Source organism: Pseudomonas sp. B10 (assembly GCF_900156235.1).
GTDB lineage: Bacteria > Pseudomonadota > Gammaproteobacteria > Pseudomonadales > Pseudomonadaceae > Aquipseudomonas > Aquipseudomonas siliginis.
Genome location: NZ_LT707063.1, coordinates 3,518,320 through 3,749,005, shown reverse-complemented (window position 1 = coordinate 3,749,005; position 230,686 = coordinate 3,518,320). Strand labels below are relative to the sequence as shown.

Genomic DNA, 230,686 nt, shown 5'->3' with positions numbered 1-230,686 from the left:
GGCGACGCAGCACGTCGATTTCCAGGTCGGCGATGCTGTACGACTCGGCTTCGCGCATCGGCCCGCGTCGCAGCAGCGTGCGTACGCGCGCGAGCAACTCGGCGAAGGCGAAGGGTTTGAGCAGGTAGTCATCGGCGCCCAGCTCAAGACCACGGACGCGGTCTTCGATAGCGTCCTTGGCGGTGAGAAACAGCACCGGTGTGGCGCCGCGCTGGCGGATCAGTTGCAACAATTGCCAGCCGTTGAGACCGGGCAGCATCACGTCGAGGATAATCAGGTCGTATTCCTGCTGCTCGATAAAATAGCGGCCGTCGAGGCCATTGAGCGCCACATCCACGGCGAAACCCGACTCGCCCAGGCCCTTGGCGAGGAAGTTGGCGGTTTTGGCTTCATCTTCTACGACCAGCAAACGCATGGCACACCTCGATTGATCAGGCACACAGGCTAGGCGTGTTCGGCGCCGTTGCCCATTACAAACTTGTAATCCGCCTGACGGGGTTCTGACGAAGTGCGCCGGTTAAGGTGCAGGCCTTCCCATTCGGAGCCTGCACATGACCGTCAAATACCTTGTCGCCAGCCTGATCCTCGGCCTCAGCGGCGCAGCAAGTGCCACGCCAGAACTGCCGCGCCACGCCGATCTCGACCTGAAAACCGCACGCTGGCTGGCGGACAAGGCGATGAGCAGTTGCACCGGCACGGTGTCGGTGCTCGACCGTGGCGGTAACTTGCTGGTGACGTTGCGTGGTGACGGCGTCGGGCCGCACAACACCGCCGCCAGCCAACGCAAGGCCTACACCGCGCTGTCGACCAAGACGCCGACGCGGCTGTTCGCCGAGCGCGCCCGCAGCAACCCGGAAACCGCCAATCTCAACACCCTCGATGAATTGCTCTTGCTCGGCGGCGGCATTCCGCTGTTCGCCGGCAGCGAACTGGTCGGCGCCATGGGCGTGGCCGGTTCCGGCGGCGGTGAACAAGACGAAAACTGCGCCCGCGCCGCCGCTGACAAAGCCGGCCTGACCATCACCCGTTCCCACTAAGGAGATCCACCATGACCACCCTGCGCATGACCCTCGCCACGCTCGGCCTGAGCGCTGTTTCCAGCCTGGCACTGGCCGCCGGCAATCCGCTGAGCGTGCACGTGCTCAACCTGGAAAACGGCCTGCCGTCACCGGGCATCAACGTCACTCTGGAAAAACACGTCGGCGAAAACTGGCAGCCACTGGCCCAAGGCACCACCAACGAACAAGGGCGGATTGCCGAACTGTTCCCGGCCAAACAGCCTTTTGAAGCAGGCGAATACCGCGTGGTGTTCAAGACCGGCGAGTACTACCAGAAGATCAAGCACGAGACGTTCTTCCCGGAAATTCCGGTGATCTTCCAGGTCAAGCAGACAGATCAGCACTACCACATCCCGCTGCTGCTGAGCCCGTACGGTTTCTCGACCTATCGCGGGTCGTAATCCAAACGCAGATCCTTTGTAGGAGTGAGCCTTTGTGGTGAGGGGATTTATCCCCGCTGGAGTGCGCAGCAGTCCCCTTTTCAGGGCCGCTTCGCGCCCCAGCGGGGATAAATCCCCTCGCCACAGGTGCCAGTTCCGACATTGGATCGGCGTGAGTTTTTAGATCGTGGCCAGGGCACGCAGTCTTGCTGCATCGAGGATTTCGATTTCGCCGTAAGCCAACCCGATAATCCCCTGCCCCTGCAGATCCTTGAGGATCTGATTGGTGGTCTGCCGCGACAGCGACAGCATCGCCGCCAACTGCTCCTGCGGCAGTTGCAGCACCCGACGCGGTGCGTCGAGTTCGCCATAGCCTTCGGCGATCATCAGCAAGCGATGGGCAAGACGCGCCGGGGCTGGCAGCAGGCTCAGCTGTTCGAGATTGATGAAGGCCAGGCGCAATTTGTGGCTCATCAACAGCGCCAGATGCCGCCAATACCGCGGCTGATCGTCGAGCAATTTGAGCAACGCCGCTTGCGGAACATTCAACAAGGTACACGGCCCGACCGCATAGGCGTCATGGGTGCGTGGCTGACCATCGAACAGGCAGATTTCGCCGAACCAGTGCGGCGCCTCCACCAGACTCAACAACGCCTCCTTGCCCTGCTCGCTCACCGCGCCGATGCGCACGGCGCCATCGAGCACTGCATACAGACCGCACGGCGCATCGCCACGCTGGAACAGTCGTTGTCCCGCCGTCAGCCGCCGCTCCCGAGCCAGCGCCAGCAGGCTATCCTGAAAAGATGCAGGCAAATGACTGAACCACTGGCCGCTGAGCAACCGTGCACGAATTTGCATAACCACTCCTGGAGTGTCGCCTGCCCGACAGAGCGAACGCGGATCCCGAGGGATGATGCATTCAACCCCACTGGAGGAACAACAATGAAAAGCCTCGTCGACCACCTCAGTCAATACGCCGCCTACCACCGCGACCCGCGCAACATCGCCAGCCACTTTATCGGCATTCCGCTGATCGTGGTGGCGGTGGCTGTGCTGCTGTCACGGCCGCAATGGGCGCTGAGCGGGCTGTGGATATCTCCGGCGGTTTTGTTAGCGCTGGCCTCGGCGTGGTTTTACCTGCGCCTGGAATTGAAGCTCGGCGCATTGATGACCGTACTGATGGGCCTGTCGGTCTGGGCCGGGCATGCACTGGCGCAGCAGAGCACCATGGTCTGGCTGAGCAGCGGCCTGGCGATGTTCGTGATCGGCTGGGTGATCCAGTTTGTCGGGCATCACTATGAAGGGCGCAAACCGGCGTTTGTCGATGACATCAGTGGGCTGATTGTCGGGCCGTTGTTCGTTGTGGCCGAGCTGGCGTTTTTGCTCGGGCTGCGGCAGGAATTGAAACAAGAGATCGAGTTGCGGGCGGGTTTGGTGCGGGTCAATCCGAATCGCGCTGCTGTCTAGATCGTATTCGCGAGCAGGCTCGCTCCCACATTTGGAATGAGTTTCCCCTGTGGGAGCGAGCCTGCTCGCGAAGCTTTTGCCTTTAAATATTGGCGACTTTCTGCCAGACCTTCGGCTTGAAGAACAAGGTCTCACCCTTGGCCAGACCGATCAGGCTGTCGTGATCCTTGACCACTTCCGCTTCGATCAGATCGGTCTGCCCCTCCACTTTCAAGGTCACCCGGGTAGTCGCGCCCAGCGGGCGGATATCGCGCACTTCAGCGGCGTGGTGATCTTCCAGCTCATGCCTGGACAACGACACTTCGTGCGGGCGGAACAGCACGTGGTTGTCGTCGCTCAGCAGCAAGCGGTTCGAGTCGCCGAGGAAGTGATAAACGAAATCGCTGGCCGGGTTTTCGTAGACGTCGCCCGGTGAGCCGATCTGCTCGATCACACCCTTGTTCATCACCACGATGCGGTCGGCGACTTCCATCGCTTCTTCCTGGTCGTGGGTCACGAACACCGAAGTCAGGTTGATATCCTCGTGCAGCCGCGCCAACCAGCGGCGCAGTTCCTTGCGCACCTTGGCGTCGAGGGCGCCGAAAGGCTCGTCGAGCAGCAGCACTTTCGGCTCCACCGCCAGGGCACGGGCCAAGGCGATACGCTGACGCTGGCCACCGGACAACTGCTCCGGGTAGCGATCCGACAACCAGTCCAGCTGAACCATGTTCAGCAGTTCGTGAACCTTGGTGGCGATCTGGCTTTCGCTCGGGCGCTGGTTTTTCGGTTTCATGCGCAGGCCGAACGCGACGTTGTCGAACACCGTCATGTGGCGGAACAAGGCGTAATGCTGGAACACGAAACCGACGTTACGATCACGCACATCGTGGCCGGAAACGTCCTCGCCGTGAAAAACGATGTTGCCCTGATCCGGAGTTTCCAGACCGGCAATAATCCGCAGCAGCGTGGTTTTGCCACAGCCCGACGGGCCAAGCAGCGCGACCAGCTCACCGCTGTGGATATCCAGGCTGATGTTGTCCAGCGCCTTGAACGCGTTGAAATTCTTGCTGACGTTACGCACTTCGATCGACATGAATTATTCCTCCGCGGCGCTGGCGCGCAGGCGGTTGATACGGTTTTCGCTCCACTGCTTGAGCAGCAGGATGAAGAGCGCCAGGATCAGCAACAGGCTCGCCACGGCAAACGCGGCCACGTGGTTGTATTCGTTGTAGAGGATCTCGACGTGCAGCGGCAAGGTGTTGGTCACCCCGCGAATGTGCCCGGAAACCACCGACACCGCACCGAATTCACCCATGGCCCGCGCCGTACACAGCACCACGCCGTAAATCAGGCCCCACTTGATGTTGGGCACGGTGACGTGCCAGAACATCTGCCAGCCGTTGGCACCGAGCAGACGCGCGGCTTCTTCCTCTTGGGTGCCTTGTTCCTGCATCAGCGGAATCAGCTCACGGGCCACGAACGGCACGGTGACGAAAATCGTCGCCAGCACAATGCCCGGCAGGGCGAAGACGATCTGGATGTCGTGATCCTGCAACCACGGCCCGAACAGGCCCTGCGCACCGAACATCAGCACGTAGACCAGACCGGCGATCACCGGCGACACCGAGAACGGCAGGTCGATCAGCGTCACAAGCATGCTCTTGCCACGGAACGAGTATTTGCTCACGCACCATGCCGCACTGACGCCGAATACCAGGTTCAGCGGCACCGAGATCAGCACCGCGAACACGGTGAGTTTCAGTGCCGACAGTGCATCCGGTTCAAAGATCGCGGTGAAAAATGCACCGAGGCCATTCTTCAAACCCTGCGACACCACAATGAACAACGGCAGCAGCAGAAACAGGAAAAAGATCAGCCAGCCAAGACCGATCAGGATTCTGCGCGAAGTGGCACTGCCACGGCGCGCAGCGTTGGCCGAAGAGGCGGCCGCAATGGACGATTGGGACATGTTCGCGCCTCCTTATGGGGTTTCAATGCGCCGCTGCAGCAAGTTGATCAGCAGCAACAGGATGAAGGAAACCACCAGCATCAATACGCCAATGGCGGTAGCGCCGGTGTAATCGTACTGGTCGAGTTTGACCATGATCAGCAGCGGCAGGATCTCGGTTTTCATCGGCATGTTGCCGGCGATGAAAATCACCGAACCGTACTCGCCGACGCCACGCGCGAACGCCAGCGCAAAACCGGTCAGCCAGGCGGGCAGCAAGGCCGGAACCAGAATGTGGCGAAATACCTGCCATGGCTTCGCACCCAGGCATGCCGCCGCTTCTTCGACTTCACGGGGAATATCGGCCAGTACCGGTTGCACCGTGCGCACCACGAACGGCAGCGTGACGAAGGTCAGCGCCAGGGTGATGCCCAACGGGGTGTAGGCGATCTTGAAACCGAGGTCAGCGGCAAATTGCCCGACCAGTCCGGCCGGCGCGTACAGCGCGGTCAGCGCAATACCGGCCACGGCTGTCGGCAGGGCGAACGGCAGATCGATCATCGCGTCGATCACTTTACGGCCGGGGAAGGTGTAGCGCACCAGCACCCAGGCCAGCAATGTACCGATGATGCCGTTGATGATCGCCGCACACAGCGCGGTGCCGAAGCTCAGCTTCAACGCCGCCAGCACCCGCGGTGCGGAGATGATCGTCCAGAACTGATCCCAGGTCAGCTGGGCGGCGTGGACGAACATCGCCGCCAGCGGGATAAGCACAATCAGGCTGAGGTACACCAAGGTGTAACCCAGCGTCAGCCCGAAGCCGGGTATGACGGGGGAGATACGACGCGACATAAAAGTCCCTGGTTGAAAACGCATCAATGTGGGAGCGAGCCCTGTGGTGAGGGGATTTATCCCCTCACCACAAAAGCTCAGTCCCACATGTCATGTGCCCAGACATCGGGCCGGTTGAAGGCGAGATTACTGCGCCTGATAAATCTGGTCGAACACGCCGCCGTCGTTGAAGAATTTCGGCTGCGCGGATTTCCAGCCGCCGAAGTCCTTGTCGATGGTCACCAGTTCCAGTTTCGGGAACTGCTGGGCGTACTTGGCCGCTACGTCCTTGTCACGTGGACGATAGAAGTTTTTCGCGGCGATTTCCTGGCCGGCCGGGCTGTACAGGTGCTTGAGATAGGCCTCGGCGATCTGCGCGTTGCCCTTCTTCTCGGCATTCTTGTCGACCACGGCCACTGGCGGTTCGGCGAGGATCGACAGCGACGGCACGACGATATCGAACTTGTCTGCGCCGCCATCTTCTTTCAGCGCCAGGAACGCTTCGTTTTCCCAGGCCAGCAACACGTCGCCCTGACCGTTATTGACGAAGGTGATGGTCGAACCACGGGCGCCGGTGTCGAGGATCGGCACGTGCTTGAACAGGGTTTGCACGTATTCCTTGGCCTTGGCTTCATCACCGCCGTTGGCTTTCAGGCCATAGGCCCACGCGGCGAGGAAGTTCCAGCGCGCGCCGCCCGAGGTTTTCGGGTTTGGCGTGATCACCGAGACATCGTTCTTGACCAGATCGCCCCAGTCCTTGATGCCTTTCGGGTTGCCCTTGCGCACCAGAAACACGATGGTCGAGGTGTACGGCGTGCTCGCTTCCGGCAGACGCTTCTGCCAGTCGGCGGGCAGGCTCTTGCCGAGCTTGGCGATTTCATCGATGTCACCGGCCAGGGCCAGGGTCACGACGTCAGCACGCAGGCCATCGATCACCGCACGACCCTGCTTGCCCGAACCGCCATGGGACTGCTGGATTTTCACCGTGTCGCCGGCATGATCCTGCTGCCAGAATTTGATGAATTCGGCGTTGTATTCCTGATACAGCTCCCGCGTCGGGTCATACGACACGTTGAGCAGCTCGTAATCCTTGGCAACGGCGGAACCGGCAAACACGGCGCTGGCCAGCGCGGCCAAAGCATAACGGCGAATCGACGACATGGTGAACGCTCCTGGAATTCCTGGTGGTGGCTTTTTCTTGTGTATTGCTGGAATCGGTCCCGTTTCAAAGATCGCCGCCTTCGCCAGCTCCTACGCACAGCCCCCTGTAGGAGCCGCCGAAGGTTGCGATCTTTTGATTTCAGCCCGGTTGTTTACCGGGTTGCTGCAAACGAAATTTCTCTTTGCGTTCGATCTGTACGACTTGCGCGTTGTGCACAGTGATCTCCACCGCGCCGAACCGCAGATCGCGCAGGGCGCTCTGGATTTCCCGCAAGATGGTGCTTTCGTCCTGACCGTCAACGCTGCGAAGGGATGCGCTCATGGTGCTGCTCCTTTGAAGGGGATTTGCCTGGCAGTGGGCGGCACTGCGTTCGGCGTGCGAGCAATATAAGAGAGGCATGGATATTCTTAAAAAGACTATTTAAGAATTTTTATATAACCAGAAAGCAATATGAGAGAGGACAAGGGGTTTGCGCTGATTTGAACTCGTCAAGAGAACTTGTGGCGAGGGGATTTATCCCCGTTGGGTCGCGAAGCGGCCCCAAAAAATGGGACTGCTACGCAGTCCAACGGGGATAAATCCCCTCACCACAAGGTCGGTGATAGCCAGATAGGCCTATTCAGCCAATCAATGGCGTTTTAGCCCAATCAAGCCGATCCGCAGACACCGGCCGCCCAAACCAGTAGCCCTGCCCCAGATCGCATTCCTGCGCCAACAGGAATGTCGCCTGCTCAGCCTGCTCGATCCCCTCGGCATGCACCTGCATACCCATGCTCCGCGCCAGCGCGATGATCACCCGGACAATCGCCACGTCATCCTCATCCCACGGCAACCCGGTGACGAAGCCCTGATCGATCTTGAGTTTCTGCACCGGCAGGCGCTTGAGCCGCAGCAACGACGAATAGCCGGTGCCGAAATCATCGATGGCCAGACGCACACCCAGCTCGCGCAAGCGATGCATTTGTTCCAGCGCCACTTCCGGGTCGTCCATCACCGCGCTTTCGGTTACTTCCAGTTCCAGATACGCCGGATCCAGCCCCGTGTCGTGCAGCACCTGCGCCACCTGCTGATAAAGCTCACGCCGGGCAAACAGCCGCGAGGAGACATTCACCGCGACGAACGCCAGCACCACACCGCTCTGCTGCCATTGGCACATCTGCTGGCAGGCCTGCTGCATCACCCAGGCATCGATCTCGGCGATCAGCCCGGTGCGCTCGGCAATCGGAATGAATTCCGCCGGCGACACCAGCCCGCGCTGCGGATGCTGCCAGCGCACCAGTGCCTCGACGCCGATCAGACGGCTGCTGTGCAGGTCATGCACCGGTTGGTAGTAGACGCGCAACTCCTCCTGCTCCAGTGCACGGCGCAGCTCGAAGGCGATTTCGACCCGTTGCTGGGCATGGGCGGTCAGTTCTTCGGTGTACAGCGCGTAGCCATTGCGCCCGCTGCTTTTGGCCTTGAACAACGCGCTGTCGGCATTGCGTAACAACTGCTCGGCGCTGAGGGCATCGCTGGGAAACAGGCTGATACCGATGCTTGCGTTGATGAACAGTTGATTGCCATCTACCAGCACCGGCTCCTTCAAGGCGTCCAGAGTGCGTTGCGCCAGCGCGGCGGCCTGGGCCGGCTGTGGACAACTTTCCGCGAGCACCGCGAACTCGTCACCGCCGAGCCTTGCGAGGGTGATGCCGGGGCCGAACAATGCCTGCAACCGCGTCGCCACCGCTTTGAGCAATCGGTCGCCGACGTTATGGCCGAGGCTGTCGTTGATCATCTTGAAATGATCCAGATCGAGCATCAGCAGCGCGCAGCCACGCTTATGTGTCTGCGCGGAAGACAACGCCTGCTCGGCGCGGTCGCTGAACAGCAGGCGATTGGGCAGATCGGTCAACGGATCGTGATGCGCCAAGTGTTTGAGCTCGGACTCGGAATCCTTGATCGCACTGATGTCGGAGAACACCGCCACGTAATGGCTGAGCCGGCCGAAATCATCGTGAATCACCCGGATGGTTTGCCACTGTGGATAAATCTCGCCGGTCTTGCGCCGGTTCCAGATCTCGCCGCTCCATTCACCTTCAGCCTCGAGGGTAGCGAACATCGCCTGATAGAAGCCCGGCGGATGATGGCCGGACTTGAACAGACTGGGCTGCTGGCCGATGACCTCGTCGCGCCGATAACCGGTGATCTCGATAAAGGCCCGATTGACGTGGACGATCAGGCCCCGGTGGTCGGTAACCAGCACGCCTTCGCGAGTGCAGTCGAACACGGCGGCCGCCTGACGCAGCCGCTCACGGTCGCTGTGGCGCTCGCGCAGGCGGGCACCGATGCCGAGAAACCGACACAGCCGCGCCCGCGCAAGAAAAATCAGCCCGGCGCTGACCGCTGCCAGCAAATAACCGTTGATCAGTTGCCAGCGGGCCAGCGCACTGGAGTCATCGAAGAATCTGCTTAATAAATGATCAGAAACTTGCAGCCACAGGGCGGCCAGTACGAGGTAGAGCAGCGCTGCACGCAAGGCATCGCGGTAAGTCGCAGACATTCGGTCGTCCATGTCCCTACAAAAAGTTTGGAATTATAGGTCAAGAAACATTCAGCGACTTCTTATCTGAAAGGGCGACTGGTTTTATCTGTGTGCTTAGTGATAATGCAACGGCTGTTTTTATCTTTATCGAGGGCCCTATAGCCTATGTGGTACGAAGGTTTTCTTGGCTTGTCGGCCTGGTCACTGGTCGCGGTCACCCTGCTGATGACCCATGTGACGATTGTTGCCGTCACGGTCTATCTGCACCGTTACTCGGCCCACCGCTCGCTCGAGCTGAATGCGGGTCTCAAGCACTTTTTCCGTTTCTGGCTGTGGCTGACCACGGCGCAGAACACCCGCGAGTGGACCGCCATCCACCGTAAACACCACGCCAAATGCGAAACCGAAGATGACCCGCACAGCCCGGTCATCAAGGGCCTGTCCACGGTGCTGCGCACCGGCGCCGAGCTGTATCGCAGCGAAGCGCAGAACCCGGAAACCCTGCGCATCTACGGCAAGAACTGCCCGGAAGACTGGATCGAACGCAACGTCTACAGCCGTTATCCGCTGCTGGGCGTGGCGATCATGGGCGTGATCGACCTGCTGCTGTTCGGCACCATCGGCATCACCATCTGGGCCATCCAGATGATGTGGATTCCAGTGTGGGCCGCTGGCGTGATCAACGGCCTGGGCCATGCCGTCGGCTACCGCAATTTCGAATGCCGTGACGCGGCGACCAATCTGGTGCCGTGGGGCATCCTGATCGGCGGTGAAGAGCTGCACAACAACCATCACACCTACCCCAACTCGGCCAAGCTGTCGGTGAAGAAGTGGGAATTCGACCTCGGCTGGGCGTGGATCAAGGTCTTCTGCTTCCTGCGTCTGGCCAAGGTGCAGCGGGTCGCACCGATTGCCCACCGCGTCGAAGGCAAGGGCAGCCTGGACATGGACACCGCCATGGCGATCCTCAACAACCGCTTCCAGATCATGGCCCAGTACCGCAAATTGGTGATCGGCCCGCTGGTCAAGCAAGAGCTGGCCAAGGTCGATCATTCGGTGCGCCACCAGTTCCACCGGGCCAAACGCCTGCTGTCGCGGGAAACCAGCCTGCTGGAAGACCGTCATCACCTGCGCATCCAGACCATGCTCGAACACAGCCATGCTTTGAAAGTGATCTACGAGAAGCGCCTGGCTTTGCAGCAGATCTGGGTCAAGACCAGTTCCAATGGCCACGACATGCTGGCCGCCATCAAGGAATGGATTCACGAGGCCGAGGCCAGTGGCATCCAGTCGTTGCGGGATTTTGCTGATCAGCTGAAAACCTACTCGCTGCGTCCTGCGACTGCCTGACCTGCAACGAGGCTGCGATCTCAAAGATCGCAGCCTCGTTGCGCTCTTCGGTTCCTGCACCTAGCCGCCCGGCGGGACTCGCTAATGGCCGGGAACTTCGCCGAAAATCACCTATCTCAATGACACTTCGCCATCCCGGCGGGCTGTCCTGTGGCCGTTGTCGACATTGCGGCGCGCCCTTTGAGATTTGTGCCGATGGTCAACAACAACCAGAAAGACACATCCTTCACCCAATGGCCCGAGGCCGCGCAAACGCTGATGGCGCTGATGCACGCGCAAGGCGAAGTTGCGCGCCTGAGCGAGCGCGAACAATTGATCAGTTCGCTGCTGGTCAGCGTCAACGCCGTACTCTGGGCTTTCAACTGGGAAACCCGCCAGGTGTTGTACGTCAGTCCGGCCTATGAACGGATCTTCGGCCGTTCCGCCGCGCTTGTGCTGGCTGACTACAACCAGTGGCGTGACAGCATTTACCCCGATGATCTGGAGTACGCCGAACAAAGCCTTGCCGAAGTCCTGCACCGAGGTGCGGTGGAAGATCGCGAGTACCGCATCATTGCCGCCGATGGCCAGGTGCGCTGGCTCAGCGACAAATGTTTTATCAATCGCCAGGACGAGCCTGGACAGCCGGTAATCATCGTCGGCATCGCCGAAGACATCACTGACAAGAAAAACATGGAAACCGAGCTGCAACGCTTGGCCACCACCGACGTGCTGACGCAAAGCAGCAACCGCCGCCATTTCTTCGAATGTGCCCACCGCGAGTTCGCCGAGGCTCGGCGCCAAGGCACACCGCTGGCCTTCCTGCTGCTGGACATCGATGATTTCAAAGTGATCAACGACAGCTACGGCCACCCCGAAGGCGACAATGTGCTGCAACGAATCGCCGAATGCGGGCGCGGCTCATTGCGCCGTGGCGACCTGTTCGGGCGGATTGGCGGCGAGGAGTTCGCGGCGGTGTTCCCCGGCTGTGCGCCGGAGATGGCGGTGCAAGTGGCGGAGCGCCTGCAGCAGGAGATCCAGCGACTGCGCTTCAACCACGACGGCCAAGCATTCAGCATCACCGTAAGCCAGGGGCTGACCAACCTCACCGACGAAGACAAGAGCCTCGACAGCCTGTTCGCCCGCGCGGATGCGGCGATGTACGAGGCGAAACGGCAGGGCAAGAACCGGATCATTGCGGCCTGACCCGTATTTTGTGGCTGCGGCAATTCCTGTGGGAGCGGGCTTGCCCGCGATGAGGCCTGCACCTTCAACAAAAATGTTGCCTGCGCTGGCGCCTTCGCGAGCAGGCTCGCTCCCACACTGGAATGTGGTGATCTGTCATTTGCGCATCCGCGTCAACTCCGGCAGCCCGATCTTGAGCAACCGCGCCGTCCGGCTCTTCGCCAGTTCCTCAACGCCTTCATGCTCGGTCAGCCGCGCCATTTGCGCTGCCATATGCATCACCAGCGCCTCGCGACTGTAAACGCCACCACCGAGCTGGTAGGCCGAGGCAATCAACTCGCGCAACTCCAGCGGCAGGCGCCAGCGGGTGCGCAGTGCCGAGCCATAAGAGGCGCCAAACTTCGCTAGCGCTTCACCGACCTCCTGCAACTCGTCCAGCTCGCCGCCGGCTTGTTGCCACTCCTGCAAGCAGCGCAGCAGCGCCAGATCGCCGAGCCGATGCAGCATCCCGGCGCAATAGCAGCGCTCCTGATCCAGATCGAGCAGGCGCGCCAGCGTGCGGGCGTATTCCGCCGTGTGCAGTGACAGCCCCCAATAGCGCTCGGCGTAATCCGCCAGGCATGGATCGCTGAGCCGCGCGCTGCGTTTGAGCGCCAGCCCGAGAATCAGGTTCATGCTCTGCCCGGTGCCGAGTCGGTGCAGCGCCTGGGCCAGGGTTTGCACCGGCGCGCCGTAGTGTTGCGCGGCACTGTTGGCGGCTGCGATCAGCACGGCGGTAATCTGCGGATCGGTGCGGACCTCTTCCTCCAGCAACTTGAGGTCCAGCCCCTCGGGATTGAGGCTGCGCTTGACCGCCACTTGCACGTCGGTCATCAACGGCGCGCCATCGGCCTGCTCGCGACGCCGCTCAAGGAACACCGAGAGCGTCATGCCCGGCGCCAGTGCCGGCACTTCGCAAACTACCGCTTCGCCAGCGTTGAGCAGCAACCCCTGCAAGCGCTCGGTCAGGTCTTCCATATTCAACGGTTTGGTCAGGTACGCCGTCGGCGCCAGCGGAATCGCTTCGCGCACGCTGGCGCTGTCGTTGCGGCTGCTAGTCAGAATGAACGGCAGCGGCGGATTGCGTTTGCGCTGGCGGACGCTGCGCAGCACATGTAATCCATCGATGCCGGGCAGTTCCCAATCGACGATGGCCAGGTCATAGGGCACCTCGCTGAGCAACGACATTGCCTGCTGGCCATCGGCACACAAATCCAGGCGCGCATCGCAGCGCACATTGAGCAGCACTTGTTTGAGCAGGTCACGGGACCAGGGATCGGCCTCGGCAATCAACACCCGGGGTACGGCGGGTAAATCAACGGCAGTCATGCGCGCTCTCCTTGCAATGCCTGAACCTTAGTCAATGCTGGCGATTCGATACAGCGCAAACCCGTCCGATGTGTTTCAAGGGACGAAAAAAACCCGCCGAAGCGGGTTTTTGTCGAGCAAGTCACACCAACGGATCAGAGCTCAGAGAAGCACTCTTCGATGATCGCCAGACCTTTGTCCAGTTGCTCATCGGGCGACGTCAGCGGAACCAGCACGCGCAGCACGTTACCGTAAGTGCCGCAGGACAGCAGGATCAGGCCCTTGTCACGCGCCTTGGCCACCACGGCAGCCACGGCAGTCGGGTTCGGCTTGTGGCTGTCGCCGTTTTCGAACAGCTCGACCGCGATCATTGCGCCCAGCGCACGCACTTCACCGATCACCGGGTACTTGGCCTGAATGGCCTTAAGGCCCGTGACCAGTCGCTCGCCGACAGCCTTGCAGCGGTCCAGCAGTTGCTCTTCTTCGAACACTTCCATCACTGCCAGCGCAGCTGCGCAAGCGATCGGGCTACCGGCGTAGGTGCCGCCCAGACCGCCCGGAGCGATGGCGTCCATGTACTCGGCCTTGCCGCACACGCCGGCCAGCGGGAAGCCGCCAGCGATGGACTTGGCGAAAGTGGTCAGATCGGCGGCAACGCCCATCTGTTCCATGGCGAAGAAGGTGCCAGTACGGCCAGCGCCGGTCTGCACTTCGTCAGCGATCAGCAGAATGCCGTGCTGGTCGCACAGCCCACGCAGACGCTTCATGAATTCCTTCGGCGCGACGTAGAAACCACCTTCGCCCTGCACAGGCTCGATGATGATCGCAGCGATGTCTTTCGGCTCGGCGTCGTTCTTGAAGATGCGTTCGATGGAAGCGATCGAATCGTCGATGCTCACGCCGTGTAGTTCGTTCGGGTACAGCGCGCGGAAGATGCCGCCTGGCATCAGGCCCATGCCGGCCGAGTACGGCACAACTTTACCGGTCAGGCCCAAAGTCATCATGGTACGACCGTGGTAAGCGCCGGTGAAAGCGATCACGCCGGCACGGCCAGTAGCGGCACGGGCGATCTTCACGGCGTTTTCCACTGCTTCGGAGCCCGTGGTGACCAGCAGGGTTTTCTTGGCGAAATCACCTGGCACCTTGGCGTTGATTTTTTCGCACAGCTCAACGTACGGTTCGTAGGCCAGTACCTGGAAGCAGGTGTGGGTCAGCTTGTTCAGCTGTTCAGTCACGGCGGCGATGATTTTCGGGTGCACGTGGCCGGTGTTCAGTACAGCGATACCGCCGGCGAAGTCGATGAACTCACGACCTTCAACGTCGGTCACGGTGGCGTTCTTTGCCGACTCGGCGAAGATCGGGTGAATCTGGCCAACACCACGAGGTACGGCATTGGTGCGGCGGGCCATCAGTTCAGCGTTAGTCTTGCTCATTACAGTCCTCATTCGCCGCTCATCGGGCGGCGTGGTTCAAGGATGAAGCGGGAGGAATCGGCGGTGGCAGCATGCGATGATCGACTGCCACGGCGTTCCTGGCCGCAGAGAAATTTCCTGTTTGAAACGACGCAAAGGGACAGCGCTCTCGTGCCCTTTGCGTTTGCAGCAATCCCTTTCTCGGCTTAGATGCCCAGGCAGAGGTATTTGATTTCCAGGTAATCTTCGATGCCGTACTTGGAGCCTTCACGGCCCAGGCCCGAGGCCTTGATGCCGCCGAACGGCGCGACTTCGTTGGAAATCAGCCCGGTGTTGACGCCGACCATGCCGTATTCCAGCGCTTCGGCGACACGGAACACACGGCCCAGGTCACGTGCGTAGAAGTACGAGGCCAGACCGAATTCGGTGTCGTTGGACATGGCGATTACTTCGGCTTCGTCTTTGAAGCGGAACAGCGGAGCCAGCGGACCGAAGGTTTCTTCCTTGGCCACGGCCGCGTTTTTCGGCACGTTGGTCAGGATCGTCGGCTCGAAGAAGTTGCCTTCCATCGCCTTGCCGCCCGCCAGTACGGTGGCGCCTTTGCTCACGGCATCAGCGATGTGTTCCTGAACCTTGGCCACGGCTTTTTCGTCGATCAGCGGGCCGGTGGTGGTGCCGTCTTCCAGACCGTTGCCGATCTTCAGTTTGGCCACAGCCACTTTCAGCTTCTCGGCGAACGCATCGTAGACCGCGTCCTGAATGTACAGACGGTTGGCGCAGACGCAGGTCTGGCCGTTGTTGCGGTACTTGGAAATGATCGCGCCTTCGACGGCCTTATCCAGATCGGCGTCGTCGAACACGATGAACGGCGCGTTGCCGCCCAGTTCCAGCGAGACTTTCTTGATGTCCTTGGCGCATTCGGCCATCAACTGGCGACCGATTTCGGTCGAGCCGGTGAAGGACAGTTTGCGCACGATCGGGTTGCTGGTCAGCTCGCTGCCGATGTCGCCGGCGCTGCCGGACACCACGCTGAACACGCCCGCAGGAATGCCCGCACGCTGGGCCAGTTCGGCCAGGGCGAAAGCTGAAAAGGGAGTTTGCGAAGCCGGCTTGAGCACCATGGTGCAACCAGCGGCCAGCGCCGGGCCGGCCTTGCGAGTGATCATTGCCGCCGGGAAGTTCCACGGGGTGATCGCGGCGGTGACGCCGATCGGCTGCTTGATCACGATCAGGCGCTTGTCCGGCTGATGACCCGGAATCACATCACCGTAGATGCGCTTGGCTTCTTCGGCGAACCACTCGATGAACGATGCGGCGTAAACGATTTCGCCCTTGGCTTCGGCCAGCGGCTTGCCTTGCTCAAGGGTCATCAGGCGCGCGAGGTCGTCCTGGTTCTCGATCATCAGTTCGAACCAGCGACGCAGCTTGCCGGCACGCTCTTTGGCGGTCAGCGCACGCCAGGCCGGCAGCGCTTTGTCAGCAGCTTCAATGGCACGGCGGGTTTCAGCGGCGCCCATCTTCGGCACGGTGCCGAGGATTTCGCCGGTGGCCGGGTTGTTGACCTTGATCGTCTGACCGTTGTCGGCATCGACCCAAGCGCCATCAATGAAGGCTTGCTGGCGGAACAACTGGGTGTCTTTTAGCTGCATGTCGGCTTTCCTTAACAGCACCGCGGCCTGCGCGGAGCAAATTATGATTGTAGAAAGGCGCCTCGCAAGGCTGCCGTCAGGGAAATCAGTGAACGGATTGTGGCGCATCTGCAGTGCACGACCGGGCGCACCTGCGCTGCAACATCCCGCCAAAGAGCGTTTGAAATCTCAAACGGATCGTAGGTTCAAAGGGGGTAAAGGACAATAGGTCGTTCGAAAAAAAGAACAAAAATGCCGCTTTTCAGATCAACGCACACAATACCCATGCCGCAGGAAAAACCTTAGATCAACCCCGGCAAAGCGCCAAGCGAGGGTTTTGCAGGACGTTACCGCTTTAAGGAATGCAGCGATTTTGCGCCGACACGCACACTGACAAAACCCGCCAAACCCGGCATGGACGCCCCGAGCCGACCTAGGTATGATGTCGCCCGCTGCACCAGTAGCTCAGCTGGATAGAGTACTGCCCTCCGAAGGCAGGGGTCGTGGGTTCGAATCCCGCCTGGTGCACCATGAATCAAACGAGAAAGCCCCGGACTGTGATGGTCCGGGGCTTTTTTGTGGGCGATGACAAGGTCGCCGGAACGCCGTCACTCCGTCGTCCAGTCAAACTCATCATATTCATCGTCGTCATCCCCCTCCTCCTCAGCCTCGTCAAATACCTCGTCTTCTTCAACGAGGTCTTCTTCCGGCTGATTCAGCAGAAATTCCTTACGTGTCTCGGTTACTGCCCGCCGCATTTGTTCGCCCTTTTCCGGGCAGTTGAGTAGCTGGGCGATGCGGTCGATTTTTGCTGCCACGGTGTCCTCCAGCGCATTGGCAATGGCTCGATAGTGCGCGTTTTCGCGGGGCAATGCCAAATGGCTGGGGATTCAGGGCAATCAGCCGCCCGAGAGCGGCCGAACCTCAGCGGTGATAACGCCGCACCGCGCTGCTGTTACGCAGCACATGGCCTTTGATTTTTTCCATCAGCTCGGCGCGGGTCAGGCCGGCAGGCAGGGCGTCCGGGGCGAGGTCGAGGGCGTAGATTTGGATGATGTAGTGGTGCGCGCTGTCGCCCACTGGCGGGCACGGCCCCATGTAGTGGGTGTTGCCTTTGCTGTTGGTGCCGCCGACGCCTTCGAGGGCGGATTTGGCACCGACGCCGGCCGCGATCTGGTGGGTGGTGGGTTTGATGCCGTAGTGAATCCAGTGATCGACGCCCAAGCCTTTCTGGCCGTCCGGGTCGTGCATGACGATGGCGTAACTCTGGGTACCGGCCGGACCGGCGTTCCAGCTCAGCGCCGGCGACTGGTTCTTGCCGCCGCAGCCGGGTGCGTCACTTGCCGCTGCCGAGGTGAACAGACGGTTATCCGACACGCCGGGGATGCTCAGGGTGAAGCGTTCCTGGGCCTGTGCCGGGAACTGCACGCAGAGGGTCACGGCGATGGCCGCCAGCCATGGGTTGAGAGAGGTCAATCGGGTCATTCCGGGAGCACCTTGTGCAGTGAGGCCGTCGTCGGCCCGCAGACTATAGCTGTACCGTTCGTGCCTTGGCAGTAGCAAATGGCTGAACCTCGCGCAGCGCCGCCAACTCACAAGAGAAATGCCTGCGAGGAAGCCGAAAATGTCCCTGCACCGTGTCGCCCGTTTCGCCGATGTCCCGCAAGACCGTGGCCTGCAAGTCGAAATCGGCGACTGCAAGATCGTCCTGCTGCGTGCCAACGGCGAGATGCGGGCGTTTCAGGGCCTGTGTCCACACGCCGGAGCGCCGTTGGCCGAGGGGGCCTTGTGTCACGGCAGGTTGATCTGCCCCTGGCACAAAGCCGCGTACCGTGCCGAGGACGGCGGCCTGTGCGAGCCGCCATCGCTGGACAGTCTCAAGCGCTATCCGCTGGAGTTGCGCGGCGATGAAGTGTGGGTCGATGACCAGTCGTTGCCCGATCCGCACACCCCGCCCGCTGACGACCCAAGAACGTTCGTGGTGGTCGGCGCCGGGGCGGCGGGTACGGCTTGCGCGGCGGCCCTGCGGGAGAAGGGTTTTGGCGGGCGCATCGTGCTGGTCGATGGCGAACCGGGTGCCGGATACGACCGCACGGTGTTGAGCAAATTTGTCCTCGCGGGGGAGATGTCGTCGAAAGAAGTCCCGCCGCTGCGCGATGAGGCGTTCTATCAAGCGCAACGCATTGAACGTGTGCAAGGCGAAGTGACTTCACTCGACGCCCCAGGCAAAACGCTGCATCTGAATAACGGCGGCATCCTGCGCTACGACGCCGCTGTACTCGCCACCGGTGGCGCGCCCAATCCATTGCAGTTGCCTGGTGCCGAGTTGGCCAACGTCTTCGTCCTGCGTTCGAAAACTCAGGCTGAACAGATCATCAACGCCGCTCAACCGGGCCAGCGCGCGGTGATCATCGGCGACAGTTTCATCGCCCTCGAATGCGCGTCGGCCCTGCGCGAGTACGGCCTCGACGTTACCGTGCTGGCACGCCATGCAATCCCGTTTGCCAAGCAATTCGGCGAGGCCGTGGGCAAGGCGATTCGCGCCCTGCACGAAGAGCACGGGGTGAAGTTCATCAGCGAACACGAGGCTACGGAGATCTTTGGCGAGGACAAGGTCGAGGGCGTGCTGCTCGACAACGGTCTGCGCCTGGCGGCGGATCTGATTCTCGCCGGCGTCGGCGTTCACCCGGCCTCCGAGCCTTTCGACTCATTGCCCAGGGAAGAAGACCAATCGTTGCGTGTCGACGGCGGCATGCGCGTGAGCGATGGTTTATGGGCGATCGGCGATATCGCCACGTTTCCGCTGAGCGGCCAGCCAACTCGCATCGAGCATTGGCGCCTGGCCCAGCAACACGCGCGCATCGCTGCGGCCAACATGCTGGGTGGCGAGGAGCATTATCTGGATGTGCCGTTTTTCTGGACGTACCACTTCGGCAAGAACTACGACTATCTCGGTCACGCGCAGGAATGGGACGAGGTCGAGTTCAACGGCGAGCCGGAAAAGCCGCCGTTCATTGGCCTGTTTGCAAAAGACGGCATCGTCGTTGCGGCGGTGGCCTGCGACAAGCAACGCGCAATGGCGCTGCTGGCTGAGCGAATGAAGCAACCTTTGCGGATGAAAGAGGCCTGGACGCTGATTCAGGCCTGACACCGATGCTGTACGAGGTCAGGTCAGGCGTTTCACCGGCTCACGATTATTGTCTTCTTCGGCATGCAGAAAGATCACCCGTGGATGCTCCAAAGGTGCCAGCGGCGCCGGTAGTGCTTGCTGCTGAAGCGGCCAGAAGTGCGTTTCGACATGGCTGATGTCGCCGTCCTGATCGTTGTGAATGGTCATCACCCCCGGCGTGCGCAGTTTCTGGAAACGCTCGTCGCACAGCTTGAAACTCTTGCTCAGACCTTCATCGCCAATCACCGGTGACGGCAAACGGCGCTGGGCGAAGCTGCGGCTTTTGCGTTGCTGATAACGCGCCCAGCCGATCAGGATCACCGCGTTGACCAGCGCCACCCACATGTAAACCTGCAAAGTGCCCAAGGCGTCGAATGCCGAATGATCGATGCGCGGGCCGCCGGTGGTTTCGATCAATGGCCATAACCCGCGTACCAGCAGGAACAGCAGGCCAACCCAGGCCAGGACGGTGAGGATCACGTCGATCACCACCAGAAAGGGCCGTTGGCGAGTGCGGATAATTTTCATTTGATGACTTCCTCCTGGTCGTCGCCCAGCGGTTTGATACACCGATCAGGACTGACCCAGCGCGCGCGTTTTTTGTGTTGGCTGAACAACACCTTTGGGAAACTGACCAGGGTGGTCAGCAGACTGACGAGCCAGAACACCAGCGGATACCAGACCACCCAGAACATGGTCTTGCCCAGACCCGGTTCATAGCGCCGATCGATGATAATGCTGACAGCGAACTGCACCAGGCAGACGAACGCCAGCAACAGGCCGGTGAAGGCCGGCGGCATCAGGTGATCGACAGCGATCGCGTCGGGCATGACCATGAACTTGCCCATGCCCCAGAAAATCACCGACAGCAGGAAAGTGAAGGCCCAACCGGTGGACAGGCAGTATTCAAACAGCAGCGGCCACAGGTAGCGATGGCGGTACTGCCAGATGCCGCGAATGTTCTTGAACAGCACTTCGGCGCCGCCCTGAGCCCAGCGCAGACGCTGCTTCCACAGGCCGCCGAGGGTTTCCGGCATGAGAATCCAGCACAGCGCACGCGGTTCGTAGAAGATGCTCCAGTGATCCAGTTGCAGCTTCCAGCTGATGTCGATGTCTTCGGTGATCATGTCCGGGCTCCAGTAGCCGACCCGGTTCAGCGCAGTCCGACGGAACGCGACGATCACGCCGGAGACGGTGAAGATGCGCCCGAACACCCGTTGCGTACGTTTGATCAGCCCGATGATCGAGGAGAACTCGCCGACCTGCACCCGCCCGATCAAGGTCGAACGCGTGCGGATCCGCGGGTTGCCGGTCACTGCGCCAAGACGTGCGTTATCCAGCATCGGCGCGACCAGATAAGCCGCAGTGTTCGGCGCCAGCAAGGCGTCGCCATCGATGCACACCAGATACTCGCTGCGCGCAGCGATCGCGCCCATGCGCAGGGCCACAGCCTTGCCCTGGTTTTCCGCCAGATGCAGAACCCGCAGTCGCGGATCTTCCTTGGCCAGCGCATCAAGCACAGCAGCAGTGTTGTCCTTGGAGCCGTCGTTGATCGCGATGACTTCGATGTTCGGGTAGTGCTGGGCCAGCGCCGCGTGAATGGTATCGGCAGCGTTATCGCCTTCGTTGTAGCAAGGAATCAGGATCGAAATCAGCGGCTCGCCTTCCAGCGGTGGCGGCAGCGTGTCGTCCTGCCATGGCCAGTGGCGCTCCCAGTGCAGCCAGAAATACAGGCCGCCGGCGATCCACAACCCGGACATGAACAGCGGGTAGAAGAACACGAACGACATCAGGAACTGGCCGGTCACCAGGAAGATCAGCCCCAGCGGAACGCCAAGGACAATCGCCAGAACAAGCAGGGCTAACAGTCTATCCAGCATGTTATGGATTCCATTTGTTGGAGAGTGCAGGCCTTACGGTTTTCAGGTCTGGCAGGTTGTCGAGGAAGTTGTCCGGGTAGTAACCGAAACTGGTCGCGCCCTGGCGCTTGAGCCGGCCCATCCAGTCCGCCAGATGCACGGCGTCGATATCGGCCTGATCCTTCTGGTTCCAGTCACGCGCCTGCAATTCGAACACGGTGCGGTTGAGCGCGCCGGGACGTTTCTTCACCGTGGCGACCAGTTCTTCCAGCCACGGGCCGGACTCGGCCAGCGTCTGTTTTTCCATCAACGGCATGGCCATCGGCGCCGTCCAGTCGTAGGTGGCGAGGAAGTCATCGAGGTTCTGTGCGAACCACGCTTCGCTCTCTGGATTGAGCATCGGTTCGGCGAAGATGTTGCGCGCGGTCAGCACTTGCGGGCCGCGAATCGCACGGACCTTGGCGGTCAGTTCGTTGGTGAAGTCGATCAGGTAGCGGCTCTTGAAACGCGTCCAGCGTTGCATCGCCGCTGGATCGTCGCGCAGCGCGGCAATCGAACCCGGCAGACCTTGAGCGGCATAGGCCTTCAAGGCATCCGGGCTGGCGTCTTCGAAATCCGAGAGCACCGCATCGTCGTGGTAGAGAATGCCGTCGACCGAGGTCAGCCGCGCCACGTCTTCATAGATTTCACCGATGATCTTGCGCACTTCGGGATTGAACGGTGACAGGCGTTTGTACTGCTTCGGGTCGACCGAGGTGATGGCGGTTTTCGGGTCCCAGCGGGTTACACGCGGCAGCTTCGAATCCAGTTCGAAACTCAGCACCGGCATCCATGCAAAAACTTTCACATGGGCACGGGTGCGCAGTTGCCAGGCGACGCGGTCGAACAGGTCGGCGCGCATCGGCAAGTGACGGTTGGGGAAGTACAGCGAATGCACCAGACCATCGCCCTTGGGATCGGCGAAGGCTTGCAGGAACACCGTGCTGGCGCCCAGGTCAGCCATGCGCTGCACCAGTTTGCCTAGGTTGATGTCCTGCTGCGCCGGGTCCGGGTCGTAGACGTTGTCGAGATCGACATGCACCACGCGCATCGGCGCTTCGGCCTGCACCGAGACGATGCTGTTGGCGAAATGCTCGCCGTCAGGATCGGACGCGACGAGAAAGCGCGGCCCGCTCATCAGGTTATCGAGGGTGTCGAGGCCATCGTCCAGCGTCAGGGCCATTTCATAGCCCTCCTCACCGACCACCGTCAGCGAGGTACCGTCGGCGGTGCCGTACGGCCAGACCCAGACCCGTGGTTTGTAACCGGTGGCCTTGCGGATTTTCTCGGAAATGTTCTTCACGTCGGTACGAATGCGTGCCTGGAAATCGGCTTCGGATTCATAGCGCTTGGTCACCGGGTCATAACGCCGGGTCGCGGCGGCCGGTTGCAGGTTGCCCTGCGGGTTGCCAAGGATGCCTTTGTGGTTGGCATCGGTGTGAGCGGCGATCTCTACCAACCCGGACTTGGAAATTTCGCGGATCTGCTGCCAGGTCAGGAAGTTCTCACGGTTACGCGGCGTGCCGGCGAAATCCACCGGTTGATTGAGCGGCGTGTCGATCCAGGTGCCGACCGGCGCCAGCAAGGCGTGCCAGTTGTAGGCGCGCAGAACTGGCAGCACCCGGGTATAGAAGCTGGCGTAACCGTCGTCGAAACTGAGCAACACCGCTCTCGCCGGCAGCTCGGGGCCGCCCTTGCGTGCGGCCATGATCTGGTCGACGGTCACCGGTTTGTAGCCGTTCTCGCGCAGCCAGGCGAGTTGCTCGATCATGCGCTCGGTGCGCACCGCCACCACGGCCTGATCGGGATCACGGTCTTCGACATCGTGGTAGGCGATGCCAAGCACATGGTTTTTTGGCCACGGTTGTTCACTGGCCGCGACCGGGCGCTCGGAGGGCGGCGCGAAGGCCGGGGCTTGCTGGGCGCAGGCGCTGATCAGCAGCGCTCCCAGCAGAAGGATGAAACGCGAGATAAAAGGCATCTTCAAACTCTTCTAGAAGCGGAAAGTGAGGTCGACGAGCAGACGCAGATCAGTTTCCCGATCACCGTCGTAAGGCCGGTTGATCACACTGAACATGCCGCCCACATCGAACACGTCGTTCCAGGCGTACCGTTGGCCATAACCGAGCAATGCCATGCCGCCAGTGCCATGGTCGCGCTGGCTGTAGGTGCCCGCGCCGGCCTGGAATTGCTGGCTCCAGGAAGTCTCGTAGCGGTGGTAGAGCACGTGGTTGACGTTGACCAGCGGCATCACGCTGAAGTCCGACTTGGGGTTGAAGTACGGCACGTCGTCGGATTTCGAGTTGTGGCTGGTGCCGACTTCCAGGCCGGCGTCGACCTGAATGTTCGGCGCGGTGTAGATGCCCTCGCGCCCGGTCACCAAGGCTTCGACGCGGTTGTTGCCATCGCTGAAGTGCGACGGGCTGACCGACACGCGCCACTCGCGGCTTTCGTTGGCGCGCCAGCGCAGGAACGCACTGCCGCCGTTGGCCTTGATATCGCTGTTGAGCGCGCGCAGCGGGGTTTCCGCCGAGAGGTATTCGAGGCTGCCGCCGTATTGCCAGTGATCATTGATGTCGCGGGCAATCGCCAGGCGCGCGCCCTGTTTGTCACCGAAGCCGTAATCGTGATTCGACACCTCGGCTTCGAGGGTCATGTCACGGGTACGCCGTTCCAGGCCGACACGCTGGAAGCGGTGGTGGCCGGTGCCTTCGGCGAAATCACCAGTGGCATAACCGGCGCCGGCAAACACCCGCCAGTCTTCGTTGATCGGCGGGCTGTACAGCGTGCTTTGAATACCGAAATCGCGGCTGCCGCTGACCGCACCGGCATCGCCACTGCCGCCACCGTTGGCCTTGCCGCCGTAGGCTTCGACGCGCAGTTCGGCCATGTCATGCACTTCCCGTTCGCGAGCCAGGCGCTGCACCTGGCGGTTGTCCGGATAGCGCGCGACCACGTCGTCGACCAGCGCATCGTTCTGCCGCCACTCCTGCAACTCCATCGCGGTGCGCGCCTGGGCGACCTCAAGGCCGGCATCGCGCGGGGCCATGCTCTCGGTTTCCTTGAGCTGATTTTCCGCGCGGCGCGGCCACTGGCGGGCGAGGTAAAGATCGGCCTGGGCCAGACGCAAGCCAAGGTTGCCCGGCGCCTGATCGACCAGAGTCTGCAAACGCTCTTCACCGTGAGGCAGGTCGGAACCATAGGTGCCGGCCTGGGCGGCGAGTTGTTGGGCGTCCATCCATTCATCGTTGGGGTTGCCGATGGGCAGACCTTTGAGCTCGACGCGCGGACGCTGGGCTTTCGCTGCGTCTTCGGCGACCTTGCGTGCTTCATCGGCGCGGTCACTTTCCAGCAGCGAGTAGTACAGCGCAGTGCTGTCCTCGAGACGATCACCGACATCGGCGTCCGGCGCCGAAAGCACCTGGCGATACAGATCGGTGGCAATCTCGGGCTCACGCTGATCGAGATAAGACGCTGCCACCCAGCGCAGGGCATAGGTCGGAATTTCCACGCCCTCGGCTTGCAGCTTTTGATATTCGCTGATGACGTCGGCGGTGCGCGCCCGCGCCTTGAGCGCGCCCATGCGGTCGATGCGCCAGCGCGTCACGTCGTCGTGAGCAGTGGCGTCAGGCGTCCAGGACGCGAGCAATTTGTCGTAATCGGCCAGCGCGCGGTCGGCGATGACGTAGCGTTCCTTTTCGCTGCGGGTGGCCAGTTCAGCGAGGCGCACGCGTTCTGCGGCGAGATCGCCTTCGAGACGGCGCAAGGTCACCGGATCAATCAGGCCGGGACGTTGACTGGCCAACCGCAGCGCCGGTTCTGGCAGGCGGGCCTTTTGCAGGGCCACCACGTACTCGCGGGCCACCTCCGGCTTGTTGCCGGCGCGGATGAAGGCCTGATCGTATTCGAAGAGTGCGTCGTACTGTTTGCCGGCTCGACCGAGTGCGTAGCCCAAGGCGAGGCGGCGGGAAGGATCATCGGGTTTGGCGGCAACCAGCGCCTGCGCGCGGGTGACGGCCTGATCGGGCTTGCCGGAATCGGCCTGAGTCAGCGCGAGACCCAGTTGCAGGTCGGCGTTGTCCGGCTCCAGCGCCAGCGCCTTGTTGTAGACCTGGGTGGCCTGATCCCAACGCTTGAGGTTGCGATAGGCACGCGCGACGGCGGTCAGTGCCTGCACCGGCAGGACGCGGTCGCGACCTTGGGTTTCATAGACCTTGACCACTTCGGCATCGAGCCCGGCCCAACTGGCGATTTGCAGGTGATCGCTGACCTGGCCGTCGCTGGCCTGGCCCGGCGGCACCTGACGCAAAACCGTCAGCGCAGGCGTGTAATGCCCGGCGCGGGCATCGCGCACCATCTCGTCGTAGGGTGTGTCGGCCAACGCCAGCACTGGCCAGAGCAACTGGCTGCACAGGGCGAATCGGAACAAAGGGCGCAAACCACGATGTAATACAGGGCCATCAATACGCGGCATTTGTCAGCATCCTTACATGGCCAGCCGGGTCGCAATGCCCTCCTTGCCCATTCGTAACGGTGGCCGACAATGACAGCCTTCGGCCAAGCTTGGTGAGGCAGTCTGCACGCAAGCGTAGTCGAGTTTTCACAACGCAATAATTGTTCAGAATCGGCCCATCTGTACAAAACCCGTACAGCAAAACGCCCGGCGCCTGTTTACACAGGGGCCGGGCGTCTGGAGGGCGCGCGGTGGGCTTATTGCTCTTGGGTGACGCCGGCAAACTTGCTCATGAGGAAGCCGATGAACTGCTCGACGGTCATCTTCTGGCCGTTGAATTCGACCTGATTGGCCGCGTAATGCAGTTTGGTCACCACGTTGGTGCCGTCGGCGACAGCCAGTTGCGAGCCGACCGCCATGCCGGCGAACATGTCCGCCGCTTCCTTGGACTGATCGACGATGGCTTTGGCGTCAGTCTGGCCATCGAGTTGCGCCTGCACGCTGAGCAGATCGACGAGCATCGGCTTGGACACCTGAATGTTCAGGTCGAGCAGCGCGATCAGTTGCTTGCCGAGTTGATCCGGCGGCAGGTCCATCGATTGCGGCTTGGTCAGGTCGATCACCAGATTGGCGCGGCTTTCACCGTTGGCGGTGTTGAACGACAGATTCTCCAGCGCCAGTTGCGGACCGGCCGCCAGCAACTTCTGCAGATCGGCTTTGACCTGGGCGTTTTCCGCTTCGGTCAGATTCAGCTCCGGTGCCGGCAACCCCTGCGCAGCGGCCTCGGCGGCAGCTTTTTCGTACGGCTGCAATTTGGTCTGGTAGATCTGCATCAGCGACATGGTCGACGGAATGTCGAGGTTCTTCAGGCTCATGGCCATGGCCGCCGAACCGACTTTCTTGTCGTTGAGCGTCACTTCGCCGATTTTGTAGTCGGCACGCCCCGAGGCGTTGCTGCCGCTTTCTTCGGTGCGGTTCTTCATTTCGAAGTTCTTCACGCCCAGCACCATCGGCTTGGCGCCGAAGGTGGTTTTGCTGCTGGTGACTTCCAGGGTGTTTTCCCCGGTGTAGTAGCCGTAGCTGCTCTTGGCGAGGTTGCTGGCCAGGGTCAGACCGTTGAGCTCGACCTGCACCGGCGCCTGGTCTTCCGACACGGTGACCAGTTTCAGGTTGTCCATGTAGCCGTCGGCCTTGACTTTCTGCGCTTGGGCGCTGGCGGCGATGTCCATGCTCAGACCGGAAAACTTCAGACTCGACTGCTCATCCAGCGCAGTTTCGAACGGCACCAGATTCAGAGTGCTGGTGGTCGATTCGTCGTAGCCGATGTTGGTCACGCCCTTGAGCGGCGCGGCGCCGTTGGTGGCGGCGAACCATTTTTCCGTGGACGGGCTCTTTTCCAGCTCGTAGTTGCTGGTGGCCATGACCGGCAGCCACTTCAGCGAAACCAGACGCGAGAACGGCAGCGGGCCATGTTCGATGTGGTCGACGAACAGCAGCTCGACCGGCGCATCGCCGAACATCTCGCCCTCGCCCTTGAGGCGATAGTGCGCGGTGCTGGTGAAGGTGTGGCGTTCCAGCGATACCAGTTCCAGCGACGCGGTGCCGTTGGAGCCGGCCATGGCGGTCTGCAACTCTTTGTTGGCGTTGCTGACGGCGTTGTTCAGTACGCCTTCGATCTTGTTCCCGGTGTACCAGGCCCCGCCTGCGCTGATCGCGCCGATGGCAACAACAATTCCGAGAAGCACGCCTGCTGATTTATTCATGAATGACCTGATCGGTTTCCGTGGCTGTGGATGAAGTCGTCTTCCTTGAACCCGGGATCGGGTCGCGGCTCGACTGTGCGCAATTAAGCGGTGGAGATTAGCACCGGGCGCGGAAGACGGCCCAATGTTTAAAGGTTAAAGAGTGTCTATGGGGGGAATGGACCGCTGACAGGGTTGAAGAGTTTCCGTGTCAGGAAAGACGCTATCGCTGGCAAGCCAGCTCCCACAGGTTTTGGGTTATGCATCAAATTTGCATTTAACCAACAACCTTGTGGGAGCTGGCTTGCCAGCGATTGGGATATTGGATTCATTCGAGAATCAGGAATACTGGACTTCAATTTCATCCAACTGATGATCAAAGCTCTTCAGCCGCGCGGTCCAGGTATACACCAGCACTTCAAAGTCGCGATCGATCACCGCCCCGCCGGTGGTATCCGCTCGCACATCGCAGAAATCCAGCTGATAGCGTTCACGAGCCATGGCCGTGGCGACGTCGGACAGCTCGCGGGCGTTGTTCAGCCAGTGCCAGCCGTCATCGGCGATCTGCTTGTCGAGTTCCAGGCATTGCTTCTTCAGCGCTTCGAGGCTTTTTTCCAGAGGCGTGCCGGTGAGCTCGCCCATGACTTCGGCGAAGGTTCGCCCGGGCTGCCAGTAACTGCCCCAGAAGTAGCGGTCGAACACGGTTTCGACCCGGCGCAGGGCGACTTTGGTGTCCCAGATCAGCACGAGCATCTTGCCTCGTTCGAGCTGGCGCTTCTTGACCCGTTGCAGCTGAATCGAGGTCCACGCCACGACCACGATCGCCATCACCGCGATCAGTGCAACGGCGCTGTCGAGGAAGATCATCGCCGTATCGATCTGGTGGGCCAGCATGATCCCGTAGAAATACGTGGCCGAGAGCAGCACCAGTGCGACCAGAGCGCACCAGAAGCCGAGAGCGTAAGGGTTTTTCATTATTGTTTCCCCTGGGCCAGCACGAGCAATGTGCATTGCAGGAACGCTTGGCATGGGGCGCCCCTCCAACACTTCAAAGCATAGCAACGGCCTCAGGGTTTGCTGGCGCTCGAGGTGTTCGTTCGTCCGCTTTCCCAGCCACCGCCCAGGGCGAGGAACAAATCGATCTGGCTCATCGCGACCTGGGTGTTGGCGGCGGCCAGTTGCGCGGTGACATCGGTGTAGGTGCGGGTTGCTTGCAGGTCGGCAAGGAACGACTCACGGCCGGCCTGGAAGAAGCGGTGCGTCTGCTCGGCGGCGAGCTTGGCCGACTGCTCGGCTTCGGCCAGCGCATCGCGGCGTTGCAGCAGCGCGCTGTACTGGGCCAGACCGGTCTGCGTTTCGCGGATCGCGTTGAGCACCACGCCGTCGAAATGCGCCAGCGCGCCTTGAGTGTTGGCCTCGGCTTCACGAATGCGCGCACGGGCGCCGTTGGTCGGTACTTTCCAGCTCAGCGACGGGCCAAAGCCCCAGCGGTTGGTCGACGGGTCGCCAAGGTCATCAATGATGCCGACGGTGCCGATGGTCGCGCCGATGCTGATGTCCGGGTACAGCTCGCCGGTGGCGATGCCGATGCCGGCGGTTGCCGCTGCAAGACGCCGCTCGGCCTGACGAATATCCGGGCGGCGCTTGAGCAGCGCAGCGCCGTCACCGACCGGCACCAGTTGCGCGATCTTCGGCAACTCGGCGCAACTGGCGGTACCTGCCGGCAACTGTTCGACCGGTTTGGCCAGCAGCATCGACAGACGGAACAGCCCGGCCTGACGCGCTGCTTCATAGCGCGGCAAGTCGGCGCGCAGGGATTTGAATTGGGTCTGCGAACGGGTGACCTGAGTCTCGTCACCACGCCCGGCGTCACGCAGACGCTGGATCAGCGTGGTGCTCTGCGATTGCAGATCGAGAGAGTGCTCGGCGATTTCCCGCTCTTCGTTGGCTGCGCAGACCTGGGTGTAAGCACGAACCACGTCTGCCACCAAGGTGATACGCGCAGTGTCGGCTGCGGCCTGAGTCGCATCGGCATTGGCTTTGGCCGCTTCGATGCCGCGCTGCAAGGTGCCCCACAGGTCGAACTGGTACGAAGCGCTGATGCCGATATCGGCAATGTTGGCCACCGGGACTTTCTCCGGCAGCAGGAACGCCTGACCGGATTCCTGCAAACGTTGCGCGCCCATTTTCACCCCGCCGCTCCAGCCGCCAGCGGCCTCGGCTTCATCCACCTGAGCGCGCGCCCGCGACAGGTTCGCCGCCGCTACACGCAAATCGGTATTGGAAGCCATGGCCTGCTGCACCAGTTGATCGAGGCGCGGGTCTTTATACAGCCGCCACCAGTCCGCCGGCACCGGCGCCGAGATTACCGGTTTGCCGGCGACTGCCAGCTCGCCCTGAATATCCTTGCGCTGCACCGCCGCGTCGGTGGGCAGCTGATAATCCGGGCCGACCATCTGACAGGCCGAGAGCATCACGCCCAACCCGGCGATCAACCAGGCCCTGCTCATGGCTGCGGCTCCTCATGCTGATCGTCGATGATCGACACAGTGGCGGTACGCCCGGCGATCATGCGGAAGTCGGCCGGCACCTCATCAAAAGCGATGCGCACCGGAATCCGCTGCGCCAGACGTACCCAGCTGAACGCCGGGTTGACGTTGGGCAGCAGGTTGCTGCCGCTGGTGCGGTCGCGGTCTTCGATGCCGGCGACGATGCTCTCGACATGCCCGCGCAACCTGGCGCGGTCACCGATCACGCGAATATCCACCGATTGCCCGACATGGATGCCGTCGAGTTTGGTTTCTTCAAAATAGCCGTCGATGTGAAAGGAGTTGCTGTCGACCACCGACAACACCGGGCGCCCGGCGGTGACGAATTCCTGCGGACGCGGCGCGCGGTCGTTGACGTAACCGTCGACCGGGCTGCGGATCACCGAGCGATCGAGGTTGAGCTGCGCACTGTCGACCGCCACCAACGCCTCGGCCAATGCCGACTGTGCACGGGCGACGCGCGACTGGCTTTCTTCCAGCTGTTCGGCCGGCACCAGATTGCCGAGGCCACGGTTACGCTTGGCTTCACGCTGGGCCTGGGCGAGGGTTTCCTGGCGATCGGCAACGGCGGCCTTGGCCTGGCGCAGGGCCAGTTTGAAGCGATCCTGGTCGATGCTGAACAGTACCTGGCCACGCTTGATCAACTGGTTGTCCTTTACCTCGACCTGCTGGATCAGCCCGGAAACGTCAGGGGCGATCTGGATGATGTCGGCGCGAATGTGGCCGTCGCGCGTCCACGGCGCGAACATGTAATACATCACCATGCGCCAGACGAGGACAACGGCAAAAGTCACGATCAGCAGGGTCAGGACCACGCGACCGATGGTCAGAAACGGTTTCTTCATGTCATCAGGTATCGACTGAGTGAGTCCACGCCGTACAGCAGCACGGCGTAGAGCGCCACGTTGAACAATGCCCGGTGCCAGACCAGACGGTAAAAGTGCAGGCGTTGCAGCACGCCATGGACCAACAAAAACAGCACGTAAGTGATGCCCATCAGCACCAGCAGGGTCGGCAGGAAGATGCCGCTGATATCCAGATCACCGATCATAGGGGCGCTCCATCGGGCAGCGGTTCTTCGGGCTCGGCGCTGGAGACGAACTCGACGCCGGGCAGCAAGGCCAGACGCAGACCGCTCAAGGCGTGCAACAGGTGTCGACGGGTTTCATCGTCGCCCTGGCCGTTCAGCGCACGGCGGGTACGATCGAGTGTCATCAGCAGACCGCTCGGTGCCGGCAGGCGTTCGTCGGCTTTGAGGCAGGCGCGAAAATACTCGCCGACCTCGCCCACCACTTGTCGCAGCAGGGCGTTTGGCACGCCGGTGACGCGCGGGGTGTAGGCAAGCAGATCGAGCATGTTCAGACCGACACGCACTTCGCGCATGGCGATGCCGGTGTCCTGACCGGTCAGGGCCAGACGCGGCAGGTGCTGCATCAGCCGATCGAGCAGCTGTACGCCCAAATGCCGATGCTCGGCGAGGCTGGCCGGCTCGGTCATGCTGACAATGTCTTTCCAACTGAACCGGGTCAGACGCTTGGCCGCCAGCTCGGCGCCGAACGGTCGCGCCACCAGCGTCCAGATAAAGGCGAACAACAGCCCCAGCGGCCCGGCGAGGTTGGAGTTGGCAAAGGCGAAAAAGTCCGCGTCGTATGCACCCTGAATACTGATGAACGACGAGGTATTGACCAGCGTCAGCAGCATGCCGAGGTAGAATCGCGGCTGCACGGTCAGCGTGCCGACGCAAATGAACGGCACGGCAAACGCCAGCACCAGCACCGGGAAATCATGCAGGTTGGGCAGAATCAGAAACAGATAAAGGCTGGCGAACAGCACCGACATTCCGGTCCAGAAAAAGAACCGGTAAATCTGCGGCGCCGGGTCGTCCATCGAGGCAAAGAAGCTGCACGCCACCGCTGCCAGGATCACCGCGCTGCCGCCGTCCGGCCAGCCGAGCAGGATCCACAGCACCGAAGCAACGATGATCGCCAGAATGGTCGAGGTCACCGAGTAGAGCATCAGCCCGCGATCGATGAACGGCGTCAACCGGCCCAGGCGCCAATGCCGGTACACCGCGCGCCAGCTGTCCTGGCGCTCGCGCAGAATCGCATCCTGCAGGCTGCGGCAGTCCTGCCACAGATCGATGAATTCACCGAGGCGGTAAATCGCATTGGAGAACAGCAACTGTTTGCGCTCATCCAGCGCTTCGGCGCTTGGTTGCAACGCGTCGAGTTGATCTCTGAGTGCTTGCCAGCGCTCGAGATTGGCGTCCGCGTGGCCCAGCCATTCCCGGGTCGCGGTCAGTAACGGCTGGAATTTTTCCACCAGTTCCGGGGTGCGCCGTTCGAGGGCGTACAGCGAATCCTCAAGGGCATCGATCACCGGCAACAGATGAATCATGCGCCCGCGCAATTCCTTGGTGTTGCGCACGGTTTGTGGCCGCGCGCCTTCGTGGGGCAACTGGCCGATCATCAACTCGAGGCTGTTGAAATTGGCGACCATGGCCATGCGCAGCGCGGTGACTTCTTCCGGCTGCACATCGCGGCTGAGAAACTTCAGGCTGTAGCTCGTCGCATCGGCGAACCACTTGCTCACGGCATCGTTGAACACCGGCGCCAGCCGACGCGGCCAGAACATCGCACCGACCACCGCAGCGACGGCGATGCCAAGGAAAATCTCTTCGGTACGCGCCTCGGCCACGTCCCACACCGCCAGCGGATTATCGACCACCGGCAGCGCAATCAGCGGCAAGGTGTAGCCGGCCAGCATCAGCGCATAGCTGTTGGCGGTGCGCAGATGCAGAGACATGAACAGCAGAATGCCGGTCCACAAAGCAATGACCACCACCAGCACATAGGGGCTCTGCACGAACATCGGCACGAACAGCACCGCCGCCGCCGCGCCCAGGAAAGTGCCCGCCGCGCGGTACAGCGCTTTGGAGCTGGTCGGGCCGAGAAACGGGCTGGAGACGATATACACCGTGGCCATCGCCCAATAAGGACGCGGCATTTGCATGAGCAAGGCGATGTACAGCGCAATCATCGACGCTGCAAAAGTACGCACCCCGTAAAACCAGTCACGGGCCGGCGGCATGCCAGTGAAAAAACCGTTCAAGAATTGACCACCACAGGCGAACTCGCCGCCTCAAAAGCCCTCAGTACCCGAAGCGTAGCTTCCAGATCGCTGCGCTCGATGCCTTCCAGCACCTCATGACGCAAGCGCACCAGCTCGGCCTCCACCGCTTGCACCAGCTCGCGGCCGGTATCGGTCAGGCTCAGGCACTTGGCGCGGCGATCCTGGGCATCTTCGGTGCGACAGACGTAACCGGCGTGGCACAGCTGATCGAGCAAACGCACCAGTGAAGGACTCTCCATCCCCGCAGCCTGGGCGACTTGCACCTGACGCACGCCCTCACCCAAACGCCCGATCATCAACAAGGGCACGGCGCAGGCTTCGGAAATTCCGTAGTTGACCAGCGTGGTCTGGCAGATCTTCCGCCAATGCCGGGCGGCCACCACCATGGCGCTGCTGATGTTCATCTGGAGACTGTCGAGGGAATCGGACACGGGATAACGGACACTGTTAGTTTGCTAACTATCAATATCGCATTGGAGGGGAATTTCAGTCAAGTTTTGAAACAAATCTCTCCGTTAGTCGCCCTATCTGACTCAAAGCTATTTCCTTCGATACTGACAAGGTATATACGTTGTCATCACCAAATTCAGGAGCCCAACATGTCAAAACAAGCCGTTTTCACAATGAAACTGGAGCCGGAACTGCGGGAGGAGTTCATGGCGGAAGCCGAAGCGGCACACCGGCCGGCGTCGCAAATCATGCGAGACATGATGCGTCAGTATGTTCAAACCCAGCGAGAGGCCCGCGAATATGAAGCGTTCCTGCAACGCAAGGTTGAAATCGCTCGGGAATCCGTACGTGCCGGAGACGGATTGAACAACGAAGACGTAGAAGCAGCGTTCGCGGCAAAGCGCAGGCAGGCAGAAGATCACCTATGAAAATCATATGGACGCCAGCCGCCGCACAGGATCGTGCAGACATTTGGGACTACTTGCAGGCCGCCAACCCAAGAGCGGCCATCGAAATGGATCTGCGCTTCAGCGAAGCGGTTCATCACCTTTCCGACAATCCGTTGATTGGCCGTGCCGGCATCATTGCCGGTACGCGTGAGCTGATTCCGCATCCCAGTTACCGTCTTGTCTATCAAACGGAGAGAGATGCCGTCTGGATCATGGCGCTGGTGCATACGGCACGGACTTGGCCTCAGCCGAAGTAATCAGCCCGCCCCTTGCGCAACATCACATTCAACTGATCCACCACCTCCGCCCAGTCCGCATCATCTAGAATCTCCTCGCGCAGAAACTGCGCCTGACTTTCCGTCCAGAAAAACGCGTCAGCCAGATGCAATTCCGGTTTGAGCGGTGAATGGCTGGCGATGAATTGGTCGATGCCGGTCGGGTCGTCGGCGAGGCCGAGTTGTTTGAACAGGGCCGGTAGGCTGTGCTGCGGATTTTCCATGATGCAACTCCTCTGCAATTCAGGTCCGGCGTTGCGCCGTTTGCTGCAATGGAGTTGATCATAGCTGGCGCTGCGGGTTCAGGGTCTGGCGACGTCAGGTGAGCCTGCGTCCAGTTGCGCTGCCGGATAGACCGATTGCCATCCGCCGCCCAACGCCTTGTACAAACCGACCATCGCCAGGGAAACGCCGGTCGAGCTTTCCACCCATTGCTCCTGCGTGGCGAGCAAGGCGCTCTGCACGGTGAGGACGTTGACGAAATCGACCACGCCTTCGACGTATTGCTGTTGCGCGGTGCGCAGGGCGATCTGGTTCTGGCGCACGGCTTCGGCGAGGCTGTCGCGACGGCGCTGGCTGGCGTTGTAGGCGGTCAGTTGATCATCGATTTCATGCCAGGCGCGCAGCACAGTCTGCTGGTAGGCGATGGCCGCTTCCTGCTGTTGGGCTTCGCGCAGTTGCAACATACCGCGCAGGCGTCCGCCGTCGAACAACGGCAAGCTGAATTGCGGGCCGATGGCAAAGGCGCGCGAGCCCCATGAACCGAAATCGCTCAGCTGCATGGCCTGGGAACCGAGGTTGCCGGACAGGGTGATGCGCGGATAGAAATCGCCCTTGGCCACGCCGATGTTGGCGGTGGCGGCGTGCAGACGCGCTTCGGCCTGGCGGATATCGGGGCGGCGTTCGGCCAATTGCGACGGCAGGCCGATGGCGACTTGCAGTGGCGACTGCGGCACTGCCGCGTCTGTGGATAACGCTTGAGCGAGGGCCTGCGGCGGTTCGCCCATCAGCAGACTGATCGCGTTGATCAGTTGCGCCTGACGCTGCTCGAGCGCCGGCAGCCGTGCTTCGATGGCGGCGACTTGCGCGGCAGCTTCGGCGACGTCCAGGTCGGTCGCCACGCCATCGGCCAGCCGCAGCTGCGAGAGTTTCAGGCTGTGGCAAGCGACGTCGAGGTTCTGCTCGGTGACGGCGCGTGTGTTCTGCACGCCGCGCAGCTGAATGTAGTTTTGCGCGGTGTCGGCGAGCACGGTCAGCAGGACACCGCGACGATCATTTTCCGCCACTTCGAGATTGGCATCAGCAGCTTCGGTTTCCCGGCGCACGCGGCCCCAGAAGTCCAGCTCCCATGAGGCCGAGAAACCGGCATCCCACAGGTTGAAAGCCTCGTCGCCGTTATTTCCCGATGGATCGTTCAAGCCTTTGCCACTGTTGCGTTTACGTGCGTAGCTGCCGCTGGCGGTGCTGTTCGGATAACGCTCGGCGGTGATCACCTGGCGCGCGGCGCGGCTTTGTTGCAGGCGGCTGCTGGCCAGTTGCAGGTCGAGGTTGTTGTTCAGCGCGCGCTGGGTGAGTGCGGAAAGTTGCGGGTCGTGGAAGGTTTCCCACCAGCGTTCGTTCAGGGGCTCGCTGACGGCCTGGCTCGGGGCGGATTGGCTCGGTTTGGCCCAGTCGGCAGGCTGCCTGGTTTCGGGTTTCTGAAAGTCCGGGCCGACGGTGCAGGCGGTGAGACTCATCGTGAGCAAGGCACTGAAGGTTAGCTGCTGCCACTGGCGTTTTCGCGAGCAGGCTCGCTCCCACATTCTGCAATGCGTTGCCCCTGTGGGAGCGAGCCTGCTCGCGAAGGCGGCAGCCGATTCAACACCGATCATCGCTGCGTCACCTCGCGCCCGGACGCCTTTGAGCTGGCGGTATCAATACTCGCCTCCACCGACATTCCCACCCGCAACCGCTCAGCCAGTGGTTGGCCCGGTTCCAGCACGATCTTCACCGGAATCCGCTGCACAACCTTGGTGAAGTTGCCCGTCGCGTTGTCCGGTTTCACCGCCGCAAAGGTCACGCCAGTTGCCGGCGCAATGCTCTCGACGCGGCCGGTCAGGGCTTCGCCACCGAGACTATCCACTCGGACTTGCACATCCTGCCCGGGCTGCACGTCGGTCAACTGGGTTTCCTGAAAATTGGCCACCACATAGGCCTGCTGCAACGGCACCACCGCCAACAGCTTGCTGCCCGGCGTGACGTAGGCGCCGACGCGCACCGCACGCTCGCCGATCATGCCGTCCTGCGGCGCGGTGATGCGCGTATAGGACAAGTTGAAACTGGCGATTTCCAGCGCCGCCTGCGCGTGTTTCAGATTGCCTTCGGCGGCGTTGCGCTGGGCGGTGAGAATTTCGACCTGCTTGCGTTCGGCCGCCAGCTTCGCGGTCGCGGTGTCGAGGCGCGCCGAGGCCTGATCGATGCGCGTGCGCGCCTGCTGCGCGTTCTGCACGGTGCCGGCGCCGACACCGGCGAGATGGTTGTAGCGGTTCAGTTCCTGCTGCGCAAAAGCCATTTCCGCTTTGGCCGAGACCACGGTGGCCTGCGCCTGAGCAATCAGCGAAGCCTGCCGCTCGAGAGTCGCGTTGGCGTTCTGCAACTGCGCTCGCGCGACCAGGGTTTGCGCGTCAGCCGCTTCCGCCGCTGCGCGCAAATCACGGTCATCGATCAGCGCCAGCAGTTGCCCGGCCTTGACCTGCTGGTTGTCTTCGACCAGCACCTGCTTGATGAACCCGGCCACGCGCGGCACCACCAGCGTGTAGTCGGCGGAGACGAAGGCGTCGTTGGTGGTTTGCTCGGTGCGTTGGCCGAACAGACCGGGCATCGCCAGGTACACCAGCACGCCCACCGCCAGCGCGGCAGCCACGGCCACCGCGAGTTTTTGCTTGGATTGAGTCATAAAAAACCTTCAGTTTCAGTACAGCGATCAGGTCGGCGCGCGCGGCGGATAGATCCGCGTCGGCAGCCAGAAAATCAGCAGAATCAGCGTTACGGCGACGCCGGCCATGCACACGTACAGATCGGCCGAAGTCAGCACCACCGCCTGCTCGTGCACGCGGTGAGCGAGGCCCGGATCGCTGTGATCGGCCAGCGGCGAATTGCCCAGGCTGTCGACCAACATGGTCGAATGGAAATGCAGGCGCGCGGTGGTCAGCGCTTCGATCACGCCGGTGGCGACCACTGCGGCGAGACCTTTGACGGTGTTGAACCACGCCGACGCGAACGGCCCTTCCATCGGCGTGATACTGCCGGTCGACAACATCAGCAGCGGCAACACCGCCATCGGCTGGCCGAAAATCTGCAGCCATTGCAGGACGTAGAAATCATCGCGAATCCATACCGAAGTCAGGTGCGAACCGCCGAGGCAGGACAGCGCGAGCATGCTCAGACCAATGCCGAGCACCCAGCGGCAATCGACCCAGCGCAAGTTGCATAGCGCCGCCACCAATGGCAGCGCGATCAACTGCGGCAGCGCGGCAATGAGCATGATCGGCGCGGTTTGCGCCGGACGATAACCTTGCACTTGGGCCAGATAACTCGACGGTATCAGCACCACCGCCAGCAGCACGATCAGCACCCCGGCGAGGGTGATCAACGCAAACAGCAGGTTGCGGATGCCGAGCATCTGCAATTTGAAAAACGGAATCGGCTGCGACCATTCATTGATCATAAAAGCCACCAGCAGCAGCGAACCGGCACCGAGTAATCCACAGATCAGATTCGACTCGAACCAGTCCAGTCGATTGCCCTGCAACAAACCGATCACCAGCATGCAGATCGCCGGAAAGCCCAGCAGCAGGCCTTTCCAGTTGAACGTCTTGAGACGTTCCAGCCGCAGCGGATCCTGGGGCAATCCGTAAGCCACTGCGGCCATGGCGATCAGGCACGGCACGATGATCTGCCAGAACGTCCACTGCCAGCCGACGTATTCAGTCCACAGACCGGCCAGCGGCGTGCCGAGTCCCGGGCCGAAAGTCGCGGTCAGTGCGTAGCCGGCCAGTCCGTACAGTTTGATGTTCGCTGGGAGAAAGCGCAGTGCAACGGTCATCAGCATCGGCGGCAATGCACCACCGGCGAGGCCCTGGAGGATGCGCATCAACAACAGGCTTTCGTAATTAGGCGCGAACGGGCACAGCACGCCGAGCACGGTAAAAAGACCGATGGCGCACAGCGTGAAGCGGCGCAGCGAGAAGGTCACCGCATACCACGGCGCGAAGGCCATGGCTGCGACCGACGTGGCGGTGTAGCTGGCGACCAGCCAGGTGCCTTCGTCGTAACCGATGTGCAGCGCGCCGCGAATATCGGCGAGTGCGACTTTGGTGACCATCTCGTTGAGGCCCGAGACCAGCACGGCCAACAGCACGCCGACCAGACCAATGATGATCCGCGCCCCGAACACCGGAGGCGCAGCCGCCGTCGCCGGGCTGGTCGCGGCGAGAGGCGCCGAGACCGTCAGGGATGTCATGAATGAAAAGCTCCGGGGGTGAAAATACCGGAGCATTTTAGTGGGGCTTGATGCTGACGAAAATTGACTTATTGGCAGGTTATAAGTGCATCAGACACAACGGTGAATGCCTATGTGGGAGCGAGCCTGCTCGCGAAAGCGGTGGACCAGTCGCCATTGAGGTGACTGATTCGACGCCTTCGCGAGCAGGCTCGCTCCCACAGGATTCGATGGTGTCTGATGATTTATGGCTGTGCCGCCAGCCATGTTTCATCGCAGCAGGTCTTGAGGGTTTCACGCAGCCAGCGGTGGGCCGGGTCCTTGTCGAAGCGCGGGTGCCAGGCCTGGGTCAGCATGAGCATGGGCAGCGGAATCGGCAGGTCGAATGAACGCAGTTTCAGGCCCAGCCGCCGCACGCTGAGCAGGGCTTCTTTGGGCACCGGCAAAATCAGGTCGGAGTCGGGCAAGGCAAACATCGCCGCGTGGAAACTCGGCGCGATCACCGCCACCCGGCGCTCCAGCCCCAACGCATTCAACGCCGTGTCGATCGGGCCGCGAGCGATGCCACGGCGCGACATGCTGATGTGGGAAAAACCGGCGTAGCGCTCGGCCGTGATTTCGCCATCGAGCAACGGATGATTCTCGCGCACCAGGCCGACGAAATGCGTGGAGAACAGGTTCTGCACTTTCACTTCCGGCGTAAGCGGACGGGTGTTGCTGACGCTCAGATCGATGCGCCCTTCGCGCAGTGCCTCATCGTCGCCGTCGCCTTCCGGGACGAAGCGTAATTCGCAATGCGGGGCGAGCTGGTCGAGGGTGTCGAACAGCTTGCCGCCGTAAACGCCGACGAAGAAATCATTGGCGCGGATGCTGAAACGTCGACGCAAGGTGCCCAGCTCGACGCTATCGGCGGAGCGAAACAGCAGCGCCGCCTGCTCGACCACGTCGCGCACCTGTTCGCGCAGTTCGAGGGCTTTGGGGGTCGGCACCAGACCACGCCCGGCGCGCACCAGAATCGGATCGCCGATGGCTTCGCGGATCCGCGTCAGTGTGCGGCTCATGGCCGCCGGGCTGAGGTTCATCCGCCGCGCCGCACCGACCACACTGCCCTCGTCGAGCAAGGCATCGAGGGCGACCAGAAGGTTCATGTCCGGGAGTTGCATGCTGAGCACTCTTGGCTGATCTGGATTGATCCGGGCGCAATGCTAACAAACATCCCTCAAGAGTGACGATGCCAGCGCTGGCATCTTCGCGAGCAGGCTCGTTCCCACCCTGGAATGCGCTCTCATGTGGGAGCGAGCCTGCTCGCGAAGAGGCCGGCCCAGGCAACGAAGATCTCAGCGCTGCATACCCCAGCGCTTCACCGTCACCCGCTCAAGGGTGGCAAACACCAGATTCTCCACCAGCAGACCAATCAGGATCACCACCGCCAACCCGGCAAACACCTTGTCGGTGTACAGCTCATTGCGATTCTGGAAGATGTACCAGCCCAGCCCGCCCTTGCCACTGGTCGCGCCAAACACCAGTTCGGCAGCGATCAAGGTGCGCCAGGCGAACGCCCAGCCAATCTTCAAGCCGGCAAGAATCGAAGGCAGAGCCGCCGGAATCAGAATGAACAAGACCAGGCGCAACCCCTTGAGACCATAATTGCGCCCGGCCATACGCAGCGTTTCGGAGACGCCGAGAAATCCGGCATAGGTGTTCAGCGCCAGCGCCCACAGCACCGAGTGCACCAGCACGAAAATCAGGCTGTTCTGCCCCAAGCCAAACCAGAGCAGCGCCAGCGGCAACAGGGCGATCGCCGGCAACGGGTTGAACATCGAAGTCATCGTACTGAGCAGATCACGTCCCAACTGGGTCGAGACCGCCAATGTCGTCAGAGCGAACGCGAGGACGATGCCGATCAGGTAGCCCTTGATCAGCACCACCAAGGAGATCCACACCTTGGCCAGCAACTCGCCACTGAGCAGCCCGTTGAACAAGGCATGTGCGGTTTGCAGAAAACTCGGCAGCATCAGGTCGTTGTTCTGAATCCGCGCGACCACTTCCCAGATGATCGCCAGCACGATCAGGATCAGGCTTTTACGCAGCCAGCCCTGTTGCCACAGGCGTGTGCCGAGCGGCAATTCGCGCTCGACCGGCACTGCGGTCAGCGGCTCGAGCACGGTTTCGAATTCTTCACGCACGGATGATGAATGGCTCATCGGGTAGTCCTCCTGGCCGCTCAATAGGCGATGCGAATGTCGTTGAAGTCGTGATCACGTTGGGTCTCCGGCGCCTGGCCCTCATCGAACAGCAGACGATGAATGCGCCGCGCCGATTCCTGAAACGCCACGCCGCCGAGGCTGTGCAGGTCGTATTGATGGCTGTGCACTTCGGCGCGCACCCGGCCGGGATGCGGCGACAACAAGAGGATGCGATTGCCCACCACCAGGGCTTCTTCTATCGAATGAGTGACGAACAACAAGGTGAAACGAACCTCTTCCCAGAGCAGCAGCAATTCCTCCTGCATCTTGCGGCGGGTCAGCGCATCGAGTGCAGCGAAGGGTTCGTCCATCAAAAGAATTTTCGGCTGCATGGCCAACGCCCGGGCGATCGCCACCCGCGCTTTCATGCCGCCGGACAAGGTGTGCGGATAGGCGTCGGCGAACGCAGCGAGGCCGACTTTTTCCAGATAGTGCAGTGCGCGTTCTTCGGCGTCTTTCTTGTTCAAGGTGCGCGAGGCGAGCAGCGGGAACATCACGTTCTGCTTGACGGTTTTCCACGGCGGCAACTGGTCGAATTCCTGAAACACCACAATGCGGTCCGGCCCCGGCGCATCGACGCGCAGGCCTTGCAGGCGGATCTCGCCTTCGCAGGGCTGAATGAACCCGGCGACCGCTTTGAGCAGGGTCGATTTACCGCACCCGGACGGGCCGAGCAGGACGAAACGATCAGCCGGGTCGACGGCGAAACTGACTTGATGGGTGGCGCGCACTACGCGCTGCGGCGTGCGGTACTCGAGGCTGACCTGATCGACGGCCAGCAACGCTTCGCCGTGGGCGATCGGGTTGCTGGCCGCGTGGCCTGGCAAAGGGGCGTTCATGATCGATCTCCGGCAAATCAGAAAGGCGCGTCGCCCTGAATGGTCGTGCGATACAGCTTGCGGCGCAGATGCGCGGGGCAGCCGGCGGCGAGGTGGATCAGCGAGCGGTTGTCCCAGAACACCAGGTCATGCGGTTCCCACTGATGGCGGTAGATGTTTTGCGGCAGCACGCTGTGGGCGAAGAGTTCGCCGAGCAACTGACGACTTTCGTCTTCCGGCAGACCGACAATTCGCGTGGTGAAGCCTTCGCTGACGAACAAGGCCTTGCGGCCGTTTTCCGGATGGGTGCGCACCACCGGATGCACCACTTCGGCGACCTGAGCCAACTGTTCAGGGGTCAGGGTCGGGCGCCAGTTGCCTTCGAACTTGGTTTCGCTGTAGCGCGCGGTATAGGAATGCGCAGCGGAACGCCCTTCGACCGCAGTGCGCAACGCAGCGGGCAAGTCGTCCCAGGCTTTGTGCATGTCGGCGAACAGCGTGTCGCCGCCCTCGGCGGGCAGCTCTTGGGCGTGCAGCATTGAGCCGAGACTTGGCAGCTCTTTATAGGAAAGATCGGAATGCCAGAACTTGCCGGCGTCACCGAGACCGATGTTCTGGCCGTTCTCGATGATGTTGGAAACGATGAGGATTTCCGGGTGGTTGGCCAAGAGGAATTGTTTGAGCACGTGGATCTGCAACACGCCGAAGCGGCGGCTGAAATCGATTTGCTGTTGCGGGGTAATCTGCTGATCGCGGAAGACCACGACATGGTGATCCAGATGTGCGCGGTGAATGCGCGCGAAGTCCTGATCATTGACCGGCCGGCTGAGGTCAAGGCCAACGATCTCGGCGCCGACGGCACCGCTGAAGGGGCGAATTTCGAAGATTTGCGGCGCGGCAGTTGCGGCGCTTTCGGTGGCAGTAGCGGCGGACATCAATCATCTCCCACGCACGGCGCGCTCATGGCCGCGCTCGTCGATCAGACACTCACGCTGGATTGCGTGTCGGTTCAGGTCGTGCGGCGCGCCGATTGGTCGGCAGGTACGCAGGTGGGTGACTTTATAGCTATAAGAACTGGAGATTAAATACCGTTATTGAATAAAGATATGGCGATTGGTGAGGGGGTGGAGTGACGGTTTGTGTCACTTACCGACAGTTATGTAGGGTCTGAGCGAACGCCATCGCGGGCAAGCCCGCTCCCACAGGGTCCTCACATGGACTCCAGATATTTGTTCAACACACATAACTGTGGGAGCTGGCTTGCCAGCGATGAGGCCAGCAAGGCCACCGAAGATCTAGCGCTCGTGCAACGCCTCAGCCCGCGCGCGGATGATCGGCTTGAGCAAATAGCTCAACACCGATTTCTTGCCAGTGATGATATCCACCGAAGCGACCATCCCGGGAATGATCAGCAGTGGCTTTTCATCCGTGCCCAAGTGGCTGCGCTCGGTACGCACCTTGATCACGTAGTAGGTGGTTTTCTTGTCTTCGTCGGTGATGGTATCCGCACCGATCTGCTCCAGCTGTGCCTTCAGGCCGCCGTAAATGGTGTAGTCATAGGCGGTGAATTTGACGATCGCTTCCTGACCCGGATGCAGGAACGCGATGTCCTGCGGGCGGATCTTGGCTTCGACCAGCAGGGTGTCGTCCAGCGGCACGATTTCGACCATGTCGCTGCCCGGCTGGATCACACCGCCGATAGTGTTGACCAGCAACTTGTTGACGATGCCCCGCACTGGTGAAGTAACCAGCGTGCGGCTGACGCGGTCTTCCAGCGCCTTGCCGGTGGCCTGGGCCTTGTTCAGATCGGTGCGCGCTTCGTTGAGCTGGGTCAGCGCTTCGCTGCGGAATTTGCCGCGGGTTTCGTCGATCTTGCGCTGCACTTCCTTGATCGCCGATTCGGCGCGCGGGATGGCCAGCGTGGTCGCATCGAGCTGGCCACGGGTTTCCACTTCGGCACGCTTGAGGCGCAACACTTCTACTGGCGAGACCGCGCCCTGCGCCACCAGCGGCTCGGACATGTTGATTTCCTGACGCTGCAAGCCGAGTTGCTGACGGTACTGCGCCTGCTTGGAGCTGAACTCACGCAGCTCCTGCTGACGCTGGATCAACTGCTCCTGCAAGCCGCCGATTTCATCGTGTAACTGCTGACGGCGGCTGATGTACAGCGACTCTTCGCTTTTCGCCTGGCCCGGCACGGCTTTGAGTACGTCCTCGGGGAAGTTCAGCGGACGATCATCGACTTCCGCGCTCAGACGCTCGACCCGCAGCAGCATCGACAGGCGATCAGCCTCGGTTTCGCCGACGTTGGAGGCAAAACGCGTGTCGTCGAGACGAATCAGCGGCGCCCCTGCCTCGACGATCTGGCCTTCCTTGACGAACAGCTCGGAGACGATACCGCCCTCTAGGTTCTGGATTTTCTGGATCTTGGAAGACGGAATCGCCTTGCCGTCGCCCTTGGTCACTTCGTCGATTACGGCGAAGTTGGCCCAGAGCATGAGGAACACGAAGAAGCCGATGATCGCCCAGATGGTCAGGCGCACGACGCGCGGGGCGTCTTCGATCAGCGCCTTGTTGACCTCTGGCAGCGGCTGACCCTGCAGCGAGGCAGAGCCCTTGAAGTAGCGACGGATCGACTCCTTGACACCGGACTTAAGCAACACTGATCTGCCCCTTCTTCAACGCTTCCATCACGGCGGCTTTCGGGCCGTCGGCGAGAATCTGCCCGCGATCGATCACCAGCAGGCGATCGACCAGCGACAACAGCGATGCCCGGTGCGTGACCAGCACCACGGTCTTGTTTTCAATCACTGCTGCGAGGCGTTGCTTGAGGCGTTCTTCACCGGTGTTGTCCATCGCACTGGTTGGCTCATCCATCAGCAGAATCGGCGGATTGAGCAACAGCGCCCGGGCCAGGGCGACGTTCTGCCGCTGACCGCCGGAGAGGTTTTGCCCACGCTCGCCGACTTGCAGCTCGTAGCCTTGCGGGTGCAGACGGGCGAATTCGTGGACGCCGGCCAGTTCGGCGGCTTGCAGCACCAGCTCGTCTTCGACGTAACGCGCGCCGGACACCAGATTGTCACGCAGGGTGCCGGACAGCAGCTGGATGTCCTGCGGTACGTAGCCGATGTTGTAGCGCAGTTCGCTGACGTCGATCTGGCGGATGTCCACGCCGTCGACCAGCAAGGCACCGTCGTCCGGTTGGTACAGGCCCACCAGCAGTTTCGCCAGCGAACTCTTGCCCGAACCGCTGCGACCGATGATGCCGATCTTCTCGCCGGGACGGATGACCAGGTTGATGTTCTTCAGCGCCGGGTTCTGCTGGTCCGGGTAGGTGAAGCTGAGCTGACGGCATTCGATCGCACCCTGCAGAACCTTGCGGCTCAGCGGGCGCTCTTCGAAATTGCGCTCCTGTGGCAGCTCCATCATCTGGTCGACCGAGGTCATGGTCACCCGCGCCTGTTGATAGCGCGTGAGCAGGCCGGACAGCGACGCCAGCGGGCTCAGCGCACGACCACTGAGCATGTAGCAGGCAATCAGCCCGCCCATGCTCAGGTTGCCGGCGATGATCTGGTACACGCCGAAGACGATCATGATCACCCCGGCCAGTTGCTGGATCAGCAAGGTGATGTTCATCGCCAGACCGGAGAGCATTTTCACTCGCAGCTCTAGGCGGCTGAGGGTGCCGATGGTCTGCTCCCACTGATACTGGCGCTCGCTTTCGGCGTTGTTGACCTTGACCGCGTCCAGCCCTGCGAGGGTTTCGATCAGGCTCGACTGGCGCTCGGCGCCCAGCGCCATGGTGCGCTCCATGGTCGCGATCAGCGGCTTCTGCAAGGCGTAGCCGATGAGCAGGGCAATCGGGAACGCCAGCACCGGAATCCACACCAGATGCCCGCCGAGAATGGCGATGACGATGAAAATCAGGATGGTGAACGGCAGGTCGATCAGACTGGTCAGGGTCAGCGACGCGAGAAAGTCGCGCAGGCTCTGAAACTCATGGATGTTCTGGGCAAAACTGCCGACCCGCGCCGGGCGGTATTTCATTGCCATGCCGACAATGCGCTCGAACAGCGTGGCGGAGATGATCAGGTCGGTTTTCTTCCCGGCCAGATCCAGGCACAGGCTGCGCAGGCTCTTGAGGATCAAGTCGAAGATGTAAGCGCCGGTGATGCCCAGCGCCAGCACCCAAAGGGTCGCTTCGGCCTGATTCGGTACTACGCGGTCGTAGACGTTCATCACGAACAGCGGTGCGGCCATGGCGATGATGTTGATCAGGAAACTGGCGGCGATCGCATCGGCATACAGCCAGCGCGAACGCTTGAGGGTGTCGCGAAACCAGGAGCGTGCACGCGGGATCAGCGTGCCGTGGTTGACGTCGAATTTGTGCTGCGGCTGGGCGAAGAAGACTTTGCCGGTGTAATCATCGCTCAGCAGTTCGCGGCTGACCACCGATTCGCCGCCATCGCTTTCGCTGAGCAGCACTCGTGCTTCGTTGTCGCCCTGCCAGCCCAGCAGGACGGCACTGCGGCCATCCTTGAGCAGCAACAAAGCGGGCATGGCGATCGCCGGAATTTCTTCGAGTTTGCGCTGCAACACCCGCCCCTGCAGCCCGGCGCGGGCCGCTGCGCGCGGCAGCAACTCGACACTCAAACGTTGTTTGGGCAGCGGCAGGCCGGTGGTCAGCATCGCCGCGCTGGCAGGCTTCTGGTGCAGCATGCACAGGGCGAGCAGACCATCCAGCAACGGATCGTCATGCAACGCGCGTGGATCATGGCTGAGTTGAACTCGACTGACTTCTGATTCCACGCTCGACACTCTTTAACAGTTGGAAGGGATAACTCAGTTCATCCCAGGCAGCTGGACCTTGGGCTTCACGTCGTTCTGCACAACGGATGCCAACGGCGCGACCACTCCCTGGCTTTTGAGCAATTGGCCCATGGTCGCCTTGATTCGATACTGAGTAAATAACTGAATGTTCTTGATTTCCGCCAGACGCCGCGAGGCGGTGAACAATTCGTTTTCGCTGTCGAGCAAGTCCAGCAGGGTGCGTTCGCCAAGGCTGAATTGACGCTGGTAGGCGGTACGCACCGAGGTGCTGCGATCGACGTACTGCTGAGCGATCGGCACCTGAGCGTTGGCGTTGTTCAGGGCGTTCCAGGCGAGGCCGAGCTCTTCGTTCAACTGACGCAGGGCGTTGTTACGGATGTCCAGCGCCTGGTTGGCCAGGTACGACTTGGATTCCAGATCGGCCTTATTGCTCCCACCGGAATACAGGTTGAAGCGCATGCGCAGCATGGCCTGCCATTCGTTGTTATGGCCGTTCTGGCCGTCGATATCGTTATCGGCGGTACGGCCCAGTTCGGCGTCGAAGCGCGGGTAAAAGGTCGATTTGGCGGTGGCGAACTGCTTCTCGGCAGCGGCAATATCCGACTCGGCGGAACGCAGGATCGGGCTGTTTTCCAGCATCTGCGCACGGGCTTCATTGAGGTTGGCGGGCATCATCGCCATGAACGGCGCCGGGCGCTCAAGCTGGTCGGGCATCTGGCCGACGGCGCTGAGGAAGTTGGTTTCCGCGTCGGCGAGGTTGGTCTGTTCGGTGATCAGATTGTTGCGGGCCTGGGCCATACGGGCTTCGGCCTGATCAAGGTCGGCACCGCTGCCGACGCCGCGCTGGGTGCGCAACTGGATCTGGTCGTAGATGCGCTGGTGGCTCTTTAGGTTCTCCTCGGCCAGACGGACGAATTCGCGACGGGTCAGCACGTCCAGATACACCTGGGCGACGGTCAGTGCAGTACGCTCGGAAGTGCCCAGTAGCGAGTAAGCACGGGAGCTGACGTTGGCTTGTTGACGCGCAACTTCGTTGGACGTCGCGAAACCGTCAAAAACCATTTGCGAGAGACGTAAACTTGACTCGCTGCGGTTCAACGTCTCCCAGTGATTGCTTCCACCATTCGCTCGAGTGGTCACACTGTCGGTGCCTTCACGGCCATAACCGCCGAGCAGATCGACCTTGGGCAGGTATCCCCCTTTCGCAGCCTTTAACTGATAATCCGCCGCCAATCGACTGTTGACCCCCGCCTGAATCTCCGGATGGACATCCAGCGCCTGTTGCATGGCTTCTGGTAAGGATTGTGCTTGTACAAATGAGGCGGCGAGAGCGAAGGGAGCGGCAAGGAGCAAAAGCGAACGCATGGTTGGAATTTTCCCGGAACTTCTTGTCTTGAATCACAGCAGAAACGTGGCGCTGCGTCGGATGATGGCAACCCGAAAGACCGTATGTCGGAAAGTTCAAAACAGGAACTGGATGACAGGCTGAAGGACAGGTCGCCGCGGAAATATCAATGTGACATTAGTGGGGCGATTGTTTAGGATGGCTCCCAGAAGGTCAATAGTTTGGCATAAAGTTAATCGCGATAATTTATAGCCAGATTATTGACGGAAATACAGCGTCAATAAGTTATCCATTTATAGAAAGTACGTCCAGACTGAAGTGGCGCCGACGCCCGTCAGGTCCATGGAAGTCAACTGAATGTGACACCCCGGAGAGTCTTCAATGAGCAGTGTTGTTGCCGTCGTCAAAAGCATTGTCGGTCAGGTTTTCGTGGTGTCCCCAGAGGGCGTGCGTCGCGTACTCGTTGAAGGCGATCGCCTGTATGTCGGCGACCAGATCGATACCGGTCTGGCCGGCGCGGTGTCGCTGGAACTGGCCGATGGCCGCATGCTCGATCTGGGTCGCGACACCCAGTGGAGTGCCAGCTCGCCTGACTCCAGCACTGACCTGGCCGAAGCCACCGCGCAGGCTGCGCCTTCTGTAGAAGAACTGCAGCAAGCCATCGCCGCCGGTGTCGACCCGACCACCGCACTCGAATCCACCGCGGCCGGCCCGACCGCCGCAGGTACCGGTGGTGCTGCCGGTGGCGGTCACAGCTTCGTCATGCTCGACGCCACCGCTGGCCGCGTAGATCCGACCATTGGCTTCCCGACGGCGGGCATCAATTCTGCCGGCCAAGTCGCGCAGGACACCACCGGCGGCCTGACCACCGACACCACCACTAACGCGCTGCGTGACTCGACCCTGAGCCTCAGCGCCACGCCGACCATCACCGAAGCCGGCGGCGTGCTGGTGTACACCGCGACCCTGACCCAGGCGCCGCTGACCGACCTGACCATCACCCTGTCCAACGGCGCAGTGATCGTTATCCCGGCCGGCGCCACCACCGGCACCGTCAACGTGCCGCTGGCGCCGAACGACACGGTCTACAACGACCCGACCCAGATGGACGTGACCGTCACTGGCACCAGCGGCGGCAACGGCATCACCGTGACCCCGCCGACTGTCCCGGCGACCACGCAAGTGACCGACACCGTCGATACCACTACCGTCACGTTGACGGCTGGTTCGAGCGTGACCGAAGGCGGTCAGATTACCTACACCGCGACGCTGACTAACCCGGCGCAGACACCGGTTACCGTCACCCTGTCGAACGGCTCGACCATTACCATTGGTGCTGGCCAGACTACCGGCACCGTCAACGTGCCGACCCCAGCCAATGACGTTTACAACAATGGCAGCACCGTCAGCGCCACGATCACCGGGGCTACCGGCGGCAACTTTGAAAACCTGGTACCGAACGCAACGCCAGCCGTTACCACGATCACTGATTCGGTTGATGCCACCGGCCTGACTCTCACCGCGACCAACAACATTGTTGAAGGCGGTCAGATCACCTATACCGCGACACTGACCAACCCGGCGCAAACCCCGGTAACCGTCACTCTGTCCAACGGTTCGACCATTACCATCGCGGCCGGCGAAACCGTCGGTATCGTCAACGTGCCAACAGCGGCCAATGACGTCTACAACAATGGCGGCACCGTCAGCACCACGATCACTGGCGCTACCGGTGGCAATTTCGAAAATCTGGTGCCAAACACCACACCTGCCGTTACCACGATCACTGATTCGGTTGATGACACCGGCCTGACTCTCACCGCGACCAACAACATCGTTGAAGGCGGTCAGATCACCTACACCGCGACCCTGACCAATCCGGCACAAACCCCGGTAACTGTCACTCTGTCCAACGGTTCGACCATCACCATTGCTGCCGGCGAAACCGTTGGCACCGTCAACGTGCCAACAGCGGCCAATGACGTCTACAACAATGGCAGCACCGTCAGCACCACCATCACCGGCGCTACCGGCGGCAACTTCGAAAATCTGGTGCCAAGCAACACGCCAGCGGTGACCACGATTACCGACTCGGTGGATGACACTGGCCTGAGCCTCAGCGCCACCGGTTCTGTGGCCGAGGGTGGCCAGATCACCTACACCGCGACGCTGACAAACGCAGCCGGCTCGCCAGTGACCGTGACCTTGTCGAACGGCGCTGTGATCACCATCAAGGCTGGCGAAACTACCGGCACCGCAACCGTTGCTGCACCGTCCGATGACGTCTATAAAGATGCTGGTTCCGTGCAGGCCACGATTACCAGCGCTACCGGTGGCAACTTCGAGAACCTCGTTCCGAGCACTGCTCCAGCCGTGACGACAGTCACCGACACCATCGACACCTCGACCGTCAAGCTGACCGCAGACACCTCGGTTGCCGAAGGCGGCACCGTGACTTACACCGCCAGCGTCGGCGCGCCAGTCACCGGCTCGCCTGTGGTCGTGACGTTGGCCAACGGCCAGAACATCACCATCGGCGTCGGCCAGACCACCGGCTCCGTCACTTACACCGCACCGAACGATGCCTTGACCGGCAACGCTCCGCTGACCAACTCGATCACTGGCGTAAGCGGTGGCAACTACGAAGATCTGGTGGCGGACAAAACTCCAGTTTCGACCACCGTCACCGACGTGGCCGACACCACCAATCTGTCGCTGAGCGCGACCGCTTCCGTGGCTGAAGGCGGCCAGATCACTTACACCGCAACCTTGACCAATGCTGCTGGTTCGCCAGTGACCGTGACCTTGTCGAACGGCGCCGTCATCACCATCAAGGCAGGCGAAACCAGCGGTAATGTGAGCTTCCCGGCTCCGTCCGACGACGTTTACAAAGACTCCGGCTCCGTGCAGGCCACCATCACCAGTGCCACCGGCGGCAATTTCGAGAACCTCGTTCCGAGCACCACGCCAGCGGTCACTCAAGTCACCGACACCATCGATACCTCGACGGTCAAATTGACCGCCGACACTTCGGTCGCGGAAGGCGGCACCGTCACCTACACCGCCACTGTCGGCGCGCCCGTCACTGGCTCGCCTGTTGTTGTAAGCCTGGCCAACGGCCAGAACATCACCATCGCCGTCGGCCAGACCACCGGCAGCGTTACCGCCCCGGTATCGAATGACGTGCAGATCGGTCACGCACCACTGACCAACTCGATCACCAACGTCAGTGGCGGCAACTACGAGAACCTGGTCGCCGACAAGACTCCGGTCAGCACCACTGTGACCGACACCGTCGACACCACCAGCGTCGCGCTGACTGCCACCGGCAATGTCAACGAAGGCGGGCAGATCACCTACACCGCGACGCTGAGCAATCCGGCCGGCGCGCCGGTAACCGTCAATCTGAGCAACGGTTCGGTCATCACCATTGAAGCTGGCAAGACCACCGGCACCGTGACCGTTCCGGCACCTGCCGATGACGTCTACAAAGACGCCGGCAAAGTCGAAGTCACCATCAAGGACGCCACCGGCGGCAACTTCGAAAACCTGGTGCCGAGCACTACGCCTGCGGTGACCAACGTCGCCGACACGGTCAACACCACGCACCTGACCCTCAGCGCAGAAAGCTATGTGCTCGAAGGCTCTTCGATCACTTACACCGCAACGTTGACCAACGCCGCGCAGACGCCGGTAACCGTCAACCTGAGCAACGGCCAGACCATCACCATCGAAGCCGGCAAGACCAGCGGTTCGGTGACGATTGCCGCACCGAGCGATGACGTCTACAAGGACGTCAGCAAGCTCACCGTAACCATGACCGACGCCAGCGGTGGCAACTTCGAGAAACTCGACGTCAGCAAGACTCCGGTCAGCACCACGGTCAACGACACCGTCGACACAACCGCACTGACCCTGACCGCCAGCGATACCGTCAGTGAAGGTGGCCAGATCACCTACACCGCGACCCTGAGCAACCCTGCCGGCACTGCGATGACCGTAACCCTGGCCAACGGCGCGGTGATCAACATCGCTGCCGGTGCTACCAGCGGTTCGGTGAATTTCCCGGCGCCCGCCAATACGCCGTACATCGATGGCAGCAACGTGCGGACGGCGATCGCCAGCCACAGCGGCGGCAATTTCGAGCGCGTCGAGGCCGATCGTTCGGCTGTGGTGACTAAAGTCACCGACGCCGTAGACACCACCAACATCAGCCTGAGCGCCACCGGCAGCGTTGCCGAGGGCGGCTCGATCGTCTACACCGCGACCCTGAGCAATCCGGCCGGCACCGCCATGAGCGTGACCCTGAGCAACGGCGCGGTGATCAACATCGCCAAGGGTGCGAGCACTGGCACTGCGACCGTCGCTGCGCCTGGCGATGATGTGTACAAGGACGCCGGCAAGGTCGATGCGAGCATCACCAAGACCAGCGGTGGTAACTTTGAAAATCTGGTGATCGACAAGACTCCTGCGGTAACTGATGTCACCGACACCATCGACAACAGCACGGTTTTGCTGACCGCCAGCGCCAGCGCAGTAGAAGGCGGCGTGGTTGTATACACCGCGTCCGTGACCGCACCGGTCACCGGTTCGCCAGTGCTGGTGACTCTGTCCAACGGCCAGACCATCACCATTCCGGTCGGCGCCAGCAGCGCCAGCGTCAACTTCACCGCGCCGAACGATGCACAGGCCGGCGGCAACACTCTGAGCGTGAAAATCGACGGCGCCAGTGGTGGCAATTACGAAAATCTCGTCGCCGACCAAACCCCGGCGGTGACCTCGGTAACCGACGTCGCCGACACCACCAACCTGTCGCTGTCCGCGACCGGCTCCGTGGCCGAGGGCGGTTCGATTGTCTACACCGTGACCCTGAGCAACCCGGCCGGTACCCCGGTGACCGTGAATCTGAGCAACGGCGCGGTGATCACCATCGAGGCTGGCAAAACCAGCGGCACCGTCACCGTTCCGGCACCTACCGATGACGTCTACAAAGACGCCGGCAAAGTTGAAGTCACGATCAAGGACGCCACTGGCGGCAACTTTGAAAATCTGGTGCCAAGCACCACGCCAGCGGTCACTGATGTCACCGACACCGTCGACACCTCGACGGTCAAACTGACCGCCACCGAAACCGCGGCCGAAGGTGGCACCGTCACCTACACCGCCACCGTCGGCGCGCCGGTCACCGGTTCGCCTGTGGTCGTCACCCTGGCCAATGGTCAGAACATCACTATCGAAGTCGGCAAGACCAGCGGCAGCGTGAGCACCACCGCGCCGAACGACGTCCTCGCCGGCCACGCGCCGCTGACCAACTCGATCACCAACGTCAGCGGCGGCAACTTCGAAAACCTCGTTGCCGACCAGACCCCGGTCAGCACCACCGTGACCGACACCGTCGACACCACCAACCTGTCGCTCAGTGCGACCGGCGCGGTGAACGAAGGCGGCCAGATTACCTACACCGCAACCCTGAGCAACCCCGCCGGCACACCGGTCACCGTGACCCTGTCGAACGGTGCGACCATCCTCATCGAGGCCGGCAAGACCACCGGCACCGTGACTGTCGATGCTCCGAAAGACGACGTCTACAAAGACGCCGGCAGCGTTGAAGCGACCATCCAGAGCGCAACCGGCGGCAACTTCGAAAACCTCGTCACCAGCACAGCGCCAGCGGTGACCACGGTCAACGACACCATCGACACTTCCACCGTGTCGCTGAGCGCCACCGCGAACGTTGCTGAAGGCGAAACCGTGGTCTACACCGCGACCGTGGGCGCGCCAGTGACCGGCTCTCCGGTCATCGTCAGCCTGTCCAACGGCCAGACCATCACCATTGCGGTCGGCGAAACCACCGGCAGCGTCAACTACGTCGCGCCGAACAGCCCGCTGGCGGGCGGCAGCTCGTTGAGCGTGACCATTGATGGCGCCACGGGTGGCAATTACGAAAAACTGGTGGTCGACGGCAAGTCCGCTGACACCGTGGTTTCCGACACCACCGACACCACCAACCTGAACCTGACCGCCAGCGATTCCGTCGCCGAAGGCGGCCAGATCACCTACACCGCAACCCTGACCAACCCGGCCGGCACACCGGTCACCGTGACCCTGTCGAACGGCGCCACGATCACCATCGACGCAGGCAAAACTACCGGCACCGTGACCGTCGACGCACCGAAAGACGACGTCTATAAAGATGCCGGCAAAGTCGAAGTGACCATCGAGGGTGCTACGGGGGGTAACTTCGAGAACCTGGTGCCAAGCGCGGTTCCAGCGGTGACCAATGTCACCGATACCATCGACACTTCGACCGTCAAACTGACTGCCGATACTTCGGTCGCTGAAGGCGGCACCGTGACTTACACCGCCACCGTCGGCGCGCCAGTCACCGGCTCGCCTGTGGTCGTGACTCTGGCCAACGGTCAGACCATCACCATCGGCGTCGGCCAGACTACTGGCACTGCAACTGCTGTTGCTGCGAACGATGCGCTGACCGGCAATGCGCCGATCACCAACTCGATCACTGGCGTAACTGGCGGCAATTTCGAAGATCTGGTTGCAGACAAAACTCCAGTTTCAACTTCTGTCACCGACGTTACCGACACGACAAATCTGTCGCTCAGCGCCAGCAATTCCGTGGCAGAAGGTGGTCAGATTACGTACACCGCGACCCTGACCAACGCCGCTGGCTCGCCTGTGACGGTCACCTTGTCGAACGGCGCTGTCATCACTATCAAAGCAGGCGAAACCACCGGCACCGCAACCGTTCCGGCACCGTCCGATGACGTTTACAAAGACGCCGGTTCCGTACAGGCGACGATCACCAGCGCCACCGGCGGTAACTTCGAGAACCTCGTTCCGAGCACTACGCCAGCGGTCACTCAGGTCACTGACACCATCGATACTTCGACCGTCAAACTGACGGCCGACACTTCGGTGGCTGAAGGCGGCACCGTGACTTACACCGCCACCGTTGGTGCACCAGTTACTGGCTCGCCTGTGGTCGTGACCCTGGCCAACGGCCAGACCATCACCATCGGCGTCGGCCAGACCACTGGCACCGCAACCGCTGTTGCTGCGAACGATGCGCTGACTGGCAACGCTCCGATCACCAACTCGATCACTGGCGTAACCGGCGGCAATTTCGAAGATCTGGTGGCGGATAAAACACCGGTTTCGACCACTGTCACCGACGTTTCCGACACTACCAATCTGTCGCTGAGTGCGACCGGTTCGGTAGCCGAAGGTGGCCAGATCACTTACACCGCGACATTGACCAACGCCGCTGGCTCGCCAGTGACCGTGACCTTGTCGAACGGCGTTGTGATCACCATCAAGGCTGGCGAAACCACCGGCACCGCAACAGTTCCTGCACCGTCTGATGACGTCTACAAAGATGCCGGCTCTGTGCAGGCGACGATCACCAGTGCTACCGGAGGCAACTTCGAGAACCTGGTGCCAAGCGCGGTTCCAGCGGTGACCAATGTCACCGATACCATCGACACTTCGACCGTCAAACTGACTGCCGATACTTCGGTCGCTGAAGGCGGCACCGTGACTTACACCGCCACCGTCGGCGCGCCAGTCACCGGCTCGCCTGTGGTCGTGACTCTGGCCAACGGTCAGACCATCACCATCGGCGTCGGCCAGACTACTGGCACTGCAACTGCTGTTGCTGCGAACGATGCGCTGACCGGCAATGCGCCGATCACCAACTCGATCACTGGCGTAACTGGCGGCAATTTCGAAGATCTGGTTGCAGACAAAACTCCAGTTTCAACTTCTGTCACCGACGTTACCGACACGACAAATCTGTCGCTCAGCGCCAGCAATTCCGTGGCAGAAGGTGGTCAGATTACGTACACCGCGACCCTGACCAACGCCGCTGGCTCGCCTGTGACGGTCACCTTGTCGAACGGCGCTGTCATCACTATCAAAGCAGGCGAAACCACCGGCACCGCAACCGTTCCGGCACCGTCCGATGACGTTTACAAAGACGCCGGTTCCGTACAGGCGACGATCACCAGCGCCACCGGCGGTAACTTCGAGAACCTCGTTCCGAGCACTACGCCAGCGGTCACTCAGGTCACTGACACCATCGATACTTCGACCGTCAAACTGACGGCCGACACTTCGGTGGCTGAAGGCGGCACCGTGACTTACACCGCCACCGTTGGTGCACCAGTTACTGGCTCGCCTGTGGTCGTGACCCTGGCCAACGGCCAGACCATCACCATCGGCGTCGGCCAGACCACTGGCACCGCAACCGCTGTTGCTGCGAACGATGCGCTGACTGGCAACGCTCCGATCACCAACTCGATCACTGGCGTAACCGGCGGCAATTTCGAAGATCTGGTGGCGGATAAAACACCGGTTTCGACCACTGTCACCGACGTTTCCGACACTACCAATCTGTCGCTGAGTGCGACCGGTTCGGTAGCCGAAGGTGGCCAGATCACTTACACCGCGACATTGACCAACGCCGCTGGCTCGCCAGTGACCGTGACCTTGTCGAACGGCGTTGTGATCACCATCAAGGCTGGCGAAACCACCGGCACCGCAACAGTTCCTGCACCGTCTGATGACGTCTACAAAGATGCCGGCTCTGTGCAGGCGACGATCACCAGTGCTACCGGTGGCAATTTCGAGAACCTGGTACCGAGCACTACTCCAGCCGTGACGACAGTCACTGACACCATCGACACTTCGACCGTCAAACTGACCGCCGACACTTCGGTGGCTGAAGGCGGCACCGTGACCTACACCGCCACCGTCGGCGCTCCGGTTACCGGCTCACCAGTTGTGGTAACTCTGGCCAACGGTCAGACCATCACCATCGGCGTCGGCCAGACTACTGGCACCGCAACCGCTGTTGCTGCGAACGATGCGCTGACCGGCAATGCTCCGATCACCAACTCGATCACTGGCGTAACCGGCGGCAACTTCGAAGATCTGGTTGCAGACAAAACTCCAGTTTCGACTTCTGTTACCGACGTTACCGACACCACGAGTCTCTCGCTCAGCGCCAGCAATTCGGTGGCTGAAGGTGGCCAGATCACTTACACCGCGACACTGACCAACGCCGCTGGCTCGCCAGTAACCGTGACCCTGTCGAATGGCGCCGTGATCACCATCAAGGCTGGCGAAACCACTGGCACCGCGACCGTTCCGGCACCGTCCGATGACGTCTACAAAGACGCCGGTTCCGTGCAGGCGACAATCACCAGTGCCACCGGTGGCAACTTCGAGAACCTCGTTCCGAGCACTACGCCAGCGGTCACTCAGGTCACTGACACCATCGATACTTCGACCGTCAAACTGACCGCCGATACGTCGGTGGCTGAAGGCGGCACCGTGACTTACACCGCCACCGTTGGTGCGCCAGTTACTGGCTCGCCTGTGGTCGTGACTCTGGCCAACGGTCAGACCATCACCATCGGCGTCGGCCAGACTACTGGCACTGCAACTGCTGTTGCTGCGAACGATGCGTTGGCTGGTAATGCTCCGATCACCAACTCGATCACTGGCGTGACCGGCGGCAACTTCGAAGATCTGGTGGCGGACAAAACACCGGTTTCGACCACTGTTACGGATGTTAACGACACCACCAATCTGTCGCTCAGCGCCAGCAATTCGGTGGCTGAAGGTGGCCAGATCACCTACACCGCGACATTGACCAATGCCGCTGGCTCACCAGTGACCGTGACCTTGTCGAACGGTGCGGTGATCACCATCAAGGCTGGCGAAACCACCGGCACCGCAACCGTTCCGGCCCCGTCCGATGACGTCTACAAAGACGCCGGTTCCGTCCAGGCGACGATCACCAGTGCCACCGGCGGCAATTTCGAGAACCTCGTTCCGAGCACTGCTCCAGCGGTCACTCAGGTCACTGACACCATCGACACCTCGACCGTCAAATTGACCGCCGACACTTCGGTGGCTGAAGGCGGCACCGTGACCTACACCGCCACCGTCGGCGCTCCGGTCACCGGCTCGCCTGTGGTCGTGACTCTGGCCAACGGCCAGACCATCACCATCGGCGTCGGTCAGACTACTGGCACCGCAACCGCTGTTGCTGCGAACGATGCGCTGACCGGCCACGCTCCGATCACCAACGCCATCACCAACGTCAGCGGCGGTAACTTCGAAAACCTCGTCGCCGACAAGACTCCGGTCAGCACCACCGTGACCGACACTGTCGACACCACCAACCTGTCCCTGTCGGCGACCGGTTCGGTGGCTGAAGGTGGCCAGATCACTTACACCGCGACCCTGACCAACGCCGCTGGCTCGCCAGTAACCGTGACCCTGTCTAACGGCGCCGTGATCACCATCAAGGCTGGCGAAACCACCGGGACTGCAACCGTTGCGGCACCTTCCGATGACGTCTACAAAGACTCCGGTTCCGTGCAGGCCACGATCAAAACCGCGACCGGTGGCAACTTCGAAAACCTGGTACCGAGCACCACGCCAGCAGTGACCAGCGTCACCGACACCATCGACACCACCACCGTAAAACTGAGCGCAACCGCCACAGCGGCAGAAGGCGGCAACGTCGTCTACACCGCGACCGTCGGCGCTCCGGTCACCGGTTCGCCAGTGGTGGTCACTTTGGCCAACGGCCAGAACATCACTATCGCGGTCGGACAGACCACCGGTACCGTAACTGCCGTCGCACCGAACGATGCGCTGGCCGGCAACGCTCCGCTGACCAACTCGATCACCAACGTCAGCGGCGGCAATTTCGAGAATCTCGTCGCCGACAAGACTCCGGTCAGCACCACCGTGACCGACACCGTCGACACCACCAACCTGTCCCTGTCGGCGACCGGTTCGGTGGCTGAAGGTGGCCAGATCACTTACACCGCGACCCTGACCAACGCCGCTGGCTCGCCAGTGACCGTGACCCTGTCGAACGGTGCCGTGATCACCATCAAAGCGGGCGAAACCACCGGCACCGTGAACGTTCCAGCGCCAGCTGACGACGTCTACAAAGACGCCGGCACCGTGCAGGCGACCATCAGCAGCGCCACCGGAGGCAGCTTCGAAAAACTGGTACCGAACACCACGCCAGCGGTGACCAGCGTCACCGACACCGTCGACACCACCACCGTCAGCATCACTGGCAGCAGCTCGGTGACCGAAGGCCAGACCGCCAGCTACACCGTCAGCCTCAATCACCCGGCGCAGACCGAAGTGACCCTGAAAATCGTCTACAGCGGCACCGCTGCCGACGGTTCGGACTTCACCGGTGTGTACACCGTGAAGATCCCGGCGGGCGCCAGCAGCGCGCAGTTCAACGTCGCCACCCTCGATGACAAGATCACCGAAGGCACCGAGAACTTCGTGGTCAAGATCGATTCGGCTACCGGCGGCAACTTCGAGAACCTCGCGGTCAGCAGCACCAATGGCAGCGTCAGCACCTCGATCATCGACAACGATGCACCACCGGTGCTGGATCTGGATGCCAACAACTCCAGCGGAGCGACCGGTGCCGATTACAAGGTGACGTTCACCGAGAACACCCCGGGCGCCGGCGTGTCGATCGCTGACACCGACATCAGCATCACCGACCCGGACAGCACGATGCTGACCGGCGCCACTGTGGTACTGACCAACCGTCAGGACGGCGATGCGCTGAATCTGGGCAACAGCGTCAACGGCATCACCATCAATGCCAACAGCACCAACGGCACGGTGACCCTGACCCTCTCGGGTAACGCGACCCTGGCCGACTACATGCAGGCCATCAAGAACATCAGCTTCACCAACAGCAGCGAAAACCCGAGCACCGTGCCGCGCATCATCACCGTGACGGTGACCGATGGCGGCAACTACTCGAACACCGCGACGACCACGGTCAACGTGGTGGCGGTCAACGATGCACCGGTTGCTGCGCCGAGCAATGTCACCGGCACCGAAGACACGCCGCTGGTACTCGGCTGGTCGACCTTCGGCGTCAGCGATGTCGACAGCCCGGCAAGCAGCCTCGGTATCAAGATCACGCAGCTGCCGGGCGAGGGCAAACTGCAGTATCTGGACGGCTCGACCTGGAAGGATGTTGCCAACAACCAGACCTTCAGCAAGGCCGACATCGACGCCGGCAAGCTGCGTTTCCTGCCGGATGCCAACGAGTCGGGCACCAACGGTTACGGCGGCACAGGTCTGGGCAACAAGCAGGCGGACTACGCGCAGATCAAGTTCCAGCCTACCGATGGCCAGGCGCTCGGCAGCACCGGCACAGTGAAGATCGACATCACGCCAGTGGCGGATGCGCCGACCGTAGCCGTGGCTGACAACAGCGTTAAATCCACTGGCCTGATCAAGGAAGTCTGGACCGGTCTGTCGGGCCTGGGCACTGACGGCAGCGGGGCGAATTCGACCACCCTGAAAAACGTCATCGATGCGGCCGGCAAACCGAACTCCAGCGGCAACGTCACCAACGTGCAGTCTGACGGCAGTGTCGCCGCCGGTACGGCGTCGAAGACCTCTGGCCTGATCTACCTGGAAGCCGGCAAGACCTACAGTTTCAGCGGCGTGGCCGATGACAGCCTGCTGATCACCATCGGCGGCAAGAACGTGGCGTCGGGTACCTGGGGCGCGGGCGGTGCGATCAACGGTTCGTTCACCCCGACCACCAGCGGTTACTACACGCTCGACATCTACCACCACAACCAGAGCGGCCCGGGCAGCTACGACGTCAACCTGTCGGTCAACGGCAGCACGCCGATTGACCTCAGCAACGCCGGCGTGCCGATCTACACCGGCGTGCAGGACCTGATCAACTCGGGCGTGACCGTCTCCGATCTGCACGGCACCAACGGCGAAGGTTATTACGACGGCTACAAGCTCAACACCGGCGCTGAAGGCACCATAGTGAAACTGTCGGCGATCAGCACCGCGCTGACCGACACCGACGGCTCGGAAACCCTGAGTGTGAAGATCAGCGGCGCACCGGTCGGTTCGGTGCTCAGCGACGGCGCGGGGCATACTTTCACCGTTACCGCGAGCAATGGCGAAGCCAACGTCACCGGCTGGAACCTCGGCTCTCTGACCGTGACTCCGCCGACCTACTACAACGGCCAGTTCAACCTGACCGTGACCTCGACGTCCACCGAACAGGTCGGCGGCTCGGCAAGCAGCACCGCGACCATTCCGGTCACGGTAGTGCCTGCGGTGTACAACGCGGTCACCGCCACCTCGGGTGATGACAACGTCACCGGCACCGACGCCAACGACATCATCGTCGCTGACATCGGCGGCCTGACCGTGGTGCCGGGCACCAACTACAACATTGCGTTCATGGTCGACAGCTCGGGCAGCATGAGCACTTCGTCGCTGAACGCAGCGAAAGACTCGCTGACCTCGGTGTTCAACAGCCTCAAGCAAAGCCTGGGCGGCAGCAACTCGGGCACGGTGAACATCTTCCTGGTGGACTTCGATACCCAGGTCAACAAGTCGGTGTCGGTGAATCTCAACGACCCGAACGCGCTGACGATGCTCAAAGCCGTACTCAACTCGATGGGCTCTGGTGGCGGTACCAACTACGAGGACGTGTTCAAGACCACGGCCAACTGGTTCCAGAGCGCCGACGCAGTGGCCAACACCGGGGCGAAGAACCTCACGTACTTCATCACCGACGGCCAGCCGACTTACTACCAGACCGGCGAGCAGACCAACCCGACGCTGTATGGCAACGTGAAACTCGACACCGTGGTGAACACCAGCAACTACAAGCAGGGCGACACGTTCAGCACCTACATCGACAACTCGCACTACCTGACCATCAACAGTGCCGGCAGCGTCGTGCTGCAAACCTACAACTCGTGGTGGGGCTGGAGCAGCGAGACCCTGGGCACGATTCATGCGCAGGGCGACGGTACTTATGAATTGTCGAACCTCGCGGGTACCGGCAACAGCACCAACTCGTCGACGACCAGCAATTCGACCAGCGGCTTTGCTTTGTTGAGCGGGTTGTCGAGCGTCGAAGCCATTGGTCTGAACAACGACGTCAGCCTCAACGACCTCAAGCCGTACGATTCGGACAAAACGCCGCAAACCAACATCGATCCGAAGGATCTGGCCAACTCGATCATCGGCCATACCGAAGCGACGATGCCGGGTAACGACACCGTCAACGGTGGCGAAGGCAACGACATCCTGTTCGGCGATCTGGTCAGCTTCAACGGCATTGCCGGCGAGGGTTACCAGGCGATGCAGGCGTTCGTCGCCAAAGAGACCGGCGTTGATGTCAGCAAAGTCACCACCAGCAATGTGCACCAGTACATCACCGAGCACTATCAGGCGTTCGATGTGTCCGGCGCGCACGATGGCAACGACACGCTGCTCGGTGGCGCGGGCAATGACATCCTGTTCGGTTCGGGCGGCAACGACCTGCTCGACGGCGGCAAAGGCAATGACATCCTGCTCGGCGGCACCGGCAACGACACGCTGATCGGCGGTCAGGGCAACGACATCCTCATCGGCGGTTCCGGTGGCGACACCTTCGTCTGGAAATCGGGCGACACCGGTAACGACGTGATCAAGGATTTCAAAGCCAGCGAAGGCGACCGCATCGACCTACGCGACCTGTTGCAGGGCGAGACCGGCAGCACGATCGACAACTTCCTGAAGATCACCACAGTGGATGGCACGTCGTCGCTGCAAGTCAGCTCGGCCGGCAAATTCAACTCGGGCGATGCCGCCGCGGCCACGCCGGACGTGACGATCAAACTGGAAGGCAACAACTGGGCGAGCGCCAACCTGCACAACCTGATTGCCGGCAGCGACCCGACCATCAAGGTCGATCACAACAACAGCTGAGGCTGAAACAACGACGGCCGCCTCCTGTGAGGCGGCCGTCGCGTTTGCGGGCAATGCAGCGGTGACGATTTGATCGGCGCCCCGCATACTGGCGCGCAGTTGGCTATGCTGCTGACAGCATGACGCTGTTCATTTGTGAGGGATGCTCAATGTTTTACGTGCAACGCGATGCGCAAGGCCAGTTGATTCGCGTGGAAGCTGCGGCATACGCCGAGGCCACGGAAACGCTGCCCGCCGATAACCATGAGATTCAGGCGTGGTACGCCAACGAAGCCGTGGAAAACAGCCTCAAACAGCTCAAGCAGAGCGACTTTGAAATGATTCGGGTACTCGACGACCTGATTCAGGTGCTGACCCAGAAAGGCGTGATCCGCGTCACTGACCTGCCGGCGGCGGCCCAGGCCAAACTGATGGACCGCACCCAGGCACGTGAAGCGCTGGGCGGGTTGAGCCAGTTGATCGATGAGGATGAGGGCGGGTTGATCTGATCCTGGATCTTCACCGACTGGACTGGCCCTTTCGCGAGCAGGCTCGCTCCCACAATGATCGTTCCCACGCTCCGCGTGGGAATGCATCAAGGGACGCTCCGCGTTCCGACCGCAACTCAGTTATCACGGCCCGTCACCGTTGTGACGCAGAGCGTCACGGGCTGCATTCCCACGCAGAGCGTGGGAACGATCAGTTCAGGCCCCAAGGCTTCGGCTCACCGAGCAACTGCCCCTGCACGCCATACAAGCCCATCTCGCGAATCACTGACAGCTCCCCTTCAGTCTCGACCCGTTCGGCAATCAGCGGCAGATCGATGCTGTGCGCCGCGCGCTGGATCGCTTCGATGAACAGACGCTTGTCGCTCTCCTGATCGATCGCGCGAATGTAGCTGCCATCGATCTTCAAATACGCCAGACCCAAGCGCGCCAGGTTGCCGATCATGCTGAAGCGCCCGCCGAAGCGCTGCAGGCTCAGCGAGAAACCAAGCTCGCGCAGGCGTCGGGTCAACTGCTCCAGCACCGCTTGTTCAGGCAGTTGCTCCTCGCCGATCTCCAGAGTCAGGCGTGCGCCGAGATTGGAATGCGCGCGCAGAATCTCGAAGACTTTGTTCAGCGCCTGCGGGTCGGCCAGCGTTGCCGAGGACAGGTTCAGCGCCAGCGAATCCTCGTGCCCCTTCATCTGCTCGAGCACGCGTTCGAGCATCAGCCGATCGAGCCGCGCGGTCCAGCCGAAGCGCTCCAGCCACGGCAGAAAGCGCCCGGCGGGAATGGTCTGACCCTGCTCGTCGAGCAAGCGCGACAGCACCTTGTAATGCAGCACCAGTTGCGTGTCCTGCGCAGCGACCACGGGCTGGAAGTACAGCTCGAAACGCTGCTGACTCAAGGCCTGATCCAGCAGTCGATGCCAAGCGTGATGGTCGTCACCGACCTCCGCCACCAGACTCTGATCGATGCACGCCCAATTCTGCTCGCCCTGCCCTTCGGCCTGTGCGAGCGCCTGATCGCCCAGTGTCAGCACCGCTTGCGGGGAGTCGCCGTGAGCGAAGGGCGCCAGCCCGATCGAAGCCACCGCCGGCACATCGGTCGCGCCGGTGGCATGCAGGCTGCTCAAGGCATTGTCGAGATTCTGCGCCAGTTGCAGCGCTTCCTCACGCACCAGTCCCGGCGCCAGCACGGCGAATTCACCGCCGCGAATACGCGTGACCAAGTCCTGGGTTTGTGGATATCTGGCGCACTCGCGGGTCAGTTGCTCGCCGACGGCCTTGAGCAACTGGTCGGTACGCTGGCCGCCGAGACGCTGGTTGAGCCCGGCCAGGTCCTTGACCCGCAACAGCAGCAGATAACCGGAACTGGCCTGCTCGGGATTGCTCACGCGGTTGTTCAATTGCATCTCGAAATAGCGGCGGTTGGCCAGGCCGGTGAGGTTGTCCTGATAGGACTCGGTACGCAGTTTTTCACTGCGCTCGGCCTGCTCCTGAAACAGCGTCTTGAGCTTCTCGACCATCTGATTCATCGCCTGCACTACGCGACGCAATTCAGGCGTGCGCGGCAGATCCGGCAGGCTGAGAAACTCGCGGCGGGCAATTGCATGGGACTGCTGGACCATGTAATCGAGCGGCTTCAACTGCCGACGCAGCAACAGCGCGCCGAGCACCGCACTCAATGCGCCGCAGATCAGCAACCAGCCAAGGCTGCCCAGTGCGCTCTGCCATAGCTTGGCCACGGCGAACATCGGATGGCTGACCACCTCGACCCGCGCCGCCTGCTCCCAGCCACGGCTGACCAGCGCATCGCCACCGGCCGGCTCGAGGCCGATCAGTTTGACGAACCAGTCCGGCACATTGCTCACCGCCGGGGTACCGCTGCGCTCGACAATGGTCTGCTCGGTCTTCACGTCGACCACGCGGATGCTCGCGTAATAACCGCTGTCGAAAATCGAACTGACCAGCAGCTCGACCATCGCCGGGTCGTCGATATTCGGCGTCAGCGACAACGCCAGCGCCGTCGCCGCGTCCTGTGCGTGGGAGCGCAACTGGTTGACGTACTGGGTCCGCGAGCTCTCCAGGCTGACCATGAAGCTGCCGGTGAAGGCCACGACCAGGAACAGACAGATAGCGATCAACAGCTGTTTGAACAAAGACATCTGAGCGCGTGCTCCTAGTTAGTCGTCTCGACCGGAAAACCTTCGGCCTGCATTTTTTTCAGCACATCCTGCCAGCGCGACAGGCGTTTGGTGTCGCCCACCTTTTTATTGCCCTTGGCGCCTGGCAGATACAGGCCTTCGGCATTGAAAGAGTAGACCGGCAGCAAATCGGTCCGCTGCGACGCCGGCTGGATCGGATCGATCAGGCTGTCAAGCACCAGCGGCATGGCATCGGGGGTCGCATAGTACGTCAACACCATGTGCGCGCGGTTCTGCCGCAGCGCCTTGACGTAGGTGATGCGCAGCTTGTCACTGGAAACGCCGAGATGGCGCAGGCTGAAATACTTGGCGATGGCATAGTCTTCACAGTCGCCGGCGCCCTTCCACAGCGCTTCGATCGGGGTTTCCCAATAATCCACTTCGCGCCACAGATCGATGTCTTCGACGTAACGCACCTGCTTGTTGAAGAACAGGTTCACCACCTTGAGCTTGTCCATCTCACTGACCTGCTTTTGCGTCGCCAGCAGATTCTGCCAGGCGTCGATGCGCTGCTGCCCCGCGCCCAGTGGCCCATAAAGAGCCGTGGCCTTGCGGCTGATCGCGGAAAAATCCCAATCGGCGTGCAGGCCGCCCAGCATGACGCCGGCCAGCAGCAATGCGCAGCCAAGCCAGCGCAAGGTCCGAGGGATCGCGAAACGTACCGCCACTGCAGGTTTCCAGAAGGACAGAAAGGAAGCGTTTGATGGTGAAGCTTAGCCCGGCAAAAAACAATGGCACCGTGAGATCATCGAAGACACGCTAGACTTGAGATTGCCGCGCAACGTTTTACAAGGTTTGACAACCTGTAGAGCAATCACTAGTGTCATTTGGATCCAAATATTGCGACCTACAGGGTGTGTTGTCGTGACTCAGAAGCCCAAACCGCTGCACAGCATCAAAGTCGAAGGACCGATTCCTGCGCATCTGGCCCGGTCGGTGATTGAAGAAACCCTACGCTCGGCCATTCTCGATGGCCGCCTGCCCTGTGGCACTGCGCTGCGCCAGCAGGATCTGGCCGATCTGTTCGGGGTAAGCCGCATGCCGGTGCGCGAAGCCTTGCGTCAGCTCGAAGCGCAAGAGCTGCTCAGCGTCACCACGCACAAAGGCGCCGTAGTCGCACCGCTGATCCAGGGCGATGCCGCTGAAACCTACGAGTTGCGCATTTTGCTCGAATCCGAGGCATTGCGGCAGTCCATTCCGCTGCTGACTGAGGCCGAGCATCAACTCGCCGCCGGCTACATTGAAGAACTGGAAACGCAGCGCGACTACAACGAAATCGGCCGCCTCAACCGTCTGTTTCACATGGCCCTGTACAGCAAGGCGCCCAATCAGCGACTGCTGCGTCTGGTGGAAGACGGTCTGAACGAAGAAGAACGTTTTCTGCGTTTCAATCTGGAAGCCATGGGCCTGGGCAAGCTGTCCCAGGATGACCATCGCGCCATGCTCCAGGCCGTGATCGAGCGCGACATCCCGCGCTCGCTCGAAATGCTGGAGCAGCACCTCAACCGTGGCGTCGAGGTCATCACCCGCTACCTCGCGACTCCCGCCGCACAGAAGCGCCACACCGCGCGCTGATATCTCGTACGTCGAATAATCCCCTTACAAATCTTCGCGACCGCTCTGCTGCCAGCGCTGGCAGCGGATCGGCGCGCGCGCGGCTGCCCGCCTCGCCCTGGCGGACACGTTGTCCTCAGTGCCGATGACCAATCGGTAATAGCCCTGACGGCAATTTACCCGCACTCTTCCAGCGCCACCCCTACAGAACGGGGACGCGCCGCCCTGACGGCACAGTCCCCGCAACAGGAACCTACGGAAGGAGCCTTGTCACGGGAAACAGGAAGTCATGGCGCCGGTCCCGGCCAACTTTCGCCTCCTTTGAATTCATAAACTTTCCTTGTTTAAAAAGTTGCTTCGAGTGAGGCATTCACTCTTGTTATCGATTTTGGCCGTTATTAGCCGAAAGGAGTAACTACGCCCCAATAAAACTTGCTCTGAAAGTTTTATCGGCCACTCTCATATTCAAAAAACAGCCAATTTAAAATAATTGAAAATAAACTTGTTAAATGTATTTGCCCTGTATTAGTTTTTCTCTCGCCAGGTTTGAACGTCGCCGTTCAGCGCGGCATACCTCACGCAGCAGATGCAGCAACCGTGGCGCCGCAACTGCGTTACAGCGCAATCAAGCTATTGCCCGGACAAGTTCCTATCCAACTTGCTCGACCATTTACAGCAATTGCAAAGAACCGTGCATTTCATATCAATGATAAAGGACATCATGATGCCTACTAAGCAGCAACTCGCCTTGAAGAAAGCCGAACTGAGTATTCATCCGATTTTTTCCGAGATTACTTCGTTATCGGTATTACGCCGTTTCATGGAAACCCATGTATTTGCCGTATGGGACTTCATGTCGCTGACCAAGCGCCTGCAACAGGAACTGACCTGCACGCGTTTACCCTGGTTGCCGCCGCGCGATCCCCACGCCGCTCGGTTGATCAACGAGATCGTGCTGGGCGAGGAATCGGACGATCGCCTCGATGCCGGCCACTACAGCCACTTCGAGTTGTACCTGGATGCGATGCGCGAAATCGGCGCGAGCACCACGGCGGTAGAGCGTTTCGTCGCATTGCAGCAGGAAGGTGTGAGTTATGACGTCGCGTTGCAGAGCGTCGACGTCGACCCGGCGGCGGCGCAGTTTGTCCGCGATACCTTGCGCATTGCCCTGGAGGCGCCGGGACACAGTGTCGCTGCCGCGTTCCTGCATGGTCGCGAGAGCGTCATTCCGACGATGTTCCAGCGCATCCTCGATGACTGGGGCATCGGCATCGAACAGGCACCGACCTTTCGCTACTACCTGCAACGGCATATCGAGGTCGACTCCGAAGACCATGGCCCCGCCGCCGAACAGCTGCTGGAGCGTCTGGTCGATGGCGATCCGCAGCGCGCAGCCGAGGTTTACGCCAGCGCCATCGCCGCCGTGGACAGCCGCATCGCCTTGTGGGACGGGCTGCGCCTGAGCATGGGCGTGGAAGTTGCCGAGGTGGCCCAATGAACGCTGCCGACTATCAATCCTTCGCCGAGGCCTGGGAAAGCCGCGCGACCATCCGCACCCGCCCGCGGCGGCTGCTGGAAGACGATCAGCGCCTGATCTACCCGCTCAGCCGCCAGCCGCTGGTGCTCAGCGAAACCTTCCTGCGTGAATGCCCGCAACAACGTGATTTTGCCCTGGTGCAGACGTTGTACAAATTCATCAACGACGTAGTGATTTTCGAGACTGAAATCGTCGACAAGACCGCCCGCAGCATTGCCAAGAATCGCTTTGCCGTGGCGTTCCCGTTCGCCTGTCGCTACGACGCGATGACCGTGGTGGTCGATGAGGATTACCACGCGCTGGTGGCCATGGACTTCATGCAGCAAACGGTCGCGCTGACCGGTATCGAGCCGATTCAATTGCCCGATGAAATCGAGCTGAGCCGGGCGATTCCCGCCGCTGTTGCGCTGGCGCCGGACCACCTGCGCAGCGCGGTGGAATTGATCTGCGTGGCGATCGCCGAAAACACCGTGACCGGCGATGTCGCCGCGTTCGCCCGCGACGATTCGGTCAAGCCGTCGATCAAGGGCCTGATGGCTGACCACTTGCTCGACGAGGGTCGCCACTCGAGTTTCTGGGCGCGGATGGTGCGCATCTATTGGCACACCGCCAGCGACGCGGACCGCGAAACCATCGCGCAGATTCTCCCGGTGTTCATCGGCCATTACCTGACCAACGACATCCAGAAGTCCTTCGATTTGCGCCTGATCGATGCGCTGACGGTCAGCGAAACCACTCGACATTCACTGCGCGACGAAATCGCCGGACTGGCCTTCCCGATCAATCGCCACCACCCGTTGGTGGGCAACATCATCAGGTTTTTCCACAACAGCTCGCTGCTCGCCACACCGTGCGTGCAGCACGCCCTGCGCGACTATCTGGCTTGAGGAGGCCGACATGAAACGTCTCGACATTTTGCTCACCGGCGCCAGCCAGGCCATGACCGATCTGGCTCGGGAGCTCGAGCAGCATGGCCATGCTGTGACCCGCAGCGGCGTGGCTCAAACGGCGGTGGATCTGATCATCGACGATGGCTTTATCGCTGCCGGCGACTTCTGCGCGATCCCGCATCTGCACCTGCGCCTGGGTATCGCCGCGCAAGACCATGGCGGCCTGCCGACCCTCGACTTGCTGTGCTTCCTCGGCTCGTCGCTGATCCGCCGCGTACCGATCGGCGATGAGCCGTCCGGCAACGGTCAGTCTCTCAGCCAACGAGCGCTCGCCCATGTGGTCGATGAAGTGGCGTTGCTGGTCAGCCGCTTTTCCCGCGATGCCGATTATTTGAGGCATGCCCCGGCCCTCAAAGCGCCGGATTTCGAACGGCTGGAAGATCTACTGTTTCTCGACAAACTGGCGTACGTCCACTGTCTCAATGACACGGCAAACCCGGCGCTGCTGGAGCAGGCGCAAATCCCGCTGATCGAGCGTCTGCAGCAAAGCCTGATCGAGCATGCCGAACGACCGGCGCTGCATGTCGGCGGGAAGACCATCAGCTACGAGCAGCTGCACGCCCACAGCCGCGCGATTCAACAGCGCCTGCTGCCGTTGCTCGAGCAACATCCGCAGCCGTGGGTGGTCGCTGTCTGCCAAGGCAAAAGCCCGGCACTGTTCGCCTCGATTCTGGCGATTCTCGGCAGCGGCGCGGTGTACTTGCCACTGGAGCCGAGCCATCCATTGCCGCGTCAGCAATACATCCTGGAAAACGCCGGCGCGGTGCTGTTGCTTCACGATGGACAACAGGCGCTCAGCGAGTCGATAGCGGGGCTGGATGTCAGTGGCATCGAAGCGCCGAACGCCGATCTCGCCCGGCCGCTGATGCAGCACCGCCCGGAACTTGATGCGCCGTGCATGGCGCTCTACACCTCGGGCACCACTGGGCATCCGAAAGGCGTGCTGCTCAGCCAGGCCAATCTCGCCCACTTCACCGCGTGGTACGCCGACTACGTGCAGCTGCACGCCGAGAGTCGGGTGTTGCAGTTCTCTTCGCTTAGCTTCGATTCTTCGCTGATCGACATCTTCCCCAGCCTGCTCGCAGGGGCGGAACTGATCGTGCCCGACGACACCCAGCGCCGCGATCCTTTGCAGCTGGTTGCGCTGATTCGTCGGCGGCAACTGACCCACGCCTTCCTGCCGCCGGCGCTGTTGAGCATCCTGCCGCTGGAACAACTGGAGGGCGTGCAGGTGATGACCGGCGGTGATGTCTGCGAGCCGTACGTCATCGAGCAACTGACCCGCCAAGGCACCCTGCACAACCTGTATGGCCCGACCGAAGCCACCGTGCTGATCACCGCGCGCCAGCTCAAACCGGGCGACAGCAACCGCACGCTGGGAGGGCCGATCGCCAACAGTCGGGTGCTGATTCTCGACGACGATCTGCAACCGGTGCCTGATCAAACCGTCGGTGAGCTGTTCATCGTCGGCCCTGGTGTCTGCCTCGGTTACCTGAACAATCCGCAGCAGACCGCCGAGCGTTATCTGAGCCTGTCACTGCCCGGCGGCGAAACCCTGCGCGCCTACCGCAGCGGCGACATGGCCAAGTGGGGCGAGCACGGTATCGAGCTGTGCGGGCGGCGCGACAATCAGGTGAAAATCCGTGGCTTTCGCGTAGAGCCGGAAGAGATCGAGCGCTGCCTGCGCGAGAGCCGCTTGTATCGGCAGATCGCCGTGGTCATCGACAGTCAGCGGCGCATTCTGGCGTTTATCGCCCAGCCACAGACCGAGACTGCCCGCGACGCATTGAAGGCTCACGCCCGGCAGTTTCTGCCGGACTACATGCAACCGGGAGCGTGGACCGAACTGGCGCAGATGCCGTTCGCCAGTAACGGCAAAGTCGATCGCAAGGCGCTGTTGGCATTGCCGGTGACGGTGCAGGACAGCGCTGCGAAATGCCTGCCGGTCAACGCTGACGAAGCGCTGCTTCTTGAGGTCTGGGCCGAACTGCTGGAACTGCCGACCAGCGACATTTCCACTGACGAAAGCTTCTTCAATCTCGGCGGTCATTCGATTCTGCTGTCGCGGATGTTGCTGCGCTTGCGTGAGGAATTCGGCCGAAGCATTTCGATCAATCGCTTCATCGAACTGCCCACTATCAGCAAACTGGCGACGCTGGTGCGCGGCATCGATGACAGCGCCGTGCTCAGCGCTCAGGCCATGGCCGACGCCGAGCGCGCGCTGGATATCGAACCGCTGCCGATCAGCCGCATGGGCGATGTGCACAAGGTCATCGTCACCGGTGCGAACAGTTTTGTCGGCGTGCACATCGTCGAAGCGCTGCTCGGTTGGGGCGCCAGCGAAGTGGCCTGTCTGGTGCGTGATAGCGCCGGTCAAACGGCGACGCAACGCTTCGCTGAGGCACTGCGCGAAAACCGTCTGGAGCACCTCGACCTGAGCCGTGTGCGGGTTTACGCAGCTGATATCAGTCGCCCGCAACTGGGCCTGGGCGATGAGGATTATCAGCGCCTGGATCGCGAGTTCGGCGCACTGGTGCACAACGCCGCGAACGTCAACCACGTGCTCGATTACGAGTCCCTGGCGGCGGATAACGTCGAGCCGATATTTGCCCTGCTGAAGCTGTGCGAAGGGCAGCGCAAAAAGGTCTTCAACTTTGTCTCGACGCTATCGGCATCCAGCACCGTGGATGACGCCGGTCGAGTTCTGGAACTGCCCGCCGCCGCGACGCCGCCAATCTATATTCGCAACGGCTACAACCTGTCGAAATGGGTCGGCGAACGCATCCTCGAACGGGCGCGCGAGCGTGGTGTACGGGTCAATCTTTATCGCCCTGGCAACATCAGTTTCAACAGCCTCAGCGGCGTTTGCCAGCCGCATAAAAACCGTTTGATGCTGATGCTCAAAGGCTCGATCCAGCTCGGTCAGGTGCCGGCGTTTGCGCTGAATTTCGACCTGATGCCGGTGGACTTTCTCGCCCGCTTCATCGCCTTTCATGCCAGCCGTTATTCAGCGGATCGCGCGGTGTTCAATCTGCACAATCCCGAGCCGCTGAGCTGGGATGCCTACGTCGCTTCGTTCCGCGAAACCGGCAGCGAGTTTGCGCTGGTCAGCGTCGCCGATTGGCAACAGCAACTGAGTCGGGTCGACGCCGACAACGCGCTGTTCGGCGTGCTCGGTTTCTACCTCAACGGCTTCGAAGAAGACATCGGCGACATCTCCCTGATCGGCCACGCCAACGCCGAGGCCGGCGTGCGGCAGATGGGCGCGCACTACCCACAGAAATCCCCGGCGTTGCTGCGTCGCGGCTGCGACTACCTGAAAGAAATCAACTTCATCTGACTCATCCACAAGGAGCAACACCATGATCAATCTGCAACCCGACACCCTGATCAAAAACCCGCAAGGCTGCCACGTTGTGTCGTCGGTGGAAGTGCCGGCGGACGCGGCACAGGTATGGGCGGTCGTTGGCGATTTCGCAGGCTTCGAACGATTCATTCCAGCGCTGGCGCACACCGAAATGACCGGCGAAGGCGTGTCTTCGCTGCGCAAGAAAATCTTCAAGGACGGCAACGTCGTGGTCGAACAACTCAACTCGCGCGATGAACAGGCGCGGCGCATGACCTGGACGACGATTTACAACACGTTGGGGGTGGCGAACCTGTGGGCGGCGATGCAAGTGGAATCGCTGAGCGCAGGGAAGTCGCGGGCGACCTGGACGATCATTGCCGAACCCGCTTCCGGTGGGGAAGAGGCGTTGCCGGGGTTCAAGGATTTTGTGCAGGGGTTTGCCGATGATGCGATGGGCAATGTGCTGAAGCTGTTTGTCTAAGGCTTCGGCTTTGCGGTGATTGTCAGACCGCTTTCGCGAGCAGGCTCGCTCCCACATTTTGATTGCATTCCTGCTGTAGGAATGCGGTCAATTTGTGGGAGCGAGCCTGCTCGCGAAGAACGATAACGCGGTCTGCGATCTATGAATCAGATCTTGAAACTGTCGACCAATTGCTTCAGGCGATTGGCCTGCTGCGACAACGCATCACAATCCTTCAACGTTTCATTGAGGTTGGCCACGCTCTGCTGGTTCAACAGGTTGATCTGGTTGACGTCGACGTTGAGGGTTTCCACCACCGCAGTCTGCTCTTCAGTCGCAGCGGCCACCGACTGGTTCATACCATCGATTTCGCCGATGCGCTGGGTCACGCTGACCAGGCGCAGACCGGCCTGATTCGCCACTTCCACGCTTTGCTCGCTGGACGCCTGACTGGCGTTCATCGTGCTCACCGCTTCGCGCGAGCCGACCTGCAGCGAGGTGATCATCTTGTGGATCTCTTCCGCCGATTCCTGAGTGCGATGCGCAAGGTTGCGCACCTCATCGGCAACCACGGCAAAACCGCGCCCGGCTTCACCGGCACGCGCGGCCTCGATGGCAGCGTTGAGCGCCAGCAGGTTGGTCTGCTGCGAGATGCCTTTGATCACATCGAGAATGTGGCCAATGTTATCGGTGCTGGCGTTCAGGGTTTCGATCTGCGTGCACGACAGGCTGATCTTCTGCGACAGCTCGGTCATCGCCTGAATGGTTTGCTCGACCACCTGACGACCGTCGTCAGCTTGCTCGCTGGCGCCGCTGGCGTGCTGCGAAGCATCCGCCGCGTTGCGCGCGATCTCCTGAGTGGCGGCGCCCAGCTGATTGATCGCCGCCGCGACGCTGTTGGTGCGCGCACTTTGCTCGTCGGAACCGACGATCGAAGCGTTGGACGAAGCCATCACCCGTTGCGACAGGTCATGTACGTGACGGGTCGCCGACGACACTTCGGAAATCGATGCGTGAATCCGTTCAACGAACTGGTTGAACGCGCTGCCCAGTTCACCGAACTCGTCTTTGCTCTCGACCAGCAGACGCCGGGTCAGATCGCCCTCGCCCTGGGCAATGTCTTTCATCGCGCGGCCCATAGTGGTCAGTGGACGCATCAACACGTTGATCAACAGGCTCAACAGCAACGCAATCGCCGCGACCGCGACAAACATGGCGATCAACGCCGAGGTGCGGAATTGGCTGAGTGCGGCGTAGGCCTTGTCGCGATCGATCGACAGACCGATGTACCACTGCGCATTCGGCAGATCGCTGACCGGGGTGAACGAGAGAATGCGTTCCTGGCCGTTGAGCACGACGTTCTGGTTGCCCTTCTCGATGCGCACGCTGGTGTTCGGGTAGATGTCCTTGAGGTTTTTCATTACCTGATCTTTGTCCGGGCTGACGATCACCTGACCGTCGGCACTGACCAGAAACGCATGGCCGAGGCCACCGAAGTCCACCGAGTTGATGATCTTCACCAGAGTTTCCAGGCTCAGGTCACCACCGACCACACCGAGCAATTCACCGTCCTTTTTCACCGGCATGGCGATGGTCACCACCAGGCCACCGACGGCCGCCATGTACGGCGGGGTCAGCATGGTTTTATCGGCGGCCACGGCCTGCTTGTACCAAGGCCGCTGACGCGGATCGTAACCGTCCGGCATCTTCGCATCGGGGCGCTGGGTGAAGACACCGTTGGCCTGCCCGACATAAGTGAACTGAAAGTTCGACGTGAAGGCCGGTTGATCGACAAGACCGGGGAGGTCGGCATTCCTGCCTTGATGGGCAACGTTCTGCGCGAGGTTTTCCAGCACCAGAATGCGCCCGCTCATCCAGTTCTGCACGCTGCTGGCGGTCAGGTCACCGGCCTGTTGCACGGAGGACTGCAGGTTCTGGCGAATGGTGTTTCGCTGCAAGTAATCGTTGTAGAGCGTGAACAGCGCGAACGCCAGGACGACGACGCCCGAAGCGGCCAGGAGGATTTTATGGCTGAACTTGAGATTCATTTCATGGGACTTCTTATGCCAAAAGTGGGGATGCGTTCCGGTTGCAACATTCCATGTACAGCGCAGGCAGCGTTCTTCTGGCCGCTCTACTTTGGTGCACGCATTTCTCACCAGTCTGTCGGCCAACGGCGGAGAAATCTTAGGGGCGCGTGAGAAATGGGCGGGGTTTGTGCAGGATTCCCGCCGAACGGCGTGCCAGAGCGGCTGCGAGGGAATTTTTCGCATCGACATGGGCGCGACAGTTGCAAAATCTGTAACCCTTGATGACAATGCGATTAATTATCATTTGTGACGTTCGGGCTGGCGTGGTCATGTCTTCACCTGAGTTGGTCGTACAGGCGCTTTACGGTAGTCATCACGGCTGGCTCAACGCTTGGCTGCGCGCGCGGCTGGGCAACGCAGCGGATGCAGCGGATCTGGCTCAGGACACCTTCCTGCGCCTGCTGCAACGCACCGAACGCCTCGAACTGAAAGCGCCCCGAGCTTTCTTGCGAACCATCGCGCGCGGCCTGGTGATCGATCATTGGCGCCGCGAGGAAATCGAGCGGGCCTATCTGGAGACCATTGCTCACATGCCTGAAGGCGAAGTACCTGACGCCGAATCGCGCGCGTTGGTGCTGGAGCTGCTGGAAAGCATTGCGCGCATGCTCGAAGGACTGAAGCCGAAAGTGCGTCAGGCGTTTCTCCTGGCGCAGTGCGAAGGTTTGACTCACAAACAGATCGCCGAGCAGTTGGGCGTGTCGGTACGTTCTGTGGAACGCTACGTCGCCGATGCGCTGTATCACTGCTATGTGTTGCGGTATGAAAGCTGATGCCTGTGGATAACCTCTCACTCGGTCGCCGCGTCGAACCGCGCCAACAGGTGGTCAAGCAAGCGATTCACTGGCTACTGCGGCTGCGCAACACCCACGGCAATTCGCGGCTGACTCGCCAATGCGAGCAGTGGCGCGCCGAGCATCACGAACATGAAATCGCCTGGCAGCGGGTGCAGTCGCTGCAAGCCGAATTGAGCTCCAGTTTGCGCGCCGTGCCGGGTGCGCAGGTCGCTTTCAACACCTTGGAAAACAGTGCGCAGGGGCTGGGCCGACGCCAGGCTTTGAAGTTGTTGTCGGGCGCGCTGTTGATGGGCTCCGCCGCGTGGCTGGCCAGGGACAGCGCCGCTTGGCAGCAATGGAGCGCCGACTACGCGACGGCGACCGGCGAACGGCGCGGTTTCCAGTTACCCGACGGCACGCGGATCGAACTCAACACCGCCAGCGCCGTAGACCTGGATTACACCGCGCAGCAGCGCCTGATCAAACTGACCCGTGGCGAGATCATCGTTACCTGCGGCGGCTCTGACGAGGGCGCGGCGACCGATCGACCGCTGCGCATACAGAATCGCCACGGCAGTTATGCGCCGGTCGATGCGCGTTTCATTTTGCGTCAGGAAGAACAGTGCACGCGGCTCAGCGTTACTCGTGGCCGGGTGTTGGTTCGCGCTGGCGGTCTTTCCCTCGAAGCACTCGCCGGGCAGAGTTTTCTGGTCGATCAAAGCGGTTTGCGCGCAGCGCCGACGCCGGATATGGATGCGGGCGCCTGGCTCGACGGTTTGATTGTCACGCGCAATATGCGGCTGGGTGACTTCCTCGCTGAAGTCGGCCGTTATCGCCCGGGTTATCTCAATTGTTCGGCGGAGATCGCAGACCTGCGCCTTTCTGGGGTGTTCCGTCTGGAGGACACCGACAGGCTGCTGGCGGTCCTGCCGCAGACGCTGCCGGTGCAATTGCGTTATCGCACCCGCTGGTGGGTGACCCTGGAACGTGCGGCGTGATTATTTTTGGCGGGTTTTCGCAGGCAGTCCGGCTTAGTCAGTAAGCACTTCAAATCAGCCCTCGCGACTGCCTACGGAAATCCACAATGACTGTCCGCGCCACTTGTAAGAACCCTCTGAATTTCACTGCAGAATCGACACTACTGCGCCATGCGGTTCGGGCGGCACTGCTGACCACCGCGCTGGGCGTCAGCGTATTACCGAGCCTGAGTCTGGCCGCCAACACCGGCACCGAGATCAGCCATCGCTACAACATTGCTGCCGGGCCATTGGGCGAGGCGTTGAATCAGTTTGCCCGGCAGGCCGGCATCACCTTGGCGATGACGCCGCAACAGACTCAAGGTCAGCAATCTCCCGGCGTGCAGGGCGAATATTCGACCGACCAGGCCTTGAGCCATTTGCTCGGCGGCTCAGGACTGGAAGCCGTCAGCCAGGACGGCAGCATTTACATCCTGCGCCCGCTGGCTGAAAGCGAAGCGCTGGCCTTGCCGACCACCGACATCAAAGGCTTCGCCCTCGGTAACGCGCTGGGCAGCATGGCCGGCTACAACGCCACGCACAGCCAGATCGCCACCAAGACCAGTACCGCCCTGCTGGAGACCTCGCAAAGCGTATCGGTGGTCACGCGCGAGCAAATGGATGACCAAGGCTCGCAGACCGTCTCGCAAGCGATGCGCTACGCCCCGGGTGTGCTGACCAACCCGTACGGCGCCACGCACCGTTACGACTACGTGGCGATGCGCGGTTTCAACGACGGCTCGGTGGACAACATCTACCTCGACGGCCTCAAGTCGATGGGCGACAGCGGCACTTACAGCACCATGCAGGTCGATCCGTATTTCCTTGAGCGTGTGGACATTCTCAAAGGCCCGTCGTCCGTGCTGTACGGCCGTAGCTCGCCCGGCGGTCTGGTCGCGCTGACCAGCAAAAAACCGTTGTATGAGGCCTACCATCAGGTGCAGGCGACAGTGGGGACGCAAGGCCAGCGTGGGGTTGGTTTTGACTTCAGCGGTCCGGTCGATGACGACAAGCGCATTGCCTATCGTCTGACCGGATTGAGCGATCAGTCCGACACGCAATTCGATCACAACAAGGAAAAACGCTTCGCCCTCGCGCCGACGTTGAGCATCGATTTCAGCGAAGACACCTCGCTGACCCTGCAGGCCTATCTGCAACACGATCCCGATGGCGGCTACCACGGCGGCGTTCCGGCGGACGGCACGATCCATCAGCGCAATGGCGAGCGCATCTCGCCGCGCTTCTTCGAGGGCGAGCCGGGTATCGATGGTTACTCCCGTGACCAGCAGTCGTTTGGCTACCAGTTCGAACATCGCTTCAACGACGTCTTCACGGCACGGCAGAACTTCCGCTATCTCGATTCCAAAGTGAACATGGATCAGGTCTACGCCTATGGCTGGACCACCCCGACCAGCAATGAACTGAACCGCTATTACACCGGCGGTGATGAGCGCCTGCATGCGTTTATCGTCGACAACATGCTGCAGGCCGAATTCTTTACCGGCGCGACCAAGCACACGGTGCTGATGGGCGCGGATTATCAGCGACGTAAAACGGTGGTCGACTGGACCAGTGGTGGACTGGCGCCGATCAATGCGTTCAATCCGGTGTACGGCAACTCGGCGATCGAGATGTACGGCGAGACCAGCTATCTGCGTCGCCTCGAACAGACCGGTGTGTACCTGCAAGACCTGATCGAGATGGACAAGTGGCGCTTCTCGCTGGGCCTGCGTCAGGACTGGGTGGAGACATCCGATGAAAACCGCATCGCCGAAGCGGGGCGTCCGGTGGGTACAGAGATCAATGATCGGCGCACGAAACTCACTGGGCGTGCCGGCGCTTTATACCTGTTTGATAATGGTCTGGCGCCATACATCAGCTACTCCGAGTCGTTTAACCCGAACTCCTATGCCGACAGCGCCGGTAATCCACTCGCCCCTACCGATGGCACACAGTGGGAAGTCGGTTTGAAGTATCAGCCGCCGGGCACCGATAACCTGTTTACCGCCTCGCTGTTCCGCATCGACCAGGAAAACCTCGCGACCAAACTGCCGCAGGAGAACTTCTACCGCGCAGTCGGCGCCGTACGCTCGCAAGGTCTGGAGCTGGAAGCGCACATGCAACTGACCGATAACTTGAAAGTACTCGGTAGTTACACCTTCACTGATATCGAATATTCCAAATCGATGATCAGCACCTTGAGCACGCCGACCGATGTCATCGAGAACAAGGGCAACTCACCGACTCAGGCGCCGCGACACATGGCCTCGCTGTGGGCTGACTACAAGTTCGACAGTGCCGCACTTGATGGTCTTCGCTTGGGCGGTGGGGTGCGCTATGTCGGCTACAGCTGGGCCGATGCGGAGAACACGATGAAGGTGCCGTCTTACACGCTGTTCGATGCCTCGATTGGTTATGACTTGGGTAAGGTCGGCTTGAAAGGTGTGGATATCCGACTCAATGCAAACAACCTGACCAATGAATCCTATGTCGCGTCCTGCGCCAGTCTGAACTTCTGCTACATGGGCGAAGAACGCAACGTAGCGGCGACCGTCAGCTATCAGTTCTAAAGCCGTGTCCTGTGCATAAAAAAGCCAGCCCCTGATATCAGGGGCTGGCTTTGTCGTTTCTTCGGGGGTGTTCTGTATGCGTGCGTTTCTGGTTTTATTGCATCGATATATCGGCCTGGCCATTGCGGTGTTTCTATTGCTGGCGGGCCTTACAGGCAGTGTGCTGGCGTTCAATCATGAACTGGATGAATGGCTGAATCCGCAATTCTATAAAGCGACGTCAGTGGGTGAACGCCTGCCGCCCGGCGCGTTGGTAGAAGCGGTGCAGATTGCACATCCGAAACTGCAAGTCTGGTACATGGAGTATCCCCATGAGACGGGGCAGACGGCGCTGCTGGCAGCAGTTCCGCGCAACGATCCTGGGACGGGCCAGCCATACGACGAACGTAATCAAGTGTTCTATCTGGATCCGGTCAGTGCGGAACAGAAAGGCGCCCGTTACTGGGGTGAGTGCTGTTTCAAGCGGGAGAACTTAATCCCGTTCATTCTGGAATTTCATTACAACCTGACATTACCGGGTAACTGGGGATTGCTGTTGATGGGTGGGGTGGCCATCGCGTGGGTGATCGACTGCTTTGTTGCATTGTGGCTGACCTTGCCGCGTGGCAAGCCATTCTGGAAGAAGTGGGCTACTGCGTGGAAGGTCAAAGGCGGGCATGCCTACCGCTTGAACTTCGACCTGCATCGCGCCGGAGGATTGTGGCTGTGGCTACTGCTGTTACCGATCGCCGTCAGCAGCGTGGCGATGAACTTGCCGAGCCAAGTGTTCAAGCCTGCGGTTTCTTTGTTTTCGCCCATCGAGCCGAGCGTTTATGAAGCCAGAGGACGAATGCCCGCCAATCAACTGGGGACGACACAGTTGAGTTATCAACAGGCGTACGAAAGGGCATTGCAGGAAGGGGAACGATTAGGGCTGACGGCGGCGATCGGCGAGTTGTATTACAGCTTTGAGTACAACTTCTACGGCGCAGGATTTGGACAGCACGATACGGACGCTCACGGTAAATCCTGGTTGTTCTTTCACGGTACCGATGGCCGATTATTGGGACAGGAGATCGCGGGACAGGGCACGCTTGGAGAGCAGTTCTATCGACTTCAGTTGCCCATACATGGAGGACGGATCATCGGGGTGACAGGGCAGGTAATGATCGCGGTACTGGGTGTGTTGATTGCGGGGTTTTCAGGGACGGGCGTTTATATCTGGTGGCGCAAGTGGCAGGCAAGACGCAACAGCAAGACTCGCAGAACGGCATGATCTTTCGTAGACGCTTAAATGACAAAACCCCTGTCTGCGTTAGCAGACAGGGGTTTCGGAATTCAATCTTGACGATGACCTACTCTCACATGGGGAAACCCCACACTACCATCGGCGATACATCGTTTCACTTCTGAGTTCGGGATGGGATCAGGTGGTTCCAATGTTCTATGGTCGTCAAGAAATTCTTTATCTGGCCCGTCAACACGGTAACAAGCCAGCAAAAACAGGAACTTCTACTAAAACAAAACCCCAACTGCTTTCGCAATTGGGGTTTCGGAATTTAATCTTGACGATGACCTACTCTCACATGGGGAAACCCCACACTACCATCGGCGATGCATCGTTTCACTGCTGAGTTCGGGATGGGATCAGGTGGTTCCAACGCTCTATGGTCGTCAAGAAATTCGGGTACTGACTCGTGACCAGACGGCCTCGCTTCAGCAAATTGGGTATGTGACAGCTAGGTGTTTGTGAACTTCGAACTTTCGGTTCGTTTCGTCTTCACACACCGCAATCTGGCCTTTCGACGCAAATTGCTTGGGTGTTATATGGTCAAGCCTCACGGGCAATTAGTATTGGTTAGCTCAACGCCTCACAGCGCTTACACACCCAACCTATCAACGTCGTAGTCTTCGACGGCCCTTCAGGGAACTCAAGGTTCCAGTGAGATCTCATCTTGAGGCAAGTTTCCCGCTTAGATGCTTTCAGCGGTTATCTTTCCCGAACATAGCTACCCGGCAATGCCACTGGCGTGACAACCGGAACACCAGAGGTTCGTCCACTCCGGTCCTCTCGTACTAGGAGCAGCCCCTCTCAAATCTCAAACGTCCACGGCAGATAGGGACCGAACTGTCTCACGACGTTCTAAACCCAGCTCGCGTACCACTTTAAATGGCGAACAGCCATACCCTTGGGACCGGCTTCAGCCCCAGGATGTGATGAGCCGACATCGAGGTGCCAAACACCGCCGTCGATATGAACTCTTGGGCGGTATCAGCCTGTTATCCCCGGAGTACCTTTTATCCGTTGAGCGATGGCCCTTCCATACAGAACCACCGGATCACTAAGACCTACTTTCGTACCTGCTCGACGTGTCTGTCTCGCAGTCAAGCGCGCTTTTGCCTTTATACTCTACGACCGATTTCCGACCGGTCTGAGCGCACCTTCGTACTCCTCCGTTACTCTTTAGGAGGAGACCGCCCCAGTCAAACTACCCACCATACACTGTCCTCGATCCGGATAACGGACCTGAGTTAGAACCTCAAAGTTGCCAGGGTGGTATTTCAAGGATGGCTCCACGCGAACTGGCGTCCACGCTTCAAAGCCTCCCACCTATCCTACACAAGCAAATTCAAAGTCCAGTGCAAAGCTATAGTAAAGGTTCACGGGGTCTTTCCGTCTAGCCGCGGATACACTGCATCTTCACAGCGATTTCAATTTCACTGAGTCTCGGGTGGAGACAGCGCCGCCATCGTTACGCCATTCGTGCAGGTCGGAACTTACCCGACAAGGAATTTCGCTACCTTAGGACCGTTATAGTTACGGCCGCCGTTTACCGGGGCTTCGATCAAGAGCTTCGCGTTAGCTAACCCCATCAATTAACCTTCCGGCACCGGGCAGGCGTCACACCCTATACGTCCACTTTCGTGTTTGCAGAGTGCTGTGTTTTTAATAAACAGTCGCAGCGGCCTGGTATCTTCGACCGGCATGAGCTTACGGAGCAAGTCCTTCACCCTCACCGGCGCACCTTCTCCCGAAGTTACGGTGCCATTTTGCCTAGTTCCTTCACCCGAGTTCTCTCAAGCGCCTTGGTATTCTCTACCCAACCACCTGTGTCGGTTTGGGGTACGGTTCCTGGTTACCTGAAGCTTAGAAGCTTTTCTTGGAAGCATGGCATCAACCACTTCGTGTTCTAAAAGAACACTCGTCATCAGCTCTCGGCCTTAAGATCCCGGATTTACCTAAGATCTCAGCCTACCACCTTAAACTTGGACAACCAACGCCAAGCTGGCCTAGCCTTCTCCGTCCCTCCATCGCAATAACCAGAAGTACAGGAATATTAACCTGTTTTCCATCGACTACGCTTTTCAGCCTCGCCTTAGGGACCGACTAACCCTGCGTCGATTAACGTTGCGCAGGAAACCTTGGTCTTTCGGCGTGGGTGTTTTTCACACCCATTGTCGTTACTCATGTCAGCATTCGCACTTCTGATACCTCCAGCAAGCTTCTCAACTCACCTTCACAGGCTTACAGAACGCTCCTCTACCGCATCATCCGAAGATGATACCCGTAGCTTCGGTGTATGGTTTGAGCCCCGTTACATCTTCCGCGCAGGCCGACTCGACTAGTGAGCTATTACGCTTTCTTTAAAGGGTGGCTGCTTCTAAGCCAACCTCCTAGCTGTCTAAGCCTTCCCACATCGTTTCCCACTTAACCATAACTTTGGGACCTTAGCTGACGGTCTGGGTTGTTTCCCTTTTCACGACGGACGTTAGCACCCGCCGTGTGTCTCCCATGCTCGGCACTTGTAGGTATTCGGAGTTTGCATCGGTTTGGTAAGTCGGGATGACCCCCTAGCCGAAACAGTGCTCTACCCCCTACAGTGATACATGAGGCGCTACCTAAATAGCTTTCGAGGAGAACCAGCTATCTCCGAGCTTGATTAGCCTTTCACTCCGATCCACAGGTCATCCGCTAACTTTTCAACGGTAGTCGGTTCGGTCCTCCAGTCAGTGTTACCTAACCTTCAACCTGCCCATGGATAGATCGCCCGGTTTCGGGTCTATTCCCAGCGACTAGACGCCCTATTAAGACTCGCTTTCGCTACGCCTCCCCTATTCGGTTAAGCTCGCCACTGAAAATAAGTCGCTGACCCATTATACAAAAGGTACGCAGTCACAGAACAAAGTCTGCTCCCACTGCTTGTACGCATACGGTTTCAGGATCTATTTCACTCCCCTCTCCGGGGTTCTTTTCGCCTTTCCCTCACGGTACTAGTTCACTATCGGTCAGTCAGTAGTATTTAGCCTTGGAGGATGGTCCCCCCATATTCAGACAAAGTTTCTCGTGCTCCGTCCTACTCGATTTCATGACTAAGAGATTTTCGCGTACAGGGCTATCACCCACTATGGCCGCACTTTCCAGAGCGTTCCGCTAATCTCAAAGCCACTTAAGGGCTAGTCCCCGTTCGCTCGCCACTACTAAGGGAATCTCGGTTGATTTCTTTTCCTCAGGGTACTTAGATGTTTCAGTTCCCCTGGTTCGCCTCTTGCACCTATGTATTCAGTACAAGATAACCATCTTATGATGGCTGGGTTCCCCCATTCAGACATCTCCGGATCAAAGTCTGTTTGCCGACTCCCCGAAGCTTTTCGCAGGCTACCACGTCTTTCATCGCCTCTGACTGCCAAGGCATCCACCGTATGCGCTTCTTCACTTGACCATATAACCCCAAGCAATCTGGTTATACTGTGAAGACGACATTCGCCGAAAATTCGAATTTCTCAACTAAGAGAACTCACAAATTTTACCTTAGCCTGATCCGTTACCAGTGAAAGTAACGTTCAGTCTATCTTACTATCACATACCCAAATTTTTAAAGAACGATCTAATCAAAAGACTAGAAATCAATATTCAGTGCGAATATTCATTTCTAAACTCTCAAACTTCGAAGCAGTTTATGGTGGAGCCAAGCGGGATCGAACCGCTGACCTCCTGCGTGCAAGGCAGGCGCTCTCCCAGCTGAGCTATGGCCCCATAACAAAATTGGTGGGTCTGGGCAGATTCGAACTGCCGACCTCACCCTTATCAGGGGTGCGCTCTAACCAACTGAGCTACAGACCCAATTTCGAGCTTGTAACTGTTAGCTCAGAGCTATCAGCTTGGAGCTTAAAGCTGCTTCTATCGTCTTCTTCAATGAATCAAGCAATTCGTGTGGGAGCTCATGCAGCAGCTGATATCGTCGATTAAGGAGGTGATCCAGCCGCAGGTTCCCCTACGGCTACCTTGTTACGACTTCACCCCAGTCATGAATCACACCGTGGTAACCGTCCCCCCGAAGGTTAGACTAGCTACTTCTGGTGCAACCCACTCCCATGGTGTGACGGGCGGTGTGTACAAGGCCCGGGAACGTATTCACCGCGACATTCTGATTCGCGATTACTAGCGATTCCGACTTCACGCAGTCGAGTTGCAGACTGCGATCCGGACTACGATCGGTTTTATGGGATTAGCTCCACCTCGCGGCTTGGCAACCCTTTGTACCGACCATTGTAGCACGTGTGTAGCCCAGGCCGTAAGGGCCATGATGACTTGACGTCATCCCCACCTTCCTCCGGTTTGTCACCGGCAGTCTCCTTAGAGTGCCCACCATTACGTGCTGGTAACTAAGGACAAGGGTTGCGCTCGTTACGGGACTTAACCCAACATCTCACGACACGAGCTGACGACAGCCATGCAGCACCTGTCTCAATGCTCCCGAAGGCACCAATCCATCTCTGGAAAGTTCATTGGATGTCAAGGCCTGGTAAGGTTCTTCGCGTTGCTTCGAATTAAACCACATGCTCCACCGCTTGTGCGGGCCCCCGTCAATTCATTTGAGTTTTAACCTTGCGGCCGTACTCCCCAGGCGGTCAACTTAATGCGTTAGCTGCGCCACTAAGAGCTCAAGGCTCCCAACGGCTAGTTGACATCGTTTACGGCGTGGACTACCAGGGTATCTAATCCTGTTTGCTCCCCACGCTTTCGCACCTCAGTGTCAGTATCAGTCCAGGTGGTCGCCTTCGCCACTGGTGTTCCTTCCTATATCTACGCATTTCACCGCTACACAGGAAATTCCACCACCCTCTACCATACTCTAGCTTGCCAGTTTTGGATGCAGTTCCCAGGTTGAGCCCGGGGATTTCACATCCAACTTAACAAACCACCTACGCGCGCTTTACGCCCAGTAATTCCGATTAACGCTTGCACCCTCTGTATTACCGCGGCTGCTGGCACAGAGTTAGCCGGTGCTTATTCTGTCGGTAACGTCAAAACAGCAAAGTATTAATTTACTGCCCTTCCTCCCAACTTAAAGTGCTTTACAATCCGAAGACCTTCTTCACACACGCGGCATGGCTGGATCAGGCTTTCGCCCATTGTCCAATATTCCCCACTGCTGCCTCCCGTAGGAGTCTGGACCGTGTCTCAGTTCCAGTGTGACTGATCATCCTCTCAGACCAGTTACGGATCGTCGCCTTGGTGAGCCATTACCTCACCAACTAGCTAATCCGACCTAGGCTCATCTGATAGCGCAAGGCCCGAAGGTCCCCTGCTTTCTCCCGTAGGACGTATGCGGTATTAGCGTTCCTTTCGAAACGTTGTCCCCCACTACCAGGCAGATTCCTAGGCATTACTCACCCGTCCGCCGCTGAATCCAGGAGCAAGCTCCTCTCATCCGCTCGACTTGCATGTGTTAGGCCTGCCGCCAGCGTTCAATCTGAGCCATGATCAAACTCTTCAGTTCAAACATCTTTGGGTTTTTAAGAAACCCTAAACTTGGCTCAGCAATCGTTGGTTACATCTTTGATTTCTCGCGGAGTAACTTGTGATGCTGATAATCTTGTTGACTATCAGTCTGACTGCACAAGCACCCACACGAATTGCTTGATTCAGTTGTTAAAGAGCGGTTGGTTAAGATCTTTCGTCTCAACCGAGGCGCGCATTCTACAGCAGCCTCATTTGCTGTCAAGTGATTATTTTCAGAAGTTTTCGAAGAATTCTTCAACAACTTCAACCACTTGCGCTTCCGATCTCTCGATAGCGGGAGGCGAATTCTACAGCGTTAATCGCTGCTGTCAACACCTCTTTTTCTCCGCTTTCGACCGAGAAGATCGAACCGTTAAAAGAGCTGCACATCACTGCTCTTTCAACTCTTTCCATGCCTCGATGATCTGAAGCAAGCCACTGTTGAAAACTGCGTAACTCTTTGAATCTCAAGGAGTTTTCCGTTTCGACTGCGCCGGAAGTGGGGCGAATTATAGACCTCTGGAATCTGCCGTCAACCGTTAATTTCGCTTTTCTTTCAATAACTTGCGTATTGGTTAAAAAACATCCAATCAGATGAGAAAAGAGCTTCTTCTATATAGAAGAAGACTTAAAGGACGCCTTCCTTCTTCAACATAGCCACCGCGCCTGCCCCCAGACCCAGCACCCGCTGCAGAACCTCTAATGTGTGCTCACCTAATAAAGGAGGCGCATGACGATATTCAACGGGCGTCTCCGACAACCGAATCGGGCTGGCCACCTGAGGCACCATCCCCGCCAATGCATGCGGCAGCTCTATCGCCAGACCGCGCGCCTTCACCTGAGGATCTTCAAATACCTGCGACAGATCATTGATCGGCCCACAAGGCACGCCCGCCTGCTCCAATTGAGCAACCCACTCGGCCGTGGTCTTGAAGACCGTAGCTTGGCGGATCAACGGGATCAACACCGCGCGGTTCGCCACCCGCAGCTTGTTGGTCGCGAAGCGCGGGTCATCCGCCCACTGCGGTTGCCCCGCGACTTCGGCGAACTTGCGGAACTGCCCGTCATTACCCACGGTGAGAATGAAGTCGCCATCCGCCGTAGGAAAGTCCTGATAAGGCACGATATTCGGATGCGCATTGCCCAGGCGCTTCGGCGCATTGCCGGTGGTCAGGTAGTTCATCGCCTGATTGGCCAGGCACGCGACCTGCACATCCAGCAACGCCATATCGATGTGCTGGCCGCCACCGTCGTGATCGCGATGAGCCAATGCCGCGAGGATCGCCACTGTCGAATACAGCCCGGTAAGAATATCCGTCAGCGCCACGCCCACTTTCACCGGCCCAGCACCTTCATCTCCTTCAGGTCGACCAGTCAGACTCATCAAGCCGCCGAGGCCCTGGATCATGAAGTCATACCCCGCACGCTTGGCGTAAGGGCCGGTCTGGCCGAAGCCGGTGATGGAGCAATAGATCAGATTCGGGTTGAGCGCCTTCAGCGACTCATAGTCCAGACCATAGGCCGCCAGACCACCTACTTTGAAATTCTCAATCAGAATGTCCGACTTCGCCGCCAGGTCGCGCACCAGCTTCTGCCCTTCAGAACGGGTGAAGTCGATGGTCACCGATTGCTTGTTGCGGTTTGCCGAGAGGTAATAAGCCGCTTCCGATGTGTTCTCGCCGTAAGCATCTTTAAGAAAGGGCGGGCCCCAGGCGCGGGTGTCATCACCATTGCCCGGGCGCTCGACCTTGATCACCTCGGCGCCCAGGTCGGCGAGGATCTGTCCGGCCCAAGGCCCGGCCAGTACTCGCGATAAATCCAGTACCCGTAGATGCGACAGCGCGCCCATGGTCCGCCCTCCTATTAATAGAACGCCTGCAGACCGGTTTGCGCACGCCCGAGGATCAGCGCGTGAACGTCGTGGGTACCTTCATAGGTATTCACCACTTCCAGGTTGACCAGATGACGGGCCACGCCGAACTCATCGGAGATACCATTGCCACCGAGCATGTCGCGCGCCATCCGCGCAATATCCAGCGACTTGCCGCAGGAGTTGCGCTTCATGATCGAAGTGATTTCAACGGCGGCGGTACCCTCGTCCTTCATCCGGCCCAGTCGCAAGCAGCCTTGCAGCGCCAGAGTGATCTCGGTCTGCATGTCGGCGAGTTTCTTCTGCACCAGTTGAGTCGCGGCCAACGGTCGACCGAATTGCTGACGATCCAGAGTGTATTGACGCGCGGTGTGCCAGCAGAACTCGGCCGCGCCCAGTGCGCCCCAGGAAATGCCGTAGCGTGCGGAGTTGAGGCAGGTGAACGGACCTTTCAGACCTCGGACGTCCGGGAAGATGTTTTCTTCCGGCACGAACACGTTGTCCATGACGATCTCGCCGGTGATGGAAGCGCGCAGGCCGACCTTGCCGTGAATCGCCGGAGCGCTCAGACCTTTCCAGCCTTTCTCCAGAACGAATCCACGGATATCGCCAGCATCGTCCTTGGCCCACACCACGAAGACGTCAGCGATCGGGCTGTTGGTGATCCACATCTTCGCGCCGGTCAGGCTGTAGCCGCCATCGACCTTGCGCGCCCGGCTAATCATCGCGCCCGGATCGGAACCGTGGTTCGGCTCGGTCAGACCAAAGCAACCGATCCATTCGCCGGAAGCCAGTTTCGGCAGGTACTTCTGCTTCTGTGCTTCGGTACCGAATTCGTTGATCGGCACCATCACCAGTGAGGATTGCACGCTCATCATCGAGCGATAGCCAGAGTCGACGCGCTCGACCTCACGGGCAATCAGGCCATAACTGACGTAATTCAGACCACTGCCACCGTATTGCTCGGGAATGGTCGCGCCGAGCAGGCCGACTTCGCCCATCTCGCGGAAGATTGCCGGGTCGGTCTTCTCATGACGGAAAGCTTCGAGCACACGCGGCGCCAGACTCTGTTGAGCGAACTGGGCGGCGGTGTCGCGGATCATCCGCTCTTCTTCGGTGAGCTGTTGATCCAGCAGCAGGGGATCGATCCAGTTGAAGCTAGCTTTACCGCCCATGAGTGTGCCCTCGCAATCGGGTGAATTAACGTGGCATTGATCCTAGGCGCGGTTCGCCGTCGGAGCAAACGAGGATTTCGCATTCTGTTGTGCTAATTTCTCACTCCGTACCGTCGCGAATAGCCTTATATGCGGCGCATTAGTGAGGTTGACGTACATGCGCAGGAAGATCCCCAGCACCGCCGCCCTGATCAGTTTCGAAGCTGCCGCCCGCCATGAGAGCTTTACCCGTGCTGCTGAAGAACTGTCGCTCACACAGGGTGCCATTTGCCGACAGATCGCCAGCCTGGAAGACTTCCTCAGCGTGGAACTGTTCCGACGCTCGCGACGTGGAGTGAAACTGACCGAGGCGGGTCTTTCCTACAGTCGTCGGGTGGCGACTCAGCTCGATGCGGTGGAGCGCGACACCCTCTCGGTAATGGGCCAGCAAGGCGCCAACGTCATCGAGCTCGCAGTCGTCCCGACCTTCGGCACGCAATGGCTGCTGCCACGGCTCAAGGATTTCCAGCTCAAGCACCCGGAAGTGACCGTCAACCTGACCAACCGCACTCGGCCATTCCTGTTTGCCGACACCGAATTCGATGCCGCGATTTACTTCGGCGACGCCGACTGGTCGGGTACCGAGTCCCACAGGTTGATGGGCGAAAATCCGATGCCGGTGTGCAGCCCCGCCCTACTCGGCGATCACACGCAGCTGACAGCGCAAGCCATCGCCGAGCTACCGCTGCTTCAGCAGACCACCCGACCTTACGCCTGGCGCCAATGGTTCAACTCGCAACAGCTGAATATTCCGCGCGACATGACAGGTCCGCGCTACGAGCTATTCTCCATGCTTGCCCAGGCAGCCATGCACGACATGGGCGTCGCGCTGATTCCGCCGTTTCTGATTCAGCGCGAGCTGGCAGAGAAACGTCTGGTGGTTGCCAACTCTCAAGCGCTTTCCAGCATCAAGGCCTATTACCTGATGATTCCGGAGCGAAAGGTCGAATCGGCATCGCTGAAGGCATTTCGTGACTGGCTGGTAAATCAAGCGCAGAGCTACAGCCTAGAAGAATAAAGGCTTTGCGCAATACCTAACCCCGTAGTCAGAAAAACTAGAGCCCTACAGATATAACTATTTGTCGCTTCTGAGCAGACTGTATCCGAAAGTCGTACAGACGTCCCACAAGCTGCCAAACACGTGGCTTTCAGCCTCTAATGGCGACTCATTACTGCCTATTCACGCCACGGATGCGAATTTTTTTCAAATTCAGCCAGAATCCTTGCAGGGCACGGCCTGCAAGGGGTTCAACTGGCCATCTGCGACATTCGGTCACGGCATGACTTGTAGTTAATTTTCCGTCACCCGTCATAATCCCTTGAAGGGCATAAAGTTCGCCTGCAAAATGCCGCGCCCCGCCCTGATTCGGCGGGATCGTGCTGATCGGCCGCCCCAGTCGCACCATCCGTAGTGCATGGGTTTACTCAATAAGATCACGCAGGAGATTTGACGTGCACATTGGTGTTCCTCTCGAAACCCAGACCGGTGAAACACGGGTTGCTGCAACCCCGGAAACCATCAAGAAGCTGATCAGCCAAGGCCATAAGGTCACTGTGCAAAGCGGCGCTGGCGTCAAAGCCAGTGTCGTCGACAGTGCCTATGAAGCGGCCGGCGCAAGCATTGGCAGCGCCAATGACGCGTTTGGCGCCGAGCTGATTCTCAAAGTGGTCGCGCCAAGCGATGCCGAACTGCCGCTGATCAAGCGCGGCACGGTGCTCGTGGGCATGCTCAACCCATTCAACAACGAGACCATCACGAAGATGGCCGAGTGCGGCATTACCGCGTTCGCCCTCGAGGCGGCACCGCGCACCTCGCGGGCGCAGAGTCTTGATGTGTTGTCGTCGCAGGCGAATATCGCCGGCTACAAAGCGGTGTTGCTCGCGGCTCACTATTACCCACGCTTCATGCCGATGCTGATGACTGCTGCGGGCACCGTGAAAGCGGCGCGGGTGCTGATTCTTGGCGCAGGCGTGGCCGGTTTGCAGGCGATTGCCACGGCGAAACGCCTGGGTGCGGTGATCGAAGCGTCCGACGTGCGCCCAGCGGTGAAGGAACAGATCGAATCCCTCGGCGCGAAGTTCGTCGACGTGCCTTACGAGACCAATGAAGAGCGCGAATGCGCCGTCGGTGTCGGCGGTTACGCGCGGCCGATGCCGGCGAGCTGGATGCAGCGTCAGGCCCAGGCCGTGCACGAGCGCGCCAAGCAGGCCGATATCGTCATCACCACTGCGCTGATTCCGGGCCGCAAGGCGCCGACGCTGCTCAGCGCCGAGACCGTGGCGCAGATGAAGCCGGGCTCGGTGGTCATCGACCTCGCGGCCGCTCAGGGTGGCAACTGTCCGCTGACCGTGGCCGATCAAGTCGTTGTGGAAAACGGTGTGACCATCGTTGGCCCGACCAACCTCGCCGGTGAAGTCGCTGCCGATGCTTCGGCGCTGTACGCACGCAACCTGCTGGACTTCCTCAAGCTGGTGTTCACCAAGGAAGGCCAGTTCGACGTCAACCTCGAAGACGACATCGTCGCCGCGTGCCTGATGTGCCGCGACGGCCAAGTCATCCGTAAAAACGCCTAAGCAGGGATTCAGACGATGGAAGAGCTTATCTCCCCCGGTATCTACAACCTGATCATCTTCGTGCTGGCGATTTATGTCGGTTACCACGTGGTCTGGAACGTTACACCTGCGCTGCACACGCCGTTGATGGCAGTCACAAACGCCATTTCCGCGATCGTGATCGTCGGCGCCATGCTCGCCGCTGCGCTGACCGTCACGCCGCTGGGCAAAACCATGGGCACGCTGGCCGTGGCACTGGCTGCGGTCAACGTGTTTGGTGGCTTCCTGGTCACTCGCCGCATGCTTGAGATGTTCAAAAAGAAAGCCCCGAAAGCAAAAGAAGAGGCGCCGAAGTAATGAGCATGAATCTCGTGACGACGCTCTACCTGATCGCGTCGATCTGCTTTATCCAGGCCCTCAAAGGCCTGTCGCACCCGACCACTTCGCGGCGCGGCAACCTGTTCGGCATGCTTGGCATGGCGCTGGCTATCATCACCACCGTCGGTCTCATCTATAAGTTGGGCGCTGAGCTGGCCACTGCAGGTATCGGTTACGTGATCGTCGGCCTGTTGGTCGGCGGCACCGCCGGTTCGATCATGGCCAAGCGCGTTGAAATGACCAAGATGCCGGAACTGGTAGCGTTCATGCACAGCATGATCGGCCTCGCGGCGGTGTTCATTGCTATTGCGGCGGTGGTCGAGCCGCAATCGCTGGGTATCGTTAAACAACTGGGCGATGCGATTCCGGCGGGCAACCGTCTGGAGCTGTTCCTCGGTGCCGCCATCGGTGCGATCACCTTCTCGGGTTCGGTGATCGCCTTCGGCAAGCTCTCGGGCAAATACAAGTTCCGCCTGTTCCAGGGCGCACCGGTACAGTTCAGTGGCCAGCACAAGCTCAATGCGATTCTGGGTCTGGCAACGCTGGTTCTCGGTCTGACTTTCATGTTCACCGGCAACTTTACGGCGTTCGCGCTGATGCTGGCGCTGGCGTTCGTGATGGGCGTGCTGATCATCATCCCGATCGGCGGCGCCGACATGCCGGTGGTGGTGTCGATGCTCAACAGCTATTCCGGCTGGGCGGCGGCGGGGATCGGCTTCTCGCTGAACAACTCGATGCTGATCATTGCCGGCTCGCTGGTGGGTTCGAGCGGTGCGATCCTCTCGTACATCATGTGCAAGGCGATGAACCGCTCCTTCTTCAATGTACTGCTCGGCGGTTTCGGCAATACGGCAGATGCAGGTCCTACCGGTGCGCAAGAAGCCCGTCCGGTGAAATCCGGCTCGGCTGATGACGCAACCTTCCTGCTGACCAACGCCGATACCGTGATCATCGTCCCGGGCTACGGTCTGGCAGTGGCCCGTGCACAACACGCACTGAAGGAACTGACCGAGAAGCTGACCCATCGCGGAGTGACCGTGAAGTACGCGATCCACCCGGTGGCCGGTCGGATGCCTGGGCATATGAACGTCCTGCTCGCCGAGGCCGAAGTGCCTTACGATCAGGTGTTCGAGATGGAAGACATCAACTCCGAGTTCGGTCAGGCCGACGTTGTGCTGGTGCTCGGTGCGAACGACGTGGTCAACCCGGCCGCGAAGAACGATCCGAAGTCGCCGATTGCCGGTATGCCGATTCTCGAAGCGTTCAAGGCCAAGACCATCATCGTCAACAAGCGCTCGATGGCCAGCGGCTACGCCGGCCTGGACAACGAACTGTTCTATCTGGACAAGACCATGATGGTTTTCGGCGACGCGAAGAAAGTCATCGAAGACATGGTCAAAGCGGTCGAGTAATTCACCGCTGCAATAGCGAACGCCCCGACTTGTCGGGGCGTTTTTGTTTGCGCAAGACGCTGGACAATTTGCCGCGTTGTTGCAGATCCGGTAACGGTGTTTTACTGAAAACCCGCGAAATAGAGGCCTCGTTTGCGACCTTGGTAGCGGGACAGGCGCCGGCCAAATTCACTAGACTGCGCATCCTGCTACTCGTTGCCCGAGATAATAATCCATGTACCGTGACCGTATTCGCCTGCCTTCGTTGTTGGACAAAGTGATGAGCGCTGCCGACGCTGCCGCTCTGATTGAGGACGGCATGACCGTCGGCATGAGCGGTTTCACCCGCGCCGGCGAAGCCAAGGCCGTTCCCCACGCACTGGCCGAGCGCGCCAAGGTCACGCCGCTGAAGATCAGCCTGATGACTGGCGCCAGCCTGGGCAACGACCTCGACAAGCAACTGACCGAGGCCGGCGTGCTGTCGCGGCGCATGCCGTTTCAGGTCGACAGCACGTTGCGCAAGGCAATCAACGCCGGTGAAGTGATGTTCATTGACCAGCATCTCTCGGAAACGGTCGAGCAGTTGCGCAACCAGCAATTGAAGCTGCCGGACATCGCCGTCATCGAGGCAGTCGCCATCACCGAACAAGGCCATATCGTGCCGACCACTTCGGTGGGCAACTCGGCCAGCTTCGCGATCTTCGCCAAACAAGTGATCGTCGAGATCAACCTGGCGCACAACGCCAATCTCGAAGGCCTGCACGACATCTATATCCCGACGTACCGCCCGACGCGGACGCCAATCCCGCTGGTGAAAGTCGACGATCGCATCGGCAGCACGGCGATCCCGATTCCACCGGAAAAGATCGTTGCGATTGTCATCACTCAGCAGTCGGACTCGCCATCCACAGTGTCGGTACCGGACGTTGATACCAATGCCATCGCTGAACACCTGATCACCTTCTTCAAGCAGGAAGTTGCCGCCGGCCGCATGACCAACAAGCTCGGCCCGCTGCAAGCCGGGATTGGCAACATCGCCAACGCGGTGATGTGCGGCTTGATCGACTCGCCGTTCGAAGACCTCACCATGTACTCGGAAGTGCTCCAGGATTCGACTTTCGACCTGATCGATGCCGGCAAGCTGAGCTTCGCCTCGGGCAGCTCGATCACCCTGTCCGAGCGGCGCAACAGTGACGTGTTCGGCAACCTGGAGAAGTACAAGGACAAACTGATTCTGCGGCCGCAGGAGATCTCCAATCACCCGGAAGTGGTGCGGCGTCTGGGCATCATCGGCATCAATACCGCGCTGGAGTTCGACATCTACGGCAACGTCAACTCCACCCATGTCTGCGGAACGCGGATGATGAACGGCATCGGCGGCTCCGGCGACTTCGCGCGCAATGCGCATCTGGCGGTATTCGTGACCAAATCGATCGCCAAGGGTGGCGCCATTTCCAGCGTGGTGCCGATGGTCAGCCACGTCGACCATACCGAGCATGACGTCGACATTCTGGTGACCGAGGTCGGGCTGGCCGATTTACGCGGCCTCGCGCCAAGGGAGCGTGCGCGAGTGATCATCGACAACTGTGTGCACCCGGACTTCCGCCAGGCACTGAATGATTACTTCAGCGCTGCCTGTGCAATCGGCGGTCACACCCCGCACATTCTGCGCGACGCCCTGAGCTGGCATATGAACCTGGAAGAAACCGGGCGCATGCTGGCGGTGTGATTCACACAGATAACCACCGAGGCAAACACAGTTTTGCATCGGTGGATGCCCGCGAGAAGCAGGATCGCAAAAAACTGTACTGCTGTACCGGTCTTTTCCTACAGCAAAGCCCTACTCAATCCCCTGATACGAGCTCAAATGCACCATTTAAGTGCAGACAGGTACAGTTTGCCCAATTTCGACCCGTACACCATCCATAAACAGTTAACTGCTCACTCACAATACAAATGAACTGTATCTACAGAGACTAGGCAAACGAGAGGATCATGGGCACCAGTCAAACCACTACCTGATCCCGCCACAAGCGGAAGGATGTCAACCATGGAACGTACACTCAGTTCCGAACTGTTCTTCGAAGACAAAGCTGTAAACACCCAGGCTTCCCTGCCTCTGCGCGTTATTGCCAACCTGATGTTGTGGCAGCGCCGCATCTCCAGCCGCCATCAACTGGCCCGTCTGGATTCGCGTCTGCTGGCCGACGCCGGTATCAGCGAAGCACAACGCTACGAAGAGCTGAGCAAGCCGTTCTGGCGCTAAGCAGCGTCGCTGGCTCTGGTCGTCAGACCCACCGCCAGCAACCCGAATTGCACAAGCAAAACCCGTCGTGGGCAACCACGACGGGTTTTGTCGTTTCAGGGCCTTGAATGCTCTAAAACGCATAACTGAACGAGCACAGGTACAATTTACGAAAGCCTCAAATAACACCAGTACAGTTATGCAGAACCTTTGGAGTATCAATAGCCACCACTGGGCGAACCGGATTTGGCAGCCTAATATCCATGCAGAACGTGGCGAACGTTGCGCAACAGGCGTCTGACTCCTCAGATACCGAGCCACCTCTCACTACGGTTTATCCAAAGGAGTTCCATCATGACCCGTCTTCGCCTGCTCAGTGCCGCCGCCCTGCTGGCCGTGGCTGCCAACGCCAGTGCTACCAGTTTCATCGTGACCACCGACTCGATCGTCGGCGCGCTGAAAGCCACTTCCGACGCCACTTCCGATGTGACCTCCTCGTTCCGTGACGACAAGATCGTCCTCGCCGCCCGCGACGATGCCGCCAGCTTCGTGGCCAGCGAAGGCGATATCCGTGGGGTGAAGCTGGAAAGCGCGCTCGATCACATCCGCCATCAGGCGCCACAACTCAATGCCACCGATGCCCAATTGGCTCAGGCCATTCTGACCCTCTGATCGATTGTCGCAATGCGGGACACGCCAGCCGTGTCCCGATGTTTCAACGCTGGCTCTGGCCCGGGCATTTGCGCTAGCCTTCAGGCTCGTTAACAGTTGTCGAGTCCCATGCGCTTTCTTCCAACTCTGCTCATCTCTTCTGCCTTGTTCAGCGCCTGCTGGGCGATGTCTGCCAATGCCTTCGATGCTTTCAATGCGTCGACCCAAGGCACGGTTGTCAGCGGTTACGCGACCAGCATGGTGTCTTCTGCGCCGTTCGACCGTAAACTGCTGCGCGCCGCCCATGATGATGCGGCCGCCTTTGTTGCCAGTGACGGTGAATGGCGAGGCGCACGGCTGGAATCCGCGCTGCATTACCTGCGCAAAACCCGGCCGAAACTTCATGCCAGCGACCTTGAACTGGCAGAGGCAATTCTCGTCCAATAGTTATCCTTGTCCTTCCGGAGTCGTTCCATGCGTAGCCCGCTGATTGCTGCCGCCCTTGGCCTGTTTGTGTTGGCCGATATGGCCCAGGCGCACACCCTGGTAGCCACCAGTAACATCATCGTTCGTGCCTCCCAGCGCAGCATCGATTTCACTTCCGATACCACCACGTCGATTCGCGATTCGAAAATCATCCGCGAAGCCCACGACGACGCCGCCAGTTTCGTCGCCAGCAACGGCGACATCCGTGGCGCGCACCTCGAAGCCGCTCTCAACACATTGCGTACACGGGTGCCGGAAGCGCGCGACGCCAGTGATCAGGTACTCGCCGAAGCCATCCTCGCACTGTGAGGTCCGTTGGCGCCTGGCTGCTGGCCGGGGCGTTGTTGCTGCTTGGCAACAGCGCCCATGCCGGCCTGCAATTGCGGCTCAAGACCGACGGTCTGAGCCCGGCTCAACAACAGGCCAGTCAGGCGCTGATTGATGAGGCCATGGCGAAACTGCCGCCGAGCTTCATCGAGCGGCTAGACCGGCGTATCGATGTCGGCTGGACCGATGACATGCCGGCCAACGCTTACGGGCAGGCGACGCTGATTTCCGAGCTCGATCTGAACCGCAAGCTGCTCGCTAGCCTCACCGATGGCAGCGCGGCGAAAGAGAAAACCAATCGTCCCCACGGCACTGTTCGCCAGGAACTGCTGGCCACGGTGCTGCACGAAATTACCCACATTTATGATCGCGCGCGTTTATGGCCGAGCGCCGAGCGCACGTTGATCCAGCGCTGCACCCGACGCTTCAACAGCGCCGGGCTGATCGGCATTCCCGATGAGTGTCGCGGGCAGAACGGTCGGCGCTTCACCATCAGCGACGACCCGCGCCTGCTTGACCTGGCCGGGTGGCAGCAATACGTCGGCCGCCGCGGCGAGCGTGAACAACATAACCGGCAGATCGCGCGTAGTCCGGATCTCTACGAGATTTCCAGCCCCAAGGAGTTCGTTGCGGTCAACATGGAGTACTTCCTCCTCGACCCGAGCTACGCCTGCCGCCGCCCGGCGCTGTATCGCTACTACAAGGAACATTTCGGCTGGGCGCCGCCAGCGCAGGACACCTGCAGCAAGAGCTTCGCCTTTCTCAATGCGGGCAATGACTTCGCCAAGCAGCCTCTGGGGCAAGTCGATCCGGAACGGGTCTACGCGGTCGATTACCTGCTGGCCGAGGCCAATCAGAACTGGGTCAGCCGCTGGGGTCACAGCATGCTGCGCCTGGTGATCTGCGCCCCCGGTCGCCCGCGTGGCCCGGATTGCCGCCTCGACCTCGACCAGCACCTGGTGCTGTCCTATCGCGCCTTCGTTGGCGATGTACAGCTGTCGAGCTGGGACGGACTGGTCGGCAAATACCCGTCGCGGCTGTTCGTGTTGCCGCTGGCGCAAGTGATCGACGAATACACCAAGACCGAGCTGCGCAGCCTCGCTTCGGTGCCGCTGAAGCTGTCTCGCGAGGAAATCGAAGGCGTCGTCGAACATGCCGCCGAGATGCACTGGAGTTACGACGGCAACTACTTCTTCCTGTCCAACAACTGCGCGGTAGAAGGTTTGAAACTGTTGCGCAGCGGCAGCAATAACAGCCAACTGGTCGGCCTCGACAGCATCATGCCCAACGGCCTGCTCGAAGTGCTCAAGGGCCGTGGTCTGGCCGACACCAGTGTGCTCGACGATCCGAAAGAAGCGCTGCGTCTGGGTTACCGCTTCGACTCGTTCCGCGATCGCTATCAAGCGATGTTCGATGTATTGAAGAAGCAGCTGCCGATCAAGCAGACCACTGTCGAAGACTGGCTGTCACTCAGCGCTGAACAACGCCGTGAATGGTTCGATCGCGCCGACCTGCGCACCAGCGCGGCGCTCTTGCTGCTGGAGCAAGCCAGTTTTCGCCGGCAGTTGTTGCTGGCCCAGGACGAGGTCAAGCAACGCTACCTCGGCGCCCGCGAGCTGGAAAATGGCGGCATGGACAAAGCCAACGCGACATTGCAGGAGATTCTCGCCAACAGTGGCTTCCTCAGCCGCCCGGCGGAACTGCTCGACTCTAAAGGCTACGGACTGCCCCAGCCGAGCGAGTTTGGCCGACTGGAAGCGGAAAGCAGTCAGCGGCAGAAGAAGCTGCTGGCACTGTCCGGCGACCTTGATACCGAAGTGCGCAAGCTGCTCGAACCCAAGCGGGCGGCCGAGATTGCCGCCAGCGAGGCCAACGTGAAACAGATTGGCGAGCATCTGCGCAAACTGCACAAGGCTTCGGGCGGACTGCAATTACCCTGAGCACAAAAAAGGCTTCAGAACGCCTGTTCTGAAGCCTTTTTGTTTTCCCCTGCGGCTTTAGACGCGAGCCTTGCGCACGCCTTGGGACAGCGCCGAACACAGACTCAACACGCCATCGATGGCCTGCTCAGGCGTATCGGCACTGGCGATGTGATCGATCAACGCCGAGCCCACCACCACACCGTCAGCCAGACGCGCGATGGCCGCAGCCTGCTCCGGTGTACGGATACCGAAGCCAATGCTGATCGGCAGGTCGGTATGCCGACGCAGACGTGCAACCGCCTCTTCCACGTGTTCCAGAGTCGCTGCACCGGCGCCGGTGACACCCGCGACCGACACGTAGTAGACAAAACCGGAACTGCCGTTGAGCACACGCGGCAGACGCGCGTCGTCGGTGGTCGGCGTGGTCAGGCGGATGAAGTCAAGGCCAGCAGCCTGCGCCGGGTCGCACAGCTCTTCATTGTGCTCTGGTGGCATGTCGACCACGATCAGGCCATCGACGCCGGCATCCTTGGCTTCTGCGATAAAACGCTCGACGCCGAATTTGTGGATCGGGTTGAAGTAACCCATCAACACCAGCGGCGTGTCGCTGTTGCTTTCACGGAATTCGCGAACCATTTGCAGGGTTTTCGCCAGATTCTGTTTGGCGCCCAGTGCACGGATGTTGGCCAACTGGATCGCCGGACCATCGGCCATCGGATCGGTGAACGGCATGCCCAGTTCGATCACGTCGGCACCTGCGGCAGGCAGGCCTTTGAGGATTGCCAGCGAAGTGTCGTAGTCAGGATCACCAGCGGTGACAAAGGTCACCAGCGCGGCGCGGTTCTGTTGCTTGAGGTCGGCAAAGCGGGTTTGCAGGCGGCTCATCAGTGTTTCTCCTGCTGCGACTGTTGCATATGGTGCATTACGGTTTGCATGTCTTTGTCGCCACGGCCCGAGAGGTTGACCACCATCAGGTGATCCTTCGGCAACTTCGGTGCACGTTTGAACACTTCGGCCAGGGCGTGGGCGCTTTCCAGGGCCGGAATGATCCCTTCCAGGCGGCAGCATTTGTGGAACGCTTCAAGGGCTTCGTCGTCGGTCACCGAGGTGTACTGGACGCGGCCGATGTCATGCAACCAGGCGTGTTCAGGGCCGATGCCCGGATAGTCGAGGCCAGCGGAAATCGAGTGAGCGTCGATGATCTGCCCATCGTCGTCCTGCAGCAGGAAGGTGCGGTTGCCGTGCAGCACGCCCGGCACACCGCCGTTCAGGCTGGCCGCGTGCTTGCCGGTTTCGATGCCGTAACCGGCGGCTTCGACGCCGATGATCTCCACGCTCTTGTCATCAAGGAACGGGTGGAACAGGCCCATAGCGTTGGACCCGCCACCGATGCACGCCACCAGACTGTCCGGCAGACGACCTTCCTGAGCCTGCAACTGATCGCGGGTTTCCTTACCGATGACGGCCTGGAAGTCGCGAACCATTGCTGGATAAGGGTGCGGGCCGGCCACGGTGCCGATCAGGTAGAAGGTGTTGTCGACGTTGGTCACCCAGTCACGCAGGGCTTCGTTCATCGCATCTTTCAGGGTGCCGGTGCCGGCCACCACCGGGATCACTTCGGCGCCGAGCAGCTTCATGCGGAAGACGTTAGCCTGCTGACGTTCGATGTCGGTGGTGCCCATGTAGATCACGCAGTCCAGACCGAAACGCGCAGCAACGGTGGCCGTGGCCACGCCGTGCATGCCGGCGCCGGTTTCGGCGATGATGCGCTTCTTGCCCATGCGCCGCGCCAGCAGGATCTGGCCGATGCAGTTGTTGATCTTGTGCGCGCCGGTGTGATTCAGCTCTTCACGCTTGAGGTAGATCTTGGCGCCGCCGCAGAACTCGGTCAGGCGTTCGGCGAAATACAACGGGCTTGGACGTCCGACGTAGTCTCGCTGGAAGTAGGCCAATTCTTCTTTGAATGCCGGATCTTCCTTGGCCGCTTCGTATTCGCGAGCCAGGTCGAGGATCAACGGCATCAGGGTTTCCGCTACATAACGGCCACCGAACGCACCGAACAGGCCGTTGGCGTCAGGGCCGTTACGCAGATCAGAGGTGTTCGAAGTCTGGGTCATGGGTCGCTCCAGGTGAATTCGGTCAGAAGACAATGACGACCACTCTACCCCTGACTTTCCAGGCTGAAAACCGATAAGATCGCCACAACCTGTCAGGAAAACTCACAGATACCATGAGCCACGACCTTCCCCCGCTAAATGCCTTGCGCGCCTTCGAGGCCACAGCTCGTCTGAACAGTGTCAGTCAGGCTGCCGAACAGCTGCACGTTACCCACGGCGCGGTCAGCCGCCAGCTCAAGGTGCTTGAAGAACATCTCGGCGTGAGCCTGTTCGTCAAGGACGGACGCGGCTTGAAACTCACAGATGCCGGAGCGCGTCTGCGCGATGCCAGCGCGGAGGCGTTCGATCGCTTGCGCAGTGTTTGCGCCGAACTTACGCAAAGCACAGCGGATGCGCCGTTCGTGCTGGGTTGTTCGGGGAGCCTGCTGGCGCGCTGGTTTATTCCGCGCCTGGGGCGGCTGAATGCCGATTTGCCGGATCTGCGTCTGCACCTGTCGGCCGGTGAAGGGGATCTCGATCCACGGCGCCCGGGCCTTGATGCGCTATTGCTGTTCGCCGAGCCACCGTGGCCGGCCGATATGCAGGTCTACGAGCTGGCGGCAGAGCGCATCGGCCCGGTGATGAGCCCGTTATTCAGCGGTTATCAGAACTTGCACGATGCTCCTGCCGCAGAATTGCTCGACCAGCCCTTGCTGCACACCACCTCCCGCCCACAAGCCTGGCCCAGTTGGGCGCAGCAAAACCACCTCGATCCCAAAGCGTTGAAGCTCGGGCAAGGTTTTGAGCATTTGTATTATTTGCTGGAGGCGGCTGTTGCAGGTCTCGGCGTGGCAATCGCACCGGAGCCGTTAGTAACTGAAGACCTGAAGGCGGGTCGCCTGGTTGCGCCGTGGGGCTTCTGCGAAACCCCGGCGCAACTGGCGTTGTGGCTACCCAAGCGCGCCGCAGATGGGCGCGCCCGGCAACTGGCGCAGTGGCTCAAAAACGAGCTGCGCCAGCCTGATCACTCACCGCGCTTGAACAAAAAGTAGGCAGCGAGCAGACCGATTGCGCCGACAGCCACACCGGCTGTGGTCCACGGATGTTCCTGCGCGTAGTCACGAGTGGCAATGCCGGTCTCGCGGGTTTTCACTTTGACTTCTTCGTACGCGTCGCTGAGCAGATGACGGGAATGTTTCAGTGCACTTTCGGCATTGCTTTTCAGCGCCTTGAGGGTCTTGCGCGACTCGTCCGAAGCATCGTCTTTCAAGCTTTCCAACGATTTGAGCAGACTCTCGATCTCGGCTTCCATGCTTTGCAACGAGGCTTTACGTAAAGAGGTGTTGGCCATGGTGGCTCTCCTGCATTGGTGATGAGTGGCGTGTGTTGGTTGGGACTTCACCACTTCGAGAAAGTGCAGAAATTCTGAACTTCGGCAGCGCAGAGGCGCCGAAATCAACAGTGCAATTGCCTGCTAGGCTCAATTTCACACGCCATTCCAACCCAAGGAGATCGCCATGAGTGACCATCACACATACAAGAAAGTCGAGCTGGTCGGCTCGTCCACTACCAGCATCGAAGACGCCATCAACAACGCACTGGCCGAAGCCAACAAAACCCTGCGCAATCTGGAATGGTTTGAAGTGACCGAAACCCGTGGCCACATCGAAAACGGCCAAGTGGCGCACTTTCAGGTAACGCTGAAAGTCGGCTTCAAGATTGCCGCCAGCTGAGTTTGAGCTAGTCTTCTGAACTTGCGCGCTGGCCGAGTGCCATAGGTAATGGCAAAGCGCTACAAGGTGAGCGCATCGGGTGGATGACCCGGTGCCCGCCTCTTTCAATCCGACCAGGGAGTGCGACCGATGAAGAAGTTCATATTGGCAGTAGGTTTGTTGAGCCTTGCGGGTGGTGCGTTTGCAGCCGGCAAGCCATGTGAAGAGCTGAAAAGCGAAATCACAGCGAAGCTCGACGCCAAAGGCGTATCCGGTTATTCGCTGGAAGTTGTCGACAAGGGTGCGGCGGCTGATGGCGACGTCGTCGGCAGTTGCGAAGGCGGCAGCAAGGACATCGTCTACAAGCGCGGTTGATTGCGCCTGAAATACAAAAGCCGACGTGGATGCGTCGGCTTTTTTGTGGGCTCCATGTACCCGATGTGGGAGCGAGCTTGCTCGCGAAACCGGTGGGTCAGTCAACATATCGAGTGCCTGACACTCCGTCTTCGCGAGCAAGGTATGTGTGGTGAATCTTAGCCCTTCATCACCTGCGCCAGCAGCTCGTACGAGCGCACGCGATCAGCATGCTCATACAAATCGCTGGTGAAAATCAGCTCATCCGCCTGAGTCTGCTCGATCAACACTTCCAGTTTGGCGCGGATCTTCTGCGGGCCGCCGACCATGGCGAGGCCGAGGAAATCGCCCACCGCTTCACGTTCATGGGGCAGCCACAGGCCGTCCATGGTTTTCACCGGCGGACGCTGCACCAAGCTCTGGCCACGCATCAACGCAAGAATGCGCTGGTACACCGACGTCGCCAGGTAATCGGCTTGCTCATCGGTATCCGCTGCCACCAGCGGCACGCCGAGCATCACGTACGGCTTGTCGAGCACCGCCGAGGGTTTGAAGTGATTGCGGTAGATGCGGATCGCCTCGTGCATGAAGCGCGGCGCGAAATGCGAGGCGAAGGCGTAAGGCAAGCCGCGCTCACCCGCCAATTGCGCACTGAACAGACTTGAGCCGAGCAGCCAGATCGGCACGTTGGTACCGGTGCCAGGCATGGCGATCACCCGTTGCTCCGGGGTGCGCGGGCCGAGGTAGCGCATCAGTTCGGCGACGTCTTCAGGGAAGTCGTCAGCGCTGCCCGAGCGCTCGCGGCGCAAGGCGCGGGCGGTCATCTGGTCAGAGCCGGGCGCGCGGCCCAAGCCCAAGTCGATCCGTCCCGGGTACAGGCTCTCGAGGGTGCCGAACTGCTCGGCAATCACCAAAGGCGCATGGTTGGGCAGCATCACCCCGCCGGAACCGACGCGGATGGTCGACGTGCCTCCGGCCAGATAACCGAGCAAGACCGATGTAGCCGAACTGGCGATGCCGTCCATGTTGTGATGTTCGGCGACCCAGAAGCGTGTGTAGCCGAATTTTTCGGCATGTTGTGCCAGATCCAGCGAGTTGCGCAGCGATTGCGCTGCGCTGCCGTTTTCGCGCACTGGCACCAGGTCGAGGGTGGAAAATTTAACGTCGGACAGTTTTTTCATGAACCTGCATCTCCGGGTGGGGAGGCAGGTTTTTCTTTCGAGCGAAAACCTGCCAAATCCATAAGCGTGTTTTATGGAATGAGGGCATATACCCGAGATTCAATAGCAGCGACGAAATTTCCTACTAAAAAAGTCAACGATTCAGCCGGGCTGAACTTTGTTCCGCCGTCTATCCTCAGAAGCCTTGCTAGTAAAAACCGCGACGGCGCGGCGTTCCGCGCCATATTTGAGGAGGCAGACATGGCTATCGTGAAAAAGGCATCGGCGCATTGGGAAGGCGATCTGAAAACCGGTCTCGGCTCGATCTCCACCGAAACCGGCGTACTGCGCGAAGCGCCGTACGGGTTCAAGGCGCGCTTTGAGGGCGGCAAGGGCACCAACCCGGAAGAACTGATCGGCGCGGCCCACGCCGGCTGCTTCTCCATGGCGTTTTCGATGATTCTCGGTGATGCCGGCCTGAAGGCAGACAGCATCGACACCAACGCTGAAGTCACCCTCGATCAGGTCGACGGCGGCTTCGCAATCACTGCGGTAAAGCTGATTCTCAAGGCGAAGATTCCAGGCGCAACTCAGCAGCAGTTTGAAGAACTGAGCAACAAGGCCAAGGAAGGTTGCCCGGTTTCCAAGGTGCTGAACGCGAAGATCACTCTCGAGGCTTCGCTGGTCAGCTGATTGGGCGTTTGCCGGGCTGACGCCTTCGCGAGCAGGCTCGCTCCCACAGGGGATTTGTGCACGACGCAGATTCAGTGTGGGAAAGAGCCTGCTCGCGAAGGCAGTCTCGAAACCTGCTCAGCGGCCGGCAATTAATACAAGGTGTGAGCAAAGTCAGAACCCGCTCCGCAGAATTGTGGTCGAATAATCGACAGCAGCTTCAGCGCACACCCGTGCGCGCTGCCTCAAGGAGCTTCATCGATGAAACGTATTGGCTTGGCGATCCTTTGCAGTGCACTGGCCACTTCCGCTTTCGCAGCCCCCAAGGACTGCGAAGAGCTCAGAAAGGAAATCGAGATCAAGATTCAGGCGAAAGCGGTGCCAACTTACACCCTTGAAATCATCACGGCGGAAGAGGCGAAGCAGCATGACTCAGCCATGATCGTCGGCATTTGCGAAAACGGTACCAAGCGAATCATTTACCAGAAAAACGGCAACTGACGCGCTAGATGATGCAGTTGAACTCGCGGTCTTCAGCAACGATTTCGCGTTTGGCATTGTACAAACGCGCGCTCGGCGTGAATGCCAGCGAGCGCCCTTCCAGCAGATAACGCTGGCCGGCTTCGAAGTGGTCATAGCGGATCGTCAGATAACACAAACGCTCCACCGGGCCGGTGAGCAGACTGCCACCGCCGCCAAACACTTCGAAGTCGAAACGCACCCGCAGCTCGTGGCTGCCGGGCGTCACCTGAAAGAAGCGCCCGTCGTTCAATCGCTGATTATCGAGACGCTCGGCCATTAGCAACTTGCCGCCGGGGCTTGGCGTGGAGAAGTCGACCCAAGCCATTTGCGGGTCAACCGGGGGCAATGGCGTCTGGCAACCGGCGACTAGGCCGACAACGAGCAACAGCAGCAACGTACGCATGATGGATATCCACAGATCTGAATAGCCAGCATAGCGCCGATCAACTGCTCTGACAGCCCGCCGGTATGCCCTGACCGACAACCTTGCGCTGTTCGTCATACAGCTTGGCCCAAGGCCGGAAGCCGATGCTGCCCGCCTGCAGTTGATAGCGCTGGCCGGCGTTGAAATCCTTGAATTTCACGCTCATCTGGCAATCGCGCCACAGCGGTTCGGCATTCGGGCCGATGTTGGTGGCCTCGACCGGGAATTGATAGCGCACCTTCAGCTCATGGCTGCCGGGCTGCACTTCGAAATAGCGTTTGTCGATGGCCTGGGTGGCATCGACTTGTACGGCTTGCAGCGCCGTGTCGTGTTGGCGAGCGTCAAGATCGATCCAGGCTTGCGAGGGGTCGGGGTCGGGTATTCCGAATCCGGCACAACCGGCCAGCGTCAGCAGGCCTCCTGTCAGCATCAACATGCGCATAGCGGTGCTCCTTGAGGCGGGATAGTCTTGGGGCAGACTTTCCGGGGAATTTCTTATTTTGATCAGGCCGTTTTCCAGCCTTGGGTTACTTGATCGCGTTTTTCCGATTTTGTTTCCGGGTGTGTTGTTTTTGTTGCTCAACGGTTGCGCCAGCGTCAGCTATTACGGCCAGTTGGCCAGCGGACAATTGCAGTTGCTGCGCGCGCGGGAGCCGGTGGAGAAGGTCATTGCCGACCCCAGCCGCGATGCCAAATTGCGCGCGCATCTGGCTCAATCACAAAAGGCCCGTACCTTTGCCAGCGAGCATCTGCATTTGCCGGATAACCAGAGCTATCGGCTGTACGCCGACCTCGGCCGGCCGTTCGTGGTGTGGAACGTGTTCGCCACCGCAGAGTTTTCCCTCACGCCGCAAAATCACTGCTTCCCGATTGCCGGCTGCGTGGCCTATCGCGGCTACTACAGCCAGATCGCCGCCCGTGGCGAGGCGGCGATTCAACGCTTGCAGGACAAGGACGTGTCGATCGGCGGGGTCGAGGCGTACTCGACGCTCGGCTGGTTCAATGACCCGATCCTCAATTCGATGATGGGCTGGGGCGACGAACGACTGGCCACGCTGATCTTTCATGAACTGGCGCACCAGAAGTTCTACGTGAAGGACGACACCGAGTTCAACGAGTCATTCGCCACCTTCGTCGAGCAGGAAGGCACGCGGCAGTGGCGCGCATTTCGCGGGCTGCCGGCGGAGTCGGATGCCAGGCTCAAGCAGCGTGACCAGTTCATCGGTCTGGTACTCGACACGCGCTCACGACTGGAGACGCTGTATGCGCAGCCGCTGTCGGCCGAGCAGATGCGAGAGCGCAAAGCAGCTGAATTCGAGCGCTTGCGCCGGGAGTATCGGGTAATGCGCGACAGTCAGTGGGCCGGGGACAAGCGCTATGACGCCTGGGTCAATGCGCCGCTGAACAATGCGCGGTTGTTGCCGTTCGGGCTGTATGACCAGTGGGTGCCGGCGTTTGCGGCGCTGTTCAGGCAGGTGGGTGAGGATTGGCTGAGGTTTTATGCCGAGGTTGAGCGGTTGGGGCGATTGCCGGTTGATGAGCGCAAGGCGGCTTTGAGGGCCTTGGCAGTTCCTGAGCCCTCCAGCGGCTGAACGGGCCTCATCGCTGGCGAGCCAGCTCCCACAGGGACAGCGGTGAGCCTGAAGAATCGCTAAACTGTGGGAGCTGGCTTGCCAGCGATAGCCATCTGCTCAGCGCTGCAAAAACGCCTGATGCAACTCGTCCAAGGTTTCAAAGTGATAAGCCGGCGCCTCGGCATTCAACTCTTCAAAACTGCCAAACCCATAGCCCACCGCCGCTGCATCGAGACCATTGCTGCGCGCGCCGATCAGGTCGTGCTTGCGATCGCCGATCATCAGGGTCTGTGCCGGGTCCAGGCGTTCTTCCTCAAGCAGATGCGCAATCAGCTCAACCTTGTTGGTCCGCGTGCCGTCCAGCTCGCTGCCGTAGATCACCTTGAAGTGGCGGGCGAAGTCGAAGTGCCGGGCGATCTCGCGGGCGAACACCCACGGCTTGGACGTTGCGATGTACAACTGCCGCCCCTGCCCGCTCAAGGTTTCCAGCAACGGCGTGACCCCGTCGAACACCCGATTCTCATAGAGGCCGGTGACCTTGAAGCGCTCGCGATAGAAATTCACCGCTTCCCAGGCCCTGGCCTCGTCGAAGTCGTAGAACTGCATGAACGCTTGCAGCAGCGGCGGGCCGATGAAGTGTTCCAGTTTGCTCAGATCCGGTTCGTCGATGCCGAGATTGGCCAAGGCAAATTGAATTGAGCGGGTGATGCCCTCACGCGGGTCGGTCAGGGTGCCATCGAGGTCGAACAGTACGGTCTGGTAATGCATGAGAATTCCTGAGCTGGTGTAGGGCAATTCAGAACTGGTCGTAGCCTTCGGCCAGATGCAGGTCCTTGAGCTTGACGTAGTTCGCCGCGCTGTACGTAAAGAAGGCGTTTTCCTTATCGGTCAGCGGGCGCACTTGCTTGACCGGGCTGCCGACATACAGGAAGCCGCTCTGCAGGCGCTTGCCCGGCGGCACCAGGCTGCCGGCGCCGATGATCACATCGTCTTCCACCACGGCACCGTCCATGACGATGCTGCCCATGCCGATCAATACGCGGCTGCCCACGGTGCAGCCGTGCAGCATGACCTTGTGGGCGATGGTCACGTCGTCGCCGATCAGCAATGGAAAGCCGTCCGGGTTGAACGGGCCGGCGTGGGTGATGTGCAGCACGCAGCCGTCCTGCACGCTGGTGCGCGCACCGATGCGGATGCGGTGCATGTCGCCACGGATCACCGTCAGCGGCCAGACCGAGCTGTCTGCGCCAATTTCGACGTCGCCGATCACCACCGCCGAACCATCGACGAATGCGCCGTTGCTCAGGCGGGGGGTGTGATTCTGGTATTTGCGAAGGGACACGATTAGTTCTCTCTCTGTCGCCGATAGCTGCGGTGAGTGTCGATTGTAATTAAGATGGGCGCATGTTTCTTCCAGCCAAGGTGCCAACCGTGAGCGTGAACAACCCTCTTTTGCAGTCCTACGACCTGCCGCCGTTCTCCACGATCCGTGCCGAACACGTCCTGCCCGCCATCGAATCCATCCTCGCGGACAACCGCGCCGCCATCGCCGAGATCCTCAAGACCCAGGGCAAGAACCCTACCTGGGCCGGTCTGGTGCTGGCGATGGACGAACTCAACGATCGTCTCGGTGCGGCATGGAGCCCGGTCAGCCATCTTAATGCCGTGTGCAACAGCGCCGAATTGCGTGAAGCCTACGAGTCGTGCCTGCCGGCCTTGAGCGCCTACTCCACCGAAATGGGCCAGAACCGCGAACTGTTCCAGGCGTATGAAGCGTTGGCCAACAGTCCGGAAGCTGCCAGTTTCGACGTCGCGCAAAAGACCATTCTGGAACACGCCCTGCGCGATTTCCGTCTGTCGGGTATCGATCTGCCGGAAGCCGAGCAGAAACGTTACGCCGAAGTGCAGAGCAAACTGTCCGAGCTCGGCAGCCGCTTCTCCAATCAATTGCTCGACGCCACTCAGGCGTGGACCAAACACATTACCGATGAAGCCGCCCTCGCCGGCCTCACCGATTCGGCCAAGGCGCAGATGGCTGCCGCTGCTCAGGCCAAAGGCCTGGACGGCTGGCTGATCACCCTGGAATTCCCCAGCTATTACGCGGTGATGACCTACGCGCAAGACCGTGCGCTGCGCGAAGAAGTCTACGCCGCGTACTGCACCCGCGCCTCGGATCAAGGCCCGAATGCCGGGCAGAACGACAACGGCCCGGTGATGGAAGAGATCCTCGACCTGCGTCAGGAACTGGCCAGATTGCTGGGCTTCGCCAGTTTCGCCGAACTGAGTCTGGCGACGAAAATGGCCGAATCCAGCGATCAGGTGCTGAGCTTCCTGCGCGATCTGGCCCAGCGCAGCAAGCCGTTCGCCGCGCAGGATCTGCAACAGCTGCGCGCTTACGCTGCCGAACAGGGCTGCGCCGATCTGCAAAGCTGGGACAGTGGTTTCTACGGCGAAAAACTCCGCGAGCAGCGTTACAGCGTCGCTCAGGAAACCCTGCGAGCCTACTTCCCGATCGATAAAGTCCTCAGCGGCCTGTTCGCCATCGTCCAGCGTCTGTACAGCATCGAGATCGCCGAGCAGAAAGGCTTCGACACCTGGCACCCGGACGTCCGCCTGTTCGAGATCAAGGAAAACGGTCAGCACGTCGGCCGCTTCTTCTTCGACCTGTATGCCCGCGCCAACAAGCGTGGCGGCGCATGGATGGACGGCGCCCGCGACCGTCGTCGCACCATTGACGGCGTTCTGCAAAGCCCGGTGGCCAATCTGGTGTGCAACTTCACCCCGGCCGACAGCGGCAAACCGGCGCTGCTGACCCACGATGAAGTGACCACGCTGTTCCACGAGTTCGGCCACGGCCTGCATCACCTGCTGACCCGCGTCGAACACGCTGGCGTATCCGGCATCAATGGCGTGGCCTGGGACGCGGTCGAGCTGCCGAGCCAGTTCATGGAAAACTGGTGCTGGGAGCCGGAAGGCCTGGCGCTGATTTCCGGCCACTACGAGACCGGCGAGCCACTGCCGCAGGATCTGCTGGAAAAAATGCTCGCGGCGAAGAACTTCCAGTCCGGGCTGATGATGGTGCGTCAGCTGGAGTTTTCGCTGTTCGACTTCGAACTGCATGCCACCCATGGCGATGGCCGCAGCGTGGCGCAAGTGCTCGAGGGCGTGCGTGACGAGGTGTCGGTGATGCGTCCACCGGCTTACAACCGCTTCCCCAACAGCTTTGCGCACATTTTTGCCGGTGGTTACGCAGCCGGTTACTACAGCTACAAGTGGGCCGAAGTGCTGTCCGCCGATGCCTTCTCGAAGTTCGAGGAAGACGGCGTGCTCAACGCCGACACCGGTCGGGCGTTCCGCGAAGCGATTCTGGCGCGCGGCGGCTCGCAGGCACCGATGGTGCTGTTCGTCGACTTCCGTGGCCGTGAGCCGTCGATCGATGCGCTGCTGCGCCACAGCGGCCTGAGTGAGGACGCGGCAGCATGAGCGACGGCCCTGTGATCACCAAGAAGCGCTTTATCGCCGGGGCGGTCTGCCCGGCGTGCAGCGAGCCGGACAAACTGATGATGTGGAACGAAGACGGCGTGCCGCACCGCGAATGCGTGGCTTGCGGTTACTCCGATACCCTCAACGAGCAGGGCCTGTCGGTGCCCAAAGAACTGGGCACGCGGGTCAATACCAGCGCGCTGAAGCCTGCCGCCGACAAAAAGGTTCAGGCCGTGCAGTTCTTCCCCAACCCGAAGTTGAAGAAAAAGCCCGACGAGCAACAATGACAACGACCGCTGCCTGCCGATCATCGTCGGCAGGTGGCGGTATCTATCCACCACCTTGCCCCTGCGCTTCCTGATTAGGCTGGCCGATCCAGCCCTCTCTCACGGAAGACGCCATGCCTGATACCAATCCACTTTTACAACATTGGCAGTTGCCGCCCTGGTCGGCGATACGCGCCGAACATCTGCTGCCAGCAGTCGAGCGCATCGTTGCCGACAACCTGCTGGTTATTGAAAACGTCATCGCCACTCAGGTCGATCATCCCAACTGGGATGACGTGGTAATTGCCATCGATGAAGCCGACGCGCGTCTGGCGGAAACCCTGGCGATCATCGAGTTCCTCTCGATCAGTCATGCCGATGAGCCCCAGTGGTTGATGCAGGAAGCCCTGAGTACGCACGCCGCGCAGCGTTACAAGACTGCGAAGGCCGGCAATCGACAATTGCTCCAGGTTTATCAACGATTGGCACAGAGCTCCATAGCCGCCAGCTTCAGCGATGCACGCAAAGCCTCGCTGGCGAAAATCCTGCGCCGGTTTCACTTGGCCGGCAGTGAATTGTCGAGTGCGCAGCGCAAGGATCTGGCGCGATTGAACGGCGAAATCGATCTGCTGGAAAAGCGCTTCATGAGTAACCTCAAATCGGTCAACGCTGCATGGAGCAAAGACATCGACGATGCCGCGCTATTGGCGGGACTGCCGGCCGAAACGCGGGCGCATCTGGCCACCAATGCCGACAAGGCCGGCCTGCCCGGGTGGCGGCTGACCCTGGATCAGAACACTTACCAACAGGTCATGAGGCGGGCACAACACCGCGCACTGCGCGAGGAGTATTTCAAAGCCTGGTGCACCCGCGCTTCGGATCAGGGGCCACACGCCGGTCGCTTCGATAACGGGCCGGTTTTGCAGACGCTGCTGGCCGCACGTCATGCCAAAGCCCGGCTCTTGGGTTTTGACAACTTTGCCCATATGCGCCTGCACAACCGGATGGCTACCGGTACCGATCAGGTTGGCCGTTTTCTGCGCCAGCAGATCGCCCTCAACGCCCTGTCACTGGCGGGCGAAACCGATGATTTGCAACCCGTGGCCCGCGAGCAGGGGATTGAACAGATAGAAGCCTGGGACCACGATTTCCTCGCCGAGCAGCTACGCCTTAAGCAGTCCGGCGGCGCGGAGCAGGACCTGCGCGAGTTCTTCGCGCTGCAAGCCACACTGCACAGCCTCTGCCGTTTCAGCGAGCATATGTTCGATATCAGCATCAGCGAAAATACCGTCCACGAGCGTTTCGCAGAAAATGTGCGCCTGTTCGAAATCAGCGAGCGTCAGCAACCGGTTGGCTACATCTACATCGACCCGTTCCACCGCGACGCGGGCAACGACTATGCCTGGACCGGTGTACTGCGCAATCGACGGATCACCGCCGAAGGCCGACCATTACTGCCGATTGCCTCGCTTCAATGCAATTACCCGGCAGCGGAAAACGGGCAAACGCACCTGCTGGATCCGCAGGATCTGCGCGTTCTGCTGCACGAATTCGGCCATTGCCTGCATCACGTGCTGACACGTTCGCCGCACTACAATCTTTCCGGCATTTCGCAACTGAGCCGCGACGCTGCCGAGTTTGTCGGGCAACTGTTCGAGAAATGGGCTTTATCCGGGCAATTCCTGCGCTGGCTGGGTACGCACCACCAGAGCGGTGAGCGCCTCTCCGAAGCGCAGGCCAATACCGCGTTTTCCGCCTCAGGCATCCAGCGCAGCCGGGAGACGGCAATGCTGTTGCTGAACGCGCTGGTCGACTTCGAACTGCACCGCTGTCACGGTGACGGTCGCACTGTTCAGCAAGTAGTCGAGGATGTGCAAAGTGAGTTCGCGCACCTGTCCATCCCGGCCTACTGCCGCTTCGCCAACAGCTGCGATTATCTGGTCACCGGTTATGAGGCTTCGCTGTACGCCTACAAATGGTCGGGTGTGCTGGCGAGCGAGGCGTTCAAACGCTTCGAACGTGAAGGTCTGTTCAACGAACAGACGGGCAGGGACATGCGCGAACACCTGCTCTCGGGGGACAGGCAGGCACTGCCCGCCGCACTGCAAGCCTTTCTCGGAAAACCCATCGACAACGCGCTATTTCCTGCGCCAGCCGATTGAGCTGATCAACGCTGAACGTGCGCCGAGTCGAACCAGCTCTTCATCGAACACATGGCGAATGCACTGGTGCTGCATTCGCCATTGATCAAGGCTTGGTGCAACCGATCGACATCGGCCTGCATCACGTAGCGCACGCTGTCGTGGAAATGCTGACTGTCACCAAAACCGCCCTCGGTCATTTCCTTGAGCGCCTGCTCTTTGCTCCAGCCCTGCACCACCACGCGGTACATCGCTGCCATCAGGCCGGTGCGGTCAGAACCGTGCTTGCAGTGCATGAGCACCGGGCCGTCGGCTTCGGCGGACTGAATCGCGCGCAGAGCCTTGAGCACATCGCTGTCGTCGACGTGATTGGTGCGATACGGCAGTTGCACCTGCTTGATGCCCGGCGCGGAGAGCCAGTCGCTATCAGCGTCAGGCAGGAAGTTGATCACCGTCACGACATGCAGATCGTTCAACAGCGGCACCGCACTGCGGCTGGGTAAGGCGCTGCGATACAGCGTCGGTGACATGCGGAACAGGTTGAACTGCGCCTCAACCGGCTGTGCCCACTCGGCCGGGCGGGATGGCGTGGCGTCGGCCGCCCGGGCGGCAATGCCATGCAACAGTGCAACAAGCGAAAAACATAACGCGGGGAAAAAGCGCACTCGAGACATGCTGGGCTGACCGTTTCGGCAATCTTCATGGGAGGAATTGCAGCTTCGCTTTTGAGCGGTCAACGCGCCGTGAGCCGGTCGTCAAAGAAACGTGAATCGGCGCCGCGCCGGGCTTTTTTCCGGGAAAACGGTTTTTCTTGATGCTTAGCCTGCTACCATTTGTCACATGATGTTGCAGAGGGAACGGCTTTTACCCGACCGGACCCTGATCGTCGCGACGCACAATTCCTCGAGCTGCTCGCAGAAGCGGCTGACTTCTATGCCTGATGAGGTGCCCCCCATGTCTGATCAAGATCGAGACAACCCGCGGCGTGAGTTCTTGCGCAAATCCCTGACCCTGATTCCGGTGGTCACGCTTGCCGGTACCGGCCTGGGCAGCAGCGTGCTGCAAGCCGCACCTGAAAGCGCACCGGCGCCGGCCGCAGCAAAACCGGCCGCTGCTGGCGCCGGTGATTATCAGCCGAGCTTTTTCACCGCTGAAGAATGGGCGTTCATCAATGCCGCCGTCGCCCAGTTGATCCCCAACGACGCGCAAGGCCCGGGCGCGCTTGAAGCCGGCGTGCCGGAATACATCGACCGGCAGATGAACACCCCGTACGCCGCCGGTGCCCTCTGGTACATGCAAGGCCCGTTCAATGCCGACGCTGCGCCGGAGATGGGCTGGCAGAGCAAACTGGTGCCCAAAGACATCTATCGCCTCGGCATCGCCGCCACGGATCAGTGGGTAAAAGGTCTCAGCGGTAAAACATTTGCCGAGCAAGACAGCGCTACCCGAGACGATTTGCTCAAGCAACTTGAAGCTGGCAAGCCGCAGTTCGATGCGGTGCCGGCGAAGATTTTCTTCAATCTGCTGCTGCAAAACACCAAGGAAGGTTTCTTCTGCGACCCGATCCACGGTGGCAATAAAGGCATGGTCGGCTGGACGATGATCGGTTTCCCCGGCGCCCGCGCCGATTTCATGGATTGGGTGGAACGCAACGAGCAATACCCCTTCCCGGCAGTGTCGATTCGCGGCGAGAGGGCGTAAGCATGGCAACGGTAATGAAGAAGGTTGATGCAGTCATCGTCGGTTTCGGCTGGACCGGCGCGATCATGGCCAAAGAGCTGACCGAAGCGGGTCTCAACGTGCTGGCGCTGGAGCGCGGGCCGATGCAGGACACTTACCCCGACGGCAACTATCCACAGGTGATCGACGAACTCACCTACAGCGTGCGGAAAAAGCTCTTTCAGGACATCTCCAAAGAGACGGTGACCATTCGCCACAGCGTCAACGACATCGCCCTGCCCAACCGCCAGTTGGGCGCGTTTTTGCCGGGTAATGGCGTCGGCGGCGCCGGTCTGCACTGGTCGGGCGTGCACTTTCGCGTCGACCCGATCGAGTTGCGTATACGCAGCCACTACGAAGAACGCTACGGCAAAAGCTTCATCCCCAAGGACATGACCATTCAGGATTTCGGCGTCAGCTATGAAGAGCTGGAACCGTTTTTCGACTTCGCGGAAAAAGTCTTCGGCACCTCCGGCCAGGCCTGGACGGTGAAGGGCCAACTGGTCGGTCAGGGCAAGGGCGGTAACCCTTATGCGGCGGATCGCTCCAATCCGTTTCCGCTTGAAGCGCAGAAGAACACCGTATCCGCACAGCTGTTCGGCAAAGCGGCCACAGAAGTCGGTTACAAACCCTACAACCTGCCTTCGGCAAATACCTCTGGGCCGTACACCAATCCCTACGGCGCACAGATGGGGCCGTGCAATTTCTGCGGTTTCTGCAGCGGCTACGTCTGCTACATGTATTCCAAAGCCTCGCCGAACGTGAACATTCTGCCGGCGCTCAAGCCCCTGCCGAATTTCGAGCTGCGGCCCAACTCCCATGTGCTGCGGGTCAACCTCGACAGCAGCAAGTCCAAAGCCACCGGCGTCACCTACATCGACGGCCAGGGCCGCGAGATCGAACAGCCGGCGGACCTGGTGATCCTCGGCGCATTCCAGTTGCACAACGTGCGTCTGATGCTGCTCTCCGGGATCGGCAAACCCTACGATCCGATCAGCGGCGAAGGCGTGGTCGGGCGTAACTTTGCCTACCAGAACATGGCCACTATCAAGGCCTTCTTCGACAAGGACACCCACACCAACAACTTCATCGGCGCTGGCGGCAACGGCGTGGCGGTGGACGACTTCAACGCCGATAACTTCGATCACGGCCCGCACGGCTTCGTCGGCGGTTCGCCGATGTGGGTCAACCAGGCTGGCAGCCGCCCGATTGCCGGTACTTCCAACCCGCCGGGCACACCGGCCTGGGGCAGCGCGTGGAAACGCGCCACCGCCGATTACTACACCCACCAGGTGTCAATGGACGCCCACGGCGCGCATCAGTCCTACCGTGGCAACTACCTCGATCTCGACCCGGTGTACCGCGATGCCTACGGCCTGCCGCTGCTGCGCATGACCTTCGACTGGCAGGAAAACGACATCAAGATGAACCGCTTCATGGTCGAGAAAATGGGCAAGATCGCCCAAGCCATGGGCCCGAAAGCCATTGCGGTGATCGGCAAGCAGGTCGACGACCACTTCAACACCGCCTCGTACCAGACCACCCACCTCAACGGTGGCGCGATCATGGGCACTGATCCGAAGACCAGCGCGCTGAACCGCTATTTGCAGAGCTGGGACGTGCACAACGTTTTCGTCCCGGGCGCCTCGGCGTTCCCGCAGGGCCTGGGCTACAACCCGACCGGGCTGGTGGCGGCGCTGACCTACTGGTCGGCAAAAGCGATCCGCGAGCAGTACCTGAAAAACCCCGGCCCGCTGGTGCAGGCTTAAGGAGCGATGACCATGAAAACTTTCGTTATCGCCACCCTCGCCCTGCTCGGCAGCGCCGCTATCCATGCGGCTGAAGTTGATCAAGCCTTGATCAAAAAAGGCGAATACCTCGCCCGCGCCGGCGACTGCGTGGCCTGCCACACGGCCAAGGGCGGCAAGCCGTTCGCCGGCGGTCTGCCGATGGAGACGCCGATCGGCACGATCTACTCGACCAACATCACCCCGGATAAAACCGGCCTGGGCGATTACAGCTTCGAGGACTTCGACCAGGCCGTGCGCCACGGTGTGGCCAAAAACGGCAGCACGTTGTACCCGGCGATGCCTTATCCGTCCTACGCGCGGGTCAACCAGGTCGACATGCAAGCGCTGTACGCCTACTTCATGCACGGCGTCGAACCGGTGGCGCAGGAGAACAAGGCCAGCGACATTCCCTGGCCGTTGAGCATGCGCTGGCCGCTGATGGGCTGGCGCTGGCTGTTCGCACCGAAGGTCGAGGATTACCAGGCCACGTCGGCCGACCCGGTGATCGATCGTGGCGCGTACCTGGTCGAAGGCCTCGGCCACTGCGGCGCCTGTCACACCCCGCGTGCGCTGACCATGCAGGAAAAATCCCTGAGCGCGGCGGACGGCAGCGAATTCCTCGCTGGCAGCGCGCCGCTGGAAGGCTGGATCGCCAAGAGCCTGCGCGGCGATCACAAGGATGGCCTCGGCAGCTGGAGCGAAGAACAACTGGTGCAGTTCCTCAAGACCGGGCGCAGTGATCGCAGCGCAGTGTTCGGCGGCATGAGCGATGTGGTCACCCACAGCATGCAGTACATGAGCGACGCCGACCTCACCGCGATTGCCCGCTATCTCAAATCACTGCCGGCCAATGACCCGGCGGATCAGCCGCATCAGTACGACGAGAAAGTAGCCAAAGCGCTGTGGAACGGTGACGACAGCCAACGCGGCGCGTCGGTGTACATCGACAACTGCGCGGCCTGCCACCGTACCGATGGTCATGGCTACACCCGGGTGTTCCCGGCGCTGGCGGGCAATCCGGTGCTGCAAACCGACGATCCGACCTCGCTGATTCACATCGTGCTCAAGGGCGGGACTTTGCCGGCGACACACACCGCGCCATCGACCTTCACCATGCCCGGTTTCGCCTGGCGCCTGTCGGATCAGGAAGTCGCGGATGTGGTGAGTTTCATTCGTGGCAGCTGGGGCAACAAGGGTGCACCGGTGAAAGCTGCCGATGTTGCCGAGTTGCGTACGGAGGATATGAAGCAGACCTCCGGTGACGATCTGGGCCAAGTGACGCAACACAACTGACCACTCGCCCGACGGCACTAGCCAGATGAGGATCGCCCCGATACTGTGCGCATATACAGTATCGGGGCGTTTTCATGTCTACTCCATTGCCACCTCGCGGTCGCGGCACCGCAACCAACCCGCACAACCGCTTTGCGCCGAGTCGTTCGGTGGCCGAGGACGATGGCTGGTATCAGGAAGTGCCAGAGACGCAAAACACCGAAGTGATCATCGAGAAGGCCAAATCGATCATCAGCCGCAACACCTCGCCGGATCTGCCCTTCGACCGTTCGATAAATCCCTATCGCGGCTGCGAACACGGCTGCATCTATTGCTACGCACGGCCCAGCCACGCCTACTGGGACATGTCACCGGGCCTGGATTTCGAAACCCGGCTGATTGCCAAGACCAATGCCGCCCAGGTCCTCGAAGAACAGCTGAGCAAACCCGGCTACCAATGCGCGCCGATCAATCTCGGCTCCAATACCGACCCGTATCAGCCCATCGAGCGCGAATACAAAATCACCCGTCAAACCCTGGAAGTGCTGCTGCGTTACCGGCATCCGGTGACCATTGTCACCAAAGGTTCGCTGATTCTGCGCGATCTCGATTTGCTGACCGAGTTGGCGCAGCAACGGCTGGTAACGGTGATGATCAGCTTGACCACGCTGGATGATGAACTCAAACGCATCCTCGAACCCCGCGCCGCTGCGCCCAAGGCACGCCTGCGTGCGATCCGGGTCATGCGTGAAGCAGGGATTCCGGTCGGCGTGCTGTGTTCGCCAATGATTCCGATGATCAATGACAGTGAAATCGAAAGCCTGCTCACCGAGGCCCACGCTGCCGGTGCGCAAAGCGCTGCCTACATGATGCTTCGCCTGCCGCTGGAAGTCGCGCCGCTGTTCGAGGAGTGGTTGCAGGCGCACTATCCGCAACGTGCCGCCCATGTGCTGAGCCTGATCCGCCAGAGTCGCGGCGGCGAACTCTACGACAGCCGTTTCGGTGCGCGGATGCGCGGCGAAGGACCGTTTGCCGACCTGCTCGCACAAAGATTTGCCAAGGCCATCAAAAAGCTTGGCCTGAACAAACGCGAGGGCTATAACCTCGACTGCTCGGCCTTCTGTCCGCCGGGTCGCCAGATGTCGTTGATTTAGCGACAATTGGCTTTGGGTTGACGGGTTGGAATCCTTCCGCCGAAACACTCCAGTCACGTTTTTTGTGACCTGGAACACACGTTCTAGAGCGTTTGATTCAGTTTCAGTTAAGTTTCGGCGGCTACCTTGTTCATCGAGTGACTGACGGGTCGGGATGACCCGGATGGTTTAAACAGCCACTGGCTTCATACCGGAATACCGGGGAAGACTCCCTGAATCCGCACAAGAGGATGAATCATGAGTGACAAGGATAAACAGTCGTTGGCTGCCTCGGCGCAAAGCCCTGAAGCACAATCCGCCGATGCAGCACTGCGACAGATCGTTGATGGCTTTTTACGCTTTCACCATGACGTTTTTCCGCAGCAGGAAGAACTGTTCAAGAAGCTCGCCACCGCTCAGGCGCCCAAGGCGATGTTCATCACCTGCGCCGACTCGCGCATCGTTCCCGAGCTGATCACCCAGAGCTCACCGGGCGATCTGTTCGTTACCCGTAACGTCGGCAACGTAGTGCCGCCCTACGGTCAGATGAACGGCGGCGTCTCCACCGCGATCGAATACGCGGTACTGGCGCTGGGCGTGCAACACATCATCATTTGCGGCCACTCCGATTGCGGCGCCATGCGCGCTGTACTCAACCCCGACAGCCTGGAAAAAATGCCGACGGTCAAAGCCTGGCTGCGCCACGCTGAAGTCGCGAAAACCATGGTGCACGACAACTGCAACTGCACCGACGAAAAAGACAGCATGCCGATCCTCACCGAGGAAAACGTCATCGCCCAACTGCAGCACTTGCGTACCCATCCTTCGGTAGCCTCGCGCATGGCGAACGGTCATCTGTTCATCCATGGCTGGGTCTACAACATCGAAACCAGCGAAATCAAAGCTTACGACGCGGACCAGGGTCGTTTCCTGCCTCTCGACGGCAGCCATCCGATTCCTGTGGCGACGCCCAAAGCGCGCTTCTAAATCTTCCCAACAATCTGTGTGGTATGACGCCGGCCGCTGATTCAGCGGTCCGGCCTCGCCACGCCTGAAGAAAACTTCGGGAGAATCGCCATGCGTGCGGCTCAATTGAAAGCTGTGTTGCCACGGGAGCTGCTCGCCTCCGTGGTTGTGTTTCTGGTCGCCCTGCCGCTGTGCATGGGCATCGCGATTGCCTCAGGGCTGCCGCCGGCCAAGGGTCTGATCACCGGCATCATCGGCGGTCTGGTGGTCGGTTGGCTGGCGGGGTCGCCGTTGCAGGTCAGCGGTCCGGCGGCGGGTCTGGCAGTGCTGGTTTTCGAGCTGGTGCGCCAGCATGGCGTCGAGATGCTCGGACCGATCCTGCTGCTCGCCGGTTTTCTGCAACTGGTCGCCGGGCGACTGAAGCTTGGCTGCTGGTTTCGGGTCACGGCGCCAGCGGTGGTCTACGGCATGCTCGCGGGCATTGGCGTGTTGATTGTGCTCTCGCAAATCCATGTGATGCTCGATGCCAAGCCGCAGCCTTCCGGGCTGGACAACCTCACGGCGTTCCCAGCGGCCGTGGCGCAGGCCTTGCCATCGTTCGGCTGGCAGGCGGGTCTGCTCGGTCTGTCGACGATTGCGGTGATGTGGCTGTGGGAAAAATTCCGCCCGCATTCGCTGCGCTTCATTCCCGGCGCATTGCTCGGTGTGGGTCTGGCGACGGTGGCGAGCCTGATGCTGGCGTTGCAGGTCAAGCGCGTCGAGGTACCGGCGAACCTGGCCGAGGCGATCGATTGGCTCAAGCCGGCCGACCTGATGAGTCTGGCCGACCCGACACTGCTGATTGCCGCGTTCGCCGTGGCATTTATCGCCAGTGCCGAAACCCTGTTGTCCGCCGCGGCGGTGGACCGCATGCACAGCGGCGTGCGTTCGGACTTCGACCGTGAACTGTCGGCGCAAGGTGTCGGCAACATGCTCTGCGGTCTGGTCGGCGCGCTGCCGATGACCGGAGTGATCGTGCGCAGTTCGGCCAACGTCCAGGCCGGTGCGACCACGCGCTACTCGACGATTTTCCATGGCCTGTGGCTGCTGGCATTCGTGCTGTTACTGTCGAGCGTGCTGCAAAGCATTCCGGTGGCGAGCCTGGCGGGCGTGCTGGTGTATACCGGTTTCAAACTGGTCGACCTGAAAGCCTTCCGTGGTCTGGGTCGGTACGGGCGGATGCCGATGTTCACCTATGCCGCTACAGCGTTGGCGATCATCTTCACTGACCTGCTCACCGGTGTGCTGATCGGCTTCGGTCTGACCATGTTGAAGCTGGCATTCAAGGCTTCGCGCCTGAAGATCAGCCTGATCGATTTGCCGCAGGACGGCGAGATGGAATTGCGTCTGGTCGGCGCGGCGACGTTCCTCAAAGTGCCGGCGCTGACTCAAGTGCTGGGCAGCATTCCCCACGGCACCACGGTGCATGTGCCGCTGAACAACCTGAGCTACATCGACCATTCGTGTCTCGAGTTGCTTGAGGAATGGGGCCGGGCGAATGCGGCGAAGGGTTCGAAGCTGTTGATCGAATCGCGTGGGTTGAAGCGACGGCTGGAAGGCCGGGTGCGGACCAATACCGGGATTGGTGCGGCGGGTTAGAAGTCGACCTCATAACGCAAACCCTGTGGGAGCGAGCCTGCTCGCGAAAGCGGTGTATCAGCCAACAGAGATGTTGAATGATCGACCGCATTCGCGAGCAGGCTCGCTCCCACACTGGATTTATGACACAAGAAAATCAGGCAGCGGGCTGGTCGAGTTCCAGACCCACACCCAACCGGCGGCTCATGCACGGCCAGCGTTTCCACGCCGCGCCAGTGTCCGGGCTGCTGAGTTTTTCGCGGTAGGCTTCTACCGATTCCAGGGCAAAACTTTCTTCGTTGAGCATCTCGTCAATCGCGTGATGCACCGCTTCGTCCAGTTGGTTGGCGAATTCCTCACCGATCAATTGGTGAGCAATCAGGTTGGCGACCGTCATGTCCAAGGGGATCAGTGGCTGGCCGAAATGCTTGATGTACAGGTCGTTGACCTCTTCGACAAAACGGTGTGCCAGATAGGCCTCGTCGAGCAGGCTGTCCAAGCCGACATGCCCGGCCATGATCGCCGGCGGCTGGAGGAAATAGTGCTCGGCGATTTTCAGCACCGGTTTGATCTGCGATTCGATTCCCGCTTCCCTGGCGACTTCATTGGCTGCATCCAGCAGGTCCGGTACTTCATCGATGTAGGCGGCGACAAAACGCGTCAGCACGCCCTGGGCGTCGGCTTCCGGCAACTGGATCGCCGGGTGCAGGTGAGGCAGCTTGCTTTCCAGCTGACGGGTCAGCAGGCCGGTATCTTTTTCGTGCTGTTGGGCTTTTTGGATCTGCTCGCGCAATGCGGCGGTGTTCATGAAAACTCCAGGAAACAAGGCAATGAAATAGGGAAGACATAACTTAGCTGGCTTACGAAAAACGCTAAGACGCATTTGTCATAATTATTTCATCCTTGATGCAGCTGCGTTATATCCATTCGCCACCACTCGTCTGCATCCTTCTCCATTCGGGCACTTGAACGCAAGCAGCGGGTGTTTCAGCTCATTTACGTGCCCGGGTTGCAATTCCCGGGCGCTGTCTATACTCGCCAATGAATGGAGTTAGCTGATGACGCCCGACTGCACCCGCAGCAAGGCCCGGCGATTCAAGTTCGTAGTCTGATGCAGCCGCTCCCTTGCCGCAGGCGATACGCCGGCGGGATAACAAGAACGATAAGGGGAACCCGCAATGATGCGACATCCACATGTCTGGATGGGCCTCCTGTTGTGGTCGATTTTCAGCCCGGCCAACGCGGCATGGACTGTGAATATGGCGCCTGGAGCGACTGAAATCAGTCACGCAGTATTCGACCTGCACATGACCATTTTCTGGATCTGTGTGGTGATCGGGATCATCGTCTTCGGCGCCATGTTCTGGTCGATGATGGTGCACCGCCGCTCTACGGGCCAGGTCGCGGCCAAATTCCACGAAAGCACCGGCGTCGAGATCATGTGGACCATCGTGCCGCTGCTGATCCTGGTGGCCATGGCCGTCCCCGCCACCGCGACGCTGATCAAGATGTACGACACCAGCGAGCCGGACATCGATATCCAGATCACCGGTTATCAGTGGAAGTGGCACTACAAATACCTGGGCCAGGACGTCGAGTTCTTCAGCAACCTCGCCACCCCCGCCGAACAGATTCACAACAAAGAAGCCAAGGGCGAGCACTACCTGCTCGAAGTCGACAAGCCGCTGGTGCTGCCGATCGGCGCCAAGGTGCGCTTTCTGGTGACCTCCGCCGACGTCATTCACTCCTGGTGGGTGCCGGCGTTTGCGGTCAAGCGCGATGCGATTCCCGGGTTCGTCAATGAGGCCTGGACGCGCATCGACAAACCCGGCCTCTACCGTGGCCAGTGCGCCGAATTGTGCGGCAAGGATCACGGCTTCATGCCGATCGTGGTCGAGGTCAAGGAGCAGGCCGACTACGAAAAATGGCTCGCCGAGCGTAAGGCCGAGGCCGCGCAGCTCAAAGAACTGACCAGCAAGGAATGGACCCTCGACGAGCTCAAGGAGCGCGGCGACAAGGTTTACCACACCACTTGCGTGGCCTGTCACCAGGCCGAAGGCCAGGGCCTGCCGCCGATGTTCCCGGCACTCAAGGGCTCGAAAATCGCCACCGGGCCGATCAAGGATCACCTGGGCATTGTCTTCCACGGCAAACCCGGCACCGCCATGGCGGCGTTCGGCAAGCAGCTGTCGGAAGTCGATATCGCAGCGGTCGTGACTTACGAACGTAACGCCTGGGGCAACAACAAGGGCGACATGGTCACGCCAAAAGAAGTGCTGGAGCTGAAACAGGCGGAAAGCAAATGAGCCGGTCAATTGCGTATTCAGTGAACCGGTCGGGGCAGCGCGCCCTGGCCTGCCCCGTCCACTTTCGTGAAGGAGACCGGCCATGAGCGCTGTCATCGATGACCACGGTCACGCCGACCACGCCCACGGCCCCGCCAAAGGCCTGATGCGCTGGGTGCTGACCACCAACCACAAGGACATCGGCACGCTGTACCTGTGGTTTGCCTTCTGCATGTTCCTGCTCGGCGGCTCGTTCGCCATGGTCATTCGCGCCGAGCTGTTCCAGCCCGGCCTGCAGATCGTCCAGCCGGAATTCTTCAACCAGATGACCACCATGCACGGTCTGGTCATGGTGTTCGGTGCGGTGATGCCGGCATTCGTCGGTCTCGCCAACTGGATGATTCCGTTGATGGTCGGCGCGCCGGACATGGCCCTGCCACGGATGAACAACTTCAGCTTCTGGCTGTTGCCGGCGGCGTTTCTGCTGCTGGTCTCGACACTGTTCACCCCGGGCGGCGGACCGAATTTCGGCTGGACCTTTTATGCGCCGCTGTCGACGACCTACGCACCGGAAAGCGTGACGTTCTTTATCTTCGCCATCCACTTGATGGGCATCAGTTCGATCATGGGCGCGATCAACGTAGTCGCGACCATCCTCAACCTGCGCGCGCCCGGCATGACCCTGATGAAAATGCCGCTGTTCGTCTGGACCTGGCTGATCACCGCGTTTCTGCTGATCGCAGTGATGCCGGTGCTCGCCGGCTGCGTGACGATGATGCTCATGGATATTCACTTCGGCACCAGTTTCTTCAGTGCTGCCGGCGGCGGTGACCCGGTGCTGTTCCAGCATGTGTTCTGGTTCTTCGGCCACCCCGAGGTGTACATCATGATCCTGCCGGCGTTCGGCGCGGTCAGCCAGATCATCCCGACCTTCGCGCGCAAACCTCTGTTCGGCTACACCTCGATGGTCTACGCCACGGCGAGCATCGCGTTCCTGTCGTTCATTGTCTGGGCGCACCACATGTTCGTGGTCGGCATCCCGCTGGTGGGCGAGTTGTTCTTCATGTACGCGACCATGCTGATCGCCGTGCCGACGGGTGTGAAAGTGTTCAACTGGGCGAGCACCATGTGGCAGGGCTCGATGACCTTCGAGACGCCGATGCTGTTTGCCGTGGCGTTCGTCATTCTGTTCTCGATCGGTGGTTTTTCCGGGCTGATGCTGGCGATCGCCCCGGCGGACTTCCAGTACCAGGACACCTACTTCGTTGTCGCGCACTTCCACTATGTGCTGGTGCCCGGGGCGATCTTCGGCATCTTCGCCTCGGCCTATTACTGGCTGCCGAAGTGGACCGGGCACATGTACGACGAAACCCTCGGCAAGCTGCATTTCTGGCTGTCGTTCGTCGGCATGAACCTCACCTTCTTCCCGATGCACTTCGTCGGCCTTGCGGGGATGCCGCGACGGATTCCGGATTACAACCTGCAGTTCGCCGACTTCAACATGGTCTCGTCGATCGGTGCGTTCATGTTCGGCGCCACGCAGATCTTCTTCCTGTTCATCGTCATCAAGACCATCCGTGGCGGCGAACCGGCCCCGGCGAAACCATGGGACGGCGCCGAAGGGCTGGAGTGGAGCGTGCCGTCGCCGGCGCCGTATCACACCTTCACCACGCCGCCGGAAGTGAAATGAACACCTCCTGTTTTTTGCAATGTGTGCAGAGGCACAGATCCCCAGTGGACGCTCACAGATCTTCTGTGGATGTACACAGATCCCTTGTGGGGAGGGGATTTATCCCCGTTGGGCTGCGCAGCAGCCCCAAAATCTGCAATCGGGGTGTATCAGGCACACCGCATGCGCCGGGTTTACGACTGCTGCGCAGCCGGTCGGGGATAAATCCCCTCATCACAAAGCATCACCGGCCACCGGGGAACACGAGGGAGGCTGAAAATCATGGCTGACTCGATCTCGCTGAAGAAACTCGTCACCCGCCTGCTGCTGGTGGTAGTGGCGATGTTTGTCTTCGGCTTCGCCCTGGTGCCGATCTACGACGTGATGTGCAAAGCCTTCGGCATCAACGGCAAGACCGGCGGCCAGTATGCGGGCGAGCAAGTGGTCGACACCTCGCGCCAGGTGCGCGTGCAGTTTCTCTCGACCAACACCGCCGACATGCCGTGGGACTTTTACCCGAAACACGACGAGATGACCGCCAATCCCGGTGCGGTCAACGAGATGGTTTTCATCGCGCGCAATCCCACCGACAAACCGATGAGTGCGCAAGCGGTGCCGAGCATCGCGCCGAGCAACGCGGCGGCGTTTTTCCACAAGACCGAATGCTTTTGCTTTACCCAGCAGGTGCTGCAACCCGGTGAACAGATCGAAATGCCGGTGCGTTTCATCGTTGACCGCGACATGCCCAAGGAAGTGAAGCACCTGACGCTGTCCTACACGCTGTTCGATATCACCGCCCGACATCCGCCGGTGGCTGTTAACACTGGCGGTTGAGCGTGGCCGATAAGGAGAACAATAAATGGCTACTCATGAGCATTATTACGTCCCGGCCCAGAGCAAATGGCCGATCATCGCCACGCTCGGGATGTTCGTCACCGTGTACGGCCTCGCCACCTGGTTCAACGATCTCAAGGCCGCACGCCCGGATTCCCACGGCCCGCTGATCTTTTTCGTCGGCGGCCTGCTGCTGGCGTACATGCTGTTCGGCTGGTTCGGCGCGGTGATCAAGGAAAGTCGTGCGGGGTTGTACAGTCCGCAACTGGATCGCTCGTTCCGCTGGGGCATGAGCTGGTTCATCTTTTCCGAAGTGATGTTCTTCGTCGCCTTCTTCGGCGCGCTGTTCTATATCCGCGTCGTGTCCGCACCCGGGCTGGCCGGCGAAGGCAGCAAGGGCCTGTCGGAAATGCTCTGGCCGAACTTCGAATATGTCTGGCCGTTGCTGAACAACCCCGACCCGAAACTGTTCCCACCGCCCAAGGATGTCATCAGCCCTTGGGGCCTGCCGCTGATTAACACGATCCTGCTGGTCAGCTCCAGCGTGACCATCACCATCGCCCACCATGCGCTGAAGAAAGGCCATCGCGGCGCACTGAAACTGTGGCTGGCGATTACCGTACTGCTGGGCATCGCGTTCCTCGGTTTCCAGGCCGAGGAATACATCCACGCCTACCAAGAGCTGGGGCTGACCCTCGGTTCGGGCATCTACGGCGCGACGTTCTTCATGCTTACCGGGTTCCACGGCGCCCACGTGACCATCGGCACGATCATCCTGTTCGTGATGCTGATGCGGATCATGAAGGGCCACTTCGACAACGAGCACCAGTTCGGTTTCGAAGCGGCGAGCTGGTATTGGCACTTCGTCGACGTGGTGTGGATCGGTTTGTTCTTCTTCGTCTATGTGCTTTGACGGCAGCTGCAAGCTTCAAGCGGCAAGCTTCAAGTAAAAGCGGTAAGGCTTCTAACTTGCAGCTTGTAGCTCAACGCTTGCAGCTACCACGGTACGTGGGACACCAGTTGGCCGCTGTAGAAACCCCAGGCCATCAGGCCGACGGTGACCACGGCCAGTGCCACCCGAACACTCAAGGCGATGACCAGGCGATTGGAGCTGCTGTCGTCCTTGACCAGGAAAAACAGGCCGCTGAACAGGCTGACGACCGTGGCAATCAGCATCAGGACGATCGCTGCTTTGAACATGGCAAGACTCCGGGGGACAGGCGATGCACTTGAGTATAGCGATCGCGATGACTGACTTTATGGCGCGCCCATGAAGCGCTTTCGCCCGGGCGTGATTCCCACTGTCGTGGTGGCGCTGTTGCTGCCGCTGATGGTTGCGCTGGGCTTCTGGCAACTGGGCCGGGGCGCGGAGAAAACCGCGCTGCTGGCCAGTTATGCCGAACGTCGCGTGGCCGAACCGCTGGCCAGCAGTGAACTGCTCGCCAGCGCCGACCCGGCTTACCGCCGCGTGCGCCTGCAAGGCCAGTTCGACCCCGCCCATACACTGTTGCTCGACAACCGCCAGCGTGGCGGCAAGGTCGGCGTAGAATTGCTGCAACCGTTTCAGGATCAACGCAGCGGTCTCTGGCTGCTGGTCAATCGCGGCTGGCTGCCTTGGCCCGACCGGCGTGTGCCGCCGCAATTCACGACACCCGCCGAGGCGCTGACGCTCGACGCCTGGGTCTATGTCGCTCCCGGCGCAACGTTCCAGTTGCACGCCGATCCGGTCAGCGATGTCTGGCCGCAAACCATTACCGCCGTCGAGCCGGGCAAATTGTGGCAAACCCTGGAGCGCGACGGCTTCGCCTACGAATTACGCGCCGAACCCGGCCCGGCCAGTTACCAGACCGATTGGCCGGTAGTCGCGATGGGCCCGGAAAAACACCTCGGCTACGCCGTGCAATGGTTCGCCATGGCCACGGCCCTGCTTGGGCTCTACCTCTATTTGGGCTGGCACAACGCAAAGGAGAAACGCCATGGGAAGCGCCATGAATCCACCCAGCATGTCTGAGGCCAAACCTGCCCCCAGCCGCCGGCGCGGGCGCATTCAGTTGTTGCTGATCGTGCTTGGCGTGGTCGGGCCGATGCTGCTCGCCACCGGCATGTACAAATTGCAGTTCTGGGTGCCGGAAGGACGCAGCTATCACGGCGAGCTGATCGGCAACGGCCAGACCCGCGCCGACCTCGGCGTGCAGGCCGACGAGCAGCGCTGGCAGATTCTGGTCACGGCGCCGAAGGATTGCGCCGTCGATTGCCAGCAACTGGTTTATCTGGCGCGGCAGATCCAGATCAGCCTCGGCCGCGAAGCCGGGCGGGCCAGCCACGCCCTCGCCGCCGCGCAACCACTGAGCACCGATTACGCCGCCAAACTCGACCGTGAATATCCGCAGCTGCAGCGCTATCCGCTGGATGCCGGCGTGTTCAACAAGACCACCGGCGACAAAGCCGTGCCGCAGCTGTGGATCGTCGACCCGCACGGCAATCTGGTGCTGCGTTACGAGCCGAATGTGAAGGGCAAGGATCTGCTTAACGACCTGCGGCATCTGCTGAAACTGTCGAACATCGGATGAGGGCATCGTCATGGCCAAACCTGGATTTCGCCTCGCGCTGTTTGCCACCCTGCTGGCATTGATTGTGGTGTTGCTCGGCGCCTACACCCGCCTGACCCACGCCGGCCTCGGCTGCCCGGACTGGCCAGGCTGCTACGGCTTTATCAGCGTGCCGAAAAGCGAGGCGCAACTGGCCCATGCCGAACTGCACTTCCCTGACGCGCCAGTGGAGGCGCACAAGGGCTGGAACGAGATGATTCACCGCTACTTCGCCGGCACCCTCGGTTTGCTGATTTCAGTGCTGGCCGGGCGCGCCTGGGTCAACCGGCGCCATCCGGGCCAGCCGGTGAAACTGCCGCTGTTTCTGCTGGCGGTGGTCATCGCCCAAGCGGCGTTCGGTATGTGGACGGTGACGCTCAAGCTCTGGCCGCAAGTGGTCACCGGGCATTTGCTCGGCGGCTTTGCCACGTTGAGTCTGCTGTTCCTGCTGACGCTGAGGTTGTCCGGCGTGCTGCCGGCGCTAACGGTACCGAAGCGCCTGCAATACTGGGCGACGGCGGGCCTGCTGCTGGTGATCGGCCAGATCGCCTTGGGCGGCTGGGTCAGTTCCAACTACGCAGCGGTGGCCTGCATCGACTTCCCCACCTGCCACGGCCAATGGCTGCCGCCGGCGGACTTCGCCAATGGTTTTCACCTGACCCAGCACATCGGCCCGAATTATCTCGGCGGACAACTGGATAGCGATGCGCGCACGGCGATTCATCTGACCCACCGCATCGGCGCTCTGCTGGTGACGGTCGTGCTGCTCGGTCTGGCGTGGCAGTTGAAAGTGGTGGGCATGACGCGTCTGGCCGGGCTGGTGCTGATCGCCCTTGCAGCGCAGATCACCCTCGGCATCAGCAATGTGCTGTTTCATCTGCCGCTGCCGGTGGCCGTCGCCCATAACGCTGGCGGTGCGGCGCTGTTGCTGACGCTGGTACTGGTCAATTACCACGCCCGCACCAGCCTGCTGCGGGTGAGCCAACCGGTGCTGGCGCGCTGGCGCTTGAGTGCGCACAAACCTGCCGTCGCGCCCATCGCATTGAAAGGAGAAACGCCATGGCGAGTCTGATCGGCGAGCGTGCGGCGCAAGCGCTGTGGCGCGATTATCTGGAGCTGACCAAACCGAAAGTCGTGGTGCTGATGCTGATCACCTCGCTGGTCGGCATGTTCCTCGCTACCCGCGCCGGCGTGCCGTGGACAGTGCTGGTGTTCGGCAATCTGGGCATTGCCTTGTGCGCCGGCGGGGCGGCGGCGGTCAATCATGTGGTCGATCGGCGTATCGATGCGGTAATGGCGCGCACGCATAAAAGGCCGCTGGCCGAAGGCCGGGTTTCACCTGCGGCGGCGCTGACCTTCGCCTTGGTGCTGGCATTGCTCGGCCAGGCGCTGCTGCTGACGTTCACCAATCAGCTGACCGCGTGGCTGACTCTCGCTTCACTGCTCGGTTACGCGGTGGTCTACACCGGTTTCCTCAAACGCGCTACGCCGCAGAACATCGTCATCGGCGGCCTCGCTGGCGCCGCGCCACCGCTGCTGGGCTGGACCGCCGCCACCGGCCATGTCAGTGCCGAACCGCTGTTGCTGGTGCTGATCATCTTCGCCTGGACCCCGCCGCATTTCTGGGCGCTGGCGATTCATCGCAAGGAGGAATACGCCAAGGCCGACATTCCGATGCTGCCGGTGACCCATGGCGAGCACTACACCAAAGTGCACATTCTCCTCTACACCTTTGCATTGCTGGCGGTGAGTCTGCTGCCGTACGTGATTCACATGAGCGGCGTGCTGTATCTGGTCTGCGCGCTGGCGTTGGGCGCGAGGTTTCTGCAATGGGCCGTGGTGCTGTACCGTGGCACTCGGCCGCACGCGGCGATCAACACCTTCAAGTACTCTATTTATTACTTGTTCCTGTTGTTCATCGCCCTGCTCGTAGACCACTACTTACTGTTGAACCTATGACCCGAACCCAGAAAACCGTCTTCATCCTCGTTGCCGTGATCGCGCTGATCCTCGGGCTTACCGTGAACAAAGTGCTGAACGGCAAAGGCCAGGGCGATCCGACTGCGCTGATCGACGCCGGCATTATCCTGCTGCCGCAGAGCCGCAACCTGCCGGACGTGACCATGACCGATCAGGACGGCAAACCAGTTGCCATCGACGAGTTGAAAGGCAAGTGGAGTCTGTTGTTCTTCGGCTACACCTTCTGCCCGGACATCTGCCCGACCACCCTGGCGCAACTGCGGCAGATCAAGAGTGAATTGCCGAAAGAGGCTGTGGACAAGTTGCAGATCGTACTGGTCAGCGTCGACCCCAACCGCGACACGCCGAAGCAGTTGAAGCAGTACCTGGGCTACTTCGATCCACAGTTCATCGGCCTGACGCCTTCATCTATCGAAGAGCTGCAGAAGGTGGCGAACGCGGTGAGCATTCCGTTCATTCCCGCCGATACCAGCAAGCCGAACTACACCGTGGACCACAGCGGCAATCTGGCCGTGATCGGCCCGGACGGCACGCAGCGCGGGTTTATTCGCGCGCCGTTGAACAATGCCAAGCTGGTTGCGCAGTTGCCGGCGATGCTTGAGCGAAAATAGGATCAACACCATTCCAATGTGGGAGCGAGCCTGCTCGCGAAGAGGCCAGCACATTCAACATCTGTTTTGACTGACACACCGCATTCGCGAGCAGGCTCGCTCCCACACAGATCATATTCCAGGCAAAAAAAGGGGCGCATCAGATGCGCCCCTTTTTCATTGCAGCAACCTTAATCAGAACGCCGGCAACACCGCGCCTTTGTACTTCTCGGTAATGAACTGCTTCACTTGCGGGCTGTGCAGCGCAGCCGCCAGTTTCTTCATCGCGTCGCTGTCCTTGTTGTCCGGGCGGGACACGAGGATGTTCACGTACGGCGAGTCGTTGCCTTCGATCACCAGCGCATCCTTGGACGGATCAAGCTTGGCTTCCAGCGCATAGTTGGTGTTGATCAGCGCCAGATCGACCTGAGTCAGCACGCGCGGGATGGTCGCGGCTTCCAGTTCACGGAATTTCAGGTCTTTCGGGTTTTGCTCGATGTCTTTGAGGGTCGACAGAATGTTGGTCGGGTCCTTCAAAGTGATCACGCCAGTCTTGGCCAGCAGCAACAGCGCACGGCCGCCGTTGGTGGCGTCGTTCGGGATCACCACGTTGGCACCGCCGGGCAGGTCCTTCAGATCTTTGAGCTTGCTCGAATAAGCACCCAGCGGCTCCAGATGCACGCCGGTCACGGCGACGAGGCTGGTGCCCTTGGCCTTGTTGAACTCATCGAGGTACGGCTGGTGCTGGAAGAAGTTGGCGTCCAGACGCTTTTCCGCGACCTGTACGTTCGGCTGAATGTAGTCGGTGAAGACCTTGACCTTCAGATCCACGCCTTCCTTGGCCAGGGCCGGTTTGACGAACTCAAGGATTTCCGCGTGCGGCACCGGAGTGGCGGCAACGGTCAGGGTCTCGGCGTGGGCCGAAAACGCCGCAACAGCGGCGAAAGCAGCGATCAGTTTTTTCATTCAGCTAACTCCTTGTGAGGGCGCCCGCCAGCGAATGGCCCGCGCCTCTTGATTAAAAAACCGCTTATTTGCGCGAGAAATGCACGACCAGGCGGTCGCCAACCATTTGCAGCACTTGCACCAGAATCAACAGCAGCACCACGGTGACGATCATCACGTCGGTCTGGAAACGCTGGTAGCCGAAACGGATCGCCAGGTCGCCCAGACCACCGGCGCCAACCACACCGGCCATCGCCGTGTAGGACACCAGTGTAATCGCTGTCACCGTAATCGCTGCGAAGATGCCCGGACGGGCTTCCGGCAGCAGGGCGTTCATGATGATCTGCCGCGTGGTCGCGCCCATCGACTGGGTCGCTTCGATGATGCCGCGATCGACTTCGCGCAGCGCGGTTTCCACCAGACGCGCGAAGAACGGCGTGGCGCCCACCACCAGCGGCGGGATCGCCCCGGCCACACCCAGCGAGGTGCCGGTGATCAGCACGGTGAACGGGATCATCACGATCAGCAGAATGATGAACGGCAGCGAACGCAAGATGTTCACCATAACCGACAGGACTGCATAGAGACCCCGGTTCTCCAGCAACTGACGCGGGCTGCAGAGAAACAGCAGCACGCCCAGCGGCAGGCCGAGCAGCACGGTGAACAGCAGCGAACCGCCGAGCATCAGCATGGTGTCGTTGGTGGCGAGGCCGATTTCAAGCCAGTCGATGTTCTGAAAGAACAGTTTGATGGCTTCTATCGCGGCGTCGTATTGCTTGATTGCAGCGTCAAACATTTCCATTAGCGCAACACCTCCATGTGAACGTCAGCGGCGGTGAAGCGGGCAAACGCCGCTTCCATGTCGCCACCGGTGACAGCGAGGGTCAGTTGCCCGTACGGAATGTCTTTGATGCGGTCGATGCGACCGGCGAGGATGCTGTAGTCGACGCCGGTTTCCCGGGCGACGGTGCCGAGCAACGGCGCGTAGGTCGCTTCGCCCTGGAAGGTCAGACGCACGATACGCCCCGGCACGTGGGCGAAATCGTCACGCTGTTCGCTCTCGTCGATCTGCTCACTTTCCTGGACGAAACGCTTGGTGGTCGGGTGCTGCGGATGCAGGAACACATCGGCCACCGGACCCTGCTCGACGATCACGCCGGCGTCCATCACCGCGACCTGATCGCAGACGCGCCGGATCACGTCCATTTCGTGGGTGATCAGGACGATGGTCAGTTTCAGTTCGCGATTGATTTCCGCCAGCAGTTGCAGAACCGATGCGGTGGTCTGCGGGTCGAGGGCACTGGTGGCCTCGTCGCACAGCAGAATCTTCGGCTTGGTCGCCAGCGCACGGGCAATGCCGACGCGTTGCTTCTGACCGCCGGACAGTTGCGCCGGGTACTTTTTCGCGTGGTCGGACAGACCGACCCGCGCCAGCAGCTCCGCCACGCGTTGATTGATTTCACTGCTCGAAAGCTCACCGGCCAATGTCAGCGGCAGGGCCACGTTATCGGCGACAGTCTTGGAGGCGAGCAGGTTGAAGTGTTGGAAGATCATCCCGACCTGCTGGCGGAAACGGCGCAGGCCGTTGGCATCCAGTGCGGTGACTTCTTCGCCGTCGACGATGATCTTGCCGCCACTGGAATCTTCCAGGCGATTGATCAGACGCAGCAGGGTACTTTTGCCCGCACCGGAATGGCCAATCAGGCCGAACACCTGACCGTTCTCGATGGCGAGACTGGTCGGGTGCAGCGCGGGAATATCCTTACCGGCGACGCGGTAAGTCTTGTGGACGTTTTGAAACTCGATCACGTAGCGAACCTTGTGGGGCGCGTTGGAAAAGGATCAGCGGTTAGCCGGGCGCGCATTTTAGCCTGTCCGTATAGAGGTTCTTAGCATTTATTTCGCAATTAACCTTCGATTTGGCAATAACAAGATCAAAGGTCATAAAAAAGGAACGCTCCGAGCGCCTCATCAGTCACTAGTTAAGCGACTTGAAACCCCTGGGTGCCGTGCCCGGGAATCACTCAAGGGTCTGCGGAAGGCATCCGGGGCCAAACGAGGAGTTTACGTCTGATGAGCATCAAAAAGCCTGCACCTGATAAAAGCGAAATGGCCGGGACCGATACCCCGGATCGCGCCAACACCAACGCCAAGCTCGACAGCCTGGAAGAATACCGTTCCGACGCCACCGGTCAGGCACTGCGCACCAATCAGGGCGTGAAGATCGCCGACAACCAGAACACCCTCAAAGCCGGGCCGCGCGGGCCGTCGCTGCTGGAAGACTTCATCATGCGTGAAAAGATCACGCATTTTGACCATGAGCGTATTCCAGAGCGCATCGTCCATGCGCGCGGTACCGGCGCCCACGGTTTCTTTCAGACCTACGAGAACCATGCAGCACTGACCAAGGCCGGTTTCCTACAGGATCCGGGCAAGAAGACGCCAGTGTTCGTGCGCTTTTCCACGGTTCAGGGGCCACGAGGTTCCGGCGATACAGTGCGTGACGTGCGCGGCTTTGCGGTGAAATTCTTTACCGACGAGGGTAACTTCGACCTGGTCGGCAACAACATGCCGGTGTTCTTCATTCAGGACGCGATCAAGTTCCCGGACTTCGTCCACGCGGTGAAACCCGAGCCGCACAACGAAATTCCCACCGGCGGCTCGGCTCACGACACGTTCTGGGACTTCGTCTCGCTGGTGCCGGAATCGGCGCACATGGTCATCTGGGCGATGTCCGACCGGGCGATCCCGAAAAGCCTGCGCAGCATGCAGGGCTTTGGCGTACACACCTTCCGCCTGATCAACGCCGAGGGCAAATCACGCTTCGTCAAATTCCACTGGCGCCCTACCGCCGGCACTTGCTCGCTGGTGTGGGACGAGGCGCAGAAGCTCGCCGGTAAAGACACCGACTACCACCGTCGCGACCTGTGGGAAGCGATCGAGATGGGCGACTACCCGGAGTGGGAACTGGGCGTGCAGATCGTCGAAGAAGAGAACGAACACGACTTCGACTTCGACATCCTCGACCCGACCAAGATCATCCCCGAAGAAATCGTCCCGATTACGCCGCTGGGCAAAATGACCCTGAACCGCAACCCGGACAACTTCTTCGCCGAAACCGAGCAGGTCGCCTTCTGCCCTGGCCACATCGTGCCAGGCATCGACTTCTCCAATGACCCGCTGCTGCAAGGTCGGCTGTTTTCCTACACCGACACGCAGATCAGCCGACTCGGCGGGCCGAACTTCCATGAGCTGCCGATCAACCGTCCGGTGGCGCCGTTCCACAACGGCCAGCGCGATGCACAGCACCGCACCACCATCGACAAGGGCCGCGCTTCTTACGAGCCAAACTCGATCGACGGCGGCTGGCCGAAAGAAACCCCGCCGGCGGCACAGGACGGTGGTTTCGAGAGCTACCCGGAGCGCATCGACGCAGCGAAGATCCGTCAGCGCAGCGAATCGTTCAGCGATCACTTCTCCCAGGCCCGCTTGTTCTTCAACAGCATGAGCGACCACGAGAAAGAGCACATCATCGCTGCCTACAGCTTCGAGCTGGGCAAGGTCGAACGTGAGTTCATCCGTGCCCGTGAAGTGAACGAGATCCTTGCCAATATCGACCTGACCCTGGCCAAACGCGTGGCAGAAAACCTCGGTTTGCCGGCGCCAGCCAAAGGCACGGTAGAAGTGCGCAAGACTTCGCTGGAGCAATCGCCAGCGCTGAGCCAGGCCAACCTGCTGCCGGGCAACATCAAGACGCGCAAGGTGGCAATCCTTGCTGCCAACGGTGTTGACGCTGCGGCCATCGATGCGATGAAGAAAGCGCTGGAAGCCGAAGGTGCCCACGCGAAACTGCTCGGCCCGACCTCGGCGCCAGTGAAGACAGCTGACGGCAAGGCATTGCCGGTGGATGCGTCAATGGAAGGCATGCCATCAATCGCCTTCGACGCGGTTTTCGTACCGGGTGGCGCGGCGTCGATTACCGCGTTGAGCGGCGACGGCGTGGCGCTGCATTATCTGCTGGAGGCCTACAAACACCTGAAGGCGATCGCGCTGCACGGCGAGGCCAAGCAGTTGCAGGACTTGCTGAAGCTCGACGCGGATGCGGGGCTTTTGCAGGGCGCGGATGTCGGGGCGTTGACCAAGCCGTTCTTCGCCGCGATTGGCGAGCATCGGGTCTGGGCGCGGGAGCCTAAGGCCAAGGCTATTCCGGCTTAAGATCTTTATTGGCTGAGAGGACGCTTTCGCGAGCAGGCTCGCTCCCACAGGTACGCTGTTGCACCTGTGGGAGCGAGCCTGCTCCGGGCGGCGTTCCGACGAAGCTATTTATGGCTTGCGCGGGCTTAAAACCATCTGCGCCGGGACCGTGCGCAAGATCTGCTTCTCGATCTGCAAATCAAAATCAGGATCGAGCTTCTTGACTCGCTTGCTCAGCAACGTCGCCAGCCACGGATAATCCGCGGTGCGCGGCGCCTGGATGCTGACGGCACATTCGTAATTCACCACATCGGCGGCGATCGCATCGAGTTGTCGTTGCAGCTTGTGAATATCGCCGATGTTCAAAGCAACAGTGGTGCTCTCGGCGGTCGGGTCGATGACCTTGGCTTTCGGCCTGGCTTCGGCAGCCAGCAGTGCGGCCTCAGCCTTTTCCAGTTCGGCCTTGCGCGCTTCGGTGATCGCGCCATTCACGCCGCCGGTCAACGCCGGCGCCTTGGGCATCAGGGCACGGGCGCGGCTGAGCGCGGTGGCGGCAGCGTTGACATCGCCTTTCTGCAGAACGATCTGGCTGCGGCGCAGGTACGCTTCGGCCAGCTGCCGCTGGTACTGCTCAAGGGATTGATCGTTGGGGGTAGCGGCCTGCAAGGCGGCCAACTGGTCTTCGGCGGTGGCCAGTTCGCTGCTGGCCAGGCTTTGCTCCAGCTGCGCGATGGCCGTAGCCCGCGCATCGGGGACTTGAGCCACCGGCGGCGTGCTTTGGCAGGCGCCCAGCAGCACTGAAAATGCGACAAGGAGCAGATAACGGGAGGCGAACGGCTTCATTCCTGCGACTCTCTAATTGCGCAAAAAGCGGCCAAGTCTACACCCCACGACGGGGCAGAACAAAACTCAACAGAAACAGCGCGGCTGCCGTCACCACGATCGACGGCCCCGCCGGGGTGTCCTTGAACCACGACAACGCCAGCCCGCCGCACACCGCGAGCATGCCCAGCAGGCTCGCCCCCAGCGCCATCTGCTCCGGCGAACGGGCGTGACGCTGTGCCGCAGCCGCAGGGATGATCAGCAGCGAAGTGATCAGCAGCACCCCGACGATTTTCATCGCCACGGCGATCACCACCGCGATCAACAGCATCAGCGCCAAGCGCAAACCCGCAACCGGCAAGCCTTCGACCCGCGCCAGTTCTTCGTGCACGGTGACCGCCAGCAGCGGTCGCCACAGCGTCACCAGCAACACCAGCACCGCCGCGGTGCCACCGAGAATCCACGCCAGGTCGCTCGGACTTATTGCCAGCAAGTCGCCGAACAGATAGGCCATCAGGTCGATCCGCACTTCATGCATGAAGCTTAGTACCACCAGGCCGAGAGAGAGGGTGCTCGGTGCAAGAATTCCCAATAGTGTGTCGGATGCCAGTGGCTGACGCTGTTGCAGCGTCACCAAGAGCACCGCCAGCAGCAGGCAACCGACCGTCACCGCCACCGTCGGGCTGACGTCCAGCAAAAAGCCCAGTGCCACGCCGAGCAATGCGGCGTGGGACAGGGTATCGCCGAAATAGGCCATGCGCCGCCACACCACAAATGAGCCGAGCGGTCCGGCCACCAGCGCCAGGGCCAGACCTGCAAGCAGGGCATACAAAAGAAAATCAGCCATGCTTGCAGCCGTCTCCATGAACATGAGGTTGCCCGCCGAGCGGGCCTTTGACCACCGAACCGTGCAGGTCGTGGGCGTGGTCGTGATGGTGGTGATAGATCGCCAGACTCGGCGCGTTCTTGCCGAACAGCTCGACGAATGCCGGATCGCCGCTGACCTGCTCGGGGTGCCCGGAGCAGCAGACGTGGCGGTTGAGGCAAACCACCTGATCGGTGGTGCTCATAACCAGATGCAAATCATGCGACACCATCAGCACGCCGCAACCGTGGCGGTCGCGCAGCCGGGTGATCAGGCTGTACAGCTCGGCCTGCCCGGCCACGTCGACGCCCTGCACCGGCTCGTCGAGCACCAGCAGCTCAGGCTCGCGCAGCAGTGCCCGAGCCAGCAGCACGCGCTGCATTTCGCCGCCGGAAACGCTCTGCACCGGGCTGTCGATCACGTGTTCGGCGCCGACTTCCTTCAACGCGGCCAAGGCACGCGAACGATCGACGCCAGGCACCAGGCGCAGGAAGCGCAGCACTGACAGCGGCAGGGTCGGGTCGACATGCAGCTTCTGCGGCATGTAGCCGACGCGCAGCTTCGGTTTGCGCCAGACGCTGCCGCTGTTTGGCTTCAACAGCCCGAGCACGGCACGTACCAGCGTGGTCTTGCCGGCGCCATTGGGGCCGATCAGGGTGACGATCTGCCCCGGTTCGACGCTCAGCTCGATGTTGTCCAGCACGGTCTGCCCGGCAAACGTGACGGCGACCTGCTCCAGACGGATCAGCGCGTTGCTCATCAGGCCCCCTGGCAACCGGCGCACAGACCAACCACTTCGACCGTCTGCGCTTCGACGATGAAACCCACGTCTTTGGCGCTGCTGATGATCGCGTCGCTGATCACTTTTTGCTCAAGTTCGATGGCGGCGTGGCACTCGCGGCAGATCAGGAACTGGCCCTGATGCGCGTGTTCAGGATGCACGCAGCCAACGAAGGCGTTGAGCGACGAGATGCGATGGACCAGGCCGTTTTCCAGCAGGAAATCCAGGGCGCGGTACACCGTAGGCGGCGCGGCGCGGCGGCCGTCCTGCTCGCTGAGCACCGCAAGGATGTCGTAGGCACCCAGCGGCTTGTGGCTCTGCCAGACCAGTTCCAGCACGCGGCGGCGCAGGGCAGTCAGACGCAAACCTTTCTGCGCGCACAAGGTATCGGCCTCGGACAGAGCGCTGTGCACGCAATGGGAGTGGTCGTGGGGACGGCTGGCAATCGGTGTAATAGGCATGAGCGGCGACGAGATTTGCTGGAGACGTTATTATGTTACCCGTTCTCGCTTCCTTGAGTGGTCATCGTGTCCCGACTTTTTTCTGTTTTTGTGGCTTTTGTTGCCAGTTTTCTGCTGATCGGTGCGGCCCAGGCCGAGGTCAAAGTGCTCACCAGTATCAAACCGTTGCAGCTGATTGCCGCTGCCGTGCAGGACGGCGTGGCGATTCCCGAGGTGCTGCTGCCGCCGGGTGCCTCCCCACACAATTACGCCCTGCGCCCATCCGACGTACGGAAGGTGCAGTCGGTCGATCTGCTCTACTGGATCGGCCCGGACATGGAAGGTTTCCTGCCGCGCGTACTCGGCGGTCGCAGCCTGCCGAGCGTCGCCGTGCAGGATCTGCCGGGGCTCAAGCTGCGGCATTTTGGCGCGGACAACCATTCCCATGCCGAAGAAGCCGACGAGCATGATCACGATCATCGCCCCGGCTCGCTGGATGCACATTTGTGGCTGTCACCGGTCAATGCGCGGGTAATCGCCGACAAAATGGCCGCCGACCTCAGCGCCGCCGACCCGGCCAATGCCCAGCGCTATCAGAGCAATGCCAAAGCCTTCGATGAACGTCTGGATGCGCTGGATCAGCGCTTGAAGAAGCGTCTGGCCAATGTCGAAGGCAAGCCGTACTTCGTCTTCCACGAAGCCTTCGATTATTTCGAAGACGCTTACGGCCTGAAGCACGCCGGGGTGTTCGCGGTGGCCGCCGAAGTACAGCCCGGCGCCCAGCATGTCGCGGCGATGCGCAAGCGTTTGCAGGAAGTAGGCAAGACCTGTGTGTTCAGCGAACCGCCGTTGCGTCCGCGTCTTGCGGAAACCCTGGTGGCCGGTTTGCCGGTGAAGCTGGCGGAACTGGATGCGTTGGGTGGTTATACGCCGGCGACGGCTCAGGGCTATGAGCAGGTGCTGGAAAAGTTGGGCAATGATTTGGCGGGATGCCTGGAATCGCTGTAACAACACAAAACCTGTGGGAGCGGGCCTGCTCGCGAAAGCGGTGAGTCAGTCAGCAAAAATGCTGAACGGGCCGCCGCCTTCGCGAGCAGGCTCGCTCCCACAGATTCGTGTTTGCTTGGCGAATCTACTCAGAGGGCGAAAGGCAACGGTGTGCTGACCTTCTGCCGCTGCGCCAGGCGCTGCTCGAACTCCTGCGGATCGTGAATCAACACGTCCTGCCCGGCGAACTGTTCGGCGGCGATCAAGCGTGACAGCCAGAACCGCACACAAGCCACACGCAGCATCGTTGGCCACAATTCGGCTTCCGCCGCCGTGAACGGCCGCAGCGCCGCATAGGCACCGAGAAACGCACGCGCACGCGGGCCCTCGATCACGCCCTCCTCGTCCGAACACCAGTCATTCAAGGCAATTGCCACGTCGTACAGCATCGGCCCCGAGCAGGCGTTGTAGAAGTCGATCAGCCCGGTCAGGTGGGTGCCTTCGAACATGGCGTTGTCGCGGAACAGATCGGCGTGAATATTGGCGCGAGGTAGCGCAAGAATCTTCTCTTTACGCTCGGTGATCTCATCCAACGCCTTTTGCAGCAAGGCACGCGGCTCATCGCTCAGGTGCGAGAGGAATTCAGTGCCCTCCTCCAGCATCCAGTCCAGACCGCGATCAGTTTTGCGCTTGATCATGCGCTCGCCTTGAGTCGCCAGGTGCAGATGCGCCTGCAATTCGCCGACCTGCGCGCAATGCTGGGCGTTGGCGACCTTGATGTGCTTGCCCGACAGACGCGGTTGCAGCAGCGCCGGTTTGCCTTTGAGTTCACGCAGGGCCAAGCCGTCGGTGGTGCGCAGGGCGTAAGGCACGGGCAGTTCGGCTTCGTGCAGCACGTCGAGCAGGTCGATGAAGAACGGCATCTCCTGCACCGGTCCGCGTTCGACCAGGGTCAGGACAAACTCGCCCTGCTCCAGGCTGATGAAGAAATTGGTGTTTTCGCTGCCGGCGGCGATCCCCTGGAAATCAAGCAGGCGGCCGAGCCCGTAAGGGGCGAGAAAGGTTTCCAGCTCGGGCCGAGCCAGGGGAGTGAACACAGACATGTCTTGACTGCCAGTACGGGCGCCGCAGCGGCGGCGCCGGGTGAATTAAAAATCTACTTCCATTCGAATATCTTCCATGACGGGATCAGCATATCCGGCTGATCCGAACGGATGAAATTGGCATCCGTCCCGTCGGCGCGCACCAGAAAGTACGGCGGCGCGCCCTTCGGCGTGACCTTGATCGCATACAGGAAACCGTTCTGACGGTACTCCTGAATAGTCTTGTCGCCCTCCGTGCGGATGGTGACCTCGGGGTCGCCGCCCGGCGCATCATCCGCCGCAATCGCGGCCAGTGGTGAGACAGCGATCAACCCGACCAGCAGCAAGCGATTTAACGTACGCATGATAACCTTGTCCCTTTGTCGTCAACGGTCCCGCTATTCTAGCGCCGGACCCGCCGAAAAGGTTGATCCTGCTCATGAGCCAAGCCCCCCTCGTCCTGGTGGACGGTTCGTCTTACCTGTACCGCGCCTTTCATGCACTGCCACCACTGACCACGTCCAAAGGCCTGCCGACCGGTGCGGTCAAAGGCGTGCTGAACATGCTCAAGAGTCTGCGCAAGCAGTACCCGGACAGCCCCTTCGCCGTAGTGTTCGACGCCAAGGGCGGGACATTTCGCGATGAGATGTACGCCGAATACAAGGCCAACCGGCCGAGCATGCCCGATGACATGCGCGTGCAGATCGAGCCGCTGCACCAGAGCGTGATCGCCCTCGGCTTCCCGCTGCTGTGCGTCGACGGCGTCGAGGCCGACGACGTGATCGGCACCCTGGCGCGCAGCAGCGCGGCGGCGGACCGCCCGGTGATCATTTCCACCGGTGACAAGGACATGGCGCAACTGGTCGACGGCCACATTACCTTGGTCAACACCATGTCCGGTAGCTCGATGGATGTGGAGGGCGTTAAGGAGAAATTTGGCGTCGCACCGGAGCAGATCATCGATTATCTGGCGCTGATGGGCGATTCGTCCGACAACATCCCGGGCGTGCCGGGCATCGGCCCGAAGACGGCGTCCGGCCTGCTGGTCGGCGTCAACGGCGGTCTGACCGAGCTGTACGCTAACCTCGATATCGTGCCGACCCTGCCGATCCGTGGCGCAAAAACCTTGCCGGCCAAGCTCGAAGAACACCGGGAGATGGCTTTCCTGTCCTATCAACTGGCGACCATCAAGGTTGACGTGCCACTGGATATCGGCCTCGATGATCTGCAGATGGGCCAGGAGGATCCGGCCAAACTCTACGAGCTGTACACCCTGCTGGAATTCAAGAGCTGGCTCAATGATCTGGATCGCGATGCCAAACGCCTGGAACTGAGTGCCGCGGCCGAACCTGCGCCCGCCCATGATCTGTTCAGCGCCCCGCAAGCCGAGGCACCTGCTGCCCCTGCCGAGGCCGCATACGAAACCATCCTCGATCAGGCCCGCTTCGACGTCTGGCTGGAAAAACTTCGCAACGCCAAACTGATCGCCTTCGACACCGAGACCACCGGCATCGACGCGCAGCGAGCGCAACTGGTCGGTCTGTCGTTTGCGGTGCAGGCCAACGAAGCTGCGTACATCCCGCTGACCCATTCCTACATCGGCGTGCCGGAGCAGCTGGATCGCGACACCGTGCTGCGCGCACTCAAGCCGATTCTGGAAGACCCGAGCAAACTCAAGGTTGGCCAGCACGCCAAGTTCGACATGAACATTCTGGCCAACTGCGCCATTGGCGGCGATCAGAGTGAAGGCATCAGCGTGCGCGGCATCGCCTTCGACACCATGCTCGAGTCCTACGTACTCAATTCCACCGCGACCCGCCATGACATGGACAGCCTCGCGCAAAAGTATCTCGACCACACCACGGTGAGCTTCCAGGACATCGCCGGCAAAGGTGCCAAGCAACTGACCTTCGACCAGATCGCCCTGGAACAGGCCGGGCCGTACGCCGCTGAAGACGCCGACATCACCCTGCGCCTGCATCAGGCCCTGTTCGACAAGCTCAGCGCGATTCCGAGCCTGGCCAGCGTGCTGACCGACATTGAGATCCCGCTGGTGCCAGTGCTGGCGCGTATCGAACGCCAGGGTGCGTTCGTCGATGCCGAGTTGCTGGGCATTCAGAGCATTGAGCTGGGCAACAAAATGGTCGCGCTGGAGCGTGAAGCCTTCGAAATCGCCGGGGAAGAATTCAACCTCGGCTCGCCGAAGCAGCTGGGCGTGATTCTTTATGAAAAGCTCGGCCTGCCGGTGCTGAAGAAAACCGCCAAAGGCCAGCCGTCCACCGCTGAAGAAGTGTTGGCGAAACTCGCCGAAGACGATCACCGCTTGCCGAAGGTGCTGATGGAGCACCGCTCGATGAGCAAGTTGAAAAGCACCTACACCGATCGCCTGCCGGAGCAGATCAACCCGCGCACCGGGCGCATCCACACCTCGTATCATCAGGCCGTGGCTTCGACCGGGCGCCTGTCTTCCAGTGACCCGAACCTGCAGAACATCCCGGTACGCACTGCCGAAGGCCGGCGCATTCGTCAGGCATTCGTCGCGCCGAAGGGCTACAAACTACTGGCGGCGGACTACTCGCAGATCGAATTGCGGATCATGGCGCACCTGTCCCGCGATGAAGGCCTGATGAACGCCTTCCGCAACAATCTCGACGTGCACACTGCAACCGCTGCCGAAGTATTCAAGGTCGAGCTTGATCAAGTGACCTCCGACCAGCGTCGCAGCGCCAAGGCGATCAACTTCGGCCTAATCTACGGCATGGGCGCGCAGAAGCTCGGCAAGGACATCGGCGTCGACACCAAGACCGCCAAGGCTTACATCGACACCTACTTCGCCCGTTATCCAGGCGTGCGCGAATACATGGAGCGCACCCGCGCGCAAGCGGCGGATCAGGGTTACGTCGAAACTTTCTTCGGTCGTCGCCTGTACTTGCCGGAGATCAACTCGAACAAGCCGCAGGAACGCGCTGCTGCTGAACGTACGGCGATCAACGCGCCGATGCAGGGCACGGCAGCGGACATCATCAAGAAAGCCATGGTGGCTGTGGATCATTGGCTGGCGACGTCGGGTCTGGACGCGCGGGTCATCCTGCAAGTGCACGACGAACTGGTGCTGGAGGTTCGCGAGGATCTGGTCGAGCAGGTCAACGCCGAAATTCGTACGCACATGAGCGAAGCGGCGAAACTGGATGTGCCGCTGCTGGTGGAAGTTGGCGTGGGCAACAACTGGGATGAGGCGCACTGAGTCATTGTTGCGCAACCGTCGCCGCGACCTACCGTCGCGGCAACTGCCGGGAATCCGGCTTAGATCGAAAGACGCTTGAGGCTATTCCAAAGCTTTTTGAAAAAAATCTGAACTAATCTGTCGATCGAACACTCAGAGGTACTGAATGGCTGGTGAAGCCCTTCGATGCTCCTATGTTGTGTTAAGTGTTGGCAGATATCTGAACCCCGCCCTAGCGGTTCGGAACTTAAACCCCGGAATTTCTCCCTCCCCAATGAAATCCGGGGCTTTTTTTGCCAAAAAATCGGCTGTAGCGCGGCCATGCTGCGTTAAAAGCATCGCTAAAAATGCTCATTTAGGTCCCCTAAACTCCGCTTTTTAGCGCTACTTTTGCCTTGCCTGGCCACACTACAACCAATTTTTCCCCATTCTGAATTTACTCGGCAGCGGTCTCGGTGTTTTTGTCTGCCAGTTCCATCCAGTCGGCCAGCACAGTGTAGGCCTCTTCCAGGCCCATGCGTTTTGGTGCGGAGAACAACTGGATGGTGATCGAGTCGCCCCAGCCTTTGCGGATTTCCGACTGTACTTTCAGCAGGGTGTTCTTGGCTGCCCCGTAGGTGAGCTTGTCGGCTTTGGTCAGCAGGATGTGCATCGGCATGCCGGCGGCGACGGCCCAGTCGAGCATCAGCAGGTCGAAGTCGGTCATCGGATGGCGGATGTCCATCATCAGAATCAGACCTTTCAGACTCTCCCGACCACCGAGGTAAGCCTCAAGGTGGCGCTGCCAGTGTTGCTTGAGCGGGATCGGTACTTTTGCATAACCGTAGCCCGGCAGGTCGACCAGACGGCGATCATCGTCTAGCTTGAAGAAGTTCAACAGCTGTGTGCGACCCGGAGTTTTCGAGGTGCGCGCCAGGCTGGCGTGAGTCAGGGTGTTCAGCGCGCTTGATTTGCCGGCATTGGAACGACCGGCAAACGCCACTTCGAAGCCTTCATCGTCAGGGCATTGATCGACTTTGGCGGCACTGAGCATGAACGTGGACTGTTGGCACAGGCCGAGGATGGGATTCTTGAGTTGCATGGGATTTCCGATGTGGGCGGCGCCGGGATTGGGCGCGGAACGCGGTGTCGCTTCCGTTTCAGTGACGCCAGTATATAATGCCGCAGATTTTGTGTGTGCTTTGTCCCGGCGAAGGATGAAGTTCACGAGAGCGACAGACTTTGATTGCGCATTAGAACGCAGAACGCTCTTAACCCTGAAAAGGTCGTTTTATGACGAAATGGCTGCTGGCTGCCGGAGTCTTGATGCCGCTTTACAGCGCACAGGCTACACAGGATCCGGAAGCTGTGTACAACCGTGTTTGTGGTGCCTGTCATTCCGGCCAACTACCCATGGCGCCCGCAAGAGGCGATCAGGAAGCTTGGACGCCGAGGTTGGCGAAAGGTATGGGGACGCTGGTGCAACACGTGACCCAGGGTTTCAAGGCGATGCCGCCGCGTGGTTTGTGCATGGACTGCAGTGCCGAGGATTACCAGGCCATCATCCTTTGGATGAGCGAGAGTAAGCCCGGTCCATAACTTAACCCTTAGCCGTAGTTGGATTAGCTGATGAACAAATTGATCGTGAGTCTGCTGTTGACCGTGGGAATTTCAGGTGTCGCCCATGCTGCCGGCGATGCCGCAGCAGGCCAGGCCAAAGCTGCCGTGTGCGGAGCCTGCCATGGCCCGGACGGCAACAGCATGGCGCCAAACTTTCCGAAACTGGCCGGTCAAGGTGAACGCTACCTCGACAAGCAATTGCACGACATCAAGTCGGGCAAGCGCGTGGTGCTGGAAATGACCGGGCTGCTGACCAACCTGAATGATCAGGATCTGGCCGACATCGCTGCGTATTTCGCCAGCCAGAAAGGCAGCGTCGGCGCCGCCGATCCGAAGATCGTCGCTCGCGGTGAAGCGCTGTTCCGTGGCGGCAACCTGGAAAAAGGCCTGCCAGCCTGCACCGGCTGCCACTCGCCGAACGGCTCCGGCAATGCTGCAGCAGGCTTCCCGCATCTGGGTGGCCAGCATGCGCAATACATTGCCAAGCAACTGACCGATTTCCGCAAGGAAGAAGGCGGTCGCGCCAACGACGGCGACGCAATGACCATGCGCACCATCGCGCGCAAGCTGAGCGACGAAGACATCGCTGCGGTTTCCAGCTACATCCAGGGCCTGCACTGAGGCCCTGATTCGAGGGCTGAACGAGGCGCGCAGCGCCGGCCACGTTAACGCTCGATTAATCCTTCGCAGCAAGTATAAAAAGGGTGGCTTTGGCCGCCCTTTTTTGTGGCCGCTGCCGTTACACTACAGCACTCATGCCCGCCAGGATCTGTGTCGCAACAGGTCGAGCGAGGCGACCCAAATTGTTCAGGAGTAAAGCATGCGTAATCTGATCATCAGCGCCGCCCTCGTCGCTGCCAGCCTGTTCGGCGTCACCGCCCAGGCCGCTGAAGCCCCTGCCGCCCCTTACGTCGAACTGGCCAACCCGGTGCCGGTGGCAAAGCCTGGCAAAATCGAAGTGGTCGAGCTGTTCTGGTATGGCTGCCCGCATTGCTACGCTTTTGAGCCAGTGATCAATCCATGGGTTGAAAAACTGCCGTCCGATGTCAACTTCGTGCGCATTCCCGCCATGTTCGGCGGCCCATGGGACGCTCACGGCCAGATGTTCCTGACTCTGGAAGCCATGGGTGTCGAGCACCAGGTGCACAACGCCGTGTTCAATGCGATCCAGAAAGAACACAAGAAGCTCACCGACAAGAACGACATGGCTGACTTCCTCGCCACTCAAGGCGTGGACAAGGACAAGTTCCTCGCCACTTTCGACTCGTTCGCTATCAAAGGCCAGATCGTCAAGGCCCGTGAGCTGGCGAAGAAGTACGAAATCACTGGCGTGCCAACCATGATCGTCAATGGTAAATACCGCTTCGACATCGGCTCTGCCGGTGGTGCCGAGCAAGCATTGAAGCTGGCTGACGATCTGGTCGCCAAAGAGCGAGCGGCTAACAAGGCTGCTGCCAACTAAGCCCGGCATTCGCCATGCGCCGCTGGAAGTCCGAACGCATCGTTGGCCTGCATGATCCGCAGGTCAACGAGCATCACCTGGCGTCTACGGGCCTGCCCGCAGACCAGCGTCTGCGCTTGCTCAGCTTCAACATTCAGGTTGGCATCAGCACTGAGCGCTATCGGCATTACCTGACCCGCAGCTGGCAGCATCTGCTGCCGCACACCGGGCGTTCCGGCAATCTGCAGAAGATCGGTGACCTGCTCGGCGACTTCGATCTGGTCGCGCTGCAGGAAGCCGATGGCGGCAGCCTGCGTTCGGGCTACGTCAATCAGGTCGAACATCTGGCCCACCTCGGCGCCTTTCCCTACTGGTATCAACAACTCAATCGCAACCTCGGTCGACTGGCCCAGCACAGCAATGGCGTGCTCAGTCGCCTGAAGCCGTGGGCGATCGAGGATCACCCGCTGCCCGGCCCGAAAGGTCGCGGCGCGATCCTGCTGCGTTTCGGCGAAGGTCCGGAAGCGTTGGTGGTAGTAATGATGCACCTGGCCCTCGGCGCGCGGACGCGCAGCCTGCAACTGGCCTACATTCGTGATTTGATCAGCGGGTACAAGCATCAGGTGCTGATGGGCGACATGAATACCCATGCCAGCGACCTGCTCGAACACTCGCCGTTACGCGATCTCGGCCTGCTGGCCCCGCAGGTGGAAGCGACCTTCCCCAGCTGGCGCCCACAGCGTTGCCTTGATCATATTCTGCTCAGCCCGACCCTGACCCTGGAAAAGGTCGAGGTGCTGGCCCAGCCCATTTCCGATCACCTGCCGGTCGCGGTGGAAATTCGTCTGCCGGGTTCGCTCACGGCCGACGCATTGCCCGCGTTGAGCCCTGCCCCTCGCGGAACCTGTGAATGAGCGACGACGCCCAGCGCTGGAAAGAGAAGTACCTCAAGAGCATCGAACAGCAGGACAAGCTCGAACGCCGCTGGGCCGCGCGGCTCGACCTGCTGCGGCGCGGTCTGGTGCGCAGCACGCTGGCGGCCGAGGGCACCGACAAGGTCGTCGATCAGTGCATGAAGGAAATGCGCGAAGTCGTGCGTACCGATGACATGGACGCCGGCCTCGCCGCCCTGCTGCCGCGTCTGGAAAAAGCCGTGCTCGACTCCGAGCAGCGCCGTGAAACGCGCATTGATCAGGTCAGCACCGCGCTCACCGCGCTGGTCACCCAGTTGCAGGCCCTGCCACTGCCGCGCGAAGTCGCGCAACCGCTGAAGAAATTTGCCAAACAACTGGACAGCCGCGTCGGTCAGGCACGGGAAATGCCGCTGCTGCTGAGCGAACTCAGTGGTTTGCAGGGCAAGGCCTTGAGTCAGTTGGAGACTCCTGCCGAGCCAGGCCGGCCGGGGCTGTTGCAGCGTTTGTTTGGCAGCCGTGACGGTGAGGAAGCCGCTGCACCGGCGGCCGACATACCAGCAACACCAGTGCCGCAGCCGGTCGAAGCCCGGCAACCTGAACCGGAGCCTGCGCAATCGGCACCGGTGGCCAACGCGGAGCCAGCAATCGCAGCGCCCGAGACCGTCATCGAGGCGCCCGCCCAGACGCCGCCTGATGAGCCGCAAGTCGTTGCGTTCGCTGCGCCTGTGGTCGTCGTTGAAGCCGAGCCAGTGCAGGTTGAACCAGCCCCTGACACCGAGATGACCGTCGCTGCGCCAGCAACCGAGGCGTTCAACCCCGATGAACTGATCCACCCCGGCGATCCGTCGCCGCTGATTCTCGATAGCCTGCCCTTGCCCGAGCCGATCGCTCAGGCCTTGGCCGCCATCGACCCGGAGCAGTCGGAGCACGACATCCTCTTCGCTCTGCCGGATTCCCCGGAGCCGTCCTACAGCTCCGTGGCCAGACATATCGAAGACACGCTGATCGGCCTGCTCGACGACCTGACCCTGCCCGAGCGCCACCGGCCGCAAGCCGAAGCCATGCGCGAACGGCTCAAACACGGGCTGAACTGGTACGAACTGTTGCCGATCCTCGACGATCTCGCGACTTTGATGCTGGCGATTACCGATAGCGGTCAGCACGAATTCGAAGCCTATCTGCAACAGCTCAACGAACGCCTTGAAGCGTTCCAGAGCAACCTGCAAGCGGCCAGCGAAGGGCATGCCGACAACAGCTCGGCGGCGCGGGCCATGGACACGCAGATTCGCGAGCAGGTCGACGGCTTGCAGAGCAGCGTCCAGCAAGCGGCGGACCTCGATGACCTCAAGCATGTGCTGGAGAATCACCTGGAAGGCCTGCTGGGAACGATGGACCAGCACCAGAAGCAGCGCGACGCCCGCGAACAGGAAGTCGCCGCCAGGTTGAAGAGCCTGTCGGAGCGAGTGGCGCATATGGAACAGGAAGCCATGGGCTTCCGTGAACACCTTGAAGAGCAGCGGCAGAAAGCCCTGATCGATCCGTTGACCGGCCTGCCCAACCGTGCAGCGTGGAGCGAACGCCTTGAGCATGAAATCCAGCAATGGCAGCAGCACGGCAACACCCTCAGCCTGGCCATGCTCGACCTCGATCACTTCAAGCGGATCAACGACAGCTATGGCCATCTGGCCGGCGACAAAGTGCTGAAGATCATCGCCACGGTATTGCGCAAACGCCTGCGCGGCTCGGATTTCATCGCCCGTTTCGGCGGTGAAGAGTTCGTGCTGTTGCTGCCCGCGACGCCACCAGCGGTGGGCGCGAAACTGCTGGAAACCCTGCGCGCGGCGATCGAAGCCTGCCCGTTTCATTTCAAGGGCGAGCGAGTGACTATCACCATTTCCATGGGACTCGCGTCATTCCGGGTGGGAGAACACAGCGATCTGGTGCTGAAAAGAGCCGATCAGGCGCTGTACCGAGCAAAGAACGCCGGGCGCAACCGAGTCGAGCTCGGCTAAGGCAATTGTTCCATTTTGTTTAAATCCGCCCGCTGGCGGACTCTAAGCAAATCCGTACGTTACACTGTTGCATTATCGTTTTCAGCGTATCGTCCTCTGCCATGAAATTCCTTGCCCTTGTTGCCTCGCTGTTCGTTCTCGCTGGTTGCGCCAGCGGCCCGCGTTACGACACCAGCCACCCTTCGGCCAATTACGACAGCCGCATCCAGTTTGTCGTGGTGCATTACACCTCCGCGTCGCTGGAGCGCTCGCTGCAATTGCTGACCCATGGCGACGTCAGTAGCCATTACCTGATTGGCGATGACAAGAGCGCCACCGTGTACAAGCTGATGGACGAAAACCAGCGCGCTTGGCACGCGGGCGAAAGTCAGTGGCAGGGCCGTACCTGGCTGAACTCCAGTTCCATCGGCATCGAAATCGTCAATCCCGGCTACAAGGACACCTCGACAGGGCGCCTGTGGTATCCGTACAGCGAAGCGCAGATCGAATCGTTGATCACCCTGCTCAAGGACATCAGCAAACGCAACGGCATCAGCCCGCGGCACATCATCGGTCACAGCGACATCGCGCCGTTGCGCAAGCTTGATCCGGGGCCACTGTTCCCCTGGAAACGTCTCGCCGCCGAAGGCCTTGGCCTGTGGCCGAACGAGCAAGCGGTGGCGCGTCAGCAGGGTATTTTTAACAGCAACCCGTTGCCGGAGGTCGGCTGGTTCCAGGCGCAACTCGCGCGTCTGGGTTACGACACGCCGCAGACCGGCGAGCTGGACGTCGCCACGCGGCATGTCCTCGCCGCGTTCCAGATGCATTACCGCCCTGCCCGCTTCGACGGCACCCCGGACGCACAAACCGCAGCACTTCTTTTGGTCCTCAATCAGACAAAATAATGACGCCCGCCCGACGGTCAGGGCGAAATCGCAATCAGCAGCTATAACTCATGGTAATTCTTCGGAAAATCCCTGATGGCTGCGACCCGAGAGACGCTGCGTAGCTGGTTTTATCGCCCTGTTTTTTTGGCGATGATCGCGGCTGTCCTCAGCGCCAGCCTGCTGATTGCCGGCGGTATGTTCGCGGCGATGCGCCAGATGGAAATGCGCGAGAGCCAGGAAATGAACGCCCAGGGCGAGCGCTTCCTCGCGCGCCTCGAACAATTGTTCGGCCAGTTGCGCGAAAGTCTCGACGACCTTGAAGCCCAGCCCTTGCGCGGCTGCGACGAAGAAATGATCGCGACCTTGCAGCAAGTCACCTTCAACTACCGCTTCGTCTACGAAGCCGCGTACATGGACGCCTCGCGGTTCTGCTCCAACCGTCCACGCCAGGAAGGACTGTCGTTGGTGCGCGCGCCGGACATTCAGGGCCCGACCTACAGCTATTGGCTGAATACCACCACCGAACCCGATGAAAACCGCGCGGCGCTGATGCTCGGTCGCGGCAACTTTCGTGTCGCTACCTCGCGCGGGCATTTGACCGACATGGTCGATCTGTCGTCCGGCAGCAGCCTGCTGGTGGTACTCGATCACGGCACTCGCGCGATTCCGGTGCTCGGCACCGCACAGACCTGGCCACCGACCGAACCCTGGCCACCGAAGAGCCCTGATGCGCTGCAAGTCACGCAAACGCGGCTGATCTATCGCATGCCCACCGACAACCCGGAATATCAATTGGTGCTGATTACGCCGCGCACGGGCATGCACGTCCCGGCGGTGTGGTGGTGGCTGTTGCCGGTGTGCCTGATCGCCGGCGCCGTTGTCGGCTTTCTGACCTTGTTGCTGGTGCGTCAGCGCCAGTCGCTGGATGCCGAGCTGCACGGGGCGATCCGCCGGGGTGAGTTGCAGGTGCTGTATCAGCCGATCTTCGATCTCGACAGCCGCAACTGCGTCGGTGCCGAAGCGCTGCTGCGCTGGCGGCGCCCGGACGGCACGCTGACCAGCCCCGACCTGTTCATTCCCATGGCGGAGAACACCGGGCAGATCCGGCAGATGACCGACTTCGTCTTGCAGCGTCTGCTCGAACAGCTGGGCCAGTTACTGCGCGCCAATCCGCAGCTGTATATCTCGGTGAACCTCGCAGCCTGCGATGTCATGGTGCCGCGCATCGGCCAGGTCATGGCGCGGCTGCTCGCGCTGCACCGTGTCGCCGCGCGGCAGATAGCCTTCGAAGTCACTGAGCGGGGCCTGATTGATGTGGTGGTGGCGCGGGAAAACCTGCAAGCCTTGCGCGACGTCGGCCATCAGGTGCTGATCGATGATTTCGGCACCGGCTATTGCAGCCTCGCCTATCTGCAGACCTTGCCGGTGGACTGCCTGAAGATCGATAAGGCGTTCATCGATGCGCTCGGCCATGACGCAGCGAGCAGCGGCGTCGCTCCGCACATCATTCACATGGCGCAGGCGCTGGATCTGAAAGTGATTGCCGAAGGCATCGAGCTGGAATCCCAAGCCGCACTGCTCAGCAGTGAGGGAGTCAAGTTCGGTCAGGGCTGGCTGTTCGCTCACGCACTGAGCGCCGTGCAGTTCATTGAACTGATCACCCGTGGACGACGCCTGGCCGGACGGCGTATGGACGATGAAGCCTAAACCGCCAGCGCCATGTAGAACTGGGTGCCCTGCCCCGGCCGCGAATAAACGCCCATGCGCCCGCCGTGCAACTGGACGATTTCCTTGCACAGCGCCAGGCCAAGCCCGGCACCGCCCTTCTTGCGCCCGACCTGCACGAACGGCTCGAAAATCCGCCCCTGCTGGCCGTAGGCAATGCCTTCGCCATTGTCTTCGACACTGATGATGACCCGCTCGCCATGGCGGCGCGCCTGCAGCCGGATCTGCCCGTCGCGGGCGGTATGGCGCAACGCGTTGTCGATCAGATTGTCGAGGACGCGATCGAGTTGCGCCTGATCAGCCTGCAACCTCGGCAGCGGGCCTTGAATCTCGACGTTCAGCGCCACACCTTTGGCCGCAGCCACGTCGGCAAAGCGCAGTTGCGCCTGCTCCAGCAGGTCCTCAATGGAACATGGCGCCAGGGTGAGTTTCTGTAGGCCGTTCTGGTAGCGCGAGAAATTCAGCAGGTCGTTGATCAACTGCATCAGCCGCTGCATTTCTTCGTTGACCGTATCCAGCAGGTCAGCTTCGCGCGATTCAGCCGGGAATTTCGCCCGCTCGCGAAACAGCCCGAAGGCCATGTGCATGCCTGTGACCGGCGTGCGCAGTTCATGGGAAGCGCGCAAGACAAACTCACTGCGCACGCGCTCGAACGCGCGTTGCTCGGTGACGTCGTGCAGCACCATCACCGCACCGAGAATATGCCCCTGGGTGTGGCTGACCGGGGTCAGGCTGTAAGTCAGCAGGCGCGATTCGCCATCGACTTCGATGCTCAGATCTTCCGGCGCGCGCTCCAGCGTGCCGCCGCGCAGGACCAATTGCAGTTGCGCATCCAGCTCCGGACGGCCAAGTGCAGTACCCAGGCCTTGGCCGAGTCGGTCGTCTTCCCAGCCCAACTGGCGCTGAGCCACCGGGTTGAGGTGTTCGAGCTGACCCTGGCGGTCAATCATCAACAAACCGTCGTCGATACTGTCGAGCACCGCTTGCAAGCGCTGCTGACCGGCCAACAGTTCGTCGACATTCATCGCCTGGTGTTCGCGCAACGCCTCGGCCATCAGGCCGAAGCGTCGCGACAGCAGGTTGACTTCCATGGCCGTGGAAATCGGCAGAGTCACGTCATAGTTGCCCTGGCCGATGTTGTCGGCAGCCTTGGCCAGCGCTTCGATCGGTGCGCCGAAACGTCGGGCGATGCCCTGGGCGGTGACGAAACCGATGATCAGCACCGCCAGCCCGACCAGGCCAAGCAGCCCGGCAATCAGCAACGCGCGTTCGCGGGCAGCGTGCTGGACGGCATTGATGGTTTCCAGTGCGTGTTTGTGCTCAGCAATCAAACCGTTACGGAGGATATTGAAGCGCTCGCGGAAATCCGCGCTGGTGCTCGCGTTCTTCGCCGCTTCGGCGGTCACGTCGAATGAGGCGAGGAAGTTCAGGTAGTCGGCCTTGGCCTGGCGGAAACCGTAAGGCTGGTCATCGCCCTCCGGCTGCTGGGCGATGCCTTGGTCGAGCAACTCGAAGTAGTGCTGTTTGGACGCTTCGAACGCAACGGGATCGGGTTTTTCGGCGAGCATGATGATCAATTGGTCACCGAGGGTCTGGCGCAACTTGAGGCCAAGATCCAGGGTGACGAAGTTGCTGCGCACCAGCGCTTCCTGTGACCCGGCCATCTGCATCACGCTGACCAGCCCGAGCAAGAGCCCGAGCAAGGCCACGGTGATCAACGCAGAAATGCTCAGGAACAGGCGCGTGCGCAGCTTGATCGCCAGTTTCATCGCGCAGTGCTCACAGGTTGTACTGCTTGCGTTTGCGATACAGGGTCGAGGCGTCGATGCCGAGGGTTTTCGCCGCTTGGTCCAGGGTGCCGGCAGTGGCCAGCACCGCGCCGATGTGCGCTTTCTCCAGCTCGTCCAGGCTCAGCGCCGCGCCGACCCGTGGCGCGTTGTTGGCCGGTTGTTCGGCCATGCCCAGGTGGCTGATTTCCACGCGTTCCTGCGGGCAGATGATGCTGGCCCGCTCGACCACGTTGCGCAGTTCGCGAATATTGCCCGGCCAGCGATAACCGAGCAGCGCTTCGCGCGCCTCATCGCTGAAGCCGCGCGCTGGGCGTGCGTACTCTTTGACGAAACGTGCAAGGAACCGATCGGCGAGGGTCAGGATGTCTTCGGCGCGCTCGCGCAGAGGCGGCAGATGCAGGGTGATGACGTTGAGGCGATAGAGCAGGTCTTCGCGGAAACGGCCGTCACGGACCATGTCTTCGAGGTTGAGGTTGGTGGCGGCGAGGATGCGCACATCGGCGCGGCGAGTGACCGGATCGCCGACCCGCTCGTATTCCTTGTCCTGAATGAAGCGCAGCAACTTGGGTTGCAACGTCAGAGGAAAGTCGCCGATCTCGTCGAGAAACAGCGTGCCGCCGTCGGCTTGGTTGACTCGACCCAACGTGCTCTCGCTGGCACCGGTAAACGCGCCACGGCTGTGACCGAACAGCTCGCTTTCCATCAACTCGGCAGTCAGCGACGGGCAGTTGATGGTGACGCAGGACTTCTTCTCGCGCTTGCTCCAGCCGTGGATCGCACGGGCCAGTTCACCTTTACCCGTACCGGACTCGCCAAGGATAAGAATGTTGGCGTCGGTGCTTGCCACCTGCCGTGCGGTTTCCAGCACGACTTTCATCGCCGGGCTGTGGGAATCAAGACCGTCTTTCGGTTTGCGGATCTCGCCTTCCAGCGCTTCAAGGCGCGCGGAGAGCTGGCGCACTTCCAGCTGCTTGGCGGTGGCCAGGCGCAGTTGATCAGGGCTGCACGGCTTGACCAGATAATCGGCGGCGCCAGCCTGGATGGCATCAACAGCGGTGTCGACCGCCGAATGCGCGGTGACGATCACTACGCGCATCCACGGCGCCTGAATGCGCATCTGCGCGAGGACGTCGAGACCGTTGTCCTCGCCCAGGCGCAAATCAAGGAAGCACAGATCGAAGACCTGACGTTGCAGCAAAGCATCGGCCTGAGCTGCGCTATTGGCGGTGGCTACCGTATAGCCTTCGTCTTCGAGGCAATAACGAAACGTACGCAGGATGGCGGATTCATCGTCCACCAGCAGAATGCGGCCTTGTTGCTCAGTGGCAGATTCCATTTTTCCTACGCTCCATAGTGATTAGTCTTGGGTTAGTCCCGGAAAAATCGGGCAAGTTGCATGGTTGATTCTGAACGATACCAGCCATAGGAGGGTAGCTCTCTACTGCCATAACGGCCAATTCATTGATTTCGTTGAGTTTTAAAACATTCTGCGTTTTGCAGGGCAGATCCTGCGTCCTCTTCTGACATCTGCGTACCGGTAGCAATTCCATATCATCGAAATTTCCCACGAAATAATCGTGCATTGCGCACGACCGCAGAAGAGCCATCGTGCAGGATGCGTCTTAGGAAATTTCTCAAACACTCCTAACATCTTGTTTTTATTAGTTTTTTTACAGATGAAAAAACTGGCATGCAGGCTGCAATACCTCACTCAGCCCGGGCAGAACAGCACTGCCCTAACAGAACAAGCGTGAGGAACACAGGATGACTCGCCCAATCGCCGCCCAAGTACGTATTTCGCCACTGCAGATCCAGCAAGGTCTGTTCGGTGTACTGGCATTGCTGATCACCCTGATCGTCTGCCAGCAGTACATGAGCTGGGAAAACAGCCGTAAACCCGAGCCACTGATTTCGATGCAGCACAGCACTCAAACGCACTTCAGTGCCGTGAGCAGCAGCCAGGCTGAGAACGCTTCGATGCACATGATCGATGTCGACCAGGCGCAACCGCTGGATCAATTGCCACGGGAAGAGCGCTGGGTTTTTTAAGTCGTTGAATACATTCGGGCGCTAAGCGCCAGAAACCGGAAACACCCCTAAATAGAGAAGTAAGGAGAATCACCATGTTGAGCTGGGCAATTACATTCTTGATCATTGCCATCATCGCCGCCGTTCTGGGCTTCGGTGGTATCGCGGGCACCGCCACGGGTATCGCCAAGATTCTCTTTGTCGTGTTCCTGGTGATGTTCATCGCTTCCTTCTTCTTTGGCCGTCGCGGCCGAGGTTAACGATGATCGGTCTCAAGACATTGGCCGCCGCCCTGCTTCTGGGCGGCAGTGCCATGGCCATGGCGGCCAATGACGGCCAGACCCGGGTCAACGAACTGCTCGCCTCCGACGCGCAGTACCGTGAAACCTGGGAAGGCGTGATCAAAAAGGAAGAGCGCGTACCGGAATGGGTGATCAACCTGTCCGGCACCTCCGAACAACAGATGCATGCCGTTACGGAAGATGGCGATCAGTATCTGGTCGGCCCGCTCTGCGAGAGTCAGGACAAGTGTCTGAATCACCGTTTGATCGTGGCCTTCAGCTTCGACAAGGATGACGCCTACGCCATGCTGGTCGATGTGCCGGAAGGTCTGCCGCAGGACAAGTCGCCGACGCGACACGCGACTTATCGCTTCTTCGGCAAACCTGATCAGGGCATGCAGGATCTGCTGATGGAAACCCTGAAGAAAGATCCGAAGTGGTACTGACGCAGGACGCGCAAAGGTTTCGAACACGAAAGCAGCGCCCCGCTGCTTTCCATTGCACCGCCCGATGAGGGTCGGTGCATGACCAGGGGGCCGGGACGTTCTGACTGATACAGGGTCGGAGTGACCTACGGGTACAGGGAGTACCTGCGCAAGGGCCGGGTCAGGGTAAAAGCTGCGCCGCAGGTTCGTCGACCCGGTGGTCTGACGAATCTGCGCTGGGCTTTGAATCCGCTAAAACATTGATCCAGCACGCCAAATTCCTTTTTTCAATCGTCGACACTGCGAGGAAAACATTTCGCGGTGTTTCCTGGCGACCGTATATCGACAAAGATCGCGCTCCTTCAGCGTGACTTCTAGTCTTGCGATTCAGACTTTTTCCGGAAATTTCAGCTGATTTTGCCTGTGCAAAATTTAACCAGGCCACGCTGTAATGGCCGGTTCACGGCACTTATGCCGGCACAAATGTCACAATCGAACCGCTTGGGACGCCAGTTTCAAATGAAAAAGCTCATGCCGATTAGGCATAGGGTAGGCGTTTACGGCATTAGACGGCGCCACCTTGCATCGGAATAGTTGCGCCTTTTTTCGCCTGCCGAAGAGCCGTAAACACGCGCTTCGGGGCACCTTATACGGAGGCAGATGCACAGACTTTTCCGCTGATGAGCGTTCCAGTTCCTGCATGTGCCTGAGTCAAACGCAAGTAAGGGTAAAGATAATGAAGAAGGCAAAAATCAGCCTCGCCTGGCAGATCCTCATCGGTCTGATTCTGGGGATTGCAATTGGTGCGTTGCTCAACCACTTCAGTGCTGAAAAGGCCTGGTGGATCAGCAACGTCCTGCAACCGGCAGGCGATATCTTTATCCGTCTGATCAAGATGATCGTGATCCCGATCGTCATTTCCTCGCTGATCGTCGGCATCGCTGGCGTCGGCGACGCCAAGAAACTCGGGCGTATCGGCCTGAAGACGATCATCTATTTCGAGATCGTCACCACCATCGCCATCGTTGTCGGCCTGATGCTGGCCAACGTGTTCCATCCGGGCACCGGTATCGACATGAGCACCCTGGGCACGGTGGATATCTCCAAGTACCAGGCGACCGCCGCCGAAGTGCAGCATGAACATGCGTTCATCGAGACCATCCTCAACCTGATCCCGTCGAACATCTTCGCGGCCATGGCTCGCGGTGAAATGCTGCCGATCATCTTCTTCTCCGTACTGTTCGGTCTCGGCCTGTCGAGCCTGCAGTCGGACCTGCGCGAGCCGCTGGTAAAGATGTTCCAGGGCGTTTCGGAAAGCATGTTCAAAGTCACCCACATGATCATGAACTACGCCCCGATCGGCGTGTTCGCACTGATCGCGGTGACCGTGGCCAACTTCGGCTTCGCCTCGCTGCTGCCGCTGGCGAAACTGGTGATTCTGGTTTACGTCGCCATCGCCTTCTTCGCCTTCGTCGTGCTGGGCCTGATCGCCAAGCTATTCGGCTTCTCGGTGCTCAAGCTGATGCGCATCTTCAAGGATGAGCTGGTGCTGGCCTACTCCACCGCGTCCTCGGAAACCGTGCTGCCACGGGTGATCGAGAAGATGGAAGCCTACGGCGCGCCGAAAGCCATCTGCAGCTTTGTGGTACCGACCGGTTACTCGTTCAACCTCGACGGCTCGACCCTGTACCAGTCGATTGCGGCGATCTTCATTGCCCAGCTGTATGGCATTGACCTGTCGATCAGCCAGCAACTGCTGCTGGTATTGACGCTGATGGTCACCTCCAAAGGCATCGCCGGCGTACCGGGCGTGTCCTTTGTAGTGCTGCTGGCGACTCTGGGCAGCGTCGGCATCCCGCTTGAAGGCCTGGCGTTCATCGCTGGTGTCGATCGCATCATGGACATGGCGCGTACTGCACTGAACGTCATCGGTAATGCCTTGGCAGTGCTGGTTATCGCGCGCTGGGAAGGCATGTACGACGACGCCAAGGGCGAGCGCTACTGGAACTCCCTGCCGCACTGGCGCAGCAAGGAAAAACTGCCGGCCGGCGAAATTTCCAAGAACTGATGCAAAACCTGTGGGAGCGAGCCCCACCAACAAACCCCGGAGCAATCCGGGGTTTGTCGTTTCTGGTGACCCCGCTATCATTCGCCGCATTCTTCGGGGGATTTGACTGATGCTTAATGGCCTGTGGCTTGGCTTCTTCATCGTGGCAGCCGTGTCGGCGCTGGCGCAGTGGCTGATCGGCGGCAACGCCGGGATCTTTGCGGCGATGGTGGAAAGCATTTTCGCCATGGCCAAGCTGTCGGTCGAAGTCATGGTACTGCTGTTCGGCACCCTCACCCTGTGGCTGGGCTTTCTGCGCATCGCCGAAAAGGCCGGGATCGTCGAGTGGCTGGCCAAGGTCCTCGGCCCGCTGTTTCTGCGGCTGATGCCGGAAGTCCCGGCCGGCCACCCTGCCCTTGGCCTGATCACGCTGAACTTTGCCGCCAACGGCCTGGGCCTGGACAACGCCGCCACGCCGATCGGCCTGAAAGCCATGAAAGCGTTGCAGGAGCTCAATCCCAGTGCCACCATCGCCAGCAACGCGCAGATTCTGTTTCTGGTGCTCAACGCCTCGTCGCTGACCCTGCTGCCCGTGACCATCTTCATGTACCGCGCCCAGCAAGGCGCGCCGGATCCGACGCTGGTGTTCCTGCCGATTCTGCTGGCGACCAGTTGCTCGACCATTGTCGGTTTCCTCTCCGTAGCCTTCATGCAACGCCTGCGCATCTGGGACCCGGTGGTGCTCGCCTATCTGCTGCCCGGCGCGCTGATTCTCGGCGGCTTCATGGCCCTGCTTGGCACACTATCTGCAACGGCGCTGGCGGGATTGTCGTCGATCCTCGGCAATCTAACGCTGTTCGGCTTGATCATGCTGTTTCTGCTGATCGGCGCGTTGCGCAAGGTCAAGGTTTACGAGGCGTTCGTCGAAGGCGCGAAAGAAGGCTTTGATGTGGCAAAGAACCTCTTGCCGTATCTGGTGGCGATGCTCTGTGCGGTTGGCGTGTTGCGCGCCTCTGGTGCGCTGGATTTCGGCCTGGACGGTATTCGGCATCTGGTCGAGTGGGCCGGTTGGGACACGCGCTTCGTCGATGCGCTGCCGACGGCGATGGTCAAACCGTTCTCCGGCAGCGCCGCACGGGCGATGCTCATCGAGACCATGCAGACTTCCGGCGTCGACAGCTTCCCGGCGCTGGTCGCGGCGACGGTGCAGGGCAGTACCGAAACCACGTTCTATGTGCTGGCGGTGTACTTCGGCGCGGTGGGCATTCAGCGCGCGCGGCACGCTGTGGGGTGTGCGTTGCTGGCCGAGTTTGCCGGAGTGATTGGCGCTATCGGGGTCTGCTACTGGTTCTTCGGTTGATAAAGAACCCTGTGGGAGCTGGCTTGCCAGCGATGAGGGAAGCACATCCGAAATATCTGGTAGCTGACACACCGCCATCGCGGGCAAGCCCGCTCCCACAGGGATTGTGTTGGGCTTAAGGCCTTTGGGGGGCGAGTTTCTGCCCTTGCTCTACGGCCCAGGCCACAACCTTGGCCGTAAGGCGATCACTGGCCTGGCCAAACCCGGCAACCACCGCTGGCACCTGCACATCATTCAACGGCTGGCGTTCTTCAAAACGGCGGCTGGCGAGGATGCGCTGGTCGTAACCACGCACCAGCAACGCATCAACCCGCACCACAACGCCGGCCTGGGTGCCCTGATATTCCGTCTGAAACGCCTGCAAGCTACCGCCCAGTTCCAGATCCGCCTGAAAGTTGCTGTCGTCGGTGCTCAGCAGCGTCACTCGACCATCACGCTGGAATCCATCGAGCAGGCGATTGCGCAGCAGTACCGGCGCCGGATCGCTCCAGCGCGAGCCCTTGTAGCTGCTGATCACATCGCCCTGCGGAATCACGGCAATGCTCGGCCGGTTCAGTGCTTCGCTGGCCTGCAATTTATTCAAGCGCAGCGACCACGTCTGAACCGTCGCCGGGCTGACCGAGGCGGGCGCCGGTGCAGCGGGCAGGCGGTAGACGTCCGAGGGTTCCGACTTGGGCAAGATCGAGCACGCGCCAATCAGGGTCAGGCCAGCGCCGAGCAGGGCGATTCGAGTCAGCTTCATGGGGTGAATTCCTTGTTCTTGTCGCTGCCCAGCAGGTAGCCGCTGGGGTTGGCCTCAAGGCGTTGGGAAATGGCGCGCAGCGAGGTCAGCGTCTCGCGCAGTTCGCGAATCGCCGGGGCCAGGCCGTTGAGGCCCTGCATGCCGTTATCCAGTGAATTCTGGTTTTTACTGAGCAAGCCGTTGATGGTCACGCTGCTTTGCTCCAGCGACTTCATCGCCTGTTCGGCACTGCCCAAGGCCTGCTTGCCCTGATCGTTAAGCAGGCCGTTGGCGTTGCGCATCAACAGTGAGGTCTGCTCGAGCATGCTGCCGGCCTGTTTGCCGACCGTTGCCAGTTGCTGCATGGCTTGCTTGATGTCGCCGCGCTGGTCGTTGATGGTGCCGGTGGTCTGTTCCAGATGGGCAAGGGTCTTGCTCACACGCTCGACGTTTTCCGCGGAGAACATGTGGTTGGCGTTTTGCAGCAGGGCGCTGATGCCGGTCATCAAATCGCTGCTGTCGTTGAGCAGACGCGAGATAGGCGAGGGCGAGGCGACCAGAGTTGGCAACTTGCCGTCATGCCCGCGCAATTTCGGGCTCTCGGGTGTGCCGCCGCTGAGCTGGATGATCGAGGTGCCGGTGATGCCGGTCAGCGCCAGTTTGGCCTGGGTGTCTTCCTTGACCGGCGTGTCGCCCGCCAGACGAATCCGCGCCAGCACCCGGCGCGGGTCCTGCGGGTCAAGGCGCAGGCTGACCACGTCACCGACCTTGATCCCGCTGTACTGCACCGAGCTGCCCTTGGACAGACCGCTGACCGCCTCGTTGAACACCACTTCGTAATCCTTGAACTCGGTGTCGACGCTGGATTTGGCCAGAAACAGGCCGAAGAGCAGGGCGCCGGCCACGACGATCACCGTGAACAGGCCGATCAACACATGATGGGCTCGGGTTTCCATATCAGACCTCGTTGAGCAGTTTGGCGGCGTCCAGCGCCGAGCGGCCGCGCGGGCCGTGGAAGTATTCGTGAATCCACGCGTCGGCGGTTTCCGAGACGACGTCGATAGGGCCGGCAACCAGCACCTTCTTCTGCGCCAGCACCGCCACGCGATCGGTGATGGTGTACAGCGTGTCGAGGTCGTGGGTCACCAGAAACACGCTCAGCCCCAAGGCATCGCGCAGGGTCAGGATCAATTGATCGAACTGCGCCGCGCCAATCGGATCGAGGCCGGCGGTGGGTTCGTCGAGAAACAGAATGTCCGGATCCAGCGCCAGGGCCCGTGCCAGCGCTGCGCGCTTGATCATGCCGCCGGACAGCGATGCCGGGTATTTGTCCGCCGCCGACAACGGCAGCCCGGCCAGCGCCAGTTTCACCGCCGCCAGATGCTCGGCGTCGTGGCGGCTGAGGCCGGCGTGTTCGATCAGGGGCAGGGCGACGTTCTCGGTCACGGTCAGCGACGAGAACAGCGCGCCTTTCTGGAACAGCACACCGAAGCGGCGTTCGATCAGCGAGCGTTCATGCTCGGCCAGGTTCGGCAGGTTCTGGCCGAAGACTTTGACCATGCCTTCGCTGGGCCGATTCAGCCCGACAATGCTGCGCAGCAGCACCGATTTGCCGGTACCGGAGCCGCCAACCACGGCGAGGATTTCGCCTTTGTACACGTCCAGATCAAGGTTCTCGTGCACGCTCTGCGGGCCGAAGCGATTGCACAGGCCACGGACTTCGATCACCGCCTCCGAGGGCGCGCGGGGTAGACGACTCACCAGCCCATCTCCATGAAAAACAGCGCAGCCACCGCATCAAGCACGATCACCACAAAAATCGACTGCACCACGCTGGAGGTGGTGTGCGCGCCGACCGATTCGGCGCTGCCACTGACCTTGAAACCTTCCAGGCAACCAATTGCCGCGATCAGGAAGGCGAAGATCGGCGCCTTCACCAGCCCGACCAGAAAATGCTGAATGCCGATGTCCGATTGCAGCAGCGAGAGGAACATCGCCGGCGAGATGTCCAGCGACACTGCGCAGACTACGCCGCCGCCGACAATCCCCGAGAGCATCGCCAGAAACGTCAGCATCGGCAGCGCCACCAGCAGCGCCAGCACGCGCGGCACCACCAGCAACTCGATCGGGTCGAGGCCGAGGGTGCGGATCGCGTCGATTTCTTCGTTGGCTTTCATCGAGCCGATCTGTGCGGTGAACGCACTGGCGGTGCGCCCGGCCATCAGGATCGCCGTGAGCAGCACGCCGAATTCGCGCAGGAACGAGAAGCCGACCAGGTCCACGGTAAAAATCGTCGCGCCGAAACTGGCCAGTACCGTGGCGCCAAGAAACGCCACCACCGCACCGACCAGAAACGTCAGCAGGGCCACGATCGGTGCGGCGTCGAGACCGGTCTGCTCGATGTGCGCGATCATGGGTGTGATGCGCCAGCGCTTGGGTCGCAACAGACCACGGGCGATGACTTCGAGAATCAGGCCGACGAAGCCAAGCAGCTGCAGCGTGTCGGTCCAGACCTTGTCCACCGCGCGGCCAATGCGCGTCAGCAGTTGCACGCTGACGCTGACTTCCGGCTCCTTGATCGGCACGCAGAAATCACTCAGCGAGCAGTACACGGTTTGCAGCAAGGCGCGGTCGGCAGTTGAAAGGGTGCAATCGGGGTGTTCGGCGGTTTTGCCCAAGCGTTCGGAACCGAGCAGCTCGACCAGCAACGAGGCGCCGGCGGTGTCGAGGGCTCCGAGGCCGTTCAGATCGATGGAAGTGTTGGCGTCGTACTGGCCGCGGAGCTTTTCGCTCAGATGCTTGAGCGCGGTGTAGTGGGCGAGCGTCCAGTCGCCGCTTACGCGCAGGCGGGCAGGGCTGAGCGCGGTGTCCAGGTGGGCACTGCCGGGGGTTGGGCTGCTGGTCATAAGCTCCGTGCTTGTACGGCCGTTACGAGATCCTACGTAATAGCACGAACCGGATTACTTTTCTTTGGCCGGTGTGCTGTCGGTAATTGCGAAACGCAGCACGCCGATCAACTGGCCATCCTCGGTCAGCACCCGCACCTGCCACTTGCCCGCCGGGTTGCCGGGGAAGTTCTGTTTGTGCGTCCACGCCCGGTAGCCTTCCTTGCGCCCGCCATGGATGTCGAGGGCGATGCGGTCGACCTCTTTGCCGTTGAAGGACCAGACGTGATAAATCCGCTCGTCGAGACCGCGCGGCGCGTTAATCGCAGTGTAGGCGTAGAGCCCGCCGCTGCGGATCTGCTCGGCGCTGACGGTTTCGAGGCTGGCGCCGGGGGTGCGATCCTGCAGCTGCGTGCTGATCGCCACGTCGGTCATCCACAGCGTTGCCGGTGGCACCCACGAACGCAGCGCCCAACCGACGCCGCCGATGCCGAAGGTAATGAACAGAATCGCCAGGGCATTGCGCACCGTGCGGATCGGGAAGATCGACGCCAGGCTCGGGAACGACAGCAGCACGGCAATCCCCAGCGCCCATTTGAAACTCTGCGCGGTGGTCAGGTGCATGATCACCGGCAACGCAGTGAGCAGGGCGGCGAACAGGGTCAGGGTGTGCAGCGCGAGAAACGCCCAGCGCCGTGGCGCCAGCCATTTGTAGTACAGCGGATCGACGATGGAGATCAGTGCAGCAACGCTGAGCAGCCCCGTGAAGACAAATTGGCCGCTGTTCCATGTGGTGGTGATGAAGAAGAATGGCAGAACGAAAAACAGGCTTTCCTGATGGATCATCTGCGTCGCGTAGCGCAGCAGCGGCTGGGGAATCTCGCGCTTGAAGATCCGTGTGAACAGCCCGGTCAGGGTGTTTTCCAGCATCAGCCAGATCCAGCTGAGCAGCATGATCACCGTGATCCAGCTGGCCAGCCCCTGTTGGCGATCGACGAGGATGAAACTGCCGACCCCGGAAATGAAACCACCCGCCGCGATCAACCCGGGGTAGCGCTTCATCAGCTCGAGAAGGCGCTGGATAAGGAGGGTCAGTTTTGGCATTTTGGCGGTTCACGACGATATGGGGAAAATCCCGGAAAGGTTAACGCCGCATGACCCCTGTGGCGAGGGGATTTATCCCCGATCGGCGGCGCAGCCGTCGTAGATCCTGCGAGCGAATTTTGTCTGGATATACCGTGCTGCCCTTATTGGGGCTGCTGCGCAGCCCATCGGGGATAAATCCCCTCGCCACAAGTGCTCACTCACCACAGGATCAATGGCTTCCAGCAATTTTGTGGCGACGATACACACGCCAGCCGATCAACATCAGCAGCACCAGACCGACCCCACCTGCAGCCAGCCACAACACCTGATCATCACTGATCAAAGGCTTCTCGATCCGGATATACCCCGGCTGCAGCAACAGCTCGCGCATCGCCTTGTTCGCCGCTTCCAGCGTCACCCCTTGCAGCTCCCGCGCGGGATTGGCAAAGCGGCCATCCTGATAGTCGGCCAGCGCGCTCCAGTAATAGTCCGCCAGTGCGCTGTTGCCCTGCACGGCCCAGGCCTGGTGAGCGATGGCGGCTTGTTTGATGCGGGCGAAGGTGCTCGGGTCGAGGCCGTTTTTCAGCAGGTCGGCTTTGAGGTCATCGAGTACCTGGATGGCTTCGTCGACGTCATCGCGATCCAGGTCAGCGTTGAGGCTCATGAAGCCGACACCGCCGAAAACTTCGCGCTCGGCCCACGGCCCGTACGACAAGCCATGGTTGAGACGAATCTGCCGGTACAACGCCCAGTCGAGGTAATCCTTGAGAATGTCGAACGTCTGGTCGTACTGATCGTCGAGCACCGGTTCCGGCACCAGCCAGTGCAGCTTGGCGCTGTCGCCGATAAAGCCACGGGTGAGGGTGCGTTCATGGGCGGCGCTGGTGCGGATGTCCGGCAGCGCGCGGTGCTCGCTCGGCTCGACCGGCTCCAGCTCACCCCAGGTACGCTCCAGATAGGCCGGCAGCAGTTTGTCGAGTTCGCCGACGACGATCAGGGTCATGTTGTTCGGCGCATACCAGGCCTTGCGCACCTTCTCCAGTTGCTCTTGGGTCAGATGGCCGACTTCGGCGCGCTGCGGGCATTTCAGTCCCAGCTCGACAGCCAGTTGATTGCTCGCGGTATGACCGAGGTCCTGACGGTCGAGGAAACGTTGCAGCCTGGTGTAATGCCCGCCGTCCTCACGCTCGACCACTCGTTTCGCCGCGTTGATTGCGTTGTCGTCGATGCGTGTCTGGGTCAGCAGCGCGAGCAGCAGGTCGAGCACCTTGCGCTGGTTTTTCGCCGGGGCCTCGATGACGAACGTGGTGTCGGCGTTGCTGGTGAACGCGTTCCAGTCCCCGCCCAGCGCCTGCATACGCTCTTCCAGACCGCCTTCACCGGTAGCGTCGATGCCGCTGAACAGCAAGTGTTCGAGCAAATGCGGCAGCTCTTTTTCGTCGCAGTCGAAGTCATCGAGGCCGACGCCGACCACCAGCCGGATCGCCACATGCCCGCGTTCGGTGCCGGGTTTGAGCATCAGCTGCAAACCATTGGGCAACGCATAGCCTTCGACCTGAAACCGATCCAGGGCAAAGGCGGGCAGGGAACCGAGCAACAGACAGGCGAACAACAGGCAACGCATAACAGGCTTCCATACGGCTGATTTGGAGATCCGTGTCGTCAGTCAGGGCCCCATCGCTGGCAAGCCAGCTCCCACAAGGATCTGCGGCGCTCACAAAACCCTGTGGGAGCTGGCTTGCCAGCGATGACGGTCTCAAGGCTGAACCACTGTAACTGACTGGCCCCAGCCCCAGACGTTCAAGGCGAATGCGTAATGTCGGCCATGTCATCCACCGCCAGCGCGCCGGTGTCCGCCGTTTCCAGCACCACATAGGCGCTGCTGCAGAACAAAGAATTGAGCCGTTTCATGTCGGCGATCAACTCCAGATGCAGCGAGCTGGTCTCCAGGCTCTGAACGATCTTGCGTTGCAAACGGCTGACATGCGCATGGGCCAGACGCCGTTCCTGCGCACGAAAGCGGCGTTTCTCCCGCAACAACTGCCGCGCGCTTTCGCGGTCGCCACTGAGAAACACCGACAGGCCCAGGCGCAGGTTGGCGATCAGTTGCTGTTGCAGCCCGGCAAGATCTTCCAGGCCTTCTTCGGAAAACGAACGCCGTTGCGAGGTCTTCTGCTGCTGAATCTTGCGCAGCATGCGCTCGATCAGGTCGGCGGCGAGTTTCAGGTTGATTGCCAGTTCGATGATCTCGGCCCAGCGCCGACTGTCGTGCTCGCCGAGATCCTCGCGGGGCATCTGCGCCAGATATAGCTTGATCGCGCTGTACAGCGCTTCGATGTCGTCGGTCAGTCGGCGCATCTCCTGCGTGACGGCGGTCTGCTTGCCGCGCAACACATCGAGGGAGGCGTCGAGCATGTTGTCGAGCAGATCGCCCATGCGCAGGGTTTCCCGCGCGGCATTGGCCAGCGCCAGGCTCGGCGTGACCAGTGCGGTCGGGTCGAGATGACGCGGTTTGGCGGTGCCGTTGACCTCCGGCCGCTCCGGCAGCAGCCACGCACAAAGCCGCGCCATCGGCCCGACGCTGGGCAGCAGGATCAGGCAGCGCGCGGTGTTGTAGAGCAGGTGGAAGCCGATGACCATTTCCTGCGGGCTGAAATCAAGGCTATCGATCCAGTGCACCAGCGGATCGAGCACCGGGATGATCAGCAGCAAACCGATCAATTTGTACAACAGACTCCCCAGCGCAACCTGGCGGCCGGCAGCGTTCTGCATGCTGGTGCTCATGAAGGCAAGGATGCCGCTGCCGATGTTGGCGCCGATCACCAGACCGATTGCCACCGGCAGGCTGATCACCGCAGCCCCGGCCAGCGTGGCGGTGAGCAGCACGGCGGCGAGGCTGGAGTAGGAAATCATCGCAAACAGTGCGCCGACCAGGGCATCGAGGAGGATGTCGCCGGTCAGCGAGGCGAAAATCACTTTCACCCCTTGCGCGTGAGTGATCGGCGCAGCGGCCTCGACGATCAATTGCAGGGCGAGAATGATCAGCCCCAGCCCGATCGACACCCGGCCCATCTGCCCGAGCCGCGTCTGTTTGCGCGACAGAAAGAAAATCACCCCGAGGAAAATCAGCAGCGGCGACAGCCACGACAGATCGAGGGTCAGCACCCGCGCCATCAACGCGGTACCGACATCGGCGCCCAGCATGGTCGCCAGCGCCGGGGTCAGCGCCATCAAACCCTGACCGACAAACGAAGTGACCAGCATCGCCGTAGCGTTGCTGCTCTGCACCATGGCGGTGACGAGAATGCCGGCGATGAACGCCAGCCATTTCTTCGACATGTTCTGGCCGATGACATGTCGCAGATTGGTGCCATAAACCCGCAGGATGCCGGTTCGGACTATGTGCGTGCCCCAGATCAACAGGGCGACGGCGGACAACAGATTGAGCAGGGTGAGCATGCAGACCCCCTGTAGTAGCAGCGCCCCAGAGGGGCAAGTGAACGGCACCGCGCGGTTTCTACGTTCTTGATACTTAAGCTGTAGTTGGCGAACGGTCTCAGCGCCAGCATTGCACAGCTAAAGCGTGGATTGAAACAAAAGTGTCATGAAAACAGGTTCACTCACATCGCTGAAACCGACATAGATACCTGTAGGAGTGAGCCTGCTCGCGATAGGGTCGTCAGCTTCAACATCATCGTTGTCTGAGAGACCGCTATCGCGAGCAGGCTCACTCCTACAGGATTGTGGTTTTGCAGGATCAATCGCTGAAGTGGTCCCTGCTCAGGCCAACGTCGATTAAATACCTGGCCGTCTTCACATTCCGCTCATCACATCGCGCATAGCACTTGATGTGCATCAGCAGGCTGTATTTGTGTGGAACCAGAAGAATGACCCCATCCGCCTGATCAAAAAGCTTCGCTTGTAGCTGTCGCCTTTCATCATCACTCTGCACTTTGATCCAATCATTTCCCTCAACGGGTTCAGGAGTCCAGTTGGCGTTCCTGAACATCGTTTGCAGCTCGGCCAAGAGCGCAATTGTCTTATCAAAGGGAAGCGATTCAACCATTGGCGACGTCGTTATGCCGTCTACTTTTCCCTTGGTATAGCCCACCGCGCCGTAAATTGTTTTGGGCAAGGTAAAGCCATGCTCGGCATCATCAAAAGTAATCACGACCGGGCTGCTTATCCAAGTCGAGTCGACCTTGGGAGGGTCACTTGGATATATGGCTGTTTTTCGTTCAACAGGGAAACTGGAGTCTTTGACGACTTCGGCGTATGGCTTCCCAATATGAGCATAGATCCTGTCGACACCGGACATGGAGTAGGCGACAACAACCGCCAGAACGAGCGTTATCCCAGTCCCGGCAAATGCCAGTCGACGCGAAATAATCGTCACTTTATTCCGCCTCCGTTAGCAATATCCGTAATTGACTGTTTCAGTTGAGCACGAGTCGCTGGGTTCTTGAGCAAAGCATCAAATTGGCCAGCAGCTCGTAACACGAACTCCATTCGCTGATCCCTGTCCGCGAGATTAGCGATAGGATTCTTGGAAAATGAAACTTGTCTGTTATCGGGAGCCTTGCACTGACTAGCAAGCGTTAGTTGAATTTCCTCTGCTGCACCAGAGAACATGCCAGTCACCACGGATACGTAGTTGCCCGCATGAGTACCGCGCATCAGTGTTGCAAATTGCGTGTCCTCATACATTGCGGGCTGCAAGATATTCAACTGTTCATGTCGTGCCATCTGTTGAACGCTTTCGGCAATTTCACCGGCATCAATCGCTTCAAAGGTTCGGTAAATCTCACCCGCATCAATCCCAAACTGCACCTTATTCGCTATCGGCCACATTACATCCTTCTCAATGCCACGCCGGCTTCTCAAACACTTCTCCATTTCCTTGTACCCCCGCACCATAAAAAACCGGTGCAACGGATAAACGTCGAGAAACAGCGACGTATTACCCAGCGCCAACATCTCATACACATAGTCCAGTTGCTGCTGAACCACTGAACGTGGGTTGTCGCCGAAGGTGATGTCCTCCGTCGGCATCGGATTGGCTGCCCGAGCTTTGGCCAGCTCCTGCGCTGCCTCGGGATTGGTCTTGCTGAACTTGAACCCAAAGCCTTCGAACAGAGTTTCCGATGGTGCGGTTCGCAGCTTTTCCTGTGCCGCTTTCTGTGCAGCGATGGCGGTTTGCAGTTTGGTGGCGTGGATCAGCCCACACCCCACCTGCTTCGAAGCAAACGCCGCCAACCCTGCCCACTGAAAGCGGTTATCCGCCAGCCACAATTGCGCGTACGCGGCGTTGATTTTGCGGTTGCGGGCCTGGGGGTCGGCGATGAGGACGCCGCCGGGGGCGACCCAGTCTTCGGCTTCTTTCTGGAAGCGGCGCCACAGGCAGTTGCAGGTCAGCAGCGGGACTTCGACGCGGGTTTTCGGGTTGGGGCCGGCGGTGCTGGTTTCCCGTTTGCAAGTGGGCAGCTCACAGGTGCTGTCCCAGAGTTTTTTCATGTCCAGGTCGTCTGGAGCGATGCATTGTCCGGTCATTGTTTCTTCCTTGAAGCTCAGGCTGTCCAGCGAACGATGGCGAGATCGGGCTGCAGGGTCGCAACGCTCTGGGTCATGCCCTGCGCATTGGTCAGGCCATTGACGATGCGGCCTTCGGCGGTTTCGATTTCGTAGCCTTGTTCGGCGATGGGTTCGCCGTTGCCGGCGCTGACCGCTTTGAATTCGACCAAGGGCTGGCCGATGATTGGTAACGGTGGAACGAACGGAGCAGGGGTGTGCGAGCTGCCGATGATCACATTACCGGAACCGCCGACCACGACCCCGCCGTGGCTGGCCGTGCTGTCGAGGGTCATGGCGTTTTTGCCGTTGATGAACACCGTGGCGGAGAAGGCGCCATTCAGCGCTTGGCCGCAGGTGCAGGTGTCGCCGAGGCGAGCGGCGGCGAGGCCGTTGAAGAAGACATCGCCCGAACCACTGGCAATCGGGTTGGTGCCGTGACCGGGAATCGGGCAAGTGGTCGGGTCCGTGACGCGCGCGGCGGGTTTTCCAGACATGAACGTTCCTTGTTTGGCGTTGAGGCGAGCGGGGACGCTAACGAGCGAAGGTCGATGAGTCAACCTTTTCGGCCCGTTTCGAATGGATGCGATATGCCTCTGTGGGAGCGAGCCTGCTCGCGAAAGCGGTGCGTCAGGCAGCCTCTTTTTTCGACCGATGTGACGCCTTCGCGAGCAGGCTCGCTCCCACAGGTTGTGTGTCTGATCCAAGAGAGGATAAACACGGATTTCGCAGCGTGTTTACGTACACGCCGCGCTTTGGGGCTGGTCTCTATCGTTTGCTGGCCACTGCTCATCAGTGGTCGGAATTAGTAGCCCGGGTTGCTCGTTATTGTGCGCAAGCATCGTTGCGTCAGGTTATGCCTGATCCTGATGGTGGTTGTGCGCAGGGCACCTTCGGGTGCGCCGGAAAGCTAGCTCCCCGGTCTAATAACCTGCGTACAGCCGCCTCCCTTCTTTTAGTAGAGAACGGCAGTGGCTTCATTCTATGGAGCAGCTGAACATGAAAAAGATAACGCCAGATCCACCGGTCACCGATCTTCCTCACCCCGACCTCGAAGCGCAAAGACTCAAACAAGCCGCCGACCGCGCTCTCGACAACCTCGTTCCCCTGCATAAACACAAAAACCTGTGGGAGCCTGGGTTGCCAGCGATGGCGTCAGGTCAGCAAACGTTAAAGTCGCTGACCGTACGCTATCGCTGGCAAGCCAGCTCCCACAGGTTTTGTGTTGCCGCTGGACTACCGGGTTACTGGCCCGGCACATCCTTGCGCAGTTTCACCGGATCCTGCTGCTGTCTCTTCTTGGCCATCGCGCCGCGCAGTTTGATGTTGATAGCCTCAACCGCCAGCGAGAACGCCATGGCGAAGTAGACGTAGCCTTTTGGCACGTGCACGTCGAACGATTCGGCAATCAGCACGGTACCGACCACCAGCAGGAAGGACAGGGCGAGCATTTTCAGCGACGGGTGCTTGTCGATGAATTCGCTGATCTTGCCCGCCGCCAGCATCATCACCAGCACCGCCACGACGATCGCCGCGACCATGACCGGGACGTGGGAAACCATGCCGACCGCAGTGATCACCGAGTCCAGCGAGAAGACGATATCGATGATCGCGATCTGGATGATGGTGTAGAGGAAGTTGCCGCCCTTGCCCGATGGCGCGTCGTCGCTTTCGTCTTCGCCTTCCAGCGCGTGGTACATCTCCTGCGAGCTTTTCCACAGCAGGAACAGGCCACCGAAGAACAGGATCAGGTCGCGACCGGAAATGCCCTGGCCGAACACTTCGAACAGGTCGGCAGTGAGGCGCATGACCCAGGTAATCGACAGCAGCAACAGGATCCGCGTGATCATGGCCAGGCCAAGACCGAAGATCCGCGTGCGCTGCTGCATGTGTTTCGGCATGCGGCTGACCAGGATCGAAATCATGATGATGTTATCGATACCGAGGACGATTTCCAGGGCGGTCAGGGTAAAGAAGGCAACCCAGATTTCGGGGTTGGTCAGCCAATCCATGTGTATTCCTTTGAGCAATTGTTGAACCGAAAAAGGTCCGGGCTTCAAACCGCGAAGCCGGGCCCCGTAACGGTGAGTCTTGGGCTTATAGAGTGCTGAACAGCGGGAAAGTCCCCAACAGCAGTGCAGCAATCAGAATGCAGATGCACACCAGGATCGCCCATTTCAGGGTGAAACGCTGGTGATCACCGAAATCGATGCCGGCCAGCGCCACCAACAGATAGGTCGACGGCACCAACGGGCTCAGCAAGTGGACGGGCTGGCCGACGATCGAGGCACGGGCCATTTCCACCGCAGTGATCCCATAGTGGCTGGCCGCTTCGGTCAGCACCGGCAATACACCGTAATAGAACGCATCGTTGGACATGAAGAAGGTGAACGGCATGCTCACCAGTGCCGTGATCACCGCCAGGTACGGGCCGAGGAAATCCGGAATCACCGCCAACAGGCTCTTCGACATCGCATCGACCATGCCGGTGCCCGACAGGATACCGGTGAAGATACCAGCCGCAAAGATCAGCCCGACCACTGCCAGCACGCTGCCGGAATGCGCGGCGACGCGATCCTTCTGCATTTGCAGGCATGGGTAGTTGACGATCATGGCGATACTGAACGCCACCATGAACAGCACCGGCAGCGGCAACAGGCCGCCGATCAGCGTGCACATCAGGCCGAAAGTCAGTGCGGCGTTGAACCAGATCAGCTTCGGACGGCGTGCGTCGGGGAATTGCGAGACGCTGATTTCGCTGTGATCGATCTCGTCGCCGACCAAGTGCAGTTCACCGAGGCGGGCGCGTTCACGCTTGCCGTAGAAGTAGGCAATCACCAGGATCGCCAAGACACCGGCGGCCATGGCCGGGATCATCGGTACGAAAATGTCCGACGGGTCGACATGCAGGGCACTCGCCGCGCGGGCGGTCGGGCCGCCCCATGGGGTCATGTTCATTACGCCACCGGCGAGGATGATCAGACCGGCCATGATTCGCGGGCTCATGCCGATGCGGCTGTACAGCGGCAGCATCGCAGCCACGCAGATCATGTAAGTGGTCGCGCCGTCACCATCGAGGGAAACGACGAGCGCCAGAACGGCGGTACCGACCGAAACTTTCAGCGGGTCGCCCTTGACCAGTTTGAGGATCTTGCGCACGGCCGGGTCGAACAGGCCGGAGTCGATCATCAGGGCGAAATACAGAATGGCGAACATCAACATCACGCCGGTCGGCGCCAGTTTGGTGATGCCTTCAAGCATCATCGGGCCGATCTTCGGCGCGAAACCACCGAACAGGGCGAACAGGATCGGGATGATGATCAGGGCGATCAGCGCGGACAGGCGCTTGGTCATGATCAAGAACATGAACGTGATGACCATGGCGAAGCCAAGGAAAGTCAGCATGGGAATACTCCAGGCGTAGCGCGGCTAGTTGAATGAGCGGATCGGGCGGGATCAGCGCAGAACGGGAGGCGCGAGGCGTACGGGCGGAGTGACCAGCAGGAAGCGGGAGAAACGGCGGGTTGCAGAAGACATCAGAATCACCATTGTTGTTGTTAATTGGGCCGGGCCTGTGGAAAAAACACAGGGCTTGGGCCAACCGGTCTGTTGCCGGGAGTGGGGCGATCCTAATCGGGGAAGCTTTCAGCTACCTTTCGCGACCGAAAGCGATGAATGAATGGTCAACCGGCGGTCGGATGCAGCGACAGCCAATGAATACGGGGTTGGTAGCGATGCGGATAAACGGACAGTCAGCGCTGGCTGGCAGTCTGGACATATCCGTTATCAGTTCAGCGTCAGCATCTGGTTAAAAAATCGACAGATCCAGGGGCCGCACCGCGCCCATCCAGATCGCGTGTTCGGTGTGGTCGAGCAAGTCATCGCCCGTGTCCGGATGCAGGAACACCACCAGGCCTTTGCGGTTAAGCGCCAGCCACGGCAGCACCTCGCCGATCAGCTCGGGACCGAAAGCCAGTTGGCAGCTCCAGTCGGGGTGCGGCCCCACCGGGCGTTCGTGCACGCGGCCCATTTTCAGCGCAAACAACTGCGCGGCCTGTTCGCACAAGGCCCGCGCCTGGTCGATGCTTTGTGCGTCGAAATAGACATGGGCGTGATAGCCCTTGATCCCTTGCATCGTGTCGCCTCTCAATCGGTTCGAACCCTTGGCTGTTTCCACCGTCACAGGTCATATAGGACAACTATAAGGAAAACAGCCATGAAAAATGCCGAGACCCAAGTGGTCAAAGTGGTGCTTTATGGTGCCATGGCCAGCCTGGGCGGTGCATTGATGGCTGAATTGCTGCGTCGCCAACACGAAGTCATCGCCATTCTCGACGATCTCACCGCACTCGCGCCGCGTCCGGGGTTGCGCACCAAGACCGGCGATCTGTTCGATGCCGAGCGGGTCAATCAGAGCGTCGCCGGCAGTTCGGCGGTGATCTGCCTGCTGGACGCGCCGGGGTTGCCGTTCAGCAGCGATCATGTCGAACGGTCGGTAACGCTGGGGCCGGTCGAACAGGTACTGGCAGTCGACGCGCTGGTCGAAGGTTTGCAACTGGCCAGCGTGCCGCGCCTGTTTCTGGTCGGCAACTTCGGTGTGCTCGACGAGCCTGACAATGACGAGCGTCTGCAACGTCACGCTGCCGAAGAAATCCTTGAGGCGGTACAAAGCAGCTCACTGCGCTGGACCCTGGTCAATGCGCCGCATGGCGTGGCCGGATTGACCATCGAGCACTTCAGTCAGGTCGGCGGCAATCTCGAACCGGGATTGGCCGAACCGCTGGAACGCTTGAACCGTGTCGCGGTGGGGATTGCCGATGAACTGCGGTTGAACCTGCATGTGGGGCAGCATGTGAATTTTGTGGCGGCTTCTGATTCGTAAAAGATCGGACGATCTTTTGCTCTTCACACCGCAATCGAGGGCAGGACCAGACCGTTAAGCGATTCGGCACTGCTGGCCTGTTCCGCCATTAACCAATCAACAAATTCCTGAATCAACGCACCCCGACGTTTGCGCTGTGGCAACACCACGTAATACCCCAGCCGCGACAGCGTGGTTTCCGCCAGCGGCCGGCACAGTAAACCCTGCACCAGCAAATTATCCACAAGGTGCCGCCATCCGATCGCCACGCCTTGTCCGCCAATCGCCGCTTGAATCAGCAAGGTGTAATTGTCGAAGCGCAATTGCCCCGGCGCTGGCGGCGTAGTCAGGCCCAACTGACGAAACAAGCCACTCCAGTCGAACCAGTTGCTGCTGTTTTCCCCACGCAGATGCAACAGCGGAAATTCCAGCAGGGCCTGCGCGGGCAACGGCAATGAACGCTCCTTGAGCAGCAGCGGGCTGCACACCGGGAACACTTCTTCGCTGAACAGCCAATGGCTCTCGCCCTGCTTGAATCGACCATCGCCAAACAGGATCGCCACGTCGATGTCGGTGCGCAGCATGTTGTGGTTGCGCTCGCTGGTGACCAGGCTGACATCGATGTGCGGATTGGCCTCATGGAAGCGGTGCAGGCGCGGCATCAGCCAATAGGCGGCGAAAGCGAAATCCGTGGCCACTTGCAGCACTTCATGTTGCTGCTGAGTGCTGATTGCGCTCAATCCTGCGTCGATATTCTGCAAACCGAGGGTAACTTGCTCGAACAGCAGGGCGCCAACCTCTGTCAACTCGATACCCCGGTAAATCCGGTCGAACAGGCGCGTACCGAGCTGCTCTTCCAGACGTTTCATTTGCTGGCTGATCGCCGGCTGCGTGGTGCCAAGCTCCACCGCAGCAGCGGTAAAACTGCGATGGCGGGCCGCCGCTTCAAAAGCGCGCAGCAGATCGAGAGACAGATCACCGAGGGCGTCATACATAAGCTGTGCTTATCCTAGTTATTGTCCGGCGCGGGCTTTACCGGAACAGGCATGGAATCCATGCTCGATCGCAGCACTCTCGCATAAATATTCAACATGGAATGCCGCGATCACATGAAGCGCAAGAACATTCTTTTCATCATGGCCGATCAAATGGCCGCGCCAATGTTGCCGTTCTACGGCCCATCGCCCATCAAACTGCCGAATCTGTCCCGCCTCGCCGCCCAAGGCGTGGTGTTCGATGCTGCTTACTGCAACAGCCCGCTGTGCGCGCCGTCGCGTTTCACCCTGGTCAGTGGCCAGTTGCCGAGCAAGATCGGCGCCTACGACAACGCGGCCGATTTCCCCGCCGACATTCCAACTTACGCGCATTACCTGCGGCGTCTCGGCTACCGCACCGCGCTGTCGGGCAAGATGCATTTCTGCGGGCCGGACCAGTTGCACGGTTATGAAGAACGCCTGACCAGCGACATTTACCCGGCCGATTACGGTTGGGCGGTGAACTGGGACGAGCCGGACGTGCGGCCGAGCTGGTATCACAATATGTCTTCGGTGCTGCAAGCCGGGCCGTGCGTGCGCACCAATCAGCTGGATTTCGACGAAGAGGTGGTGTTCAAGGCGCAGCAATACCTGTTCGATCACATCCGCGAGGACGGCGACCAGCCGTTCTGCCTGACTGTGTCGATGACCCACCCGCACGACCCGTACACGATTCCCAAGGCTTTCTGGGATCTGTATGACGATGCTGATATTCCGTTGCCTACAGCCTTGAACCAGGACGAACTCGATCCGCACTCGCAACGTCTGCTCAAGGTTTACGACCTGTGGGACAAGCCGCTGCCTGTGGATAAGATCCGCGATGCCCGTCGCGCCTACTTCGGTGCTTGCAGCTATATCGACGCCAATGTCGGCAAACTGCTGCAAACCCTTGAAGAAACCGGGCTGATCGACGACACCGTCATCGTCTTCTCCGGTGACCATGGCGACATGCTCGGCGAGAAGGGCCTCTGGTACAAAATGCACTGGTTCGAGATGGCCGCGCGGGTGCCGCTGCTGATCAGCGCACCGGGACAATTCGAGGCCGGGCGGGTCAGCGCCGCCGTATCCACCGCCGACTTGCTGCCGACGTTCGTGGATCTGGCCGGTGGCACGCTTGAGCCGGGCCTGCCACTGGACGGCCGTTCCTTGCTGCCGCACCTGCAAGGGCAGGGCGGGCATGACGAGGTGTTCGGCGAATACATGGCCGAAGGCACTATCAGCCCGCTGATGATGATTCGCCGGGGCGCCTACAAATTTATCTACAGCGAAAGCGACCCGTGCCTACTCTTCGATGTGGATAACGATCCGCGCGAAGAGGAGGAACTGAGCCAATCGCCGCAACATGGTCAGCTGTTCGAAGACTTTCTCGCTGAAGCGCGGGCCAAGTGGGACATTCCGGCGATCCATCGGGACGTACTGGCCAGCCAGCGCCGACGCCGTTTCGTCGCCGATGCGTTAACCATCGGCAAGCTGAAGAGCTGGGATCACCAGCCGCTGGTCGATGCCAGTCAGCAGTACATGCGCAACCACATCGACCTTGATGATCTGGAGCGCAAGGCCCGTTATCCACAACCCTGCCAAAACCAATAACGTTAAGGGGAAGTCCATGCGCAAGTTATCCACAGCTGTCACCGTTGGCCTGATCGCATTGAGCAGCACCTCGGCCTTCGCCGAGCAAAGTTGCGAAACCGTGAAAATGGCCGATCCGGGCTGGAGCGACATCGCCGCGACCAATGCCATCACCGGATTTCTGCTCGACGGCATGGGCTACAAGGCCAAAGTCGACACCCTCGCGGTGCCGATCACCTTTGGCGGCTTGAAGGATGGCCAGGTGGACGTATTCCTCGGCAACTGGATGCCGGCGCAGCAGGGCTTCTATGACAAGTTCGTCGCCACCGGTGATGTGACGCAATTGGCGAAAAACCTCGAAGGCACCGAATTCACTCTCGCCGTCCCCGACTATGTCTGGGAGGCGGGTGTGCATGATTTTGCCGACCTGAACAAATTCGCCGACAAGTTCGACAAGAAGATCTACGGCATCGGATCAGGCGCGCCGGCGAACATTTCGTTGCAGGAGATCATCAAGAAGAATGACTTCAACATGGGGCAGTGGAAGCTGATCGAGTCCAGCGAACAGGCGATGCTCGCCGAAGTGTCGCGGGCGGTGAAGAAACAGAAATTCGTCACCTTCCTCGGCTGGACCCCGCACCCGATGAACGTGCAGCTGAAAATGCGTTACCTCAAGGGCGGCGAAAAATACTTCGGCGACACCGGCAACGTCTTCACCCTGACCCGCAAGGGCTACGCCGAGGCCTGCCCGAATGTGGGCAAGTTGCTGACCAATCTGGCGTTCACCCAGGACATGGAGAACAGCATCATGGCTGAGGTAGTGAACAAGAAGATCAGCAATGCCGAAGCGGCGAAGGCGTGGATCAAAGCGAATCCGGCGGTGCTGGACAAGTGGCTGGATGGCGTGAAGACCGTGGATGGCAAGGATGCGTTGGTGGCGGTGAAGGCCAAACTGTAAGGCTATCTGACTGTCGACCACTTACCTGTGGCGAGGGGATGTAGCTCCGATCGGCCGCGAAGCAGTCGCAAGATCCATGAACTCGATATACCTGACTCACCGAGAACTCTGGGTTTGGGGCCGCTTCGCGGCCCATCGGGGATAAATCCCCTCGCCACAATGATTGCTGTGTCCTGATAGGCTTGCCTGAAAAACCCAACCGCGAGGACCCATGGCCTTACCCAGCCGCCATTCACTGTTTCCTTTCCTGAGCTGGTTGCCACGGCAAACCCGCGCCAGCGTCGGGCGGGACCTGATCGTCGGCCTCAGCGGTGCGATTCTCGCCTTACCCCAGTCGATTGCCTACGCGCTGATTGCCGGGCTGCCACCGGAATACGGCCTGTATGCGGCGATTATCCCGGTGTTGATCGCCTGCCTGTGGGGGTCGTCATGGCATCTGATCTGCGGCCCGACGGCGGCGATTTCGATTGTCCTGTACGCCAGCGTCAGCCCGCTCGCGGTGCCGGCGTCCGAGGACTACATCACTCTGATCCTGCTGCTGACGTTCCTTGCGGGGATTTTCCAATGGTTGCTCGGCTTGCTGCGTTTTGGCGCACTGGTGAATTTCGTTTCGCACTCGGTGGTGCTCGGCTTCACCCTCGGCGCCGCCGTGGTGATCGCCATCGGGCAATTGCCCAATCTGCTCGGGCTGGAATTGCCGGCCAACACCACCGCGCTCGCCAGCCTGATGGACCTGCTGCGACATCTGGGGGCTGTGGATAAGCCTTCGCTGATGCTCGGCGTCGCCACGGTAATCGTCGGCGTGGCCCTGAAAAAACTTTTGCCGCGCTGGCCGACGCTGTTGCTCACGCTGGTGCTGGCCAGCCTGCTGGTGTGGGTCTGGCCGGCGATGTTTGGTCATGTGCATCTGGTCAGCGCTTTCGTCGGACGCCTGCCGCCGTTCAGTACTTTGCCGCTGGATCTTGAAGTGATCTTGCGCTTGCTGCCGAGCGCGGTGGCGGTAGGCATGCTCGGGCTGGTCACCAGCCTGTCGATTGCCCGCTCGATTTCGGCGCGCTCGCAACAGTTGCTCGACGCCAATCAGGAAGTCCGCGCACAGGGTTTGTCGAACATCGTCGGTGCGTTCTTTTCCGGGTCGCTGTCCGCCGGATCGTTTACCCGCTCGGGATTGAGTTACGAGGCGGGTGCCTGCTCGCCGCTGGCCGGGGTGTTTTCGGCGCTCTGGGTGGCGCTGTTCGCGGTGTTCGGCGCGGGGCTGATCGCGCACATTCCGATCCCGGCCATGGCCGGCAGCATCCTGTTGATCGCCTGGGGTCTGGTCGATCACCGGGGCATTCGCGCTTTGCTGCGGGTCAGCCGCGCCGAGTTCGTGGTGATGGCCCTGACCTGTCTTGCGACCTTGCTGCTGGAATTGCAGACGGCGATCTACGCCGGGGTGCTGGCGTCGTTGTTTTTCTACCTCAAGCGCACCTCGCAACCACGAGTGCAGCATTGGCGCGACGGTGACGACGATGTGTTGCGCGTGGGTGGTTCGATCTTTTTCGGCGCCAGCCATTACCTGCAAGTGCGCCTGCAACGCCTGCATGGCGCGCGGGTGGTGATCGAGGCGCAGCAGATCAACTTCATCGATTATTCAGGGGTAGAGATGCTGCATCAGGAAGCGCGACGCCTGCTGGGCCAGGGTCGCAGCCTGACCTTGCGCCGGGCGCGGCCGCCAGTGGTGGAGGAGTTGAGGAAGCTGGAGGGGGCGGAGAAGTGCCCGATCAGGTTTGAGGATTGAGCTGATATCGGTGGTAATGCGATTCGCGAGCAGGCTCGCTCCCACATTGATCGTATTTCAATGTGGGAGCAAAGCTTAAAGGGCCAGCTCGCGGCGCAGCTCGGCGAGTACCGGCGCGGTATCCGGGCGCACGCCGCGCCACAGCAGGAACGCCTCGGCCGCCTGTTCGGCGAGCATGCCCAGACCATCCATCGCCAGCGCCGCGCCGTGCTCAGTGGCCCAGCGGCAGAACGCGGTCGGTTCCCTGCCGTACATCATGTCGTAGCACAGGGTCTGGCCCGGCTCGATCAGACTTGGCGCAATCGGCGGCACGTCACCGGTCAGGCTGGCGGAGGTGGCGTTGATGATCACGTCCACCGGCTCGCGCAGCCAGTCGAAACCACTGGCCGACACCGGCCCGAGGTCGCAGAACAACTCGGCCAGCAGTTCAGCCTTGTCCACCGTGCGATTGGCGATGATCACCGAGGCCGGTTTCTCTGCCAGCAACGGCTCCAGCGCACCGCGCACCGCGCCGCCGGCGCCGAGCAAAAGGATGCGCTTGCCGGTCAGGCTGAAACCGGCATTGACCGTCAGATCACGCACCAGTCCCGCGCCATCGGTGTTGTCGCCGAGCAGTGAACCATCTTCCAGTTTGCTCAAGGTGTTCACCGCACCGGCCCGCTGCGCGCGGGCGGTCAGGCTGTTGGCCAGACGGTAAGCGTCTTCCTTGAACGGCACCGTCACATTGGCGCCGCGCCCTTCGCGAAAGAACGCCGTGGCGCAGCCGGCAAAATCATCCAGCGGCGCGAGCAGCGTGCTGTAATCGAGGCGCTGGCCGGTCTGTTCGGCAAACAACTGGTGAATCATCGGCGACTTGCTGTGGCCGATCGGGTTACCAAAAACAACGTAACGATCCATCACCCGTCCTCAGGCCTCGGCCAGCCAGTCGCGATCCTGCAGGAAGTAATCGGTCAGGCGCGCTTCTGCGCTGCCCGGCTCGGCCTTCCAGTCATAGCCCCAGCGCACTTGCGGTGGCAGCGACATCAGAATCGATTCAGTGCGGCCACCCGATTGCAGACCGAACAGCGTGCCACGGTCGTAAACCAGGTTGAATTCGACGTAGCGGCCTCGGCGGAATTCCTGGAATTCGCGCTGCTGAGCAGTGAAGGCGTCGTTCTTGCGCCGTTGCACGATCGGCAGGTAGGCCTCGATGTAGGCATCGCCGATGGCGCGCATGAAGGCGAAGCTGGTGTCGAAATCCCACTCGTTCAGATCGTCGAAGAACAGACCGCCAATGCCCCGTGGCTCATGACGATGCTTGATATGGAAATAGGTGTCGCACCAGGCCTTGTAACGCGGATAGACGTCCGCACCGAACGGCGCACAGGCTTGCTCGGCGACGCGGTGCCAATGAATGCAATCTTCCTCAACGCCGTAATACGGGGTCAGGTCGAAACCGCCGCCGAACCACCAGACCGGTTCTTCGCCTTCTTTTTCAGCGATGAAAAAACGCACGTTGGCGTGGGAGGTCGGCACATGGGGGTTGTGCGGGTGGATCACCAGCGACACGCCGAGCGCCTCGAAACCACGCCCGGCCAGTTCCGGTCGATGGGCACTGGCCGAGGGCGGCAGGCCGCTGCCGAACACGTGGGAAAAGTTGACCCCGCCCTTTTCGATCAGCGTGCCGTTTTCCAGCACGCGGGTGCGCCCACCACCGCCCGCCGGCCGGGTCCAGGCGTCTTCGACGAAGCATTTGCCGCCGTCTTCGGTTTCCAGTGCAGCGCAGATGCGGTCTTGCAGATCGAGCAGATAGGCCTTTACGGCGTCGGTGCGGGTCGTCATGGCTTCACCTTGAATCGGGCGGCGCCCCGGCAGGCGGGCGGCGCAAATGGGCGCGTAGCATACCATCGCAGACCGGCGCGCCGCAGTTGACGAAGATCAACCAGGGGAGTTGGATAGAGGGCTTAGCAACGACCCAAGGAGAGCAGGCAGATGGCAAAGCGTATCCAGTTCCGCGCCCACGGCGGTCCCGAAGTGCTCGAATATGTTGACTACGAACCCGCTGCACCCGGGCCGAATCAGGTGCGCGTGGCCAATCAGGCGATCGGCCTGAACTTCATCGATACCTACTACCGCAGCGGCCTCTATGCACCACCTGCCTTGCCGTCCGGCCTGGGTTCGGAAGGCGCCGGCACGGTCGAAGCGGTGGGCAGCGACGTCACCCGGTTCAAGGTCGGCGATCGCGTGGCATACGGCAGCGGCCCGCTCGGCGCCTACAGCCAGTTGCATGTGCTGCCGCAGGACAATCTGGTTCACCTGCCCGATGAAATCAGTTTCGAAACTGCCGCCGGGGTCATGCTCAAGGGTCTGACCGTGCAATACCTGCTGCGCCAGACCTACAAACTGCAGGGCGGCGAAACCATTCTGTTCCACGCCGCAGCCGGTGGCGTCGGCTCGCTGGCCTGCCAATGGGCCAAAGCGCTGGGCGTGAAGCTGATCGGCACCGTCAGCTCGAAGGAAAAAGCAGAACTGGCCAAGGCCAACGGCGCCTGGGCGACCATCGACTACAGCCATGAGAACGTTGCCGAGCGCGTGCTGGCGCTGACTGACGGCAAGAAAGTCCCGGTGGTGTATGACGGCGTCGGCAAGGACACTTGGCTCACATCCCTGGACAGCGTCGCACCTCGGGGCCTGGTCGTGAGTTTCGGCAATGCTTCGGGCGCGGTCGACGGCGTCAATCTGGGCATTCTTGCCGCGAAGGGCTCGTTGTACGTCACCCGGCCTACGCTGGCGACCTACGCCAACAACGCCGAGAACCTGCAGCGCATGGCCGACGAGCTGTTCGAGATGATCATTAGTGGCAAACTGAAGGTCGACATCAGCCAGCGCCATGCACTGGCGGATGCGGCGAAAGCACAAACTGAACTGTCGGCACGGCGCACGACCGGTTCCACGATTCTGCTGCCATAACGCTTCAAGTTGATACTCGGTGAACTCTTCCATGAGTTCGCCGAGTATCTTTCAGCTATATCAAGTACATCTTCCGGTAAAGTTTCTTCGCCGCTGGCCTACGACCGGCAAACTTCCTGCGCAACTTCTTCGATTCATATACGAGCCATTTCTCAGCCCATTCTTCAATCACTGGCGGATCAATACTGACGGTGATAGACATCACGATACTCCGGCTGATGTGCGTTGATGTTCACAGGCTGATCCAGGGCCATCAGGATTTGCCGCCATTCGGCGGACAACAGCCAATAATCGCCCCGGGCGCGCTGCTCGATATGCATGGCGTGCGAGGCGATCGGTGTCAGGCCGAAACGCTGAAACAGTTGTCGCTGTGGCGATCTGCACAAGGCCGTCACCCCCTGATATCCGCGATCGATCGCCCATTCCGCAGCGGTGGCGAGCAGGCCATTGATCGACACCGGCCGGTGCTGCTGGGAATGGGTAATCAAGCGACTGAATTCGACATGCCGTGCCAATGCCACAGTGGGAGACACATGATGCTGCGCCAGTGAAGCCCATTCGAAGGGCGCCGGAGTTGCCCGCAGCACCGCAATAAGCTGATCACGCTGATACAACAGAAAGTGCGTGCTGCGTGAGGTGATCGCCAGTCGGGTTTCCAGCGCCCGGGCTCTGGAGGTGAGCATGTAATGCTGCAATCGCAGGCGAAACTGTCGATTGATGAAGCGTTCAAATTCCCCGGCATCCGATCCTGCCTCAAGAATGGCTACACGATAGTCGGCCTGTTGATTCTTGAGTGTCTCCTGAAAGCCCTGCAGATAATCCTTGAGGTGTAAATCCGTAATATCCATTACTTCTCCGCAGCCATTAATATTTCGAAGTTGCTTCAAGCACATTGAAAGAATGGATGCTTTTGGAAATATCGCCACTGCACGCGTTCTGATAATCACGTGGGAAAACTTACAGATATTGCAGAGTCGAAGAACCGTCTGACGCATGCAAGAACAATGGCAACGGATAAGTTTTAAACAAATGCAGGAATAAACTGCAGGCATGCGCAAAACTCCTCGTCGATAGCGCCGAGAAGTCCGCAAAAAATAAAAAGAATGGCGTCAGTCAGGACGAACGACGTTACCGGTGGCCAGGTCGCGGATCACGCTGGGATTCTTGCGCCCGCCAAGGCTCCCGCCGAGCACCAGATCGACCTGCCCACGGAAATACTGCTCGATGCGCAAACGCGTGCGCGCCGGCGGTCGCCCCTGTGGATTGGCTGATGTCGAGATCAGCGGCCCGACCAGCGAGCACAAGTCGCGCACCTGCGGGTGATCGCTGACTCGCAGCGCCACGGTGTCATGCACGCCTGTGACCCATTCCGGCAACAGGTTCTGGTGCGGCACCAGCCAGGTGTTCGGCCCCGGCCAAGTGCTGGCCATGCGGTCGATCCAGTCCTGCGGGAAGTCCTCGAAGAGGAAATCGAACTGGCGGATATTGTCGGCGACCAGGATCAGCCCTTTGCTCACCGAGCGATTCTTGATCGCCAGCAAGCGGTCCACTGCGTCTTCGTTCCACGGGTCGCAACCCAGCCCCCAGACGGCTTCGGTTGGATAGGCAATCACCGCGCCGGCGCGAACTTCACGCGCGGCTTGTTGCACACGCCAACTGTTGACCATGAAAAAACTCTCCACAAACAGGTTTCGCGCAGTTTACCGATCTTCATCGTAAAACCTAGCTCGACCGCGCCAGCCAGCGACCGTTTTCGCATACCGCACGGCCTTCGATTTCCAGCTCGGTCAACGTTGCCAGCACTTTCGGCAACGCCCAGCCACAGCTCGCGGCCAACGCCTCGCTGGTGTGCGGCGCGGCGTGAAGCAGCGCCAGCAACGGGTGATCGGCCTGCGGCGGCGCTGTGGATAACAACGGTTGCTGCCAGCCGCGCAGCGCTTCGAGGATATGTTCAATAGTCTCCACCAACACCGCCCCGTCGCGAATCAACTGATGACAACCGCGCGCGCCGGGGTGATGGATAGAGCCCGGAATGGCATAAACCTCGCGCCCTTGCTCTGCCGCCAGCCGCGCGGTAATCAACGAACCGCTGGCAACACTGGCCTCGACCACCAGCACGCCAAGGGATAACCCGCTGATGATGCGATTGCGCCGGGGGAAGTTGCTCGCGGTTGGCCCGGCGTCCAGCGGAAACTCCGAGAGCACCGCGCTTCCCGAAGCAATCATTGCCTCAGCCAGGCGTTTATTGCGCTGTGGATAAAAATTCTCCAGGCCCGTGCCAAGCACTCCCACGGTCAACCCGCCAACGTCCAGAGCAGCCTGATGGGCAGCGGCATCGATGCCCAGCGCCAGACCACTGGTGATGACAAAACCGGCCCCGGCCAGACTGCGAGAAAACGCCGCCGCCGTGTCCATCCCCGGACGCGAAGCGCGGCGGCTGCCGACCATCGCCAGCTGCGGCTTCTCCAGAATCGACGGATCGCCGGCAACAAATAACAGTGGTGGCGGATCGGCAATTTGCGCCAGCAACGCCGGGTAATCCGCTTGGTCCCACATCAGCAAATGTTGATCGGGACGCTCTAGCCAGCGCATTGCATGGCTGGCGCCGTCGCGCACCGTCGGACAACGCCGTGCCTCGGCGCAGGCCGCCGGCAACCCGAGCGAGCGCCAGGCACTGGCCGGCGCACTGATGGCTTTTGATGCGGAACCGAAGGCCTCAAGCAGTTTGGCAAAACGCTTGGGGCCGATATCCGGCATGCGGTGCAGACGCAGACGCGCCTCCAGTTCCGCCGGGGAAATGGCCGTACTGACAGACAACATGAATGGATCATCCTTGATCGTTCTATGCTCCGAACCATTCGGAACAAGCTGTGGATAACTCTGTTGGTAACTTGTTAAGCAAGCTTACGGATTTCGCACCTTGTCGAGCACCGCCAGCGAGCGTGAAGCATTGAGGACCAGGCCGTAACTGAGTTTGTCGTAGGTGCGGAACACCATTAGCAGGCCGGCGCGTTCATCGGGAATTTTCAGCGGCTGGCCAGTGATCCGGTCACGCACCGTTTCGCCGGTTTTCATCACCGCCAGAACATTGCCTTCGGCCAGACCGTCGCGTTTGCCCTTGTTCAGGGTGACCACGTCCATCACGCCGATCTGCGTGACGCCGCGTGGCACATCGATGATCACGCCGTTGATGTCGCTTTTCGGCGCGCTCGGCATGAAGGTCGAATTGATCGAACGTTCTTCACCGCCGAACAAGCGGTCACCGAGGCGTACTTCCTGGGTGGTGCGTTGCAGGGCGAGGGTGGCGACGTCGCCTTCGGTGGCAACAATCTCGCCGCCGCCGATATCGTCGGCGTTGATGCCGAGGAATTCCTTGGTCTGCGGGTCGGTGTAGACCTTGCCCTGGCGGAAGATGCCGTACACCGGTTGCTCCGGATCGAAATGGCCGCGGGCGAAAATGCGATCGCCTGTACCGCTGAGCACCCGTTCGGCATCGCCGGCGACGATGTACGGCGCCTTGTCGAAGTCTTCGGCCTTGTCGACGATGCGATTGCTCAGCAGAAAGCTGTTGATCGATTTCAGCGGAATGCTTGGAATCGCCTCGGCCACCGGGCTGGTGCGAATCCGTGGCGAGAGCTTGATGGTGCCGCGCGACTCGCCACGATGGACGGTCAGTTGCGGTTGGCCGTTGACGTAGCTGAGGGTCAGCGTGTCGCCGGGATAGATCAGGTTGGGGTTTTCGATCTGTGGATTGGCCCGCCACAGTTGTGGCCATTGCCAGGGCTCGCGCAGGTATTTGCCGGAAATGTCCCAGAGCGTGTCCCCGGAAACCACCGTGTATTGCTGTGGAAAACCATCCCTGAGTTGCACTTGCCCTTGCGCGGCGCCGGCCGAAGCCAGAAGCAGCAGGGCGAGTAGTGTTTTCCTCATGCAGTGAATCCCTTTATCATGTGCATTCGCGTGAATCGTCAGAGCCCCCGTGGCTCGCTTCTGTTTTTCAGAAGCTACGCTTCACAACGGTAGCCTGCATCTTCGGACCCGCCAGGCCATCGACCCGACTTTACTCAACGTGTGCAGCAATCGAAGCCTATGGCCATTTTGAACATCCTCGAATTTCCGGACCCGCGTCTGCGCACTATCGCCAAACCAGTGGCTGTAGTGGACGACGAAGTGCGTCAGTTGGTCGACGACATGTTTGAAACAATGTATGAAGCGCCGGGCATCGGCCTCGCCGCGACCCAGGTCAACGTGCACAAACGTATCGTCGTGATGGACCTGTCCGAAGACCGTACCGAGCCAAGGGTGTTCATCAACCCCGAGTTCGAACCGCTGACCGACGAGATGGACCAGTATCAGGAAGGCTGCCTCTCGGTACCGGGCTTCTACGAAAACGTCGACCGCCCGCAGAAGGTCAAAATCAAGGCGCTGGACCGCGACGGCAAGCCCTATGAGCTGATCGCCGAAGGTCTGCTCGCGGTGTGCATCCAGCACGAATGCGACCACCTCAACGGCAAATTGTTCGTCGATTACCTGTCCACGCTCAAACGCGACCGGATCAAGAAGAAGCTGGAAAAGCTGCACCGCCAGAACGCTTGATGCCCCTCTTCAAAGGCTTGCTGCGGCAAGCCTTTTTCTTTTTATGAGACGCCTTTCATGACTGAGCCACTGCGCATTGTTTTTGCCGGTACCCCGGAATTCGCCGCCGAACACCTCAAGGCCCTGCTGAGCAGCCCGTACGAGATCGTCGCGGTCTACACCCAGCCGGATCGCCCGGCCGGCCGTGGGCAAAAACTGATGCCGAGCCCGGTCAAACAGCTGGCCCTGGAAAATAATATCCAGGTGCTGCAGCCGCCGACCCTGCGCAATGCCGACGCTCAGACAGAACTGGCCGCGCTGAAGCCGGACTTGATGGTTGTGGTTGCCTACGGTTTGATCCTGCCGCAAGCGGTGCTGGATATTCCGCGCCTGGGCTGCATCAACAGCCATGCATCGCTGCTGCCACGCTGGCGCGGTGCGGCGCCGATCCAGCGCGCGGTCGAACACGGCGATGCCGAAAGCGGCGTGACCGTGATGCGCATGGAAGCCGGCCTCGACACCGGGCCGATGCTGCTCAAGGTCGCCACGCCGATCAGCGCGCAAGACACTGGCGGCACCCTGCATGATCGCCTCGCCGAGATGGGGCCGCCCGCTGTGGTGCAGGCGATTGCCGGTCTGGCTGCCGGCACCCTGCAAGGTGAGGTGCAGAACGACGAGCTCGCCACTTACGCGCACAAACTGAACAAAGACGAAGCACGCATCGACTGGAGCCGTCCGGCAGTGGAGCTGGAACGTCTGGTCCGCGCCTTCAATCCATGGCCGATCACCCACAGCACGCTCAATGGCGAAGCGTTGAAAGTGCTGGCCGCGACCGTGGCCGAAGGCACTGGCGCCCCGGGTGAAATCCTCAGCGCCAGCAAGGACGGGCTGATCGTCGCCTGCGGTGCACAAGCGCTCTGTCTGACCCGCCTGCAATTGCCCGGCGGCAAGGCGCTGAACTTCAGTGACCTGTTCAACAGCCGCCGCGAGAAATTCGCCGTCGGCAGCGTGCTCGGCGCTGCGGTGGAAGCGCAATGAACCCGCGTCTGGCCGCCGCCAAGGCGCTCGCCGCTGTCCTCAGCGGCAAGGCTTCGCTGAACAGCTCCCTGCCGACGCAACTGGACAAGGTCGAGGATCGTGATCGCGGTTTCACTCAGGATCTGGCCTTCGGTACCGCACGCTGGCAGCCACGCCTGTCGGCATTGGCGGAAAAACTCCTGCAGAAACCGTTTAAAGCCGCCGACGCTGATGTCGAGGCGTTGCTGCTGGTTGGCTTGTATCAACTGCTCTACACCCGCGTGCCGGCGCACGCCGCCATCGGTGAAACCGTCGGGTGTGCCGACAAGCTGAAAAAGCCTTGGGCCAAAGGCCTGCTCAACGCCGTGCTGCGCAATGCCCAGCGCGAAAGCGAGACGATCTTCGCCGAACTGGAACGCGACCCGGTGGTGCGCACGGCCCACCCGCGCTGGCTGCAAAAATCCCTGAAGGCCTTCTGGCCGCAACAGTGGGAAGCCATCTGCGCAGCGAACAACGCGCATCCGCCAATGATCCTGCGGGTCAACCGCCGTCATCACAGCCGCGATGCTTATCTGGCATTGCTGGGCGAAGCCGGGATCGCCGCGACACCGTGCGTTTACAGCCGCGACGGCATCATCCTCGAAGCGGCTGCCGACGTGCGCAGCCTGCCGGGTTTCGCCGAAGGCTGGATCAGCGTGCAGGACGAAGCCGCGCAACTGGCCGCCGACTTGCTCGATCTGGCGCCGGGCCAGCGGGTGCTCGACGCCTGCTGCGCCCCTGGCGGCAAGACCTGCCACATCCTTGAAGCCGAACCGGCGCTGGCCGGGGTGGTGGCGGTGGATCTGGAAGCCAAGCGTCTGGTGCGCGTAAAGGAAAACCTCGAGCGCCTCGGCCTCGACGCTGAACTGATCGCCGCCGACGGTCGCGATATCGACAAATGGTGGGACGGCAAACCGTTCCAGCGCATCCTCCTCGATGCGCCATGCTCGGCCACCGGGGTAATTCGTCGCCATCCGGACATCAAGCTGACCCGCCAGCCCGACGACATCGTCGCGCTCGCGCAACTGCAAGGCGAACTGCTCGACGCCATGTGGAAAACCCTTGAAGTCGGCGGCATCCTGCTCTACGCCACGTGCTCGACGCTGCCGACCGAGAACACCGAAGTCATCGCCGCGTTCCTCGAGCGCACCCCCGGCGCGCGGGAACTGGACCTGGCCACAGCGGCGGGAATCAAGCAGCCCCATGGTCGCCAGTTGCTGGCCCAGCAGGGCGGGCATGACGGGTTCTACTACGCCAAGCTGATCAAGATCGCCGCTGCGCGCGGCTAAACGGATTCATGGAGTGACTGGATGAAAATCATCATCCTCGGTGCGGGACAGGTCGGCGGTTCGCTGGCCGAACATCTGGCCAGCGAGGCCAACGACATTACTGTGGTCGACACCGATGGCGAGCGCCTGCGCGACCTCGGCGACCGCCTCGACATCCGCACGGTGCAGGGCCGGGGCTCGCTGCCGTCGGTGCTGCGTCAGGCCGGTGCCGACGACACCGACATGCTGGTAGCGGTGACCAACAGCGACGAAACCAACATGGTTGCCTGCCAGGTCGCCCACACGCTGTTCCACACGCCGACCAAGATCGCTCGCGTGCGCGAAGCGTCGTACCTCAATCGCGAGGAGCAGTTGTTCCAGAACGAAGCGATTCCGGTCGACGTGCTGATCAGCCCCGAGCAGGTCGTGACCAATTACATCAAGCGCCTGATCCAGCACCCCGGCGCGTTGCAGGTGATCGACTTCGCCGAAGGCGCGGCGCAACTGGTGGCGGTGCGCGCCTATTACGGCGGGCCGCTGGTCGGCCAGCAACTGCGCCAGTTGCGTGAGCACATGCCGAACGTCGAAACGCGCGTCGCGGCGATCTTCCGCCGTGACCGGCCGATCCTGCCCCAGGGCGACACGGTGATCGAGGCCGATGACGAGGTGTTTTTCATCGCCGCCCGCGAGGACATTCGCGCGGTGATGAGCGAAATGCGCCGCCTCGACGAAACCTACAAACGCATCGTTATCGCCGGTGGCGGGCAGATCGGCGAGCGCCTGGCCGAGGCCATCGAAAGCCGCTATCAGGTGAAGATCATCGAGATGAGCCCGGCGCGTTGCCGCTACCTCTCCGATACCCTCGACAGCACCGTGGTGTTGCAGGGCAGTGCCTCGGACCGCGATCTGCTGCTGGAAGAGAACATCGCCGACGCCGATATCTTCCTCGCCCTGACCAACGATGACGAAGCCAACATCATGTCGTCGCTGCTGGCCAAACGGCTGGGGGCGAAGAAGGTCATGACGATCATCAACAACCCGGCCTACGTCGACCTGATCCAGGGCGGCGACATCGATATCGCCATCAGCCCGCAACTGGCGACCATCGGCACCTTGCTCGCCCACGTGCGCCGAGGCGATATCGTCAGCGTGCACTCACTGCGCCGCGGCGCGGCGGAAGCGATCGAGGCAATTGCCCACGGTGATGCGAAATCGAGCAAGGTCATCGGCAAGCCGATCGAGAGGATCGGCCTGCCACCAGGCACCACCATCGGCGCGGTGATCCGCAATGAGAAAGTGATCATCGCCCACGACGACACGGTGATCGAAGCGGGCGACCACGTGATTCTGTTCCTTGTGGACAAAAAGCACATTCGCGATGTGGAGAAGCTGTTTCATGTGGGGTTGAGCTTTTTCTGAGGTTGATCGTTCCCACGCTCCGCGTGGGAATGCAGCCCGGGACGCTCTGCGTCCCATAAGCGGACGCAGAGCGTCCAATGAGGCATTCCCACGCGGAGCGTGGGAACGATCACTCAAACGAGGTTGCAAAAAATGCTCGAATCCCTGGAAAAAATGCTCGCCAAGGGTGTGGATAACGCTCTGCTGCGCTTCGGTCTGGGCAAGGGTTATCTGGACTTGGGTGAAAACGCTAAGGCTGCCGAGCATTTTCAGCGTTGTGTCGCTTTCGATCCGAAATACTCGGCGGCGTGGAAGTTGCTGGGCAAGGCGCATCTGGCGCTGGGCGATCACGCCGCTGCGCGCCAGGCCTGGGAACAGGGCCTGGAAGCGGCCCGCGCACATGGTGACAAACAGGCCGAGAAGGAGATGACGGTGTTCCTGAAGAAGCTCGAGCGACAGGCGCCTTGAGCTACCGATAGCGCAAGGCGAGGCCGTCTGCATTAACCGTCCCCCAAGCGAAGTTGCTCAGTACCAGCGCGCCTCGCCCGGCGGACGCTTCTTGAAGCGTTTCATGCTCCACATGTACTGGCTCGGATACGCCGCGACGTAACGCTCGACCACTTTGCTCATGGCTGCGCAGGACTCTGCGGTATCGGTGCTGTACATCGCTTCTGGCGCGGCTTCGAGAATCACTTTGTAGCCCGAGCCGTCAGGCAGGCGCAGGGCGTGCAGGAATACACCCACCGCTTTGCCGCCGGCCAGCATGTTCGGCACGAATTTGCTGGTCAGTGCCTGAGTGGCAAAGAACGGCACGAAAATCCCTGCGGATTCGGCCGGTTCCGGGTCGGCGGGGATGCCCACGGCACCGCCCTTACGCACTTCCTTGATGACGCTGAGAATGCCTTCCTTGGTCGACGCCGCGACCTTGTTGCCCAGCTGCACACGCTGTTTGCGCAGCAATTCATCCACTGCCTTGAGCTTCGGCGGACGGTAGAAAATGATCGGTTTGCACTGGCTGCAATAGAAGTGGTTGAGCACTTCCCAGTTGCCGAGGTGGCTGGTGATGCCGACCACGCCTTTGCCCGAGGCCAGCGCGTCTTTCAACACATCAAGGCCTTCGACTTCACGGACCAGATCGATCGAGCGCTGCGCCGGCCAGATCCACGCGCAGGCGCTTTCGGTCAGCGACTTGCCGATGTCCTTCAGACTCTGCCCGACCAGACGCTCACGTTCGGCCGCATCCATCTGGGGAAAACACTTGGACAGGTTGATCCGCACCACGTCGCGGGAACGGTTGGGGGTTTTCCACATGATCCAGCCGATCGCCGAACCCACGGCCTGCACGGCTCGCCATGGCAGCAGGGCAAACAGCCGCAGAGCGCCTACCAGCAAGGCGCCTTTAAACTTTTCCACAGGTCACTCCTGATCTTTGTGCTGTGCGCGAGGCGGGCATTCTAACCGGCGTTGGCGAGCTGCGCGTAGCGGTCGCAATCCTGGGTGTGGTCCATGACCATGCCCGAGGCCTGCATCAGCGCGTAGCAAATGGTCGGACCGACGAAGGTGAAGCCGGCCTTTTTCAGCGCCTTGCTCATCGCCAGCGCTTCCGGGGTGATCGCCGGGACTTCGCTGCGATCCTTGAAATGATTGATGATCGGTTGGTCGCCTACGAATGACCAGAGCAACGCCACCGGATCCTCCAGCGCCAGCCACGCCTGGGCATTGCGCCGCGCAGCGTTGAGTTTCAGGCGATTGCGGATGATGCCCGGGTCGAGCATCAGTTCGTCGATCTCGGCGTCACTCATCTGCGCCACGCGCTGCACATCGAAGCCGAACAGCACCTGACGGTAACGCTCGCGTTTGCGCAGCACAGTGATCCACGACAACCCGGCCTGGAACCCTTCGAGCAAAAGCAACTCGAACAAACCCTGCGCATCGCGCAGCGGCGTGCCCCACTCCTGATCGTGATAAGCCATGTACAGCGGATCTTCGGTACACCAAAAGCAGCGTGGCATAAGGCTCCAGGGGGCGTGCGCAGCAACGAATCGGGTATACTCCCGCTCTTTAAATCGCAGCCCAAGAAACAGGTGAATTTCGTGAGCCAGCCTACGCCAGCCGTGCGTACCTTCCAAGACTTGATCCTCGCGCTCCAGCAATACTGGGCCGAGCAAGGTTGTGTGGTACTTCAGCCCTACGATATGGAAGTAGGCGCCGGCACTTTCCACACCGCGACCTTCCTGCGCGCCATCGGCCCGGAAACCTGGAACGCCGCGTACGTGCAGCCGAGCCGCCGTCCGACTGACGGCCGTTACGGCGAAAACCCGAACCGTCTGCAGCACTACTACCAGTTCCAGGTAGTCCTGAAGCCGAACCCGGACAACTTCCAGGAACTGTACCTGGGCTCGCTCAAGCATGTCGGCCTCGACCCGCTGGTGCACGACATCCGCTTCGTCGAAGACAACTGGGAATCGCCGACCCTCGGCGCCTGGGGTCTGGGCTGGGAAGTCTGGCTCAATGGCATGGAAGTCACCCAGTTCACCTACTTCCAGCAGGCGGGCGGCATCGAGTGCTACCCGGTGACCGGCGAGATCACCTACGGTCTCGAGCGGCTGGCGATGTATCTGCAAGGCGTCGATTCGGTCTACGACCTGGTCTGGGCTGACGGCCCGTTCGGCAAAGTCACCTACGGCGATGTGTTCCACCAGAACGAAGTGGAGCAGTCCACCTACAACTTCGAACACGCCAATGTCGACAAACTCTTCGAGCTGTTCGACTTCTATGAAAGCGAAGCCAAGCGCCTGATCGAACTCGACCAGCCGCTGCCGTTGCCGAGCTACGAAATGGTGCTGAAGGCGTCGCACACCTTCAACCTGCTGGATGCGCGCCGGGCGATCTCGGTGACTGCGCGTCAGCAATACATTCTGCGCGTGCGCACCCTGGCGCGTTCCGTTGCGCAAGCCTACCTGCTGGCCCGCGCCAAGCTGGGCTTCCCGATGGCGACCCCGGACCTGCGTGACGAAGTACTGGCCAAGCTGGAGGCTGCACAATGAGTGCGCAAGATTTTCTGGTTGAACTGGGCACCGAAGAACTGCCACCCAAAGCCCTGAACACTTTGGCTGATGCGTTCCTCGCCGGTATCGACAAGGGCCTGCAAGCCGCCGGCCTGAGCTACGAAAGCAAAACCGTGTATGCCGCGCCACGTCGTCTGGCCGTGCTGATCACTGCGCTGGCCACTCAGCAGCCGGATCGCAGCATCAACCTCGATGGCCCGCCACGTCAGGCCGCGTTCGACGCTGATGGCAATCCGACTCAGGCCGCCCTGGGCTTCGCCAAGAAGTGCGGCGTCGAGCTGAGCGAAATCGACCAGAGCGGTCCGAAACTGCGCTACAGCCAGAACATCGCCGGCAAGCCGACTGCGAGCCTGCTGCCGACCATCGTCGAAGATTCGCTGAACGACCTGCCGATTCCGAAACGCATGCGTTGGGGTGCGCGCAAGGAAGAATTCGTGCGTCCGACGCAGTGGCTGGTGATGCTGCTCGGTGATCAGGTCATCGATTGCACGATCCTCGCGCAGAAGGCTGGCCGTGATTCCCGTGGTCACCGTTTCCATCATCCGGAGAGCGTGCGCATCGGTTCGCCGTCGAGCTACCTCGCCGACCTGCGTGCCGCTTACGTATTGGCCGATGCCAACGAGCGTCGCGAGATCATCAGCAAGCGCACCGAAGAGTTGGCCACCCGTCAGGAAGGCACGGCAATCGTTCCGCCGGCACTGCTCGACGAAGTGACTGCGCTGGTTGAATGGCCGGTGCCGCTGGTGTGCTCGTTCGAGGAACGCTTCCTCGACGTACCGCAAGAAGCGCTGATCACCACCATGCAGGACAACCAGAAGTATTTCTGCCTGCTGGATGCCGACGGCAAGTTGCTGCCACGTTTCATTACCGTGGCCAACATCGAAAGCAAAGACCCGCAGCAGATCATCGCCGGTAACGAGAAAGTGGTTCGCCCACGCCTGACCGACGCCGAGTTCTTCTTCAAGCAGGACAAGAAGCAGAAGCTCGAAGACTTCAACCTGCGCCTGCAGAACGTGGTGTTCCAGGAAAAACTCGGCAGCGTCTACGACAAGGCCGAGCGCGTTTCCAAACTGGCCGCGTACATCGCCGCACGCATCGGCGGCAACGCCTCGTGGGCTGCCCGTGCGGGCCTGCTGTCGAAGTGCGACCTGGCCACCGAAATGGTCGGCGAGTTCCCGGAGATGCAAGGTGTCGCCGGTTACTACTACGCCCTCAATGACGGCGAGCCGCAGGACGTCGCGCTGGCCTTGAACGAGCAGTACATGCCACGCGGTGCCGGGGCTGAATTGCCGGCGACCCTGACCGGTGCAGCCGTCGCCATCGCCGACAAGCTCGACACTCTGGTCGGCATCTTCGGTATCGGCATGCTGCCAACCGGCAGCAAAGACCCTTATGCCCTGCGCCGTGCGGCACTGGGCGTGCTGCGGATCCTGATCGAGAAACAACTGGATCTGGACCTGAACGACGCCGTGGCTTTCGCGGTGAATGCGTTCGGCGGCAAGGTCAAGGCTGCCGGTCTCAACGAAGCCGTGCTGGAATTCATCTTCGACCGTCTGCGTGCGCGTTATGAAGACGAAGGCGTCGACGTCGCCACTTACCTGTCGGTCCGTGCCCTCAAGCCGGGCTCGGCGCTGGACTTCGACCAGCGTGTGCAGGCGGTGCAGGCCTTCCGCAAACTGCCGGAAGCGGCAGCGCTGGCGGCGGTGAACAAGCGCGTGTCGAACCTGTTGAGCAAAGTCGAAGGCTCGGTACCGACCGTGGTCGAGGCGAAGTATTTCGACAATGCCAACGAGTTCTCGCTGTACTCGGCGATCCAGCAAGCGGATCAGGCCGTGCAGCCAATGGCCGCAGCGCGTCAGTACAACGAATCGCTGGCGCGCCTGGCGGCACTGCGCGAGCCGGTCGACGCGTTCTTCGACGCGGTGATGGTCAATGCAGACGATGCCAATGTGCGGGCCAACCGTTACGCGCTGCTGGCGCGTCTGCGTGGCCTGTTCCTCGGTGTTGCCGACATTTCGCTGCTGGGTTGAGGGATTGCTGTTGAAACTGCTGATTCTCGATCGTGACGGCGTGATCAATTACGACTCCGATGCCTACATCAAGTCGGTGGAGGAGTGGATTCCGCTGCCCGGTTCGATCGAAGCGATTGCGCAGTTGAGCAAGGCCGGCTGGACGGTGGCGGTGGCCACCAACCAGTCGGGCATTGCTCGCGGCTACTACGACCTCGCCACCCTCGAGGCCATGCACGCGCGCCTGCGCGAGCTGGTCGCGGCGCAGGGCGGCGAAGTCGGTCTGATCGTGTATTGCCCGCACGGCCCGGACGAAGGTTGCGATTGCCGCAAACCGAAACCGGGAATGCTGAAAGCCATTGCCGAGCATTACACGGTGCCGTTGACCAACGTCTGGTTCGTCGGCGACAGCCTTGGTGACCTGGAGGCCGCCAAAGCCGTCGATTCACAGCCAGTTTTGGTGAAGACCGGGAAAGGCGAAAAGACTCAGGGCAAAACCCTGCCGGTTGGCACTCTGATTTTTGACGATCTGGCGGCGATTGCCGCAGAACTTATCCACAACTAGAGTACTTCTGAATTTCCTGGCCAGGGATTGCTCGGGAGTGCGCTTGAACAGTCGGGGCATTGCCCCGTAACGGTAACCGTCGCCATGTCGATACTGCGGGCCTTCAGAATCTTTGTTTTTTATCTGCTGCTGGGCACAACAGCGTTGCTGTGGTGCAGTCTGAGCTTTTTCATCGCGCCGTTTCTGTCCTTCAAGGCGCGCTATCGTTTCATCAATGTGTACTGGTGCCGTTGCGCCCTGTGGCTGACCAAGGTTTTCCTTGGCATCCGCTACGAAATCAAAGGTGCGGAAAACGTGCCTGACCGGCCCTGCGTGATTCAATCGAACCACCAGAGCACTTGGGAGACCTTCTTTCTCTCCGCTTATTTCTCGCCATTGAGCCAAGTGCTCAAGCGCGAATTGCTTTACGTGCCGTTCTTCGGCTGGGCCATGGCCATGCTGCGCCCGATCGCCATCGACCGCGACAACCCGAAGGCCGCGCTCAAACAAGTCGCGGCCAAAGGCGACGAGCTGCTCAAGGACAACGTCTGGGTGCTGATCTTCCCCGAAGGCACACGAGTCCCCTACGGCACTGTCGGAAAATTCTCCCGCAGTGGCAGCGCATTGGCGGTGAATGCGGCGCTTCCGGTGCTGCCGATTGCACACAATGCCGGCAAATTCTGGCCAAAAATCGGCTGGGGCAAACAGGCCGGAGTGATCACCGTGGTCATTGGCGAACCGATGTATGCCGAAGGCAGCGGGCCGCGCGCCATCGCTGATCTGAATGACCGTGTGCAGGCGTGGAACGAGAAGACCCAGCGTGAAATGGGTTCGCTGCCACCGGCGCCACAGGCACCGGCCGCGAGTGACCAGCTGGCTGTCTGAATTTTGTGGATAACCTGTGTACGCTTTCGCTTAAAAAGCCCACAATTATTATCTAACTTATTGATTTTGATAGATATTTATAAATTTATGAATTGAACAAAATCCGTGCATAAGTTTTATTCGGATGTAAAAAAACCGGCCGTTATAGCCGGTTTTTTTATGCCCCTTTTTCATTCAGCAAGCAGCGGCAACTCGATAAGGAAAGTGGTTCCCGCATCGACCACGCTACGACACTCAATCGTACCGCCATGATGATCAATCACGGCTTTGACCATCGACAAACCCAAGCCCACGCCGTCGATGCCCTGGGCCGAAGAGAAACGCCGATACTGGCTGAACAGGTCAGGCAATTCATCGGCGGCAATGCCCTTGCCCTGATCGGTCAATTCGCAGCGCAGCCACTGCCCATCACAGCTGACCGTCAGTTGCACCGTGCTGTCTGCCGGGCTGTACTTGATCGCGTTTTCCAGCAGGTTGAACAGGGCGCGCGTCAGCAATCCCTGATCGGCCAGAATCAGCCGCTCCTGGCATTGCTCATCGACCTCGTTGAGCAGCTCGATGCGTTTCTGCTGGGCGATCGGCAACGCCTGATCGAGCACATCCAGTACCAGCATGGCGAACAATGTCGGGCGGAACTGGTAGGTTTCGGATTCAGCGCGCGCCAACAAGACAAAACCATCGGTCAGATCCAGCGCGCGGCGCACCTGACGCTCAATCTGCTCGAACAGCGGCGCATCAGCACCCGCCTGATGACGATGCACATCCAGCAGGGCGAGGATCGCCGAATGGGGGGCGCGCAGGTCGTGGGAAAGAAAACGCAGCAGGACGCCGCGCTGCTCCTCGGCCGCACGCTCGGCACTCAAGTCCGTCAGGCTGAGCAGCCAACCGATCGGCGTATCGCCGTCGACCGGCAGCAGCGCCGCTCTTTCCAGGCGCAGACTGCGTTCCTTGTGATCGCGAAATTCCAGCAGCGGCAGCGTGGCCAGCGGCGGTCGCGGCGTTGTGGATAATTCCGGATAGCCGAGCCGTGCCAGTTGCTCGAGTACGTCATCGCCCACCAGCGGATCCTCGAACAACTCGCGCGCCTTGCGATTGCCCAGCAGGATCTTGCCCAGCGGATCACTGATCAGCGTCGCCACCGGCAGGTATTCCAGGCCATCGGCAATGAACCGCCGGGTGTCGCGGGTGCGGCTCATGGCTTGTTCGAGCGCCATGATCTGGCCCTGCAAACGGTCGGCACCGGTGAAGCGGGTCCGCCGACGTTCAGGGAAGACTTTCGGTTCGCTGTCCAGACGTGCCAGCTCCCAGCCGAAATACGTCAGCACAACACTCAGGCGTCGCCAGTTCCAGATCAGGTAACCGAACAACATCCCCAGGGCTGCTAGCGTTGGCGACCACCAATAGCGGACTTCGGCCAGCAGGGCGCTGGCGATCAGCGCACAGGCCATACCGACCAAGGTTACCCACAGCGCCCAACGCGGCCGCCACAGCAACAATCCCAGCACACCTGCGACCATCGCCACGGACAACAGCGCGCCGGGCGCTGGCGACGGATTGTGCAGATTGATCTGGGCGCGATAAGACAACAAGGCAGTCAGCGGCAACAGCACTAGACTTATCCACAACCACTCGCGCACCAGCCGCCGGAACAGACGCTGGACCTGGCTCGGCTCACGACTTTCACGTCGGCGTTGAGTGTTATGCATGAGGCACAGGGCAGGGCAGTGGGAATGGTTTCATAGGTCTCAGGTCTGAGGCGTAGACCCGAAGAATCATAGCGGACGTCGACCAACGACGGGCTGCTTCTTTCATCGCGGCCGGGGAGTCGCTATTGTCGACATCCCAGCCCCAGCGACAAGGAACACCGCCGATGCGCGTTGCCATTCTGGACGACGAACCCGCCGAACTGCGCCGGGTCGAGCAAACCCTGGAGCAAATGGCCGAAGCGGGCGAACAGCCGTGGTCAATGCACAGCTTCGAGCGCGGCGAAGACTTGTTGCGCCAGCTGCGCCGGGAAACCTTCGACCTGTTGATTCTCGATTGGCAACTTCCTGATCTCACGGGTCTGGCACTGCTGCGCTGGACCCGCGAACACATGGACGCGCCACCCGCTGCAATCATGCTCACCAGCCGCGATGGCGAGAGCGATATCGTTCAAGCCTTGAATGCCGGGGCCGACGATTATGTCAGTAAGCCGTTTCGCCCCAATGAGTTGAAGGCGAGGGTGGCTGCGGTATTGCGTCGGCATAGCCAACCGCGCAGCGCGGCGGGCGAAATACAGACGTTTCACGATCTGACTTTCGACGACGCCGAACTGACCGTCACCCGTGAAGGCAAACCGATCCTCATGACCGAACGCGAATACCGCTTGGCGCGCTGCCTGTTCAGCAACTTGGGGCGGCCATTGTCGCGGGATTACCTGTACGAGCGCTTCTGGCCGAACGAGGAGACAACTTCCTCGCGGCCGTTGGATACGCATATCTACCGATTGCGCAACAAGCTCGGGCTGACAGCGGATCGGGGTTGGCAGTTGCTGACAATTTATGGGTATGGGTATCGGTTGGAGAGTGTCGGCACTGGGAATGAGTGAGGCAAAAAAAACCCCGGCATTGGCCGGGGTTTTTCATGAGCGGGTAGCAAACAGGATCAGAAGTCCAGGTTGGAAACCGCCAGTGCGTTGCTCTCGATGAAATCTCGGCGAGGTTCGACCGCATCACCCATCAGGGTGTTGAAGATCTGGTCTGCACCGATGGCGTCTTCGATGGTGACTTTCAGCATGCGGCGCACGCTTGGGTCCATGGTGGTTTCCCACAGCTGATCAGGGTTCATTTCGCCCAGACCTTTGTAGCGCTGGATGGTGTGGCGCTTGGTGCTTTCGGCCATGAGCCAGTCGAGGGCTTCCTTGAACTCGGTAACGGCTTTCTTGCGCTCGCCACGCTGGATGTACGCGCCTTCGTCGAGCAGGGTGCTCAGCTGCGCGCCCAGGGTGACCACGGTTTTGTAGTCGTTGCTGCCGAAGAAGTCACGGTTGAAGGTGACGTAATTCGACAGGCCGTGGGAGATCAGTTCGACCTCTGGCAGCCAGACGCCACGTTCACGGTCTTCGCGCAGGCTGGCCTTGTAGACCAGGCCGGACTTCTCGTTGGTGCGCAGGCGGACTTCGTACTGGGCCAGCCACTCTTGCATTGCTGCGTGGTCGCCAAGGGTTTCGAGGCTGACGGCAGGCAGGTAGATGAAGTGCTCGGTCAGCTCCTGTGGGTACAGGCGCGACAGACGCTTGAGGGTCTTCATGACCATGCGGAAGTCGTTGACCAGACGTTCCAGCGCTTCACCGGAAATGCCCGGGGCTTCTTCGTTCAGGTGCAGGCTTGCATCTTCCAGGGCCGACTGCGTCATGTACTCTTCCATGGCGTCGTCGTCTTTGATGTATTGCTCTTGCTTGCCTTTTTTGACTTTGTACAGCGGCGGCTGGGCGATGTAGATGTAGCCGCGCTCGATCAGCTCCGGCAACTGACGGAAGAAGAAGGTCAGCAGCAGGGTGCGGATGTGCGAACCGTCGACGTCAGCATCGGTCATGATGATGATGTTGTGATAGCGCAACTTGTCGATGTTGTACTCTTCGCGACCGATGCCGCAGCCCAGCGCGGTGATCAGCGTGCCCACTTCCTGGGACGAGATCATCTTGTCGAAACGGGCTTTCTCGACGTTGAGGATCTTGCCCTTCAACGGCAGGATCGCCTGAGTCTTGCGGTTACGTCCCTGCTTGGCAGAACCGCCCGCGGAGTCACCCTCCACCAGGTACAGTTCGGACAGCGCCGGGTCTTTTTCCTGGCAGTCAGCGAGTTTGCCCGGCAGGCCGGCGATGTCCAGCGCGCCTTTGCGGCGGGTCATCTCACGGGCCTTGCGCGCAGCTTCACGGGCACGGGCGGCGTCGATCATCTTGCCGACCACCAGCTTGGCTTCGTTCGGGTTTTCCAGGAGGAAGTCGGAGAAGTATTTGCCCATCTCCTGTTCCACCGCAGTCTTCACTTCGGAAGACACCAGCTTGTCTTTGGTCTGCGAGCTGAACTTCGGATCAGGCACCTTCACCGAGATGATTGCGGTCAGGCCTTCACGGGCATCGTCACCGGTGGTGGCGACTTTGTGCTTCTTCGCCAGACCTTCCTGCTCGATGTAGTTGTTCAGGTTACGCGTCAGCGCCGAGCGGAAGCCCACCAGGTGGGTGCCGCCGTCGCGCTGCGGAATGTTGTTGGTGAAGCACAACAGGTTCTCGTTGAAGCTGTCGTTCCACTGCAGGGCGATTTCCACGCCGATGCCATCTTCACGCTGGATGTTGAAGTGGAACACCTGATTGACCGCAGTCTTGTTGGTGTTCAGGTATTCAACGAACGCACGCAGGCCGCCTTCGTACTTGAACAGCTCTTCCTTGCCGCTGCGCTCGTCCTTGAGGACGATACCGACACCGGAGTTGAGGAAGGACAGTTCACGAATGCGCTTGGCGAGGATGTCCCAGCTGAAGTGAATGTTCTTGAAGGTTTCGCTGGAAGCCTTGAAGTGGATCTGGGTGCCTGTGGTTTCGCTGTCGCCAACGATGGCCATCGGTGCCTGAGGCACACCGTGGACGTAGGTCTGTTCCCAGATCTTGCCACTGCGGCGAACAGTCAGGACCAGTTCTTCGGACAGTGCGTTCACTACCGACACACCCACACCGTGCAGACCGCCGGAAACCTTGTAGGAGTTGTCGTCGAACTTACCGCCAGCGTGGAGGACGGTCATGATGACCTCTGCGGCGGAAACGCCTTCCTCTTTATGCACGTCTACCGGGATGCCACGACCGTTGTCTTTAACGGTGATGGATTCGTCCGGGTGGATGATGATGCTGATGTCGTCGCAATGGCCGGCGAGGGCTTCGTCGATCGAGTTGTCGACCACCTCGAACACCATGTGGTGCAGACCGCTGCCATCGTCGGTGTCACCAATGTACATACCGGGACGTTTGCGTACGGCATCCAGGCCTTTCAGCACTTTAATGCTCGTTGAGTCGTACGTATTTTCTTCGCTCAATGCCTTCACTCCCGATGGTCGTGGGTCTGGGTGATACGGCCCTGTTCCACGTGGAACAAAGCGACTGGCGTTTCCGTCTGCCAGCCTTCCCTCAGTAATTCGTGATCTACACAGGTGATGAACACCTGGCAGCGTAAGTCTTCCAGCAAGCGGCACAGCGCGCGGCGGTGGCTCTCGTCCAGCTCGGACGGCAAGTCATCCACCAGATAAATACACTGTCCGCGACGGGCCTGGCTGACCAGGTGCCCTTGGGCAATCCGTAGTGCACACACCACTAACTTCTGCTGACCCCGGGACAAAATGTCCGCGGCATTGTGTGCGCCCAATCTGAGACGCAAATCAGCTCGTTGCGGTCCGGCCTGGGTGTGCCCCATCTGCTGGTCCCGTTGCACGGAACCGGCGAGTACGGCGCTCAATTCGCGGTCCTTGTCCCAGCCTCGGTAATAGCTGAGCGTCAAACCCTCGAGCTCAACAAGTTCGCTCAAGGTCTGTTCGAAGACCGGTTTCAAGGCTGTGATGTAAGCGCGGCGGTATTCATCAATTTCAGCGCTGGCCTGGCACAGTTCCCTGTCCCAAACCGCTTGCGAAACGGCGTCAAGTGTACCATGCCGCAGCCAGGAGTTTCTCTGGCGCAGCGCCTTCTGCAAACGCTGCCAGGTGGCCATGAAACGCGGTTCAACGTGGAACACACCCCAGTCGAGAAACTGCCGGCGAATCTTCGGCGCGCCTTCCAGCAGACGGAAGCTGTCCGGGTTGATCAACTGCAACGGCAGGATCTCCGCCAACTGCGCAGCGCTACGGGCGTTCTGGCCATCGATGCGAATCTGGAACTCGCCCTGACGGTCGCGGGAAATCCCCAGCGCACTGTGTCCGCCTTCAGCCAGTTCTACCTGACCAAAAACGGTACAGGCGAGCTGTTCGTACTGAATCACAGGCAACAGCCGCGTGCTGCGAAACGAACGGGCAAGCCCCAGCAGATGAATGGCTTCCAGAACACTGGTTTTGCCGCTGCCGTTGGCGCCGTAAAGAATGTTGATGCGGGGGGATGGGGAGAAGGTCACCGGGTGCAGATTGCGCACCGCGGTGACCGAAACACGACTTAACGACATTCAGGATCAGCTGATTACAGACGCATCGGCATGACAACGTAAGCCGAATCGTCATTGTCGGACTCTTGCACCAGCGCACTGCTGTTGGAGTCGGACAGGATCAGGCGAACCTGCTCGGTGGTCATCACGCCCAGCACGTCGAGCAGGTAGCTGACGTTGAAGCCGATCTCCAGCGAGCCGCCGTTGTATTCAACGCCCACTTCTTCTTCCGCTTCTTCCTGCTCCGGATTGTTGGCCTGGATCTTCAACTGACCGCTGGCCAGTTGCAGACGGATACCGCGGTATTTCTCGTTGGACAGAATCGCGGTACGGCTGAACGCTTCACGCAACGCCTGACGATCGCCGAGTACCAGCTTGTCACCACCTTTCGGCAGGACGCGCTCGTAATCCGGGAATTTACCGTCGACCAGTTTCGAGGTGAAAGTGAACTCGCCCGTGGTGGCGCGGATGTGGTGCTGGCCGAGGACGATGCTGACATTGCCATCCGGCTCGGTGAGCAGACGCGCCAGCTCAAGGATACCTTTGCGCGGCACGATCACCTGATGGCGATCCGGCTGGCCGATATCGGCCTGCATCGAGCACATCGCCAGACGGTGTCCGTCGGTGGCCACGGCGCGGATCACACCAGCGGAAACTTCCAGCAGCATGCCGTTGAGGTAGTAACGCACGTCCTGCTGGGCCATGGCGAAGCTGGTGCGTTCGATCAGACGACGCAGTTTGCTTTGCTCCAGGCTGCAGGTCAGCGAGCCCGGGCCTTCTTCGACGGTCGGGAAATCGTTGGCCGGCAGGGTCGACAGGGTGAAGCGGCTACGACCGGCCTTTACCACCAGTTTCTGCTCGTCGACCTTGATGTCGATCAGCGCGTCGTTGGGCAGGCTCTTGCAGATATCCATCAGCTTGCGCGCGGGCACGGTGATGGAGCCCGTTTCGGCCGGCTCTTCGAGTTGCACACGACCGACCAGCTCGACTTCCAGGTCGGTACCGGTCAGCGACAGTTGCTGGCCTTCGACGACCAACAACACGTTGGACAGTACCGGCAAGGTCTGTCGGCGCTCGACGACGCCTGCGACCAGTTGCAGGGGTTTCAACAGGGCTTCGCGTTGAATGGTGAAATGCATGGTCTAGTCCCTTGCCTTAATAAGCTGCGCTGGTGTTCATCAAGTGGTCAGTGTACGCAGCAGGTTCTTGTAGTCCTCGCGGATGTCCGCGTCGGATTCCTTAAGTTCGTTGATCTTGCGGCAGGCGTGCAGCACGGTGGTGTGGTCGCGGCCGCCAAACACATCGCCGATTTCCGGCAGGCTGTGGTTGGTCAGTTCCTTGGACAACGCCATGGCCACCTGACGCGGACGAGCCACCGAGCGCGAACGGCGCTTGGACAGCAGGTCGGAAATCTTGATCTTGTAATACTCGGCGACGGTGCGCTGAATGTTATCCACAGAGACCAGTTTGTCCTGCAACGCCAGCAAGTCTTTCAGGGATTCGCGGATCAGCTCGATGGTGATGTCGCGGCCCATGAAGTGCGAGTGGGCGATTACGCGTTTCAGCGCACCTTCCAGCTCACGGACGTTGGAGCGAATGCGCTGGGCAATGAAGAACGCGGCATCGTGAGGCAACTCGACTTTGGCCTGATCGGCCTTCTTCATCAGGATCGCCACGCGGGTTTCCAGTTCCGGCGGCTCGACGGCAACCGTCAGGCCCCAACCGAAGCGGGATTTTAGGCGTTCTTCAAGGCCTTCGATTTCTTTCGGGTAGCGGTCACTGGTGAGAATGACCTGCTGACCACCTTCAAGCAACGCGTTGAAGGTGTGGAAAAACTCTTCCTGGGAACGCTCCTTTCGAGCGAAGAACTGAATATCGTCGATCAGCAAGGCGTCCACCGACCGGTAGAAACGCTTGAATTCGTTGATGGCGTTCAGTTGCAACGCCTTGACCATGTCGGCCACAAAGCGCTCGGAATGCAGGTACACGACCTTGGCATTCGGATTCTTCTTTAATAGATGGTTGCCCACCGCGTGCATCAAGTGGGTTTTACCCAAGCCGACGCCACCATAAAGGAACAGCGGGTTGTAACCGTGCTTGGGATTGTCCGCCACCTGCCAGGCCGCCGCACGGGCGAGCTGGTTGGATTTACCTTCAACGAAGTTTTCGAAGGTGAACGTGCGATTCAGGTAACTGGTGTGCTTGAGCGCACCTTCTACCTGCACGGTGCGCTGCTCCGCGCGAACCGGGGCCTGCTGCGAAGCGGCGCCGGCCATCGGGTCGAAGCTGTCGCGGGAAGGTTCTTCGCTGACTTCAGCGGCCTTCTGTGTGGAACGTTTGGCCGGAGCAGGCGCGGGCGCCGGTGCCGGGTTGCTCGCTGGCACATTATTGGCCTGCGCCTGAGCAACCTGCGCGGCCGCCAGTGGCGCATTGGGTGCAGCGCGAGGTGCCGAGCTGCGTTTGCTGCCTATTAACAAGGACAGCGCCGGCGTCGAGCCATTACCGTGCTCATCCAGCAGTTCAAGAACGCGGCCCAGGTACTTTTCGTTGACCCAGTCCAACACGAAACGATTCGGTGCGTAGACGCGCAACTCGTCGCCTTCGGCTTCGACCTGTAGTGGACGGATCCAGGTGTTGAATTGTTGGGCAGGCAGCTCTTCGCGCAAAAGCTCCACGCACTGCTGCCAAAGTTCCACTGACACGGATATCCCCTAAGTTGAAAGCCGGTGAGGCAAAAACAAGCGGCCATTGTAGCGGCGAGCGATTCACTTATCCACATGCAGGTAGGTTCGTCACCATCATTTATCAACGCGTTAACGCATTAAAAGGCGACCAACGGCATGTGAATAAGCCCTGTGGATAAACGCCTCTGAGGGCACTGGACAACTGGGGGCTAAACCCGGTGGATAACCAGCCTGTGGATAACAGGCCATTTCACGCACAGCTTATCCGATAGCGCAGCACAGGCTGAACACTGTTTTCCACTGTAGTTGTCATTCTCTGTACACCACACAAAATAAGGCCTGACAGCAGTTATCCACAGAAGATGGCGTGTCTAGCTTTTACAAGCTTTACAGAAAAGCTTTAAATAATTCCCTTCTTTATTTCTATATCTGGCTGACAGGCTTTGGAGCTTAAACCCTGCCCGGATCTATTTATAAGGAAACGCTGGTTGGAAATTGACCTGAAGGCTTGCTTTCTCTAGAATCCCCGGTCTCTTAAAACGGGGGCCATTCCGGCCCGTTGTGGACGAACCAGGTAACACGACATGAAACGTACTTTCCAACCAAGCACTATCAAACGCGCTCGTACCCACGGTTTCCGTGCTCGCATGGCTACCAAGAACGGCCGCGCAGTCCTGTCGCGTCGTCGCGCCAAAGGTCGTGCGCGTCTGGCAGTTTGATAATCCGGTACTGGAGGTGAGTCAGGACTTCAGTCGGGAAAAGCGTCTGCTTACCCCCCGGCATTTCAAGGCAGTCTTTGACTCCCCTACCGGCAAGGTTCCGGGGAAAAATCTCCTGCTCCTTGCACGCAACAACGATCTTGATCACCCCCGTCTCGGGCTGGTTATCGGGAAAAAGAGCGTAAAGCTCTCCGTTGAGCGCAATCGCCTCAAACGTCTGATGCGCGAATCGTTCCGTCTGCACCAGGATTCACTGGTCGGCTGGGACATCGTTATCGTCGCGCGCAAAGGTTTGGGTGATGTAGAAAACCCCGAATTGATTCAGCATTTCGGCAAACTCTGGAAGCGTCTGGCACGCAACAAGCCCGTTCCGGCAGTCAAAACCGAAACTGTAGGGGTAGACAGTACCGATGCGTAAACTGGCCCTCGTTCCGATCCAGTTTTATCGCTATGCCATTAGTCCTTTAATGGCCAGCCACTGTCGCTTCTACCCCAGTTGTTCCTGCTACGCGTATGAAGCCATTGAAAATCATGGCCTTCTGCGCGGTGGCTGGCTGACCTTTCGTCGTTTAGGTCGCTGTCATCCGTGGAATCCCGGTGGTTATGACCCGGTTCCACCTGTCCCTACCTCCCGTTCTTCTTCGATGGCCGAGTAATCATGGATATCAAACGCACGATCCTGATCGTCGCCCTGGCAATCGTGTCCTACGTCATGGTTCTTAAATGGAACCAGGATTATGGCCAGGCTGCCCTGCCGACTCAGAATGTTGCTTCCAGTACGACTACATCCGGTTTGCCGGACACCGCCACTGGCACAAATGCTGCCAGTGACGATATTCCGCGCGCCGCCAGCGATACCAGCGCACCTGCCGAAACGCCGGTCGCCGCCAGCAAGGATCTGATTCAGGTCAAGACCGATGTGCTCGATCTGGCGATCGATCCACAGGGTGGCGACGTTGCGCAACTGACTCTGCCTTTGTATCCACGTCGTCAGGATCGTCCTGACGTTCCGTTCCAGCTGTTCGATAACGGCGGCGAACGTGTATATCTGGCGCAAAGCGGTCTAATCGGTACCAACGGCCCGGATGCAAACCCGGCCGGTCGTCCGGTTTATTCCTCGGAGAAGAAGGTTTACCAACTGGCTGACGGTCAGGATCAACTCGTCGTTGACCTGAAATTCAGCAAGGACGGCGTCAACTACATCAAGCGTTTCACCCTGAAACGTGGCCTGTACGACGTTGCTGTCTCCTACATTGTGGATAACCAGAGCGCTCAGCCCTGGAACGGCGCAATGTTTGCCCAGTTGAAGCGCGATGCCAGCGCTGATCCTTCGTCGACCACTGCTACTGGCACCGCGACTTACCTGGGCGCTGCCCTGTGGACAAGTTCCGAGCCGTACAAGAAAGTGTCGATGAAGGACATGGACAAGGCGCAGCTCAAGGAAACCGTCACCGGTGGTTGGGTAGCCTGGCTGCAGCACTACTTCGTGACCGCGTGGATTCCGGCCAAGGGCGAAAACAATATCGTCCAGACCCGTAAAGACAGCAAAGGCAACTACATCATCGGTTACACCGGTCCTACTCTGACCGCTGCTCCAGGTGCAAAAGTTGAAACCAGCGCTGTGCTGTACGCCGGTCCGAAAAGCCAGGCTGTGCTGAAAGAGTTGTCCCCAGGTCTGGAACTGACCGTCGACTACGGCATTCTGTGGTTCATTGCCCAGCCGATCTTCTGGCTGCTGCAACACATCCACGCCATTGTCGGTAACTGGGGCTGGTCGATCATCTTCCTGACCATGCTGATCAAAGGGATTTTCTTCCCGCTGTCGGCCGCCAGCTACAAATCGATGGCGCGCATGCGTGCCGTGGCTCCGAAACTGGCTGCGCTGAAAGAGCAACATGGCGATGACCGGCAGAAAATGTCGCAAGCCATGATGGAGCTGTACAAGAAAGAGAAGATCAATCCACTGGGCGGCTGCTTGCCGATCCTCGTGCAGATGCCGGTCTTCCTGTCGCTGTACTGGGTTCTGCTGGAAAGCGTGGAAATGCGTCAGGCGCCGTTCATGCTGTGGATCACTGACCTGTCGATCAAGGATCCGTTCTTCATTCTGCCGATCATCATGGGCGCAACCATGTTCATCCAGCAGCAGCTGAACCCGACGCCTCCGGATCCGATGCAGGCGAAGGTCATGAAAATGATGCCAATCATCTTCACCTTCTTCTTCCTGTGGTTCCCGGCGGGTCTGGTGCTGTACTGGGTTGTGAACAACTGCCTGTCGATTGCACAACAGTGGTACATCACGCGTAAGATCGAAGCGGCGACGAAAAAAGCCGAGGCGTAACTTGCACTGTGGATAACACCACTCAAAGCGCCCCCTAGTGGGGCGTTTTGCTATCTGCCACTTTTGTCTGGATGCCGCTTTATGAGCACACCCCGTGAAACCATCGCCGCTGTTGCCACCGCTCAAGGGCGCGGCGGTGTGGGCATCGTCCGTATTTCCGGGCCGTTGGCCAGCGTTGCGGCAAAAGCCATCAGCGGCCGAGAACTGAAACCACGTTACGCCCATTACGGACCGTTTTTCAGTGACGACCAGCAGGTGCTGGACGAAGGCCTGGCTTTGTATTTTCCGGGTCCGAACTCATTTACCGGCGAAGACGTCTTGGAATTGCAGGGCCATGGCGGCCCGATCGTTCTGGACATGTTGCTCAAGCGTTGTCTGGAACTGGGCTGCCGTCTGGCCCGTCCAGGTGAATTCAGCGAGCGCGCCTTCCTCAATGACAAACTCGATCTGGCCCAGGCCGAGGCAATCGCCGATTTGATCGAAGCCAGTTCTGCACAGGCTGCGCGCAATGCGCTGCGTTCATTGCAGGGTGCGTTTTCCCAGCGTGTGCATAACCTGACCGAGCAACTGATCGGTTTGCGTATCTACGTTGAAGCCGCCATCGACTTCCCGGAAGAGGAAATCGACTTTCTCGCCGACGGCCATGTATTGAGCATGCTCGACAAAGTACGCGATGAGTTATCCACAGTGCTGCGCGAAGCAGGGCAGGGCGCGTTATTGCGTGATGGCATGACCGTCGTCATCGCTGGGCGGCCGAATGCTGGTAAATCCAGCCTGTTGAATGCATTGGCCGGTCGCGAAGCCGCCATCGTCACCGAGATTGCCGGCACCACGCGGGATATCCTGCGCGAACATATCCACATCGACGGCATGCCCTTACATGTTGTCGATACGGCAGGCCTGCGGAACACGGATGATCATGTGGAAAAAATCGGCGTGGAACGGGCTTTGAAGGCCATCGGTGAAGCGGATCGGGTTTTGCTGGTGGTCGATTCGACAGCACCAGAGGCACTGGATCCTTTTGCCTTGTGGCCAGAATTCCTTGAGTCTCGACCGGATCCGGCGAAAGTCACCCTGATCCGTAACAAGTCCGATCTGACCGGTGAAGCGGTTTCTCTGGAAACCAGTGATGACGGCCACGTGACCATCAGTCTCAGCGCCAAGTCCGCCGAAGGCCTCGATCTGCTGCGGGACCACCTCAAGGCGTGCATGGGTTACGAGCAGACCTCGGAGAGCAGCTTCAGCGCACGTCGCCGGCATCTGGAGGCACTGCGCCACGCCAGCGCGGCATTGGAACATGGGCGCGCGCAACTGACCCTGGCGGGCGCTGGCGAGTTGCTCGCCGAGGATTTGCGCCAGGCTCAGCATTCCCTGGGTGAAATTACCGGGGCGTTCAGCTCTGATGATTTGCTCGGAAGGATTTTCTCCAGCTTCTGCATCGGCAAATAACCCTCCTGCTATTCACAGACAGGTCCGTTCGCGACCTGTCTGCTTCCCTCTTTTCTAAAATCCTCCAAGAGTGCCGGGCAGATTTTTTCTCCCTGAGCGGTTTTCGGCTGCCCGATAACTCTTCCTCCATCAAATTTCTGTGGATTAAGCCCTGTGAATAACTGCCACTGAGGGCAGTTGATAACAGGGCCTCAAAACTGGAGACAACCCACTCTGTGGATAACCACCCCATTCATCCACAGGCTTAAACCGGTTATCCAATGGCCTCATTACCACATGAGCACAGAGTTTTGAACCTCTATACACCTTGTAAAACAAGGCCTGTAGCGATCTATCCACAGAAATGTGGGTCAGTAAGAATAAACATAAAAACAAAGGTTTTATAAATTTCTCTCTTTTTTATTCTTTTAACCTCGAGTTCTCCACAGCTGGTTAAATTTTGTGCAAAGGGTTCTTTAGAAAGGGCGAAGTCCCTATACTTGCCGACCAGGTCCAGAAACCTGGTTTCAATATTTCCTGAATGACCTACTTAAGCAGGCACGAGGTGCGTGGTGGATTTCCCTTCCCGTTTTGAAGTGATCGTCATCGGCGGCGGTCATGCCGGTACCGAGGCAGCACTGGCGTCAGCACGCATGGGGGCAAAAACCCTGTTGCTGACGCATAACGTGGAAACCCTCGGCGCCATGAGTTGCAACCCGGCCATCGGTGGCATCGGCAAAAGCCATCTGGTCAAGGAAATCGATGCCCTCGGCGGCGCGATGGCCATGGCTACCGATAAGGGCGGCATCCAGTTTCGCGTGTTGAACAGCCGCAAAGGCCCGGCAGTACGGGCGACCCGTGCGCAAGCCGACCGAATTCTCTATAAGGCCGCTGTCCGCGAAATCCTGGAAAACCAGCCAAACCTGTGGATATTTCAACAGGCTGCTGACGACCTGATCGTCGAGCAGGAGCAAGTCCGTGGTGTCGTCACACAGATGGGTCTGCGTTTCTTCGCCGATTCCGTGGTGTTGACCACCGGTACATTCCTCGGTGGACTTATCCACATTGGTTTGCAGAATTTCTCTGGCGGTCGCGCCGGTGATCCACCGTCGATTGCTCTGGCCCACCGTCTGCGTGAGTTGCCACTGCGTGTCGGGCGCCTGAAAACCGGTACACCGCCGCGTATTGATGGCAAATCTGTGGATTTCTCGGTGATGACCGAGCAGCCGGGTGACACTCCGATCCCGGTGATGTCGTTCATGGGCAGCAAGGAGCAGCATCCGCGCCAGGTCAGTTGCTGGATTACCCATACCAATGCCCGTACCCACGAAATCATCGCGGCGAACCTTGATCGTTCGCCGATGTATTCCGCTGCCGGGGAGATCGAGGGCGTCGGCCCGCGTTATTGCCCGTCGATCGAAGACAAGATTCATCGCTTTGCCGACAAGGAAAGCCATCAGGTGTTCATCGAACCGGAAGGTCTGACCACCCATGAGCTGTATCCGAACGGGATATCCACAAGCCTGCCGTTCGACGTCCAATTGCAGATCGTGCAGTCGATCCGCGGTATGGAAAACGCGCACATCGTGCGTCCGGGTTATGCGATCGAGTACGACTACTTCGATCCCCGCGATCTGAAGTACAGCCTGGAAACCAAAGTCATCGGCGGTCTGTTCTTCGCTGGGCAGATCAATGGCACCACCGGTTACGAAGAAGCTGGCGCTCAAGGTCTGCTCGCCGGCGCCAACGCCGCGCTGCGGGCCAAGGGCAAAGAGGCCTGGTGTCCGCGCCGCGATGAAGCGTACATCGGCGTCCTGGTCGACGACCTGATCACCCTCGGTACCCAAGAGCCGTACCGCATGTTCACCTCTCGCGCCGAGTACCGCCTGATTCTGCGCGAAGACAACGCCGACCTGCGTCTGACCGAAAAAGGGCGCGAGCTCGGTCTGGTCGATGACGCGCGCTGGGCGGCCTTCTGCAAGAAACGCGAAAGCATCGAGCTTGAAGAACAGCGCCTGAAAAGCACTTGGGTTCGGCCGAACACCCCGCAGGGCGATGCGATTGCCGAGAAATTCGGCACGCCGCTGACCCACGAATACAACCTGCTCAACCTGTTGAGCCGTCCGGAAATCGACTACGTCGGTCTGGTCGAAGTGACCGGGCAGGGCGCCGAAGATCCACAGGTCGCCGAGCAGGTTGAGATCAAGACCAAGTACGCCGGTTACATCGACCGCCAACAGGACGAAATCGCCCGTCTGCGCGCCAGCGAAGACACGAAATTGCCTGTGGATATCGATTACACCAACATCTCCGGTCTGTCCAAGGAGATCCAGAGCAAGCTCGGCGCCACACGTCCTGAAACGCTGGGCCAGGCTTCGCGGATCCCGGGCGTGACCCCGGCAGCGATTTCGCTGTTGATGATTCATTTGAAAAAACGCGGCGCGGGCCGTCAGTTGGAGCAAAGCGCTTGAGTGCCAAGGTCACTTCGCAACACGCCGAAGAGTTATCCACAGGAGCCCGCGAGCTCGGTGTCAATCTCACAGAAACTCAGCACGAATTGCTGCTGGGATATCTGGCCTTGTTGATCAAATGGAACCAGGCCTACAACTTGACCGCTGTGCGCGATCCAGACGAAATGGTTTCGCGGCACTTGCTCGATAGTCTCAGCGTGATGTCGTTTATCGAAAACGGTCGCTGGCTCGATGTCGGCAGTGGCGGTGGCATGCCTGGTATCCCGCTGGCGATACTGTACCCGGACTCGCAAGTGACCTGTCTGGACAGCAACGGCAAGAAGACCCGCTTCCTGACTCAGGTCAAACTCGAACTGAAGCTGGATAACCTCCAAGTTATCCACAGTCGCGTTGAAGCGTTCCAGCCTGCGCAGCCATTCAACGGGATCATTTCCCGGGCCTTCAGCAGCATGGAAAACTTCACCAACTGGACGCGTCACCTCGGCGATGCCGATACACGCTGGCTGGCAATGAAGGGCGTTCATCCGGCCGATGAGCTGGTAGCATTGCCGGCAGATTTCAAACTCGATAGCGAACACGCCCTGGCCGTCCCCGGTTGCCAAGGCCAACGCCATCTGCTGATACTGCGCCGCACGGCATGATTGGGAACACAAGCAAGAATGGCTAAGGTATTCGCGATAGCGAACCAGAAGGGTGGTGTGGGCAAAACCACCACCTGCATCAACCTCGCAGCATCCCTGGTCGCGACCAAGCGCCGGGTGCTGTTGATCGATCTCGATCCACAGGGCAACGCCACCATGGGTAGCGGTGTGGATAAACATGGTCTGGAAAACTCGGTCTACGATCTGCTGATCGGTGAATGCGACCTGGGTCAGGCCATGCACTTCTCCGAGCACGGCGGTTATCAATTGCTGCCGGCCAACCGCGATCTGACCGCGGCCGAAGTGGTGCTGCTGGAAATGCAGATGAAGGAAAGCCGTCTGCGCAGCGCGCTGGCGCCGATCCGTGACAACTACGATTACATTTTGATCGACTGCCCACCGTCGCTGTCGATGCTCACACTCAACGCACTGGTCGCCGCTGACGGGGTGATTATCCCCATGCAGTGCGAATACTTTGCGCTGGAAGGTTTGAGCGACCTTGTGGATAACATCAAGCGCATCGCCGAGCTGCTCAACCCGAACCTGAAAGTCGAAGGCCTGCTGCGCACCATGTACGACCCGCGCCTGAGCCTGATGAACGATGTCTCGGCGCAGCTCAAGGAACACTTCGGCGATCAGCTTTACGACACGGTGATCCCGCGCAACATTCGTCTGGCCGAAGCGCCAAGCTACGGCATGCCGGCGCTGGCTTACGACAAGCAATCGCGTGGTGCCCTGGCCTATCTGGCTCTGGCAGGCGAGATGGTTCGCCGTCAGCGCAAAAATTCACGCATTGCTGCTGCTCAGCCAACTTAAGGAATCCCCATGGCCGTCAAGAAACGAGGTCTCGGACGTGGACTGGATGCACTGCTGAGTGGTCCGACGGTCAGCGCGCTGGAAGAACAAGCCGCGCAGGCTGACACCCGCGAACTGCAACACCTGCCGCTGGACCTGCTGCAGCGTGGCAAATATCAGCCGCGCCGTGACATGGACCCGCAGGCCCTGGAAGAGCTGGCGCAGTCGATCAAGGCCCAAGGCGTGATGCAGCCGATCGTGGTGCGCCCGATTGGCGGCGGTCGCTTCGAGATCATTGCCGGTGAACGCCGCTGGCGCGCTAGTCAGCAGGCCGGGCAGGAAACCATCCCGGCGATGGTTCGCGATGTGCCGGATGAAACCGCCATTGCGATTGCGCTGATCGAGAACATCCAGCGCGAAGATCTCAATCCGATCGAAGAAGCCGTCGCCTTGCAGCGCTTGCAGCAGGAATTCCAGCTGACTCAGCAACAGGTTGCCGAGGCTGTGGGTAAGTCGCGGGTGACTGTGGCTAACCTGTTGCGACTTATTGCACTGCCTGAAGTGATCAAGACAATGCTGTCGCACGGTGACCTGGAAATGGGTCACGCGCGTGCCTTGCTCGGTCTGCCGGACAATCAGCAGGTCGAAGGGGCGCGACATGTTGTCGCACGAGGGCTGACTGTGCGCCAAACCGAGGCACTGGTTCGCCAGTGGTTGAGTGGCAAACCGGAGCCTGTGGAAGCTGCCAAACCCGATCCGGACATCGCTCGCCTCGAGCAGCGCCTGGCCGAGCGCCTAGGCTCTGCGGTGCAGATTCGCCATGGCAAGAAGGGCAAAGGGCAATTGGTGATTGGTTATAACTCGCTCGACGAGCTTCAAGGTGTGCTCGCACACATCCGCTGAAACATTTCCTCATGTAGCGCGCAGTCGGAAATCACTACCTGACAGTTGAATAGGGGCAGAACCGCCCCTATACTCTGCGCGCATTTTGTCGGCACAAATTATGCCAAGTTATTGAATTTCGGCAGCCGACCATTGGAGAGCAACTGTGATGGAAACCCGCACGCCAAACCGCTTGCCTTTCCATCGCCTGGCGGTTTTTCCGGTGTTGATGGCTCAATTTGTCATTCTGCTCATTGCCGCTTTGGCGCTCTGGCAATGGCATGGAGTCGTTGCCGGATACTCGGGACTTTGCGGAGGCCTGATAGCCTTGCTGCCCAATGTTTATTTCGCTCACAGGGCATTTCGGTTTTCCGGCGCCCGAGCAGCCCAGTCCATCGTCCGGTCTTTTTATGCCGGCGAGGCAGGCAAACTTATTTTGACGGCAGTGCTGTTTGCACTGGTGTTCGCAGGTGTGAAGCCACTGGCGCCGATCGCAGTATTCGGCGTGTTCGTGCTGACGCAGTCGGTCAGCTGGTTCGCTCCCCTGCTGATGAGAACAAGACTTTCGAGACCTTAGGGCGTTTGAGGCAACCATGGCAGAGACAACCGCTTCGGGCTATATCCAGCACCACTTGCAGAACCTGACTTTCGGTCAGCTACCCAACGGCGGCTGGGGCTTTGCCCACACCGCAGCAGAAGCCAAGGAAATGGGCTTCTGGGCTTTCCACGTCGATACCCTCGGCTGGTCGGTCGCGCTGGGTCTGATCTTCGTTCTTCTTTTCCGCATGGCGGCAAAGAAAGCGACTTCGGGTCAGCCGGGTGCCTTGCAGAACTTCGTTGAAGTATTGGTCGAATTCGTCGATGGCAGCGTGAAAGACAGCTTCCATGGCCGTAGCCCGGTGATTGCACCGCTGGCACTGACCATCTTCGTCTGGGTGTTCCTGATGAACGCCGTCGACCTGGTACCGGTCGACTGGATTCCTCAGCTGGCCATCCTGATCTCCGGCGATGCCCACATCCCGTTCCGCGCCGTGTCGACCACCGACCCGAACGCGACTTTGGGCATGGCGTTCTCGGTGTTCGCACTGATCATTTTCTACAGCATCAAGGTCAAGGGCATCGGCGGCTTCATCGGCGAACTGACCCTGCACCCGTTCGGCAGCAAGAACATCTTCGTTCAGGCCCTGCTGATCCCGGTGAACTTCCTGCTGGAATTCGTCACCCTGATCGCCAAGCCGATCTCTCTGGCTCTGCGTCTGTTCGGCAACATGTATGCCGGCGAGCTGGTGTTCATTCTGATCGCTGTGATGTTCGGCAGCGGCCTGCTCTGGCTCAGCGGCCTGGGCGTAGTTCTGCAGTGGGCGTGGGCTGTATTCCACATCCTGATCATCACCCTGCAGGCGTTCATCTTCATGATGCTGACCATCGTCTACCTGTCGATGGCGCACGAAGAAAACCATTAAGACCAGTCTCGACTAGTCTGATGTTCCTCCCGGTCAAACGGGAGGGAGCTCCTTGCGGGGCAGCTGAAACGATTTGTTTTACCGCTTTAATCTAAAAAACCTAAACCATACGACGTAAAAGTCGGGAGGAAAGATGGAAACTGTAGTTGGTCTAACCGCTATCGCTGTTGCACTGTTGATCGGCCTGGGCGCACTGGGTACCGCAATTGGTTTCGGCCTGCTGGGCGGCAAGTTCCTGGAAGGCGCAGCGCGTCAGCCAGAAATGGTTCCAATGCTGCAAGTGAAAATGTTCATCGTTGCCGGCCTGCTCGACGCCGTAACCATGATCGGTGTTGGTATCGCTCTGTTCTTCACCTTTGCGAACCCGTTCGTTGGTCAGATCGCTGGCTGATTACTCGGATCTTCCGGGTAATTTGGTGTGATGGACAACGTAACTGCGAGGTGTTGGCGTGAACATTAATGCGACCCTGATTGGCCAGTCCGTTGCGTTCCTGATTTTTGTACTGTTCTGCATGAAGTATGTATGGCCTCCGGTCATCGCTGCTCTGCACGAACGTCAAAAGAAGATCGCTGATGGTCTGGACGCTGCCAGCCGTGCAGCTCGCGACCTGGAGTTGGCCCAAGAGAAAGCGGGTCAGCAACTGCGCGAAGCGAAAGCTCAGGCAGCTGAAATCATCGAGCAAGCCAAGAAACGCGGTAACCAGATCGTCGAAGAGGCTGTTGAAAAAGCCCGTATCGACGCTGACCGTGTGAAGGTTCAGGCTCAAGCCGAGATCGAACAGGAACTGAACAGCGTCAAAGACAAGCTGCGTGCCCAAGTGGGCTTGCTGGCTGTTGGCGGCGCCGAGAAGATCCTGGGTGCCACAATCGATCAAAACGCGCACGCAGAGCTGGTTAACCAACTGGCTGCTGAAATCTAAGCGAGGGCGATCATGGCAGAACTGACCACGTTGGCCCGACCTTACGCTAAGGCGGCCTTCGAGCACGCTCAGGCCCACCAGCAACTGGCCAATTGGTCAGCCATGCTCGGCCTGGCAGCAGCGGTGTCGCAAGACGACACCCTGCAGCGCGTGCTCAAGGCCCCGCGACTGACGAGCGCAGAAAAGGCCGCCACGTTCATTGACGTGTGCGGCGACAAGTTTGATGAAAAGGCACGCAATTTCATCAACGTCGTTGCCGAGAACGACCGTCTCCTGCTTCTGCCGGAGATCGCCGCTCTGTTCGACCTGTACAAGGCCGAACAAGAGAAATCGGTAGACGTTGAAGTAACCAGTGCATTTGCATTGAACCAAGAACAGCAAGACAAACTCGCCAAGGTTCTCAGTGCACGACTCAACCGGGAAGTGCGCCTGCAAGTTGCGGAGGACGCTGCCTTGATTGGTGGTGTCGTGATCCGCGCCGGCGACCTGGTTATCGATGGCTCGATTCGCGGAAAAATCGCGAAACTTGCCGAAGCATTGAAATCTTGAGTTTGAAGGGGCAGCAGAGCAATGCAGCAACTCAATCCTTCCGAAATAAGTGAAATTATCAAGGGCCGCATCGACAAGCTCGATGTGACCTCCCAAGCCCGTAACGAAGGCACTGTCGTCAGCGTATCTGACGGCATCGTGCGGATTCACGGTCTGGCCGACGTCATGTACGGCGAGATGATCGAGTTTCCGGGCGGCGTCTACGGTATGGCCCTCAACCTGGAGCAGGACTCCGTAGGTGCCGTGGTATTGGGCTCCTACCAGTCGCTGGCTGAAGGCATGAGCGCCAAGTGCACCGGCCGCATCCTCGAAGTTCCTGTTGGTAAGGAATTGCTGGGCCGCGTAGTCGATGCTCTGGGTAACCCTGTTGACGGCAAAGGTCCACTGGGCAACACCGAGACCGACGCGGTCGAGAAAGTTGCTCCAGGCGTGATCTGGCGTAAGTCGGTAGACCAGCCTGTACAGACTGGCTACAAGGCTGTCGATGCCATGATCCCTGTCGGCCGTGGCCAGCGTGAGCTGATCATCGGTGACCGTCAGATCGGTAAAACCGCTCTGGCGATCGACGCGATCATCAACCAGAAAGACAGCGGCATTTTCTGCGTCTACGTAGCCATCGGTCAGAAGCAATCGACCATCGCCAACGTGGTTCGCAAGCTGGAAGAAAACGGCGCCCTGGCCAACACGATCATCGTGGCTGCCAGTGCTTCGGAATCTCCTGCGCTGCAATTCCTGGCACCGTACTCCGGTTGCACCATGGGTGAATTCTTCCGCGACCGCGGTGAAGACGCGCTGATCGTTTATGACGATCTGTCCAAGCAGGCAGTGGCTTACCGCCAGATCTCCCTGCTGCTGCGCCGTCCACCAGGCCGTGAAGCTTACCCAGGCGACGTGTTCTATCTCCACTCCCGTCTGCTGGAGCGCGCATCCCGCGTTTCGGAAGAATATGTAGAGAAGTTCACCAACGGCGCAGTGACCGGCAAAACCGGTTCCCTGACCGCACTGCCGATCATCGAAACCCAGGCTGGCGACGTTTCCGCGTTCGTTCCGACCAACGTGATTTCCATCACCGACGGTCAGATCTTCCTGGAATCGGCCATGTTCAACTCGGGCATCCGCCCTGCAGTGAACGCCGGTGTTTCGGTATCCCGTGTGGGTGGTGCCGCTCAGACCAAGATCATCAAGAAGCTCTCCGGTGGTATCCGTACCGCTCTGGCTCAGTACCGTGAACTGGCGGCATTCGCCCAGTTCGCTTCTGACCTGGACGAAGCGACCCGCAAGCAACTTGAGCATGGTCAGCGCGTTACCGAGCTGATGAAGCAGAAGCAATACGCACCAATGTCGATCGCTGACATGGCGCTGTCGCTGTATGCCGCTGAGCGTGGGTTCCTGACTGACATTGAAATCGCCAAGGTCGGCAGCTTCGAACAAGCGCTGATTGCTTTCTTCAACCGCGATCACGCCGATTTGATGGCCAAGATCAACGTTAAAGGTGACTTCAATGACGAAATCGACGCTGGCATGAAAGCCGGTATCGAGAAGTTCAAGGCCACCCAAACCTGGTAAGCCGCAGCGGGAGCCGCGAGGCTCCCGCTTGCTAACCTGATAGGTGTTACATGGCAGGCGCAAAAGAGATTCGCAGTAAGATTGCGAGCATCAAAAGCACGCAAAAGATTACCAGCGCCATGGAAAAAGTGGCGGTCAGCAAAATGCGCAAGGCACAAATGCGCATGGCTGCTAGCCGTCCTTATGCGGAGCGTATCCGCCAGGTAATTGGGCATCTGGCCAACGCCAACCCGGAATACCGCCACCCGTTCATGATCGACCGCGAAATCAAACGCGTCGGTTATGTCGTCGTGAGCAGTGACCGTGGTCTGTGCGGCGGCTTGAACACCAACCTGTTCAAGGCCCTGGTCAAGGACATGGCGGTAAACCGCGAAAACGGCGTCGAGATTGATCTGTGTGTAGTCGGTAGCAAGGGTGCGGCCTTTTTCCGCAACTTCGGCGGTAACGTCGTTGCAGCTATCAGCCACCTGGGTGAAGAGCCGTCGATCAATGACCTGATCGGCAGCGTCAAGGTGATGCTGGATGCCTACCTGGACGGCCGTATCGACCGCCTGTCCGTGGTGTCCAACAAGTTCATCAACACCATGACGCAACAGCCTACCGTGGAGCAGTTGATTCCACTGGTGGCAACCCCGGATCAGGATCTCAAGCACCACTGGGACTATCTCTACGAACCGGACGCCAAAGAGCTGCTTGACGGCTTGATGGTCCGTTACGTCGAGTCGCAGGTCTACCAGGCGGTGGTCGAGAACAACGCGGCTGAACAGGCTGCGCGGATGATCGCGATGAAGAACGCTACCGACAACGCCGGTGATTTGATCAGCGATTTGCAGCTGATCTACAACAAGGCGCGTCAGGCTGCGATCACCCAAGAGATCTCGGAAATCGTCGGCGGCGCTGCCGCGGTTTAACGGTTCAAATATTCAGAGGATCCAGCTATGAGTAGCGGACGTATCGTTCAAATCATCGGCGCCGTTATCGACGTGGAATTTCCACGCGACAGCGTACCGAGCATCTACAACGCGCTGACTGTACAAAGCGCGGCCGCAACCACCCTGGAAGTTCAGCAGCAGCTGGGCGACGGCGTGGTGCGTACCATTGCGATGGGTTCCACCGAGGGCTTGAAGCGCGGTCTGGAAGTCACCGACTCTGGCGCAGCCATCTCCGTACCGGTCGGTAAAGCGACCCTGGGCCGGATCATGGACGTCCTCGGTAACCCGATCGACGAAGCTGGCCCGATCGACACCGAAGAGCGCTGGGGCATTCACCGCGCAGCACCTTCGTTCGCCGAGCAAGCAGGCGGCAACGACCTGCTGGAAACCGGCATCAAGGTTATCGACCTGGTCTGCCCTTTCGCCAAGGGCGGTAAAGTCGGTCTGTTCGGTGGTGCCGGTGTAGGCAAAACCGTAAACATGATGGAACTGATCCGTAACATCGCCATCGAGCACAGCGGTTATTCCGTGTTCGCCGGTGTGGGTGAGCGTACTCGTGAGGGTAACGACTTCTACCACGAGATGAAGGACTCCAACGTTCTGGACAAAGTGGCACTGGTTTACGGTCAGATGAACGAGCCGCCGGGAAACCGTCTGCGCGTAGCACTGACTGGCCTGACCATGGCCGAGAAGTTCCGTGACGAAGGTAACGACGTTCTGCTGTTCGTCGACAACATCTATCGTTACACCCTGGCCGGTACTGAAGTATCCGCACTGCTGGGCCGTATGCCTTCGGCAGTAGGTTACCAGCCGACCCTGGCTGAAGAGATGGGCGTTCTGCAAGAACGTATCACTTCGACCAAGGAAGGTTCGATCACCTCGATCCAAGCGGTATACGTACCTGCGGACGACTTGACCGACCCGTCGCCAGCGACCACCTTCGCCCACTTGGACGCCACCGTCGTTCTGTCCCGTGACATCGCTTCCCTGGGTATCTACCCAGCGGTAGATCCACTGGATTCGACTTCGCGCCAGCTGGACCCGAACGTGATCGGTCAGGACCACTACGACACCGCTCGCGGCGTTCAGTATGTTCTGCAGCGTTACAAAGAGCTGAAAGACATCATCGCGATCCTGGGTATGGACGAGCTGTCGGAAGCCGACAAACAGTTGGTTAACCGTGCTCGTAAGATCCAGCGCTTCTTGTCGCAGCCGTTCTTCGTGGCTGAAGTCTTCACCGGTGCTTCGGGTAAATACGTTTCCCTGAAAGACACCATTGCTGGCTTCAAAGGCATCCTCAACGGTGACTACGACCACCTGCCAGAACAAGCGTTCTACATGGTTGGCGGCATCGAAGAAGCGATCGAGAAAGCCAAGAAACTGTAATCCCGGCGCCCGGCAACGGGCGCTAATTTAGGTTGAGGCAATCAGATGGCTATGACAGTCCATTGCGATATCGTCAGCGCGGAAGGGGAAATCTTTTCCGGCCTGGTCGAGATGGTGATTGCGCACGGTGCACTGGGTGATCTTGGTATCGCTCTGGGTCACGCGCCGCTGATCACTAATCTCAAGCCGGGTCCGATCCGCCTGATCAAGCAAGGCGGGGAAGCCGAGGTGTTCTACATCTCCGGTGGTTTCCTCGAGGTTCAGCCGAACATGGTCAAGGTACTTGCCGATACCGTGCAACGTGCCGCCGACCTGGATGAAGCTCAGGCTCAGGCAGCTCTCAAGGCTGCCGAGAATGCCCTGAACGAAAAAGGCGCGGACTTCGATTACGGCGCCGCTGCCACACGTCTGGCCGAGGCTGCAGCCCAGCTGCGCACCGTCCAGCAGATCCGCAAGAAGTTTGGCGGTTAATCCGTCAGCCGCTTGTTGTGCGATTGATAAAAAAGGGTAGCCTCGGCTACCCTTTTTTCTTTTCCGAATTCCCACAAACCGGTCGCAGTTGCTGACCACCCAGGATTGGTAGCCAGTCATGTCTCTCGAAATCGTTATCCTCGCGGCCGGTCAAGGCACTCGCATGCGCTCGGCGCTGCCCAAGGTGCTGCACCCGATTGCCGGCAACTCCATGCTCGGCCATGTTATCCACAGCGCTCGGCAACTTGATCCACAACGCATTCACGTGGTGATCGGTCACGGTGCTGATGTGGTGCGTGAGCGTCTGGCAGCTGATGATCTGAATTTCGTGTTGCAGGACAAGCAACTGGGCACTGGCCATGCCACCGCCCAGGCGGTGCCGTTCATCGAAGCGGATACCGTGCTGATTCTTTACGGCGATGTGCCGCTGATCGAAGTCGAAACCCTGCAACGTCTGCTCAAGCATGTCGTGCCGGGCCAGATGGGGTTGCTCACTGTCGAGCTGGATGACCCGACCGGTTATGGCCGCATCGTGCGTGATGCTGACGGCAAGGTCGCGGCGATCGTCGAGCACAAAGACGCCAGCGAAGCGCAACGTGCGATCACCGAAGGCAACACCGGCATCCTCGCTGTGCCGGCCGATCGTCTGGCGGACTGGATGAGTCGCCTCTCGAACAATAACGCGCAGGGCGAGTACTACCTCACCGACGTGATCGAAATGGCGGTCAGCGATGGTTTGGTCGTCGCCACCGAACAACCGCACGATCCGATGGAAGTGCAGGGCGCCAATGATCGCAAGCAGCTCTCTGAACTAGAGCGTCATTACCAGTTGCGCGCCGGCCGCCGCTTGATGGCTGAGGGCGTGACTCTGCGTGACCCGGCCCGCTTCGACGTACGCGGCGAAGTCAGCGTCGGCCGCGACGTGCTGATCGATATCAACGTGATCCTCGAAGGCAAGGTCATCATTGAAGACGACGTAGAGATCGGTCCGAACTGCGTGATCAAGGACAGCACCCTGCGCAAAGGCGTGGTGATCAAGGCCAACAGTCATATAGAAGGCGCCATTCTCGGTGAAGGCAGTGACGCTGGTCCGTTCGCGCGGTTACGCCCGGGCACTGTGCTCGAAGCGCGCGCCCACGTGGGTAACTTCGTTGAGCTGAAAAATGCACACATGGGCGAAGGTGCCAAAGCTGGCCACCTGACCTATCTGGGCGATGCCGAAATCGGCGCACGCACCAACATCGGCGCCGGCACCATCACCTGCAACTATGATGGCGCCAACAAGTGGAAAACCGTGTTGGGCGCTGACGTTTTCATCGGCTCCAACAACTCGCTGGTCGCGCCTGTGGATATCTCCAACGGTGCGACGACTGCGGCCGGATCGACTATCACGCAAAATGTGGATAACGCTCAGTTGGCGGTAGGCCGAGCCCGCCAGAAGAACATCGACGGCTGGAAGCGGCCGGAAAAAATCAAGAAATCCTGATTTATCCACAACCTCTTGTGGGAGCGACCCTGTTCGCGAATGCGGTCTCTCAGTCACGTCGTGAGTGGCTAAGACTCCCTCGCGATCGGGCTCGCTCCCACAGTCATTTCAATCTTTCTGAATTTTTCTCCCCGCGTCTTGACGGCAACCTTTCGATAGAGTTTCATTGCTTGCGTTATCTTTCGAATCGAAACTTAGGCCGCCATGTCCAAGCGCAATACTCCTCAACGTCGCCATAACATCCTCGCCTTGCTCAATGAGCAGGGCGAAGTCAGTGTCGACGAGCTGGCCAAGCGTTTCGAAACTTCGGAAGTTACGATTCGCAAGGATCTCGCCGCGTTGGAAACCCATGGTCTGTTGCTGCGTCGTTACGGCGGTGCGATCACCATGCCGCAAGAGCTGGTCGCAGAAACGGCGCAGAGTATTTCCAAATACAAACAGGCGATCGCTCGCGCGGCGGTCAAACGCATCCGCGAGCACGCGCGCATCATCATCGACAGCGGCAGCACCACCGCCGCGATGATTCCCGAACTGGGCCAGCAACCGGGTCTGGTGGTGATGACCAACTCGCTGCATGTCGCCAATGCCTTGAGCGAACTGGAACACGAGCCGGTGCTGCTGATGACCGGCGGCACTTGGGATCCACACTCGGAATCCTTTCAGGGCCAGGTCGCCGAGCAGGTACTACGCTCCTACGACTTCGATCAACTGTTCATCGGCGCTGACGGTATCGATCTGGTGCGCGGTACCACGACCTTCAACGAACTGCTCGGCCTCAGCCGGGTCATGGCCGACGTTGCGCGAGAAGTCATCGTCATGGTCGAGGCCGACAAGATCGGTCGCAAGATTCCCAACCTGGAGCTGCCCTGGAGCAGCATCCATACCCTCATTACCGATGATCGCCTGCCCGTCGAGGCACGCGATCAGCTTCAGGCCCGTGGGATCACTTTGATCTGTGCGGCTGTCAGTCAGGAGAAATAACCATGTGTGGCATTGTCGGCGCAGTAGCTGAACGTAATATCACCGCCATCCTTCTTGAAGGCCTGAAGCGCCTCGAATATCGCGGCTATGACAGCGCCGGTGTGGCGGTTTATACCAACGACCAGACCCTGGAGCGCATGCGCCGTCCGGGCAAGGTCAGCGAACTGGAAACCGCGCTGGCCGAACACCCGCTGGCCGGGCGCCTCGGTATCGCCCACACCCGTTGGGCGACCCATGGCGCGCCGTGCGAGCGCAATGCCCACCCGCATTTTTCCGGTGACATTGCGGTGGTGCACAACGGCATCATCGAGAACCACGAAGCCCTGCGCGAACAGCTGAAAGCGCTGGGCTATGCGTTCAGCTCGGACACCGACACCGAAGTCATCGCGCACCTGCTGACCCACAAGCTCAAGGAACAACCGGACCTGACTGCCGCGCTCAAAGCGACCGTCAAGGAGCTGCATGGCGCCTACGGTCTGGCAGTGATCAACGCACAGCAACCGGATCGTCTGGTCGCCGCGCGCAGTGGCAGTCCATTGGTGATCGGCCTGGGCCTGGGCGAGAACTTCCTCGCTTCCGACCAGTTGGCTCTGCGTCAGGTCACTGACCGCTTCATGTATTTGGAAGAAGGCGATATCGCTGAAATCCGTCGCGACAGCGTGCAGATCTGGGACGTAAACGGCAACGCTGTCGAGCGCCAGACCGTGCAGTACACCGACGGTGCCGAAGCCGCCGACAAGGGCGAGTTCCGCCACTACATGCTCAAGGAAATCCACGAGCAACCGGCCGTGGTCCAGCGCACCCTCGAAGGTCGGCTGGGCAACAATCAAGTGCTGGTTGAGGCCTTCGGTCCACAAGCTGCCGAGCTGTTTGCCAAAGTGCGCAATGTACAGATCGTCGCCTGCGGCACCAGTTATCACGCCGGCATGGTCGCGCGTTACTGGCTTGAAGAACTGGCCGGTATTCCGTGCCAGGTCGAAGTCGCCAGCGAATTCCGTTATCGCAAAGTGGTGGTGCAGCCTGACACGCTGTTCGTGACCATCTCGCAGTCCGGCGAAACCGCTGACACCCTCGCGGCGCTGCGCAATGCCAAGGAGCTGGGCTTCCTCGCCAGCCTGGCGATCTGCAACGTCGGCATCAGCTCGCTGGTGCGTGAATCCGACCTGACCCTGTTGACCCAGGCCGGCCGCGAAATCGGTGTGGCCTCGACCAAAGCCTTCACCACGCAACTGGTCGGCCTGTTGCTGCTGACTTTGTCGCTGGGTCAGGTGCGCGGCACTCTGGCCAACGGCGTCGAAGCCACGCTGGTCGAAGAACTGCGTCGCCTGCCGACCCGTCTCGGCGAAGCGCTGGCGATGGACAGCACCGTGGAAAAAATCGCCGAGCTGTTCGCTGAGAAAAACCACACCCTGTTCCTCGGCCGCGGCGCGCAATTCCCGGTAGCAATGGAAGGTGCCTTGAAACTCAAGGAAATCTCCTACATCCATGCCGAAGCCTACCCGGCCGGCGAGCTCAAACACGGGCCGCTGGCACTTGTGGATAACGACATGCCAGTGGTGACCGTCGCGCCAAACAACGAACTGCTGGAAAAGCTCAAATCCAACCTGCAGGAAGTCCGCGCTCGCGGCGGCGAGTTGATCGTGTTCGCGGATGAGAAGGCTGCGATGACCAACGGCGAAGGTACCCATGTGGTGCAAATGCCGCACATCCACGACATTCTTTCGCCGATCCTTTATACGATCCCGCTGCAACTGCTGTCGTATTACGTCGCCGTGCTCAAGGGCACCGACGTCGATCAGCCGCGCAACCTGGCGAAATCGGTCACCGTGGAATAAGTTATCCACCGTTGATCTAAGCTCTCCCACAATCGCAGCCTCGGCTGCGATTGTCGTATCCGCCGCCGAGGAATCCCATGGACCGCTTTCAGGAAATGCAGATCTTCGTTGTCGTCGCCCAGGAGCAAGGCTTTTCGGCGGCGTCGCGGCGTCTAGGGCTGTCGGCGGCGAGCGTCACCCGGGCGGTGGCGGCGCTGGAGCAGCATATCGGTACGCAGCTGCTGGTGCGCACCACGCGCACTGTGCATCTCACCGAAGCCGGGCAGCGTTATTTCGATGACTGCCGGCGGATTCTTGCCGAGGTGCAGGAGGCCGAGGATTCGGCGGCGGGCAGCCATGCCTTGCCGCGCGGGCAGTTGACGATTACTGCGCCGGTGCTGTTTGGCGATCTGTTCGTGACGCCAGTGATGGCCGATTACCTTTGTCG

At 60.2% G+C, this 230,686-nt stretch carries 196 protein-coding genes, 3 tRNA genes, 4 rRNA genes and 1 pseudogene (2 of these 204 running past the window's edge); 106 read left to right on the top strand and 98 right to left on the bottom strand.

Annotated features, from left to right (window positions below):
* On the bottom strand, nt 1-415 hold the 5' portion of the coding sequence (locus BXA01_RS17030) for a heavy metal response regulator transcription factor (RefSeq protein WP_041477440.1). 266 nt of this gene lie to the left of the window's left edge; 415 of the gene's 681 nt are visible here — the first part of the coding sequence; the start codon lies at nt 413-415; the stop codon falls past the left edge of the window.
* Nucleotides 416-551: 136 nt separating this feature from the next.
* Between BXA01_RS17030 and BXA01_RS17025 the strand changes: the two genes are divergently transcribed.
* Entirely contained in the window at nt 552-1,037 is a 486-nt protein-coding gene (locus BXA01_RS17025) for a GlcG/HbpS family heme-binding protein (RefSeq protein WP_041477439.1), read from the top strand.
* 11 nt (nt 1,038-1,048) lie between these two features.
* A complete protein-coding gene (gene uraH / locus BXA01_RS17020; protein WP_076564965.1) occupies nt 1,049-1,459 on the top strand; it encodes a hydroxyisourate hydrolase in 411 nt (136 codons plus the stop codon).
* 159 nt (nt 1,460-1,618) lie between these two features.
* Here uraH and BXA01_RS17015 read toward each other — a convergent pair whose 3' ends face one another.
* On the bottom strand, nt 1,619-2,296 hold the full coding sequence (locus BXA01_RS17015; protein WP_076564963.1) for a Crp/Fnr family transcriptional regulator: 678 nt from the start codon (nt 2,294-2,296) through the stop codon (nt 1,619-1,621).
* An 84-nt stretch (nt 2,297-2,380) separates the two neighbouring features.
* On the opposite strand from BXA01_RS17015, the gene BXA01_RS17010 reads away from it, so the two are divergent.
* On the top strand, nt 2,381-2,905 hold the full coding sequence (locus BXA01_RS17010) for an Mpo1 family 2-hydroxy fatty acid dioxygenase (protein ID WP_076564961.1): 525 nt from the start codon (nt 2,381-2,383) through the stop codon (nt 2,903-2,905).
* Nucleotides 2,906-2,987: 82 nt separating this feature from the next.
* On the opposite strand, the gene BXA01_RS17005 is transcribed toward BXA01_RS17010, so the two are convergent.
* The 6 genes from BXA01_RS17005 to dibA all read right to left on the bottom strand — a co-directional run bounded on the left by BXA01_RS17005 (nt 2,988) and on the right by dibA (nt 9,364).
* Nucleotides 2,988-3,977 carry a sulfate/molybdate ABC transporter ATP-binding protein gene (locus tag BXA01_RS17005; RefSeq protein ID WP_024011135.1) on the bottom strand — a complete coding sequence of 330 codons (990 nt, stop codon included), beginning with the start codon at nt 3,975-3,977 and terminating at the stop codon, nt 2,988-2,990.
* 3 nt (nt 3,978-3,980) lie between these two features.
* Complete coding sequence (cysW, locus tag BXA01_RS17000; protein ID WP_007917679.1) at nt 3,981-4,853, bottom strand: sulfate ABC transporter permease subunit CysW; 873 nt, start codon at nt 4,851-4,853, stop codon at nt 3,981-3,983.
* Between the two features lie 12 nt (nt 4,854-4,865).
* The gene (gene cysT, locus BXA01_RS16995) at nt 4,866-5,684 is read right to left on the bottom strand and encodes a sulfate ABC transporter permease subunit CysT (protein WP_016772245.1); all 819 of its coding nucleotides are present in this window, start codon (nt 5,682-5,684) and stop codon (nt 4,866-4,868) included.
* Between the two features lie 126 nt (nt 5,685-5,810).
* Nucleotides 5,811-6,824 (bottom strand): sulfate ABC transporter substrate-binding protein, encoded by a 1,014-nt coding sequence (locus BXA01_RS16990; RefSeq protein WP_024011134.1) that lies wholly within the window; start codon nt 6,822-6,824, stop codon nt 5,811-5,813.
* A gap of 139 nt (nt 6,825-6,963) precedes the next feature.
* Nucleotides 6,964-7,146: a sulfur starvation response protein OscA gene (gene oscA, locus BXA01_RS16985; protein WP_007917682.1), complete on the bottom strand. Its 183-nt coding sequence runs from the start codon at nt 7,144-7,146 to the stop codon at nt 6,964-6,966.
* A gap of 298 nt (nt 7,147-7,444) precedes the next feature.
* Nucleotides 7,445-9,364 (bottom strand): phosphodiesterase DibA, encoded by a 1,920-nt coding sequence (dibA, locus tag BXA01_RS16980; RefSeq protein ID WP_076564959.1) that lies wholly within the window; start codon nt 9,362-9,364, stop codon nt 7,445-7,447.
* A gap of 147 nt (nt 9,365-9,511) precedes the next feature.
* Between dibA and desA the strand changes: the two genes are divergently transcribed.
* Together desA and BXA01_RS16970 are read left to right on the top strand one after the other, a co-directional pair.
* Nucleotides 9,512-10,696, top strand: coding sequence for a delta-9 fatty acid desaturase DesA (desA, locus tag BXA01_RS16975; protein WP_016772248.1), 1,185 nt, complete (start codon nt 9,512-9,514; stop codon nt 10,694-10,696).
* Nucleotides 10,697-10,891: 195 nt separating this feature from the next.
* Nucleotides 10,892-11,881, top strand: a complete 990-nt coding sequence (locus BXA01_RS16970; RefSeq protein WP_073471484.1) for a GGDEF domain-containing protein — start codon at nt 10,892-10,894, stop codon at nt 11,879-11,881.
* A gap of 135 nt (nt 11,882-12,016) precedes the next feature.
* Here BXA01_RS16970 and BXA01_RS16965 read toward each other — a convergent pair whose 3' ends face one another.
* From BXA01_RS16965 to gabD, 3 genes are all read right to left on the bottom strand, one after another.
* A complete protein-coding gene (locus BXA01_RS16965) occupies nt 12,017-13,228 on the bottom strand; it encodes a response regulator (protein ID WP_076564957.1) in 1,212 nt (403 codons plus the stop codon).
* A gap of 134 nt (nt 13,229-13,362) precedes the next feature.
* Nucleotides 13,363-14,640, bottom strand: a complete 1,278-nt coding sequence (gene gabT, locus BXA01_RS16960; protein WP_076564954.1) for a 4-aminobutyrate--2-oxoglutarate transaminase — start codon at nt 14,638-14,640, stop codon at nt 13,363-13,365.
* A gap of 185 nt (nt 14,641-14,825) precedes the next feature.
* Nucleotides 14,826-16,268 (bottom strand): NADP-dependent succinate-semialdehyde dehydrogenase, encoded by a 1,443-nt coding sequence (gene gabD / locus BXA01_RS16955; protein ID WP_024011131.1) that lies wholly within the window; start codon nt 16,266-16,268, stop codon nt 14,826-14,828.
* A gap of 433 nt (nt 16,269-16,701) precedes the next feature.
* Here gabD and BXA01_RS16950 point away from each other — a divergent pair.
* Nucleotides 16,702-16,778, top strand: a tRNA-Arg gene (locus BXA01_RS16950).
* A 77-nt stretch (nt 16,779-16,855) separates the two neighbouring features.
* On the opposite strand, the gene BXA01_RS16945 is transcribed toward BXA01_RS16950, so the two are convergent.
* Nucleotides 16,856-17,125, bottom strand: a complete 270-nt coding sequence (locus tag BXA01_RS16945; RefSeq protein WP_016772252.1) for a hypothetical protein — start codon at nt 17,123-17,125, stop codon at nt 16,856-16,858.
* A 46-nt stretch (nt 17,126-17,171) separates the two neighbouring features.
* Nucleotides 17,172-17,732: a YbhB/YbcL family Raf kinase inhibitor-like protein gene (locus BXA01_RS16940; RefSeq protein WP_016772253.1), complete on the bottom strand. Its 561-nt coding sequence runs from the start codon at nt 17,730-17,732 to the stop codon at nt 17,172-17,174.
* A 139-nt stretch (nt 17,733-17,871) separates the two neighbouring features.
* Here BXA01_RS16940 and BXA01_RS16935 point away from each other — a divergent pair, with 139 nt between their 5' ends.
* Nucleotides 17,872-19,395, top strand: coding sequence for an FAD-dependent oxidoreductase (locus tag BXA01_RS16935; protein ID WP_076564951.1), 1,524 nt, complete (start codon nt 17,872-17,874; stop codon nt 19,393-19,395).
* Nucleotides 19,396-19,413: 18 nt separating this feature from the next.
* Here the strand turns inward: BXA01_RS16935 and pgaD are convergent, their stop codons facing one another.
* The 11 genes from pgaD to BXA01_RS16880 form a co-directional block, all read right to left on the bottom strand.
* Entirely contained in the window at nt 19,414-19,944 is a 531-nt protein-coding gene (gene pgaD / locus BXA01_RS16930; RefSeq protein ID WP_076564948.1) for a poly-beta-1,6-N-acetyl-D-glucosamine biosynthesis protein PgaD, read from the bottom strand.
* Entirely contained in the window at nt 19,941-21,296 is a 1,356-nt protein-coding gene (gene pgaC, locus BXA01_RS16925) for a poly-beta-1,6-N-acetyl-D-glucosamine synthase (protein WP_076564946.1), read from the bottom strand. Before pgaC ends, pgaD begins: the two co-directional genes overlap by 4 nt.
* A 1-nt stretch (nt 21,297) precedes the next feature.
* On the bottom strand, nt 21,298-23,295 hold the full coding sequence (pgaB, locus tag BXA01_RS16920) for a poly-beta-1,6-N-acetyl-D-glucosamine N-deacetylase PgaB (protein WP_076564944.1): 1,998 nt from the start codon (nt 23,293-23,295) through the stop codon (nt 21,298-21,300).
* Nucleotides 23,296-23,307: 12 nt separating this feature from the next.
* A complete protein-coding gene (pgaA, locus tag BXA01_RS16915; protein WP_076564942.1) occupies nt 23,308-25,788 on the bottom strand; it encodes a poly-beta-1,6 N-acetyl-D-glucosamine export porin PgaA in 2,481 nt (826 codons plus the stop codon).
* Between the two features lie 236 nt (nt 25,789-26,024).
* Nucleotides 26,025-27,530, bottom strand: coding sequence for a YdgA family protein (locus BXA01_RS16910; protein ID WP_076564940.1), 1,506 nt, complete (start codon nt 27,528-27,530; stop codon nt 26,025-26,027).
* A 318-nt stretch (nt 27,531-27,848) separates the two neighbouring features.
* Nucleotides 27,849-28,484 (bottom strand): hypothetical protein, encoded by a 636-nt coding sequence (locus BXA01_RS16905; protein ID WP_024011125.1) that lies wholly within the window; start codon nt 28,482-28,484, stop codon nt 27,849-27,851.
* A 92-nt stretch (nt 28,485-28,576) separates the two neighbouring features.
* Nucleotides 28,577-30,019, bottom strand: coding sequence for an efflux transporter outer membrane subunit (locus BXA01_RS16900; RefSeq protein ID WP_076564938.1), 1,443 nt, complete (start codon nt 30,017-30,019; stop codon nt 28,577-28,579).
* Nucleotides 30,016-30,903, bottom strand: coding sequence for an efflux RND transporter periplasmic adaptor subunit (locus BXA01_RS16895; protein WP_076564936.1), 888 nt, complete (start codon nt 30,901-30,903; stop codon nt 30,016-30,018). The genes BXA01_RS16900 and BXA01_RS16895 overlap by 4 nt, the downstream gene beginning before the upstream one ends.
* Nucleotides 30,900-31,109: a DUF1656 domain-containing protein gene (locus BXA01_RS16890; RefSeq protein WP_016772264.1), complete on the bottom strand. Its 210-nt coding sequence runs from the start codon at nt 31,107-31,109 to the stop codon at nt 30,900-30,902. Before BXA01_RS16890 ends, BXA01_RS16895 begins: the two co-directional genes overlap by 4 nt.
* The gene (locus BXA01_RS16885; protein ID WP_076564933.1) at nt 31,106-33,169 is read right to left on the bottom strand and encodes an FUSC family protein; all 2,064 of its coding nucleotides are present in this window, start codon (nt 33,167-33,169) and stop codon (nt 31,106-31,108) included. The genes BXA01_RS16890 and BXA01_RS16885 overlap by 4 nt, the downstream gene beginning before the upstream one ends.
* Nucleotides 33,166-33,594, bottom strand: coding sequence for a MarR family winged helix-turn-helix transcriptional regulator (locus tag BXA01_RS16880; protein ID WP_016772266.1), 429 nt, complete (start codon nt 33,592-33,594; stop codon nt 33,166-33,168). The genes BXA01_RS16885 and BXA01_RS16880 overlap by 4 nt, the downstream gene beginning before the upstream one ends.
* A 195-nt stretch (nt 33,595-33,789) precedes the next feature.
* Between BXA01_RS16880 and BXA01_RS16875 the strand changes: the two genes are divergently transcribed.
* Both BXA01_RS16875 and BXA01_RS16870 read left to right on the top strand, forming a co-directional pair.
* The gene (locus BXA01_RS16875) at nt 33,790-34,068 is read left to right on the top strand and encodes a hypothetical protein (protein ID WP_016772267.1); all 279 of its coding nucleotides are present in this window, start codon (nt 33,790-33,792) and stop codon (nt 34,066-34,068) included.
* Nucleotides 34,065-34,346 carry a type II toxin-antitoxin system RelE/ParE family toxin gene (locus BXA01_RS16870; RefSeq protein ID WP_076564931.1) on the top strand — a complete coding sequence of 94 codons (282 nt, stop codon included), beginning with the start codon at nt 34,065-34,067 and terminating at the stop codon, nt 34,344-34,346. The genes BXA01_RS16875 and BXA01_RS16870 overlap by 4 nt, the downstream gene beginning before the upstream one ends.
* On the opposite strand, the gene BXA01_RS16865 is transcribed toward BXA01_RS16870, so the two are convergent.
* The 11 genes from BXA01_RS16865 to BXA01_RS16815 form a co-directional block, all read right to left on the bottom strand.
* Nucleotides 34,334-34,588 carry a DUF2789 domain-containing protein gene (locus BXA01_RS16865; protein ID WP_076564929.1) on the bottom strand — a complete coding sequence of 85 codons (255 nt, stop codon included), beginning with the start codon at nt 34,586-34,588 and terminating at the stop codon, nt 34,334-34,336. The two genes, BXA01_RS16870 and BXA01_RS16865, sit on opposite strands and share 13 nt — an antisense overlap.
* A 78-nt stretch (nt 34,589-34,666) precedes the next feature.
* A complete protein-coding gene (locus BXA01_RS16860; RefSeq protein ID WP_172834010.1) occupies nt 34,667-36,235 on the bottom strand; it encodes an efflux transporter outer membrane subunit in 1,569 nt (522 codons plus the stop codon).
* Nucleotides 36,232-37,299, bottom strand: coding sequence for an HlyD family secretion protein (locus BXA01_RS16855; RefSeq protein ID WP_076564925.1), 1,068 nt, complete (start codon nt 37,297-37,299; stop codon nt 36,232-36,234). The genes BXA01_RS16860 and BXA01_RS16855 overlap by 4 nt, the downstream gene beginning before the upstream one ends.
* Before the next feature lie 27 nt (nt 37,300-37,326).
* The gene (locus BXA01_RS16850; protein ID WP_076564923.1) at nt 37,327-38,865 is read right to left on the bottom strand and encodes an MFS transporter; all 1,539 of its coding nucleotides are present in this window, start codon (nt 38,863-38,865) and stop codon (nt 37,327-37,329) included.
* Nucleotides 38,866-39,089: 224 nt separating this feature from the next.
* Nucleotides 39,090-40,007, bottom strand: a complete 918-nt coding sequence (locus BXA01_RS16845; protein ID WP_016772273.1) for a LysR family transcriptional regulator — start codon at nt 40,005-40,007, stop codon at nt 39,090-39,092.
* Between the two features lie 174 nt (nt 40,008-40,181).
* A complete protein-coding gene (locus BXA01_RS16840; RefSeq protein WP_076564921.1) occupies nt 40,182-41,048 on the bottom strand; it encodes an ABC transporter permease in 867 nt (288 codons plus the stop codon).
* A 20-nt stretch (nt 41,049-41,068) separates the two neighbouring features.
* Nucleotides 41,069-41,929 (bottom strand): ABC transporter ATP-binding protein, encoded by an 861-nt coding sequence (locus BXA01_RS16835; RefSeq protein ID WP_076564919.1) that lies wholly within the window; start codon nt 41,927-41,929, stop codon nt 41,069-41,071.
* A 17-nt stretch (nt 41,930-41,946) separates the two neighbouring features.
* Nucleotides 41,947-42,843 (bottom strand): TauD/TfdA dioxygenase family protein, encoded by an 897-nt coding sequence (locus tag BXA01_RS16830; protein ID WP_076564917.1) that lies wholly within the window; start codon nt 42,841-42,843, stop codon nt 41,947-41,949.
* 360 nt (nt 42,844-43,203) lie between these two features.
* Entirely contained in the window at nt 43,204-44,571 is a 1,368-nt protein-coding gene (locus tag BXA01_RS16825; protein ID WP_024011116.1) for an HlyD family type I secretion periplasmic adaptor subunit, read from the bottom strand.
* A complete protein-coding gene (locus tag BXA01_RS16820) occupies nt 44,561-46,717 on the bottom strand; it encodes a type I secretion system permease/ATPase (protein WP_051600365.1) in 2,157 nt (718 codons plus the stop codon). Before BXA01_RS16820 ends, BXA01_RS16825 begins: the two co-directional genes overlap by 11 nt.
* 33 nt (nt 46,718-46,750) lie before the next feature.
* Complete coding sequence (locus tag BXA01_RS16815) at nt 46,751-48,103, bottom strand: TolC family outer membrane protein (protein WP_016772278.1); 1,353 nt, start codon at nt 48,101-48,103, stop codon at nt 46,751-46,753.
* A 361-nt stretch (nt 48,104-48,464) separates the two neighbouring features.
* Here BXA01_RS16815 and BXA01_RS16810 point away from each other — a divergent pair, with 361 nt between their 5' ends.
* Both BXA01_RS16810 and BXA01_RS16805 read left to right on the top strand, forming a co-directional pair.
* Nucleotides 48,465-62,903, top strand: coding sequence for a retention module-containing protein (locus tag BXA01_RS16810; RefSeq protein ID WP_076564915.1), 14,439 nt, complete (start codon nt 48,465-48,467; stop codon nt 62,901-62,903).
* Nucleotides 62,904-63,052: 149 nt separating this feature from the next.
* Entirely contained in the window at nt 63,053-63,391 is a 339-nt protein-coding gene (locus tag BXA01_RS16805; RefSeq protein ID WP_016772279.1) for a hypothetical protein, read from the top strand.
* Nucleotides 63,392-63,581: 190 nt separating this feature from the next.
* Here BXA01_RS16805 and lapD read toward each other — a convergent pair whose 3' ends face one another.
* Both lapD and lapG read right to left on the bottom strand, forming a co-directional pair.
* Complete coding sequence (gene lapD, locus BXA01_RS16800) at nt 63,582-65,534, bottom strand: cyclic di-GMP receptor LapD (RefSeq protein ID WP_076564913.1); 1,953 nt, start codon at nt 65,532-65,534, stop codon at nt 63,582-63,584.
* 14 nt (nt 65,535-65,548) lie between these two features.
* Nucleotides 65,549-66,241 carry a cysteine protease LapG gene (lapG, locus tag BXA01_RS16795; RefSeq protein ID WP_024011112.1) on the bottom strand — a complete coding sequence of 231 codons (693 nt, stop codon included), beginning with the start codon at nt 66,239-66,241 and terminating at the stop codon, nt 65,549-65,551.
* A 196-nt stretch (nt 66,242-66,437) separates the two neighbouring features.
* Between lapG and BXA01_RS16790 the strand changes: the two genes are divergently transcribed.
* The 5 genes from BXA01_RS16790 (at nt 66,438) to BXA01_RS16770 (ending at nt 73,444) form a co-directional block, all read left to right on the top strand.
* The gene (locus BXA01_RS16790; protein WP_041479716.1) at nt 66,438-67,148 is read left to right on the top strand and encodes a GntR family transcriptional regulator; all 711 of its coding nucleotides are present in this window, start codon (nt 66,438-66,440) and stop codon (nt 67,146-67,148) included.
* 700 nt (nt 67,149-67,848) lie between these two features.
* Nucleotides 67,849-68,625 carry a DUF3050 domain-containing protein gene (locus BXA01_RS16785; RefSeq protein ID WP_073476741.1) on the top strand — a complete coding sequence of 259 codons (777 nt, stop codon included), beginning with the start codon at nt 67,849-67,851 and terminating at the stop codon, nt 68,623-68,625.
* On the top strand, nt 68,622-69,551 hold the full coding sequence (locus BXA01_RS16780; RefSeq protein WP_076564912.1) for a diiron oxygenase: 930 nt from the start codon (nt 68,622-68,624) through the stop codon (nt 69,549-69,551). Before BXA01_RS16785 ends, BXA01_RS16780 begins: the two co-directional genes overlap by 4 nt.
* Before the next feature lie 10 nt (nt 69,552-69,561).
* A complete protein-coding gene (locus tag BXA01_RS16775) occupies nt 69,562-72,954 on the top strand; it encodes a non-ribosomal peptide synthetase (RefSeq protein WP_076564910.1) in 3,393 nt (1,130 codons plus the stop codon).
* A gap of 22 nt (nt 72,955-72,976) precedes the next feature.
* The gene (locus BXA01_RS16770; protein WP_076564908.1) at nt 72,977-73,444 is read left to right on the top strand and encodes an SRPBCC family protein; all 468 of its coding nucleotides are present in this window, start codon (nt 72,977-72,979) and stop codon (nt 73,442-73,444) included.
* Nucleotides 73,445-73,590: 146 nt separating this feature from the next.
* On the opposite strand, the gene BXA01_RS27720 is transcribed toward BXA01_RS16770, so the two are convergent.
* Nucleotides 73,591-74,376 (bottom strand): methyl-accepting chemotaxis protein, encoded by a 786-nt coding sequence (locus BXA01_RS27720; protein WP_370593577.1) that lies wholly within the window; start codon nt 74,374-74,376, stop codon nt 73,591-73,593.
* 117 nt (nt 74,377-74,493) lie between these two features.
* Nucleotides 74,494-75,471: pseudogene (locus BXA01_RS27715) on the bottom strand (cache domain-containing protein); the annotation flags it as partial.
* Nucleotides 75,472-75,782: 311 nt separating this feature from the next.
* Between BXA01_RS27715 and BXA01_RS16760 the strand changes: the two are divergent.
* From BXA01_RS16760 to BXA01_RS16745, 4 genes are all read left to right on the top strand, one after another.
* A complete protein-coding gene (locus BXA01_RS16760; RefSeq protein WP_076564906.1) occupies nt 75,783-76,283 on the top strand; it encodes a sigma-70 family RNA polymerase sigma factor in 501 nt (166 codons plus the stop codon).
* Nucleotides 76,283-77,284, top strand: coding sequence for a FecR domain-containing protein (locus BXA01_RS16755; protein ID WP_076564904.1), 1,002 nt, complete (start codon nt 76,283-76,285; stop codon nt 77,282-77,284). Before BXA01_RS16760 ends, BXA01_RS16755 begins: the two co-directional genes overlap by 1 nt.
* An 86-nt stretch (nt 77,285-77,370) precedes the next feature.
* On the top strand, nt 77,371-79,872 hold the full coding sequence (locus BXA01_RS16750; RefSeq protein WP_076564902.1) for a TonB-dependent siderophore receptor: 2,502 nt from the start codon (nt 77,371-77,373) through the stop codon (nt 79,870-79,872).
* A gap of 76 nt (nt 79,873-79,948) precedes the next feature.
* On the top strand, nt 79,949-81,127 hold the full coding sequence (locus BXA01_RS16745; RefSeq protein ID WP_076564900.1) for a PepSY-associated TM helix domain-containing protein: 1,179 nt from the start codon (nt 79,949-79,951) through the stop codon (nt 81,125-81,127).
* A gap of 66 nt (nt 81,128-81,193) precedes the next feature.
* On the opposite strand, the gene rrf (BXA01_RS16740) is transcribed toward BXA01_RS16745, so the two are convergent.
* The 9 genes from rrf (BXA01_RS16740) to BXA01_RS16700 all read right to left on the bottom strand — a co-directional run bounded on the left by rrf (BXA01_RS16740) (nt 81,194) and on the right by BXA01_RS16700 (nt 89,680).
* Nucleotides 81,194-81,309 (bottom strand): 5S ribosomal RNA (rrf, locus tag BXA01_RS16740).
* 105 nt (nt 81,310-81,414) lie between these two features.
* Nucleotides 81,415-81,530, bottom strand: a 5S ribosomal RNA gene (gene rrf / locus BXA01_RS16735).
* A gap of 148 nt (nt 81,531-81,678) precedes the next feature.
* Nucleotides 81,679-84,572, bottom strand: a 23S ribosomal RNA gene (locus BXA01_RS16730).
* Nucleotides 84,573-84,810: 238 nt separating this feature from the next.
* Nucleotides 84,811-84,886, bottom strand: a tRNA-Ala gene (locus tag BXA01_RS16725).
* Between the two features lie 10 nt (nt 84,887-84,896).
* Nucleotides 84,897-84,973, bottom strand: a tRNA-Ile gene (locus BXA01_RS16720).
* A gap of 123 nt (nt 84,974-85,096) precedes the next feature.
* Nucleotides 85,097-86,633: ribosomal RNA gene (locus tag BXA01_RS16715) — 16S ribosomal RNA — on the bottom strand.
* The 16S, 23S and 5S rRNA genes sit together here with 2 tRNA genes alongside, the layout of an rRNA operon.
* Before the next feature lie 266 nt (nt 86,634-86,899).
* Nucleotides 86,900-87,106 carry a hypothetical protein gene (locus BXA01_RS26980; RefSeq protein ID WP_157115967.1) on the bottom strand — a complete coding sequence of 69 codons (207 nt, stop codon included), beginning with the start codon at nt 87,104-87,106 and terminating at the stop codon, nt 86,900-86,902.
* Between the two features lie 157 nt (nt 87,107-87,263).
* Nucleotides 87,264-88,484, bottom strand: a complete 1,221-nt coding sequence (locus BXA01_RS16705) for a CaiB/BaiF CoA transferase family protein (protein ID WP_076564898.1) — start codon at nt 88,482-88,484, stop codon at nt 87,264-87,266.
* A 14-nt stretch (nt 88,485-88,498) separates the two neighbouring features.
* Nucleotides 88,499-89,680 carry an acyl-CoA dehydrogenase gene (locus BXA01_RS16700; RefSeq protein WP_024015035.1) on the bottom strand — a complete coding sequence of 394 codons (1,182 nt, stop codon included), beginning with the start codon at nt 89,678-89,680 and terminating at the stop codon, nt 88,499-88,501.
* 157 nt (nt 89,681-89,837) lie between these two features.
* Here BXA01_RS16700 and BXA01_RS16695 point away from each other — a divergent pair, with 157 nt between their 5' ends.
* The 10 genes from BXA01_RS16695 to BXA01_RS16650 all read left to right on the top strand — a co-directional run bounded on the left by BXA01_RS16695 (nt 89,838) and on the right by BXA01_RS16650 (nt 99,690).
* On the top strand, nt 89,838-90,737 hold the full coding sequence (locus tag BXA01_RS16695; protein ID WP_076564896.1) for a LysR family transcriptional regulator: 900 nt from the start codon (nt 89,838-89,840) through the stop codon (nt 90,735-90,737).
* A gap of 434 nt (nt 90,738-91,171) precedes the next feature.
* Entirely contained in the window at nt 91,172-92,293 is a 1,122-nt protein-coding gene (locus tag BXA01_RS16690) for a Re/Si-specific NAD(P)(+) transhydrogenase subunit alpha (protein ID WP_076564893.1), read from the top strand.
* A 15-nt stretch (nt 92,294-92,308) separates the two neighbouring features.
* Complete coding sequence (locus tag BXA01_RS16685; protein WP_003220416.1) at nt 92,309-92,629, top strand: NAD(P) transhydrogenase subunit alpha; 321 nt, start codon at nt 92,309-92,311, stop codon at nt 92,627-92,629.
* Nucleotides 92,629-94,062, top strand: a complete 1,434-nt coding sequence (locus tag BXA01_RS16680) for an NAD(P)(+) transhydrogenase (Re/Si-specific) subunit beta (RefSeq protein ID WP_076564891.1) — start codon at nt 92,629-92,631, stop codon at nt 94,060-94,062. Before BXA01_RS16685 ends, BXA01_RS16680 begins: the two co-directional genes overlap by 1 nt.
* A gap of 214 nt (nt 94,063-94,276) precedes the next feature.
* Nucleotides 94,277-95,770: an acetyl-CoA hydrolase/transferase family protein gene (locus BXA01_RS16675; RefSeq protein ID WP_076564888.1), complete on the top strand. Its 1,494-nt coding sequence runs from the start codon at nt 94,277-94,279 to the stop codon at nt 95,768-95,770.
* A gap of 321 nt (nt 95,771-96,091) precedes the next feature.
* On the top strand, nt 96,092-96,307 hold the full coding sequence (locus tag BXA01_RS16670) for a DUF1127 domain-containing protein (RefSeq protein ID WP_007911656.1): 216 nt from the start codon (nt 96,092-96,094) through the stop codon (nt 96,305-96,307).
* 333 nt (nt 96,308-96,640) lie between these two features.
* The gene (locus BXA01_RS16665) at nt 96,641-96,958 is read left to right on the top strand and encodes a DUF2388 domain-containing protein (protein WP_016772298.1); all 318 of its coding nucleotides are present in this window, start codon (nt 96,641-96,643) and stop codon (nt 96,956-96,958) included.
* A 108-nt stretch (nt 96,959-97,066) separates the two neighbouring features.
* Nucleotides 97,067-97,384, top strand: a complete 318-nt coding sequence (locus BXA01_RS16660) for a DUF2388 domain-containing protein (protein ID WP_076564886.1) — start codon at nt 97,067-97,069, stop codon at nt 97,382-97,384.
* A 27-nt stretch (nt 97,385-97,411) separates the two neighbouring features.
* Nucleotides 97,412-97,732: a DUF2388 domain-containing protein gene (locus BXA01_RS16655; RefSeq protein WP_076564885.1), complete on the top strand. Its 321-nt coding sequence runs from the start codon at nt 97,412-97,414 to the stop codon at nt 97,730-97,732.
* Nucleotides 97,729-99,690 (top strand): DUF7844 domain-containing protein, encoded by a 1,962-nt coding sequence (locus BXA01_RS16650; protein WP_076564883.1) that lies wholly within the window; start codon nt 97,729-97,731, stop codon nt 99,688-99,690. The genes BXA01_RS16655 and BXA01_RS16650 overlap by 4 nt, the downstream gene beginning before the upstream one ends.
* 57 nt (nt 99,691-99,747) lie before the next feature.
* Here BXA01_RS16650 and trpA read toward each other — a convergent pair whose 3' ends face one another.
* The gene (trpA, locus tag BXA01_RS16645) at nt 99,748-100,557 is read right to left on the bottom strand and encodes a tryptophan synthase subunit alpha (RefSeq protein ID WP_076564881.1); all 810 of its coding nucleotides are present in this window, start codon (nt 100,555-100,557) and stop codon (nt 99,748-99,750) included.
* Nucleotides 100,557-101,789: a tryptophan synthase subunit beta gene (trpB, locus tag BXA01_RS16640; protein ID WP_016772302.1), complete on the bottom strand. Its 1,233-nt coding sequence runs from the start codon at nt 101,787-101,789 to the stop codon at nt 100,557-100,559. Before trpB ends, trpA begins: the two co-directional genes overlap by 1 nt.
* 113 nt (nt 101,790-101,902) lie before the next feature.
* Between trpB and BXA01_RS16635 the strand changes: the two genes are divergently transcribed.
* Entirely contained in the window at nt 101,903-102,820 is a 918-nt protein-coding gene (locus BXA01_RS16635) for a LysR family transcriptional regulator (protein ID WP_076564878.1), read from the top strand.
* Here the strand turns inward: BXA01_RS16635 and BXA01_RS16630 are convergent.
* A complete protein-coding gene (locus BXA01_RS16630) occupies nt 102,793-103,119 on the bottom strand; it encodes a DUF883 family protein (RefSeq protein WP_039757078.1) in 327 nt (108 codons plus the stop codon). The two genes, BXA01_RS16635 and BXA01_RS16630, sit on opposite strands and share 28 nt — an antisense overlap.
* A gap of 166 nt (nt 103,120-103,285) precedes the next feature.
* Here BXA01_RS16630 and BXA01_RS16625 point away from each other — a divergent pair, with 166 nt between their 5' ends.
* Together BXA01_RS16625 and BXA01_RS16620 are read left to right on the top strand one after the other, a co-directional pair.
* Complete coding sequence (locus tag BXA01_RS16625) at nt 103,286-103,501, top strand: dodecin (RefSeq protein ID WP_016772305.1); 216 nt, start codon at nt 103,286-103,288, stop codon at nt 103,499-103,501.
* A gap of 129 nt (nt 103,502-103,630) precedes the next feature.
* A complete protein-coding gene (locus BXA01_RS16620; protein ID WP_076564876.1) occupies nt 103,631-103,855 on the top strand; it encodes a DUF1161 domain-containing protein in 225 nt (74 codons plus the stop codon).
* Between the two features lie 158 nt (nt 103,856-104,013).
* On the opposite strand, the gene BXA01_RS16615 is transcribed toward BXA01_RS16620, so the two are convergent.
* Complete coding sequence (locus tag BXA01_RS16615; RefSeq protein ID WP_039757082.1) at nt 104,014-105,015, bottom strand: LLM class flavin-dependent oxidoreductase; 1,002 nt, start codon at nt 105,013-105,015, stop codon at nt 104,014-104,016.
* A gap of 240 nt (nt 105,016-105,255) precedes the next feature.
* On the opposite strand from BXA01_RS16615, the gene BXA01_RS16610 reads away from it, so the two are divergent.
* Complete coding sequence (locus BXA01_RS16610) at nt 105,256-105,687, top strand: OsmC family protein (protein WP_016772308.1); 432 nt, start codon at nt 105,256-105,258, stop codon at nt 105,685-105,687.
* Nucleotides 105,688-105,927: 240 nt separating this feature from the next.
* On the top strand, nt 105,928-106,167 hold the full coding sequence (locus BXA01_RS16605; RefSeq protein WP_076564874.1) for a DUF1161 domain-containing protein: 240 nt from the start codon (nt 105,928-105,930) through the stop codon (nt 106,165-106,167).
* A gap of 4 nt (nt 106,168-106,171) precedes the next feature.
* On the opposite strand, the gene BXA01_RS16600 is transcribed toward BXA01_RS16605, so the two are convergent.
* Both BXA01_RS16600 and BXA01_RS16595 read right to left on the bottom strand, forming a co-directional pair.
* Nucleotides 106,172-106,591, bottom strand: coding sequence for a PA0061/PA0062 family lipoprotein (locus BXA01_RS16600; protein ID WP_076564872.1), 420 nt, complete (start codon nt 106,589-106,591; stop codon nt 106,172-106,174).
* 40 nt (nt 106,592-106,631) lie between these two features.
* Nucleotides 106,632-107,054 carry a PA0061/PA0062 family lipoprotein gene (locus BXA01_RS16595; RefSeq protein ID WP_076564870.1) on the bottom strand — a complete coding sequence of 141 codons (423 nt, stop codon included), beginning with the start codon at nt 107,052-107,054 and terminating at the stop codon, nt 106,632-106,634.
* Nucleotides 107,055-107,112: 58 nt separating this feature from the next.
* Between BXA01_RS16595 and BXA01_RS16590 the strand changes: the two genes are divergently transcribed.
* Nucleotides 107,113-108,204, top strand: coding sequence for an aminopeptidase (locus BXA01_RS16590; protein ID WP_076564868.1), 1,092 nt, complete (start codon nt 107,113-107,115; stop codon nt 108,202-108,204).
* 99 nt (nt 108,205-108,303) lie between these two features.
* On the opposite strand, the gene BXA01_RS16585 is transcribed toward BXA01_RS16590, so the two are convergent.
* Entirely contained in the window at nt 108,304-108,954 is a 651-nt protein-coding gene (locus tag BXA01_RS16585; protein WP_016772313.1) for an HAD family hydrolase, read from the bottom strand.
* A gap of 28 nt (nt 108,955-108,982) precedes the next feature.
* Entirely contained in the window at nt 108,983-109,528 is a 546-nt protein-coding gene (locus BXA01_RS16580; RefSeq protein WP_076564866.1) for a gamma carbonic anhydrase family protein, read from the bottom strand.
* Between the two features lie 89 nt (nt 109,529-109,617).
* Here BXA01_RS16580 and prlC point away from each other — a divergent pair, with 89 nt between their 5' ends.
* The 3 genes from prlC to BXA01_RS16565 all read left to right on the top strand — a co-directional run bounded on the left by prlC (nt 109,618) and on the right by BXA01_RS16565 (nt 114,097).
* Nucleotides 109,618-111,669, top strand: coding sequence for an oligopeptidase A (gene prlC / locus BXA01_RS16575; RefSeq protein WP_076567746.1), 2,052 nt, complete (start codon nt 109,618-109,620; stop codon nt 111,667-111,669).
* Entirely contained in the window at nt 111,666-111,956 is a 291-nt protein-coding gene (locus BXA01_RS16570) for a YheV family putative zinc ribbon protein (RefSeq protein WP_016772316.1), read from the top strand. The genes prlC and BXA01_RS16570 overlap by 4 nt, the downstream gene beginning before the upstream one ends.
* A 113-nt stretch (nt 111,957-112,069) precedes the next feature.
* Complete coding sequence (locus BXA01_RS16565) at nt 112,070-114,097, top strand: M3 family metallopeptidase (protein WP_076564864.1); 2,028 nt, start codon at nt 112,070-112,072, stop codon at nt 114,095-114,097.
* A 5-nt stretch (nt 114,098-114,102) separates the two neighbouring features.
* Here BXA01_RS16565 and BXA01_RS16560 read toward each other — a convergent pair whose 3' ends face one another.
* Complete coding sequence (locus tag BXA01_RS16560) at nt 114,103-114,750, bottom strand: phosphatase domain-containing protein (RefSeq protein ID WP_076564862.1); 648 nt, start codon at nt 114,748-114,750, stop codon at nt 114,103-114,105.
* A gap of 280 nt (nt 114,751-115,030) precedes the next feature.
* On the opposite strand from BXA01_RS16560, the gene BXA01_RS16555 reads away from it, so the two are divergent.
* The 6 genes from BXA01_RS16555 (at nt 115,031) to BXA01_RS16530 (ending at nt 122,594) form a co-directional block, all read left to right on the top strand.
* Nucleotides 115,031-115,777 carry a gluconate 2-dehydrogenase subunit 3 family protein gene (locus BXA01_RS16555; protein ID WP_076564860.1) on the top strand — a complete coding sequence of 249 codons (747 nt, stop codon included), beginning with the start codon at nt 115,031-115,033 and terminating at the stop codon, nt 115,775-115,777.
* 2 nt (nt 115,778-115,779) lie between these two features.
* Entirely contained in the window at nt 115,780-117,564 is a 1,785-nt protein-coding gene (locus BXA01_RS16550) for a GMC family oxidoreductase (RefSeq protein ID WP_076564858.1), read from the top strand.
* 12 nt (nt 117,565-117,576) lie between these two features.
* Nucleotides 117,577-118,878, top strand: a complete 1,302-nt coding sequence (locus BXA01_RS16545) for a c-type cytochrome (RefSeq protein ID WP_076564856.1) — start codon at nt 117,577-117,579, stop codon at nt 118,876-118,878.
* A gap of 74 nt (nt 118,879-118,952) precedes the next feature.
* Nucleotides 118,953-120,011, top strand: a complete 1,059-nt coding sequence (locus BXA01_RS16540; RefSeq protein ID WP_076564854.1) for a PA0069 family radical SAM protein — start codon at nt 118,953-118,955, stop codon at nt 120,009-120,011.
* 237 nt (nt 120,012-120,248) lie between these two features.
* Nucleotides 120,249-120,977: a carbonic anhydrase gene (locus BXA01_RS16535; RefSeq protein ID WP_016772323.1), complete on the top strand. Its 729-nt coding sequence runs from the start codon at nt 120,249-120,251 to the stop codon at nt 120,975-120,977.
* 90 nt (nt 120,978-121,067) lie between these two features.
* The gene (locus tag BXA01_RS16530; RefSeq protein WP_071173969.1) at nt 121,068-122,594 is read left to right on the top strand and encodes a SulP family inorganic anion transporter; all 1,527 of its coding nucleotides are present in this window, start codon (nt 121,068-121,070) and stop codon (nt 122,592-122,594) included.
* A gap of 136 nt (nt 122,595-122,730) precedes the next feature.
* On the opposite strand, the gene BXA01_RS16525 is transcribed toward BXA01_RS16530, so the two are convergent.
* Nucleotides 122,731-123,381 carry a hypothetical protein gene (locus BXA01_RS16525; protein ID WP_076564852.1) on the bottom strand — a complete coding sequence of 217 codons (651 nt, stop codon included), beginning with the start codon at nt 123,379-123,381 and terminating at the stop codon, nt 122,731-122,733.
* Between the two features lie 370 nt (nt 123,382-123,751).
* Between BXA01_RS16525 and coxB the strand changes: the two genes are divergently transcribed.
* The 4 genes from coxB (at nt 123,752) to BXA01_RS16505 (ending at nt 128,274) form a co-directional block, all read left to right on the top strand.
* The gene (gene coxB / locus BXA01_RS16520; RefSeq protein WP_076564850.1) at nt 123,752-124,879 is read left to right on the top strand and encodes a cytochrome c oxidase subunit II; all 1,128 of its coding nucleotides are present in this window, start codon (nt 123,752-123,754) and stop codon (nt 124,877-124,879) included.
* An 82-nt stretch (nt 124,880-124,961) separates the two neighbouring features.
* Nucleotides 124,962-126,548 carry a cytochrome c oxidase subunit I gene (gene ctaD / locus BXA01_RS16515; protein WP_042609004.1) on the top strand — a complete coding sequence of 529 codons (1,587 nt, stop codon included), beginning with the start codon at nt 124,962-124,964 and terminating at the stop codon, nt 126,546-126,548.
* A 261-nt stretch (nt 126,549-126,809) separates the two neighbouring features.
* A complete protein-coding gene (locus BXA01_RS16510) occupies nt 126,810-127,361 on the top strand; it encodes a cytochrome c oxidase assembly protein (protein ID WP_076564848.1) in 552 nt (183 codons plus the stop codon).
* A gap of 25 nt (nt 127,362-127,386) precedes the next feature.
* Nucleotides 127,387-128,274 (top strand): cytochrome c oxidase subunit 3, encoded by an 888-nt coding sequence (locus BXA01_RS16505; RefSeq protein WP_076564846.1) that lies wholly within the window; start codon nt 127,387-127,389, stop codon nt 128,272-128,274.
* 83 nt (nt 128,275-128,357) lie between these two features.
* Here BXA01_RS16505 and BXA01_RS16500 read toward each other — a convergent pair whose 3' ends face one another.
* Nucleotides 128,358-128,561, bottom strand: a complete 204-nt coding sequence (locus BXA01_RS16500) for a twin transmembrane helix small protein (RefSeq protein WP_024015001.1) — start codon at nt 128,559-128,561, stop codon at nt 128,358-128,360.
* A 70-nt stretch (nt 128,562-128,631) separates the two neighbouring features.
* Here BXA01_RS16500 and BXA01_RS16495 point away from each other — a divergent pair, with 70 nt between their 5' ends.
* The 5 genes from BXA01_RS16495 to BXA01_RS16475 are packed head-to-tail and all read left to right on the top strand — an operon-like array spanning nt 128,632 to nt 132,540.
* Entirely contained in the window at nt 128,632-129,372 is a 741-nt protein-coding gene (locus BXA01_RS16495; protein ID WP_076564844.1) for an SURF1 family protein, read from the top strand.
* Complete coding sequence (locus tag BXA01_RS16490; protein WP_076564842.1) at nt 129,338-129,931, top strand: hypothetical protein; 594 nt, start codon at nt 129,338-129,340, stop codon at nt 129,929-129,931. The genes BXA01_RS16495 and BXA01_RS16490 overlap by 35 nt, the downstream gene beginning before the upstream one ends.
* A gap of 10 nt (nt 129,932-129,941) precedes the next feature.
* Nucleotides 129,942-131,021, top strand: a complete 1,080-nt coding sequence (locus BXA01_RS16485) for a COX15/CtaA family protein (RefSeq protein WP_076564840.1) — start codon at nt 129,942-129,944, stop codon at nt 131,019-131,021.
* Nucleotides 131,009-131,908, top strand: a complete 900-nt coding sequence (gene cyoE, locus BXA01_RS16480; RefSeq protein ID WP_076564838.1) for a heme o synthase — start codon at nt 131,009-131,011, stop codon at nt 131,906-131,908. The genes BXA01_RS16485 and cyoE overlap by 13 nt, the downstream gene beginning before the upstream one ends.
* Nucleotides 131,905-132,540 (top strand): SCO family protein, encoded by a 636-nt coding sequence (locus BXA01_RS16475; RefSeq protein WP_076564836.1) that lies wholly within the window; start codon nt 131,905-131,907, stop codon nt 132,538-132,540. The genes cyoE and BXA01_RS16475 overlap by 4 nt, the downstream gene beginning before the upstream one ends.
* 174 nt (nt 132,541-132,714) lie before the next feature.
* Here the strand turns inward: BXA01_RS16475 and BXA01_RS16470 are convergent, their stop codons facing one another.
* The 3 genes from BXA01_RS16470 to BXA01_RS16460 form a co-directional block, all read right to left on the bottom strand.
* Nucleotides 132,715-133,485 carry a MetQ/NlpA family ABC transporter substrate-binding protein gene (locus BXA01_RS16470; RefSeq protein ID WP_076564834.1) on the bottom strand — a complete coding sequence of 257 codons (771 nt, stop codon included), beginning with the start codon at nt 133,483-133,485 and terminating at the stop codon, nt 132,715-132,717.
* 64 nt (nt 133,486-133,549) lie between these two features.
* Nucleotides 133,550-134,260: a methionine ABC transporter permease gene (locus BXA01_RS16465; protein WP_172834041.1), complete on the bottom strand. Its 711-nt coding sequence runs from the start codon at nt 134,258-134,260 to the stop codon at nt 133,550-133,552.
* Nucleotides 134,261-134,265: 5 nt separating this feature from the next.
* Nucleotides 134,266-135,273: a methionine ABC transporter ATP-binding protein gene (locus BXA01_RS16460; protein WP_016772338.1), complete on the bottom strand. Its 1,008-nt coding sequence runs from the start codon at nt 135,271-135,273 to the stop codon at nt 134,266-134,268.
* A 264-nt stretch (nt 135,274-135,537) separates the two neighbouring features.
* Between BXA01_RS16460 and katE the strand changes: the two genes are divergently transcribed.
* Nucleotides 135,538-137,679 (top strand): catalase HPII, encoded by a 2,142-nt coding sequence (gene katE / locus BXA01_RS16455; RefSeq protein ID WP_076564832.1) that lies wholly within the window; start codon nt 135,538-135,540, stop codon nt 137,677-137,679.
* A gap of 108 nt (nt 137,680-137,787) precedes the next feature.
* Here katE and BXA01_RS16450 read toward each other — a convergent pair whose 3' ends face one another.
* The 4 genes from BXA01_RS16450 to BXA01_RS16435 are packed head-to-tail and all read right to left on the bottom strand — an operon-like array spanning nt 137,788 to nt 140,587.
* Entirely contained in the window at nt 137,788-138,501 is a 714-nt protein-coding gene (locus BXA01_RS16450) for a PA5502 family lipoprotein (protein WP_041476477.1), read from the bottom strand.
* 37 nt (nt 138,502-138,538) lie between these two features.
* Nucleotides 138,539-139,327 carry a zinc ABC transporter permease subunit ZnuB gene (gene znuB, locus BXA01_RS16445; RefSeq protein ID WP_016772340.1) on the bottom strand — a complete coding sequence of 263 codons (789 nt, stop codon included), beginning with the start codon at nt 139,325-139,327 and terminating at the stop codon, nt 138,539-138,541.
* Nucleotides 139,320-140,105 (bottom strand): zinc ABC transporter ATP-binding protein ZnuC, encoded by a 786-nt coding sequence (gene znuC, locus BXA01_RS16440; RefSeq protein WP_024014991.1) that lies wholly within the window; start codon nt 140,103-140,105, stop codon nt 139,320-139,322. The genes znuB and znuC overlap by 8 nt, the downstream gene beginning before the upstream one ends.
* Complete coding sequence (locus tag BXA01_RS16435) at nt 140,105-140,587, bottom strand: Fur family transcriptional regulator (RefSeq protein ID WP_024014990.1); 483 nt, start codon at nt 140,585-140,587, stop codon at nt 140,105-140,107. Before BXA01_RS16435 ends, znuC begins: the two co-directional genes overlap by 1 nt.
* A 66-nt stretch (nt 140,588-140,653) precedes the next feature.
* Here BXA01_RS16435 and BXA01_RS16430 point away from each other — a divergent pair, with 66 nt between their 5' ends.
* Nucleotides 140,654-141,574, top strand: coding sequence for a zinc ABC transporter substrate-binding protein ZnuA (locus BXA01_RS16430; protein ID WP_083957580.1), 921 nt, complete (start codon nt 140,654-140,656; stop codon nt 141,572-141,574).
* Between the two features lie 128 nt (nt 141,575-141,702).
* Here the strand turns inward: BXA01_RS16430 and BXA01_RS16425 are convergent, their stop codons facing one another.
* Both BXA01_RS16425 and BXA01_RS16420 read right to left on the bottom strand, forming a co-directional pair.
* On the bottom strand, nt 141,703-142,656 hold the full coding sequence (locus BXA01_RS16425; protein ID WP_076564828.1) for a homoserine kinase: 954 nt from the start codon (nt 142,654-142,656) through the stop codon (nt 141,703-141,705).
* A 53-nt stretch (nt 142,657-142,709) separates the two neighbouring features.
* Entirely contained in the window at nt 142,710-143,000 is a 291-nt protein-coding gene (locus BXA01_RS16420; RefSeq protein WP_041476480.1) for a DUF2782 domain-containing protein, read from the bottom strand.
* A gap of 74 nt (nt 143,001-143,074) precedes the next feature.
* Between BXA01_RS16420 and polA the strand changes: the two genes are divergently transcribed.
* Nucleotides 143,075-145,879 carry a DNA polymerase I gene (gene polA, locus BXA01_RS16415; protein ID WP_076564826.1) on the top strand — a complete coding sequence of 935 codons (2,805 nt, stop codon included), beginning with the start codon at nt 143,075-143,077 and terminating at the stop codon, nt 145,877-145,879.
* Between the two features lie 415 nt (nt 145,880-146,294).
* Here the strand turns inward: polA and yihA are convergent, their stop codons facing one another.
* The gene (gene yihA / locus BXA01_RS16410) at nt 146,295-146,939 is read right to left on the bottom strand and encodes a ribosome biogenesis GTP-binding protein YihA/YsxC (protein ID WP_076564824.1); all 645 of its coding nucleotides are present in this window, start codon (nt 146,937-146,939) and stop codon (nt 146,295-146,297) included.
* A gap of 191 nt (nt 146,940-147,130) precedes the next feature.
* On the opposite strand from yihA, the gene BXA01_RS16405 reads away from it, so the two are divergent.
* From BXA01_RS16405 to BXA01_RS16370, 7 genes are all read left to right on the top strand, one after another.
* Nucleotides 147,131-147,436, top strand: coding sequence for a c-type cytochrome (locus BXA01_RS16405; RefSeq protein ID WP_016772347.1), 306 nt, complete (start codon nt 147,131-147,133; stop codon nt 147,434-147,436).
* Between the two features lie 30 nt (nt 147,437-147,466).
* Entirely contained in the window at nt 147,467-148,078 is a 612-nt protein-coding gene (locus BXA01_RS16400; RefSeq protein ID WP_071173954.1) for a c-type cytochrome, read from the top strand.
* A 199-nt stretch (nt 148,079-148,277) separates the two neighbouring features.
* The gene (locus BXA01_RS16390) at nt 148,278-148,919 is read left to right on the top strand and encodes a thiol:disulfide interchange protein DsbA/DsbL (RefSeq protein WP_016772349.1); all 642 of its coding nucleotides are present in this window, start codon (nt 148,278-148,280) and stop codon (nt 148,917-148,919) included.
* A 14-nt stretch (nt 148,920-148,933) separates the two neighbouring features.
* Nucleotides 148,934-149,812 (top strand): endonuclease/exonuclease/phosphatase family protein, encoded by an 879-nt coding sequence (locus tag BXA01_RS16385; RefSeq protein WP_024014985.1) that lies wholly within the window; start codon nt 148,934-148,936, stop codon nt 149,810-149,812.
* Entirely contained in the window at nt 149,809-151,824 is a 2,016-nt protein-coding gene (locus tag BXA01_RS16380) for a GGDEF domain-containing protein (RefSeq protein WP_076564820.1), read from the top strand. The genes BXA01_RS16385 and BXA01_RS16380 overlap by 4 nt, the downstream gene beginning before the upstream one ends.
* A gap of 101 nt (nt 151,825-151,925) precedes the next feature.
* A complete protein-coding gene (locus tag BXA01_RS16375; protein WP_076564818.1) occupies nt 151,926-152,708 on the top strand; it encodes an N-acetylmuramoyl-L-alanine amidase in 783 nt (260 codons plus the stop codon).
* A 75-nt stretch (nt 152,709-152,783) separates the two neighbouring features.
* The gene (locus BXA01_RS16370) at nt 152,784-154,397 is read left to right on the top strand and encodes an EAL domain-containing protein (protein WP_076564816.1); all 1,614 of its coding nucleotides are present in this window, start codon (nt 152,784-152,786) and stop codon (nt 154,395-154,397) included.
* Here the strand turns inward: BXA01_RS16370 and BXA01_RS16365 are convergent.
* Together BXA01_RS16365 and algB are read right to left on the bottom strand one after the other, a co-directional pair.
* Nucleotides 154,394-156,184, bottom strand: a complete 1,791-nt coding sequence (locus BXA01_RS16365; RefSeq protein WP_071173949.1) for an ATP-binding protein — start codon at nt 156,182-156,184, stop codon at nt 154,394-154,396. The two genes, BXA01_RS16370 and BXA01_RS16365, sit on opposite strands and share 4 nt — an antisense overlap.
* A 10-nt stretch (nt 156,185-156,194) precedes the next feature.
* Nucleotides 156,195-157,541 (bottom strand): sigma-54-dependent response regulator transcription factor AlgB, encoded by a 1,347-nt coding sequence (gene algB, locus BXA01_RS16360; RefSeq protein ID WP_024014980.1) that lies wholly within the window; start codon nt 157,539-157,541, stop codon nt 156,195-156,197.
* A 428-nt stretch (nt 157,542-157,969) separates the two neighbouring features.
* Here algB and BXA01_RS16355 point away from each other — a divergent pair, with 428 nt between their 5' ends.
* From BXA01_RS16355 to BXA01_RS16335, 5 genes are all read left to right on the top strand, one after another.
* Entirely contained in the window at nt 157,970-158,254 is a 285-nt protein-coding gene (locus BXA01_RS16355; RefSeq protein WP_024014979.1) for a hypothetical protein, read from the top strand.
* A gap of 74 nt (nt 158,255-158,328) precedes the next feature.
* Complete coding sequence (locus BXA01_RS16350) at nt 158,329-158,493, top strand: DUF1328 domain-containing protein (RefSeq protein ID WP_003177151.1); 165 nt, start codon at nt 158,329-158,331, stop codon at nt 158,491-158,493.
* Between the two features lie 2 nt (nt 158,494-158,495).
* Nucleotides 158,496-158,960: an inhibitor of vertebrate lysozyme family protein gene (locus BXA01_RS16345; protein ID WP_016772356.1), complete on the top strand. Its 465-nt coding sequence runs from the start codon at nt 158,496-158,498 to the stop codon at nt 158,958-158,960.
* A gap of 715 nt (nt 158,961-159,675) precedes the next feature.
* Entirely contained in the window at nt 159,676-161,007 is a 1,332-nt protein-coding gene (gene gltP, locus BXA01_RS16340; RefSeq protein ID WP_076564814.1) for a glutamate/aspartate:proton symporter GltP, read from the top strand.
* A 109-nt stretch (nt 161,008-161,116) separates the two neighbouring features.
* Nucleotides 161,117-162,346: a nucleoside recognition domain-containing protein gene (locus BXA01_RS16335; protein ID WP_076564811.1), complete on the top strand. Its 1,230-nt coding sequence runs from the start codon at nt 161,117-161,119 to the stop codon at nt 162,344-162,346.
* Nucleotides 162,347-162,461: 115 nt separating this feature from the next.
* Here the strand turns inward: BXA01_RS16335 and BXA01_RS16330 are convergent, their stop codons facing one another.
* The 13 genes from BXA01_RS16330 to BXA01_RS16270 all read right to left on the bottom strand — a co-directional run bounded on the left by BXA01_RS16330 (nt 162,462) and on the right by BXA01_RS16270 (nt 176,741).
* Nucleotides 162,462-163,088, bottom strand: coding sequence for an ABC-type transport auxiliary lipoprotein family protein (locus BXA01_RS16330; protein ID WP_076564808.1), 627 nt, complete (start codon nt 163,086-163,088; stop codon nt 162,462-162,464).
* The gene (locus BXA01_RS16325; protein WP_016772359.1) at nt 163,085-164,023 is read right to left on the bottom strand and encodes an MlaD family protein; all 939 of its coding nucleotides are present in this window, start codon (nt 164,021-164,023) and stop codon (nt 163,085-163,087) included. The genes BXA01_RS16330 and BXA01_RS16325 overlap by 4 nt, the downstream gene beginning before the upstream one ends.
* A 1-nt stretch (nt 164,024) precedes the next feature.
* On the bottom strand, nt 164,025-164,828 hold the full coding sequence (locus tag BXA01_RS16320) for an ABC transporter ATP-binding protein (protein WP_056791199.1): 804 nt from the start codon (nt 164,826-164,828) through the stop codon (nt 164,025-164,027).
* On the bottom strand, nt 164,825-165,973 hold the full coding sequence (locus BXA01_RS16315) for an ABC transporter permease (RefSeq protein ID WP_076564805.1): 1,149 nt from the start codon (nt 165,971-165,973) through the stop codon (nt 164,825-164,827). The genes BXA01_RS16320 and BXA01_RS16315 overlap by 4 nt, the downstream gene beginning before the upstream one ends.
* 54 nt (nt 165,974-166,027) lie before the next feature.
* The gene (locus BXA01_RS16310; protein ID WP_076564802.1) at nt 166,028-167,056 is read right to left on the bottom strand and encodes a DUF5924 family protein; all 1,029 of its coding nucleotides are present in this window, start codon (nt 167,054-167,056) and stop codon (nt 166,028-166,030) included.
* A gap of 211 nt (nt 167,057-167,267) precedes the next feature.
* Complete coding sequence (locus BXA01_RS16305) at nt 167,268-168,662, bottom strand: M16 family metallopeptidase (RefSeq protein WP_076564800.1); 1,395 nt, start codon at nt 168,660-168,662, stop codon at nt 167,268-167,270.
* Nucleotides 168,663-168,838: 176 nt separating this feature from the next.
* The gene (locus BXA01_RS16300; protein ID WP_076564797.1) at nt 168,839-170,497 is read right to left on the bottom strand and encodes a Na/Pi cotransporter family protein; all 1,659 of its coding nucleotides are present in this window, start codon (nt 170,495-170,497) and stop codon (nt 168,839-168,841) included.
* Nucleotides 170,498-170,795: 298 nt separating this feature from the next.
* Nucleotides 170,796-171,434 (bottom strand): hypothetical protein, encoded by a 639-nt coding sequence (locus tag BXA01_RS16295; RefSeq protein ID WP_076564794.1) that lies wholly within the window; start codon nt 171,432-171,434, stop codon nt 170,796-170,798.
* Complete coding sequence (locus BXA01_RS16290; protein ID WP_076564792.1) at nt 171,431-172,588, bottom strand: DUF2515 family protein; 1,158 nt, start codon at nt 172,586-172,588, stop codon at nt 171,431-171,433. Before BXA01_RS16290 ends, BXA01_RS16295 begins: the two co-directional genes overlap by 4 nt.
* Before the next feature lie 17 nt (nt 172,589-172,605).
* Nucleotides 172,606-173,103 (bottom strand): PAAR domain-containing protein, encoded by a 498-nt coding sequence (locus BXA01_RS16285; RefSeq protein WP_076564789.1) that lies wholly within the window; start codon nt 173,101-173,103, stop codon nt 172,606-172,608.
* 747 nt (nt 173,104-173,850) lie between these two features.
* Entirely contained in the window at nt 173,851-174,618 is a 768-nt protein-coding gene (locus BXA01_RS16280) for a TerC family protein (RefSeq protein WP_076564786.1), read from the bottom strand.
* An 85-nt stretch (nt 174,619-174,703) separates the two neighbouring features.
* Nucleotides 174,704-176,011, bottom strand: coding sequence for a CitMHS family transporter (locus tag BXA01_RS16275; RefSeq protein ID WP_076564783.1), 1,308 nt, complete (start codon nt 176,009-176,011; stop codon nt 174,704-174,706).
* A 403-nt stretch (nt 176,012-176,414) separates the two neighbouring features.
* Nucleotides 176,415-176,741 carry a DOPA 4,5-dioxygenase family protein gene (locus BXA01_RS16270; protein ID WP_076564780.1) on the bottom strand — a complete coding sequence of 109 codons (327 nt, stop codon included), beginning with the start codon at nt 176,739-176,741 and terminating at the stop codon, nt 176,415-176,417.
* Nucleotides 176,742-176,822: 81 nt separating this feature from the next.
* On the opposite strand from BXA01_RS16270, the gene BXA01_RS16265 reads away from it, so the two are divergent.
* Nucleotides 176,823-177,488, top strand: a complete 666-nt coding sequence (locus tag BXA01_RS16265; RefSeq protein ID WP_076564777.1) for an NAD(P)-dependent oxidoreductase — start codon at nt 176,823-176,825, stop codon at nt 177,486-177,488.
* Between the two features lie 23 nt (nt 177,489-177,511).
* Here BXA01_RS16265 and BXA01_RS16260 read toward each other — a convergent pair whose 3' ends face one another.
* Nucleotides 177,512-178,462 (bottom strand): choline sulfate utilization transcriptional regulator, encoded by a 951-nt coding sequence (locus tag BXA01_RS16260; protein WP_076564774.1) that lies wholly within the window; start codon nt 178,460-178,462, stop codon nt 177,512-177,514.
* Nucleotides 178,463-178,576: 114 nt separating this feature from the next.
* On the opposite strand from BXA01_RS16260, the gene betC reads away from it, so the two are divergent.
* The 3 genes from betC (at nt 178,577) to BXA01_RS16245 (ending at nt 182,808) form a co-directional block, all read left to right on the top strand.
* The gene (betC, locus tag BXA01_RS16255; RefSeq protein ID WP_076564772.1) at nt 178,577-180,091 is read left to right on the top strand and encodes a choline-sulfatase; all 1,515 of its coding nucleotides are present in this window, start codon (nt 178,577-178,579) and stop codon (nt 180,089-180,091) included.
* 16 nt (nt 180,092-180,107) lie between these two features.
* Nucleotides 180,108-181,028, top strand: a complete 921-nt coding sequence (gene choX, locus BXA01_RS16250; RefSeq protein WP_076564769.1) for a choline ABC transporter substrate-binding protein — start codon at nt 180,108-180,110, stop codon at nt 181,026-181,028.
* 211 nt (nt 181,029-181,239) lie between these two features.
* Nucleotides 181,240-182,808: a SulP family inorganic anion transporter gene (locus tag BXA01_RS16245; RefSeq protein WP_076564766.1), complete on the top strand. Its 1,569-nt coding sequence runs from the start codon at nt 181,240-181,242 to the stop codon at nt 182,806-182,808.
* A gap of 75 nt (nt 182,809-182,883) precedes the next feature.
* Here the strand turns inward: BXA01_RS16245 and aroE are convergent, their stop codons facing one another.
* Both aroE and hemF read right to left on the bottom strand, forming a co-directional pair.
* Complete coding sequence (gene aroE / locus BXA01_RS16240; protein WP_076564763.1) at nt 182,884-183,705, bottom strand: shikimate dehydrogenase; 822 nt, start codon at nt 183,703-183,705, stop codon at nt 182,884-182,886.
* Between the two features lie 9 nt (nt 183,706-183,714).
* Nucleotides 183,715-184,629 (bottom strand): oxygen-dependent coproporphyrinogen oxidase, encoded by a 915-nt coding sequence (gene hemF, locus BXA01_RS16235; RefSeq protein ID WP_024014963.1) that lies wholly within the window; start codon nt 184,627-184,629, stop codon nt 183,715-183,717.
* Nucleotides 184,630-184,779: 150 nt separating this feature from the next.
* Here hemF and BXA01_RS16230 point away from each other — a divergent pair, with 150 nt between their 5' ends.
* Nucleotides 184,780-185,757, top strand: a complete 978-nt coding sequence (locus BXA01_RS16230) for a quinone oxidoreductase family protein (RefSeq protein ID WP_076564760.1) — start codon at nt 184,780-184,782, stop codon at nt 185,755-185,757.
* A 179-nt stretch (nt 185,758-185,936) separates the two neighbouring features.
* Here the strand turns inward: BXA01_RS16230 and BXA01_RS16225 are convergent, their stop codons facing one another.
* The 4 genes from BXA01_RS16225 to BXA01_RS16210 form a co-directional block, all read right to left on the bottom strand.
* Complete coding sequence (locus BXA01_RS16225; protein WP_231990979.1) at nt 185,937-186,809, bottom strand: hypothetical protein; 873 nt, start codon at nt 186,807-186,809, stop codon at nt 185,937-185,939.
* Between the two features lie 57 nt (nt 186,810-186,866).
* Nucleotides 186,867-187,424 (bottom strand): L-threonylcarbamoyladenylate synthase, encoded by a 558-nt coding sequence (locus BXA01_RS16220; protein ID WP_039757175.1) that lies wholly within the window; start codon nt 187,422-187,424, stop codon nt 186,867-186,869.
* Between the two features lie 55 nt (nt 187,425-187,479).
* The gene (gene dprA, locus BXA01_RS16215) at nt 187,480-188,577 is read right to left on the bottom strand and encodes a DNA-processing protein DprA (protein ID WP_076564755.1); all 1,098 of its coding nucleotides are present in this window, start codon (nt 188,575-188,577) and stop codon (nt 187,480-187,482) included.
* An 84-nt stretch (nt 188,578-188,661) separates the two neighbouring features.
* Nucleotides 188,662-189,687 (bottom strand): LysM peptidoglycan-binding domain-containing protein, encoded by a 1,026-nt coding sequence (locus BXA01_RS16210; RefSeq protein WP_076564752.1) that lies wholly within the window; start codon nt 189,685-189,687, stop codon nt 188,662-188,664.
* 159 nt (nt 189,688-189,846) lie between these two features.
* On the opposite strand from BXA01_RS16210, the gene def reads away from it, so the two are divergent.
* The 5 genes from def to BXA01_RS16180 all read left to right on the top strand — a co-directional run bounded on the left by def (nt 189,847) and on the right by BXA01_RS16180 (nt 194,522).
* Entirely contained in the window at nt 189,847-190,353 is a 507-nt protein-coding gene (def, locus tag BXA01_RS16205; protein WP_016772378.1) for a peptide deformylase, read from the top strand.
* 57 nt (nt 190,354-190,410) lie between these two features.
* Nucleotides 190,411-191,370: a methionyl-tRNA formyltransferase gene (gene fmt, locus BXA01_RS16200; protein WP_076564749.1), complete on the top strand. Its 960-nt coding sequence runs from the start codon at nt 190,411-190,413 to the stop codon at nt 191,368-191,370.
* On the top strand, nt 191,367-192,677 hold the full coding sequence (gene rsmB, locus BXA01_RS16195; RefSeq protein ID WP_076564746.1) for a 16S rRNA (cytosine(967)-C(5))-methyltransferase RsmB: 1,311 nt from the start codon (nt 191,367-191,369) through the stop codon (nt 192,675-192,677). Before fmt ends, rsmB begins: the two co-directional genes overlap by 4 nt.
* Before the next feature lie 21 nt (nt 192,678-192,698).
* Nucleotides 192,699-194,075: a Trk system potassium transporter TrkA gene (gene trkA / locus BXA01_RS16190; RefSeq protein WP_076564743.1), complete on the top strand. Its 1,377-nt coding sequence runs from the start codon at nt 192,699-192,701 to the stop codon at nt 194,073-194,075.
* A 132-nt stretch (nt 194,076-194,207) separates the two neighbouring features.
* Complete coding sequence (locus BXA01_RS16180; RefSeq protein WP_076564740.1) at nt 194,208-194,522, top strand: tetratricopeptide repeat protein; 315 nt, start codon at nt 194,208-194,210, stop codon at nt 194,520-194,522.
* Between the two features lie 57 nt (nt 194,523-194,579).
* Here the strand turns inward: BXA01_RS16180 and BXA01_RS16175 are convergent, their stop codons facing one another.
* Both BXA01_RS16175 and BXA01_RS16170 read right to left on the bottom strand, forming a co-directional pair.
* The gene (locus tag BXA01_RS16175) at nt 194,580-195,467 is read right to left on the bottom strand and encodes a lysophospholipid acyltransferase (protein ID WP_039757181.1); all 888 of its coding nucleotides are present in this window, start codon (nt 195,465-195,467) and stop codon (nt 194,580-194,582) included.
* 41 nt (nt 195,468-195,508) lie between these two features.
* The gene (locus BXA01_RS16170) at nt 195,509-196,066 is read right to left on the bottom strand and encodes a DNA-3-methyladenine glycosylase I (protein WP_056791133.1); all 558 of its coding nucleotides are present in this window, start codon (nt 196,064-196,066) and stop codon (nt 195,509-195,511) included.
* An 81-nt stretch (nt 196,067-196,147) separates the two neighbouring features.
* Here BXA01_RS16170 and glyQ point away from each other — a divergent pair, with 81 nt between their 5' ends.
* From glyQ to BXA01_RS16150, 4 genes are all read left to right on the top strand, one after another.
* The gene (glyQ, locus tag BXA01_RS16165) at nt 196,148-197,101 is read left to right on the top strand and encodes a glycine--tRNA ligase subunit alpha (RefSeq protein ID WP_003187265.1); all 954 of its coding nucleotides are present in this window, start codon (nt 196,148-196,150) and stop codon (nt 197,099-197,101) included.
* On the top strand, nt 197,098-199,152 hold the full coding sequence (glyS, locus tag BXA01_RS16160; RefSeq protein WP_076564738.1) for a glycine--tRNA ligase subunit beta: 2,055 nt from the start codon (nt 197,098-197,100) through the stop codon (nt 199,150-199,152). Before glyQ ends, glyS begins: the two co-directional genes overlap by 4 nt.
* 4 nt (nt 199,153-199,156) lie before the next feature.
* The gene (gene gmhB, locus BXA01_RS16155) at nt 199,157-199,696 is read left to right on the top strand and encodes a D-glycero-beta-D-manno-heptose 1,7-bisphosphate 7-phosphatase (protein WP_172834008.1); all 540 of its coding nucleotides are present in this window, start codon (nt 199,157-199,159) and stop codon (nt 199,694-199,696) included.
* Between the two features lie 84 nt (nt 199,697-199,780).
* Nucleotides 199,781-200,560, top strand: a complete 780-nt coding sequence (locus tag BXA01_RS16150; RefSeq protein WP_041476517.1) for a lysophospholipid acyltransferase family protein — start codon at nt 199,781-199,783, stop codon at nt 200,558-200,560.
* 170 nt (nt 200,561-200,730) lie between these two features.
* Here BXA01_RS16150 and BXA01_RS16145 read toward each other — a convergent pair whose 3' ends face one another.
* Nucleotides 200,731-202,266, bottom strand: coding sequence for a sensor histidine kinase (locus BXA01_RS16145; RefSeq protein ID WP_076564736.1), 1,536 nt, complete (start codon nt 202,264-202,266; stop codon nt 200,731-200,733).
* 164 nt (nt 202,267-202,430) lie between these two features.
* Between BXA01_RS16145 and BXA01_RS16140 the strand changes: the two genes are divergently transcribed.
* Complete coding sequence (locus BXA01_RS16140) at nt 202,431-203,150, top strand: response regulator transcription factor (protein WP_076564734.1); 720 nt, start codon at nt 202,431-202,433, stop codon at nt 203,148-203,150.
* Between the two features lie 56 nt (nt 203,151-203,206).
* On the opposite strand, the gene gyrB is transcribed toward BXA01_RS16140, so the two are convergent.
* The 4 genes from gyrB to dnaA are packed head-to-tail and all read right to left on the bottom strand — an operon-like array spanning nt 203,207 to nt 209,414.
* Nucleotides 203,207-205,624 (bottom strand): DNA topoisomerase (ATP-hydrolyzing) subunit B, encoded by a 2,418-nt coding sequence (gene gyrB / locus BXA01_RS16135; RefSeq protein WP_024014948.1) that lies wholly within the window; start codon nt 205,622-205,624, stop codon nt 203,207-203,209.
* A 5-nt stretch (nt 205,625-205,629) separates the two neighbouring features.
* Nucleotides 205,630-206,733 carry a DNA replication/repair protein RecF gene (gene recF, locus BXA01_RS16130; RefSeq protein WP_016772389.1) on the bottom strand — a complete coding sequence of 368 codons (1,104 nt, stop codon included), beginning with the start codon at nt 206,731-206,733 and terminating at the stop codon, nt 205,630-205,632.
* A 14-nt stretch (nt 206,734-206,747) separates the two neighbouring features.
* A complete protein-coding gene (gene dnaN, locus BXA01_RS16125) occupies nt 206,748-207,851 on the bottom strand; it encodes a DNA polymerase III subunit beta (protein WP_016772390.1) in 1,104 nt (367 codons plus the stop codon).
* A 39-nt stretch (nt 207,852-207,890) separates the two neighbouring features.
* Complete coding sequence (gene dnaA, locus BXA01_RS16120; RefSeq protein ID WP_076564731.1) at nt 207,891-209,414, bottom strand: chromosomal replication initiator protein DnaA; 1,524 nt, start codon at nt 209,412-209,414, stop codon at nt 207,891-207,893.
* A 566-nt stretch (nt 209,415-209,980) separates the two neighbouring features.
* On the opposite strand from dnaA, the gene rpmH reads away from it, so the two are divergent.
* From rpmH to BXA01_RS16005, 22 genes are all read left to right on the top strand, one after another.
* The gene (gene rpmH / locus BXA01_RS16115) at nt 209,981-210,115 is read left to right on the top strand and encodes a 50S ribosomal protein L34 (protein ID WP_003213577.1); all 135 of its coding nucleotides are present in this window, start codon (nt 209,981-209,983) and stop codon (nt 210,113-210,115) included.
* Between the two features lie 16 nt (nt 210,116-210,131).
* Nucleotides 210,132-210,533, top strand: coding sequence for a ribonuclease P protein component (gene rnpA / locus BXA01_RS16110; protein WP_024014946.1), 402 nt, complete (start codon nt 210,132-210,134; stop codon nt 210,531-210,533).
* A complete protein-coding gene (gene yidD, locus BXA01_RS16105; protein ID WP_027901580.1) occupies nt 210,526-210,771 on the top strand; it encodes a membrane protein insertion efficiency factor YidD in 246 nt (81 codons plus the stop codon). The genes rnpA and yidD overlap by 8 nt, the downstream gene beginning before the upstream one ends.
* Before the next feature lie 2 nt (nt 210,772-210,773).
* Nucleotides 210,774-212,453: a membrane protein insertase YidC gene (yidC, locus tag BXA01_RS16100; RefSeq protein ID WP_071173916.1), complete on the top strand. Its 1,680-nt coding sequence runs from the start codon at nt 210,774-210,776 to the stop codon at nt 212,451-212,453.
* 81 nt (nt 212,454-212,534) lie between these two features.
* Nucleotides 212,535-213,902 (top strand): tRNA uridine-5-carboxymethylaminomethyl(34) synthesis GTPase MnmE, encoded by a 1,368-nt coding sequence (gene mnmE, locus BXA01_RS16095; protein ID WP_076564729.1) that lies wholly within the window; start codon nt 212,535-212,537, stop codon nt 213,900-213,902.
* Nucleotides 213,903-214,453: 551 nt separating this feature from the next.
* On the top strand, nt 214,454-216,352 hold the full coding sequence (gene mnmG / locus BXA01_RS16085) for a tRNA uridine-5-carboxymethylaminomethyl(34) synthesis enzyme MnmG (protein WP_056791112.1): 1,899 nt from the start codon (nt 214,454-214,456) through the stop codon (nt 216,350-216,352).
* Nucleotides 216,349-216,993, top strand: coding sequence for a 16S rRNA (guanine(527)-N(7))-methyltransferase RsmG (gene rsmG, locus BXA01_RS16080; protein WP_016772399.1), 645 nt, complete (start codon nt 216,349-216,351; stop codon nt 216,991-216,993). Before mnmG ends, rsmG begins: the two co-directional genes overlap by 4 nt.
* An 18-nt stretch (nt 216,994-217,011) precedes the next feature.
* Nucleotides 217,012-217,809, top strand: coding sequence for a ParA family protein (locus tag BXA01_RS16075; protein ID WP_016772400.1), 798 nt, complete (start codon nt 217,012-217,014; stop codon nt 217,807-217,809).
* A gap of 9 nt (nt 217,810-217,818) precedes the next feature.
* On the top strand, nt 217,819-218,691 hold the full coding sequence (locus BXA01_RS16070; protein WP_007960777.1) for a ParB/RepB/Spo0J family partition protein: 873 nt from the start codon (nt 217,819-217,821) through the stop codon (nt 218,689-218,691).
* Between the two features lie 148 nt (nt 218,692-218,839).
* Nucleotides 218,840-219,247, top strand: a complete 408-nt coding sequence (locus BXA01_RS16065; RefSeq protein ID WP_016772401.1) for a F0F1 ATP synthase subunit I — start codon at nt 218,840-218,842, stop codon at nt 219,245-219,247.
* A 16-nt stretch (nt 219,248-219,263) separates the two neighbouring features.
* Nucleotides 219,264-220,133: a F0F1 ATP synthase subunit A gene (gene atpB, locus BXA01_RS16060; protein WP_016772402.1), complete on the top strand. Its 870-nt coding sequence runs from the start codon at nt 219,264-219,266 to the stop codon at nt 220,131-220,133.
* A 133-nt stretch (nt 220,134-220,266) separates the two neighbouring features.
* Nucleotides 220,267-220,524, top strand: a complete 258-nt coding sequence (atpE, locus tag BXA01_RS16055) for a F0F1 ATP synthase subunit C (RefSeq protein ID WP_003097235.1) — start codon at nt 220,267-220,269, stop codon at nt 220,522-220,524.
* A gap of 58 nt (nt 220,525-220,582) precedes the next feature.
* On the top strand, nt 220,583-221,053 hold the full coding sequence (locus BXA01_RS16050; RefSeq protein ID WP_016772403.1) for a F0F1 ATP synthase subunit B: 471 nt from the start codon (nt 220,583-220,585) through the stop codon (nt 221,051-221,053).
* Nucleotides 221,054-221,065: 12 nt separating this feature from the next.
* Nucleotides 221,066-221,602 carry a F0F1 ATP synthase subunit delta gene (locus BXA01_RS16045; RefSeq protein ID WP_016772404.1) on the top strand — a complete coding sequence of 179 codons (537 nt, stop codon included), beginning with the start codon at nt 221,066-221,068 and terminating at the stop codon, nt 221,600-221,602.
* A gap of 21 nt (nt 221,603-221,623) precedes the next feature.
* Entirely contained in the window at nt 221,624-223,168 is a 1,545-nt protein-coding gene (gene atpA / locus BXA01_RS16040) for a F0F1 ATP synthase subunit alpha (RefSeq protein ID WP_016772405.1), read from the top strand.
* 50 nt (nt 223,169-223,218) lie between these two features.
* Nucleotides 223,219-224,079: a F0F1 ATP synthase subunit gamma gene (gene atpG / locus BXA01_RS16035; RefSeq protein ID WP_007911960.1), complete on the top strand. Its 861-nt coding sequence runs from the start codon at nt 223,219-223,221 to the stop codon at nt 224,077-224,079.
* A 27-nt stretch (nt 224,080-224,106) separates the two neighbouring features.
* Entirely contained in the window at nt 224,107-225,486 is a 1,380-nt protein-coding gene (gene atpD, locus BXA01_RS16030) for a F0F1 ATP synthase subunit beta (protein WP_016772406.1), read from the top strand.
* 45 nt (nt 225,487-225,531) lie between these two features.
* Nucleotides 225,532-225,957, top strand: coding sequence for a F0F1 ATP synthase subunit epsilon (locus BXA01_RS16025; RefSeq protein ID WP_016772407.1), 426 nt, complete (start codon nt 225,532-225,534; stop codon nt 225,955-225,957).
* A 118-nt stretch (nt 225,958-226,075) separates the two neighbouring features.
* Nucleotides 226,076-227,443 (top strand): bifunctional UDP-N-acetylglucosamine diphosphorylase/glucosamine-1-phosphate N-acetyltransferase GlmU, encoded by a 1,368-nt coding sequence (gene glmU, locus BXA01_RS16020; protein WP_076564727.1) that lies wholly within the window; start codon nt 226,076-226,078, stop codon nt 227,441-227,443.
* A gap of 204 nt (nt 227,444-227,647) precedes the next feature.
* Nucleotides 227,648-228,424 (top strand): DeoR/GlpR family DNA-binding transcription regulator, encoded by a 777-nt coding sequence (locus BXA01_RS16015; protein WP_041476528.1) that lies wholly within the window; start codon nt 227,648-227,650, stop codon nt 228,422-228,424.
* Between the two features lie 2 nt (nt 228,425-228,426).
* The gene (gene glmS, locus BXA01_RS16010; protein WP_076564725.1) at nt 228,427-230,259 is read left to right on the top strand and encodes a glutamine--fructose-6-phosphate transaminase (isomerizing); all 1,833 of its coding nucleotides are present in this window, start codon (nt 228,427-228,429) and stop codon (nt 230,257-230,259) included.
* Nucleotides 230,260-230,336: 77 nt separating this feature from the next.
* On the top strand, nt 230,337-230,686 hold the 5' portion of the coding sequence (locus BXA01_RS16005) for a LysR family transcriptional regulator (protein WP_041476539.1). 577 nt of this gene lie beyond the right edge of the window; the window shows 350 of its 927 coding nt (coding positions 1-350); the start codon lies at nt 230,337-230,339; the stop codon falls past the right edge of the window.

Coding starts and splice junctions, on each gene's coding strand:
- BXA01_RS16900 (WP_076564938.1), bottom strand. CDS start 30,019: ATGAGCAGGGCCTGGTTGATCGCCGGGTTGGGCGTGATGCTCTCGGCC.
- BXA01_RS16330 (WP_076564808.1), bottom strand. CDS start 163,088: ATGAAGCTGACTCGAATCGCCCTGCTCGGCGCTGGCCTGACCCTGATT.
- BXA01_RS16290 (WP_076564792.1), bottom strand. CDS start 172,588: ATGACCGGACAATGCATCGCTCCAGACGACCTGGACATGAAAAAACTC.
- BXA01_RS16685 (WP_003220416.1), top strand. CDS start 92,309: ATGGAAGAGCTTATCTCCCCCGGTATCTACAACCTGATCATCTTCGTG.
- BXA01_RS16935 (WP_076564951.1), top strand. CDS start 17,872: ATGTCCCTGCACCGTGTCGCCCGTTTCGCCGATGTCCCGCAAGACCGT.
- BXA01_RS16310 (WP_076564802.1), bottom strand. CDS start 167,056: ATGCCAAAACTGACCCTCCTTATCCAGCGCCTTCTCGAGCTGATGAAG.
- gltP (WP_076564814.1), top strand. CDS start 159,676: ATGAAGAAGGCAAAAATCAGCCTCGCCTGGCAGATCCTCATCGGTCTG.
- katE (WP_076564832.1), top strand. CDS start 135,538: ATGAGCATCAAAAAGCCTGCACCTGATAAAAGCGAAATGGCCGGGACC.
- BXA01_RS16845 (WP_016772273.1), bottom strand. CDS start 40,007: ATGCAACTCCCGGACATGAACCTTCTGGTCGCCCTCGATGCCTTGCTC.
- BXA01_RS16700 (WP_024015035.1), bottom strand. CDS start 89,680: ATGGGCGGTAAAGCTAGCTTCAACTGGATCGATCCCCTGCTGCTGGAT.
- BXA01_RS16475 (WP_076564836.1), top strand. CDS start 131,905: ATGACCCGAACCCAGAAAACCGTCTTCATCCTCGTTGCCGTGATCGCG.
- BXA01_RS16260 (WP_076564774.1), bottom strand. CDS start 178,462: ATGTATGACGCCCTCGGTGATCTGTCTCTCGATCTGCTGCGCGCTTTT.
- ctaD (WP_042609004.1), top strand. CDS start 124,962: ATGAGCGCTGTCATCGATGACCACGGTCACGCCGACCACGCCCACGGC.
- BXA01_RS16750 (WP_076564902.1), top strand. CDS start 77,371: ATGACTGTCCGCGCCACTTGTAAGAACCCTCTGAATTTCACTGCAGAA.
- fmt (WP_076564749.1), top strand. CDS start 190,411: ATGACTGAGCCACTGCGCATTGTTTTTGCCGGTACCCCGGAATTCGCC.
- BXA01_RS16425 (WP_076564828.1), bottom strand. CDS start 142,656: ATGTCTGTGTTCACTCCCCTGGCTCGGCCCGAGCTGGAAACCTTTCTC.
- znuB (WP_016772340.1), bottom strand. CDS start 139,327: ATGGCTGATTTTCTTTTGTATGCCCTGCTTGCAGGTCTGGCCCTGGCG.
- BXA01_RS16970 (WP_073471484.1), top strand. CDS start 10,892: ATGGTCAACAACAACCAGAAAGACACATCCTTCACCCAATGGCCCGAG.
- rsmB (WP_076564746.1), top strand. CDS start 191,367: ATGAACCCGCGTCTGGCCGCCGCCAAGGCGCTCGCCGCTGTCCTCAGC.
- BXA01_RS27720 (WP_370593577.1), bottom strand. CDS start 74,376: ATGGCTTCGTCCAACGCTTCGATCGTCGGTTCCGACGAGCAAAGTGCG.
- BXA01_RS17005 (WP_024011135.1), bottom strand. CDS start 3,977: ATGTCGATCGAAGTGCGTAACGTCAGCAAGAATTTCAACGCGTTCAAG.
- BXA01_RS16150 (WP_041476517.1), top strand. CDS start 199,781: ATGTCGATACTGCGGGCCTTCAGAATCTTTGTTTTTTATCTGCTGCTG.
- BXA01_RS16695 (WP_076564896.1), top strand. CDS start 89,838: ATGCGCAGGAAGATCCCCAGCACCGCCGCCCTGATCAGTTTCGAAGCT.
- BXA01_RS16630 (WP_039757078.1), bottom strand. CDS start 103,119: ATGGCCAACACCTCTTTACGTAAAGCCTCGTTGCAAAGCATGGAAGCC.
- trkA (WP_076564743.1), top strand. CDS start 192,699: ATGAAAATCATCATCCTCGGTGCGGGACAGGTCGGCGGTTCGCTGGCC.
- lapD (WP_076564913.1), bottom strand. CDS start 65,534: ATGTCTTTGTTCAAACAGCTGTTGATCGCTATCTGTCTGTTCCTGGTC.
- coxB (WP_076564850.1), top strand. CDS start 123,752: ATGATGCGACATCCACATGTCTGGATGGGCCTCCTGTTGTGGTCGATT.
- BXA01_RS16550 (WP_076564858.1), top strand. CDS start 115,780: ATGGCAACGGTAATGAAGAAGGTTGATGCAGTCATCGTCGGTTTCGGC.
- BXA01_RS16325 (WP_016772359.1), bottom strand. CDS start 164,023: ATGGAAACCCGAGCCCATCATGTGTTGATCGGCCTGTTCACGGTGATC.
- BXA01_RS16855 (WP_076564925.1), bottom strand. CDS start 37,299: ATGACTCAATCCAAGCAAAAACTCGCGGTGGCCGTGGCTGCCGCGCTG.
- BXA01_RS16560 (WP_076564862.1), bottom strand. CDS start 114,750: ATGTCTCGAGTGCGCTTTTTCCCCGCGTTATGTTTTTCGCTTGTTGCA.
- BXA01_RS16680 (WP_076564891.1), top strand. CDS start 92,629: ATGAGCATGAATCTCGTGACGACGCTCTACCTGATCGCGTCGATCTGC.
- cysW (WP_007917679.1), bottom strand. CDS start 4,853: ATGTCCCAATCGTCCATTGCGGCCGCCTCTTCGGCCAACGCTGCGCGC.
- oscA (WP_007917682.1), bottom strand. CDS start 7,146: ATGAGCGCATCCCTTCGCAGCGTTGACGGTCAGGACGAAAGCACCATC.
- BXA01_RS16015 (WP_041476528.1), top strand. CDS start 227,648: ATGTCCAAGCGCAATACTCCTCAACGTCGCCATAACATCCTCGCCTTG.
- BXA01_RS16570 (WP_016772316.1), top strand. CDS start 111,666: ATGAGCGACGGCCCTGTGATCACCAAGAAGCGCTTTATCGCCGGGGCG.
- BXA01_RS16850 (WP_076564923.1), bottom strand. CDS start 38,865: ATGACATCCCTGACGGTCTCGGCGCCTCTCGCCGCGACCAGCCCGGCG.
- BXA01_RS16405 (WP_016772347.1), top strand. CDS start 147,131: ATGACGAAATGGCTGCTGGCTGCCGGAGTCTTGATGCCGCTTTACAGC.
- BXA01_RS16230 (WP_076564760.1), top strand. CDS start 184,780: ATGGCAAAGCGTATCCAGTTCCGCGCCCACGGCGGTCCCGAAGTGCTC.
- aroE (WP_076564763.1), bottom strand. CDS start 183,705: ATGGATCGTTACGTTGTTTTTGGTAACCCGATCGGCCACAGCAAGTCG.
- BXA01_RS16620 (WP_076564876.1), top strand. CDS start 103,631: ATGAAGAAGTTCATATTGGCAGTAGGTTTGTTGAGCCTTGCGGGTGGT.
- BXA01_RS16140 (WP_076564734.1), top strand. CDS start 202,431: ATGCGCGTTGCCATTCTGGACGACGAACCCGCCGAACTGCGCCGGGTC.
- BXA01_RS16470 (WP_076564834.1), bottom strand. CDS start 133,485: ATGAAAAAACTGATCGCTGCTTTCGCCGCTGTTGCGGCGTTTTCGGCC.
- BXA01_RS16145 (WP_076564736.1), bottom strand. CDS start 202,266: ATGCATAACACTCAACGCCGACGTGAAAGTCGTGAGCCGAGCCAGGTC.
- choX (WP_076564769.1), top strand. CDS start 180,108: ATGCGCAAGTTATCCACAGCTGTCACCGTTGGCCTGATCGCATTGAGC.
- BXA01_RS16275 (WP_076564783.1), bottom strand. CDS start 176,011: ATGCTGACTTTCCTTGGCTTCGCCATGGTCATCACGTTCATGTTCTTG.
- glmS (WP_076564725.1), top strand. CDS start 228,427: ATGTGTGGCATTGTCGGCGCAGTAGCTGAACGTAATATCACCGCCATC.
- pgaC (WP_076564946.1), bottom strand. CDS start 21,296: ATGCTGGATAGACTGTTAGCCCTGCTTGTTCTGGCGATTGTCCTTGGC.
- BXA01_RS16350 (WP_003177151.1), top strand. CDS start 158,329: ATGTTGAGCTGGGCAATTACATTCTTGATCATTGCCATCATCGCCGCC.
- polA (WP_076564826.1), top strand. CDS start 143,075: ATGAGCCAAGCCCCCCTCGTCCTGGTGGACGGTTCGTCTTACCTGTAC.
- trpB (WP_016772302.1), bottom strand. CDS start 101,789: ATGACCCAGACTTCGAACACCTCTGATCTGCGTAACGGCCCTGACGCC.
- BXA01_RS16990 (WP_024011134.1), bottom strand. CDS start 6,824: ATGTCGTCGATTCGCCGTTATGCTTTGGCCGCGCTGGCCAGCGCCGTG.
- BXA01_RS16595 (WP_076564870.1), bottom strand. CDS start 107,054: ATGCGCATGTTGATGCTGACAGGAGGCCTGCTGACGCTGGCCGGTTGT.
- BXA01_RS16495 (WP_076564844.1), top strand. CDS start 128,632: ATGAAGCGCTTTCGCCCGGGCGTGATTCCCACTGTCGTGGTGGCGCTG.
- dibA (WP_076564959.1), bottom strand. CDS start 9,364: ATGTCTGCGACTTACCGCGATGCCTTGCGTGCAGCGCTGCTCTACCTC.
- BXA01_RS16745 (WP_076564900.1), top strand. CDS start 79,949: ATGCGTGCGTTTCTGGTTTTATTGCATCGATATATCGGCCTGGCCATT.
- cysT (WP_016772245.1), bottom strand. CDS start 5,684: ATGTCGCGTCGTATCTCCCCCGTCATACCCGGCTTCGGGCTGACGCTG.
- BXA01_RS16065 (WP_016772401.1), top strand. CDS start 218,840: ATGGAAACCCGCACGCCAAACCGCTTGCCTTTCCATCGCCTGGCGGTT.
- BXA01_RS16025 (WP_016772407.1), top strand. CDS start 225,532: ATGGCTATGACAGTCCATTGCGATATCGTCAGCGCGGAAGGGGAAATC.
- BXA01_RS16860 (WP_172834010.1), bottom strand. CDS start 36,235: ATGATCGGTGTTGAATCGGCTGCCGCCTTCGCGAGCAGGCTCGCTCCC.
- BXA01_RS16335 (WP_076564811.1), top strand. CDS start 161,117: ATGCTTAATGGCCTGTGGCTTGGCTTCTTCATCGTGGCAGCCGTGTCG.
- BXA01_RS16070 (WP_007960777.1), top strand. CDS start 217,819: ATGGCCGTCAAGAAACGAGGTCTCGGACGTGGACTGGATGCACTGCTG.
- pgaA (WP_076564942.1), bottom strand. CDS start 25,788: ATGCCGCGTATTGATGGCCCTGTATTACATCGTGGTTTGCGCCCTTTG.
- BXA01_RS16600 (WP_076564872.1), bottom strand. CDS start 106,591: ATGCGTACGTTGCTGCTGTTGCTCGTTGTCGGCCTAGTCGCCGGTTGC.
- BXA01_RS16905 (WP_024011125.1), bottom strand. CDS start 28,484: ATGAAAAACCCTTACGCTCTCGGCTTCTGGTGCGCTCTGGTCGCACTG.
- BXA01_RS16345 (WP_016772356.1), top strand. CDS start 158,496: ATGATCGGTCTCAAGACATTGGCCGCCGCCCTGCTTCTGGGCGGCAGT.
- dprA (WP_076564755.1), bottom strand. CDS start 188,577: ATGTTGTCTGTCAGTACGGCCATTTCCCCGGCGGAACTGGAGGCGCGT.
- BXA01_RS16675 (WP_076564888.1), top strand. CDS start 94,277: ATGTACCGTGACCGTATTCGCCTGCCTTCGTTGTTGGACAAAGTGATG.
- BXA01_RS16280 (WP_076564786.1), bottom strand. CDS start 174,618: ATGGATTGGCTGACCAACCCCGAAATCTGGGTTGCCTTCTTTACCCTG.
- atpD (WP_016772406.1), top strand. CDS start 224,107: ATGAGTAGCGGACGTATCGTTCAAATCATCGGCGCCGTTATCGACGTG.
- BXA01_RS16450 (WP_041476477.1), bottom strand. CDS start 138,501: ATGAAGCCGTTCGCCTCCCGTTATCTGCTCCTTGTCGCATTTTCAGTG.
- desA (WP_016772248.1), top strand. CDS start 9,512: ATGTGGTACGAAGGTTTTCTTGGCTTGTCGGCCTGGTCACTGGTCGCG.
- BXA01_RS16315 (WP_076564805.1), bottom strand. CDS start 165,973: ATGACCAGCAGCCCAACCCCCGGCAGTGCCCACCTGGACACCGCGCTC.
- betC (WP_076564772.1), top strand. CDS start 178,577: ATGAAGCGCAAGAACATTCTTTTCATCATGGCCGATCAAATGGCCGCG.
- BXA01_RS16585 (WP_016772313.1), bottom strand. CDS start 108,954: ATGCATTACCAGACCGTACTGTTCGACCTCGATGGCACCCTGACCGAC.
- BXA01_RS16375 (WP_076564818.1), top strand. CDS start 151,926: ATGAAATTCCTTGCCCTTGTTGCCTCGCTGTTCGTTCTCGCTGGTTGC.
- BXA01_RS17025 (WP_041477439.1), top strand. CDS start 552: ATGACCGTCAAATACCTTGTCGCCAGCCTGATCCTCGGCCTCAGCGGC.
- BXA01_RS16220 (WP_039757175.1), bottom strand. CDS start 187,424: ATGGTCAACAGTTGGCGTGTGCAACAAGCCGCGCGTGAAGTTCGCGCC.
- atpE (WP_003097235.1), top strand. CDS start 220,267: ATGGAAACTGTAGTTGGTCTAACCGCTATCGCTGTTGCACTGTTGATC.
- BXA01_RS16365 (WP_071173949.1), bottom strand. CDS start 156,184: ATGAAACTGGCGATCAAGCTGCGCACGCGCCTGTTCCTGAGCATTTCT.
- gabD (WP_024011131.1), bottom strand. CDS start 16,268: ATGCAGCTAAAAGACACCCAGTTGTTCCGCCAGCAAGCCTTCATTGAT.
- mnmE (WP_076564729.1), top strand. CDS start 212,535: ATGAGCACACCCCGTGAAACCATCGCCGCTGTTGCCACCGCTCAAGGG.
- BXA01_RS16435 (WP_024014990.1), bottom strand. CDS start 140,587: ATGCCTATTACACCGATTGCCAGCCGTCCCCACGACCACTCCCATTGC.
- dnaN (WP_016772390.1), bottom strand. CDS start 207,851: ATGCATTTCACCATTCAACGCGAAGCCCTGTTGAAACCCCTGCAACTG.
- BXA01_RS16870 (WP_076564931.1), top strand. CDS start 34,065: ATGAAAATCATATGGACGCCAGCCGCCGCACAGGATCGTGCAGACATT.
- atpA (WP_016772405.1), top strand. CDS start 221,624: ATGCAGCAACTCAATCCTTCCGAAATAAGTGAAATTATCAAGGGCCGC.
- znuC (WP_024014991.1), bottom strand. CDS start 140,105: ATGAGCAACGCGCTGATCCGTCTGGAGCAGGTCGCCGTCACGTTTGCC.
- BXA01_RS16285 (WP_076564789.1), bottom strand. CDS start 173,103: ATGTCTGGAAAACCCGCCGCGCGCGTCACGGACCCGACCACTTGCCCG.
- BXA01_RS16075 (WP_016772400.1), top strand. CDS start 217,012: ATGGCTAAGGTATTCGCGATAGCGAACCAGAAGGGTGGTGTGGGCAAA.
- BXA01_RS16965 (WP_076564957.1), bottom strand. CDS start 13,228: ATGACTGCCGTTGATTTACCCGCCGTACCCCGGGTGTTGATTGCCGAG.
- yidD (WP_027901580.1), top strand. CDS start 210,526: ATGCGTAAACTGGCCCTCGTTCCGATCCAGTTTTATCGCTATGCCATT.
- BXA01_RS16775 (WP_076564910.1), top strand. CDS start 69,562: ATGAAACGTCTCGACATTTTGCTCACCGGCGCCAGCCAGGCCATGACC.
- glyS (WP_076564738.1), top strand. CDS start 197,098: ATGAGTGCGCAAGATTTTCTGGTTGAACTGGGCACCGAAGAACTGCCA.
- glmU (WP_076564727.1), top strand. CDS start 226,076: ATGTCTCTCGAAATCGTTATCCTCGCGGCCGGTCAAGGCACTCGCATG.
- recF (WP_016772389.1), bottom strand. CDS start 206,733: ATGTCGTTAAGTCGTGTTTCGGTCACCGCGGTGCGCAATCTGCACCCG.
- BXA01_RS16670 (WP_007911656.1), top strand. CDS start 96,092: ATGGAACGTACACTCAGTTCCGAACTGTTCTTCGAAGACAAAGCTGTA.
- BXA01_RS16805 (WP_016772279.1), top strand. CDS start 63,053: ATGTTTTACGTGCAACGCGATGCGCAAGGCCAGTTGATTCGCGTGGAA.
- atpB (WP_016772402.1), top strand. CDS start 219,264: ATGGCAGAGACAACCGCTTCGGGCTATATCCAGCACCACTTGCAGAAC.
- BXA01_RS16485 (WP_076564840.1), top strand. CDS start 129,942: ATGGCCAAACCTGGATTTCGCCTCGCGCTGTTTGCCACCCTGCTGGCA.
- def (WP_016772378.1), top strand. CDS start 189,847: ATGGCCATTTTGAACATCCTCGAATTTCCGGACCCGCGTCTGCGCACT.
- BXA01_RS16380 (WP_076564820.1), top strand. CDS start 149,809: ATGAGCGACGACGCCCAGCGCTGGAAAGAGAAGTACCTCAAGAGCATC.
- BXA01_RS16770 (WP_076564908.1), top strand. CDS start 72,977: ATGATCAATCTGCAACCCGACACCCTGATCAAAAACCCGCAAGGCTGC.
- BXA01_RS16780 (WP_076564912.1), top strand. CDS start 68,622: ATGAACGCTGCCGACTATCAATCCTTCGCCGAGGCCTGGGAAAGCCGC.
- BXA01_RS16605 (WP_076564874.1), top strand. CDS start 105,928: ATGAAACGTATTGGCTTGGCGATCCTTTGCAGTGCACTGGCCACTTCC.
- BXA01_RS16525 (WP_076564852.1), bottom strand. CDS start 123,381: ATGAACACCGCCGCATTGCGCGAGCAGATCCAAAAAGCCCAACAGCAC.
- BXA01_RS16270 (WP_076564780.1), bottom strand. CDS start 176,741: ATGCAAGGGATCAAGGGCTATCACGCCCATGTCTATTTCGACGCACAA.
- BXA01_RS16705 (WP_076564898.1), bottom strand. CDS start 88,484: ATGGGCGCGCTGTCGCATCTACGGGTACTGGATTTATCGCGAGTACTG.
- BXA01_RS16385 (WP_024014985.1), top strand. CDS start 148,934: ATGCGCCGCTGGAAGTCCGAACGCATCGTTGGCCTGCATGATCCGCAG.
- BXA01_RS16785 (WP_073476741.1), top strand. CDS start 67,849: ATGATGCCTACTAAGCAGCAACTCGCCTTGAAGAAAGCCGAACTGAGT.
- BXA01_RS16555 (WP_076564860.1), top strand. CDS start 115,031: ATGTCTGATCAAGATCGAGACAACCCGCGGCGTGAGTTCTTGCGCAAA.
- atpG (WP_007911960.1), top strand. CDS start 223,219: ATGGCAGGCGCAAAAGAGATTCGCAGTAAGATTGCGAGCATCAAAAGC.
- BXA01_RS16910 (WP_076564940.1), bottom strand. CDS start 27,530: ATGAATAAATCAGCAGGCGTGCTTCTCGGAATTGTTGTTGCCATCGGC.
- pgaB (WP_076564944.1), bottom strand. CDS start 23,295: ATGCCTTTTATCTCGCGTTTCATCCTTCTGCTGGGAGCGCTGCTGATC.
- gabT (WP_076564954.1), bottom strand. CDS start 14,640: ATGAGCAAGACTAACGCTGAACTGATGGCCCGCCGCACCAATGCCGTA.
- BXA01_RS16655 (WP_076564885.1), top strand. CDS start 97,412: ATGCGTAGCCCGCTGATTGCTGCCGCCCTTGGCCTGTTTGTGTTGGCC.
- BXA01_RS16835 (WP_076564919.1), bottom strand. CDS start 41,929: ATGAACGCCCCTTTGCCAGGCCACGCGGCCAGCAACCCGATCGCCCAC.
- BXA01_RS16760 (WP_076564906.1), top strand. CDS start 75,783: ATGTCTTCACCTGAGTTGGTCGTACAGGCGCTTTACGGTAGTCATCAC.
- yihA (WP_076564824.1), bottom strand. CDS start 146,939: ATGCAACTCAAGAATCCCATCCTCGGCCTGTGCCAACAGTCCACGTTC.
- yidC (WP_071173916.1), top strand. CDS start 210,774: ATGGATATCAAACGCACGATCCTGATCGTCGCCCTGGCAATCGTGTCC.
- BXA01_RS16170 (WP_056791133.1), bottom strand. CDS start 196,066: ATGCCACGCTGCTTTTGGTGTACCGAAGATCCGCTGTACATGGCTTAT.
- BXA01_RS16565 (WP_076564864.1), top strand. CDS start 112,070: ATGCCTGATACCAATCCACTTTTACAACATTGGCAGTTGCCGCCCTGG.
- BXA01_RS16635 (WP_076564878.1), top strand. CDS start 101,903: ATGAGCCACGACCTTCCCCCGCTAAATGCCTTGCGCGCCTTCGAGGCC.
- BXA01_RS16840 (WP_076564921.1), bottom strand. CDS start 41,048: ATGAGCCATTCATCATCCGTGCGTGAAGAATTCGAAACCGTGCTCGAG.
- BXA01_RS16755 (WP_076564904.1), top strand. CDS start 76,283: ATGCCTGTGGATAACCTCTCACTCGGTCGCCGCGTCGAACCGCGCCAA.
- pgaD (WP_076564948.1), bottom strand. CDS start 19,944: ATGAAAATTATCCGCACTCGCCAACGGCCCTTTCTGGTGGTGATCGAC.
- BXA01_RS16265 (WP_076564777.1), top strand. CDS start 176,823: ATGAAAAATGCCGAGACCCAAGTGGTCAAAGTGGTGCTTTATGGTGCC.
- BXA01_RS16540 (WP_076564854.1), top strand. CDS start 118,953: ATGTCTACTCCATTGCCACCTCGCGGTCGCGGCACCGCAACCAACCCG.
- BXA01_RS16305 (WP_076564800.1), bottom strand. CDS start 168,662: ATGCGTTGCCTGTTGTTCGCCTGTCTGTTGCTCGGTTCCCTGCCCGCC.
- BXA01_RS16400 (WP_071173954.1), top strand. CDS start 147,467: ATGAACAAATTGATCGTGAGTCTGCTGTTGACCGTGGGAATTTCAGGT.
- BXA01_RS16865 (WP_076564929.1), bottom strand. CDS start 34,588: ATGGAAAATCCGCAGCACAGCCTACCGGCCCTGTTCAAACAACTCGGC.
- BXA01_RS16615 (WP_039757082.1), bottom strand. CDS start 105,015: ATGAAAAAACTGTCCGACGTTAAATTTTCCACCCTCGACCTGGTGCCA.
- hemF (WP_024014963.1), bottom strand. CDS start 184,629: ATGACGACCCGCACCGACGCCGTAAAGGCCTATCTGCTCGATCTGCAA.
- BXA01_RS16535 (WP_016772323.1), top strand. CDS start 120,249: ATGAGTGACAAGGATAAACAGTCGTTGGCTGCCTCGGCGCAAAGCCCT.
- BXA01_RS16245 (WP_076564766.1), top strand. CDS start 181,240: ATGGCCTTACCCAGCCGCCATTCACTGTTTCCTTTCCTGAGCTGGTTG.
- BXA01_RS16355 (WP_024014979.1), top strand. CDS start 157,970: ATGACTCGCCCAATCGCCGCCCAAGTACGTATTTCGCCACTGCAGATC.
- rpmH (WP_003213577.1), top strand. CDS start 209,981: ATGAAACGTACTTTCCAACCAAGCACTATCAAACGCGCTCGTACCCAC.
- trpA (WP_076564881.1), bottom strand. CDS start 100,557: ATGAGCCGCCTGCAAACCCGCTTTGCCGACCTCAAGCAACAGAACCGC.
- BXA01_RS16300 (WP_076564797.1), bottom strand. CDS start 170,497: ATGCTCACCCTGCTCAATCTGTTGTCCGCCGTCGCCCTGTTGATCTGG.
- BXA01_RS16500 (WP_024015001.1), bottom strand. CDS start 128,561: ATGTTCAAAGCAGCGATCGTCCTGATGCTGATTGCCACGGTCGTCAGC.
- BXA01_RS16370 (WP_076564816.1), top strand. CDS start 152,784: ATGGCTGCGACCCGAGAGACGCTGCGTAGCTGGTTTTATCGCCCTGTT.
- BXA01_RS16545 (WP_076564856.1), top strand. CDS start 117,577: ATGAAAACTTTCGTTATCGCCACCCTCGCCCTGCTCGGCAGCGCCGCT.
- BXA01_RS16505 (WP_076564846.1), top strand. CDS start 127,387: ATGGCTACTCATGAGCATTATTACGTCCCGGCCCAGAGCAAATGGCCG.
- algB (WP_024014980.1), bottom strand. CDS start 157,541: ATGGAATCTGCCACTGAGCAACAAGGCCGCATTCTGCTGGTGGACGAT.
- BXA01_RS16875 (WP_016772267.1), top strand. CDS start 33,790: ATGTCAAAACAAGCCGTTTTCACAATGAAACTGGAGCCGGAACTGCGG.
- BXA01_RS17010 (WP_076564961.1), top strand. CDS start 2,381: ATGAAAAGCCTCGTCGACCACCTCAGTCAATACGCCGCCTACCACCGC.
- BXA01_RS16625 (WP_016772305.1), top strand. CDS start 103,286: ATGAGTGACCATCACACATACAAGAAAGTCGAGCTGGTCGGCTCGTCC.
- BXA01_RS16530 (WP_071173969.1), top strand. CDS start 121,068: ATGCGTGCGGCTCAATTGAAAGCTGTGTTGCCACGGGAGCTGCTCGCC.
- BXA01_RS16895 (WP_076564936.1), bottom strand. CDS start 30,903: ATGAAGAAACCGTTTCTGACCATCGGTCGCGTGGTCCTGACCCTGCTG.
- BXA01_RS16830 (WP_076564917.1), bottom strand. CDS start 42,843: ATGTCCGCCGCTACTGCCACCGAAAGCGCCGCAACTGCCGCGCCGCAA.
- BXA01_RS16225 (WP_231990979.1), bottom strand. CDS start 186,809: ATGCCTGCAGTTTATTCCTGCATTTGTTTAAAACTTATCCGTTGCCAT.
- BXA01_RS16490 (WP_076564842.1), top strand. CDS start 129,338: ATGGGAAGCGCCATGAATCCACCCAGCATGTCTGAGGCCAAACCTGCC.
- BXA01_RS16610 (WP_016772308.1), top strand. CDS start 105,256: ATGGCTATCGTGAAAAAGGCATCGGCGCATTGGGAAGGCGATCTGAAA.
- BXA01_RS16180 (WP_076564740.1), top strand. CDS start 194,208: ATGCTCGAATCCCTGGAAAAAATGCTCGCCAAGGGTGTGGATAACGCT.
- cyoE (WP_076564838.1), top strand. CDS start 131,009: ATGGCGAGTCTGATCGGCGAGCGTGCGGCGCAAGCGCTGTGGCGCGAT.
- uraH (WP_076564965.1), top strand. CDS start 1,049: ATGACCACCCTGCGCATGACCCTCGCCACGCTCGGCCTGAGCGCTGTT.
- BXA01_RS16880 (WP_016772266.1), bottom strand. CDS start 33,594: ATGAACATCAGCAGCGCCATGGTGGTGGCCGCCCGGCATTGGCGGAAG.
- BXA01_RS16465 (WP_172834041.1), bottom strand. CDS start 134,260: ATGTTTGACGCTGCAATCAAGCAATACGACGCCGCGATAGAAGCCATC.
- BXA01_RS16660 (WP_076564886.1), top strand. CDS start 97,067: ATGCGCTTTCTTCCAACTCTGCTCATCTCTTCTGCCTTGTTCAGCGCC.
- BXA01_RS16890 (WP_016772264.1), bottom strand. CDS start 31,109: ATGATCGGTGATCTGGATATCAGCGGCATCTTCCTGCCGACCCTGCTG.
- BXA01_RS16210 (WP_076564752.1), bottom strand. CDS start 189,687: ATGAGGAAAACACTACTCGCCCTGCTGCTTCTGGCTTCGGCCGGCGCC.
- BXA01_RS16045 (WP_016772404.1), top strand. CDS start 221,066: ATGGCAGAACTGACCACGTTGGCCCGACCTTACGCTAAGGCGGCCTTC.
- BXA01_RS16390 (WP_016772349.1), top strand. CDS start 148,278: ATGCGTAATCTGATCATCAGCGCCGCCCTCGTCGCTGCCAGCCTGTTC.
- BXA01_RS16420 (WP_041476480.1), bottom strand. CDS start 143,000: ATGCGTACGTTAAATCGCTTGCTGCTGGTCGGGTTGATCGCTGTCTCA.
- BXA01_RS16815 (WP_016772278.1), bottom strand. CDS start 48,103: ATGCGTTCGCTTTTGCTCCTTGCCGCTCCCTTCGCTCTCGCCGCCTCA.
- BXA01_RS16940 (WP_016772253.1), bottom strand. CDS start 17,732: ATGACCCGATTGACCTCTCTCAACCCATGGCTGGCGGCCATCGCCGTG.
- BXA01_RS16665 (WP_016772298.1), top strand. CDS start 96,641: ATGACCCGTCTTCGCCTGCTCAGTGCCGCCGCCCTGCTGGCCGTGGCT.
- BXA01_RS16510 (WP_076564848.1), top strand. CDS start 126,810: ATGGCTGACTCGATCTCGCTGAAGAAACTCGTCACCCGCCTGCTGCTG.
- BXA01_RS16810 (WP_076564915.1), top strand. CDS start 48,465: ATGAGCAGTGTTGTTGCCGTCGTCAAAAGCATTGTCGGTCAGGTTTTC.
- BXA01_RS17015 (WP_076564963.1), bottom strand. CDS start 2,296: ATGCAAATTCGTGCACGGTTGCTCAGCGGCCAGTGGTTCAGTCATTTG.